The sequence below is a fragment of the Mesorhizobium sp. M1078 genome (assembly GCF_040318615.1).
In the GTDB taxonomy this organism is placed as follows: Bacteria; Pseudomonadota; Alphaproteobacteria; order Rhizobiales; family Rhizobiaceae; genus Mesorhizobium.
On record NZ_JAMYMP010000001.1, the window covers coordinates 335471 to 561477 of the forward strand.

The 226007-nt window shown below is 63.2% G+C and carries 217 protein-coding genes, 3 tRNA genes and 6 pseudogenes (2 of these 226 running past the window's edge); 131 read left to right on the top strand and 95 right to left on the bottom strand.

The genetic code is table 11. The features are described 5' to 3' along the window. Positions 1 to 703: the 5' portion of a FliM/FliN family flagellar motor switch protein gene (locus tag NKH38_RS01695; protein WP_023703971.1), read on the bottom strand. The gene continues 230 nt to the left of window position 1, outside the view; 703 of the gene's 933 nt are visible here — the first part of the coding sequence; it begins with the start codon at positions 701 to 703; its stop codon lies off the left edge, out of view. Between the two features lie 35 nt (positions 704 to 738). Beyond that, positions 739 to 1614, bottom strand: a complete 876-nt coding sequence (gene motA / locus NKH38_RS01700; protein WP_023671751.1) for a flagellar motor stator protein MotA — start codon at positions 1612 to 1614, stop codon at positions 739 to 741. Positions 1615 to 1758: 144 nt separating this feature from the next. On the opposite strand from motA, the gene NKH38_RS01705 reads away from it, so the two are divergent. From NKH38_RS01705 to NKH38_RS01860, 32 genes are all read left to right on the top strand, one after another. Next, entirely contained in the window at positions 1759 to 3570 is a 1812-nt protein-coding gene (locus tag NKH38_RS01705; protein WP_352758654.1) for a DUF1217 domain-containing protein, read from the top strand. A 7-nt stretch (positions 3571 to 3577) separates the two neighbouring features. Next, positions 3578 to 4303, top strand: coding sequence for a flagellar basal-body rod protein FlgF (flgF, locus tag NKH38_RS01710; protein WP_352758657.1), 726 nt, complete (start codon positions 3578 to 3580; stop codon positions 4301 to 4303). Positions 4304 to 4307: 4 nt separating this feature from the next. Next, positions 4308 to 5729, top strand: coding sequence for a flagellar protein export ATPase FliI (fliI, locus tag NKH38_RS01715; protein WP_352758661.1), 1422 nt, complete (start codon positions 4308 to 4310; stop codon positions 5727 to 5729). Further along, the gene (locus tag NKH38_RS01720; RefSeq protein ID WP_352758664.1) at positions 5716 to 6582 is read left to right on the top strand and encodes a hypothetical protein; all 867 of its coding nucleotides are present in this window, start codon (positions 5716 to 5718) and stop codon (positions 6580 to 6582) included. Before fliI ends, NKH38_RS01720 begins: the two co-directional genes overlap by 14 nt. An 84-nt stretch (positions 6583 to 6666) precedes the next feature. Further along, entirely contained in the window at positions 6667 to 7047 is a 381-nt protein-coding gene (gene flgB, locus NKH38_RS01725; protein ID WP_352758666.1) for a flagellar basal body rod protein FlgB, read from the top strand. A 2-nt stretch (positions 7048 to 7049) separates the two neighbouring features. Continuing rightward, positions 7050 to 7466 (top strand): flagellar basal body rod protein FlgC, encoded by a 417-nt coding sequence (gene flgC / locus NKH38_RS01730; RefSeq protein WP_023686341.1) that lies wholly within the window; start codon positions 7050 to 7052, stop codon positions 7464 to 7466. Beyond that, a complete protein-coding gene (gene fliE, locus NKH38_RS01735; RefSeq protein WP_023701074.1) occupies positions 7466 to 7801 on the top strand; it encodes a flagellar hook-basal body complex protein FliE in 336 nt (111 codons plus the stop codon). Before flgC ends, fliE begins: the two co-directional genes overlap by 1 nt. Before the next feature lie 12 nt (positions 7802 to 7813). Beyond that, on the top strand, positions 7814 to 8602 hold the full coding sequence (flgG, locus tag NKH38_RS01740; protein WP_352758670.1) for a flagellar basal-body rod protein FlgG: 789 nt from the start codon (positions 7814 to 7816) through the stop codon (positions 8600 to 8602). A 6-nt stretch (positions 8603 to 8608) separates the two neighbouring features. Next, positions 8609 to 9133 (top strand): flagellar basal body P-ring formation chaperone FlgA, encoded by a 525-nt coding sequence (gene flgA / locus NKH38_RS01745; RefSeq protein ID WP_352758672.1) that lies wholly within the window; start codon positions 8609 to 8611, stop codon positions 9131 to 9133. After that, complete coding sequence (locus NKH38_RS01750; protein ID WP_352758675.1) at positions 9130 to 10371, top strand: flagellar basal body P-ring protein FlgI; 1242 nt, start codon at positions 9130 to 9132, stop codon at positions 10369 to 10371. The genes flgA and NKH38_RS01750 overlap by 4 nt, the downstream gene beginning before the upstream one ends. 3 nt (positions 10372 to 10374) lie before the next feature. Further along, positions 10375 to 10956, top strand: a complete 582-nt coding sequence (locus NKH38_RS01755; protein ID WP_027049841.1) for a MotE family protein — start codon at positions 10375 to 10377, stop codon at positions 10954 to 10956. Then, entirely contained in the window at positions 10953 to 11657 is a 705-nt protein-coding gene (gene flgH / locus NKH38_RS01760) for a flagellar basal body L-ring protein FlgH (protein ID WP_352758678.1), read from the top strand. The genes NKH38_RS01755 and flgH overlap by 4 nt, the downstream gene beginning before the upstream one ends. A 17-nt stretch (positions 11658 to 11674) precedes the next feature. Further along, a complete protein-coding gene (locus NKH38_RS01765; RefSeq protein ID WP_023673655.1) occupies positions 11675 to 12175 on the top strand; it encodes a flagellar basal body-associated FliL family protein in 501 nt (166 codons plus the stop codon). Beyond that, positions 12172 to 12903: a flagellar type III secretion system pore protein FliP gene (gene fliP, locus NKH38_RS01770; RefSeq protein ID WP_352758681.1), complete on the top strand. Its 732-nt coding sequence runs from the start codon at positions 12172 to 12174 to the stop codon at positions 12901 to 12903. Before NKH38_RS01765 ends, fliP begins: the two co-directional genes overlap by 4 nt. 209 nt (positions 12904 to 13112) lie before the next feature. After that, entirely contained in the window at positions 13113 to 13997 is an 885-nt protein-coding gene (locus NKH38_RS01775) for a flagellin N-terminal helical domain-containing protein (RefSeq protein ID WP_023683303.1), read from the top strand. A gap of 282 nt (positions 13998 to 14279) precedes the next feature. Next, on the top strand, positions 14280 to 15164 hold the full coding sequence (locus NKH38_RS01780; protein ID WP_023683302.1) for a flagellin N-terminal helical domain-containing protein: 885 nt from the start codon (positions 14280 to 14282) through the stop codon (positions 15162 to 15164). 189 nt (positions 15165 to 15353) lie between these two features. After that, positions 15354 to 16994: a flagellar basal-body MS-ring/collar protein FliF gene (gene fliF / locus NKH38_RS01785; protein ID WP_352758685.1), complete on the top strand. Its 1641-nt coding sequence runs from the start codon at positions 15354 to 15356 to the stop codon at positions 16992 to 16994. A gap of 3 nt (positions 16995 to 16997) precedes the next feature. Beyond that, entirely contained in the window at positions 16998 to 17624 is a 627-nt protein-coding gene (locus NKH38_RS01790; protein ID WP_023728376.1) for a hypothetical protein, read from the top strand. Positions 17625 to 17655: 31 nt separating this feature from the next. Beyond that, on the top strand, positions 17656 to 19002 hold the full coding sequence (locus NKH38_RS01795) for a MotB family protein (protein WP_352758688.1): 1347 nt from the start codon (positions 17656 to 17658) through the stop codon (positions 19000 to 19002). Further along, positions 18999 to 20426 carry a MotC family chemotaxis protein gene (locus tag NKH38_RS01800; protein ID WP_352758691.1) on the top strand — a complete coding sequence of 476 codons (1428 nt, stop codon included), beginning with the start codon at positions 18999 to 19001 and terminating at the stop codon, positions 20424 to 20426. Before NKH38_RS01795 ends, NKH38_RS01800 begins: the two co-directional genes overlap by 4 nt. Continuing rightward, on the top strand, positions 20423 to 21808 hold the full coding sequence (fliK, locus tag NKH38_RS01805; protein WP_352758694.1) for a flagellar hook-length control protein FliK: 1386 nt from the start codon (positions 20423 to 20425) through the stop codon (positions 21806 to 21808). Before NKH38_RS01800 ends, fliK begins: the two co-directional genes overlap by 4 nt. Beyond that, entirely contained in the window at positions 21786 to 22328 is a 543-nt protein-coding gene (locus NKH38_RS01810) for a transglycosylase SLT domain-containing protein (protein ID WP_352758696.1), read from the top strand. The genes fliK and NKH38_RS01810 overlap by 23 nt, the downstream gene beginning before the upstream one ends. 220 nt (positions 22329 to 22548) lie before the next feature. Further along, the gene (locus NKH38_RS01815; protein ID WP_023683295.1) at positions 22549 to 23217 is read left to right on the top strand and encodes a response regulator transcription factor; all 669 of its coding nucleotides are present in this window, start codon (positions 22549 to 22551) and stop codon (positions 23215 to 23217) included. 94 nt (positions 23218 to 23311) lie between these two features. Next, positions 23312 to 24565 (top strand): flagellar hook protein FlgE, encoded by a 1254-nt coding sequence (locus tag NKH38_RS01820; RefSeq protein WP_352758700.1) that lies wholly within the window; start codon positions 23312 to 23314, stop codon positions 24563 to 24565. Positions 24566 to 24741: 176 nt separating this feature from the next. Continuing rightward, positions 24742 to 26196, top strand: a complete 1455-nt coding sequence (flgK, locus tag NKH38_RS01825) for a flagellar hook-associated protein FlgK (protein WP_352758703.1) — start codon at positions 24742 to 24744, stop codon at positions 26194 to 26196. Positions 26197 to 26199: 3 nt separating this feature from the next. Then, on the top strand, positions 26200 to 27243 hold the full coding sequence (locus NKH38_RS01830; RefSeq protein ID WP_352758706.1) for a flagellar hook-associated family protein: 1044 nt from the start codon (positions 26200 to 26202) through the stop codon (positions 27241 to 27243). Positions 27244 to 27273: 30 nt separating this feature from the next. Beyond that, positions 27274 to 27621 carry a flagellar biosynthesis regulator FlaF gene (flaF, locus tag NKH38_RS01835; RefSeq protein WP_023671893.1) on the top strand — a complete coding sequence of 116 codons (348 nt, stop codon included), beginning with the start codon at positions 27274 to 27276 and terminating at the stop codon, positions 27619 to 27621. After that, positions 27618 to 28061, top strand: a complete 444-nt coding sequence (gene flbT, locus NKH38_RS01840) for a flagellar biosynthesis repressor FlbT (RefSeq protein WP_023695743.1) — start codon at positions 27618 to 27620, stop codon at positions 28059 to 28061. Before flaF ends, flbT begins: the two co-directional genes overlap by 4 nt. Beyond that, on the top strand, positions 28061 to 28468 hold the full coding sequence (gene flgD, locus NKH38_RS01845; RefSeq protein ID WP_023671895.1) for a flagellar hook assembly protein FlgD: 408 nt from the start codon (positions 28061 to 28063) through the stop codon (positions 28466 to 28468). Before flbT ends, flgD begins: the two co-directional genes overlap by 1 nt. Positions 28469 to 28492: 24 nt before the next feature. Next, on the top strand, positions 28493 to 28759 hold the full coding sequence (fliQ, locus tag NKH38_RS01850) for a flagellar biosynthesis protein FliQ (protein WP_023671896.1): 267 nt from the start codon (positions 28493 to 28495) through the stop codon (positions 28757 to 28759). 71 nt (positions 28760 to 28830) lie between these two features. Then, entirely contained in the window at positions 28831 to 30699 is a 1869-nt protein-coding gene (gene asnB, locus NKH38_RS01855) for an asparagine synthase (glutamine-hydrolyzing) (RefSeq protein WP_352758712.1), read from the top strand. Between the two features lie 223 nt (positions 30700 to 30922). After that, positions 30923 to 32566, top strand: coding sequence for an MFS transporter (locus NKH38_RS01860; RefSeq protein WP_023728385.1), 1644 nt, complete (start codon positions 30923 to 30925; stop codon positions 32564 to 32566). Positions 32567 to 32589: 23 nt separating this feature from the next. On the opposite strand, the gene NKH38_RS01865 is transcribed toward NKH38_RS01860, so the two are convergent. From NKH38_RS01865 to NKH38_RS01900, 8 genes are all read right to left on the bottom strand, one after another. Beyond that, the gene (locus NKH38_RS01865) at positions 32590 to 32958 is read right to left on the bottom strand and encodes a cupin domain-containing protein (RefSeq protein ID WP_081725355.1); all 369 of its coding nucleotides are present in this window, start codon (positions 32956 to 32958) and stop codon (positions 32590 to 32592) included. A 58-nt stretch (positions 32959 to 33016) separates the two neighbouring features. After that, entirely contained in the window at positions 33017 to 34402 is a 1386-nt protein-coding gene (locus tag NKH38_RS01870) for an NAD(P)/FAD-dependent oxidoreductase (protein WP_023728386.1), read from the bottom strand. Positions 34403 to 34452: 50 nt separating this feature from the next. Further along, a complete protein-coding gene (locus NKH38_RS01875; protein ID WP_352443474.1) occupies positions 34453 to 35568 on the bottom strand; it encodes an ABC transporter ATP-binding protein in 1116 nt (371 codons plus the stop codon). Then, on the bottom strand, positions 35565 to 36362 hold the full coding sequence (locus NKH38_RS01880) for an ABC transporter permease (protein ID WP_352758718.1): 798 nt from the start codon (positions 36360 to 36362) through the stop codon (positions 35565 to 35567). The genes NKH38_RS01875 and NKH38_RS01880 overlap by 4 nt, the downstream gene beginning before the upstream one ends. Beyond that, on the bottom strand, positions 36362 to 37234 hold the full coding sequence (locus NKH38_RS01885) for an ABC transporter permease (protein WP_352637457.1): 873 nt from the start codon (positions 37232 to 37234) through the stop codon (positions 36362 to 36364). The genes NKH38_RS01880 and NKH38_RS01885 overlap by 1 nt, the downstream gene beginning before the upstream one ends. A gap of 22 nt (positions 37235 to 37256) precedes the next feature. Continuing rightward, complete coding sequence (locus NKH38_RS01890; RefSeq protein ID WP_023728389.1) at positions 37257 to 38333, bottom strand: extracellular solute-binding protein; 1077 nt, start codon at positions 38331 to 38333, stop codon at positions 37257 to 37259. Positions 38334 to 38370: 37 nt separating this feature from the next. Then, positions 38371 to 39024, bottom strand: a complete 654-nt coding sequence (locus tag NKH38_RS01895; RefSeq protein ID WP_352758722.1) for a helix-turn-helix domain-containing protein — start codon at positions 39022 to 39024, stop codon at positions 38371 to 38373. A 90-nt stretch (positions 39025 to 39114) separates the two neighbouring features. After that, on the bottom strand, positions 39115 to 39384 hold the full coding sequence (locus tag NKH38_RS01900) for a hypothetical protein (protein ID WP_502896575.1): 270 nt from the start codon (positions 39382 to 39384) through the stop codon (positions 39115 to 39117). 170 nt (positions 39385 to 39554) lie between these two features. Between NKH38_RS01900 and NKH38_RS01905 the strand changes: the two genes are divergently transcribed. After that, positions 39555 to 39866 (top strand): hypothetical protein, encoded by a 312-nt coding sequence (locus tag NKH38_RS01905; protein WP_352637460.1) that lies wholly within the window; start codon positions 39555 to 39557, stop codon positions 39864 to 39866. A 39-nt stretch (positions 39867 to 39905) separates the two neighbouring features. On the opposite strand, the gene NKH38_RS01910 is transcribed toward NKH38_RS01905, so the two are convergent. Beyond that, positions 39906 to 40205 carry a putative quinol monooxygenase gene (locus tag NKH38_RS01910; protein ID WP_352594686.1) on the bottom strand — a complete coding sequence of 100 codons (300 nt, stop codon included), beginning with the start codon at positions 40203 to 40205 and terminating at the stop codon, positions 39906 to 39908. A gap of 123 nt (positions 40206 to 40328) precedes the next feature. Here NKH38_RS01910 and flhA point away from each other — a divergent pair, with 123 nt between their 5' ends. The 8 genes from flhA to NKH38_RS01950 all read left to right on the top strand — a co-directional run bounded on the left by flhA (position 40329) and on the right by NKH38_RS01950 (position 45901). Beyond that, positions 40329 to 42416, top strand: coding sequence for a flagellar biosynthesis protein FlhA (flhA, locus tag NKH38_RS01915; protein ID WP_023671908.1), 2088 nt, complete (start codon positions 40329 to 40331; stop codon positions 42414 to 42416). Continuing rightward, positions 42413 to 43165 carry a flagellar biosynthetic protein FliR gene (gene fliR / locus NKH38_RS01920; RefSeq protein ID WP_023710960.1) on the top strand — a complete coding sequence of 251 codons (753 nt, stop codon included), beginning with the start codon at positions 42413 to 42415 and terminating at the stop codon, positions 43163 to 43165. Before flhA ends, fliR begins: the two co-directional genes overlap by 4 nt. 1 nt (position 43166) lies before the next feature. Next, a complete protein-coding gene (locus tag NKH38_RS01925; RefSeq protein ID WP_023691741.1) occupies positions 43167 to 43550 on the top strand; it encodes a hypothetical protein in 384 nt (127 codons plus the stop codon). 67 nt (positions 43551 to 43617) lie between these two features. Beyond that, positions 43618 to 43752, top strand: a complete 135-nt coding sequence (locus tag NKH38_RS01930; RefSeq protein ID WP_023691742.1) for a hypothetical protein — start codon at positions 43618 to 43620, stop codon at positions 43750 to 43752. Positions 43753 to 43841: 89 nt separating this feature from the next. After that, the gene (locus NKH38_RS01935) at positions 43842 to 44414 is read left to right on the top strand and encodes a rod-binding protein (protein ID WP_023671918.1); all 573 of its coding nucleotides are present in this window, start codon (positions 43842 to 43844) and stop codon (positions 44412 to 44414) included. Positions 44415 to 44427: 13 nt separating this feature from the next. Then, entirely contained in the window at positions 44428 to 44844 is a 417-nt protein-coding gene (locus NKH38_RS01940; protein ID WP_352758731.1) for a hypothetical protein, read from the top strand. Positions 44845 to 44872: 28 nt separating this feature from the next. Further along, positions 44873 to 45421, top strand: coding sequence for a hypothetical protein (locus NKH38_RS01945; protein WP_023683275.1), 549 nt, complete (start codon positions 44873 to 44875; stop codon positions 45419 to 45421). Positions 45422 to 45616: 195 nt separating this feature from the next. Beyond that, a complete protein-coding gene (locus NKH38_RS01950) occupies positions 45617 to 45901 on the top strand; it encodes an SCP2 sterol-binding domain-containing protein (protein WP_023695725.1) in 285 nt (94 codons plus the stop codon). 69 nt (positions 45902 to 45970) lie between these two features. On the opposite strand, the gene NKH38_RS01955 is transcribed toward NKH38_RS01950, so the two are convergent. Next, complete coding sequence (locus NKH38_RS01955) at positions 45971 to 46513, bottom strand: GNAT family N-acetyltransferase (RefSeq protein ID WP_023733464.1); 543 nt, start codon at positions 46511 to 46513, stop codon at positions 45971 to 45973. Between the two features lie 144 nt (positions 46514 to 46657). Further along, the gene (odc2, locus tag NKH38_RS01960) at positions 46658 to 47791 is read right to left on the bottom strand and encodes an ornithine/lysine decarboxylase (RefSeq protein WP_023703997.1); all 1134 of its coding nucleotides are present in this window, start codon (positions 47789 to 47791) and stop codon (positions 46658 to 46660) included. A gap of 541 nt (positions 47792 to 48332) precedes the next feature. On the opposite strand from odc2, the gene NKH38_RS01965 reads away from it, so the two are divergent. From NKH38_RS01965 to NKH38_RS01980, 4 genes are all read left to right on the top strand, one after another. Then, positions 48333 to 49532, top strand: a complete 1200-nt coding sequence (locus tag NKH38_RS01965) for an amidase (protein WP_352758736.1) — start codon at positions 48333 to 48335, stop codon at positions 49530 to 49532. 2 nt (positions 49533 to 49534) lie between these two features. After that, positions 49535 to 50434 carry a LysR family transcriptional regulator gene (locus NKH38_RS01970; protein WP_023671925.1) on the top strand — a complete coding sequence of 300 codons (900 nt, stop codon included), beginning with the start codon at positions 49535 to 49537 and terminating at the stop codon, positions 50432 to 50434. 89 nt (positions 50435 to 50523) lie between these two features. Next, a complete protein-coding gene (locus NKH38_RS01975; RefSeq protein ID WP_352758739.1) occupies positions 50524 to 51192 on the top strand; it encodes a DUF1007 family protein in 669 nt (222 codons plus the stop codon). 8 nt (positions 51193 to 51200) lie between these two features. Beyond that, positions 51201 to 52358 (top strand): nickel/cobalt transporter, encoded by a 1158-nt coding sequence (locus tag NKH38_RS01980; RefSeq protein WP_502896582.1) that lies wholly within the window; start codon positions 51201 to 51203, stop codon positions 52356 to 52358. 10 nt (positions 52359 to 52368) lie between these two features. Here the strand turns inward: NKH38_RS01980 and denD are convergent, their stop codons facing one another. The 4 genes from denD to NKH38_RS02000 are packed head-to-tail and all read right to left on the bottom strand — an operon-like array spanning position 52369 to position 55302. After that, positions 52369 to 53352, bottom strand: a complete 984-nt coding sequence (denD, locus tag NKH38_RS01985) for a D-erythronate dehydrogenase (RefSeq protein ID WP_023710956.1) — start codon at positions 53350 to 53352, stop codon at positions 52369 to 52371. An 11-nt stretch (positions 53353 to 53363) separates the two neighbouring features. Beyond that, positions 53364 to 53570: a hypothetical protein gene (locus tag NKH38_RS01990; protein WP_023686390.1), complete on the bottom strand. Its 207-nt coding sequence runs from the start codon at positions 53568 to 53570 to the stop codon at positions 53364 to 53366. Positions 53571 to 53628: 58 nt separating this feature from the next. Continuing rightward, the gene (locus tag NKH38_RS01995; RefSeq protein WP_023683267.1) at positions 53629 to 54600 is read right to left on the bottom strand and encodes a cation diffusion facilitator family transporter; all 972 of its coding nucleotides are present in this window, start codon (positions 54598 to 54600) and stop codon (positions 53629 to 53631) included. Between the two features lie 15 nt (positions 54601 to 54615). Next, positions 54616 to 55302, bottom strand: a complete 687-nt coding sequence (locus NKH38_RS02000; protein WP_023683266.1) for a GNAT family N-acetyltransferase — start codon at positions 55300 to 55302, stop codon at positions 54616 to 54618. Positions 55303 to 55385: 83 nt separating this feature from the next. Between NKH38_RS02000 and NKH38_RS02005 the strand changes: the two genes are divergently transcribed. Then, positions 55386 to 56570: a pyridoxal phosphate-dependent aminotransferase gene (locus NKH38_RS02005; RefSeq protein ID WP_023683265.1), complete on the top strand. Its 1185-nt coding sequence runs from the start codon at positions 55386 to 55388 to the stop codon at positions 56568 to 56570. A 12-nt stretch (positions 56571 to 56582) separates the two neighbouring features. Here NKH38_RS02005 and NKH38_RS02010 read toward each other — a convergent pair whose 3' ends face one another. Together NKH38_RS02010 and NKH38_RS02015 are read right to left on the bottom strand one after the other, a co-directional pair. Continuing rightward, positions 56583 to 57344, bottom strand: a complete 762-nt coding sequence (locus NKH38_RS02010) for an SDR family oxidoreductase (protein WP_023683264.1) — start codon at positions 57342 to 57344, stop codon at positions 56583 to 56585. A 332-nt stretch (positions 57345 to 57676) separates the two neighbouring features. Then, a complete protein-coding gene (locus tag NKH38_RS02015) occupies positions 57677 to 58414 on the bottom strand; it encodes a tellurite resistance TerB family protein (protein ID WP_352758745.1) in 738 nt (245 codons plus the stop codon). A 203-nt stretch (positions 58415 to 58617) separates the two neighbouring features. Here NKH38_RS02015 and NKH38_RS02020 point away from each other — a divergent pair, with 203 nt between their 5' ends. Then, entirely contained in the window at positions 58618 to 58980 is a 363-nt protein-coding gene (locus tag NKH38_RS02020; RefSeq protein WP_023671936.1) for a YybH family protein, read from the top strand. Positions 58981 to 59003: 23 nt separating this feature from the next. Here NKH38_RS02020 and trhO read toward each other — a convergent pair whose 3' ends face one another. Continuing rightward, positions 59004 to 59930 carry an oxygen-dependent tRNA uridine(34) hydroxylase TrhO gene (trhO, locus tag NKH38_RS02025; RefSeq protein ID WP_023686394.1) on the bottom strand — a complete coding sequence of 309 codons (927 nt, stop codon included), beginning with the start codon at positions 59928 to 59930 and terminating at the stop codon, positions 59004 to 59006. A gap of 174 nt (positions 59931 to 60104) precedes the next feature. Between trhO and NKH38_RS02030 the strand changes: the two genes are divergently transcribed. Next, entirely contained in the window at positions 60105 to 60743 is a 639-nt protein-coding gene (locus tag NKH38_RS02030) for a 2-dehydro-3-deoxy-phosphogluconate aldolase (protein WP_023691750.1), read from the top strand. A 138-nt stretch (positions 60744 to 60881) separates the two neighbouring features. On the opposite strand, the gene NKH38_RS02035 is transcribed toward NKH38_RS02030, so the two are convergent. The 3 genes from NKH38_RS02035 to NKH38_RS02045 form a co-directional block, all read right to left on the bottom strand. Continuing rightward, positions 60882 to 60955 (bottom strand) — tRNA-Gln (locus NKH38_RS02035). Positions 60956 to 61070: 115 nt separating this feature from the next. Then, on the bottom strand, positions 61071 to 62897 hold the full coding sequence (gene mepK, locus NKH38_RS02040; protein ID WP_352758749.1) for a peptidoglycan L,D-endopeptidase MepK: 1827 nt from the start codon (positions 62895 to 62897) through the stop codon (positions 61071 to 61073). Between the two features lie 388 nt (positions 62898 to 63285). Then, positions 63286 to 64824: a sigma-54-dependent transcriptional regulator gene (locus NKH38_RS02045; protein WP_352757767.1), complete on the bottom strand. Its 1539-nt coding sequence runs from the start codon at positions 64822 to 64824 to the stop codon at positions 63286 to 63288. 145 nt (positions 64825 to 64969) lie between these two features. Between NKH38_RS02045 and NKH38_RS02050 the strand changes: the two genes are divergently transcribed. The 12 genes and pseudogenes from NKH38_RS02050 to NKH38_RS02105 all read left to right on the top strand — a co-directional run bounded on the left by NKH38_RS02050 (position 64970) and on the right by NKH38_RS02105 (position 79273). Further along, the gene (locus NKH38_RS02050) at positions 64970 to 66808 is read left to right on the top strand and encodes a M3 family oligoendopeptidase (protein ID WP_352758753.1); all 1839 of its coding nucleotides are present in this window, start codon (positions 64970 to 64972) and stop codon (positions 66806 to 66808) included. 414 nt (positions 66809 to 67222) lie between these two features. Next, positions 67223 to 67939, top strand: a complete 717-nt coding sequence (locus NKH38_RS02055) for a helix-hairpin-helix domain-containing protein (RefSeq protein WP_023683256.1) — start codon at positions 67223 to 67225, stop codon at positions 67937 to 67939. Between the two features lie 163 nt (positions 67940 to 68102). Further along, complete coding sequence (locus NKH38_RS02060) at positions 68103 to 69248, top strand: aminodeoxychorismate synthase component I (protein ID WP_023728407.1); 1146 nt, start codon at positions 68103 to 68105, stop codon at positions 69246 to 69248. Beyond that, a pseudogene (locus NKH38_RS02065) lies at positions 69197 to 69858 on the top strand (aminotransferase class IV family protein). The gene NKH38_RS02060 and the pseudogene NKH38_RS02065 overlap by 52 nt, the downstream one beginning before the upstream one ends. A 52-nt stretch (positions 69859 to 69910) precedes the next feature. Further along, positions 69911 to 70834, top strand: a complete 924-nt coding sequence (locus tag NKH38_RS02070) for a heme-dependent oxidative N-demethylase family protein (RefSeq protein ID WP_023701040.1) — start codon at positions 69911 to 69913, stop codon at positions 70832 to 70834. Positions 70835 to 70836: 2 nt separating this feature from the next. After that, the gene (locus NKH38_RS02075; protein ID WP_352758757.1) at positions 70837 to 72075 is read left to right on the top strand and encodes a hypothetical protein; all 1239 of its coding nucleotides are present in this window, start codon (positions 70837 to 70839) and stop codon (positions 72073 to 72075) included. Between the two features lie 129 nt (positions 72076 to 72204). After that, a complete protein-coding gene (locus NKH38_RS02080) occupies positions 72205 to 73650 on the top strand; it encodes a homospermidine synthase (protein WP_352758760.1) in 1446 nt (481 codons plus the stop codon). Positions 73651 to 73838: 188 nt separating this feature from the next. After that, on the top strand, positions 73839 to 74216 hold the full coding sequence (locus NKH38_RS02085; RefSeq protein WP_023671949.1) for an Omp10 family outer membrane lipoprotein: 378 nt from the start codon (positions 73839 to 73841) through the stop codon (positions 74214 to 74216). A gap of 197 nt (positions 74217 to 74413) precedes the next feature. Then, positions 74414 to 76441 (top strand): bifunctional metallophosphatase/5'-nucleotidase, encoded by a 2028-nt coding sequence (locus NKH38_RS02090; protein WP_023695712.1) that lies wholly within the window; start codon positions 74414 to 74416, stop codon positions 76439 to 76441. A 156-nt stretch (positions 76442 to 76597) separates the two neighbouring features. Beyond that, entirely contained in the window at positions 76598 to 77662 is a 1065-nt protein-coding gene (gene hemH / locus NKH38_RS02095) for a ferrochelatase (protein ID WP_352758765.1), read from the top strand. 158 nt (positions 77663 to 77820) lie between these two features. After that, positions 77821 to 78771 carry an SPFH domain-containing protein gene (locus NKH38_RS02100; protein ID WP_023695711.1) on the top strand — a complete coding sequence of 317 codons (951 nt, stop codon included), beginning with the start codon at positions 77821 to 77823 and terminating at the stop codon, positions 78769 to 78771. Positions 78772 to 78808: 37 nt separating this feature from the next. Continuing rightward, on the top strand, positions 78809 to 79273 hold the full coding sequence (locus NKH38_RS02105; protein WP_023671953.1) for an NfeD family protein: 465 nt from the start codon (positions 78809 to 78811) through the stop codon (positions 79271 to 79273). A gap of 88 nt (positions 79274 to 79361) precedes the next feature. On the opposite strand, the gene NKH38_RS02110 is transcribed toward NKH38_RS02105, so the two are convergent. Beyond that, positions 79362 to 80357, bottom strand: a complete 996-nt coding sequence (locus NKH38_RS02110; protein WP_023686410.1) for a KpsF/GutQ family sugar-phosphate isomerase — start codon at positions 80355 to 80357, stop codon at positions 79362 to 79364. A gap of 150 nt (positions 80358 to 80507) precedes the next feature. Between NKH38_RS02110 and NKH38_RS02115 the strand changes: the two genes are divergently transcribed. After that, positions 80508 to 82283, top strand: a complete 1776-nt coding sequence (locus NKH38_RS02115; protein WP_352758770.1) for an outer membrane beta-barrel protein — start codon at positions 80508 to 80510, stop codon at positions 82281 to 82283. Here the strand turns inward: NKH38_RS02115 and galU are convergent, their stop codons facing one another. Beyond that, positions 82284 to 83189 carry a UTP--glucose-1-phosphate uridylyltransferase GalU gene (gene galU / locus NKH38_RS02120; RefSeq protein WP_023671956.1) on the bottom strand — a complete coding sequence of 302 codons (906 nt, stop codon included), beginning with the start codon at positions 83187 to 83189 and terminating at the stop codon, positions 82284 to 82286. A gap of 207 nt (positions 83190 to 83396) precedes the next feature. Between galU and NKH38_RS02125 the strand changes: the two genes are divergently transcribed. Together NKH38_RS02125 and NKH38_RS02130 are read left to right on the top strand one after the other, a co-directional pair. Then, complete coding sequence (locus tag NKH38_RS02125) at positions 83397 to 84620, top strand: lytic murein transglycosylase (RefSeq protein ID WP_023714036.1); 1224 nt, start codon at positions 83397 to 83399, stop codon at positions 84618 to 84620. A gap of 102 nt (positions 84621 to 84722) precedes the next feature. Beyond that, complete coding sequence (locus NKH38_RS02130; RefSeq protein WP_352758774.1) at positions 84723 to 85928, top strand: SGNH/GDSL hydrolase family protein; 1206 nt, start codon at positions 84723 to 84725, stop codon at positions 85926 to 85928. Here the strand turns inward: NKH38_RS02130 and NKH38_RS02135 are convergent. Then, positions 85925 to 87379: a glutamate synthase subunit beta gene (locus NKH38_RS02135; RefSeq protein WP_023671207.1), complete on the bottom strand. Its 1455-nt coding sequence runs from the start codon at positions 87377 to 87379 to the stop codon at positions 85925 to 85927. The genes NKH38_RS02130 and NKH38_RS02135 overlap by 4 nt on opposite strands. Before the next feature lie 140 nt (positions 87380 to 87519). Beyond that, complete coding sequence (gene gltB, locus NKH38_RS02140) at positions 87520 to 92271, bottom strand: glutamate synthase large subunit (RefSeq protein ID WP_352758777.1); 4752 nt, start codon at positions 92269 to 92271, stop codon at positions 87520 to 87522. A gap of 509 nt (positions 92272 to 92780) precedes the next feature. Here gltB and NKH38_RS02145 point away from each other — a divergent pair. Next, positions 92781 to 93830, top strand: a complete 1050-nt coding sequence (locus NKH38_RS02145) for a threonine aldolase family protein (RefSeq protein ID WP_023728416.1) — start codon at positions 92781 to 92783, stop codon at positions 93828 to 93830. Positions 93831 to 93848: 18 nt separating this feature from the next. After that, positions 93849 to 94745 carry an MBL fold metallo-hydrolase gene (locus tag NKH38_RS02150; protein WP_352904328.1) on the top strand — a complete coding sequence of 299 codons (897 nt, stop codon included), beginning with the start codon at positions 93849 to 93851 and terminating at the stop codon, positions 94743 to 94745. On the opposite strand, the gene NKH38_RS02155 is transcribed toward NKH38_RS02150, so the two are convergent. Together NKH38_RS02155 and NKH38_RS02160 are read right to left on the bottom strand one after the other, a co-directional pair. Beyond that, the gene (locus NKH38_RS02155; protein ID WP_352443490.1) at positions 94742 to 95506 is read right to left on the bottom strand and encodes a sulfite exporter TauE/SafE family protein; all 765 of its coding nucleotides are present in this window, start codon (positions 95504 to 95506) and stop codon (positions 94742 to 94744) included. The two genes, NKH38_RS02150 and NKH38_RS02155, sit on opposite strands and share 4 nt — an antisense overlap. A 159-nt stretch (positions 95507 to 95665) precedes the next feature. Continuing rightward, positions 95666 to 96133: an Hsp20 family protein gene (locus tag NKH38_RS02160; protein WP_023671202.1), complete on the bottom strand. Its 468-nt coding sequence runs from the start codon at positions 96131 to 96133 to the stop codon at positions 95666 to 95668. A gap of 458 nt (positions 96134 to 96591) precedes the next feature. Here NKH38_RS02160 and NKH38_RS02165 point away from each other — a divergent pair, with 458 nt between their 5' ends. The 4 genes from NKH38_RS02165 (at position 96592) to NKH38_RS02180 (ending at position 99084) form a co-directional block, all read left to right on the top strand. Further along, positions 96592 to 97551: an alpha/beta fold hydrolase gene (locus NKH38_RS02165; RefSeq protein ID WP_023691769.1), complete on the top strand. Its 960-nt coding sequence runs from the start codon at positions 96592 to 96594 to the stop codon at positions 97549 to 97551. A 161-nt stretch (positions 97552 to 97712) separates the two neighbouring features. Beyond that, the gene (locus tag NKH38_RS02170; protein WP_023683236.1) at positions 97713 to 97883 is read left to right on the top strand and encodes a hypothetical protein; all 171 of its coding nucleotides are present in this window, start codon (positions 97713 to 97715) and stop codon (positions 97881 to 97883) included. Between the two features lie 3 nt (positions 97884 to 97886). Beyond that, positions 97887 to 98126 (top strand): DUF1127 domain-containing protein, encoded by a 240-nt coding sequence (locus NKH38_RS02175; RefSeq protein WP_352758785.1) that lies wholly within the window; start codon positions 97887 to 97889, stop codon positions 98124 to 98126. Between the two features lie 127 nt (positions 98127 to 98253). After that, positions 98254 to 99084 carry a helix-turn-helix domain-containing protein gene (locus NKH38_RS02180; RefSeq protein WP_352759282.1) on the top strand — a complete coding sequence of 277 codons (831 nt, stop codon included), beginning with the start codon at positions 98254 to 98256 and terminating at the stop codon, positions 99082 to 99084. Positions 99085 to 99096: 12 nt separating this feature from the next. On the opposite strand, the gene hisN is transcribed toward NKH38_RS02180, so the two are convergent. Next, entirely contained in the window at positions 99097 to 99870 is a 774-nt protein-coding gene (gene hisN / locus NKH38_RS02185) for a histidinol-phosphatase (RefSeq protein ID WP_023671197.1), read from the bottom strand. A 336-nt stretch (positions 99871 to 100206) separates the two neighbouring features. Further along, on the bottom strand, positions 100207 to 101148 hold the full coding sequence (locus NKH38_RS02190; RefSeq protein WP_023704024.1) for an N-formylglutamate amidohydrolase: 942 nt from the start codon (positions 101146 to 101148) through the stop codon (positions 100207 to 100209). 164 nt (positions 101149 to 101312) lie between these two features. On the opposite strand from NKH38_RS02190, the gene cpdR reads away from it, so the two are divergent. After that, positions 101313 to 101675 (top strand): cell cycle two-component system response regulator CpdR, encoded by a 363-nt coding sequence (cpdR, locus tag NKH38_RS02195; RefSeq protein WP_023671195.1) that lies wholly within the window; start codon positions 101313 to 101315, stop codon positions 101673 to 101675. A gap of 115 nt (positions 101676 to 101790) precedes the next feature. Then, positions 101791 to 101865 (top strand) — tRNA-Val (locus NKH38_RS02200). Between the two features lie 207 nt (positions 101866 to 102072). On the opposite strand, the gene NKH38_RS02205 is transcribed toward NKH38_RS02200, so the two are convergent. From NKH38_RS02205 to NKH38_RS02235, 7 genes are all read right to left on the bottom strand, one after another. Further along, on the bottom strand, positions 102073 to 102360 hold the full coding sequence (locus NKH38_RS02205; RefSeq protein ID WP_245260022.1) for a DUF982 domain-containing protein: 288 nt from the start codon (positions 102358 to 102360) through the stop codon (positions 102073 to 102075). A 112-nt stretch (positions 102361 to 102472) separates the two neighbouring features. Continuing rightward, positions 102473 to 102775, bottom strand: coding sequence for a DUF982 domain-containing protein (locus tag NKH38_RS02210; protein ID WP_023671193.1), 303 nt, complete (start codon positions 102773 to 102775; stop codon positions 102473 to 102475). A gap of 185 nt (positions 102776 to 102960) precedes the next feature. After that, the gene (locus tag NKH38_RS02215; protein ID WP_023671192.1) at positions 102961 to 103425 is read right to left on the bottom strand and encodes an Hsp20 family protein; all 465 of its coding nucleotides are present in this window, start codon (positions 103423 to 103425) and stop codon (positions 102961 to 102963) included. Positions 103426 to 103830: 405 nt separating this feature from the next. Continuing rightward, positions 103831 to 104037, bottom strand: coding sequence for a hypothetical protein (locus NKH38_RS02220; RefSeq protein ID WP_352758790.1), 207 nt, complete (start codon positions 104035 to 104037; stop codon positions 103831 to 103833). A gap of 81 nt (positions 104038 to 104118) precedes the next feature. Further along, positions 104119 to 105087 (bottom strand): GDP-L-fucose synthase, encoded by a 969-nt coding sequence (fcl, locus tag NKH38_RS02225; RefSeq protein ID WP_023833579.1) that lies wholly within the window; start codon positions 105085 to 105087, stop codon positions 104119 to 104121. A gap of 9 nt (positions 105088 to 105096) precedes the next feature. Continuing rightward, positions 105097 to 106167 carry a GDP-mannose 4,6-dehydratase gene (gene gmd, locus NKH38_RS02230; RefSeq protein ID WP_023804703.1) on the bottom strand — a complete coding sequence of 357 codons (1071 nt, stop codon included), beginning with the start codon at positions 106165 to 106167 and terminating at the stop codon, positions 105097 to 105099. A gap of 104 nt (positions 106168 to 106271) precedes the next feature. Further along, positions 106272 to 107426, bottom strand: a complete 1155-nt coding sequence (locus tag NKH38_RS02235; protein ID WP_023804702.1) for a dihydrodipicolinate synthase family protein — start codon at positions 107424 to 107426, stop codon at positions 106272 to 106274. A 225-nt stretch (positions 107427 to 107651) separates the two neighbouring features. On the opposite strand from NKH38_RS02235, the gene NKH38_RS02240 reads away from it, so the two are divergent. From NKH38_RS02240 to NKH38_RS02305, 14 genes and pseudogenes are all read left to right on the top strand, one after another. Further along, the gene (locus NKH38_RS02240) at positions 107652 to 108710 is read left to right on the top strand and encodes a LacI family DNA-binding transcriptional regulator (RefSeq protein ID WP_023733497.1); all 1059 of its coding nucleotides are present in this window, start codon (positions 107652 to 107654) and stop codon (positions 108708 to 108710) included. Continuing rightward, entirely contained in the window at positions 108707 to 109717 is a 1011-nt protein-coding gene (locus NKH38_RS02245) for a Gfo/Idh/MocA family protein (protein ID WP_352758795.1), read from the top strand. The genes NKH38_RS02240 and NKH38_RS02245 overlap by 4 nt, the downstream gene beginning before the upstream one ends. Continuing rightward, positions 109714 to 111315 (top strand): acyl CoA:acetate/3-ketoacid CoA transferase, encoded by a 1602-nt coding sequence (locus NKH38_RS02250; protein WP_352758798.1) that lies wholly within the window; start codon positions 109714 to 109716, stop codon positions 111313 to 111315. Before NKH38_RS02245 ends, NKH38_RS02250 begins: the two co-directional genes overlap by 4 nt. Next, the gene (locus NKH38_RS02255) at positions 111308 to 112084 is read left to right on the top strand and encodes an enoyl-CoA hydratase/isomerase family protein (RefSeq protein ID WP_023725197.1); all 777 of its coding nucleotides are present in this window, start codon (positions 111308 to 111310) and stop codon (positions 112082 to 112084) included. The genes NKH38_RS02250 and NKH38_RS02255 overlap by 8 nt, the downstream gene beginning before the upstream one ends. Before the next feature lie 10 nt (positions 112085 to 112094). Beyond that, entirely contained in the window at positions 112095 to 113606 is a 1512-nt protein-coding gene (locus NKH38_RS02260) for an aldehyde dehydrogenase family protein (protein ID WP_352759285.1), read from the top strand. 58 nt (positions 113607 to 113664) lie between these two features. After that, positions 113665 to 114918: an ABC transporter substrate-binding protein gene (locus NKH38_RS02265; protein WP_027049809.1), complete on the top strand. Its 1254-nt coding sequence runs from the start codon at positions 113665 to 113667 to the stop codon at positions 114916 to 114918. 253 nt (positions 114919 to 115171) lie between these two features. Then, positions 115172 to 116122: a carbohydrate ABC transporter permease gene (locus tag NKH38_RS02270; RefSeq protein WP_352758803.1), complete on the top strand. Its 951-nt coding sequence runs from the start codon at positions 115172 to 115174 to the stop codon at positions 116120 to 116122. Further along, positions 116119 to 117078, top strand: coding sequence for a carbohydrate ABC transporter permease (locus NKH38_RS02275; protein WP_352758807.1), 960 nt, complete (start codon positions 116119 to 116121; stop codon positions 117076 to 117078). Before NKH38_RS02270 ends, NKH38_RS02275 begins: the two co-directional genes overlap by 4 nt. A gap of 20 nt (positions 117079 to 117098) precedes the next feature. Next, positions 117099 to 118214 (top strand): ABC transporter ATP-binding protein, encoded by a 1116-nt coding sequence (locus tag NKH38_RS02280; protein ID WP_023671180.1) that lies wholly within the window; start codon positions 117099 to 117101, stop codon positions 118212 to 118214. Positions 118215 to 118219: 5 nt separating this feature from the next. Next, the gene (locus tag NKH38_RS02285; protein WP_352758810.1) at positions 118220 to 119722 is read left to right on the top strand and encodes a GMC oxidoreductase; all 1503 of its coding nucleotides are present in this window, start codon (positions 118220 to 118222) and stop codon (positions 119720 to 119722) included. Then, positions 119719 to 120480, top strand: a complete 762-nt coding sequence (locus NKH38_RS02290) for a 3-ketoacyl-ACP reductase (RefSeq protein WP_023804696.1) — start codon at positions 119719 to 119721, stop codon at positions 120478 to 120480. Before NKH38_RS02285 ends, NKH38_RS02290 begins: the two co-directional genes overlap by 4 nt. A gap of 12 nt (positions 120481 to 120492) precedes the next feature. Continuing rightward, positions 120493 to 122121, top strand: coding sequence for a GMC family oxidoreductase (locus tag NKH38_RS02295; protein ID WP_023733503.1), 1629 nt, complete (start codon positions 120493 to 120495; stop codon positions 122119 to 122121). A 20-nt stretch (positions 122122 to 122141) separates the two neighbouring features. After that, complete coding sequence (locus NKH38_RS02300) at positions 122142 to 122459, top strand: Dabb family protein (protein ID WP_352758815.1); 318 nt, start codon at positions 122142 to 122144, stop codon at positions 122457 to 122459. 145 nt (positions 122460 to 122604) lie between these two features. Continuing rightward, positions 122605 to 122928, top strand: a pseudogene (locus NKH38_RS02305) (MFS transporter); the annotation flags it as partial. Positions 122929 to 122957: 29 nt separating this feature from the next. On the opposite strand, the gene NKH38_RS02310 reads toward NKH38_RS02305, so the two are convergent. The 14 genes from NKH38_RS02310 to NKH38_RS02375 form a co-directional block, all read right to left on the bottom strand. Then, the gene (locus NKH38_RS02310) at positions 122958 to 123803 is read right to left on the bottom strand and encodes an EamA family transporter (RefSeq protein WP_352758817.1); all 846 of its coding nucleotides are present in this window, start codon (positions 123801 to 123803) and stop codon (positions 122958 to 122960) included. A 7-nt stretch (positions 123804 to 123810) separates the two neighbouring features. Continuing rightward, positions 123811 to 124719 (bottom strand): endonuclease/exonuclease/phosphatase family protein, encoded by a 909-nt coding sequence (locus NKH38_RS02315; protein WP_023671173.1) that lies wholly within the window; start codon positions 124717 to 124719, stop codon positions 123811 to 123813. Between the two features lie 88 nt (positions 124720 to 124807). Further along, positions 124808 to 126361, bottom strand: a complete 1554-nt coding sequence (locus NKH38_RS02320) for a cation:proton antiporter (RefSeq protein WP_023814633.1) — start codon at positions 126359 to 126361, stop codon at positions 124808 to 124810. 148 nt (positions 126362 to 126509) lie between these two features. Further along, positions 126510 to 127574, bottom strand: a complete 1065-nt coding sequence (locus NKH38_RS02325) for an ABC transporter ATP-binding protein (protein ID WP_023701013.1) — start codon at positions 127572 to 127574, stop codon at positions 126510 to 126512. Between the two features lie 30 nt (positions 127575 to 127604). Beyond that, positions 127605 to 128396 (bottom strand): ABC transporter permease, encoded by a 792-nt coding sequence (locus NKH38_RS02330; protein ID WP_023671171.1) that lies wholly within the window; start codon positions 128394 to 128396, stop codon positions 127605 to 127607. After that, positions 128393 to 129307, bottom strand: a complete 915-nt coding sequence (locus NKH38_RS02335) for an ABC transporter permease (RefSeq protein WP_023671170.1) — start codon at positions 129305 to 129307, stop codon at positions 128393 to 128395. The genes NKH38_RS02330 and NKH38_RS02335 overlap by 4 nt, the downstream gene beginning before the upstream one ends. Positions 129308 to 129370: 63 nt before the next feature. Further along, complete coding sequence (locus NKH38_RS02340; RefSeq protein WP_023671169.1) at positions 129371 to 130477, bottom strand: ABC transporter substrate-binding protein; 1107 nt, start codon at positions 130475 to 130477, stop codon at positions 129371 to 129373. Positions 130478 to 130718: 241 nt separating this feature from the next. Continuing rightward, positions 130719 to 131891, bottom strand: coding sequence for an iron-containing alcohol dehydrogenase (locus NKH38_RS02345; RefSeq protein ID WP_352758823.1), 1173 nt, complete (start codon positions 131889 to 131891; stop codon positions 130719 to 130721). Positions 131892 to 131909: 18 nt separating this feature from the next. After that, positions 131910 to 133295, bottom strand: coding sequence for an aldehyde dehydrogenase family protein (locus NKH38_RS02350; protein ID WP_352758826.1), 1386 nt, complete (start codon positions 133293 to 133295; stop codon positions 131910 to 131912). 13 nt (positions 133296 to 133308) lie between these two features. Further along, positions 133309 to 133728 carry a type II toxin-antitoxin system VapC family toxin gene (locus NKH38_RS02355; protein ID WP_352758829.1) on the bottom strand — a complete coding sequence of 140 codons (420 nt, stop codon included), beginning with the start codon at positions 133726 to 133728 and terminating at the stop codon, positions 133309 to 133311. Next, positions 133725 to 134180, bottom strand: coding sequence for a DUF7662 domain-containing protein (locus NKH38_RS02360; RefSeq protein ID WP_352758832.1), 456 nt, complete (start codon positions 134178 to 134180; stop codon positions 133725 to 133727). Before NKH38_RS02360 ends, NKH38_RS02355 begins: the two co-directional genes overlap by 4 nt. 89 nt (positions 134181 to 134269) lie before the next feature. After that, positions 134270 to 135640, bottom strand: coding sequence for a glutamine synthetase family protein (locus NKH38_RS02365; RefSeq protein ID WP_023671164.1), 1371 nt, complete (start codon positions 135638 to 135640; stop codon positions 134270 to 134272). Positions 135641 to 135731: 91 nt separating this feature from the next. Continuing rightward, a complete protein-coding gene (locus tag NKH38_RS02370) occupies positions 135732 to 137285 on the bottom strand; it encodes an amino acid permease (protein ID WP_352758834.1) in 1554 nt (517 codons plus the stop codon). Positions 137286 to 137362: 77 nt separating this feature from the next. Continuing rightward, positions 137363 to 138181 carry an N-formylglutamate amidohydrolase gene (locus NKH38_RS02375; RefSeq protein ID WP_352758836.1) on the bottom strand — a complete coding sequence of 273 codons (819 nt, stop codon included), beginning with the start codon at positions 138179 to 138181 and terminating at the stop codon, positions 137363 to 137365. A 147-nt stretch (positions 138182 to 138328) separates the two neighbouring features. On the opposite strand from NKH38_RS02375, the gene NKH38_RS02380 reads away from it, so the two are divergent. The 3 genes from NKH38_RS02380 (at position 138329) to NKH38_RS02390 (ending at position 143618) form a co-directional block, all read left to right on the top strand. Next, positions 138329 to 139156: a MurR/RpiR family transcriptional regulator gene (locus tag NKH38_RS02380; RefSeq protein ID WP_023740936.1), complete on the top strand. Its 828-nt coding sequence runs from the start codon at positions 138329 to 138331 to the stop codon at positions 139154 to 139156. 170 nt (positions 139157 to 139326) lie between these two features. After that, positions 139327 to 140490, top strand: coding sequence for an efflux RND transporter periplasmic adaptor subunit (locus tag NKH38_RS02385; RefSeq protein WP_023751351.1), 1164 nt, complete (start codon positions 139327 to 139329; stop codon positions 140488 to 140490). Next, positions 140487 to 143618: an efflux RND transporter permease subunit gene (locus NKH38_RS02390; RefSeq protein ID WP_352624341.1), complete on the top strand. Its 3132-nt coding sequence runs from the start codon at positions 140487 to 140489 to the stop codon at positions 143616 to 143618. Before NKH38_RS02385 ends, NKH38_RS02390 begins: the two co-directional genes overlap by 4 nt. 67 nt (positions 143619 to 143685) lie before the next feature. Here the strand turns inward: NKH38_RS02390 and NKH38_RS02395 are convergent, their stop codons facing one another. The 4 genes and pseudogenes from NKH38_RS02395 to NKH38_RS02410 all read right to left on the bottom strand — a co-directional run bounded on the left by NKH38_RS02395 (position 143686) and on the right by NKH38_RS02410 (position 146701). Further along, the gene (locus tag NKH38_RS02395) at positions 143686 to 144183 is read right to left on the bottom strand and encodes a hypothetical protein (protein WP_352758841.1); all 498 of its coding nucleotides are present in this window, start codon (positions 144181 to 144183) and stop codon (positions 143686 to 143688) included. 24 nt (positions 144184 to 144207) lie between these two features. After that, positions 144208 to 145243, bottom strand: a pseudogene (locus NKH38_RS02400) (zinc-binding dehydrogenase). A gap of 11 nt (positions 145244 to 145254) precedes the next feature. After that, positions 145255 to 145539, bottom strand: coding sequence for a zinc-binding dehydrogenase (locus tag NKH38_RS02405; RefSeq protein WP_352758844.1), 285 nt, complete (start codon positions 145537 to 145539; stop codon positions 145255 to 145257). Continuing rightward, positions 145460 to 146701 (bottom strand): acyl-CoA dehydrogenase family protein, encoded by a 1242-nt coding sequence (locus NKH38_RS02410; RefSeq protein ID WP_352758847.1) that lies wholly within the window; start codon positions 146699 to 146701, stop codon positions 145460 to 145462. Before NKH38_RS02410 ends, NKH38_RS02405 begins: the two co-directional genes overlap by 80 nt. A 127-nt stretch (positions 146702 to 146828) precedes the next feature. Here NKH38_RS02410 and NKH38_RS02415 point away from each other — a divergent pair, with 127 nt between their 5' ends. The 3 genes from NKH38_RS02415 to NKH38_RS02425 are packed head-to-tail and all read left to right on the top strand — an operon-like array spanning position 146829 to position 149187. After that, on the top strand, positions 146829 to 147644 hold the full coding sequence (locus tag NKH38_RS02415; protein ID WP_352758850.1) for an SDR family oxidoreductase: 816 nt from the start codon (positions 146829 to 146831) through the stop codon (positions 147642 to 147644). Next, on the top strand, positions 147641 to 148156 hold the full coding sequence (locus tag NKH38_RS02420) for a MaoC family dehydratase (protein ID WP_280790513.1): 516 nt from the start codon (positions 147641 to 147643) through the stop codon (positions 148154 to 148156). Before NKH38_RS02415 ends, NKH38_RS02420 begins: the two co-directional genes overlap by 4 nt. Further along, complete coding sequence (locus NKH38_RS02425; protein ID WP_352758853.1) at positions 148153 to 149187, top strand: phosphotransferase; 1035 nt, start codon at positions 148153 to 148155, stop codon at positions 149185 to 149187. The genes NKH38_RS02420 and NKH38_RS02425 overlap by 4 nt, the downstream gene beginning before the upstream one ends. Before the next feature lie 249 nt (positions 149188 to 149436). Here NKH38_RS02425 and NKH38_RS02430 read toward each other — a convergent pair whose 3' ends face one another. After that, entirely contained in the window at positions 149437 to 150273 is an 837-nt protein-coding gene (locus NKH38_RS02430) for a hypothetical protein (RefSeq protein WP_352758855.1), read from the bottom strand. A gap of 113 nt (positions 150274 to 150386) precedes the next feature. Between NKH38_RS02430 and NKH38_RS02435 the strand changes: the two genes are divergently transcribed. Beyond that, positions 150387 to 151031, top strand: a complete 645-nt coding sequence (locus NKH38_RS02435; protein WP_023671149.1) for a TetR/AcrR family transcriptional regulator — start codon at positions 150387 to 150389, stop codon at positions 151029 to 151031. 186 nt (positions 151032 to 151217) lie between these two features. After that, positions 151218 to 151451: a DUF680 domain-containing protein gene (locus NKH38_RS02440; protein ID WP_023737612.1), complete on the top strand. Its 234-nt coding sequence runs from the start codon at positions 151218 to 151220 to the stop codon at positions 151449 to 151451. A 122-nt stretch (positions 151452 to 151573) separates the two neighbouring features. Here the strand turns inward: NKH38_RS02440 and NKH38_RS02445 are convergent, their stop codons facing one another. From NKH38_RS02445 to NKH38_RS02470, 6 genes are read right to left on the bottom strand one after another with little or no spacing between them, the layout of a single operon-like run. Continuing rightward, entirely contained in the window at positions 151574 to 151801 is a 228-nt protein-coding gene (locus NKH38_RS02445; RefSeq protein ID WP_352758857.1) for a hypothetical protein, read from the bottom strand. 52 nt (positions 151802 to 151853) lie between these two features. After that, a complete protein-coding gene (locus NKH38_RS02450) occupies positions 151854 to 152438 on the bottom strand; it encodes a sarcosine oxidase subunit gamma (protein ID WP_023691852.1) in 585 nt (194 codons plus the stop codon). After that, positions 152431 to 155424: a sarcosine oxidase subunit alpha gene (locus tag NKH38_RS02455; protein WP_352758860.1), complete on the bottom strand. Its 2994-nt coding sequence runs from the start codon at positions 155422 to 155424 to the stop codon at positions 152431 to 152433. Before NKH38_RS02455 ends, NKH38_RS02450 begins: the two co-directional genes overlap by 8 nt. Next, positions 155421 to 155732, bottom strand: coding sequence for a sarcosine oxidase subunit delta (locus NKH38_RS02460; RefSeq protein ID WP_352758863.1), 312 nt, complete (start codon positions 155730 to 155732; stop codon positions 155421 to 155423). The genes NKH38_RS02455 and NKH38_RS02460 overlap by 4 nt, the downstream gene beginning before the upstream one ends. Positions 155733 to 155744: 12 nt before the next feature. Continuing rightward, positions 155745 to 156167 (bottom strand): hypothetical protein, encoded by a 423-nt coding sequence (locus NKH38_RS02465; RefSeq protein ID WP_023820626.1) that lies wholly within the window; start codon positions 156165 to 156167, stop codon positions 155745 to 155747. Further along, positions 156167 to 157420, bottom strand: a complete 1254-nt coding sequence (locus NKH38_RS02470; protein WP_023671142.1) for a sarcosine oxidase subunit beta — start codon at positions 157418 to 157420, stop codon at positions 156167 to 156169. The genes NKH38_RS02465 and NKH38_RS02470 overlap by 1 nt, the downstream gene beginning before the upstream one ends. A 201-nt stretch (positions 157421 to 157621) precedes the next feature. Here NKH38_RS02470 and NKH38_RS02475 point away from each other — a divergent pair, with 201 nt between their 5' ends. From NKH38_RS02475 to NKH38_RS02510, 8 genes are all read left to right on the top strand, one after another. Continuing rightward, entirely contained in the window at positions 157622 to 157990 is a 369-nt protein-coding gene (locus NKH38_RS02475; protein ID WP_023671141.1) for a YrdB family protein, read from the top strand. A 134-nt stretch (positions 157991 to 158124) separates the two neighbouring features. Beyond that, positions 158125 to 158883, top strand: a complete 759-nt coding sequence (locus NKH38_RS02480) for an SDR family oxidoreductase (protein WP_023725218.1) — start codon at positions 158125 to 158127, stop codon at positions 158881 to 158883. A 105-nt stretch (positions 158884 to 158988) separates the two neighbouring features. Beyond that, positions 158989 to 159375, top strand: coding sequence for an SET domain-containing protein (locus NKH38_RS02485; protein WP_023740928.1), 387 nt, complete (start codon positions 158989 to 158991; stop codon positions 159373 to 159375). 176 nt (positions 159376 to 159551) lie between these two features. Then, positions 159552 to 159830, top strand: a complete 279-nt coding sequence (rpsU, locus tag NKH38_RS02490) for a 30S ribosomal protein S21 (protein ID WP_023671138.1) — start codon at positions 159552 to 159554, stop codon at positions 159828 to 159830. Between the two features lie 203 nt (positions 159831 to 160033). Continuing rightward, entirely contained in the window at positions 160034 to 160888 is an 855-nt protein-coding gene (locus tag NKH38_RS02495; RefSeq protein WP_023686462.1) for a tetratricopeptide repeat protein, read from the top strand. Between the two features lie 257 nt (positions 160889 to 161145). Continuing rightward, positions 161146 to 161619: a DUF992 domain-containing protein gene (locus NKH38_RS02500; protein ID WP_352758872.1), complete on the top strand. Its 474-nt coding sequence runs from the start codon at positions 161146 to 161148 to the stop codon at positions 161617 to 161619. An 89-nt stretch (positions 161620 to 161708) separates the two neighbouring features. After that, the gene (locus NKH38_RS02505) at positions 161709 to 162188 is read left to right on the top strand and encodes a DUF992 domain-containing protein (RefSeq protein WP_023671135.1); all 480 of its coding nucleotides are present in this window, start codon (positions 161709 to 161711) and stop codon (positions 162186 to 162188) included. 193 nt (positions 162189 to 162381) lie between these two features. Then, entirely contained in the window at positions 162382 to 163818 is a 1437-nt protein-coding gene (locus tag NKH38_RS02510; RefSeq protein ID WP_352758875.1) for an MFS transporter, read from the top strand. A gap of 120 nt (positions 163819 to 163938) precedes the next feature. Here the strand turns inward: NKH38_RS02510 and coaBC are convergent, their stop codons facing one another. The 3 genes from coaBC to ubiE all read right to left on the bottom strand — a co-directional run bounded on the left by coaBC (position 163939) and on the right by ubiE (position 167855). After that, on the bottom strand, positions 163939 to 165405 hold the full coding sequence (coaBC, locus tag NKH38_RS02515; protein ID WP_352758878.1) for a bifunctional phosphopantothenoylcysteine decarboxylase/phosphopantothenate--cysteine ligase CoaBC: 1467 nt from the start codon (positions 165403 to 165405) through the stop codon (positions 163939 to 163941). A gap of 67 nt (positions 165406 to 165472) precedes the next feature. Next, positions 165473 to 167047, bottom strand: coding sequence for a 2-polyprenylphenol 6-hydroxylase (gene ubiB, locus NKH38_RS02520; protein ID WP_352758881.1), 1575 nt, complete (start codon positions 167045 to 167047; stop codon positions 165473 to 165475). Between the two features lie 31 nt (positions 167048 to 167078). Continuing rightward, complete coding sequence (gene ubiE / locus NKH38_RS02525; protein ID WP_023833596.1) at positions 167079 to 167855, bottom strand: bifunctional demethylmenaquinone methyltransferase/2-methoxy-6-polyprenyl-1,4-benzoquinol methylase UbiE; 777 nt, start codon at positions 167853 to 167855, stop codon at positions 167079 to 167081. A gap of 133 nt (positions 167856 to 167988) precedes the next feature. Here ubiE and NKH38_RS02530 point away from each other — a divergent pair, with 133 nt between their 5' ends. The 3 genes from NKH38_RS02530 to NKH38_RS02540 all read left to right on the top strand — a co-directional run bounded on the left by NKH38_RS02530 (position 167989) and on the right by NKH38_RS02540 (position 170412). Continuing rightward, a complete protein-coding gene (locus NKH38_RS02530; protein WP_023683187.1) occupies positions 167989 to 168960 on the top strand; it encodes an adenosine deaminase in 972 nt (323 codons plus the stop codon). Positions 168961 to 169095: 135 nt separating this feature from the next. Then, entirely contained in the window at positions 169096 to 169725 is a 630-nt protein-coding gene (gene upp, locus NKH38_RS02535) for a uracil phosphoribosyltransferase (RefSeq protein WP_352758884.1), read from the top strand. Between the two features lie 129 nt (positions 169726 to 169854). Then, a complete protein-coding gene (locus NKH38_RS02540) occupies positions 169855 to 170412 on the top strand; it encodes a TIGR02281 family clan AA aspartic protease (RefSeq protein WP_352758887.1) in 558 nt (185 codons plus the stop codon). A gap of 9 nt (positions 170413 to 170421) precedes the next feature. On the opposite strand, the gene deoA is transcribed toward NKH38_RS02540, so the two are convergent. The 6 genes from deoA to NKH38_RS02570 all read right to left on the bottom strand — a co-directional run bounded on the left by deoA (position 170422) and on the right by NKH38_RS02570 (position 176713). After that, entirely contained in the window at positions 170422 to 171741 is a 1320-nt protein-coding gene (deoA, locus tag NKH38_RS02545; protein WP_352758891.1) for a thymidine phosphorylase, read from the bottom strand. Next, a complete protein-coding gene (locus NKH38_RS02550) occupies positions 171741 to 172559 on the bottom strand; it encodes a purine-nucleoside phosphorylase (protein ID WP_023707594.1) in 819 nt (272 codons plus the stop codon). The genes deoA and NKH38_RS02550 overlap by 1 nt, the downstream gene beginning before the upstream one ends. A 12-nt stretch (positions 172560 to 172571) precedes the next feature. Continuing rightward, on the bottom strand, positions 172572 to 172964 hold the full coding sequence (gene cdd / locus NKH38_RS02555; protein ID WP_352758894.1) for a cytidine deaminase: 393 nt from the start codon (positions 172962 to 172964) through the stop codon (positions 172572 to 172574). A 107-nt stretch (positions 172965 to 173071) separates the two neighbouring features. Further along, the gene (locus tag NKH38_RS02560) at positions 173072 to 174043 is read right to left on the bottom strand and encodes an ABC transporter permease (protein ID WP_023683182.1); all 972 of its coding nucleotides are present in this window, start codon (positions 174041 to 174043) and stop codon (positions 173072 to 173074) included. Between the two features lies 1 nt (position 174044). After that, a complete protein-coding gene (locus tag NKH38_RS02565) occupies positions 174045 to 175184 on the bottom strand; it encodes an ABC transporter permease (RefSeq protein ID WP_023686470.1) in 1140 nt (379 codons plus the stop codon). Beyond that, a complete protein-coding gene (locus NKH38_RS02570) occupies positions 175181 to 176713 on the bottom strand; it encodes an ABC transporter ATP-binding protein (RefSeq protein WP_023698756.1) in 1533 nt (510 codons plus the stop codon). The genes NKH38_RS02565 and NKH38_RS02570 overlap by 4 nt, the downstream gene beginning before the upstream one ends. Before the next feature lie 216 nt (positions 176714 to 176929). Here NKH38_RS02570 and NKH38_RS02575 point away from each other — a divergent pair, with 216 nt between their 5' ends. Next, positions 176930 to 177136, top strand: a complete 207-nt coding sequence (locus NKH38_RS02575) for a SlyX family protein (protein WP_196813821.1) — start codon at positions 176930 to 176932, stop codon at positions 177134 to 177136. 13 nt (positions 177137 to 177149) lie between these two features. Next, complete coding sequence (locus NKH38_RS02580) at positions 177150 to 177533, top strand: hypothetical protein (protein WP_352758899.1); 384 nt, start codon at positions 177150 to 177152, stop codon at positions 177531 to 177533. Here NKH38_RS02580 and NKH38_RS02585 read toward each other — a convergent pair. The 4 genes from NKH38_RS02585 to NKH38_RS02600 all read right to left on the bottom strand — a co-directional run bounded on the left by NKH38_RS02585 (position 177528) and on the right by NKH38_RS02600 (position 180507). Continuing rightward, a complete protein-coding gene (locus NKH38_RS02585) occupies positions 177528 to 177989 on the bottom strand; it encodes a GNAT family N-acetyltransferase (protein ID WP_352758902.1) in 462 nt (153 codons plus the stop codon). The genes NKH38_RS02580 and NKH38_RS02585 overlap by 6 nt on opposite strands. An 88-nt stretch (positions 177990 to 178077) precedes the next feature. Continuing rightward, on the bottom strand, positions 178078 to 179067 hold the full coding sequence (locus tag NKH38_RS02590; RefSeq protein ID WP_023683177.1) for a BMP family lipoprotein: 990 nt from the start codon (positions 179065 to 179067) through the stop codon (positions 178078 to 178080). A 252-nt stretch (positions 179068 to 179319) separates the two neighbouring features. Then, positions 179320 to 179643 (bottom strand): hypothetical protein, encoded by a 324-nt coding sequence (locus NKH38_RS02595; protein ID WP_352758906.1) that lies wholly within the window; start codon positions 179641 to 179643, stop codon positions 179320 to 179322. A 117-nt stretch (positions 179644 to 179760) separates the two neighbouring features. Then, on the bottom strand, positions 179761 to 180507 hold the full coding sequence (locus NKH38_RS02600; protein WP_023744151.1) for a hypothetical protein: 747 nt from the start codon (positions 180505 to 180507) through the stop codon (positions 179761 to 179763). 358 nt (positions 180508 to 180865) lie between these two features. Between NKH38_RS02600 and NKH38_RS02605 the strand changes: the two genes are divergently transcribed. The 6 genes from NKH38_RS02605 to NKH38_RS02630 all read left to right on the top strand — a co-directional run bounded on the left by NKH38_RS02605 (position 180866) and on the right by NKH38_RS02630 (position 187146). Further along, positions 180866 to 180955 (top strand) — tRNA-Ser (locus NKH38_RS02605). A gap of 283 nt (positions 180956 to 181238) precedes the next feature. Then, a complete protein-coding gene (locus tag NKH38_RS02610; RefSeq protein ID WP_023686474.1) occupies positions 181239 to 182198 on the top strand; it encodes a LysR family transcriptional regulator in 960 nt (319 codons plus the stop codon). Between the two features lie 151 nt (positions 182199 to 182349). After that, positions 182350 to 183363: an amino acid ABC transporter substrate-binding protein gene (locus tag NKH38_RS02615; protein ID WP_023686475.1), complete on the top strand. Its 1014-nt coding sequence runs from the start codon at positions 182350 to 182352 to the stop codon at positions 183361 to 183363. A gap of 170 nt (positions 183364 to 183533) precedes the next feature. After that, positions 183534 to 184721, top strand: a complete 1188-nt coding sequence (locus NKH38_RS02620) for an amino acid ABC transporter permease (RefSeq protein ID WP_352498869.1) — start codon at positions 183534 to 183536, stop codon at positions 184719 to 184721. An 18-nt stretch (positions 184722 to 184739) separates the two neighbouring features. Then, positions 184740 to 185864, top strand: coding sequence for an amino acid ABC transporter permease (locus NKH38_RS02625; protein ID WP_352759289.1), 1125 nt, complete (start codon positions 184740 to 184742; stop codon positions 185862 to 185864). A 49-nt stretch (positions 185865 to 185913) separates the two neighbouring features. Further along, positions 185914 to 187146 (top strand): MalY/PatB family protein, encoded by a 1233-nt coding sequence (locus tag NKH38_RS02630; protein WP_352758912.1) that lies wholly within the window; start codon positions 185914 to 185916, stop codon positions 187144 to 187146. Positions 187147 to 187307: 161 nt separating this feature from the next. On the opposite strand, the gene NKH38_RS02635 is transcribed toward NKH38_RS02630, so the two are convergent. The 3 genes from NKH38_RS02635 to NKH38_RS02645 form a co-directional block, all read right to left on the bottom strand. Beyond that, a complete protein-coding gene (locus NKH38_RS02635) occupies positions 187308 to 192266 on the bottom strand; it encodes an autotransporter outer membrane beta-barrel domain-containing protein (RefSeq protein ID WP_352758915.1) in 4959 nt (1652 codons plus the stop codon). 409 nt (positions 192267 to 192675) lie between these two features. Beyond that, positions 192676 to 192969 (bottom strand): hypothetical protein, encoded by a 294-nt coding sequence (locus NKH38_RS02640; protein ID WP_023704064.1) that lies wholly within the window; start codon positions 192967 to 192969, stop codon positions 192676 to 192678. Positions 192970 to 193161: 192 nt separating this feature from the next. After that, positions 193162 to 194982 (bottom strand): PAS domain S-box protein, encoded by a 1821-nt coding sequence (locus tag NKH38_RS02645; protein ID WP_245263698.1) that lies wholly within the window; start codon positions 194980 to 194982, stop codon positions 193162 to 193164. A 128-nt stretch (positions 194983 to 195110) separates the two neighbouring features. Here NKH38_RS02645 and NKH38_RS02650 point away from each other — a divergent pair, with 128 nt between their 5' ends. Further along, positions 195111 to 195479, top strand: a complete 369-nt coding sequence (locus tag NKH38_RS02650) for a response regulator (RefSeq protein ID WP_023747091.1) — start codon at positions 195111 to 195113, stop codon at positions 195477 to 195479. A gap of 426 nt (positions 195480 to 195905) precedes the next feature. On the opposite strand, the gene NKH38_RS02655 is transcribed toward NKH38_RS02650, so the two are convergent. Beyond that, positions 195906 to 196064 (bottom strand): hypothetical protein, encoded by a 159-nt coding sequence (locus NKH38_RS02655; protein WP_023747090.1) that lies wholly within the window; start codon positions 196062 to 196064, stop codon positions 195906 to 195908. A gap of 128 nt (positions 196065 to 196192) precedes the next feature. Beyond that, positions 196193 to 198193, bottom strand: a complete 2001-nt coding sequence (locus NKH38_RS02660; protein ID WP_352758922.1) for an AI-2E family transporter — start codon at positions 198191 to 198193, stop codon at positions 196193 to 196195. Between the two features lie 185 nt (positions 198194 to 198378). On the opposite strand from NKH38_RS02660, the gene NKH38_RS02665 reads away from it, so the two are divergent. Further along, positions 198379 to 198612 carry a hypothetical protein gene (locus tag NKH38_RS02665; RefSeq protein ID WP_023686482.1) on the top strand — a complete coding sequence of 78 codons (234 nt, stop codon included), beginning with the start codon at positions 198379 to 198381 and terminating at the stop codon, positions 198610 to 198612. Between the two features lie 198 nt (positions 198613 to 198810). Further along, positions 198811 to 199890 carry an aminopeptidase gene (locus tag NKH38_RS02670; RefSeq protein WP_352758925.1) on the top strand — a complete coding sequence of 360 codons (1080 nt, stop codon included), beginning with the start codon at positions 198811 to 198813 and terminating at the stop codon, positions 199888 to 199890. A 29-nt stretch (positions 199891 to 199919) separates the two neighbouring features. On the opposite strand, the gene NKH38_RS02675 is transcribed toward NKH38_RS02670, so the two are convergent. Next, a complete protein-coding gene (locus NKH38_RS02675) occupies positions 199920 to 201125 on the bottom strand; it encodes an ROK family transcriptional regulator (protein ID WP_352758928.1) in 1206 nt (401 codons plus the stop codon). Positions 201126 to 201270: 145 nt separating this feature from the next. Here NKH38_RS02675 and NKH38_RS02680 point away from each other — a divergent pair, with 145 nt between their 5' ends. From NKH38_RS02680 to NKH38_RS02710, 7 genes are all read left to right on the top strand, one after another. Next, positions 201271 to 202536, top strand: coding sequence for an ABC transporter substrate-binding protein (locus NKH38_RS02680; protein ID WP_352666736.1), 1266 nt, complete (start codon positions 201271 to 201273; stop codon positions 202534 to 202536). 93 nt (positions 202537 to 202629) lie between these two features. Then, the gene (locus NKH38_RS02685; RefSeq protein WP_023700958.1) at positions 202630 to 203565 is read left to right on the top strand and encodes a carbohydrate ABC transporter permease; all 936 of its coding nucleotides are present in this window, start codon (positions 202630 to 202632) and stop codon (positions 203563 to 203565) included. After that, the gene (locus tag NKH38_RS02690; RefSeq protein WP_023733535.1) at positions 203558 to 204463 is read left to right on the top strand and encodes a carbohydrate ABC transporter permease; all 906 of its coding nucleotides are present in this window, start codon (positions 203558 to 203560) and stop codon (positions 204461 to 204463) included. Before NKH38_RS02685 ends, NKH38_RS02690 begins: the two co-directional genes overlap by 8 nt. A 25-nt stretch (positions 204464 to 204488) precedes the next feature. Beyond that, a complete protein-coding gene (locus NKH38_RS02695; RefSeq protein WP_023747086.1) occupies positions 204489 to 205595 on the top strand; it encodes an ABC transporter ATP-binding protein in 1107 nt (368 codons plus the stop codon). A gap of 29 nt (positions 205596 to 205624) precedes the next feature. After that, on the top strand, positions 205625 to 206392 hold the full coding sequence (locus NKH38_RS02700; RefSeq protein ID WP_352758933.1) for an SDR family NAD(P)-dependent oxidoreductase: 768 nt from the start codon (positions 205625 to 205627) through the stop codon (positions 206390 to 206392). A gap of 26 nt (positions 206393 to 206418) precedes the next feature. Continuing rightward, positions 206419 to 207414 carry a sugar phosphate isomerase/epimerase family protein gene (locus tag NKH38_RS02705; RefSeq protein WP_023744136.1) on the top strand — a complete coding sequence of 332 codons (996 nt, stop codon included), beginning with the start codon at positions 206419 to 206421 and terminating at the stop codon, positions 207412 to 207414. Continuing rightward, positions 207411 to 208223 carry an SDR family NAD(P)-dependent oxidoreductase gene (locus NKH38_RS02710; protein ID WP_023744135.1) on the top strand — a complete coding sequence of 271 codons (813 nt, stop codon included), beginning with the start codon at positions 207411 to 207413 and terminating at the stop codon, positions 208221 to 208223. The genes NKH38_RS02705 and NKH38_RS02710 overlap by 4 nt, the downstream gene beginning before the upstream one ends. 408 nt (positions 208224 to 208631) lie before the next feature. Here the strand turns inward: NKH38_RS02710 and NKH38_RS02715 are convergent, their stop codons facing one another. The 5 genes from NKH38_RS02715 to NKH38_RS02735 form a co-directional block, all read right to left on the bottom strand. Next, a complete protein-coding gene (locus NKH38_RS02715) occupies positions 208632 to 209066 on the bottom strand; it encodes a hypothetical protein (RefSeq protein WP_023671095.1) in 435 nt (144 codons plus the stop codon). Positions 209067 to 209759: 693 nt separating this feature from the next. Continuing rightward, complete coding sequence (locus tag NKH38_RS02720) at positions 209760 to 210308, bottom strand: dihydrofolate reductase family protein (protein WP_023744134.1); 549 nt, start codon at positions 210306 to 210308, stop codon at positions 209760 to 209762. 185 nt (positions 210309 to 210493) lie between these two features. After that, entirely contained in the window at positions 210494 to 210763 is a 270-nt protein-coding gene (locus tag NKH38_RS02725) for a PilZ domain-containing protein (RefSeq protein ID WP_081725353.1), read from the bottom strand. A gap of 59 nt (positions 210764 to 210822) precedes the next feature. Next, on the bottom strand, positions 210823 to 211032 hold the full coding sequence (locus NKH38_RS02730) for a hypothetical protein (protein WP_023671091.1): 210 nt from the start codon (positions 211030 to 211032) through the stop codon (positions 210823 to 210825). 201 nt (positions 211033 to 211233) lie between these two features. Further along, the gene (locus NKH38_RS02735) at positions 211234 to 211596 is read right to left on the bottom strand and encodes a hypothetical protein (protein WP_023831729.1); all 363 of its coding nucleotides are present in this window, start codon (positions 211594 to 211596) and stop codon (positions 211234 to 211236) included. 45 nt (positions 211597 to 211641) lie between these two features. On the opposite strand from NKH38_RS02735, the gene NKH38_RS02740 reads away from it, so the two are divergent. The 4 genes from NKH38_RS02740 to NKH38_RS02755 all read left to right on the top strand — a co-directional run bounded on the left by NKH38_RS02740 (position 211642) and on the right by NKH38_RS02755 (position 214368). Next, positions 211642 to 211914, top strand: a complete 273-nt coding sequence (locus tag NKH38_RS02740) for a hypothetical protein (RefSeq protein WP_023740887.1) — start codon at positions 211642 to 211644, stop codon at positions 211912 to 211914. 261 nt (positions 211915 to 212175) lie between these two features. Further along, positions 212176 to 212928, top strand: coding sequence for a DUF4142 domain-containing protein (locus NKH38_RS02745; protein ID WP_023691887.1), 753 nt, complete (start codon positions 212176 to 212178; stop codon positions 212926 to 212928). Positions 212929 to 212960: 32 nt separating this feature from the next. Continuing rightward, entirely contained in the window at positions 212961 to 213566 is a 606-nt protein-coding gene (locus NKH38_RS02750; protein ID WP_023704148.1) for a general stress protein, read from the top strand. Positions 213567 to 213747: 181 nt separating this feature from the next. After that, positions 213748 to 214368 (top strand): hypothetical protein, encoded by a 621-nt coding sequence (locus NKH38_RS02755; protein WP_352758942.1) that lies wholly within the window; start codon positions 213748 to 213750, stop codon positions 214366 to 214368. Between the two features lie 53 nt (positions 214369 to 214421). Here the strand turns inward: NKH38_RS02755 and NKH38_RS02760 are convergent, their stop codons facing one another. The 3 genes from NKH38_RS02760 to NKH38_RS02770 all read right to left on the bottom strand — a co-directional run bounded on the left by NKH38_RS02760 (position 214422) and on the right by NKH38_RS02770 (position 217750). Next, complete coding sequence (locus NKH38_RS02760; protein WP_352597661.1) at positions 214422 to 215570, bottom strand: extracellular catalytic domain type 1 short-chain-length polyhydroxyalkanoate depolymerase; 1149 nt, start codon at positions 215568 to 215570, stop codon at positions 214422 to 214424. Positions 215571 to 215778: 208 nt separating this feature from the next. Then, the gene (locus NKH38_RS02765) at positions 215779 to 216765 is read right to left on the bottom strand and encodes an aldo/keto reductase (protein WP_352758945.1); all 987 of its coding nucleotides are present in this window, start codon (positions 216763 to 216765) and stop codon (positions 215779 to 215781) included. A 244-nt stretch (positions 216766 to 217009) separates the two neighbouring features. Then, entirely contained in the window at positions 217010 to 217750 is a 741-nt protein-coding gene (locus NKH38_RS02770) for a FadR/GntR family transcriptional regulator (protein WP_352460743.1), read from the bottom strand. A 104-nt stretch (positions 217751 to 217854) separates the two neighbouring features. On the opposite strand from NKH38_RS02770, the pseudogene NKH38_RS02775 reads away from it, so the two are divergent. Then, positions 217855 to 218755, top strand: a pseudogene (locus NKH38_RS02775) (NAD(P)-dependent oxidoreductase). A 35-nt stretch (positions 218756 to 218790) separates the two neighbouring features. Here the strand turns inward: NKH38_RS02775 and NKH38_RS02780 are convergent. Together NKH38_RS02780 and NKH38_RS02785 are read right to left on the bottom strand one after the other, a co-directional pair. Continuing rightward, entirely contained in the window at positions 218791 to 219000 is a 210-nt protein-coding gene (locus NKH38_RS02780) for a hypothetical protein (protein WP_023828275.1), read from the bottom strand. A 10-nt stretch (positions 219001 to 219010) separates the two neighbouring features. Further along, a complete protein-coding gene (locus NKH38_RS02785; RefSeq protein WP_027042769.1) occupies positions 219011 to 219190 on the bottom strand; it encodes a hypothetical protein in 180 nt (59 codons plus the stop codon). Between the two features lie 498 nt (positions 219191 to 219688). Here NKH38_RS02785 and NKH38_RS02790 point away from each other — a divergent pair, with 498 nt between their 5' ends. Together NKH38_RS02790 and NKH38_RS02795 are read left to right on the top strand one after the other, a co-directional pair. Beyond that, the gene (locus NKH38_RS02790; RefSeq protein ID WP_023828277.1) at positions 219689 to 220252 is read left to right on the top strand and encodes a hypothetical protein; all 564 of its coding nucleotides are present in this window, start codon (positions 219689 to 219691) and stop codon (positions 220250 to 220252) included. Positions 220253 to 220304: 52 nt separating this feature from the next. Further along, positions 220305 to 220799, top strand: a complete 495-nt coding sequence (locus tag NKH38_RS02795; RefSeq protein ID WP_155923739.1) for a hypothetical protein — start codon at positions 220305 to 220307, stop codon at positions 220797 to 220799. A gap of 12 nt (positions 220800 to 220811) precedes the next feature. On the opposite strand, the pseudogene NKH38_RS02800 reads toward NKH38_RS02795, so the two are convergent. Beyond that, positions 220812 to 221519 (bottom strand): annotated as a pseudogene (locus NKH38_RS02800) (SOS response-associated peptidase). A gap of 674 nt (positions 221520 to 222193) precedes the next feature. On the opposite strand from NKH38_RS02800, the pseudogene NKH38_RS02805 reads away from it, so the two are divergent. Continuing rightward, positions 222194 to 223080: pseudogene (locus tag NKH38_RS02805) on the top strand (AraC family transcriptional regulator). A 320-nt stretch (positions 223081 to 223400) separates the two neighbouring features. Here NKH38_RS02805 and NKH38_RS02810 read toward each other — a convergent pair. Further along, positions 223401 to 224195, bottom strand: a complete 795-nt coding sequence (locus tag NKH38_RS02810) for a FadR/GntR family transcriptional regulator (RefSeq protein ID WP_352758950.1) — start codon at positions 224193 to 224195, stop codon at positions 223401 to 223403. A gap of 3 nt (positions 224196 to 224198) precedes the next feature. Next, positions 224199 to 225641, bottom strand: coding sequence for an FAD-binding oxidoreductase (locus NKH38_RS02815; protein WP_352758952.1), 1443 nt, complete (start codon positions 225639 to 225641; stop codon positions 224199 to 224201). A 157-nt stretch (positions 225642 to 225798) separates the two neighbouring features. Here NKH38_RS02815 and gloA point away from each other — a divergent pair, with 157 nt between their 5' ends. Then, positions 225799 to 226007: the 5' portion of a lactoylglutathione lyase gene (gloA, locus tag NKH38_RS02820; protein ID WP_019856614.1), read on the top strand. It continues 202 nt past the right edge of the window; the window shows 209 of its 411 coding nt (coding positions 1–209); its start codon is at positions 225799 to 225801; its stop codon lies beyond the right edge, outside the window.

Sequence of the window (226007 nt, forward strand, 5' to 3'; positions counted from 1 at the left end):
GCGTCACCGTCGAGCGCATCACTTCTTCGGAAAAACGTGCCCGCCAGTCGGAGGTCGTGCCTTCGCTGTCGTGGACATCGGCGATACCGCGTGTGGCCAGCAGGATGCGCTGCGGGATCATCACCGTGACCGTTCCGCTGTCGGTCGGCGTCGAGATGCCGAAGACGATGCGCACCGCCGCGCCATCGCGCAGCACGCGGCGCTTGGCTTCGCTGCCCGAAAGCGCCCGCGGCACCGGCAGCCGCAGCTCGAGCGAGCGCCGGCCCGATCCGTTCAACGCCTGCGCAACTTCCTGAAAGACCGTGGTCGCGACATCGGTCTCGATCTGCGACAGAGCGCGCTCGATCGGCGAAACCGGCTGATCCGGATCGCCGCCGAACAGCGCGCACACCATCACGGCGATGGCCGGCGCATCAGCCACCAGCGTCATCGCATCCGAAGACGTCGGCGATGCTATGATGGCCATGGCAAAGGCATCGCCGGCATTCGTGCGGGCATCGGGAACACGGCTGATCTCGACCGTGCGCAGGTCGACGGTGACCGGTGCACCGAGCTCGCCGGCCAGGCTCTTCTGCAGCAGCGGCAGTGCGCGCTCCCCCATTGAGCGCCCGGTGCCGATGACGTGAGCGGCCTCACCGCTGTCACCGACCAGACGCTCGATGATCAGCGAGCGGGCTTGCGAGGGGCTGCCAGGACTTGTCATGACGGCGTGCGGTCCTGTCTGTCGTCATGCATGGCTCAAGCCGCTTTCTTCTCGGCGGAAGCTGTGTTCATCGTGCTTTGCTCGACGGCATCGATCGTCGGCCGCTCATAGGACGAGATGGTCTTGCGGCCGAACTCGATCGCCACCTGCGGCAGAGCGCCGTTCATGTAGGCAAGCAGCGTCTGCTTGACGATGATATAGAGGCGGTTCTTCTTCTCGCGCACCGTCTTGATCTTGGTGGCGACCGGCCCGACCACTGCATAGGACAGGAAGATGCCGAGGAAGGTTCCGACAAGGGCGGCGCCGATCAGGCCGCCGAGGATTTCGGGCGACTGGTCGAGCGCGCCCATCGCCTTGACCACGCCGAGCACGGCGGCGACGATGCCGAGCGCAGGCAGACCGTCGCCCACCGCCACCAGCGCATGGTAGGCCTTCATCTTGTCGGACTTGATGGTCTGGATTTCCTCGTCCATCAGCGCCTCGATCTCATGCGAGCGGGCATTGCCGATGATGATGATGCGGCAGTAGTCGCAGATGAAATTCGTCAGGTCGTGGTTCTTCAGCACGGTCGGGAACGCCTGGAAGATCGCCGACTCCTCCGGATTGTCGATGTGCGCCTCGACCTCGCTGCGCGACTTCGAGCGCAGTTCGCGCATCAGGCTGTGCAGCACGCCCAGCGTCTCCAGATAGTCGCGTTCTTTCGGTACCGCCTGCTTGAACGCTTCGAGGATACCCCTGCCGGTGTCCTTGACCGTCTTCATCGGGTTGGCGACGAGAAAGGTGCCAAGTGCGGCGCCACAGATGACCACCGCTTCCCAAGGCTGCATCAGCACATGCAGATGGCCGCCCATCGCCATGAAGCCGCCGAGAACACAGCCGAGCGTCACCACAAGTCCGATCAGAATGCCCACGCCAGATCCTTCCGCATCACGTCAGGCCTAACCGATAGCCCCCGTGCCTTGTGTGAGGCTTGAATCATGCAAGGTGAGGCGATTCAGCCTCGCGCAAGCAAGTCCGCATACTCTTGCTTTTGAAGCTGCGACCGGAGGCATGTCGTGTTGAGCACTTTTACCAGCTACCAGCTCATCGCCAGGGACATCCCCAAGGCGATCGACCGCATCGAGGCGGAGCCGATCACCAAGCGCGACACCGACTACTATCTCGCCAACATCGGCAGCGTGAAATCGATAGACGATTTCGTAAAGAACGACCGGCTGTTCAAATATGCCATGAAGGCCTTCGGTCTCGGCGACATGGCTTACGCCAAGGCCTTCATGGTCAAAGCCCTGAAGGAAGGGGTGTCGGATTCCGACAGCTTCGCCAACAAACTGAGCGACAAGCGTTATGCCGAGTTCGTGTCGGCCTTCAATTTCGCCGCCCTGGGCCCTAATGCCACGAGCTACAATTCGGCGCAGCAGGGCGTGACCAACAATTACGGCCTCCAGGTCTCGGTCGGCCCTTCGCAGAACGGCTTCACCTACTACAAGGGCGAAACCTCGTACTACCTGAGCAACATTTCCAACGTAAAATCGATCGACGACCTGATGGGCAACGATCGCCTGCTCACCTATGCGATGGCCGCGTTCGGCCTGGACGCCGACGCCGAGCCGGCTGCGACCGTGCGGGCCATGCTGGAAGGCGGCGTCACCGACCCGAACAGCCCCGCAAACACGTCGACAAACAAGGGCTATGCGGCTTTCGTCGCGGCTTTCGACTTTGCCCAATATGGCGACCAGGCTACGGCGGGCGACGCCGTCCAGCAGGCGGTCCCAAAAGCTGTGATCGGCGGAACCGGGCTGCTGCTCGTCAAGCCGACCGCGCAATACATCAAGGGCGAGGCCGACTACTACGCAGCCAACATCTCCAAGGTGAAGTCCATCGAAGACCTGCTGAAGGACAAGCGCCTGCTGACCTTCGCCATGGCTGCCTATGGGCTTGATGCATCGACCCAGACGACGAAGCAGATCCGCACCATGCTTACCGGCGGCGTTGCCGATCCGTTGAGCCCCGCCAATTTGTTGACCGACAAAAGCTACGCCAACTTCGTCACGGCCTTCAATTTCGCCCAGTATGGTGATCAGACGACCACCCGCGACGCCGTGCTGAAGACCACGCCGAAGCTCTACACGACCGAGTCCAGTCTTGGCCTCATCAAGCCGAATGCGGACGCCGTCCAGGCCGAGACCAGCTACTACCTCGCCAACATCACCAAGGTGAAATCGGTCGACGACCTGATGGCCGACAGCCGCCTTTACAACTATGCTCTGTCCGCAAGCGGGCTCGATCCGGCGACCACCAACAAGGATCTCGTCCGTGATGTCCTTGAGGGCGGTGTCCGCGATCCCGCCAGTGTCGCCAACAAGCTCTCCAACAAGGCCTATGCCAGGCTCGCCACCTCGTTGAATTTCGAGGCCTACGGCGAAGCGGCAACGACCCGCAGCCCGTCGCAGCAGCCGGTGGTCGACAAATACATGCGCCAGACCCTGGAAGAAGACGCCGGCAAGACCAATGAGGGCGTGCGGTTGGCGCTCTATTTCGAGCGCAAGGCCTCGACCATCACCAACTGGTACGACGTGCTGGCCGACACGGCCCTGGCCAGCGTGGTACGCACCGCCATCGGCCTGCCCGATTCCTTCGCTGCCGCAGATATCGACAAGCAGGCGCAGGCCTTCGAGGCAAAGCTCGACCTCACCGATTTCACCGACCCGGCCAAGCTCGAGAAATTCCTCACCCGCTTCACCAGCCTTTGGGAAATCAATCATCCGACCTCGACCGCCCAGACATCGATCGGTGTGCTGTTTGCGCAGCCGACCACCGTCGGCATCTCGACCGATCTGATGATGGCCATGCAGAAACTGAGATTCTGAGAACACCATGCAGGACAGCCTTTACGTCGCCCTTTCCTCGCAGATCGCGCTTGAGCGCCGTCTCGACACCATCGCCGATAATGTCGCCAACGCCTCGACCATCGGCTTTCGCGCCACCGGCGTGAAGTTCGAGGATGTCGTCTCCGGCACAGGCCCCAAATCGGTGTCCTTCGCCTCCTCCGGCAAGACCTATTTGTCCGGCGCGCATGGCGCGATGACGCAGACCGGCAACCCGTTCGACTTCGCCGTCCAGGGCGATGCCTGGTTCGGCATCGACACCCCGGCCGGCACCGTGATGACGCGCGATGGACGCTTTTCGATGAACGAGAACGGCGAGTTGATGTCGCTCGAAGGCCATCCGGTGCTCGACGCCGGCGGTGCGCCGATCCAGCTCGACCCGCGCGACGGCCCACCCAAGGCGGGCGCCGACGGCTCGCTGCGCCAGGGCGACAAGCTCGTCGGCGCCATCGGCCTGTTCAATTTCGATCCCGGCCCGAATTTCGTCCGGTACGGCAATTCTGGCATCGTGCTCGCGCGTGCGCCGGAGCCGGTCACCGACCGTTCCGATCTCGGCGTCGCGCAGGGCTATGTCGAGGAATCCAACGTCAATCCGGTGCTGGAGATGACGCGCCTGATCATGGTCCAGCGCGCCTTTGAGAACACGGCGGCGCTGATGCGCCAGACCGATGCCTCGACCGACGACGCCATCAAGACGCTCGGCTCCAAGTCGTAGCAGCATGTCGAGCAGCAAAACATCGATACGCGCGCTTGAACGGCAACCGGAGACAGCACCGGAAAACCGGCTGGCTGCGCTGGAGCGGATCTGGCGCCGCTTCGATGACACCGAGACGTTGCTGCGGCGCGGCGGCCGTGTTTCGGAGGTTTCGCCAACGCATTACAAGGTGCGCGGCCTGTCTGAAGTCGCCAGGCTTGGCGACCTCGTCGAACAGCGCGGCAATGCCGGCACGCGCCGCGGCGAGATCGTCAGGATCGGCCGCGACGAAGTCGTCATCGCCCCCTTCGAACGCAGCGCCGACGCCGGCATCGGCGACGCCGTGTTTCGCCGCTGCCCGCTGACGGTAACGCCGCATGCTTCGTGGCGCGGGCGCGCCATCGACGCGCTGACCCGCGTCATCGACGGCGGTCCGCCGCTGATCAGGATCGGCGAGGCTGCGAGCAGCGACGGCACAACGCCCGGCGCCATGGCGCGGCAGCGCGTCGGCACCGCCTTCACGACCGGGGTCAAGGTCATCGACATCTTCACGCCGCTCTGCCTCGGCCAGCGCCTCGGCGTCTTTGCCGGTTCCGGCGTCGGCAAGTCGACGCTGCTCGCCATGCTGGCCGGCGCCGACGCCTTCGACACCGTGGTCGTGGCGCTGATCGGCGAGCGCGGCCGCGAGGTACGCGAATTCCTCGAAGACACGATCGGCGCAGAGAGCATGGCCAAGACGGTCGCCGTCGTCGCCACCAGTGACGAGAGCGCCATGATGCGCCGGCGCGCGCCGGATACCGCCATGCGCGTTGCCGAACATTTTCGCGACCAGGGCCATCGCGTGCTGCTGGTGCTGGATTCGATTACCCGCTTTGCCCATGCGCTGCGCGAGGTGGCGACCGGCACCGGCGAGCCGCCGGTCGCCCGGGGCTATCCCGCTTCGGTTTTCACCGACCTGCCGAAGCTGCTCGAACGCGCCGGACCTGGCGCTGAAGGCCCCGGTATCAAAGGACAGGGATCGATCACTGCCATCATCTCGGTGCTGGTCGACGGCGATGACCACAACGACCCGGTTGCCGATTCGGTACGCGGCATCCTCGACGGCCATGTCGTGCTCGACCGCGCCATTGCCGAACAGGGCCGCTACCCCCCGGTCAATCCGCTGTCGTCGATCTCGCGCCTCGCCGACAAGGCATGGAGCCCCGAGCAACGCATGCTGGTGACCAGGCTGAAGTCGATGATCTCGCGCTTCGAGGACACGCGCGACATCCGCCTGCTCGGCGCCTATCAGGGCGGCGCCGATGCCGAGCTCGATATTGCCGTGCGCCAGGTGCCGCTGATCTACGAGGCGCTGACGCAGTCGCCCAGGGATCGCGCCTCGAGCGACGCATTCTCCGACCTCGCCCGTCATCTGAAAGGCAAGCAAAGTGTCGATGCAGGAGACTGAGCTTCAGTACACCGAGCGGCTTTTGCGCGAGATGATCGCAGAGGCCAGTGCCGCCGAGGAAGCCCGGGCCAACGAAGCGAGAGCTGTCAGGGCAAAGGCCGATCTCGACAAGGTCGCCAAGGCTGAGGCCATTCTGGCCAGGGCCGCCAGGCCATTCTTGCCCAGGGTAGCCAGCGTAGTCGAGTCCACTGTGCCTCGCTTGGCCGAGCCTACCTTGCCCAGCGTCGTCAAGCCTGCATTGCCAAGGACCCCTCGCCCCGGCCCCAAAGAAGCTATCGAGACCAGTCGCGACTCGCTTCTCGACGGGCTGTTCCCGGTCACCGAATGGCCGCAGCCGCCAAGGCCGCAATATCCCAGGCTCGACAAGAAATCCGACCGCCGCAGCGATATCGTCTTTGCCGCGCTCGGCATCACGCTCGGCCTGATCTGCGCGCTGTTTCCCTGGTATATCTTCTTCAATCAGGACCAGTTCGGCGTGCAGGCGATCAAGTTCGGCGGCAGCGGCACCAATGCAGGGCGGGTCAGCGGCGGTTCGCAGATGGAAAACAGCGGTCAGCCGCTGACGGCAAACGATGTTCCCGATGTCGACCTGTTCGCCACCGGCACGCTGCAGGACCCCGAGGACAAGACCCAGCCTCCCGGCGTCGACGAGCAGCCCTTCCCGGCGGATCCCAAATTTCGCATGGTTCATGTCGCCAATGGCCGCGCCATGATCGAGGACGATGCCGGCCTGTGGATTGTCCAGTGCGGCTCGAAGCTGCCCGACTCCAGCGTCGTCTCGTCGATCGAGCAACGCGGCGGCAAGTGGGTCATGGTCACCAGCACCGACCAGGTGATCGAACTCTCCAAATAGCGGCACACCGGCTTACGCCTGGCCCGCGCAAGGTCCGCGCAAGACTGGCAGCCTAGTCTTGTACGTACCAGCCTGGAGATCCCAATGGAGCCCATCAACCTTTTCGATCTCGCCGCCAAGCAGGCGCAATGGCTGTCGGTGCGCCAGTCCGCAATTGCCGGCAACATCGCCAACGTCAACACGCCCGGCTACACCGCCGGCGATGTCGAGCCGTTCGAGAAGGTGCTCGACCGCACGGCAGTGTCGCTGACCGCCACCCAGGCAGGCCACCTCGGCACTGCCGCCACTAATGCCGGCTTCACGGTCAAGCCAGAAGAGACGACCGGCGCCATCATGCCCTCGAAGAACACGGTGGTGGTCGAGAACGAACTGATGAAGGCCGGCGAGGTCCGCCGCTCCTTCGAGCTCAACACCGCGATCGTCAAGGCCTTCCATTCGATGATGATGATGGCGGTGAAGAGCTGACAATGGACGCCTTGACCTCAGCCCTCAAGATCGCCGCGTCCGGCCTCAGCGCCCAGTCTGACCGTTTGCGCGTCGTTTCGGAAAATCTCGCCAACGCGCAGTCGACCGGCAACACCCCGGGCGCTGACCCCTATCGCCGCAAGACCATCAGTTTCGTCTCGGAACTCGACCGTGCCTCGGGTGGCACGACAGTTGAGGTCAACTCCATCGACCGCGACCCCAGCGACTTTCCCGTCGAATTCCAGCCCGGCAACGAGGCCGCCGACGACAAGGGCTACGTCAAGATGCCCAATGTCAACGTGCTGGTCGAGATGGCCGACATGAGCGAGGCCAACCGCTCCTACGAAGCCAACCTTCAGGTCATCAAGCAGGCGCGTGATCTGATCTCCATGACCATCGACCTGATGAGGAACCAGTAATGATCAGCGGCATTGGCGGTATCGGATCGCTTCCCCTCAAGCCGGAGATCGGTGGCGCCGATACCACGACCGACCTGTTCCAGGGCACCAGGGCGCCGATGGCCGGCAGCGAAATCGGCGCCACCTTCGCCGAAGCGCTGAGCCAGGCTGCTTCAAAGACCGTCAACACCTTGCAGAACGCCGAGCAGGTCTCGATCCAGGCGCTCAAGGGCGACGCCGACACCCGCCAGGTCGTCGACGCCGTCATGAGCGCCCAGCAGGCCCTGCAGACCACGATCGCCATTCGCGACAAGGTCGTCTCCGCCTATCTCGAAATCAGCCGTATGGGCATCTGAGGAGAACTTGCCGTGAAAGCACTCGCCATCGCCGCGACCGGCATGAATGCCCAGCAGACAAATCTGGAAGTCATCGCCAACAACATCGCCAACATCAACACCACCGGTTACAAGCGCGCGCGCGCCGAATTCTCCGACCTGCTCTACCAGGTCGACCGCACACAGGGCGTGCCCAACCGCTCCAATTCATCGCTGGTGCCGGAAGGCGTGTCGATTGGCCTGGGCGTCAAGACGACGGCGGTGCGCAACGTCCATACCCAGGGCGAACTGACCTCGACCGGCAACAGTTTCGACATGGCGCTGACCGGCCGAGGCTGGTTCCAGATCGAGGGCGCCGACGGCGGCACACTCTACAGCCGCGCCGGCGCCTTCAACACCAACGCCACCGGCCAGCTGGTGACCGTCGACGGGGCCAATGTCATCCCGGCCATCACCGTGCCGACCGATGCCATCGAAGTCGTGGTCAACAAGACCGGCCAGGTCTTTGCCCGCATCGACGGCCAGACCGACCTCCAGCTGCTGGGCCAGCTGCAGCTCGCCAACTTCGCCAATGAAGCAGGCCTCGCGCCGCTCGGCGACAATCTGTTCCAGGAGACGCCGGCCTCCGGCCCGGCCAATGTCGGCGTGCCCGGCGATCCCGGCTTCGCCTGGGTCGAGCAGGGTTATCTCGAGGCCTCCAACGTCGATCCGGTCAAGGAAATCACCGAGCTGATCTCGGCGCAGCGCGCCTATGAGATGAACTCCAAGGTCATCCAGGCCGCCGACGACATGGCCTCCGTCGTGTCCAAGAACATCAGGTAAGATTTGATGGTCTCTCCGGCCTTCCGCTCCGCGCTTTGCCGCACCGCGCTGATCCTGGCGCTGGTGGCCGGTGTGCCGGCGTTTGCCCAGGAGAGCGCAGACCAGCAGACCAGCACCCAGGTCGCGAGCAGTCAGGCGACCGGCGAGATCGTTCTGATCCCCAACCGGGTTATCTATCCCGGCGAGATGATCGATACCGGCGCGCTGAAACCGGTGACGCTGCTCCCCGGAAAGCACAGGCCGGATGCGGTCGCCACGCAGGCCATGGAACTCCAGGGCAAGGTCGCCAAGCGCACGCTGCTGCCCGGCCGCTATATCCCGGTCGCCGCCATCCGCGACGCCTGGCTGGTCGAACAGGGCGCCGACGTGCAGGTCTATTTCATCGCCGGCGACCTCACCATTTCGGCCACGGCGGTGTCGCTGCAGCCGGGTGCCGCCGGCGATTTGATAAAGGTCCGCAACACAGACAGCGGCAAGATCTTTTCCGGCACGGTGATGGCTGACGGCACCATCCGGGTCAGCGCGTCATGAGACGCGGAGCTGCCCTTCTGCTCGCGGCCGTTGTCGGCCTGCAGCCGGCGCTGGCCGACGGTCTTACGCCGAACCAAAAGCGCGATCTTGCCGGCCAGAATGGCGGCGCCTTTGTCGATCCCGAATACGATCCGGCCACCACCAACCGCATGTTCAGGGTCTCCAACGGCCCAAGCTCTCTGCCACCCGGCCAGGTCGCATCGCGCATCAAGGACATTGCGCAGCTGCAGGCTTCGCGCGACAACCAGCTCGTCGGCTACGGCCTCGTCATCGGCCTCGCCGGATCGGGCGACAGCCTGCGCAATTCGCCCTTCACCGAACAGTCGATCCGCGCCATGCTCGAAAATCTCGGCATCGCCACCGAAGGTGGCAGCGCGCGGGCCAAGAACGTCGCCGCCGTCATCGTCACCGCCAACATGCCGCCTTACGTCCAGTCGGGCGCCCGCATCGACATCGACGTCTCCTCCATGGGCGACGCCACATCGCTTGCCGGCGGCACGCTGATAATGACGCCACTGAAGGCGGCCGATGGCGAGATCTATGCTGTCGGGCAAGGCTCGGTCATCGTTTCCGGCTTCACTGCCCAAGGCGATGCCGAAAAGCTGACGCAGGGCGTGCCGACGGCCGGCCGCGTGCCCAACGGCGCCATCGTCGAGCGCACCGTGCGCGCCGAATTCGAGGACCAGGCGCTGCTCACCTTGCAATTGCGCAACCCCGATTTCTCCACTGCCGTCCGCATCGCCGACGCCATCAACGGCTACACCTCGCAACGCTTCGGCATGCGCGTGGCGGCGGAGCGCGATGCACGCACCGTGCAGATCAGGCGGCCGAAGAATGTTTCGGCGGCGCGCTTCTACGCCGAGATCGAGAATTTGGTGGTCGAGACCGACACGCCGGCACGCGTCGTCATCGACGAACGCACCGGCACCATCGTCATCGGCAACGAGGTCAAGATCTCGCGGGTGGCGATCAGCCACGGCACGCTCACCGTGCGGATCACCGAACAGCCGAAGATCGTCCAGCCGGAACCGTTCTCTAAGGGCGTGACAGCGGAGGAACCGTTCACCACCATCGATGCCACGCGGCCTGACGCCCGCGTCAATGTGCTCGACGGACCGAACCTCGAAACGCTGGTGTCGGGCCTCAACCGTCTCGGCGTCAAGCCGGACGGCATCATTGCCATTTTGCAAGGCATCAAGTCGGCCGGCGCTTTGCAGGCCGATCTGGTTCTCCAATAGGCCATGCCGATGATCGATTTCTTTTCCCAAAAGCAGCACCGCCGCAGCGCAGCCTTGGCAGCTTGCGTCATCGCCGCCACCGTCCTTGCCGGCGGCACTGTCCGCGCGGAAGAAGCGGTGCGGCAGGTTCTGCCTGGCGGGCAACAGCCGGCGGCAGTGCAGCAGCTGGTCCGCGAGAAGGTGCCCGATGAAAGCGAGATCCAGCGCTTCTGCTCCAACATCGCCGACGCCGCCCGCGACCGCCGTTACGCGCTGCAGGCCGAAGAGCTGAAGCAGCTGCAGGCCGGCATCGACCTCCGCATGAAGGCGCTGGACGACAAGCGCGCCGAATACGAGCAATGGCTGAAGCGGCGTGAAGTCTTCCTGGCCCGCGCCGAGGATGGCGTCGTCAAGATCTATGCCGGCATGAAACCGGATGCCGCGGCCGAGCGCCTGGCCATGGTCAACGCCGATCTCGCCGCCGCCATCCTGATGAAACTCGATTCGCGCAAAGCCGGCGTCATTCTCAACGAGATGGACCAGAAGGCAGCGGCCACACTCACCGGCATCATGGCCAGCGCGGCCCGAAGGGTAGATCCGTCATGAAGTCGCATATTCTCGCCCTGGTCGCCACGGCTTCACTTGCCGGATGCGCCTCCGACCCCAGGGAGATCGGCAGGGAGCCGGCGCTGTCGCCGGTCGGCACCGGCATCACCGGCAGCGTCAATGCGCCCTACTCCTATCCCGAAACGCCAGCCGCGCCGGTGAAGAAATTCTCGCTGTGGGATGATCGCCAGAGCCGGTTGTTCACCGACCCACGCGCGCTGCGCGACGGCGACATCCTCACCGTCAGGATCAAGCTCAACGACAAGGCCAACTTCAAGAACCAGAACGACCGCAGCCGCACCGCCGGGCGCAAGCTCGGCTATGACGTCAACCTCGGATGGGAAGGTGCCACCACCAGCGGCAAGGGCGACGCCGGCTTGAGTTCCACCACCGAAACCAATGCGGACGGCGAAATCAAGCGCTCGGAGAACCTCGAGCTCAACGTCGCCGCCGTCGTCACCGAAGTCCTGCCCAACGGCAATTTGATGATCCGCGGCTCGCAGGAAGTGCGCGTCAACTACGAACTCAGGGTGCTGACCATCGCCGGCATGGTGCGGCCGTCCGATATCGGGGCTGAAAATACCATTTCCTACGAACGCATTGCCGAGGCGCGCATCTCCTATGGCGGCCGCGGCCGCGTCAGCGAAGTCCAGCAGCCAGCTTACGGTCAGCAGATCCTCGACCAAGTCCTCCCCTTCTAGGACTGGAGAACGGCGCCGTGGCAAATGTCGAACAGGTTCAGCAAAAAAAGGGCCCGTCGCTTGTCATCCAGCTTGCGATGCTGCTGGCGGTGACGGGCGCCGCGATCGGCATGGGCTGGATGTCCGGCGGCTATCTGAAGGGCGTCGGGGGACCGGTGCCGGTGCCCGCCGCACCGGAGAACCAGTCCAATGCCGAGCAACCGAGCAAGGCGGCCGAACATGCTCCCGGCACCGGGCCGACGCTTGTCCAGCTGGCGCCGATCACCACCAATCTGGCTTCACCTGCTGACACCTGGATAAGGCTGGAAGCGTCGGTGGTCTACGATGCGCCGCAGCCGCCGGAACTTACCGAAAGCATTCACCAGGACCTGCTTGCCATGGTCCGCACCCTGAAGATGCATCAGATCGAAGGCGCCAGCGGCTACCAGCATTTGAAAGCCGACCTCGAGGAGCGCGCCGCAATCCGCAGCGGTGGCCATGCCAAACAGGTTCTGATCAGGACATTGCTGCTCGAATGAGAAAACTCGTCCTCGCCGCCGCGATCGTCGTCGCCGCCACCTCTGTCGCCGCCGCCCAGCAGCTCGATCTCGGCGTCATCGGCAAGGCCGACGGCGCCACCGTCGGCTATATCATCCAGATGTTCGGTCTGCTCACCGTGCTGTCGGTGGCGCCGGGCCTGTTGATCATGGTGACGAGCTTCACCCGCTTCGTCATCGCCTTCTCGATCCTGCGCGCCGGCATCGGCCTGCAGTCGACGCCGGCCAATCTGATCCTGATCTCGCTGTCGCTGTTCATGACCTTCTACGTCATGGCGCCGACCTTCGACCAGGCCTGGAACACCGGCGTCAAGCCGCTGATGGACAACCAGATCAGCCAGACGGAGGCGTTCGAAAAGATTTCGGACCCGTTCCGCACCTTCATGCTGCACAATGTCCGCGACAAGGACTTCGACCTGTTCGCCGATCTCGCCCGCGAACGCGGCCAGGTCGTTGCCAGGGACACCGTCGACCTGCGCATCCTGGTGCCGGCCTTCATGATCTCCGAAATCCGCCGCGGCTTCGAGATCGGCTTCCTGATCGTGCTGCCGTTCCTCGTCATCGACCTGATCGTCGCCACCATCACCATGGCCATGGGCATGATGATGCTGCCGCCGACCGTCGTTTCGCTGCCCTTCAAGATCCTGTTCTTCGTCCTCATCGACGGCTGGAACCTGCTTGTCGGCAGCCTGGTGCGCTCCTTCACCTGACCGTCCGCGCGCCTTTGGCGCCTTGCTAAAATTTTATGCAATATATTTCCGGTTAACCGTCCCGTTTAGCCCTTTGGTAGGGACTTGCCCGCATATTGCTCGCAGATGGCGGGTGATCGGGTCTCACGATCATTGGCATGATGCCGCTCCGTCATACCGGAAAAGCCGGTATGTCAAAAACACCCTGTAAAATCAAGGTACGAGTAGCCATGTCCAGTATCATGACGAACGCCTCGGCGCTGACCGCGCTGCAGAGCCTGAACAACACCAACAAATCCCTCGAGCAGACGCAGGCCCGCATCTCGACCGGCTACCGCGTTGCCACCGCTTCCGACAACGCCGCTTACTGGTCGATCGCGACCTCGATGAAGTCCGACAACAAAGCCAACTCGGCCGTGCAGGACGCCCTCGGCCTCGGCGCCGGCAAGGTTGACACCGCCTACACCGCCATCAACGACGTCAAGGACCAGGTCGACCTGATCAAGACCAAGCTGGTCACTGCCCGTAGCGCCTCGAAGGAAGACCAGCAGAAGATCGCGACCGAAATCAACGCCATCCAGGCGCAGATCAAGTCCTCGGTCGCCAACGCCAACTTCGCCGGCTCGAACCTGCTGCAGAACGACGCTGCCGCTGCGTCCGACCTGAAGATCGTTGCGGCTTACAACCGTACCGGCGCGACCGTCACCATCGACACCATCGACGTCAAGGCTGCCGATACGCAGGTTCTCGATGTCGCCGGCACGGGCGGCATCGTCGGCGGCCTGCTCGCCGCTGCCTTCTTCGACCCGAGCACCACGGCGGTTACCCCCGCCGCCATCGACACCGCGCTCGGCACTGTTGAAACCGCGCTTGCCAAGCTGTCCACCGGCGCTGCCTCGCTCGGCGCCGCCAAGTCGCGCATTGACACCCAGAAGAGCTTCCTATCGAACCTGTCGGACTCGATCGACAAGGGCGTCGGCGCTCTGGTCGACGCCGACATGAATAAGGAATCGACCCGTCTGCAGGCCCTCCAGGTCCAGCAGCAGCTCGGCATCCAGGCGCTGTCGATCGCCAACGGCAACTCGCAGTCGATCCTGTCGCTCTTCCGCGGCTGATCTCTCGACATTACGACTGACACCATCCGTCGGGCCGCGCCAACAGCGCGGCCCGATTTCTTTTTGCGGCTGTTGATTGTCTTGCTAAATGGCTGCCGATTTTTGCTCTTGGCCAGCGCCCTGAATGGCTTGGTTTAACAGGCCGTTAACCATATCCCGGTAGTCATGGTTAACCATTCCATGGCGGGCAGACCATACGGTCGATGGGCTTATGCCTACCCCCTTGATGAAGTTGATCCGGCGTGTGCGGGACACGCCAGTGTTTGAAAAGGGGTAAATATCTTGGCTAGCATCATGACGAACGCTTCGGCTCTGACCGCGCTGCAGAGCCTGAACAACACCAACAAGCAGCTTGAAACCACTCAGTCGCGCATTTCGACCGGCTACCGCGTCGCCACCGCCAGCGACAACGCCGCCTACTGGTCGATCGCCACCACGATGAAGTCCGACAACAAGGCGCTTTCGGCCGTTCAGGACGCGCTTGGCCTCGGCGCCGGCAAGGTCGACACCGCCTACACCGCCATCACCGACATCAAGGACCAGGTCGACCTGATCAAGGCCAAGCTGGTCACTGCACGCAGCGCCAGCAAGGACGACCAGCAGAAGATCGCCACTGAGATCAAGGCTATCCAGGACCAGATCAAGTCGTCGGTCACCAACGCCTCCTATGCCGGCTCGAACCTGCTGCAGAACGACGCTGCCGCGACCTCCGACCTGAAGATCGTCGCGTCCTATAACCGCACCGGCACGACCGTCGCCATCGACACCATCGACGTCAAGGCGGCCGACACGCAGGTCCTCGATCTTCCCGGCACCGGCGGCATCGTCGGCGCTCTGCTGGCGACGACCTTCTTCGATCCCAGCACAACCCAGGTCCTTCCGGCAGCCATCGACACCGCACTTGGCGCCGTTGAAACGGCGCTTGCCAAGCTGTCCACGGGCGCTGCCTATCTCGGCGCCGCCAAGTCGCGCATCGATACCCAGAAGAGCTTCCTGTCGAACCTGTCGGACTCGATCGACAAGGGCGTCGGCGCGCTGGTCGACGCCGACATGAACAAGGAATCGACGCGGCTGCAGGCCCTGCAGGTCCAGCAGCAGCTCGGCATCCAGTCGCTGTCGATCGCCAACGGCAACTCGCAGTCGATCCTGGCGCTGTTCAAGCAGTAAGTCTGACCCGGCTTTCTCTTCCTTGAATAAGGGCCGCGCCAACAGCGCGGCCCTTTCCTGTATGGCTGTGTTTTGACGCATGTCGTTGACCCGGAACCGCTGCACTTCCGGGCGACATGCTCTATCATCTTCGCACAAGCTTCGCGGTCTAGTGTTCCCACGGAATATCATGCTGGGAGCGCTTGAATCGTGCCGCAACAGATCCAGAGCATCATCTCGAATCTCAGGGCATTTGGCGTCAGGCGCCTTGCCATGCTGGCCGGCATTGCCGCATTGGTGATGGCCGTCATCGGCATCGGCTCGGTCTATCTCAACCGCCCGGCCTATGAGACGCTCTATGTCGGGCTCGATCGCTCCGACGTGAACCAGATCGGCCTGGTGCTCGGCGAAGCCGGCATCGGCTTCGACGTCGGCTCCGACGGCACCTCCGTGCTGGTGCCGGCCGGCACCACCGCGCAGGCGCGCATGCTGCTCGCCGAAAAGGGCCTGCCGACCAGCGCCAATGCCGGCTACGAACTGTTCGACAATGTCGGTTCTCTCGGGCTGACCTCCTTCATGCAGCAGATCACCCGCGTGCGCGCGCTGGAAGGCGAGATCGCCCGCACCATCCAGTCGATATCCGGCATCAAGGCCGCCCGCGTTCACATCGTCATGTCCGAGCGCGCCAATTTCCGCCGCGACGAACAGCAACCCTCCGCCTCGGTGGTCATCCGCTATTCCGGCATCGACGCCGAAAAGAGCGCCATGTCGATCCGCCATCTCGTCGCCGCCGCCGTGCCGGGCCTGTCGGCCGACAAGGTTACCGTGCTCGATTCCAACGGCAACCTTCTCGCCGCCGGCGACGATCCCTCCAACACAAGTGCTGCCCGCACGCTCGGCGTCGAGCAGACCGTCGAGGCGCAGATCGGCGACAACATCCGCCGCGCGCTAACGCCTTATCTCGGCCCCGACAATTTCCGCGCCAGCGTCAAAGCCGACGTCAATACCGACACCCGCCAGACCGAAGAGACAATCTTCGATCCGGAGTCGCGCGTGGAGCGTTCCGTGCAGTCGGTGCGCGCCAACGAAAACAGCAATCAGAGGCAGGCCTCGACCCCGGCCACCGTCGAGCAGAACCTGCCCGAGACCCAGGCGACCAGCACCGATGGTCCGCAGACGTCATCGGCGAACGACCGCAAGGAGGAGATCACCAATTACGAGATCAACTCCAAGAAGATCGCCACAGTCTCGAACGGCTATTCCGTTACCAAGATGTCGATCGCCGTCGTCGTCAATCAGCAGCGGCTGATGACCATCCTCGGCAAGGACGCAACGCCCGAGCAGATCGCCAAGCGCGTTGCCGACATCCAGAAGATGGTGGCCTCGGCCACCGGCTTCGACGACAAGCGCGGCGATATCATCGATGTCTCGGCGGTCGAGTTCATCGACGGGCTGGACGGCGAGCCGGTCGGACAGCCGGGCATAATGGCGTCGATCGGAACCCATGCCGGTACGATGATCAACGCCGGCGCGTTCATCGTCGTGGTGTTCCTGGTCGCCTTCTTCGGCCTGAGGCCAATGGCCACCGCGCTGAGCGCGCGGCCGACGCCGGCACTTGCCGGTCCGAGCTTCGACGACGTCCAGCGTTCACTGCCGACACCCGAAGCCGCCAGGGCCGAACCGGCGCCGGCTGCCTTGCCCGGCAGCCGCCCCGGCCCGACTCCACTCGATGATCTTCGCCAGAAGATCAGGCCGGCGCCACAGGAGCGGCTTGCCCGCATGGTCGACATCAATGAGGAGCGCACCGCGCAGATCCTGCGCAAATGGGCGGCCCAGGAAGCAGCGGTATAGACCATGGCCTCGGCAGCGCTTTTCGACCTTTTGCCGGATTTCGGCGCACGCAGCCAGCGTGCCGGCCAGCCCTCGCTCGCGGCCATGGCCGAGCCAAGGCCGGAGACGTCGGCGCCGCAGGCCGACATCGGCGCGCTGATCGCCGAAGCGGTCATCGATGCCGAAGCCGCCCTTGAAGCCCGCCTTGCCATCGCCCACCAGGCAGCGCTCGAGGCGCAGAGCCAAGCCAACGCCGATGAAGCAAAGGCCTTTCTGGAAAGTTTCGGCGGCGATCTCGGCGCGGTCGTCACTGCCCGTATCGAGATCATGGAGGCGAAGGTCAGCGACCTCGTCGGCGCCACCATTGCGCGCATCATTGGCGGCCTTGTCAGCGACGATCTGCAGAAGCGTTCGCTGGAAGCCCTTGCCGGCACGATCCGCGAAGCCGTCGGCGACAGCGAGGCGGTGCGCATCGCCGTGCGCGGACCGCTGTCATTGTTCGAGGCACTGAAGGCTTCGCTCGGCCCACGCGCGGCCAATCTCGATTTCGTCGAGGCGCCCGGCTTCGACCTTACCGTCGCCATTGACGAGGCGGTGTTCGAAACCCGCATTGCCGAATGGTCGGCCGCCTTGTCGGAAGCCCTATCATGAGCGAGGGCCCTCCTATGAACGAGTGGACGTCATGAGCGTTGCCGACGCCGCTGAGCCCAGGCACGAGATCATCATCGTGCGGCGCAATCACGACGACCACGACGACGCCCACCACGGCGGCGTCTGGAAGATTGCTTTTGCCGATTTCATGACTGCCATGATGTGCTTCTTCCTCGTCATGTGGCTGATCAACGCCGCCAACGAGCAGACCAAGGCCGCCGTTGCCAGCTATTTCAACCCGGTCAAGCTGGTCGATCGCAACGCCAGCCGCAAGGGCCTTGAAGACCTCGGCGATGGTCCGAGCAAGGTCGGGCTGACGGCCGACGACCCGCGGGACAAGACCAGCAAGGCCGGACAGGACGGCATCGGCGGCGCCGGTACTTCCGACAAGAAGCAATCGAAGGAATCGGCGCCGAAGACCGATCTTTCCGACGAGCATCTGTTTGCCGATCCCTATGCGGTGCTGTCGGAAATCGCCACCGACACCGGCGTCATGCAAAATGTCAGCGAGAAGGGCGATGGCGGCGCGCAGGCGTCCGGCCCGGCTACCGGCGCATCCGGCGGCCAATCCTACCGCGACCCGTTCGCGCCGGATTTCTGGTCGCAGCAGGTGGCTGCACCAGGCGCCGAAGCCACCGCCGAACGCACCAAGATCGAAGGCGATCCGCTGAAGCCGGGTGCCAAGGCGGCACAGACGCAAGTGGCGGAAGTGAAGGCCGTGCCGGCCGCGCCGCCAGTGACCGCGGCGCCGCTCGAGCCGCTGGCGAAATCCGTTTCCGATAAGCCACTGACCAAGGCTGAAGCCAAGGCAGAGGCCAAGGCTGAAGCAGCGAAGGCCCAGATTGCAAAGGCCGAAGCCGCCGAAGCACAACCCGCACCCAAACCCGAAGCCGCGGAAAAGGCGCCGACGGCCGCCACTGTTAAAGCCGCGGCGCAGGTCAAGCAGGAACTGGCCGAGGCCTTCAAGCCAGGCGACAAATTGCACGATGGCGTCTCCGTCGAAGCCACGGACAAGGGTGTCGTCATTTCGATCACGGACCAGTTCGATTTCGGCATGTTCGAGATCGGATCGGCGGTGCCTAGGCGTGAACTGGTGCTGGCGATGGAAAAGATCGGCCGCATCGTCAACGAGCAGAAAGGCACGATCAGCATCAACGGCCACACCGACGCGCGGCCGTTCCGCAGCGACACTTACGACAATTGGCGGCTGTCCACGGCGCGAGCCCATTCCGCCTACTACATGCTGGTGCGCGGCGGCGTCGACGAGCGCCGCATCACCGAGGTCGCCGGCTTCGCCGATCGCGAGCCGAAAATTGCAGCCGACCCGATGGCGGCCGCCAACCGCCGCATCGAGATTCTGATGGCGACCGACGGATGAGGCGCTCCGCCATCATCGGCCGCGTCGGCCTGCTGCTGCTGAGCGCTGTCCATTCGCCGGCAGCTTTTGCCGAGGACGCATTGCAGCCCTATCAGCTGGTGCGCTCGCTGCAGCTTGTGCAGGACCGCATCGCCGCCGGCGATCACGCCGCGCTGCCGATGCAGGCCAAGCTGCTCGAAATGGCCGACACAAGGCTGCGCGCGGCCGACGCAGATGATTTCAGCGACCCGAAGAATTTTCGCGCCTTGCTGGTCTATGGCATGAGTGGCGGCAACCCCGTCACCGTCGAGGTGGCGGTGTCGCGCGCCAAGGCCGACCCGCAAAGCCTGGCCATCGCCAAGGGCATTGTCGATTATCTGAACGGCCGGCAGGCGGCTGCGATCGAGGCGCTGAAGCCGATCGATCCGATGACCCTGCCCCCCGATGTCGGTGCCTTTCTGGCGCTGGTCAAGGGCTCGCTTCTCGCCACCGAGCAACCGGTCAGCGCGCTTGCGCTGCTCGACGATGCTCGCCTGCTCAGCCCCGGCACGCTGGTCGAGGAAGCAGCGCTGCGCCGCTCGGTCGGCATCGCCGCCGCGCAAGGCGACGGTGCGCGTTTCGCGCTTGCCTCAACCCAATACGTCGAAGACTACCTCTATTCGCCCTATGCCAGCCAGTTCGCCGACGCCTTCGTCTCCGGCGTCATCACGCTGCACATGGCGATCAGCCAGGACAAGCTCGCCGACATCACCGCAATGATGGATCCAGAACGCGAGAAGGTGATCTATCTGCGCATCGCCCGCCGCGCCGCAATCGACGGCTTTGCCGATCTCTCCGCCTTTGCCTCGGCCAGGGCTGAACGGGGCCGCGACGGCATCCACAATCAGGACGATCCGCGCGCCCAGCTCTATTCCAGCCTGTCCACGGTGACGTCCGGCACCATCGGCGAGGTCCGCGCCAAGCTGGACAAGATCGATCGCAACCAGCTTTCGCAAAGCGACCGCGACCTGCTCGATGCCGCGCAGGCCGTGGCCGGTGAAGTCATCGCCCCGCCGGCGCCGCTGCCTGCCGAAAAGCCCGCACCTGCCGCGGCCAGGCAGGAGCCGGTCAAGACCGCGGCAGTGGAAAAACCCGACGAGCCAGAGCTGCCGCCGGTCGAAGGCGCGATGCCGGAACAGCCAGCCGCCACAACGTCGAGTGAACAGCCCGCAACCGACCAACCGAAGGCGGCAAGTGAGCCGGCCGCGCAGGCACCGAGCACGCCAGAGGCAAAGGCGGCGGAAACGCCTGCAGTCGCCTCGGCCAGCGATGCGGCTCCGGTCGTGCCGGCATCGGTGCCGGCCCCCGCCGCAGTAGAGCCTACCGATCCCACCGACGCCGCCATGGCGAGGACGCGTCGCCAGCTCGATTTGATCGACCAGATGCTTGGAGCAGCCCCGAAATGACCACCAATGTTGGCCAGGCCCTGCCGGCTCCCGCGCACGCCGGATCGAAGCAGTCGGCCTCAAACGCCAAGGGCGGCGACAAAAGCTTCGGCGACATGGTGCGCGGCGACGACGATGCGCCGACACCGATAGGCCAGGGAGCAATTGAGGCCGCGTCGCACGAGCTGCATTGGGCCAAACGCAGCCCTGCCGGTCCCGGCAAAAGCGAAATCCCACACACCCAGTCTGGCAAAACGGGGACGAAATCCGCTGCCGGCAAGGCCGCAAAAGAACATGCCGATAGTGGCCCGGACAAACCATCCAAGGACGCTGAGGTGGCCGGACGAGACGCGGATGCAGGATCGCTGCAGGATCATTTGCCACTGGTGCTCGCGCTGCACGATATCAGGCATTTCTCAACGGTCCGGACAAGCGGGAACGGCATCGCGACGAATGGACAGACTGGGCAACCGGCGCCCGCTGGCGAGGCCATTTCTGCACAGACGTCGCCTCTGAAGAGACACCGCGCAGCGTCCGGCATTGACAACAGACTCGACACGACGACGCGATCGGAACGGGCCAAGCCCGGTACCAGCGTTTCCGCACAGGATCAGGGGCAAAAGCTGCCCGCGATCGGGCTCCAGTCCGGCAAACTGCCGCACCAGGATGGTCCGACGCCTCCTCTACCGGCGGACCAGACGGCAAGCGACGTTTCGGCACCCGAGGCAAAACGGTCCGCGCCGTCGGCGAAGTCCGTCGATGGAGCCCATTCCGCGGCATCGGCCACACAGGGAAAACAGCCGCCATTCGCTGCGCGCGTCGACATTGTCGCCGAACAGAGCTTCCCCGCGCCGGCGCATAGTCCGATAAACCAAACGACTTCGGCGCTTATCGACGCGCTGGCTTCGGACAACGGCCTGCGGCCAGCCGTTTCGACGCCGTCAACGACCGCCCAGACGGCCGGTTCTGTTGCCGTTCCGACACATATATTGAAGATCGAGCTTCACCCGGCAGAGCTCGGCATGGTCACCGCCAGTCTGAGGCTTTCCGGAGAACAACTTTCGATAGAATTGAAGCCCGAAACCCATGAGGCTTACCGCCGTCTCGCCACCGATAGCGACGCCATCGTGAAGTCGTTGCGCGGGCTCGGCTTCGATGTCGACAAGGTCACCATCCTGCAACCTTCGATAGCAGCCCACGCAGGGGTTCGCAGCGATGCAGCGAACTCGCAGCCAATGCCGCAAGGCCGCGACCAGTCCGCTTTTCAGCCCGGAAACTCGAGCGGCAACAATACGGGTTCGGGCGGCCACCAGTCGGGAAGAAACCGCAATGACGATGCCCAGGAATTCGGCCGCGCTGGCGCGCCTGCTCGCGAGCGCGATGGCGACGATATGTTTATCTAGCCTCATCGCCGGGCCTGCCACCGCCGCCACCAACCCTTGCGAGCCCGAGATTTTGCGTGCCGCCGACCGCTATGGCGTGCCCGCCGGCATCCTCTATGCGGTCGGGCTGACCGAGACCGGCAAGAAGGGTAGCTTGCAACCTAATGCGTTGGATATAGAGGGGAAAGCGGTATTTCCAAGGAACCGCACCGAGGCCCTGGCCACCTTCGAAGCAGCCCGGCGCGAGGGCAAGACACTCATCGATCTCGGCTGCATGCAGATCAACCATCACTATCACGCCGCGCATTTCCGCAGCGTCGACGACATGCTCGACCCGCGCCAGAATGTCGACTATGCCGCGCGCTTCCTGGCCAGCCTGCATGCTCGTCATGTCAGCTGGTCGATGGCCGTCGCCCGCTACCACGCCGGCCCCGACAATGACCCCGCGCAGAAATTCTATGTCTGCCGCGTCATCGCCAATATGGTCGCCACCGGCTTCGGCAAATGGACCCCGAACGCCCGCAACTTTTGCAACCCTTAGGTGAATAATCTCTTGCGAACGGTTGCAAATCCACGCCCGGCGGGTGACGTGCCACGTCACCCGTTCGGCAACCAACGATACAACCTCCTGATTGCGGTTATTTCGAAACTCGAAATAACTCCCAAGAAAATAGCTACAAGAAATGATGGTTGTTCAGGATTCCCGGCACCGGTTACGGCTCTTCCCACGGGGCAGATGATCTGATTCGGAGGCGGGGCCGATGATTGTAATCGTTGACGAGCGTGAGCTCGTAACTGAAGGCTATAATTCACTTTTCGATCGTGAGGGCGTCGCCTGTGCAGGCTTCGCGTCCGGTGAATTCGGCGAGTGGGTGACATCGGCCGCCGACACGGATTTGCGATCGGTCCGAGCCTTCCTCATCGGCGACTGCCGCGAAGGCGCCATCTCGCCACGCCAGATCCGCGACCGCACCGGCGCTCCGGTCATTGCGCTGAGCGAACAGCACTCGCTCGAGAATACGCTGCGGCTGTTCGAGAGCGGTGTCGACGACGTCATCCGCAAGCCGGTCCACATCCGGGAGATCCTGGCCCGCATCACCGCCATCCGCCGCCGCGCCCATGAGGACGTCAGCTACACCGAGATCGGCGCCATGCGCATCTTCATGGATGGCCGCGATCCCGAGATCGATGGCCAGCCGCTGCCTCTGCCGCGCCGCGAACGCCGCATCCTCGAATATCTGGCGAGCAACCGCGGACGCCGCGTCACCAAGACCCAGGTCTTCAACGCCATCTACGGCATCTTCGACGAAGAGGTCGAGGAGAACGTGGTCGAGAGCCACATCTCCAAATTGCGCAAGAAACTGCGCGAAAAGCTTGGCCAGGACCCGATAGATTCCAAGCGCTTCCTCGGCTACCGGCTGGTGTTCTGATGCCGGTCTGCGCCAGCCTCGCGCAAGACAAAAATTATATCCTCGCGACCACAGACATGGGCCCAACGATGTTGGGCATTGAGGAGACGTTTCGATGAGCCTTTACGGAATGATGCGGACCGGCGTTTCCGGCATGAACGCGCAGGCCAACCGCCTTTCGGCGACAGCCGACAACATCGCCAATTCCGACACCACCGGCTACAAGCGATCCTCGGCCGAGTTTTCGACGCTGATCATGCCGCAGGTCGGCGGCGCCTATAATTCCGGCGGAGTCAACACCACCATCCGCTCGGCCATCAGCGCCCAGGGCGTGCTGCAGTACACGACTTCGGTTTCCGACCTTGCGGTGAACGGCAACGGTTTCTTCGTCGTCCAGGACCCCAGCGGGACGCCCTTCCTCACCCGCGCCGGCGCATTCGTTCCCGACGCTCAGGGCAGACTGGTCAACGCCGCCGGCTACCAGCTGATGGCCTACAGCTACGCCAACGGCACACCGGCTGCCACCGCCAACGGTTTCGAAGGGCTGGTGCCGGTCCAGATCTCCGACCAGGAAATGACCGCGACGCCCAGCACCACGGGCAATTTCAACGCCAATCTGCCGGCTGGCGCCACGCCGCCCGCCGGTCCGCTGCCTTCCACCAACAGCCCGACCGCGGAATACACGTCGAAGTCCTCGATGGTCACCTACGACAATCTCGGCAACAAGAAGCTGCTCGACGTCTATTTCACCAACACCGGCACCGGCACCTGGTCGGTCTCTGTGTTCGACCAGTCCCAGGCGACGCCGGGCACATCCTTCCCCTATACGGGCGGTGCGCTGGCCACGGCCAACTTGACCTTCGACACCACCACCGGCAAACTCACCGGCGCCGTCGACTCAATCACCATCCCCGTGCCGGGCGGTGCGTCGCTCGATCTCAATCTGTCCAAGCTGACCCAGCTCGGCACCGGCTTCACGGTCTCCGAAGCCAAGGTCAACGGCAACGCGCCCAGCACGATCGAAAAGATCCAGATCGGTGAGGACGGCGTCATCTACGCCCAGTATCAGGACGGCTCGACCAAGCCGCTGTTCAAGATCCCGCTGGCTGACGTCCAGAGCGCCGATAACCTCACCGCACTGCCGGGCAATGTCTATGCACAGTCCACCGACTCCGGGACCGTGCGCATCGGCTTCGCCAATGAAGGCAAGCTCGGCAGCATCATCTCCGGCGCGTTGGAAAATTCCAACGTCGATATCGCCGAGGAATTGACCAACATGATCGCGGCGCAGCGCAGCTACACCGCTAACTCGAAAGTGTTCCAGACCGGTTCCGACCTCATGGATGTCCTTGTCAACCTGAAGAGATAAACGACGGGCGCCAGGGGAATGAACCCAAACCAGAGCAGCGCGGTGCGCGGATTTCGAATTCAAGGCCACACCGGCAAACCGGCCGGGGTGGTCTGGGATTGCAGGTTTCCGAACGCCGACGCCGCCGACAGGGCAGAGACGTCATCCCCTCCCCACTGGCCTCGTGAAAGACCCGCATGTCGCTGACTTCCGCATTGACCATAGCCCAACAGTCGCTTCAGACCACATCGAAGCAGACCAGCGTCCTTTCCCGCAACATTGCCGACGCCAGCAACCCCGACTATGCCCGCCGCACGGCGGTCGTCGTCAGCAGCGCGCCCGGGGCGCGCTCGGTCGAGATCCAGCGCGCCACCAACGCCCTGCTGTTTCGCCAGAACCTTAGCGCGCAATCGGCCTGGAGCGGCCAGAGCACGCTCTACAGCGGCATTGACCGCCTCGCCGTTGCAGTCAACGGCGTCGACAACTCCTCCTCTGCCTCGACCGCGATCGGCAAGCTGCAGAACGCGCTGCAGCTTTACGCCGCTACGCCATCCAACCAGAACCTCGGCTCCAGCGTCATCGACGCGGCCCAGCAGGTGGTGCGCGCTCTGAACGACGGCACCAACGCGATCCAGGATTTCCGCACCCAGGCCGATGGCGAGATATCAACGGCGGTCGACGATCTCAACTCGCTGCTTAGTCAGTTCCAGGACGCCAACAAGGCGGTCATCTCCGCAACCCGTTCGGGTACCGACGCATCCGACGCGCTCGACCAGCGCGACGCTTTGCTGAAGAAGATCGCGGACTATGTGCCGGTGTCGACCTTCACGCGTGGCGACAACGACATGGTCATCACCACCAGGGATGGCACGACACTGTTCGAGACCATTCCGCGCTCGGTAAGTTTCACCCCGTCGGCGGGCTACACGGCCGGCACACCAGGCAACACCATCTACATCGACAATGTGCCGGTCAGCGCCGGGGCTGGCGGCAACACCAGCGCCGACGGCAAGCTCGCCGGGCTCATCACCTTGCGCGACGGCGTCGCGGCGACGATGCAGAGCCAGCTCGACGAAGTCGCGCGCGGCCTCATCACCGCCTTTGCCGAAACAGCACCTTCGCAGCCCGACCGAACCGGCCTGTTCACCTGGTCGGGTGCGCCCGCCATTCCGGCCGCCGGCACGCTGATCGACGGCCTTGCCGGCTCGATCAAGGTCAACGCCGCAATGGACCCGAGCGTCGGCGGCAATCCGGTGCTGCTGCGCGACGGCGGCGCCAATGGTGCGGCCTATATCGCCAACACCGCCGGCAACGCCTCCTATTCGCAGCTCTTGATCGGCTATGGCGACAAGCTCGACAAGCCGATGCCTTTCGACGCTGCGGCCGGCATCACCGTCACGTCCAGCGTCTCCGACTACGCCGCCAATGCCGTTGGCTGGTTCGAAGGCCAGCGCCAGCAGGCCTCGAGCAACGCCGACGCCAAGGAAGCGCTGGCATCGCGCACCGCCGAGGCGCTGTCCAACGACACCGGCGTCAATGTCGACCAGGAGATGTCGCTGCTGCTCGACCTCGAACACACCTATCAGGCCTCGGCGCGCATGATGAAAACCGTCGACGACATGCTGTCGGCCCTGCTCGATGCCGTGGGATAAGCCATGAAAGCCACATCCGTCTCCTCAACCGCCCTCTCCAACGCCGCGCGCTATCAGCAGATGCGCATGCAGGGCGAACTGGTCAAAGCCACCAAGGAATCGACGACCGGCACCGTCGCCGATGTCGGTCTGGCGCTCGGCGCGCGCACCTCGCAGGCGGTCACCTTCTCGCGCGACCTCGACCGGTTGAACGTCATCATCGATTCCAATTCGCTGGTCACCGCTCGGCTGTCCTCGACGCAGGCTGCGCTTGGCCAGCTTTCCGACACTGCGCAGAATTTGCTGACCGCACTGACCGCCGCCGGCAATTCCTCGAGCACCATTACGCAGCAAGCCGGCAAGGCCGCCGTGCAGCAGATGACCTCTATCCTCAATGCCAGCGTCAACGGCGAATATCTGTTTGCCGGCACCAACACCGACGTCAAGCCGATCGACGATTTCACCGCCGCCGGCTCGCCGGCCAAGGCGGCGTTCGACGCTTCCTTCTCGTCGTATTTCGGCTTCACGCAGACCGATCCGCTCGCCGCCAACATCACCGCCGCCCAGATGGACGGCTTCATCACCAGCAATGTCGTGCCGCAGTTCATGGGCGCCGGCTGGCAGGCCAACTGGTCGAACGCCACCGACCAGCAGATCGTCAGCCGCATTTCGCTGGGCGAAACCACCCAGACCTCGGCCAGCGCCAATGAAGACAGCATCCGCAAGCTCGCCATGGCTTCCGCCCTGGTCACCGGCCTGCTCTCCGGCAACATCAGCCAGGCGGCGAAGACCACCGTCGTCGGTCGCGCCCAGGCGATGGTCGGCGAGGCGCTGGGCGGACTCGGCCAGTTGCAGGCCGAGACCGGCCTTGCCGAGAAGCGTGTTTCCGACGCCAGCGACCGCATGAAGACGCAGGTCGACCTGTTCGAGCGCCATATCCTCGATCTGGAGGGCGTCGATCCGGCCGAGGCCGCCACCCGCGTCGCGGATCTGACGCAGCATATCGAGACGTCCTTCGCGCTGACCGCGCGCCTGCAGCAGATGAGCCTGCTGAACTACCTGACCTGACAATCTCAACCGCAACGGTAGAGCCAAACGATGTACCAATTCTCCTACGCCGACATCCAGACCGACTCCGTTGCCGATGCGAAAGATCGCGAGCGGCAGCTTTTGACCCGCTCGATCGAAATGCTGGCGGCGGCGGCGGCGGTCGGCCACACCTCGATGGAGGCGGTCGAGGCGCTGCACTTCACCAACCGGGTCTGGACCACCTTCGTCGAGGATCTCGGTTCCAGCGACAATGTCCTGCCCAAGGAACTGCGCGCCAACCTCATCTCCATCGGCCTGTGGCTGCTGCGCGAGGCCGAGGACATCCGCCAGGGCCGCACCGACAATTTCGAAGGGCTGATCGAAGTGTCCCAGATCATCCGGGACGGCATTCAATGACCAACACGCTGAAGATATCGCTGAAGCCGAACGAGAAGATCTACATCAACGGCGCCGTCATCCGCGTCGACCGCAAGGTCACCGTCGAGCTGATGAACGACGTACAGTTCCTGCTCGAGAACCATGTCATCCAGGCCGACGATGCCTCGACGCCGCTCAAGCAGCTCTATTTCATCCTGCAGGTGATGCTGATGAACCCGGCCGGCGCCATCGAGGCGCGCGCCATGTTCCGCCGCTCGCTGCCCTTGCTTTTGGCAAGCTTCGAGGATGAGCAGATCAGTGGCGCGCTGAAGCAGATCGACCGCATGGTCGGCGAAGACCATATCTATGAAGCGCTGAAGGCCATCCGTGCGCTTTATCCGCTCGAACGCCGCGCACTTGGCGGCAATGACGATGTTCTGGGTGCGAAGCGCCCGCTGGCCGTGGGAGCACAATACTGATGAATGTGGACATGACGACGACGATCCCCACGGGCGCCAACCAGGGTACCCAGCAGACGTCGAAGACAGCGGTCGACTACCAGTCGTTCCTGAAGCTGTTGATCGCCGAGATGAAGAACCAGGATCCGACGAAACCGATGGATTCGACGCAGTACGTCGCCCAACTCGCCACCTTCTCGCAGGTCGAGCAATCGGTGCAGACCAACACCAAGCTCGACCAGATCATGCAGTCGTCGGCGCTGTCGCAGGCCGATGCCCTGATCGGCCGTTCGATCACCTCGGCCGACGGCAAGACGACCGGCGTCGTGGCCTCGGTCAAGCTTGCAAGCAACGGCGTGATCGCCGTGCTGCAGAACGGCACCGAAGTGCCGGTCGGCGCGGGCGTTTCGATAAAGCCGGCCAGCTAGACAGTTCCATAGAGGCGCGCTCACATGAACGAGGCCGACGCCCTAGACATCGTCCAGTATGCGGTGTGGACGGTGCTCGTCGCGTCCGCGCCGGTGGTGCTGGTTGCCATGGTGGTCGGCATCGGCATCGCGCTGATCCAGGCCCTGACCCAAATCCAGGAAATCACCCTGACCTTCGTACCCAAGATCGTAGCCATCATGCTGGTCGTGGCGCTGACCGGTCCGTTCATCGGCAGCCAGATATCGGCCTTCACCAACGTCATCTTCGAGCGCATCGAAAACGGGTTCTAGGCAGCGCTTGCAGGCGGCTGTGTTCCGGCTAGATTGCAGGCCATGACTCAGGCAGAACTCACCGGCAGGCCATGTGCGGAATAGCCGGCGTCTGGCGCAAACGAAACCCGATCGACGCCAACGACCTGTCGGATGTCGCCAGCATGATGCAGGCGCTGGTACATCGCGGCCCCGACGATCATGACAGCTGGCACAACAATCGGCTGGCCCTCGGTCACCGCCGACTGACCATCATCGATCCCTCGCCCGCCGCCCGTGAGCCGATGCTGACTTCTTCCGGCGATGGCGTTCTCGTCTACAATGGCGAGGTCTACAATTACCGCTCGTTGCGCGAAACGCTGCAGGCGCAAGGCGTCGTCTTTCGAACCATCTGCGATGCCGAAGTGGTTCTCGAAGCCTTGCATCACTGGGGTCCCGAAAAAGCCGTGCCGCTGTTCGACGGGATGTTTTCCTTCGCCTATTTCGACGCTCGCGGCAGTGCGCTGTGGCTTGCGCGTGACCGTCTTGGAATCAAGCCGATGTCGGTGGCCGACACGCCGGAGCGAATCCTGTTCGCCTCGGAGGACAAGGCGATCCTCGCCTGCGACGGTTTTCCGCGCGACATCGACAGCCGCGAGATCACCTTGCGGCTTGCCTGGCAGAGCCGCGATTCCAGCTACAGCCTGTTCGACCGCATCGAGCGCCTGCCGCCCGCCGGCCTGTGGAAGATCACCGATGGCGTTATCGAGAAGCGCCGCTTCTGGCATGTGCTGGACGTGCTGGAGACCGCGCGCATTACCGGCGATGCATCCGCTGATGCTGAACACATGGCGACGCTCGAGGCGTTGCTCAAGGACAGCGTCGGGCTTCACTGCATCGCCGATACCAGCGTTGCCACCGCTTGCAGCAGCGGTGTCGATTCCGGCCTGATAACGGCGCTGGCAAAGCGGTTCAGGCCGGAAGTCCATGGTTATGTCGTCGACCCGCAGCTCGGTCACAGCGAGGCCGAAGACGCCGAACGCACCGGCCGCCATGTGGGCGTGCCCTTGCGCCGGGTGCAGGTCGACAGGAACCGGTTTTTCGAACTTTGGCCAAGGGTAATCTGGCATCTTGAAAGCGATGGCTGGCACGCCAGCCATGTCGCGCTGCTGGCGCTTGCCGAACGATGCCGGGCCGATGGCGTCAAGGTGCTGCTCACCGGCGAAGGCGCAGACGAATTGTTTGGCGGCTACCCATTGCAGGCCTTGAGCATGAAGAAGTGGCGTTCCTGGTCGTGGCCCCGGCGCCTGGTCCATTCGAAACGCTCGCTCGACCGGAGATTCGAGCAACAGCGTCATGCCCCCTACAAGGTCTCGGCTGGAAGCCACTCACAAATGGATCGCAGCATGGTCCTGCGTGCTTTGTCGCCGGAGCTGAATTTCCTGCAAACCGAGATCTTCGACCGCCTGGAGCCGGTTATGCCGCCCGCGGATCGCGCCTTTCTCGGTAGTTGCCTCTACGACCTCTATTCGCATCTGCAGGACATACTGCACCGGCACGACCGGCTGAGCATGGCGGCGTCCGTGGAACTGCGGGTCCCGTTCCTGGAAAACCGCCTGATCGACTTCGCCATCCATTTGCCGAGGCGGCAGAAATACCGCGACAAGACAGGAAAATGGCTTTTGCGAAAGGTCGCTGAAAAGCATATTCCGCGCCAGAACGTCCAGGCGCGCAAGATCGGCTTCGAGATGTCGTCGCAATTTTCGGCCGGCACGGAGACTTTGCTACGCGGCGGTTTCCTGCGCGATGCCTTGAAATGGCCCGCCGCGAATTTGGAGGACATGGTCCAGTTGGCGCGGCGCGAGCAACCGTCCAGGCTGCGGCTTGTCGGCATGGAGCTTTTCCTGCGCCTTCACGCCGGCGGCGAGACGACAGGCACGCTGACCGAAGCCTTGCATACCGCTGCCCGGGACAGAAGCTGACTTCGCGCGCGGCCGACAGCCCCGAGCAGTGGACCAATGAGAACATCGCTCTGGGTAGCGAACCCTTCCCGGCTGACGTATTTTCGCCTTGCTATCCTGTTGTTGGACCATGATCTTTTTCGAAGACGCGTTCGCCCTTTTGGATGTCGTGCTCTATTTCAAACGGATGCCATGATTGTCGTCCCGGCGGACGAAACCAGCACGTTAAGGTGGGACAGGTCTGATGATCGATGACGAGACGGACAGCGAACGCGTTTCGGCGCTGGCGCCGTTCCGGCACGGCATCTTCCGCGCCGTCTGGTCGGCCAGCCTGGTGTCGAATTTCGGTGGCCTGATCCAGGGCGTCGGCGCCGCCTGGATGATGACCACCATCGCCACGTCGCCCTATCAGGTGGCGCTGGTCCAGGCCTCGGCCACTCTGCCGATCATGCTGTTTGCACTCGTCGCCGGCGCCATCGCCGACAGCTTCAACCGGCGCAAGGTGATGCTGATCGCCCAAATCTTCATGCTGGTCGTCTCTGCACTTCTAACGCTGTTCACCTGGAACGGCTGGATGACGCCGTGGACGCTGCTTGCCTTCACCTTCCTGATCGACAGCGGCACGGCGCTCAACAACCCGTCCTGGCAGGCATCGGTCGGCGACATGGTGCCGCGCAACAAGCTGCCGGCCGCGGTTGCACTCAATTCACTGGGCTTCAACCTGACACGCAGCGTCGGCCCGGCGATCGGCGGCATCATCGTTGCCGCCGCTGGTGCGGCTGCTGCGTTCGCCGCCAATGCGCTGAGCTATATAGGTCTTATCATCGTGCTCTTCCGCTGGAAGCCGGAGCTGCCGGTCTCGACGCTGCCGCGCGAGACGCTGGGCGCCGCCATGGGCGCCGGCCTGCGCTATGTCGCCATGTCGCCCAACATCGGCAAGGTGCTGGTCAGGGGCTCCGCCTTCGGCTTCAGCGCCGGCGCGGTTTTGGCGCTGCTGCCGCTGGTGGCGCGCGACGTCGTCAAGGGCGATGCCTTGACCTACGGCATCATGCTCGGCGCCTTCGGCATCGGCGCCGTCGGCGGCGCGCTGATAAGCGTGCGTCTCAGACAATTGCTGTCCAGCGAGACGATGGTGCGGATGGCCTTCGCCGGCTTTGCCGTCTGCGCCTTCAATGCCGCCATCAGCCTCAATGCCTGGCAGACTGCGGCGGGTTTGCTCATCGGCGGCGCCTGCTGGGTGATCGCGCTGTCGCATTTCAACGTCACGGTGCAGATGTCGACGCCGCGCTGGGTCGTCGGCCGGGTGCTGTCGGTCTACCAGACGGCGACCTTCGGCGGCATTGCGCTGGGCAGCTGGATCTGGGGCGTCGTTGCCGATGCGCATGGCGCCGAAACCGCGCTGATTGCGGCGGCCATCGCGATGCTTGTTGGCGGCGCCATCGGCCTGTTCCTGCCGCTGCCGCAGCAGACGACTCTCAACCTCGACCCGCTCAACCGCTTCAAGGAGCCGCATCTCGGCCTCGACCTGAAGCCGCGCAGCGGCCCCATCGCCATCATGATAGAGTACATTATCCGCGACGAAGATGTACCCGAATTCCTCGCCACCATGGCCGAGCGCGGGCGCATCCGCCGCCGCGACGGCGCCCGCAACTGGACGCTGGCTCGGGACCTAGAAAATCCCGCAGTCTGGATCGAACACTACCACACGCCGACCTGGTTGGAATACATCCGCCACAACCGGCGCGCCACCCATGCCGACGCCGTCGTCGGCGAGCGGGTGCGGGCGCTGCACAGCGGCGACGAACCGCCGCGCGTGCGCCGCCTGATCGAGCGCCCGACGACCGCCGGCACCGCGCTGGTCTCGCCGAAGGGGCCGATCGATCACTGAGCTCGCCATAGCCGTAGCGCCGGTCAGCCGGCGCTCTGGATCATGTAGAGCTTGCGCGTGGTCTCGCGTATCAGCCACTCGCCCTTCCAGCCCTGCGGCAGGACGAGGAGATCGCCCGGACCGAGTTCCCGCACCTCGCCATCGATGCGGCTCAGTTCCACGCGCCCCGAAATGATGTGGCAGATCTCCGACGAGTCCGAACGATCGGCGGTGAAGCGGCCGGGCGTGCATTCCCAGATGCCGACATCGACAGTCCCGTCAGGCGATTGAAAGAACGAGCGCACGGCCTCGACCTGATCGCCTTCAATCGAGCTTGGCTTAGGAGAGAACGCGCCGATCTCGGCCTTGGCGAGATCGTGGAAGGTCGAAAGATCGATCAAGTCTAGCTCCATGGATAAGAGCAATTCCAGGAAAGGGGTCTGCCCCGGAATTGCGTGAGAACAAATGGCTTTAGTGGCCGGTGATGCTGTCGGCCAACGCGGCCAGCTTCGAGGTGCGCGCAAGCCCTGCCGCCTCGCGGCCATCGGCAATGCGATAAAGCTGGTACATCGAATGCACGCCCAGCCAGCGGAAGGGCTCCGGTTCCCATGGCCTGACCTTGCGGTTGACCCAGGGCAGCTTCGTCAGCTCGGTGTTTGCCCCGAGAACAAGGTCAGCCAGCGTGCGCCCCGAAAGGTTGGAGCTGGACACGCCGAGGCCGACATAGCCGCCGGCCCAGCCGATGCGGGTCGCGGGATCGAGGCCGACCGTGGTGCACCAGTCGCGCGGCACGCCGAGCACGCCGCACCAGGCGTGATCGATGCGGCATCCCTTGGTCTGCGGCAAGAGCGTCGTCAGGATCGTGTGCAGCTGGTCGATCGTGGCCTGCTGCGTCTGGCCGTTGACGTCGGTGCGCGAGCCGTAGCGATAAGGCACGCCGCGTCCGCCCATCGTGATGCGTCCCTCACGCGTGCGCTGGGCATAGCAATAGGCATGCGCCGCATTGCCGAGCAGTTCGTGCCCTTCCCAACCGATGTCGCGCCACAGGTCGGCAGGCAGCGGCTCAGTCACGATCTGCGCGCTGTTGAGCGCCAGCCAGGTCCGCTCCTCGCCGGGGATGCCTGATGTAAAGCCCTCGGTCGCGCGGATGATCGTCTCCGCCTGCACCGTACCGCGGTCTGTCGTCACGCTGCCCTTGGCGATGCTTGTCACCGTCGTCTTCTCATAGATCGGCACGCCCAGCCGCTCGACGGCATCGGCAAGCCCACGCACCAGCTTGGCCGGCTGCACCCGCGCCTGGCCATGGACGACGAAGCCGCCCATGACGTTACGGATGTTGATGCGCGTGCGCGTTGAGGCGGCGTCCAGCATCTCGACGCGGTTCGGGTCGACATCCCAGGAACGGATCGTCTCGCATTCTTCGCGCACGCGCTCCAACTGCGCTGCGTTGGTGGCCACCGTCAGATTGTCGACGCGGCGAATGTCGGCGTCGATGCCTTCCTCGGTCGCGACCCGGATCACTTCATCAACGCAGCCTGCCATCGCCGCCTGCATCGCCATCACGCCTTGGCGGCTCGATGTCTTGAGATATTTTTCGCGCGACCAGCTGAAGCCGCCCGACAGCCAGCCGCCATTGCGCCCCGAAGCGCCGAAGCCGGCAAATTCGCGCTCGACGATCACGACGCGCAGCGATGGCTTCGCCTTTTTCAGATAGTAGGCGGTCCACAGGCCGGTATAGCCGGCGCCGACAATGGCGACATCGGCCTCGATGTTTCCAGGCAAGGGCGGGCGCGGAACGGGAACCGCCCCCAGATCCGCATACCAGAACGATATGTCGCCGTTGCGCTTGGCTTGCATGGAATGACTTTCAGATGGGATCAGGCCAGATGGGATCAGGCCAGATGGAATCAGGTGAGTGTGGTGTCGGCGCTTGCGTCGTCCGCCAGCAGCTTGGCGTCGCTGCCGTCGAAGCAGAGCTCGACCTTGTCGCCGAGGCCAAAACTCTCGCCGGTCACCGGTGAGCGCACGATCGCGGCCGAGCCGTCGGCGAGCTTGACTTCGTATTTCGATTCCGAGCCGAGATAGATGGCTTCCGCGATCGTCCCCGACAGGCGGTTGGCGCCATTGGCAGGACTTTGGCCGGCTCTTCGGATCGCGAGCTTTTCGGGACGCAGCAGCATCACCGGGCTGGCTTCCCCCGACAGCTTACGCGGTACCGTCACCGTCTCGCCGGCGATGCTCAGCGCGGTGCTGTTGCCATCGCTGCGCGCCTTGCCGCGCAGCACGGTGGAATCGCCGATGAAGCGGCCGACGAACAGCGTTGCCGGCTCGTCATAGAGCTGGCGGCCGGTGCCGACCTGCTCGATGCGCCCGCGGTTGAACACGGCGATGCGGTCCGACAGCACCAGCGCCTCTTCCTGATCGTGCGTGACATAGACGAATGTGGTGCCGAGTTCGCGATGGATGCGCTTGATCTCGAGCTGAAGCCATTCGCGCAGCTTCTTGTCGAGCGCGCCGAGCGGCTCGTCCATCAGGAGCAGCGGCGGGTCGAAGACGATGGCGCGTGCCAACGCCACGCGCTGCTGCTGGCCGCCCGACAATTCGCTGGGATAGCGATGCGCGAAATCGCCCATCTTGACCATGTCGAGCGCCCTTGCCACGCGTGTCTGCCTCGTCGCCTGGTCGACGCCGCGAAGCGTCAGCGGATAGGCGACGTTGCGGCCGACGCTCATGTGCGGGAACAGCGCGTAATGCTGGAAGACGACGCCGATGTTGCGCTTGTGCGCCGGCACGCCGACGACGCTTTTTTCCCCGACCAGAAGCTTGCCGCTGGTGACATCGGTGAAACCGGCAATCACGTTGAGCGTCGTCGTCTTGCCCGAGCCGCTGGGGCCGAGCAGCGTCATGAACTCGCCGGGCTCGATGCGCAGCGACACGCCGTCCAGCGCCTTGAAGCCGCCATAGGCCTTGCTGATCGCTTCGAGATCGATCGCCGCGCCCTTGCTTGTCGGCTTCGGATTCATTGGCGTCCTTTCCGCTCGCGGCCAAGAAGGAGCATGCCGCCGCCGATCAGGATCGTGGTAGCGAAAAGCAGGATCGTGCCGACAGCCGCCACCGTCGGATCGGCGTCGCGCGTGATCGAGGCAAAAATCTGCACCGGCAATGTCTTGAGATAGGGGTTCGTGATGAACAGCGACACGACAATCTCGTCGAACGAGGTGGCGAAAGCGAACAGCAGGCCTGAGAGCACGCCCGGCGCGATCAGCGGCAGCGTCACCGTGCCAAACGTGGTCAGTGCGCCGGCGCCCAGGCTCGCGGCGGCTGTCTCCAGCCGGCGGTCGAACACTTCGAGACTGGCCGAGACCGCGATCAGCACGAAGGGCAGCGCAAGGATGGTGTGGGCCAGCACGAAGCCGAGCAGCGTGCCGACGAGCTGCGTGTCGAGATAGACGGCATAGATGCCGATCGCCAGCACCACGCCCGGCACCACCATCGGCGTCAGCATCAGCATACGCAAAAGGTTCGCCGGCCGCGCGTTCATGCGGTCGAGGCCGAAGGCGGCAAGCGTGCCGAGCACCGTCGCCAGCACCGCCACGATCGAGGCGACCTTCAGCGAGTTCAGGAAGCTGTTCGACCAGTCCGGATTGGTGGCGAAATTCTGGTACCACTGCCAGGAAAAGCCTTGCGGCGGAAACGCCAGCGATTTGTTTTCGTTGAACGACATCGGCACCACGACCAGCGTCGGCGCCACCAGCCATATCGCCACCAGCAGGCAGACGAGCCCGAGAAGAACGCGCGTGAGCGGCTTCATCTCCATCAGCGCCGCCCCGCTTCCCGATGCCTGGACCGCATCACGGGTGCTGCCAGCGCCAGCAGCACGAAGGTGGTGACCAGCAGAACGACGCCCATGGCGCCGCCCCTGCCCCATTGCAGCAGGCTGAGCACCTGCGTCTGCACCAGCGTCGACAGCATGGTCGAGCGCGGGCCGCCGAGCAAAGCCGGCGTGATGTAGAAGCCGAGCGACAGGATGAAGACGATGATCGCGCCGGCATAGACGCCGGGCAGCGACAGGGGCAGATAGACGGTGAAGAACGCTCGGGACGGCCGCGCACCGAGACTTTGCGCCGCCCGCATCAGCCTGAGGTCGATGCCTTGCATCACGGAATAGAGCGGCAGGATCATGAACGGCAACAGCACCTGCGCCATGCCGATAACCACGCCGGTCTGGGTGCGGATCAGCTTGACGCCGCCGAACCCAACCGAGCGCAGCAGCGAATTGATGACGCCCGAATCCTGCAGCAGGATCACCCAGGACAGCGTGCGCACCACACCACTCACCCAGAACGGGATCAGCACGCAAAGCACCAGCACCAGCCGGACGCGCGGCCCGACCGCGGTCATCAGATAGGCATAGGGATAGGCCGCGATGACGCACACCAGCGTCACCCAGGCCGAGATGACAAAGGTCCGCTGCAGCACCGTCAGGTTCACCGGCGCACCGAAGAACCAGGCATAGTTCTGCAGCCCCCACTCAGGTTCCGACAGGCTGCGCAAAACGATGGTGAGCAGCGGGTAGCCGATCACCGCGACAAGCAGGATGAGCGCCGGCGCCGTGAGCGCGAACGGCCGCCATGCCCGACCGGGCCGCACATCGGCGGCGGGTTGGGCGATGGGTTCGGACGCGCTCACGGCCTGGCTCTCGCTCGGCTGTTCAGTTGCCGGCCATCAGCGCCGACCACTTCTCCTGCGCCACCGGGAAGTTCTCGACCCAGAACTTGATGTTCTGCTTGTAACCCTGCTTCTGGCGCTCGGGCGTGTTGGTCAGGAAGGCGGCGACCGACGCATCGACCTTGGGCTGCGCGTCATTGTTGATCGGCGTATAGGAGGTCTGCTGCGCAAGGATCTCCTGCGCCCCCTTGCCGAGATAGGCATTGAGCAGCGCATAAGCCGCATCCGTATCTTTGACGCCGACCGGAATGGTCATCTGGTCCATCACCACCAGCCAGTCCTGCCAGGCCGGCGCATATTTGGCGCCGTTCTTCACCGCCGTCATGGCACGTCCGGTCCACATCATCAGCATGTCGGCTTCGCCAGATTCGGCAAGCTGCTGCGATTCAGCGCCGGTCTTCCAATAGATCGTGTCGGGACCGAGCTTGCGGATGACATCGATGGCCTTGTCGATGTCGGCCGCCGTCATCGCCTTCGGGTCGCCGCCAGACGCCTTCAACGCCTGCTCCAGCAGGCCGCCCGTCGGGTCGCCCGAACCGTCGAGCGCGCGCGTGCCGGGGAATTTTGCCGTGTCGAAGAAATCGGCCCAGTTCTTGGGCGGGTTATCCCCATACTTCTCCTTGTTGTACATCAGCACGACGCCGTAGTTCATGGCCGGCACCGAGCATTCGCCGACCTGGCCCTCGGGCACCTTGGAGACGTCGAGCTTGCTGAAATCAAGCTTCTGGAACAGCTTGCCGCAATAGACGTAAGGCGGCAGGTCGGCGGTGTCGACGACGTCCCAAGTGACGTTGCCGGATTCGACCTGCGCCTGCAGCTTGGCGATCTCTGTCGGCCCGTCATTGAGCAGCGTGGCGCCGGACTTTTCGACGAACTCCTTGAGCGCGGCGGCCTGGCCGTCCTGGTAGATGCCGCCATAGGAGACGAGCGTCAGCGTCTTGCCCTTGAGCGAGCCTTCCTTGACCTCACCCGCGACAGGCTTTTCCTGCGCGAACGCTGCGGTTGCCAGAACGCCGAGCGCCAGCACGGCGCCAAGGCCAAGATGTCTTGTTTTCAGCATGATTATTGTTCTCCCATTTGACCCGCATGGATTGAACCTACCTGGCTGCGAGCGGTTTCCAGGCCCTGTATTGATCGAGTTCGGCGCGCACCGAAGTCGGTGGCGCAATGATCCACATCACCTCGGCTCGGCCACTGCCGATGTTCTCTGAGCGATGTGCTGTCGATGTCGCGTATTCGATGCTGTCGCCCTCTTCCAGCACATGCCTGACATCGCCGAGCGAAACCTCGACGATGCCGCGCAGCACGACGAGCATCTCGTGCGCGTCGCCATGGGTGTAGAGCGCTGGGCCGGTCGAGCCGCCGATTTCGAACTCGCCGACATAGACTTCCATGTCGCTTAAAGGGGGACGCGAGAGCAGCATCTTGCGGCAGCCGTCGCTGGGCGGCAGGCTCGGCCGCTCGCTGCGCAGCAAGACCCCGCGCTGCCCGGCGGCACTATCCTCGAACAGCATCGCCACGCTCACCCCAAGCGCCGAGGCCATCTGGTTGAGCGAGGCGGTGCTGGCGCCGGTCAGGCCGCGCTCGAGCTGGCTGATGAAGCTGGCGCTGGTCCCGGTCAGTTTGGCGAGTTCGCGCAGCGAAAGCCGCCGGCCGAGACGCAGGCTCTTCAGCCGCTGGCCCAACATCTGATGGGCATGCGTCGCCGTCGAGGCGACGCCATTCTTGACCGGAGCCTGGTCGGTGCTCATCCCGTCTTTTTCTCCCACTGAACAATTTGTACAGTGACACTGTACACGTGGCAAGCGCCGAGTAGGGACATTTAAGATGCCGGCCGAGGCCTAGTCTTCGCCCGACAGGTCGCGCCGCGCCTTGTCGAGTTCCTCGGCGTAGCGCCGCATCAGATGGCCCTCAGTCAAGAGCCCGACAACGGCCCGGTTGTCGAAATCCTCGACCACCGCCAGTTCCTCGGCGACGGCGCGCTGGAAGGTTTCGGCGGCCGACTGGACGTTCATGGTCGGCACCAGCACCGCATCCCGGAATTTGGCCAGCGCCAGCACCGGGGTCTCGCCATCGGACGGATCGCTGTGCAGTTCGGCGACGATCAGCACGCCGACATAATGCCGGCTGCTTGCGGCGCCATTCTGGCGCTGATGCGCAGTCAGGCTTGCCGCCCCGCTTCAATTCCCCGCGAGCGTGTCGAGGTATATGAGCGATCGCTTACGCAATCGACGCAGCTGTGTTATTTTTGCCCGTCTCTATTTCCCTCAAGGAGGAGAAGATGAGTGCGCGGGGACTTTTTTCATTAGCTGTTGGCATGATTTTTTTGAGCTCGTCTGCGGTGAGCAATTCAAGCATGGATATGCCGTTCAGGTCTGTTGTGTCGCACCCGATGTCTCTTTTGGCGGGAGGCAATCCGGAAAACCAAAGCCGGCCGGCAAAGGAATTTGTGCAGACTGTACAACAAGATGTTTGCTGTCCTGGCGGCTACCCTTGGTATCGCAATTCGACGAACACCTGCTACGGCAGCTATGAAGACTGCCACGATACCGATGGCGGCGGATGGTCCTGCAGACAGGTCAACGCCTGCTAGACTTTCTTGGGCTCACGCCTTCTTGACTGTGCCCGGTCCTCAGATCGGCTTCGGCTCGCCGGCCTCATAGAGCATGAGGTTGCGCTCGCCTATGCCGAGCGATGCCCAGCTCGCCCGCCAATCGGCGATGTGAGGCGAGCGGAAATGCGCGTCGAGCGCGGCCCTGTCGCTCCACACCTCGGTTACATGGATGAGCCCGGCGTCGAGCACGTCCTGCGCGTAGGAGTATTCGATGCAGCCGGGCTCCGCCCAGCTGCCCAGTATCATGCGCCGCATGGCCGGCCTTGCCTCGTCGAGCCGTTCCGCCGGCAGGCGAATGGTGCCGATGATCACCAGCATGATCTCTCTCCTCAAGGCCTCTGTCGTCCCGGCAAGTAACCAGTCCTCCCACCCTCGCGCAAGCTTGACCGGTTAGGCTCGAAGGGCTGTCGCGTGCTCGGCAGGCTTGTGATTGGGGACGACATGGCGGTCAGCGAAAGCTTAGCGACAGGAACAGTGGCCAAGAACGGCCGCGATGTCTTCTTCGCCATCGGCATCGTCATCATCCTGGCCGTGCTATTCCTGCCGATCCCGGCCTTCCTCATCGACATCGGCCTCGCCTTCTCGATCGCACTGTCGGTGCTGATCCTGATGGTGGCGCTGTGGATCCAGCGGCCGCTCGATTTCTCGTCCTTCCCGACCGTGCTGCTGATCGCCACCATGCTACGGCTATCGCTCAACATCGCCACCACGCGCATGATCCTGTCGCACGGCAATGAGGGCACGCACGCCGCCGGCTATGTCATCGCCGGCTTCTCCAAACTTGTGATGGCCAGCGATTTCGTCATCGGCCTGATCGTCTTCATGATCCTGATTGTGGTCAACTTCATCGTCATCACCAAGGGCGCCACCCGTATTGCCGAAGTCGGCGCCCGCTTCACCCTCGACGCCATCCCCGGCAAGCAGATGTCGATCGACGCCGACCTGTCCGCCGGCATGATCGACGACAAGACAGCGCAACTGCGCCGCCGCGAGTTGGAAGAGGAATCCTCCTTCTTCGGCTCGATGGACGGCGCCTCGAAATTCGTCCGCGGCGACGCCATTGCCGGCCTCATCATCACCGCCATCAACATCGTCGGCGGCATCGCCATCGGCTACATCAGGCACGGCATGGGCATGGGCGAAGCCGCCGATGTCTTCATCAAACTGTCGGTCGGCGACGGCCTCGTCACCCAGATCCCGGCGCTTATCGTTTCGCTCGCCGCCGGCCTGCTTGTGTCCAAGGGCGGCACGCGCGGCTCGACCAACCAGGCGGTGTTCGGCCAGCTCGGTGCGCATCCGCGCGCGCTCTATGTCGCGGCCTCGCTGCTCGTCCTGCTCGGCCTGATGCCCGGCCTGCCGTTCTTCCCGTTCTTCACGCTAGCCGCCGGCATGGCCGGCCTTGGCTACGTCATCCCGATGCGCGCCAACCGCGAGGCTGCCGCCGCCGAAGCGATCAAGGATCTGGAGAAGGCGAACAAGGTCGAGGAAGAGAAGAACTCGGTCAAGGCTTCGCTGACCACCGCCGAGATCGAGCTTCTGATCGGCAAACAGCTGTCGACGCGGCTGCTGGTGTCGCATCAGGAACTGGTGTTCCGCATGGCCAAGATGCGCAAGAAATTTGCCACGCAATATGGCTTCGTCGTGCCGGAAGTGCGCGTCGCCGACGATTTCGGCATCCCGCCGAAAAGCTATCAGATCAAGGTCCACGGCACCGTCGTCGCCGAATACCAGATGCGCGTCGGCGAGATCATGGTGCTGCTCGGCAACCGGGATTTGCCCGACGTTCCCGGCGAGGAAATCCGCGAGCCGGCCTTCGGCATGCGCGCCTTCTCGGTGCTCGAAACCTTCGCCGAGGATCTGAAGCGCGAGAACTATACCTTTGCCGACAACATGTCGGTGCTGCTCACCCATTTGTCCGAGGTGATCCGCAACAACCTGCCGCAGCTTCTGTCCTACAAGGACATGAAGGCGCTGCTCGAGCGCCAGGATCCGGAATACCGCAAGCTCGCCGACGAGATCTGCACCTCGCACATCTCCTATCCCGGCCTGCAGGCGGTGCTCAAATTGCTGCTGGCCGAACGCGTATCGATCCGCAACCTGCATTTGATCATCGAAGCTATCGCCGAGATCGCGCCGCATGTGCGCCGCACCGAGCAGATCGTCGAGCATGTCCGCATCCGCATGGCCCAGCAGATCTGCGGCGATCTCTCCGAGGGCGGCATGCTCAAGGTGCTGCGCCTCGGCAACCGCTGGGACCTCGCCTTCCACCAGAGCCTCAAGCGCGACGCCAAGGGCGAGGTGCGCGAATTCGACATCGACCCGCGCCAGCTGGAGGAATTCGGCCAGGACGCGACCAAGGCGATCCGCAAGCATCTCGAGGCCGGCGAGCGTTTTGTCCTCGTCACCGCGCCCGATGCTCGCCCCTATGTGCGCATGATCATCGAGCGCCTGTTCACGACGCTTCCCGTTCTCTCCCATGTCGAAATCGCCAAGGGCGTCGAGATCAAGGTGCTCGGGACGATCTCGTGAACATACTGTCGCAAGGCCTCGTCATCGCCGCCTTCCTCGCCTTCTGTCGCATCGGCGCCTGCTTCATGCTGATGCCGGGCCTGTCCAGCGCCCGCGTGCCGGTCCAGGTCCGGCTGTTCGTGTCGATCGCCGCCACCGGTGGCCTGCTCGCCTTCCTGTGGGACAAGATCTTTCCCTTCGTCGATGCGCGTCCGCAGGTGCTGGCGCCGATGATCATCTCCGAACTTTTGGTCGGCGGGCTGATCGGCGCGATGACGAGGCTCTACATGGAGGCGCTGCGCTTCATGGGTTCGGCCATCGCCATGCTGATCGGCTATGGCGGCACCGGCGGCCCCGCCATCGAGGAGCCAGAGCCGCAGGCGGCCCTCGCCGCCATCATCTCGTTTTCAGCGTTGCTGCTGCTCTTCGTCTTCGATTTCGACCACGAGATCATCCGCGCTCTGGTCGCCTCCTACACGGTGGCGCCGGTCAACGTCTTCTTCAATCCGCAGGCCGCCCTGGTCGATCTCACCGACACGGTGTCGGACGCCTTCTTCCTGGTCATCCGGCTCGGCAGCCCGTTCATCGCCTATGCCATCCTGGTCAATTTGACGATCGGCTTCGTCAACAAGCTGACGCCGCAGATTCCGGTCTACTTCATCTCACTGCCTTTCGTCATCGCCGGCGGCATGATCATCTTCTACTTCGCCATCGGCACCATGCTGTCGCTGTTCGTCGACGGCTTTGTCGATCTGACGCTGGCGAGGTGAGATGAGCACGCGCAAGGAACGGCTGAAGAAACTGGTCAAGGTGCAGGAGCAGCTGAAGGCCCTGCACGAGACGCGCCATGCGGCCTTCCTGGCGGCAGCGGCAACCGCCGAAACCGAGGCCAGGGAACTTGTCCAGCATTTCGACGCCGACCAGTCGATGGCGGTGCTGTTCCCTGACCTCTACCATCGCCGCATCGCCAATGCGCTGGTCCGGCAGGAAGCGAGCCTGGAAGGCGCCAGGCAGGAGGTCACGCTCATCGCCACTGCGACGGCGCGCACCAACATGGTCGAGCGCGCCTACAAGGACGTGCGCCGACAGGACGAACGCGAACGCTCCGACCGCGACCGGCTCGATCTGATCGCGCAGAGGCGAGGGCAGGAATAATCGGAAGTTAGAGCCGGGTCACCTGCGGACGGCGTTCGGTTTCGTTCCGTGCGGCGGGCTGTGTTGGGTGTACGGCGCCGTGTTCGGCCTCTGCGCCTACGCCACCTACGATCTGACCATGGCGACGCCGGCAGCGCCCACCGCAAACGACCAGATCGCATCGACCCAGCCGGAGTTGCCGCTGCTGATAGCAATGGCCTAGCATCCGGCGAAGGATTTCGAGCCGGCAAGCCTGCCACAAGCTTGCTGCGGCATGGTCGCTCAGGAAACCCGGCAAAGAGGCGGACTTTCTTGGCGATTTCTCCACCCAGCGACATCGTTCTCGATGTTGCCCGAGCCGTCGACCCGGCGGATATCGAGGCTGCCCGTGCCGCGCTGGCCAAGCGGGCCAACGGCGTTGGCGGTAATTTTTCTGTCGACATGGCTGCTTCGGTCGATGCCGGCTCGATCCTGTCGCGCGCCACCGCCGACAAGGCCGCCGCAAATGCCGATCCCGCCAGCAAGTTCAAGAAGTTCGAGGCGATGGTCTTGCAGACCTTCATCCAGAACATGCTGCCCAAGGACACAGAGGGCGTCTACGGCAAGGGGCTGGCCGGCGACATGTGGAAATCGCAGCTTGCCGAGCGTGTCGCCGACGTCATGGCCGAGCGCGGAGGGATCGGCATCGCCAAATCGCTGCTCGCCGACCACTACAAGGACGGCAAGCGCACCGTGCCGATCGGCCCGGTGTCAACCGGGCCGCACAAGACCGAGATCGACCAGCAGACCCGGCTGTCCACCTCGCTGGTCGAGGAATTGCAGCGCAAGGCCGCACGGTCGATGACCGGCGACGAGACGACCATCAAAACCGAAATCAAGATCTAGACCAGGATTTTCAATGGCCGATTTTTCAAAATACTCTTCCAACCTGCAGGCGCGTACGTCCGAAGCGCCGATCCCGTTTGCACGGCCGGGCAACCTTGCCGCCATCATCGGCCGCATCGAGGAAGCGGTCGAGGAAGAGACGGCCGGTTTGAAGAACGACACCAGCTATGACCTCAAGGCCTCCAACGCCCGCAAGAGCCGCTACCTCTATGAGCTGACCCGCGCCATGAAGGGCGCCAACGAGATCGAATTCCTGGAACAGCATCGCGACAGTCTGGCGCGGCTGCGCCAGAAGCTCGCGAAAAACGAGGCTGCAATCCTCGCCCACCTCAACGCGGTCAACGAAGTCGCCACGCTGTTGAAGAACGCCATTCAGCGCGCCGAAGCCGACGGCACATACTCGGCCGGCGAATTCGGTTGGGCGAGCTGATGATCTCGGCAACAGGCGGGAACAACCGGTGATCAAATTCATCGCCGCCGCGATCTGGATCTGCGCCGCCACGCTTGGCGCGGTGTTCTATTCGTTCCAGGCGGCCGGTGAGCGCGGCGTCGGCGAGACGCCGAAACCGATGCTGGGTGGCCTCGACTACGTCAAGACCGACATCATCTCGGTGCCGCTGATCCGCGATTCCAAGATCGACGGCTATTTCCTCACCAAGCTCGTCTACACGGTCGAGCCGGCCGAGATAAAGAAGATGTCGATCCCGGCCGAAGCGCTGATGACCGATCAGGTCTATTCCTATCTCTACTCCAATCCTCAGATCGACTTCACCAAGAAGGAAACCATCGATCTCGATGCCTTCCGCAAGGCCATACGCGACACCGTCAACGCTCGCGTCGGCGCCGACCTGGTGCATGAAGTGCTGATCGACCAGGTCAACTTCCTGACCAAGGACGAAATCCGCGACAACGCCATGCGCCGCCGCAAGGATCCGGCCACGCCGACCGAACCGGCCCCGGCGGAATCGGCCCAGGCCGAGGCGGCGAAGCCCGCTGCTGAACACTAACCTTCGTCGCAGGGTGAATGTTCTCTGCCGCATTCCTTCCGACTGAAACGAGATGACGCATCGCGCGTTGACGTTTACGTCAACTCGAAGCTATATGCGCCAAGCGACCAGGATCGCGGTACGCGCGAGACAGCGACTTCGGCGGAGGCCGGTCACTGAAGCGCGGCAAAACGCAACGAGACCAGGAGAACAGTCATGAGCGTTCAGGACATTGCCGAGAAGATGAGGTCGCGCGTGGCGAGCGCCGGGTTCGAACATTCCGTGAAGTTCGATACCGGCAGCAACGGCGTCATCGTCATCGACGGCGCAACCGTCTCAAACACCGATGCGCCGACCGACTGCACCATCAAGCTGTCGCTCGACGATCTGGATTCGCTGATCGCCGGCGACCTCAATCCGACCATGGCGTTCATGTCCGGCAAGATAAAGGTCGAAGGCGATATGTCGGTCGCCATGGCGCTCAGCCAGCTGATCGGCTGAGCCCTTCGCAAAAACAAAACGCCGCCCTCGCTGAAATGCAAAGGACCGGCGGCGTTTGTTTTTGACCAATCAGGCGGCCAGCGAGAGCCTCTGTGTCTTGAGCTTGCGACCTGCAGCCTTCAGCGTGCCATGCGCGCCGTCGAGCGCACCATCGATCAGTTCCAGCGCGAGCAGGCGGTGCCGCTCGTACGGACCAGGCATGGCTAGCGCGCCGGTCTTCTCCGCCGAAAAGCCGAAGCGACCGTAATAAGGCGCATCGCCGACCAGCAGCACCGCGGCATGGCCGAGACGCGCGGCCTCGGCCAAAGCATGGCGCATCAGCGCCGAGCCGATGCCGGCGTTCTTCAGCGCCGGATCGACGGCGAGCGGTCCGAGCAGAAGTGCTCCCGGGCCGCCCTCGCCCAGACGTACGTCCCACAGCCGCACCGTGCCGGCAACCGCGCCGGCGGCATCCCGCACGACAAAAGCGAGACCTTCGGAAGGCCGGCGGCCACGCCGCAGCTTCTCCGACGATTTCTTGCGCCGCATCGGCCCCATGGCGCGATCGAGCAACGCTTCACGCGATGCAATGTCTGCCGCAGTTTCGGCGACGATGGGAATGGCGCCGGCCATCTCCCGCTCAAGGGGGGAGAATCCAATGCCGTCAATGTAATTTACAATGTCCATTTCCGCGATCCTTCACGAGCGGAGCTTGTTCCACAGGCGAACCCGGGCGGACGCAAACGTCCGCCTGGGGTGATCTGAAGGCCGAAGCCGTCAGATCACGTAGGATCGGAGAGGCTCGAAGCCGTTGAAGGCGACCGCCGAGTAGGTGGTCGTGTAGGCGCCGGTGCCTTCGATCAGCACATCGTCGCCGATGGTCAGCGACAGAGGCAGCGGATACGGCGTCTTCTCGTACATCACGTCGGCCGAATCGCAGGTCGGGCCGGCGAGCACGCAAGGTGCGGTCTCCGAACCGTCATGGCGGGTGACGATCGGATAGCGGATCGCCTCGTCCATCGTCTCGGCCAGACCGCCGAACTTGCCGATGTCGAGGAACACCCAGCGCACATTGTCGTTTTCGGCCTTCTTCGAGATCAGCACGACTTCCGACTTGATGACGCCGGCATTGCCGACCATGCCGCGGCCCGGCTCGATGATGGTCTCCGGGATGGCATTGCCGAAATGCTTGCGCAGCGCCGAAAAGATCGCCTGGCCGTAAGCCTGGGCCGCCGGCACGTCCCTGAGGTAGCGCGTTGGGAAACCGCCGCCCATATTGACCATCTTGAGGACGATGCCTTCGTCGGCGAGCGTGGCGAACACCTTCTTGGCGTCGGCCAGCGCACGGTCCCACGCCGTCAGGTCGGTCTGCTGCGAGCCGACATGGAACGACACGCCATAGGCGTCGAGGCCGAGCGTCCTGGCATGGCGCAGCACGTCGACGGCCATCGCCGGCACGCAGCCGAACTTGCGCGACAGCGGCCACTCGGCGCCTTCGCCGTCGGTCAGCACGCGGCAGAACACGCGGGCGCCGGGAGCGACGCGGGCGATCTTGTCGACTTCCTCGACGCAGTCGACGGCGAACAACCGGATGCCGAGCTGGTAGGCGCGTGCAATATCACGCTCCTTCTTGATGGTGTTGCCGAAGGAGATGCGGTCCGCCGGCGCACCGGCATCCATCGCCATCTCGACTTCGGCAACGGAAGCGGTGTCGAAGGACGAGCCCATCGCAGCAAGCAGGCGCAGGATTTCCTGCGCCGGGTTTGCTTTCACCGCATAGTAGATCCGGGAATCGGGCAGCGCCTTTTCGAAGGCGCGGAAATTGTCGCGCACGACATCGAGGTCGACGACGAGGCAGGGGCCGGACGGACGTCGGGTGGCGAGGAAGTCGAGGATGCGCTGAGTGGCCATCGGGGTCTCTCCATTAACGCCTTGCGGCGCGCAATAAGGCTGCGGGACGCGGGCTTTCGGCCTCGCGAACACGCGGTCAAACAAAGGCGGGACGGAAATCCATGGAACCAGCCGGTGGAGACCCCGGAACCATGAAACGCCGTCTCGCGGCGGTGAACCTTGGCCTTGCCCGGCCTCGGTTCGCTTTGTCTGCCTTGGCTTGGATGGGAGACCCGTCCGCACTGCCGGCAATGAAGGTGTGCCTCTTCAGTAACCCCGGTCTTTGGACGACCGGCAGAACACCAGAAAGGCCCGCACCGTCGTTGCTTCAAGGTGTCCTCGGGCTGGCGGTTGGCCGCTAGACCGACTGGAGGGGTTAGCTCCAGTTACCTTACCGATTTCCCTCGCCATTCGAGGATCGGCGGACACCCACAGGCACGTGCGACTTTGGGCAAGCGCGATATAAGATCGAAAGATTTCACAATCAATAAAAATCGTACTCCAGGTTGTAAAATTTCCGGCATCGAACAATGCTGGGCCTACTGTATACGGATATCGAACGATGCCAGGCACGCACGGCCCGCTCAACGCCCTTCTCGACCTGCGTCGAATGCCGGTGGCCAATGCGGAACTGGGGCCACTGGCCGGGCTGCGCCTGGCTGTGAAGGACATTTACGACGTCGCCGGCTACCGCACCGGTTGCGGCAATCCGGTGAAGTTCGCCGAGTCCCACGCCGCGTCCAGCACGGCACCGGCCGTGCAGATGATTCTCGACGCCGGCGCGCGCTTCATCGGCAAGACGCAGACCGACGAGTTCGCCTTCTCGCTGATGGGCCAGAACGCGCATTTTCCGTTTCCGGTGAACCCGGCTGCCCCCGACCGCGTCACCGGCGGCTCGTCCTCCGGATCGGCCGCGGCGGTGGCCGGCAAGTTTGCCGACATCGCCACCGGCTCCGACACCGGCGGCTCGATCCGCGCCCCGGCGAGCTTTTGCGGATTGATCGGGCTGCGCACCACGCATGGCCGCATTTCGCTCGAAGGCACGATGAAGCTGGCGCCGAGCTTCGACACATTCGGCTGGTTCGCCGACGACATCGAAACCTATGAGACGATCGGCAAATTGCTGCTTGGCCGCGACCCGCACCAGCATCCGCTCAACCGGCCGCTGTCGATCCGCTGGCTGGACGCCTTCGTCGCCGGCCCGGCCGAGGCAGCCGAATACGCCAGGATGAGAGCGCTGGCGGCCGGCCTTGTCGGCGAGCCGGCGCCGGTGGAATACAGCTTCGCCTCCTTCCCCGACAAGCTCTACTGGTGCTTTCGCCGCCTCCAGGCCGCCGAGGCCTGGCAGCAGCATGGCGCCTGGATCATTTCGGGCGAGCGCGATCTCGGGCCGGGCGTCGAGGAGCGCTTTGGTTTCGGCCGGACAATCGACGAAAAGACCGCGCGGGCCGAGGCGGTGCGCCGCTTGACGTTCCGCTCCGAGCTAGCCGCGCTGCTCGGCCAGGACGGGTTTCTTGTCCTGCCCACCGTTCCAGGCCCCGCACCTCTGGTCAAAAGCGAGCCGCAGCAGCTCCAGGCCTACCGCGAAAGGGCCTTGCATCTTTTGTGCCTTTCGGGTCTTTCAGGCTTTCCGCAAATCACCCTGCCGCTGGGCTCGGTTGACGGTGCCCCTTTCGGCCTCTCGCTGCTCGGCCCTCCCGGCAGCGACATTGCCCTGATACGGCTCGGCCGGCGAATTCTCGATGCGGCACGAAAGGCCTGATGATGGATACACTGACCCGCATGCGCGCCTTCATCGACGTCGTCGAGGCCGAAGGCTTTTCGGCGGCCGCGCGCAAGATCGGTCGCTCCAAGGCGCTGCTGTCGAAATATGTGCGCGAACTCGAGGACGAACTCGGCGCGCTGCTGCTCAACCGCACCACGCGGCAGTTCTCGTTGACCGAGGCCGGCCATACCTATTACAGCCGCGCTTCGGAAATCGTGCGCGAGGTCGACAGCCTAGCCGACGCCGTGCGCGAATCCTCCGGCGACGTGCGCGGCAGGATCAAGCTCTCCGCGGCGCGCACCTTCGCCGACGCGCCGATAGGCCAGTCGCTCATCGACTTCGCCAAACAGCATCCCGACATCGTGCTCGACATCCATCTCGACGACCGTTTTGTCGATCTGGTCGAGGAAGGTTTCGATCTTGCCGTGCGCATCTCGCGCCTGGAGAACTCATCGCTGATCGCCCGCCGCCTGGGGCCGTTTTCGATCAAGCTTTGCGCCTCGCCGGAGCTGATCGCCAAGCACGGCAAACCGACGCGCCCGCAGGATCTCGCCAACTTGCCCTGCATCGTCGACACCAATGGCCGCTCGCTCGCCAACTGGCGCTTCAGGGGCGATGGCGAGGAGTCAGTCAGTGTCAACGTATCGGGTCCGATCGAGGTCAACAGCCCGATGGCCGCGCGAGCCGCCGCCGTGTCCGGTCTGGGCTTCACCATCCTGCCGGATTTCATCGCCGCGCCCGACCTCGCATCCGGGCTGCTGGTGTCCTTGCTCGACGACCGCATCCAGTCGGGCAGCGGCATTTTCGCCGTCTACCCGCACCGTCGCTATCTGCCGGCCAAGGTCCGTGTCTTCGTCGATTTCCTGGTGCAATGGTTCAAGAACCGCGAGAGCGCTTGAGCCGGTCCTGCCGTGCCGCGGTCCCAATTTCGCCCCGTTTCTGGTAACCTCTCGAAATCTCTCCGAGGCCGATGGAACAGCGACCGAGAATGCATCTGAAACGGCACGCAATCATGCTGGCTTCGGCCCTGGCGACGACTTTTGCCTCCGTCGGAGCGGCTGGCGCGCATCCTCATGTCTTCGCCGAGGCCCGCCTCGACGTGATCCTCTCGCCGGATCACCAAAGTGTGAAAGCGCTGCGTCACCTCTGGCGTTTCGATGATCTGTTTTCGAGTACGGTGATGATGGAGTTCGACAAGAACTCCGACCTGAAGCTTGGCGACAAGGAGCTGAAGGATGTCGCCGACACAGTTCATGCCTCGCTGGCCGAATTCAACTATTTCCAGCTCGTCACCGTCGACGGCAAGGACGTGCCTATGACGCCGCCACCGCATCTGATGGCCAATTTCGACAACGACCAGTTGATCATCCTGTTCGAATCCGAACCCAAGGTGCCGATCAAGCTCGCCGGCAAGATCGATTTCGGCGTCTACGATCCAACCTTCTACACAGCGATCGACTTCACCGAGGATAGCAACATCACGGTGGAAGGCCTGCCCTCGAACTGCACCAAGAGCGTCATCCGGCCTGATCCAGACGAGGCGATCAAGGAAAACCAGAAGACCCTGACGGACGCGTTCTTCAACGACCCGACAGGCACCGACATGAGCAAGATCTTCGCCACCAAGCTCGAACTGAATTGCCCGCCAGAAGGATAGATCCGGTGATGAAACCGTCCCTGCGTTTGGCATTCGGCCTCGTGGCCGCTGCCCTGCTGATGACGCACTTTCTCGGGCAGGCCCATGCCCAGAGCTCACTCGGCATCGGTGTCAATGACGGCATGGCGCCCACCACCGGCCCGTTCGCCCACATCCTGATGTGGATCAATCTGCGCCAGCAGGAATTCTACCGCGCATTGGCCACGGCGATGAAAGCAATGCGCGAGGACGGCAGCAAGATGTGGCTGCTGATCGGCCTGTCCTTCGCCTACGGCATTTTCCACGCCGCCGGCCCCGGCCACGGCAAGGCGGTGATCTCGTCCTACATGGTGGCCAATGAAGTGGCGCTCAGGCGCGGTATCCTGCTGTCCTTCGTCTCGGCGCTGCTGCAGGGCCTGACCGCGATCCTGGTGATGCTGCTTGCCTATTTCGTCCTGCGCGGCACCGCCATCTCGATGACCGACGCAGCCTGGTTCATGGAGATCATGAGCTATGTCTTCGTCACTTTGTTCGGCGCCTGGCTGCTGTGGCGCAAGCTCGGGCCTACGGTCCTGCGCTGGTTCGGCAAGGCGCCCGCCTACAGCCTGTCGGCAGCCCACGCCGGTCATTCCCATGGCGGCCATTCGCATGCCGCTCACAGCCACGCGGCGCATGCGCATTCGCATGCCTTGCATGTGCATCACGACCATTCGCATGATCATCACGATCACGCTGCGCACGACCACGACACGCACGATCATTCCCATCACGACCACGCTCATCACGATCACCCAGCCGGCGAGGTCTGCGACACATGCGGCCATTCGCATGCGCCCGATCCGGCGCTGCTGTCGGGCGATCGCTTCGACTGGCGCACGGCCTGGTCGGCAGTAGCCGCCGTCGGCATCCGTCCCTGCTCCGGCGCGCTGATTGTGCTCAGCTTCGCGCTGCTCAACGGCCTGTGGCTCGGCGGCCTGCTCTCGGTGCTGGCGATGTCGATCGGCACCGCCATCACAGTCTCGGCGCTGGCGACGATCGCGGTGACAGCCAAGAACTGGGCGGTCTATTTCGCCGGCGACGGCCGCATGGGCAACCGCATCCACACAGTCGTCGAAATCGGCGGCGCCGCCTTCGTCTTCCTGTTCGGGCTGTTGCTGTTGTCGGCGAGCCTGTCCGGAGCTGTGTGACCTCGGCGGGTCAGGCCTGACCCGCGATCATTCCGCCCAGCTCATCCTCGATATGAGCGCGGATGATTTCATCGAAACTGTTTTCGGCGCTGAAGCCGAGGTCCCTTGCACGGCGCGCCTCGAAGCGCGTCGGCCAACCCTTGACGATCGCCCAGATCGTTTCGTCGGGCTCCTCACGGATCAGGCTCGCCACCTCGGCGCCTGCAGTGCGCTCCAGCGCCTCGATCTGCTCGCCGACGGTGACGGCAACGCCGGGCATGGTGAGGTTGCGGCGCGGCCCGACAGCGGCACCGTCGAGCCCGGCGGCATGGATCAGGAAACCGACCGCAGAGCGCGGGCTGGCATGGGTGTGCAGCACCGAGCGCGGCACCGGCAGGATCGCCTCGTGGCCGCTCAGCGGCTCGCGGATGATGCCGGAGAAGAAACCTGACGCCGCCTTGTTCGGCTTGCCGGGCCGCACGCAGATGGTCGGCAGCCTTATGCCGATGCCGTCGAAGAAGCCGCGCCTGGAATAGTCGGCCAGCAGCGCTTCGCTCATCTGCTTCTGCGTGCCGTAGGAGGTCAGCGGCGTCGGATGAAAGTCGTCCGGGATGACATCCGGGAACGGCGCGCCGAACACCGCGATCGACGAGGTGAAGACGAGACGCGGCGAAAAGCCCGCCAGCCGCACGGCGTCGAACAGCGCCCGTGTGCCGTCGAGATTGACGCGGTAGCCGAGATCGAAATTGGCTTCCGCCTCACCCGACACGATGCCGGCGAGATGGAACATGACGTCGGGGCGTGAGGCGACCAGGCTCTCGGCAGCACCGGCGTCGGCAAGGTCGCCGGTATGCGTGGCGATGCTGACGCCGTCCATCGCCGGCGCCTGCGGCGGCACGATGTCGTGCAGGTCGAGCCCGGTGATCTTGCGGCCGTTGAGCGTGCCGTCCTTGGCCAGCCGGTCGACAAGTTTGCGGCCGACCATGCCGGCGGCGCCAGTAATCAGGATGCGCATTTCAAAGCCTCTTATTTGCCCTTGTTCTGGCTGCGACCCCGCAACCAGAACACCAGAAAGAATGCCAGCACGAAGGCGATGCCGACGATGCCGGCAAGTACGGTCGAGACATTGCCGACGGCCAGCATCACGGTCGGCAGATAGAACGCCGCGATGCCGAACAGCAGCATGATCCAGGCTGCGGCAATCAGCGCGTTTCGCGTGTCGCGATCCATCATGCCGTCCCGCCACAGCGGGAACTCGTCAACTCGGATGCCAATGCCATGAAATTCCCTGTCAGTGATAATGGCCGTGATGCGGTGGCGCACCATGGTCGTGGTCATGATCGTGCTCGTCATGGCTGTCGGCGCACTGGCCGAATTCCGGTTCGACCGTCGCGTGGCTGATGCCGTGTTCGGCGGCGAGCCGCTTCTTGATGGCGCTGACCGCCTGGTGCGGATCGACGCCATCGTTGAGGCAGGCATGCAGCGTCGCCATGTTGCTGGAGCCGTCCAGCGACCAGACATGCATATGGTGCACTTCGCGCACGCCCTTGACGGTGCCGGCAATGTCCTTGGCGATGATGTCGCGGTCGAGGCTTGCCGGTACGCCTTCGAGAAGGACGTGGGCGGCTTCGCGCATCAGCGACCATGCGGTGGACAGGATCAACACCGAGACCAGCACCGACAGAATCGGGTCGATCGGCGTCCAGCCGGTGGCCAGGATGACCAGCGCCGCCACGATCGCCGCCGCCGAACCGAGCAGGTCGCCCAGCACATGCAGGATGGCGCCGCGCATGTTGAGGCTGTCGTGGTCGCCGCCATGCAGCACGAAGAACGAGGCGAAGTTTACCAGAAGGCCGGCGATCGCCACCACCAGCATCGGCCCGCCCAGCACCGGCGCCGGCGTCATCAGCCGGCCCCAGGCTTCGTAGACGATCCACAAAGCAATGGCGAAGATGGCGATGCCGTTGGTGTAGGCGACCAGCGTCTTGACCCGGCCGAAACCATAGGTCAGGCGCACTGTCGCCGGCCGTCCGCCAAGATGGAAGGCGTACCAGGCAAGGCCAAGCGCGATCGAGTCGGCGAGCATGTGGCCGGCGTCGGCCAGCAGCGCCAGTGATCCCGTCAAAAGGCCGCCAAGCACTTCGGCCACCATGAAGCCGGCGGTCAGGCAGGCTGCGATCAGCACACGCTTCTTGTCGGTCGAGCCATGCAGGTGGCTGGCGCCATGCCCAGCAAGCGAACCATGATCATGGCTGTGCGCCATCGGAAAAAACTCCTGTTACGCGCCGAACTCGGCGCGGAAATCCTCGAGCCGCCGCTTCTGCCGGCCTTCGCCATCGAAATTGGCGGGATCGAGCCATGCCTCATAGGCTTTGCGCAGCGCCGGCCATTGCTTGTCGATGATCGAGTACCATGCGGTATCGCGGTTTTCACCCTTGACCACAAGATGCTGGCGGAAAATGCCCTCGAACTTGAAGCCGAACCGTTCCGCCGCGCGCTTTGACGGCTCGTTGCGGTTGTTGCATTTCCACTCGTAGCGGCGATAGCCGAGCCCGTCGAAAATATACTTCATGAACAGGAACTGCGCCTCGGTCGCTGCCGGCTTGCGCGAGATCAGCGGCCCCCAATAGATGTTGCCGATCTCGATGACGCCATAGGTGGGATCGATGCGCATCAGCGTCTGTCGCCCGGCGACCTTGCCGCTGGCCTTGTCGATGACGGTGAAGAACAGCGGGTCCTCGCTCGCCTCGACCTTGTCCAGCCATGGCTGGAAATCGGCGCGGGTTTGCGGCGGGTAGTCGGGCAGCCAGGCAAAGCGTCCATCGATGTCGGGCACGGACGACGCCTCGTACAACCCATCGCCGTGCTTTTCGGCGCTCAGCGGTTCGAGCCGGACATAGCGGCCGTCAATGGGCTTGCGCTCGGGCCGCGGACGCGCTTGCCAATCTTTGAGATTTTCCGACACGCAAAACTCCAATCCGTTTGACTTTTGTGAGCAGACGCTCACAAAAACGCGACCTAACAGCAAGAACCACACGGACGGGAAAAATGCTCCACACGATTTCGGCCTTCGACCGTCTCGGCGAGGAAAACGCCTTTGCCGTGTTGGCGCGCGCGACTGCACTGGCTCAACAGGGCCGCGACATCGTCAACCTCGGCATCGGCCAGCCCGACTTCAAAACGCCGCAGCACATTGTCGAGGCCGCGATCAAGGCGCTGCGCGACGGCCACCATGGCTACACCCCGGCCAATGGCCTGCTGGCGACGCGCGAAGCGGTGGTGCGGCGCACGCTGACCACTACCGGCGTCGAAGTCTCGCCCGAGAATGTAATGATCCTGCCCGGCGGCAAGCCGACCATGTTCGCGGCCATCTTGATGTTCGGCGAACCCGGCGCCGAGATCCTCTATCCAGACCCAGGCTTTCCGATCTACCGCTCGATGATCGAGTTCACCGGCGCCGCGCCCATTCCGGTGCCGATCCGCGAGGAGAACGGCTTTGCCTTCTCGGCAGAAGAGACGCTGGCGCTGATCACGTCGAAGACCAGACTGCTAATCCTCAACTCACCGGCCAACCCGACCGGCGGCGTCACGCCGCGCGCCGAGATCGAGAAGCTGGTAAAGGGACTGCAAGCGCATCCGCAGGTCGCTATCCTCTCCGACGAAATCTACGACGTCATGACCTATGACGGCGAGACGCATTTTTCGCTGCTCAATTTTCCGGAAATTCGCGACCGGCTGATCGTGCTCAACGGCTGGTCGAAGACATGGGCGATGACCGGCTGGCGCATGGGCTGGTCGATCTGGCCGAATGGCGACAAGGGCGGGCATCTCTACGACAAGGTCCGCAAGCTGGCGGTCAATTGCTGGTCCTGCGTCAACGCGCCGAGCCAGTTCGCCGGCATCGCCGCCATCGACGGCCCGCAGGACGATGTCGACAAGATGATGTGCGCCTTCGACAACCGCAGGAAGATGGTGGTCGAGGGGCTGAACGCGCTGCCCGGCGTCTCCTGCATCACGCCCAAGGGCGCATTCTATGCCTTCCCGAATGTTTCGAAGACCGGCTGGAAGGCCAAGAAGCTCGCCTCGGCACTGCTCGAGGAGGCCGGCGTGGCGCTGATCGGCGGCCCCGATTTCGGCATTCTCGGCGAAGGCTACATCAGGCTCTCCTACGCCAATTCCGAAGAGAACATCTTGCGCGCGCTGGAGCGGATCGAGTCGTTTTTGAAGAGGTAGGCCTTCGGCTCTTCACCCACGCCCCACGAACGGCATCTTGGTCGCCATCACCGTCATGAACAGCACATTGGCATCGAGCGGCAGGCTGGCCATGTGGACGACGGCGTCGGCGACGCGCTGGACGTCCATCACCGCTTCGGCGGCGATGGTGCCATTGGCCTGCGGCACGCCGACCGTCATGGCATGCGCCATATCGGTCAGCGCGTTGCCTATGTCGATCTGGCCGCAGGCGATGTCATAGGGCCGGCCGTCGAGCGCCAGCGTCTTGGTCAGCCCCGATATGGCGTGCTTGGTCGCGGTGTAGGGCACCGAGCCCGGCCGTGGCGCATAGGCCGACACCGAGCCATTGTTGATGATGCGGCCGCCCATTGGCTTTTGCTTGCGCATGACGCCGAAGGCGGCGCGGGCGCACAGGAACGATCCGGTGAGATTGACGCCGACAATATCGTTCCAGACCTCGACCGGGATCTCGTCGATCGGCGTCGACTTGTAGCTCATGCCGGCATTGTTGAAGAGCAGGTCGACGCGGCCGAAGGCTGCGGCCACCGTCTCGAACAGATCATCGACTTCGCCGGCCTTGCTGATGTCGCAGGCAACCGCCAGCGCCTTGGCGTCCGTTTTCCCGGCCTCGGTAATGGCGGCATCGAGCACCGCTTTGCGGCGGCCGCAAAACACCGTGTTCCAGCCGGCCTTGAGCAGCGCCGTGGCGACGCTCTTGCCGATGCCGGTGCCGGCGCCGGTGACGATGGCGGTTTTCTCTGTGAGGACTGTCATGATTTTGCTCCTGCGCGCCGCGCATCCCCGGCACAGATCGGGGTGCATCCGAATGCACCGACCCATCGCAAATGAGGGCGATCATGGCAAGCCGGACACTAATGCATGTCGCTCAAAAGTGGCCCCGGTTCTGAGAGAACGACATGCATCCGGACAAAAACATGAAGCGCCACGCGCTTTATGTGATCGGTCCGACAAAAAGGGCGGTCATTGGCGACCGCCCCCTGATCTGAACCGGGCTTGGGAGGAGGAAAAGCCGATCCGACTAACTAAAATCATGCGCTTCCTCGGTAAACGAGAAGTTAACGCTTTTCCCGCCGCGGCTGCGTTGTCTACCAGCGCGGGTTCGGCGCCGTGCCTGACGGAACCGGCACCTTGGCCGCCGACACCGTCGCCTCGACATGATCGACGAGCGCATCCGGCAGGCCGAGCCGGCCGGCGAGCAGGTCGAGATAGCCGCGTTCGGCGCGCGTATCGGGGTCGATCGTCAGTCGGGACGCCGTGTAGAGCTCGAGCCTCTGCTCATCGGTCTTGGCGCCTGCGACCAGCGTATCGAGGTCGAGCGGGCTGTCCAGCTCGGCCATCAGAAACTTTTCCGCTTCCGTGCCGATGCCGGCCAGACTGAGCTTGCCGGCGATCTTTTGGCGTTCCGCGTCATCGACATGGCCATCGGCCTTGGCCGCCGAGATCATCGCCCGCACCAGGGTCAGCGTGAACTCGTCCTCCCCCTGTGGCGCCTGTGAAGGATGAAAGCCGGTGTCGGCGGGCGGCGGCAGCAATTCCGGCTGGCCGGCCGCCGGCGCCTGCTCGGGTGCATTGCCGGCCTCGTAATTCTGGTAGGCCTTGTAGGCGAGACCGCCGATCGCAGCCAGTCCGCCGAGCTTCACGGCCGTGCCGGTGACCTGCCGTCCCGTGCCGGTTCCAAGCAGCACCGCGGCCAGCGCACCGGCGGCCAGCGGATTGTCCTTGGCCATCTGCACAGCCTGCCCGGCCTTGTCGCGAACGGTGCCGGTTGTGCCGGGAACTTGCGAGCCGAGCAGATCGTCGAGAAGCTTCTTGGGGTCGAACATGGTGCCTCCAGAAAAGGGCCCGCGCCAACGTGGACGGGCAGGTTTTGGACGTTGCAGACGTAGGTCCCGATTGTTGACATTACAATGACGGACCGGCGCTTTGCTATCGGCGCCGGCAATGCCGCAAATCAAATTCGATGTGTCGAAACCCGCCTCGGCTTCGGTTAGTGTCGCCGCAACGTCGGCGAGGGAGGAGTTTTGCCGTGACCGATCAGCCAGACCGCGACCAAGCACGAGATCCCCAGGATCTGGAGCGCCTGCTAATTGATCGGCAATGGGCGGGAGACATTGAGGGCATGGTAGCGCTGTTCGAACCCGATGCCGTCATCGACACCGGAGCAGCCGAATTGACGCGTGGCCATGAGGCGATCCGCGCTTTGTTCGAAGCCTTTGCCGCGAGCTGGCGAAAATTCCAGCGCGGCGAGCAGCGCCCGGCGGCCATTAACGGCGACCTCGCGTTGACGTCGACCAGGCTTGCCGACGGCTCGATAACCTCAGAGGTCGCGCGCCGGCAGGCCGACGGCACATGGCTGTGGGTGATCGACCGCTATTCTGTCGTGTGGTGATCCAGTCAGGGCGTCGGCGGCACTTAACTGCCGATATGTCCCCTGCCCTGCGCCTGCGCAAGTTCGACCTGGCGCTGGCGCTCGGCATAGCGGGTGCGATCCTCATCCGAGCGTGCCTCGTAGCAATGCGGGCATGACACGCCGGTGGAAAAATGCGGCGACAGCCGGTTCTCCGGCGTCAGCGGATGCCGGCAGGCGCGGCAGAGTTCGGCCTCGCCTTCGGTCAACCCATGCGACACCGAGACCCGCTCGTCGAAGACGAAACACTCGCCCTGCCACAGGCTGTCTTCGGCCGGCACCTCTTCAAGATATCTGAGGATGCCGCCCTTGAGATGGAACACATCCTCGAAGCCGAGCGACTTCACATAGGCCGTCGCCTTTTCGCAGCGGATGCCGCCGGTGCAGAACATCGCAACCTTGCGGCCGTCGAGTTGGTCGCGGTGTTTTTCCACCCAGGCCGGGAATTCGCGAAAGCTCGACGTGCGCGGGTCCACCGCGCCCTCGAACGTCCCGATCGACACTTCGTACGCGTTGCGTGTGTCGATGACGATGGTGCCGGGGTCCGAGATCAGCGCGTTCCAGTCGGCCGGCGCGACATAGGTCCCCGCACCCGTCGCCGGGTCGAGGTCTTCGACGCCCATGGTGACGATCTCGCGCTTCAGCCGCACCTTCATGCGATGGAACGGCATTTCGGCGGCAGTGCTGTATTTGACCTCGAGATCGGCAAGACCCTCGATGGCCTCGAGATAAGCGATCAGGTCGGCTATGTCGGCTTCGCTGCCGGCGACCGTGCCGTTAATGCCCTCCTGCGCCAGAAGCAGCGTGCCCTTGATGCCGCGCCCGCAGCAGAAGGCGGCAAGCGGCGTGCGCAAGACCCGCAGCGCGTCGAAGTCGCCCAGCCTCGCAAATTTGTAGAGCGCGGCGACGCGCACGGGTTCATGGTTGGTCATCGCCAAGCCACTAGACCGTGGTCAAAGCGGATTCAAGGCAGAGCTAAAGACACTTCGTCGGTATTCGCCCGCAGGCTCGTTGGCCGACATGTGACATCGCGGCAGGCCGGGTTTCGTGGACTCGGAATCGGCCTTCTGCTAATCGGTTGAAATCACCTAGGGAGAGACAAGCCAATGCTCAGCAAGACCGAAACGCTCCTGTCGCTGCTCAATGGCCAGCCGGTCATTCCGGTGCTGAAGATCGCCAATGTCGCGGACGCCGTCCCGCTCGCCCGGGCGCTGGCCGCCGGCGGCCTGCCGGCAATCGAGATCACGTTGAGAACCGCCGATGCGCTGGAAGCGATCCGCCGCGTCGCCGGTGAGGTCGAGGGCGCCATTGTCGGCGCCGGAACAATTCTCGATGCCAAGCAGTTCGACGAGGCAGCGGCCGCTGGCTCGAAATTCATCGTCAGCCCCGGCATCACGCGAGAGTTGCTGGCGGCGGCCAAGGACAGCGACGTTCCCTTGCTGCCCGGCGCTATCACGCCCGGCGAGATCATGGCTGCCCGCGAGGCCGGCCTGCGGTTCCTGAAATTCTTCCCGGCCGAACAATCCGGCGGCATCGCCTCGCTCAAGGCCTTTGCCTCGCCGCTGGCCGACGTGAAATTCTGCCCGACCGGCGGCATCTCGGCCAAGAACGCCGCCGACTATCTCAGCCTGGCCAATGTCGTCTGCGTGGGCGGCTCGTGGGTGGCGCCGGACGAGTTGGTCAAGGCCGGCAAGTGGGATGAGATCGAGGCGCTCGCGAAGGCCGCGAGCAAGCTCGGAAAATAACCTCCGCTACTTTGTCTTTGCGCAATTCCCAAGGGAAGCGCTCCGCGCTTTCCCGGGAAAATCACAGTGTTCCCGGAATTGCACTCGGCACAAAAACCCGCCAGCTGCGCCGACCGGGTTTGCTACGCGTTGAGATTTTGGTTCCCGCTCATGGGCTCGAACCACGATTCACGCCTTCAAAGGGCGCTGTCCTACCATTAGACGAAGCGGGAATGCAGGCTGGTGGTTAGCATTCCGGGACGCTAGAAGCCAGTGCTGGAGATTCGCCAACAGCAAAAAGCCGCGCGGGTTGCCCAGCGCGGCTTCGATGTTTACCCCGTCGAGCTCTTACTTCGTCTGGAAGCGGGCGACCGAAAGGAATTTTACGGCATTGCCGGTGAAGCGGTTGGCATCGGCCATCTGGTTGTCCGCCTGGAAGCCTGCGGTGTAGACCTCGCTCGGCGGCGTATGCACGATGTTGTAGGCATAGCGCGGCGCTGTCGTCGGGCTGGAAACGGTGGCGATGTGGTCGCCGCTGCTCAGCGCCCAGCGGGCCGCCTGCGGTTCGGCCGCCACCACCACTGCCTTCGGTCCTGGCTTCAGGTCGCGGGCCGAAGCCCTGGCTTCCTTGCGTGTCGTCTTGACGCCGGCGCCGATCACCGAGGCTGGATCGGTACCGGCGGGACGGGCAGCAATAGCGCCGCGCGGCGATGCGGCATCGACACCTGACGGATCGTTGAACGCCGAGCGCGGCTCAAGCGACGCAACCTGATAGTCGTCGGTAGCACCGGCTGTATCGGCGGCGCTGGCCTGTTCGAGAACCGCCTTGACCTCGTCCGGACGCTGCGACGGCAGCACCGAGAACGCGTCGGTTGCGGTCTGCTTGTGGGCAGCCGTATCGGCCAGCGCCAGCAGAACGCCCTTGTCCTGCGGCGCAAGCTCAGCCGGCGGCGAAGAGCGGTCGGGACGCCAGGTCGGCAACGGGACGTTGACCGCGACCTGCGCCGGAGCGGCAGCTTGATCGGCCCCCTGGTCGGCATTGCTCGCATCGGCCGTGCCGAACGGCACATTGGCCGGCGCCTGCGCCGTCGCCACCGTCTGTTCGGTGGTGGCATCGGCCACGCCGAACGGCACGGTCTCAGGTTGTTGCGCGCCGACATCGGCCTTCGGCCGCGGTGCGAAAGCGGGCAGCGGCACTTCCTTGGCGGGCAGCGCGGCGATGATCGTCTCCGGCGTGTCCTGCGGCTCCGAATCGTCAGCGCTGTCGTCGGCAAGCTGCGGAATGTTGGCGCGCTTGGCGTTCTGCGGCGACACGATCGCGATGCCAGGCAGATTGCTGTTGTTGTTGCTCGTGGCAGCCAGCACCGGCTTCACGCTTCTCGGCGGCGGCGCGGCGGTAGCAACATCGGCGCTGTCGTCGGCTTCGTCTTCACCGCCACCGCCAAAGAACGCGGACAGGAAGCCGCCGGATTTCTTGGTGCTGCCGCCTGCGCTGGCCATCATGATGGCAGGAGAACCGGCGCCCTTGCGCGCCTTGTAGGAGGCGAGCGCTTGGTCATAACCCGGCAACGGCCTGCCGTCGCTCGGCACATGCAGCGTCTTGCCATTGGGGAACAGGCTGACCAGTTCCTGGCGGCTGATGCCTGGCCAATGCCGCACATTGCCGACGTCCATGTGGACGAAGGGCGAACCCGACGACGGATAGTAGCCGACGCCGCCGCCCTGCATCTTCAGGCCGATGTTGCGCAGCTTTTTCAGCGGCACACCCGGAATGTAGAAGTCCATCGCCTTGCCCAGCATATGCTGGCTTTCCTTGGCGACACCGCGGCTGCGGCTGCGCAGCATCGAATTGGTCGACGGCGAGCGATAGCCGCAAACGACCTGGATGTAGTCGGTGGCGCCGGCCTGCCGGTAAGCTTCCCACACCAGATCGAGCAGGCGCGGATCCATCTTGGTCGGTTCGTTGCGACGCCAGTCGCGCAGGATGATGTTGATCTTCCTGAGGCCTGCCGGATCGTAGCGGCCATTGCGCTTGTAGACGATCTCGGCCTTTTCGTGCGTGTGGAGGTGATAGAGCTTGAGCGAGCGCGTTTCAGCGCTGGCGCCGGCAGCAGTTGCGGCGAGGAAAGCGAACGCAACGATCAACGCTGCCAGCCATCTCGGCCAGACGCCCATGTGATCGCGCCGCCCGTTTCTGTGTCGTTCGACTTTGTTCAAATCAAAAGGCCTTGCAGGCTGCCGTTTGTCCCCGGATTTGTCCAAACGGATGCGTGGTTCTCACATCCGAATATCGATCCTAATGGTTAATCATCGCTTATTGAAGCCGAAATGCGGTAACACCGTGGCGATATCCCGTCAAAATAATACACAGGATTTCTTGGTAAACTGCTGGTTTAGATCAAGATTCAGCCTTTTCCCGCTACACGATCTGTTACCGCTGGCCTTAATGCGTGAACAACGCTGTCCGCATCAGCCATATTCCCGCCCCAACCCTTATGCAGCGCCGGATGTGGCATGGCAAGCTGGTCCCGGCCTTGCGTTGGCAAGCTGTGGAATTCGGCGTTCAGGAGGCAAGGCGGTCGAGGCGGCCGGTTTCCGGGTCGATGCCGTATTCCTTGAGCTTGCGGTAGAGCGTCGAGCGGCCGATGCCGAGACGCCGTGCGACCTCGCTCATCTGGCCGTTATAATGGTCGATGGCGAGCTTGATCATTTCGAGTTCGACATCGGCCAGCGCACGCACATTGCCACGCTCGTCCAGCGCCCGCAGCGTGCCGAAACGCTGAAGCAGCCTCGCCGGAGGGGCGGGCTCGGCAGCTGCAGTACCGGCGTCGTCAGTCTGCGCGCCACCGCCTTGCGATCCGGTGCTCAAGGCCATGCCGGGGTCCGACAAGGACGCATCGGCGTGGAGATTGACGGTGCCGTCGACCTGCGCCCGGATCTGCGGAAATTCGTCAGTCGTGAGCACATCGCCTTCGGCAAGCACCGAGGCCCTGAACACGGCGTTTTCCAGCTGCCTGATGTTTCCCGGCCAATCATAGGCCTGCAGCATGGCCAGTGCGGCATCCGAGATGCCGTGCAGGCGATTGCCCGCCGGCGCCACCTTGTCCATGAAATGCTTGACCAGATAGGGGATGTCGTCGCGGCGGTCGCGCAGCGGCGGCACGACGATCGGGTAAACGTTGAGCCGGTAGAACAGGTCCTCGCGAAACTTGCCGTCCTTGACCTGCTGCAGAAGGTTGCGGTGCGTGGCCGAGATCAGCCTGATGTCGACCCTGACGGTGGAACGGCCGCCGACCGGATCGACCTCGCCATCCTGCACGGCGCGCAACAGCTTGACCTGCACGTCGAGCGGCAGGTCGCCGATCTCATCCAGGAACAGGGTGCCCGAATGCGCCTCGACGAACTTGCCGGTGTGCTTTTCGGTGGCGCCGGTGAACGAACCTTTTTCGTGACCGAACAGGATCGATTCGACCAGATTGTCGGGGATGGCGCCGCAATTGACGGTGACGAACGGCTTTGTGCGGCGTTCGCCGCTGCCCTGGATGGCGCGCGCCACCAATTCCTTGCCGACGCCCGATTCGCCCTCGATCAGGATCGGGATGTTGGAGGCCGCAGCCTTCTGGCCGAGGCGGATCACCCGGTCCATCGCCGGGCTGTGCGTGATCATGTCCTTGAAGGTCAGGTGGCCGCCGCGACGCCGCGACGTGCGCTTGACCTCGTCCTCGACCGCCTCGACCTTGAGCGCGTTGCCGACCGCGGTCTGCAGCCGGTCGGGAGACGCCGGCTTGACGACAAAATCGAAAGCGCCGTGGCGCATCGCCGAAACCACCGTTTCGATGCCGCCCTGCGCAGTCTGCACGATGACGGGAACAGTGATGCCGCGCTCGCGCATCGCCTTCAGCACGCCGATGCCGTCGAGGCCCGGCATGACAAGGTCGAGGATGACTGCCGAAATATCCCTCGCATTGGGTCCGTCAAGTGCGCTCAGACCGGCCTCGCCACCATCGGCAACGATGGCGCTGTGGCCGAATTTCGTCACCGCCGCCTCGAGCAGCCGGCGCTGCACGGGATCGTCATCGACTATAAGAATGGAACCTGTCATGACTGATTTGAGTTGCCCGCCTGGGAAATTCCCATGGATCATCTTGGCACAGGGTTCTAAACAAGGTTTCAAAAAACCCGGTGAATGAATTCCTTAGGATTTGACCGGCTTGTCCTTTCCCCTTGATTCCAGAAGGTAATTGTTGATGCGCAGGATTCTCGGTCGGCAGCTTGCGGCGGTAGCGTCCGGTCAGGGCGCGGCGGAACTCGGCGACCTGCCGGAATGGAATCTCGCCGACCTCTATTCCGGCATGGAAGCACCCGAACTGAAGCGCGACCTTGCCAAGGCGGCGGCCGATGCCGTCGCCTTCGAGAACCGCTGGAAGGGCACGCTGGCTGCGGAGGCCGGGCGCGGCAGCGCCGGCAGGCTTGGCGAGGCGCTGACAGCCTATGAGGCGCTGGAGGAACTGATCGGCCGCATCGTCTCCTATGCCGGCCTGATCTATGCCGGCAACACCGCCGATCCGCAGCGCGCAAAGCTCTATGGCGACATCCAGGAGAAGATGACCGACGCCAGCGCGCATCTTTTGTTCTTCGCGCTGGAGCTGAACCTGATCGACGACAAGGCGCTCGAAGCAGCCCTCGCCGCCGACGCCGGCTTTGCCCATTACCGCCCCTGGGTGCTCGACCTCAGAATGGACAAGCCCTACCAGCTCGAGGACCGGGTCGAGCAGCTGTTCCATGAGAAATCGATCACCGGACGCGGTGCCTGGAACCGGCTGTTCGACGAGACGATGACCGATCTGCGCTTCGACATAGACGGCGAGGAACTGACGCTGGAGCCGGCGCTGAACCGCCTGCAGGACGCCGATGGGGAGGTCCGCCGCCGCGCCTCCGAAGCGCTGGCCACAACCTTCCGCAAGAGCCTGCGCACCTTCACGCTGATCACCAACACGCTGGCCAAGGACAAGGAGATTTCCGACCGCTGGCGCGGCTTCGAGGACATCGCCGACTCACGCCATCTCGCCAACCGTGTCGAGCGCAGCGTGGTCGACGCGCTGGCATCGGCCGTGCGCGAGGCCTATCCGCGCCTGTCTCATCGCTACTACGCGATGAAGGCGCGCTGGCTCGGCATGGAGGTGATGAACCACTGGGACCGCAACGCCCCCTTGCCCGAAACGCCGCAAGCGGTGATTCCTTGGGATGATGCCAGGAACACTGTGCTGTCGGCCTATCAGCGCTTTTCACCCGACATGGCGGAGATCGCCCGCACCTTCTTCGACCGCAACTGGATCGACGCGCCGGTCAGGCCCGGCAAGTCGCCCGGCGCCTTCGCCCATCCGACCGTGCCTTCGGCGCACCCTTACGTGCTGCTAAACTACATGGGAAAGCCGCGCGATGTGATGACGCTGGCGCATGAACTCGGCCACGGCGTGCATCAGGTGCTGGCCGGCGGCCAGGGCGCCCTGATGGCTTCGACGCCGCTGACTTTGGCCGAGACGGCCTCGGTGTTCGGCGAGATGCTGACCTTCCGTTCGCTGCTCGACCAGACCACCGACAAGCGCGAGCGCAAGGCGATGCTCGCCCAGAAGGTCGAGGACATGATCAACACGGTCGTGCGCCAGATCGCCTTCTACGAGTTCGAGCGCAAGGTGCATGCAGAGCGCAAGAACGGCGAACTGACCTCCGACAAGCTCGGCCAGTTCTGGCTCGAGGTGCAGGCAGAAAGCTTGGGGCCGGCGATCAAGCTGCGCGAGGGCTATGAGGTCTTCTGGACCTACATCCCGCACTTCGTCCACTCCCCCTTCTACGTCTACGCCTATGCCTTTGGCGACTGCCTGGTGAACTCGCTGTACGCGGTCTACCAGAACGCCGAGCATGGCTTCCAGGACAAGTATTTCGAGATGTTGCGCGCCGGCGGCACCAAGCATCACTCGGAGCTTCTCGCCCCCTTCGGCCTCGACGCCACCGACCCCGCCTTCTGGCAGATCGGGCTTGGCGTGATCGGCGGCCTGATCGACGAGTTGGAAGCGCTCGACAGTTAATGCGCGCACCCATTGGACCGATGGCGCAGAGTGACAGGTTCAGGAGCGGTCTCGACTTTGCGGAATCGCAGAACAGTTTAGCCGGAATGCATGTGACGGCAGCGTTGTTCTTGTTCTAAATATCTGTTCTTGAATAACTCTCCGGCGAAATTTTCCGTTAGCTTTCCCGAAGCCGTATGATAGCTTTCCGACCGAAGCTCAGCCGGGCGCGCGGCTTAAGGCCGGACAGCATCCCGGCCCACGGCAGCGGTCTGACGAATGCGACAGCGACGGTTGGCAATGGGCGGGAAAGCCGAACGCCGACAGTCGACGACAGACCGGCTGTTCCCTGAGCCGCCGAACCACATTGGATGATCCGATCTGCCAAGGTCATGACTTGGGACGGCGGCGGACGGATCCGACTGGAGAGAGACGATGACCTTCTTTTACATTGTCCTGGCGTTCCTTGTAGGTGTGTTGGTTGGCTGGTTTATCTGGGGCCGGCTGCGCGGCGAACTTGACAGCCTGCGCGGCGATCTCGACCGCACCCGCAGCGAGCGTGACAGACTGCGTGCCGACGCCGATCGTCTGACTGGCGAACTCGACGCCTGCGGCAAGACCCGCGCCGATCTCGAACGCCGGCTGCGTGAAACATCGACTCCATCCGCCAAGCCTTCCAGTTCGGCGCCGGCCGCGCTGGTGTCGACAGCGGCAACGGCCAAGTCCGCCTCGGCCGCGAAACCTGCCCCCGCCAAACCCGCCGCGGCCAAACCAGCTGCGGCCAAATCCGCGGCCGCAAAACCAGCGGCCAGCAAACCTGCCGCCGCCAAGGCCGCGCCCAAAGCCGCGGCTTCAAAGCCCGCCGCCGTCCCGAAGAAGGCCGCCCCGGCAGCTGGGAAGGCCGACAATTTGCGTCGCCTGATCGGTATCGGCCCGGTCAACGACAAACTGCTCAAGGGCCTTGGCGTCACGACCTACGCGCAGATCGCCGGCTGGACCGCGGCCGACGTCAAGCGCATCGAGGACACGCTGAATTTCGACGGCCGCATCGCTCGCGAAAAGTGGGTCGAGCAGGCCAAGCTGCTTGCCGCCGGCGACGAAAAGGAGTTCGCACGCCAATTCCCGAGCGCCGGGACCGCCAACAACAGCTGATCTGTCATCGGCAACATAACCAGAAGGCGGCGCTCTCGGGCGCCGTCTTTGTTTTTGCATTCGCCACTGTCTTTGCGCCCTGCGACGCCGCTCCCTCGATTGCACGCCGCCCGGCCCCCATATAGAGCGGTTCTGGCGTTGTCGACCGCAGTACCCGAGCCCCATGCCCCTGCCCTCTGCCATTTTCCGCAACGATGAAAGCGGCCGTCAGTTGGTCTTCGACCACCCGGCCGACATCATCATTGCCTATGATGCCAAGGATTTTCTGCCGGCGCTGGCGGCCGCGCAGGCGGCGAGCGATGCCGGCAAATGGCTGGCCGGCTATTTCTCCTACGAAGCGGGCTATCTGCTCGAACCGAAACTCGTGCCGCTGCTGCCTGAAGGCCGGCGCGCGCCATTGGTTTGTCTGGGTGTCTTCGATGCTCCGGCCGAAGAGGCCGTGCCGCGCAACGATGCGCCGGCCACCAATGGCCCCATCTTCGACGCGAGGGCCAGTTGGTCCGCTCAGGACTACGCCAGACGCTTCGCGCGCCTTCACGACCACATCCGCAAGGGCGATTGCTACCAAGGCAACCTGACCTTTCCGGTCCGTGCCCAATGGTCGGGCGATCCGCTTGCTGCCTTCGACGCACTGACAGGACGCCAGCCGGTCAAGTATGGCGCGCTGATTTCGCTCGGCGATCCCATCGTCTTGTCGCGTTCGCCCGAGCTGTTCTTCGAGATCAATGCCGAAGGCATGATCGAAACCCATCCGATGAAGGGCACCGCACCGCGCGGCGCGACCAAGGCCGAGGACGCGCGGTTGAAGTCCTTCTTGCGCAGCGACGAAAAGAACCAGGCCGAGAACCGGATGATCGTCGATCTCCTGCGCAATGACATCTCACTGATCAGCGAGGTCGGCACGCTGGAAGTGCCGGAACTGTTCCGCATCGAGAGCTACCCGACCGTCCACCAGATGGTGAGCCGTGTGCGGGCGAAGCTTCTGCCTGATCTCGGCATCCGCCAAATCTTTGGCGCGCTGTTTCCCTGCGGCTCGATCACCGGCGCGCCGAAAATCCGCGCGATGGAAATCCTGCACGAGCTGGAAGACACACCGCGCGACGTCTATTGCGGCGCCATCGGCTGGATCGCGCCTGGCGGCATGATGCGCTTTTCGGTGGCGATCCGCACCATATCGCTCTTTTCCAGTGGCGAGGCCGTTTACAATGTCGGCGGCGGCGTCGTCTTCGATTCGACGGCGCAAGAGGAGTATCAGGAGTGTCTGCTGAAGGCGCGCTTCGCGACGGGGACACCGCCGATTTCGAGCTGATCGAGACCATGCGCTGGGAGCCCGGCCAGGGCTTTCTGCGCTTCGAACGCATCTCGCGCGCCTTTACGGCTCGGCGGAAGAACTCGGCTTTGCCTGCGATCCGCAGCGGATCGGCGAGGTGCTGGCGAATACTATCGGGGCGCAGCAGACGGCGCTGCGCACCCGGCTCGTCCTGCAGCGCAATGGCGAAGTGACCGCCTCGGTCCAGCCCTATGAGCCGTTCGCCGCCGACAAGGTCTGGCGGCTGCGACTGGCGCGGGTCCGGCTCTCTTCCTCGGACGCGCTGCTGCGCCACAAGACCAGCCGGCGACAGATCTACACCCACGCCCGCTCCGAATATCTGATCACCCAGGCCGACGAAGTGTTGCTCGCAAATGAGCGCAGCGAAATCTGCGAAGGCACCATCACTAACGTCTTCGCCGATTTCGGTGATGGCATGCTGATGACACCCAGGCTCGACTGCGGCCTGCTGCCTGGCGTATTGCGCGCCGAGCTGCTGGACGAAGGCCGCGCCCAGGAGGCGATCTACAGCTATGACGAGTTGAAATCCGCCAAAACACTGTTCGTCGGCAATTCTCTGCGCGGCTTGATCCCGGCAACATTGGCCTGATACGAAGCGGCTGCGAGAATAACCGCCGGCATTGGACACTTTCTAGCGAAGCATGAATTCTCGTCAGCCCACGCACACGCCCTATGATGGCTCCTCAAAGCTCTTCACCATCGGGCTGAAGCCGCTCGAACTCGACAAGTGGATCGAGGTCGACCGGTATCTCTTCGACCATCTCGCCGAAAAGCGCCGGCTGTATGCCGAAATCCCCGACAAGGTGTTTGTCGAGGAAGACGGCACGCGCGACGCCCAGCGCGAAGTGCGCGGCCTCATCGAAGCACATCTGCTGTCGACATTTCCCGGGATGTACCGGCGCACCAATGCCGGGGTTGAGGTCATTGGCGCCAAAGCCGACTCTGACGCCACCTTCCCCGATGCCCCGCTGGTCGCAGCGTCGCTGCTCGTCCAGGAAGACCTGATCCTGATGCGCCGTGACGACACCGGCTGGCGACTCGCCGCCGGCTCGCTGTGCTTCCCGTCATCCTGGTCGCTGGTCGAAAAATTCGGCCGGCCGCTGCAGCAGATCCACGCACCGGTGCCGGGCTTCGGTCCGGGCACCAGGCCGGCCGAGCTCATCAACCGCATGTTCGACGGCCTGCAGGGTCAGGCTGTCGAACGCTTCAACTGGTCGATCCAGGCCGACGACGCGCTCTATCATCCGCTCTCCAATGTCGAGCGCATCGACCGCGCCACCAGGCGCCCCTCGCGATTTCCCGACGGCGACGTCAACACCCACGCCTTCATCCGCGTCGAGCGCCAGACGCTGCGCAAACTGCCTCTGTCGCGCGACATCCTGTTCACCATCCGCATCCACCTCGACCCGCTGAAAGTGCTGGCGCGGCATCCCGACCGGGCAACGCTTGCCGCCTCTTTCGCGGCGCAATTGCAGGCGCTGGATGAGGCTCAACTCGACTATAAGGGGATGACGTCAGACCGTGACAGGCTGGTGCAACGCCTGCAAGCCATGACGCTGGAGTGACGATGATCCGAAAAATCCTGGAGCAAGCCGTATTGCTCGGTGCATTGCTGGCGTTGCCGGCAACGGCGCTCGCCGACCCCGTCACCTATGCCGGCAAGCTCGGCAACATCGACATCGTCGTCGAGTTTACCGGCGATCCGGCGACGGCTGGAGAGGCACTGGCGGCGCGCTATTTCTACCGCTCCAAGGGCATCGATATTCCTCTGCAGGCGAAGTCGAGCAAGGGCGCCACCTTTCAATTGGCCGAGGAAGAAGCCTGCGATGCCAAGAAGTGCGGCGACGGCCAGGCTCCACCCATCGGCGCCGTCTGGCGGTTGAGTTCCGCCGACAAGGGCAAGACGCTGGAAGGCACCTGGACGGCCAAAAAGACCCTGCCGCTGAAGCTGACAAGGATCGCCAGCCGTGCCCAGACAGAGACGCCGGCGACGACGCCACGCGATCTCTATGATTTCACCGACATGACATTCTCGGGCGACGATGCGCCGATCACCATGGCGGCATCGCCCTACGACTATCTCAAGCTGGATTTCGCGCCCGAGGCAGACGCCAAGGAAGGTTGGCCGGATGCAGCCTACAGCTATGTCACCGATCCACGCACCAAATTCGCCAGGCCGCGCATCGTCGATCTCGCCGGCGGCGCGCCGATCGAAGCCGCCAATGCCTTGCTGCAGAACCGCCATTGGCATGACAGCCTCAGCGCCTTGACCTGCGCGGCGCTGCAATACGCCGGCTTCCACGATGGACCACCGATGGAGGGCATGGATGACGATTCGCTTGGCGGCTACGAAGACACGACGTCCAAAGTGACGTCATTGACGCCGAAGCTGATGAGCTGGTCGGAATCCGGCAGCCTCTATTGCGGCGGTGCGCATCCGAACAACTATTCCGACGCCTATGTCATGGACGTGCGCCGTGGCGCCTTGCTTACCCTTCAGGACATGTTTTCCGATACGGGCGACGGCAAGCCAGGCCCCTCGCTGGCCGCCTTCGTCAGGGAAAACCGCAAGAAGCCAAGCGACCAGACCGAGGTGGATTACGAGGCCGAATGCGGCATCGACGATTTGATCGGCGACTATCTAGACGCCAGCCTGAAGCGCGATGGCGACAGGCAGGTTCTGGTCTTCGGGCTGCAAGGTTTGCCCAACGTCATCCAGGCTTGCGGCGACGATCTCGTTGAAATGCCGGTCTCCGAAGCACAAGCGCTGTTCACACCGGAATTCGCGAAACTGCTCGAACCGTAGGCGCGCATCTGCGCCGTCGGGAACTAACCTTATCCCTGCTTTTCGCTTTATTGTGACAATGATCTATGGTTTGTCGCGCGGCGGTCGAACGGCCGTTTTGGCGCGTTGCTTGAAGGAGTGCTCGATAAAATGGCGAATGAAAACTGGCCCGTTTACGGTGAAATCACCGGCCCTGTCGTGATGATCGGCTTTGGTTCGATCGGACGGGGAACGCTGCCTCTGATCGAGCGCCATTTCAAATTCGACAAGTCGCGCATGACGGTCATCGACCCGCTCGACACCGACCGCAAGCTGCTCGACGAGCGCGGCATCGCCTTCGTGCAGGAGCACGTGACCGAGAAAAACTACAAGAAACTGCTGACGCCGCTTTTGACCAATGGTGGCGGCCAGGGCTTTTGCATCAATCTGTCGGTCGATACCGGCTCGGTCGACCTGATGCGGCTCTGCCGCAAGCTCGGCGTGCTCTACATCGACACCGTCGTCGAGCCGTGGCTCGGCTTCTATTTCGACGCCAAGGCCGACAATGCCAGCCGCACCAACTACGCGCTGCGCGAAGCCTTGATCAAGGAGAAGCACGACAAGCCCGGCGGCGCTACCGCGGTTTCGACCTGTGGCGCCAATCCGGGCATGGTCTCGTGGTTCGTCAAGCAGGCGCTGCTGAACCTTGCCGGCGACCTCGGCCTCGAGTTTTCCGAACCCGCGCAGGACGACCGTGACGGCTGGGCGAAGCTGATGAAGAAGGCCGGCGTCAAGGGCATCCACATCGCCGAGCGCGACACCCAGCGCACCAAGAAGCCGAAGCCGATGAACGTGTTCTGGAACACCTGGTCGGTCGAAGGTTTCATCTCGGAAGGGCTGCAGCCGGCCGAGCTCGGCTGGGGCACGCATGAGAGATGGATGCCGAAGAACGGCAAGGAGCACAAGCATGGCTCCAAGGCTGCGATCTATCTCGAACAGCCCGGCGCCAACACCCGCGTGCGCTCCTGGTGCCCGACGCCGGGCGCGCAATACGGTTTCCTGGTGACGCATAATGAGGCGATCTCGATCGCCGACTTCTTCACCGTGCGCGGTAAGAAGGGCAAGGTCCAATACCGCCCGACCTGCCACTATGCCTATCACCCCTGCAACGACGCCGTGTTGTCACTCCACGAAATGTTCGGCGCTGCCGGCAAGCCGCAGCCGGTCCACCATGTGCTCGACGAAAACGAGCTGGTCGACGGCGTCGACGAGCTTGGCGTGCTGCTCTACGGCCATGCCAAGAACGCCTACTGGTTCGGTTCGCAGCTGTCGCTGGCCGAAGCCCGCAAGCTGGCGCCCTACCAGAACGCTACCGGCATGCAGGTCACCTCGGCCGTGCTCGCCGGCATGGTCTGGGCGCTGGAAAACCCGGAAGCCGGCATCGTCGAGGCCGACGAGATGGACTACAAGCGCTGCCTAGAAGTGCAGTCCCGGTATCTCGGACCGGTCAAGGGCTACTACACCGACTGGACGCCGCTCGATAACCGTCCGGGCCTGTTTCCCGAAGACCTCGACAAAAGCGACCCGTGGCAATTCCGCAACATCCTCGTTCGATAGCGGTTCCATACCCCTGCCTCACTGCCTTGCAATCGCCCGGAAATCGGGCGATTGAAGGGATGCGGACGAGAGCAGTGTGCATCCATTTGGACGCACGAGGGACGGCTCTGGAAACTTGAGGCCACGCACATCGTGTTCCCCAAAACGCCGTTTGACGATTGGGCCGATGCGTCAGGAGAGGATTTGATATGACGATTGCGCGCAAAATTCTTTCTGCGGGAGCGGCGGGCGTTCTTGCGACGATGCTTGCCGCCTGCACCACCGGCGGCTCCGACGGGCCACCGATCTCATCGCAGGCGCGAGGCGTCGAAGGCTCATGGCTGAACGCCGAAGGCAAGGCGGTCTCGACATTGAACGGCGGCGTCTTCACCACCGTTTCGGCGGAGACCGGTGAGAAATTCGCTGACGGCAGCTACACCAAGACCGGCGCCACCTCGGTCGAGATCAACGGAACCTCGCTGATCCGGCAGCAGCCAATCGCTTTCAACTGCCTGCTGGTGTCCATAAACCAGCTGAATTGCACCAGCTCCGCCGGGCAGAACTTCGTGCTGACCAGGCGCGGCTGAACCTTTCCCATGCGGCTTTGCGGATGGCGGCGCCGCGATGCCGCCGCCTCTTTTATGCCGGCAAACCGATGCCGGTTATCCGCCCTGATTCTTCTTGCATCGCCACAACCGCGATGTGAACATACCCGAAATGCTGGCTGTTATCCTGCAGTCGGGCAAGAGCGTTAAACGCCTTTGATCATATCCGGGAGACGAAGATGAAGAAGCTCGCCGCCATTGCCGCCCTCTCTGCCTCGACACTCGGCCTGTCGGCCGCACCATCCTTTGCCGACTACACGTTGAACATCCTGCATTTCAACGATTGGCACAGCCGCATCGAAGGCAACAACAAATACGAGTCGACCTGCTCGGCCGAGGAAGAGACCAAGGGTGAGTGCATCGGCGGCGCCGGCCGGCTGGTCACCGCGATCGCACAGGAGCGCAAGAAGCTCGAAGGCCAGAACGTGCTGCTGCTCAATGCCGGCGACAGCTTTCAGGGATCGCTGTTCTACATCACCTACAAGGGCACGGCGGAGGAGGAATTCCTCAATCAGATCAAGCCCGACGCGGTGACGCTCGGCAACCACGAATTCGACGATGGCGAGAGCGCGCTGGTGCCTTATCTCGACAAGGCGAAGTTCCCGATCGTCAGCGCCAATGTCGTGCCCAACGACAAGTCCGGCGCCGCAGGCAAGATCAAGCCGTCGATTGTGCTTGAGGTCGGCGGCCAGAAGATCGGCATTGTCGGCGCCGTGACCAACGACACGCCGGAACTCGCCTCTCCCGGCCCCAACATTACCATCGAGGACGACGTCAAGTCGATCACCGCCGAGGTCGAGAAGCTGAAGGCGCAAGGCGTCAACAAGATCATTGCCGTCACCCATATCGGCTACAGGCGCGAGCGCGATGTCATCGCCAAGATCCCGGGCATCGATGTGGTGGTCGGCGGCCACAGCCATTCGCTTCTGTCCAACACCGACCCGAAGGCTGAAGGCCCCTACCCGACGATGGTCGACAACCCCGACGGCTCCAAGGTGCCTGTGGTGCAGGCCGCGTCCTATTCGAAATATCTCGGCGAATTCAAGGTCGTGTTCGACGACAATGGCAACGTCAAGGAAGCCAGCGGCGACCCGATCTTCCTCGACAAGTCGATCACTCCCGATCCGGCCGTTCTTGCCCGCATCAAGGAGCTTGGCGCGCCGATCGAGGCGCTGAAGAACAAGGAAGTGGCCGAGACCACCGAGGCCATCGACGGCAGCCGCGAAAGCTGCCGCACCAAGGAATGCGCGATGGGCAACCTCGTCTCCGACGCCATCCTCGACCGCGTCAAGGGACAGGGCGTCGAGATCGTCGTCTCGAATGGCGGCGGCCTGCGTGCTTCGATCGACAAGGGCACCGTCACCATGGGCGAGGTGCTGACCGTGCTGCCGTTCCAGAACACGCTGGCGACCTTCCAGATTTCCGGCAAGGATCTGGTTGCCGGGCTGGAAAACGGCGTCAGCCAGGTCGAGGACGGCGGCGGCCGCTTCCCGCAGGTGGCAGGTCTCAAATACTCCTTCGACAAGTCGGTCGCGCCCAATGCCGGCCGAGTCAAGTCGGTCGAGGTGATGCAGAACGGTGCCTGGGCGCCGATCAATCCGGACAAGGACTATCTGGTCGCCACCAACAATTACGTCCGCCAGGGCGGCGACGGCTACAAGGTCTTCGCCGAGAAGGCGAAGAACGCCTATGATTACGGCCCGGGCCTCGAACAGGTGGTCGCCGACTATCTCGCCGCGCACCGGCCCTATACGCCCAAGCTCGACGGCCGCATCACCGAGGTTGCCGCAACCGTAGCGGCTGCCCCGGCCGCCGAGCCGGCAAAACCAGCCGAACCGGCACCTGCTCCAGCGGAACCGGCAAAACCGGCCGAGGCTGCACCGGCGGAGCCGGCGATGCCCGCATTGCCGGCAGGCTCCGGCGACATCACCACCACGCCGCCGACTGTCCCGGCGGAAACCGCCCCGGCAACGCCGGCTCCGGCCGAACCGGCAAAACCGGCCGAAGCCGCACCTGCTCCGGCAAAGCCGGCTGACGCCGCCCCGGCCGAAGCCAGCCATGTCATCGTCGCCGGCGATACCTATTGGGATCTCGCCAAAAAGGCCTACGGCGACGGCGCCAAGTGGAAGGTGATCTCCGAGGCCAACAAAGGCTACGAACCACGCCGGCTTCCTGTCGGCGCGACCTTGACCATTCCGGCGAAGTAACCTCGCTTCGCACTTGCGACCAGCAAAACGCGTCCGGGTAACCGGACGGGTTTTTGGCTTTCAAGGTAAGGTGCGGCCAGACGCAGCATTGAAAACTCGCGCCGCATCGCTAGTTTCGCCCGACATCGTCGGTTTTCGCGGTGTCGGGAGACCTTCATGACGCTTTCCACGCCTGTCGACCCCAAAGCCGCGAAAGCGCTCGACCGGCTACCGGCCGGACATCCGCCGGTAAAGGCAGGCAAGATCGGCGTCATGTTGGTCAATCTCGGCACGCCGGACGGCACCGATTTCAAGCCGATGTGGCGCTATCTCCGCGAATTCCTGTCCGATCCGCGGGTCATCGAGCTCAACAAGGCGATCTGGTATCCGATCCTCTACGGCTTGGTGCTGACCACGAGACCGAACAAGTCCGGCGCCAATTACGCCAGGATATGGAACCGCGAGAGGAACGAGTCGCCGCTGCGCACCTACACCCGGGCGCAGGGCGAAAAGCTGGCCGCAGCGCTCATCGACCTACCCGATGTCGTGGTCGACTGGGCGATGCGCTACGGCAACCCCTCGACCGCGAGCGTCGCGCAAAGGCTGGTCGAGCAAGGCTGCGACCGCATCCTGTCGTTCCCACTCTACCCGCAATACTCCGCGACCACCACCGCGACCGCCAACGACCAGCTGTTTCGCGCCTTGATGAAGATGCGCCGCGCGCCTGCCGTGCGCAGTGTTCCGCCCTACTATGACGAGCCGGTCTACATCGAGGCGCTCGCCCATTCGATCGAACGGCATCTGGCAACGCTAGACTTCGAGCCCGAGGTGGTCATCACCTCCTATCACGGCATCCCGAAGCCCTATTTCGAGAAGGGCGATCCCTATCACTGCCACTGCCAGAAGACGACACGGCTGTTGCGTGAACGACTGGGGTGGGATGAAAAGAAGCTGATCATCACCTTCCAGTCGCGCTTCGGCGCCCAGGAATGGCTGCAGCCCTACACCGACAAGACGGTCGAGAAACTGGCGAAGGACGGCGTGAAATCGATCGCCATCGTCAACCCAGGCTTTTCCGTCGACTGCATCGAGACGCTGGACGAAATCGGCCGCGAGGCGGCCGAGACCTTCCATCACGCCGGCGGCGAGAAATTCGCCCACATCCCGTGCCTCAACGACAGTGCAGAAGGCATGGCGGTGATCGAGGCGATGGTGCGGCGCGAGCTGTCGGGCTGGGTCTGAGGCCGCCACGTTGCGGCGATCGATCGCCGCAGTTGCGCTATTCCATGCACTAATAATCAACGATCACCTGATTGTAACATTATTGAAACACACCTAAGTGTTTGGTGAAGTCGGTTGCATGGAATCAACGCCATGGCCGGCATCTGAGGGAGATTCAAATGGACTTCAGTGGTTTCGGTATTGCGATTGGTGCGCTTGCCTTTCTGGTATTGGTGCTTCTTATCAAAGGCATCCGGACAATCCCGCAAGGCTATAATTATACGGTGGAGCGCTTTGGTCGTTACACCAAAACACTAAGCCCCGGCCTCAACCTCATCGTGCCGTTCGTCGACCGAATCGGCGCCAAGATGAACATGATGGAGCAGGTGCTCGACGTTCCGAGCCAGGAAATCATCACGCGCGACAACGCCATTGTCGGCGTCGACGGCATCGCCTTCTACCAGATCCTCAATGCGGCGCAGGCCGCCTACCAGGTCGCCGGCCTGGAGAACGCCATTCTCAATTTGACGATGACCAACATCCGTACCGTCATGGGCTCGATGGACCTCGACGAATTGCTGTCGAACCGCGACGCCATCAACGAGCGCCTCCTGCGCGTCGTCGACGAAGCGGCGCATCCGTGGGGCATCAAGATCACCCGCGTCGAGATCAAGGACATCAATCCGCCGGCCAACCTCATCGAATCGATGGGTCGTCAGATGACGGCTGAACGTAACAAGCGTGCGCAGATCCTCGCCGCCGAAGGCCTCAAGCAGTCGCAGATCCTTGAGGCCGAAGGCCGCAAGGAAGCCGCCTTCCGCGACGCCGAGGCACGCGAACGCTCGGCCGAGGCCGAAGCGCGAGCCACCCAGGTTGTATCGGAAGCCATCTCCAAGGGCGACGTGCAGGCACTCAACTACTTCGTGGCGCTCAAATACACCGAAGCGATGGGCAAGATCGGTACCGCCAACAACAGCAAGGTCGTGCTGATGCCGATGGAAGCCTCGGCGCTGATCGGCACGCTCGGCGGCATAAGCGAGATCGCCAGGGAGGTGTTCCGCAGCGAAGGCACCGCCGGCGCCGCCAGGCAGGCCGCCCGCCCTCCGGTGGTTCGCCCAGGCGAGAATTGAGGCTAGCTGAGAACTGAGATCATAGGAGCGCACTCCCATGTTCGACCGCATCATTTCCGAACTTGGTCCGTGGAACTGGATGGTTCTGGGCTTCGTCCTCCTGGTGATGGAGGTCATCGCGCCAGGAATATTCATGCTGTGGATCGGCATCGCCGCATTGGTGATCGGTGTGATTTCCCTGCTCGTCTGGGACGCAAGCTTCTGGGCCTGGGAAGTCCAGGTCCTCGCCTTCCTGGCCCTGTCGCTGGTCTCGGCCTTTGCCGGAAAGAAGCTGGTTGGTGGGCGTAATACCCCTAGCGACCAGCCGCTGCTCAACCGGCGCGGCGCGCAGTTGGTCGGCAGGATGGCAACGCTGGCCGAGCCGATCAAGGACGGTCGCGGCCGCATCAAACTCGGCGACACACTGTGGCGCGTCTCCGGTCCCGACCTGCCGGCCGGCACGCAGGTGCGCGTCGTCAGTTCGGCCGACACCGATCTGGAACTGACCGTCGAGGCAGTTTGACATTTCGAAAGCGCATGGCGCTTTCGATCCGGAAAAATCAGGCCGCGTCGCCTAGGGCTTCCCGAACGCGACGCGTCCTTTGATTTTTTCAGGCGGCGCCGATGCGCAGCAGGTCGTGCAGATGAACCAGTCCCACGAGCCGCCTGCCTTCGACCACCATCAGGCTCGTAATGGCCGAATTGTTGATAATCTGCAGCGCCGTCGCCACCAGCGTGTCCGGTGTGGCCGTCTTCGGCTTTTTCGTCATCACCTGATCGACGCTCATTTCCATGAGATTGCTGCCGATGTGACGCCTGATGTCGCCATCGGTGATGATGCCCACCAACGCGCCATCCGCCGTCGCGATCGCCACGCAGCCGAAGCCCTTGTTCGACAATTCGAGGATCGCCTCGCGCATGCCCGTGCCGGAAGACACCAGCGGCAGCCTGTCGCCGACATGCATGATCTCGTGGATCTGCGTGAGGTTGGCGCCGAGCTGGCCGCCGGGGTGGAACGTGCGGAAATGGTCGGGCGTGAAGCCGCGCGCTTCGAGCAGCGCTATGGCCAGCGCATCGCCGACCACCAGTTGCAGCAGGGTCGATGTCGTCGGCGCCAGACCGTGCGGGCAGGCTTCCGGCGCGGACGGCAGGAGCACCACCACGTCGGCCGCGCGCGCCAGCGCCGAGGCCGCGCCCGCGGTAATCGCAATCAGCGGGATCGAGAAGCGCCTGGAATAGGCGACGATGCCCATCAACTCTTTGCTCTCGCCGGACCATGACATGGCAATGATGGCATCGTCTCTGGCGATCATGCCAAGGTCGCCATGATTGGCCTCCGCCGGATGGACGAAGAAGGCAGGCGTGCCGGTCGAAGCCAGACTAGCCGCGATCTTAGTGCCGATATGGCCGCTTTTGCCGACGCCGGTGACTATGACGCGGCCATTGATGCGCGACACCATGTCGACGGCGCGGGCGAAAGGTTCGGCCAGTTCGTTCTCCAGCGCGGCGGCCAATGCCGCCACGCCGGCCTGTTCCGTGGCTACCGTTCTCAGCGCCGAGGCGACCGAAGCCTCCAAAGGCTTCTTTTCTGGGGATCCCGCATGCATGGCTGATGCGATTAGCGCTTTGCCGTTCGCCTGTCCAACAGAATTGCCGTCCAGCCATGTCGTACAGGCACACCTTCAACCCTCCGTTAACCATCCCCGTTTACGGTTCGGTAAGTATGGCGCGCTTGCGCCGCGCAAGCAGTGGTGACGATGTCGCGGGCCCAGCCTCAAGAGAAAAAAGGTCGAACGGGCAGAGCCTTTTGCGCTCTGCTTCTGGCGACGAGCGTGCTCGCTTTGCTGCGGCCAACTGCGCTTCATGCCCAGGAGACCGAGCTGCGCGGCGAGGTTTCGGAATCGGCGATCCTGTCCGACCAGCAGCGCCGGGCCAGGCAATTGAGCAAGGCCAACACGCAGGTCAAGCCCGCCCCTGCCGACACCGCCCCCACGGGAAACACGCCAACCGCTTATGTGCCGGCCAGCGATGGCGCCTTGCCTGACGACACCGACCCGTCACAGGCCGGCGCAAACAGCATTTTCGACCCGCCGGCGACCATCGACGATTCGTTCGCCGACAAGCCGCCAACTGTCCAGCCACGCCGTCCGTCGACGGCAAAGCAACGCGCCGCCGCGGATGCAGACAAGGCCAAGGACAAAACCAAGGCCGCCGACAAGAAGAAGCCTGGCAAAGCCACGGACCAGACCACCACCGCCGCGACTCCGGACGGCACTGCGGCAGGCGACGCCGATCAGGACACAGCCAACCGCCGTGTCCTCACCGTCGACGGCGTCGACCGACACCCTGGAGCCGAACGCACCGACGCCATCGAGGGCCAGAAGAAGAAGCTCGAGGACGACCCGTACGCGGCAACCGGCATCAAGGTCGGCTCGTTCCTGCTGCGGCCGACGCTCGAGCAGGGCGTTGCCGTCACGTCGAACGCCGATTCCAGCGCTGGCGGCAAGTCGGCGGTGCTGTCCGAAACGGCGCTACGTTTCTCCGCCGCCTCCGATTGGCGCGAGAATTCGGCGGTCATCGACGGCTACGGCAATTTCCGCAACACCATTTCGGGCCAGAAGATCAATGAGGCACGCGGCCGTATCCAAGGCACGTACAATGTCGACCTCGACAACGAACTGCGCGCCATCGCCAAGCTCGGCTACGAGATTGCGCCGGAATCGGCCTCCGCGCCCGACGCCATTGCCGGCGTCAAATCGCAGCCGATCCGCCAGACGGTCGACGGCAGCCTCGGCGTCGAGAAGGACGTCGGCAAGATGCGCTTTGCGCTGACCGGCGCCGTCTCCCACGACATCTATGGCGATGCCGAACTTACCGATGGCACCTCGTTGTCGCAGAAGGACCAGGACAACACGCTCTACACCGCAACGTTGCGGACCGGCTATGAAATTTCCCCGGCTCTGACGCCCTTTGCCGAGATTGAGCTCGGCCGCCGGGTATATGACCAACGGATCGACAACAAGGGCTTCGAGCGCTCCTCGATCCGGCTTGGCGCACGCGCCGGTATCGAAGTCGACATGGGCGAGAAGCTCAAGGGTGAGTTCTCGGCCGGCTGGCTGAGGGAGGCGATCGACGACAAGAACCTGGAGGCGATTTCGGGAGCCACCATCAATGCCGACCTCAAATGGTCGCCCGAGCGCGGTACCATCATCGGCCTCACCGGGCAAACCACGGTCGAAGGCACAACGAATGCCGGTGAGAGCGGCGACATCCTCTATTCCGGCCGCCTCACCGGCGAGCGGCAGATCCGCGCCGACCTGACCGGCAACGCAGCCCTTGGGCTCGACTGGCGCAATTACACCGGCTCCGACGGCCATGACATGACGCTAAGTGCAGAGGCCGGGCTGACCTGGTGGCTGAACCGTTACGTCGGTCTCACCAGCCGCGCCCGCACCGAAAAGCTGACCAGCAATCTGCCCGGGCGCAACTACACCGCCAACAGCATCTATTTGGGGCTGAAGCTGCAGCGGTAGCTAAAAAGCAGCGCCGCGACGCTCGGACGGCTTCATCTCATCGAGCAGCGTGCGGATGACGCCGGCCATGTTCTCGTTCATGTCGCTGCGCCACAGCGCGAAGGCGACATTGGCCTCGACGAAGCCTTCCGGCGAGCCGCAATCGAAGGTGCGGCCCTGAAAGTGGTAGCCAAAGAAGGGCTGCTGCTTTTCCAGCTTCAGCATCGCGTCGGTGAGCTGGATCTCGTTGCCGGCGCCCTTTTCCTGGCTTTCGAGGATCTTGAAAATCTCGGGCTGCAGGATGTAGCGGCCGTTGATGTAGAGATTGGACGGCGCGGTGCCGGTCTTCGGCTTTTCGACCATCTCGGTGATGCGGAAGCCGTGATGCGTGTCCTCGCCGCGGCCGACAATGCCATATTTGTGGGTCTCGGCCGGATCGCATTCCTGTACGGCGATGATGTTGTTGCCCGTCTCCTCGTAGAGCTCGACCATGGCCTTCGTGCAGCTCTTCTCCGACTGCATGATCATGTCGGGCAGCAACAGCGCGAAGGGTTCATCGCCGACCAGTTCGCGGGCGCACCAGACGGCGTGGCCGAGCCCCATCGGCACCTGCTGGCGGGTGAACGAGGTCTGCCCCGGCGCCGGCTGCAGCCGCTGCAAGCGGGCCAGCTGATCGTCCTTGCCGCGCTGTGCCAGCGTATCATAGAGCTCGAACTGGATATCGAAATGGTCTTCTATGACCGCCTTGTTGCGGCCGGTGACGAAGATGAAATGTTCGATGCCGGCCTCGCGCGCCTCATCGACGACATACTGGATGACCGGCCGGTCGACGACGGTCAGCATCTCCTTGGGAATGGCCTTGGTGGCCGGGAGAAACCGTGTGCCGAGACCGGCGACCGGGAAAACTGCCTTGCGAACTCGCTTCATGCGTCAATTATCCGTTTGAGGGCGTGCCCGGCAATCCCGCCTCGCGACATTTTCGCGCCGGAATTGTGGATTATCGGGCCATTGAGGGAAACATCAACCGGTAAAGCATCCAGGTGTCTTTTCGTTCCAGGCGCCGCCTATGGTAAACCAATTGCTAACCCGGTTCGGCGATGAATGGTCTTTCCTGAGATAGAGAAAGGGGAAAATATGTCCGTTCGCAGTGCCGCAAAACTCTTTACCAGCGTGCTGACGGCGGCCAGCCTCTCGCTCGCCTTGCTGATGCCGGCCGGACCGGCCTTCGCCGATGCCGGGTTTCGGCAATGGGTCGCCGGCTTCCGCGCCACCGCCGTGGCGGGCGGCGTTTCCGGCGCGGTCTACGACCGGGCGTTCCGGGGCATCAATGAACCCGACCCGGTGGTGCTGGAAAAGGCACGCACCCAGCCCGAATTCACCGCACCTGCCTGGGACTATTTCGACAACCGCGTCCACGACCAGTCCGTTGCCGTCGGCCAGCAGATGGCCAGGAAATGGAAGCCGTGGCTGGAACGGATCGAGGCGAGGTTCGGCGTCGACCGCTACATCCTGCTCGCCATCTGGTCGATGGAATCGAATTATGGCGAGATCCTCAAGCGCGACGACATCATGCGCAATGTCATCCGCTCGCTGGCAACCCTCGCCTATGGCGACCCGAAGCGTTCGAAATTCGCCCGCACCCAATTGGTCGCCGCGCTGAAAATCCTGCAGACCGGCGACATCGACGAAAGCCACCTGATGGGCTCCTGGGCCGGCGCCATGGGCCAGACCCAGTTCATCCCGACCAGCTACCAGCATTATGCCGTCGACATGGACGGCAACGGCAAGCGCGACATCTGGAATTCGATCCCCGATGCGTTGGCGACATCAGCCAATCTGCTGAAGAAGAATGGCTGGCAGGGCGGCAAGACCTGGGGCTACGAGGTTACCATTCCAGCGGGCAAACTGCCTGCCGGCTCGAAGACATTGGCGCAGTGGCAGGCCCTCGGCGTGGCCAGGGCCAATGGCAAGCCTTTCAAGAACGCAACCGACAAGGCGACGCTGAAAGTGCCGGACGGCCGCGGCGGACCGGCATTCCTGATGATCAAGAACTTCTCCGTCATCAAGGCCTACAACAACGCCGACAAATATGCCTTGGCCGTCGGCCTTCTTGCCGACGAAATCGCCGGCTCTAACGGTCTGGTGCAGGACTGGAAGCGGCCCTTCACCAAACTGTCCTTCGAGGAAAGGCAGGAGTTGCAGAAGCGGCTTTCGCAGCACGGACTTTACGACGGCAAGTTCGACGGCAAGATCGGTGACGGCACGAAAACCGCCATCATGACCTATCAGGCAACGGTCGGCTTGACCCAGGACGGGTATCCGAGCATGGAAGTGCTCAAATGGCTCAGAAAGAAATAGAGCCGGCGACGGCAGCTTGCATTTGCGACGCAAGGGATGCCGTAGCATCGGTCTGTGCATGATCCCCTGCGAGGGCCATGCACCAAGGGATGGAGAGGGTGCTTGGTTTCGGCAGCGCGTATCCGTGTGATCGTTTTCCGCTTGCCGATCCTCGTTCTGGCCATCGTCGTCCTGGCGACGGGGGTCGCCGGCACTTTCCACACACCGGCTTTGGCGCAGGAACAACCGCAGAACCGCGGCTGGTCGCTGCGCGACCTTCTGTTCCCGCGCCGCAGCGAACGCATCGAGCCGCCGCTCGACGTCCGCAAGGCAAAGCCGAAGGTCAAGAGGAAGCCCCGTGCACCCGTTGAACCTTCCGCTCCGATTGTCGAGAAGACACCGGATGCCCGCGTCGTTCTGGTGATCGGCGATTTCATGGCCAACGGCCTGGCCGAAGGCCTCGAAACAGCCTTTGCCGACAATGCCAACGTCAGGATCGTCGAGCGCGCCAACGGTTCTTCGGGTTTCGTGCGCGATGATGTCTACAACTGGCCCGAACAGGTCAAATCGCTGGTCGAGACCGAAAAACCCTCCGTGGTCGTCGTCATGCTCGGCTCCAACGACCGCCAGCAGATGCGCGTCAACGATGTGCGCGAGCAGCCGCGCTCCGAGAACTGGACCAAGGAATACGAACGCCGGACCGAAGCCTTGGGAAAGGCACTGGCGGCGACCAAGGTGCCTTATCTGTGGGTCGGCATGCCAGCCTTCAAGACGCCGAAGATGACCTCCGACATGCTGGCATTCAACGACATCTACCACTCGGCTGCCGAGAAGAACGGCGGCGAATTCGTCGATGTCTGGGATGGGTTCGTCGACGAGAACGGCGCCTTTGTCTCGACCGGCCCCGACATTAACGGCCAGGCCGTGCGGCTGCGCTCCGACGACGGCATCAACGTCTCGAAAGCCGGCAAGCGAAAGCTCGCCTTCTACACCGAAAAGCCGCTGGCCAAGATCCTCGGCCTGGCAGCGCCGGGAAGCGTGGTGACGGCTGCCGCACCGGCCGGCGCCCCGGTCGAGGCGCCGTCGCTGCCCGCCGCCCCGATCGTGGTCGACCGCACCGTTCCAATGCTGCTCAATGATCCGGCGCTCGACGGCGGTACCGAACTTCTCGGTGCGGCGGCGGCGCCGAAAGCCAATCCGGATCTGCCCGGCGAAAAACTAATCCTCGAAGGCAAGGCGCCCGAGGCCTCGCCCGGCCGCGCCGACGACTTCTCGTGGCCGCCCAAGGCCGCTGCCGCGACGGATACGACGACGGCGATCAACCGTTAACGGGGGAGTACCGTCGACCCCATCAGCGCTTCATCGATCGAGCGCGCGGCCTGGCGGCCTTCGCGGATCGCCCACACAACCAGCGACTGGCCGCGGCGCACATCACCTGCGGCGTAGAGCTTGTCGACGCTGGTCTTGTAGTCGCGATCGTTGGCTTCGACATTGCGGGAACGGCGGCTGTCCGTGGTGATTTTCATCTCACCGTCCAGCTCTTTCGCGACGCCGGCGGCAGCCGGTCCGGCAAAGCCGATGGCGATGAAGGCGAGGTCTGCACGGATGACGAATTCGGTGCCGGCGATCGGCTTGCGCTTCTCGTCGACTTCGCAGCATTTGACGCCGGTCAGTTGGCCGTCCTCGCCGATGAATTCGAGCGTCGCCACCTGGAATTCGCGCTCCGCACCTTCGGCCTGTGAGGACGAGGTGCGCATCTTGGTCGCCCAGTAAGGCCAGACCGAAAGCTTGTCTTCCTTCTCCGGCGGCTGCGGGCGGATGTCGAGCTGGGTGACGCGCACCGCGCCCTGGCGGAAGGCGGTGCCGACGCAGTCGGACGCGGTATCGCCGCCGCCGACGACGACGACATGCTGGCCGCCGGCGATGATCGGATGCGACGGCCAGGCCACCGACTGGATCGGCTCGCCGCCGACGCGACGGTTCTGCTGCACCAGATAGGGCATGGCGTCATAGACGCCGCCGAGATCGTCGCCCGGAATGTTGGCCGGACGCGGCGATTCCGAACCGCCGCAATAGAGCACCGCATCGTATCCGGCGAGCAACTCTGCCACCGGCTTGTCGACGCCGACATTGACGCCGCAATGGAAGGTCACGCCCTCGCCCTGCATCTGCTCGATGCGGCGGTCGATATAGTGCTTCTCGATCTTGAAGTCGGGAATGCCGTAGCGCATCAGCCCGCCGGGACGGCTCTCACGCTCATAAACGCTGACCTCGTGGCCGGCGCGGCCAAGCTGCTGCGCCGCCGCCATCCCTGCCGGGCCGGAGCCGATGACAGCGACCCGCTTGCCCGTCTTCTTCTCTGGCGGATAAGGCCGGATATGGCCGGTTTCATAAGCCTTGTCGGCGATTGCCTGTTCGACAGTCTTGATGGCAACCGGAATGTCCTCGAGGTTCAGCGTGCAGGCTTCCTCGCAGGGCGCGGGGCAGATGCGGCCGGTGAACTCGGGGAAATTGTTGGTCGAATGCAGGTTGCGGATCGCATTGTCCCAGTCGCCATTGTAGACGAGGTCGTTCCAGTCCGGGATCTGGTTGTGGATCGGGCAACCGGTCGGCCCGTGGCAGAACGGGATGCCGCAATCCATGCAGCGCGCCGCCTGTTTCTCGACCTCCTTGTCCGACATCGGCAGCGTGAATTCACGAAAATGCCGGATGCGGTCGGAGGCCGGCTGGTACTTGTGCACCTGCCGGTCGATTTCGAGAAAGCCTGTTACCTTGCCCATAGTCCAGTTCCTGCTGTCCAGATGGTGCGGTTTTCGCACCCGTTAACCCCTTGAGGCAGCCGTGGCAACCTTGCGTCCGAGGTCAAACTGTCGCTGAAAGTTCCGCCGGGAAGCCTGCGCCTCCCGGCAAGTCGAAAAACCTATTCCGCCGCCACGCCCATGCGCATGCGTTCCATCTCGATCAGCGCGCGGCGGTATTCGACCGGCATGATCTTGCGGAATTTCGGCCGGAAGGTCGTCCAGTCGTCGAGTATCTCGCGGCCGCGTACCGAACCGGTGAAATGGACGTGGTTCGAGATAAGCTGGTAAAGCCGTTCCTCGTCATGGGTGGTCATGTCGCCCGAGACGTCGACGCGACCCTTGTGGTCGAGGTCACCGCCATGATGCAGCAGCCTTTCCATCAGATCGTCTTCTTCCGGAACCGGCTCCAGCTCGACCATCGCCATGTTGCAGCGCGCGGCGAAATCGCCGGCCTCATCCAGAACATAGGCCACGCCGCCCGACATGCCGGCAGCGAAGTTGCGACCGGTCTGGCCGATGACGACGACGATGCCGCCGGTCATGTATTCGCAGCCATGATCGCCGACGCCTTCAACGACGGCGGCGACGCCCGAATTGCGCACCGCGAAGCGCTCGCCGGCGACACCTGCGAAATAGGCCTCGCCCTCGGTCGCGCCATAGAGGACGGTGTTGCCGACGATGATCGATTCCGCCGCGACGATCCTGGACTCCTCCGGCGGCCGGATGACGATGCGTCCGCCCGACAGGCCCTTGCCGACATAGTCGTTGGCCGCACCGACGAGATCGAACGAGATGCCGCGCGCCAGGAAGGCGCCGAACGACTGGCCGGCGGTGCCGGTCAGCTTCACCTGGATCGTGTCCTCGCGCAGGCCCTTGTGCCTGAAGCGCTTGGCGACTTCGCCCGACAGCATGGCGCCCGTGGAGCGATCGACATTGCGGATGTCGACCTCGATCTTGACCGGCTGCTTGCTTTCGAGCGCGGGCTTCGCCAGTTCGATCAGCTTGCGATCGAGTACATCGTCGATCGGGTGTTTCTGCCGTTCGGTCCAGTGCACCGCCTCATGCGGCGCGTCCGGCTTGAAGAACATCTTGCCGAAATCGAGCCCACGCGCCTTCCAATGCTGGATCATCTCGCGCTTCTCCAGCAGGTCGCTGTCGCCGATGATCTGGTCGATATGGGTGTAGCCCATCTCGGCCAGCAGCCCCCTCACCTCTTCCGCAACATAGAAGAAGAAGTTGATGACATGCTCGGGCGTGCCCTTGAAACGCTTGCGCAGAACCGGGTCCTGCGTCGCGACGCCGACCGGGCAGGTGTTCAAGTGGCACTTGCGCATCATGATGCAGCCGGCCGCGATCAGCGGCGCGGTCGAGAAGCCGAACTCGTCGGCACCGAGCAGCGCACCGATGATGACGTCGCGCCCCGTGCGCAAGCCGCCATCGACCTGCAGTGCAACGCGCGAGCGCAGCCCGTTCAGCACCAGCGTCTGGTGCGTCTCGGCAAGGCCCATTTCCCATGGACTGCCGGCATGCTTGAGCGAGGTCAGCGGCGACGCGCCGGTGCCGCCATCATAGCCGGAGATGGTGATGTGGTCGGCGCGCGCCTTGGCGACGCCCGCCGCAACCGTACCGACACCGACTTCCGACACCAGCTTTACCGAGACGTCGGCCGCCGGGTTGACGTTCTTCAGATCGTAGATCAGTTGCGCCAGATCCTCGATCGAATAGATGTCGTGATGCGGCGGCGGCGAGATCAGGCCGACGCCGGGCGTCGAGTGCCGGACCTTGGCGATGGTGGCGTCTACCTTGTGGCCGGGCAGCTGGCCGCCCTCACCGGGCTTGGCGCCCTGCGCGACCTTGATCTGCATGACATCGGAATTGACGAGATACTCGGCGGTGACGCCAAACCGCCCCGAGGCGACCTGCTTGATCGCTGAACGTTCGGGGTTCTTGCCGCCGCCGGGCAGCGGCAGATAGCGGTCGGCCTCTTCGCCGCCCTCGCCGGTGTTCGACTTGCCGCCGATCTGGTTCATGGCGCGCGCCAGCGTCGTGTGTGCCTCGCGCGAGATCGAGCCGAACGACATCGCCCCGGTCGAGAAGCGCTTTACGATATCGGCCGCCGACATCACGTCCTCTATCGCCACCTTCTTGCGGCCGGTCTCTTCCGCAAGCTTGATCCTGAACAGGCCGCGTATGGTCTGAGCACGGGCCGTCTCGCTGTCGATCTGCGCGGAATACTCCTTGAACGTCTCCCACGAGCCCTGACGCACGGCGTGCTGCAAGGTGGCGACGGCGTCGGGCGACCACATATGGGCTTCGCCGCGCATGCGGTACATGTACTCGCCGCCGACCTCGAGGCTGTTGCGCAGCACCGGATCGTTGCCGAAACCGTCGGTGTGGCGGCTGAGCGTCTCGGCCGCGACCTCGTCAAGGCCGACACCTTCGATCAGCGTCGCTGTGCCGGTGAAGTACTTCTCGACGAAATCCGACTTCAGCCCGATGGCGTCGAATATCTGCGCGCCGCAATAGGACTGATAGGTGGAGATGCCCATCTTCGACATCACCTTGAGGATGCCCTTGCCGATCGACTTGATGTAGCGCGAGACCACCTCGTAGGCGTCAACCTCAGCCGGCAGTTCGCCACGCTTGTGCATGTCGAGCAGCGTATCGAAGGCAAGGTAGGGGTTGATCGCCTCGGCGCCGTAGCCGGCGAGACAGCAGAAATGATGCACTTCGCGCGGCTCGCCGGATTCCACGACCAGGCCGACCGCGGTGCGCAGACCCTTGCGGATCAGATGGTGGTGCACGGCAGCCGTCGCCAGCAGTGCCGGAATGGCGATACGGTCGGGACCGACCTGGCGGTCGGACAGGATGATGATGTTATAGCCGCCGGCGACAGCGGCTTCCGCCCGCTCGCACAGACGTTCGACCGCGCCCTGCATGCCGGCAGCGCCCTCGCTCGACCCGTAGGTGACGTCGATGGTCTTGGTGTCGAAACGGTCCTCGGTGTGGCCGATCGAGCGGATCTTTTCCAGATCGCCATTGGTCAGGATCGGCTGGCGCACTTCGAGCCGCTTGCGGCGCGAATTGCCGACCAGGTCGAAGATGTTCGGCCGCGGCCCGATGAACGACACCAGGCTCATCACCAGCTCCTCGCGGATCGGGTCGATCGGCGGGTTGGTGACCTGGGCGAAATTCTGTTTGAAATAGGTGTAGAGCAGCTTCGACTTGTCCGACATCGCCGAGATCGGCGTGTCGGTGCCCATCGAACCCACGGCTTCCTGGCCGGTGGTCGCCATCGGCGACATCAACAGCTTGGTGTCTTCCTGCGTGTAGCCGAAAGCCTGCTGGCGATCGAGCAGGCTGACATCCTTGCGCAGCGCGCGCGGCTCGACCGGCTTCAGATCCTCGAGGATCAGCTGCGTGTTGTTGAGCCAAGTCTTGTAGGGATGCCTGGTGGCGATCTCCGACTTGATCTCCTCGTCGGAAATGATGCGGCCCTTGGCGAGGTCGATCAAAAGCATGCGGCCGGGCTGCAGCCGCCACTTCTTGACGATCCTCTCCTCCGGCACCGGCAGCACGCCGGCCTCTGACGCCATGATGACGCGGTCGTCGTCGGTGACGATGTAGCGCGCCGGCCGCAGCCCGTTGCGGTCGAGCGTGGCGCCGATCTGGCGGCCGTCGGTGAAGGCGACCGCGGCCGGCCCGTCCCACGGCTCCATAAGCGCTGCATGGTATTCGTAGAAAGCCTTGCGATCGGCATCCATCAGCTTGTTGCCGGCCCAGGCTTCCGGGATCAGCATCATCATGGCGTGGCTGAGGCTGTAGCCGCCCTGGAACAGGAATTCGAGCGCATTGTCGAAGCACGCCGTGTCGGACTGGCCGTCATAGGAGATCGGCCACAGCTTGGAGATGTTGTTGCCGAACAGTTCGGAATCGACCGAGGCCTGGCGCGCCGCCATCCAGTTGTTGTTGCCGCGCACCGTGTTGATCTCGCCATTATGCGCGACCATGCGGTAGGGGTGCGCGAGCTTCCATGACGGGAAGGTGTTGGTCGAGAAGCGCTGGTGGACGAGGATCAGCGCGGTCTCGAAACGCGGATCCGACAAATCCTTGTAATAGGCGCCGACCTGGTAGGCCAGGAACATGCCCTTGTAGACGATGGTACGCGCCGATAGCGACACACAGTAGGCGCCGATATCCTTGTTGTTGTTCTCGGCGTAGATGCGGCCGGAAATCACCTTGCGCAGCAGGTACAGCCTGGCCTCGTATTCCTCGTCATCTGGAATGTCCGATGTGCGGCCGATGAAGACCTGGCGATGGAACGGTTCGGAGGCCGCAATATCGGGCGCCTTCGACAGCGATGAATTGTCGACCGGCACGTCGCGAAAGCCGAGCAGCGGCAGCCCTTCTGACTGCGCCGATTCGGCGATGATCTCTTCGATATGGGCGCGCAGTGCCGCATCCTGCGGCATGAACCAGTGGCCGACGCCGTATTGGCCTGCCGCCGGCAGTTCGACGCCCTGGGCCGCCATCTCTTCGCGGAAGAAATGATCGGGAATCTGCACCAGCACGCCGGCGCCGTCGCCCATCAGCGGATCGGCGCCGACAGCGCCGCGATGCGTCAGGTTTTCGAGCACGAAGAGCCCGTCCTTGACGATCTGGTGCGACTTCACGTTCTTCATGTTGACGATGAAGCCGACGCCGCACGCGTCATGCTCGTTGCGCGGATCGTAGAGACCCTGCGCGGCCATGCCATTGGTGGTCAGGCCGTTGGTGGTCTGGCCTTCTTTGGTCAGAACGGTATTTTTAACGGCTGCCGCTTTCGTCTGCGCGGCCTGGCCGATAATCGCAGATGGCGTCAGTTCCGTCATCGTCCTGTCCTCCGTTCCGGCCCCTTGCACGTCTAGCATTTGGGGCGCTGGTCTACCTTGGGAAGCGACTGGCTTCCGCTCTCATCTTGCGGCACGTCTTTTCGAAATCCTTGGCGGACCGTGCGGTGCACCGCCGGTTCGTATCCGGTATCGTACAGGCCACAGCCGAGCCGTCTACCCGTCGCTCGCGGCAACGGCCGGAGTGGCCCAAATGATACGCCAATCCAGCCTGACTTGTGCGACAAAATAAGACAGCACTACTGTCCTAAATTTTTTATGTCAGAAATCCTGGGCGTACACAAGACCGATTCACCAAATTCTTGGACGTTTGGCGACAGAAAATTACGTCGGGCGCTGTCGAAACGAAATTTCGGTCCCGGCACTCCTTCGTGATCGCCTTTGGCTTTACCGCTTTTTCAGCCCTTGGCCCTTGCGCGTCAAACCCCGAAACGGCCATGGTCGCGCTCTTGTCGCAACCAGACTTTCTCAACCAGACAGGGACTTTCCTGATGTTCTTTGCATCCGACAACTGGGCGGGCGTCCATTCCAACATTGCCGCCGGGCTGTCAGCCAACGCCGGCGGCTTTTCGACCGCCTATGGCGATGGCGATCTCGACCGCGCCGTCTACCAGCGTTTCAGCGAGATCTTCGAACGCGAGGTCGCGGTGTTCTTCGTCGCTACCGGCACGGCGGCCAACTCGCTGTCCCTGGCCGCTTACAACAAGCCCGGCGGCATTTCCTTTGCGCACCGCGAATCGCACATCATCGAGGACGAATGCGGCGCGCCGGAATATTTCAGCGGCGGCTCGCGTCTCCATGCTGTCGACGGCGCCCTGGGCAAGATCGACCCGCACAATCTTGAACGGGCCGTCGCCCGTTTCGCACCCGAAATCGTCCATTGGGGACGCCCGACGGCCGTCTCGATCACCCAATCGACCGAAGTCGGCACAGTGTACGGGCTCGACGACATTTCCACCATTTCGGAGATCGCCAAACGCTTTTCCCTGCCGCTGCATATGGACGGCGCCCGTTTTGCCAACGCATTGGTCGCGCTTGAGACGACGCCGGCCGAAATGACCTGGAAGCGCGGCGTCGATATCGTCTCGTTCGGCGGCACCAAGAACGGCTGCTGGTGCGCCGAAGCGGTGGTGCTGTTCGATCTAGACCGCGCCAAGGAGCTGTCCTTCCTGCGCAAGCGCGCCGCACAACTGTTCTCCAAGTCGCGCTTCATCGCAGCGCAGTTCGACGCCTACTTCACGGACGGCCTGTGGCTGGACATGGCCCGTCATGCCAATGCCATGGCCGCGCGCCTGGCGGCTGCGATCGAGGATTCGGCAACGGCTAAGCTCGCCTGGTTGCCGCAGGCCAACGAGGTGTTCGCGGTGATGAAAAAGGCGGAAGCCGAAAGGCTGCAATCCCTCGGCGCCGCCTTTTACGACTGGCACAGGCCGCACGGCTTCGACGGCCATGTCGGCGACGACGAGTTGCTCTATCGCTTCGTCACGAGCTTTGCCACGACTTCAGATGAGGTCGATCGCTTCGGGCAGATGATCGCCTGAACCCGCGAGACCGCGCCAATGACAAAGCCACCTCTCGGCTCAACCATGCGGCTGGTTCGCCCGGCGCCAAACGTGCTCGGCTTCTACGATGGCCGCGTTGACGGCGTTCGCGCCTGGTCGGACGAGCCGAACTGGCTGGACGACGGCGCCTATGCCCTCGGCATCTGCACCTATGCGATGGTCGATGGCTCGCAGGCGCTTGTCTACGACACGCATATTTCGCTGCCTCACGCGCGCTTCATCAGGCAGACGCTCGAAGACATGGGCGCAACATCGATCCGAGTCGTGCTCAGCCACTGGCATGACGATCATATTGCCGGCAATGAGGTGTTTCAGGATTGCGAGATTATCGCCAACACGCTCACCGCCTCGGCGCTCGCGAACAACCGGGCGGAGATCGAAAGCAGTGTTCCACCGATCAAGCCTCTCGTGCTGCCGAACAGGACCTTCGAAGGCGGTCTTGACTTCACCGTTGGATCGATCGCCGTCGAGCTGCGTCAGGTCGAAATCCACAGCCATGACGGCACGGTGCTGTTCATGCCTGGGAACGGCCTGCTGCTGGCGGGCGACACGCTCGAGGATCCAATCACCTATGTCAGCGAGGCGGATCGGCTGGCGCAACATCTGGTCGATCTCGAACGCATGAGCGGGTGGCCGATAGACCGCATCTTGCCCAATCACGGCTCGCTCGAAGCGATTGAGCGAGGCGGCTACGACAAAGGCCTCATCGCCGCCACGCAAGCCTACGTTCAAAAACTGCTTCGCTGCCGGCATGAGCCTGATCTTGCGAAGCAGGATCTGAAAACCTTCGGCGCCGACATGTTCGCCACGGGCGCGGTCGAGTACTTCGCGCTGTACGAGCCCGTCCACCGGCAAAACGTCGAGGCCGTTCTCGCAACCGGCACCGGTCGCTAAGCAAGGAAAGGCCGCGCCAAAAGCTCGAGGCCAAGCAAGATCAGGAAAATAAGAAACCAGCGCCGGAAGGTCGCCGGGCTGATCCGCTGCCGGAGCAACTGTCCGAGCCACATGCCGAGCAAGGCCGGCGCAACCGCCAGCGACGACATGGCGACATGCCCGACCTGGAACGCGCCGTGCGAGGCAAGGCCGGCAGCGAGCGCGATCGTCGACACGGTGAAGGACAGGCCGAGCGCCTGGATCAGATCGTCACGGCTCAAGCCCAGCGCCTGAATGTAAGGTACAGCGGGCACGACGAACACGCCGGTGCCGCCGGTGACGAGGCCGGTAAGGAAACCGACGATGGGCGACGACCATCGCTCGGCTGACGCGGGAACCGTCAACTGCCGCGCCAGCAGCGTATAGACGGCATAGACGATCAGCGCCGCCCCGAGGCCGGCCGTCGTCCATTTGACATTGTCGCTGGCCAGCAGCCATGAGCCGGCCAGCGTGCCGGCGACGATGCCGACCATCATCAGCCACAGCCGCCTGAGGATCCAGCCGAAGCTCGGGCCGGCAAACAGCTGCCAGATATTGGTGACGAAGGACGGCACGATCAGCAGCGAAGCCGCGGCGACCGGCGGCATGATTGTGCCCAGCAGCCCCATCGCCAACGTCGGCAGTCCCATACCGGTAACGCCCTTGACGATGCCGGCCAGCAGGAAGGTCACCGCAATGGTTGCCGTTAGGGCCAGGGAAAAATCAGCCGAGAGATCAGACATTGCCCTTCATGGGAAGGCGGCGCCCGCCGCAAAAGAGCCAGAACTCTTCGGTTGGGGACCTGACAGAGGCTGCGGCGAAAAAAGCGGCGCCACGCGGCGCCGCTTTCGTCTCGGGAGGAGACGCTTTTAACCTTGGGCGTTGTGACGCCGCCGTCTTGATCACGCGGCGTTCTTGGCCTCGATCTGCTTGGCGTTGGCCGAAGAGGCGGTAATCGCGATCTTGCGCGGCTTCAGCTCCTCGGGGATGTTGCGCTTAAGGTCGACGAAAAGCAGGCCGTTCTTCAGCGTGGCGCCGACGACCTCGACATGGTCGGCAAGCTGGAAGCGGCGCTCGAACGAACGCGAAGCAATGCCGCGGTAGAGCAACTCGGAGCCTTCGCCATTGCCTTCTTCCTTGCGCTCACCCTTGACGGTCAGCACGTTGCGGTGGGCTTCGATCGAAATCTCTTCGTCCGAGAAGCCGGCAACCGCCATCGAGATGCGATAGGCGTCCTCGCCGGTGCGCTCGATGTTGTAGGGCGGATAGGTCTGCGCGCCATCGGGCTGGGCCAGCGAGTCGAGCATGGTGAACAGTCGGTCGAAGCCGACGGTCGAGCGATAGAGCGGGGAAAAATCAACGTGACGCATGAGGTGTTCTCCTGTTGAGCAACATGTTTGCGTGTGGCCGGTGCGAAACCCTGGAAAGGCGTTTCGGGTGGACCAGCAGCCCCGACATCGGCGGCTGCATCCGACATTTGGGGAGCGCAAAAGTGCATTTCAAGGATTTTTGAAGAGCACCAATCGAGGCGTCGATGAACGGCAGATGAACCGCCGCTTCGGCGCCCGTTCAGCCGGCCGGCGCTAGAGTGCCCCCAGGATAAAGAACCAGGCGGCGCCGGATGAAAGCGCCGCGACGAGGCCGACCGGGTGTAACGTCCCTTCCTCCCGGATCGACAGAGGCCGGAAGCACGCCGCCGCAGGCTGCTTCCGGCCTTGCTTGTTGTTAGTCCGCCCCCTTGGCGTCCTCCCTTTGCTTTTCATCCATTGGCGTCTATCACCATGCCGACGCCCTGCCGGGTGAGACACCACGAAGACGCAAGCGCCTAATGACGGATCTCTTCCATCCCACGCCAGGCAATCCGCCGCCGCAAAATGTCGCCGGCGGCTTTTTCACCACGCGCGACGGCAAGAAGATCCGCTACGGCCTGTTTGCCGCGGTCACCCGGCCGCTGAAAGGCACCGTCGTGCTGCTGCCCGGCCGCAACGAGTGCATCGAGAAATATTTCGAAACCATCCGCAACCTGACCGACCGCGGCCTCGGCGTCGCCACGCTCGACTGGCGCGGCCAGGGCGATTCCGACCGGCTGATCGCCGACCCGCAACGCGGCTATGTCCGCTCCTTCTACGATTACACCGGCGACCTCGAACAGTTCTTCGAGGACATCGTGCTGCCCGACTGCCGCGGCCCGTATTACATCCTCGCCCATTCGATGGGCGCCGTGATCGCGCTGCTCGCGGCGCCGTCGATGGTCAACCGGGTACGTCGCATGGTGCTGATTGCGCCTTTCCTGACGGTGCCTGACTCGCCCGTGTCGGCAAAAACGGCGCGCCGCGTCTGCTCGATATTGTGCTTTCTCGGCCTCGGCCGGCTCTACGCCGCCTGGGGTCCGCGTCCCAGGGAAACCCTGCCCTTCGCCCTCAACAAGGTGACATCGGACCCCGGGCGCTATCAGCGCAACACGAAAATCTACGAGCACTATCCGCAACTGGCGCTCGGCGGGCCGACGATCCGCTGGCTGCAGGCGGCAATCAAGGCAGGCGAAGCCATCAGTGAGCCCGACTTCATGGCCAGGATCCAGGTGCCGCTGCTGATGATCGCCGCCGGCGCCGATCAGGTCGTCTCGACCAAGGCCGTGGAAGCCTATGCCAGGCGTCTGCGCCTCGGCTCGCTGCTGATGATCGATGGCTCGAAACACGAGATCCTGCAGGAGGCCGATGTCTATCGCGAGCAGTTGCTCGCCGCCTTCGACGCCTTCATACCCGGCAACGACGACCCGACAGCCTGATGCCGCCGGCGCTGCATGTTGCGGCGCCTTGAGCTTGCGCCTGCTGACAGCCTTCTGTCAGGAGCAGCGCCGGCAGCACCCAAAGAGCTAAAGATTCTGACAGCCGGTGCCGCCCCGGAATGCTCATCTCTCCGCATACTGAACGCCAAGGGGATGACGTCATGACCGAGAAAACCTGCGCTGCCTGCGATTGCCAGCTGGACGCCAACCCGATCCGCGTCAAGGTCGGCGGCAAGACCGTCGAGGTCTGCTGCGAGGAATGCGCGATTGCGCTGAACGAAGCCGGCGCCTCAGTGGCCGGCGCATCAGTGGCCGGCAACGGGGAAGCCTGAGCGATGCGCCCCGATCATGCAGCGGCGGCGCAATGCCTCGCACATCAGCCGACAACTCAAACCGCGACGTTCCGGCGGTCCTTGCGGACACAAGGCATCGCGGCGGCCAACTGGATCGGCCGTCAACTGGAAAGGCGCCGAAGCCGCCTTGCCTTGCTCGAAATGACCGACGAACAGCTCAAGGACATCGGTCTGTCGCGCAGCGACGCTCACTGCGAATACACGCGCCGTTTGTGGGACTGAGCCATGGCCGTTACGAAGGGCCCGACAGGTGAAGTCTCCTGACAGGTTTGGACAAGCCAATCGCCTAAATGTGCCGGAGCAGCTTTCGGTGCAAGGGTAGAATGCAACGGCCATGTCTCAGCTCACCATGTCGCAGTTCACGGTACAGACGCTTCTGGACACCGGCACCGTCAGGGTGAGGGATGTCCTCTGCAGCGGCGAATGCCGGCACAAGAGCGAAGAAGAGTGCACCGCTGCCACGCATCTTGTGTTTCCCTATGGCGGCGTCTTCGTGCGCCATGTCGGCCGCAACGATGCGGTCGCCGAAGCCAACCAGTTGTTGTTCTTCAACAACGCCGAAGGCTACCGGATCAGCCATCCCGTCGAGGGTGGCGATTCCTGCCTCGATCTCGTTGTCGAGGAGGCGCAACTGCAGGAGCTGACGCCGAAGGAGCAGTTGCGCTTGGGCAGCGCCGTGGCGTTTCGTCGTCAGCGCCGCCGCATCGACCCGCGGGCTCAGGCGCTGGTGGCGGTGCTGCGCCACAGCCTGAGCCGCAACATTGCCGAAACGCTGGAGGCCGAAACCCTGGCGCTGACGCTGGTGCGGCGCTCCCTCGGCGAGCGCACCTCGCATGCCGCCGGCGCCAGCGCTGGCCGGCAGAAGCTGGTCGATCGCGCCAAGCTCGTCCTGTCCTCGGATCTTTCGCGGCGCTGGACGCTGGCCGAGATCGCCGCTGAAGTCGGGGTATCACCGGTTTATCTCACGCAGGTTTTCCAGCAGGTCGAGGCGATGCCGCTCTATCGCTACCATCTGCGCCTACGGCTGGCGCGCGCGCTCGACCTGCTTGGCCGCTACGACAATCTGACCACGCTCGGCCTGGACCTCGGCTTCTCCAGCCACAGTCATTTCAGCTCAGCGTTCAGGCAGGTCTACGGGCGAACGCCGGCGGAATTCCAGCGCTCGATCAAGCCGCGCTGATCGGGTCGACTATCAGCCGCGCAAGGCTGCCATTGCAGCCGCGTGAAGCTCCGGCGTTGCGGCGGCCAGGATGTCGCCGCCCTTTTCCGCCGGACCGCCCTCGAATGTGGTGACGACGCCGCCGGCCTTTTCGATGATCGGGATCAGCGCCACGATGTCGTAGGGTTTCAATCCGGGATCGGCGACGATGTCGACGCTGCCGGACGCGATCATGGCAAAGGCGTAGCAATCGGCTCCGTAGCGGGCGAGCTGGATCTGTTTCTCGAACGCGTCGTAGCGGGTGCGCGCCTCGCCCTTGAAAAGCGCCGGCGTGGTGGTGAACAAGGTCGCCTCGTCAAGCTTCGTCCTCTTGCGGGTCGACAGCTTCCGCGGCCCACCGGGGCCTTCGTAGTGGGAGCCGGAAGCGTTGGCGTAGAACAGCTCGCCGGTGAACGGCTGCGCCATCATACCGGCGACGGCGTCACCGTCGACCGTCAATCCGACCAGCGTTCCCCACACCGGCAGGCCTGAGATGAAGGCGCGGGTACCATCGATCGGATCGATCACCCAGACATGCCTTGAGGAGATGTTTTCGCTGCCATGTTCTTCGCCAAGGATACCGTGATCGGGATACTCAGCCGAGATCAGCGCCCGGATGGCGCGCTCGGCCTCGCGGTCGGCCTCGGTGACCGGGTCGAAACTGCCTTTTTCCTTGTTGGCCACCGCGCCCTGTGCGCGGAAACGCGGCAAGGTTTCAGCTGCCGCCGCTTGCGCGATCCGGCGCATGAAATCGATGCTGATGTCCACGTGATTCTCCCGCATTGCAGAGTGCCAACCCGGTCTGCCGGCACTTTCCCGCCAAAACAAGCCGGTTTATCGATTTATCAGAGACATCAGCGTTGCTGAAATGTCACACATCGGGACCATCGAAACGCATTTTCACATCAGAGTGAATTAAAAAAGCGTGGGATCGATTGACATTTGTGCATCGCACAATAAATTTGTTCTCGGACAGGTTTTCCTGTCCATGCCCTCCTTGGGCGTTTCCTCCCTAGACTTCGACCGTGTCGTGCAAACGATGCGGTCTTTTTTTACGCTGCGGGATGGCCAGCGCGGGATCTCATGAACAGCCGCCGCTCCGTGTCATTCGGCGGCCAGCGGCAGGTCTATGAAGTGGTGGTCGGGCATAGCCATCAGGTCGGCCGAAAAGCGCGCCATATCGTCGGCCAGCGCATCGAAGCCGGCCGATTTCTGGAACGTCCGCTCATTCATGTAGAGGCCGCGATTGACCTCGATCTGCAGCGCATGCAGATGGCGCGCCGGCCGGCCGTAATGCTCGGTGATGAAACCGCCTGCATAGGGTTTGTTGTGGGCGACGGTGTAGCCCATGCCGATGAGCAGGCCGATCGCCGTCTCGGTCAGGGCCGCCGTGGCCGAGATGCCGAAACGGTCGCCGACGATGAAATCCGGCCGCAGGCCGCTGTCGCCCACCCTGATGCTCGCCGGCATCGAATGGCAGTCGATCAGCACGGCATAGCCGAACCTGGCATGGGTTCTGGTCAATAGCCGCTTCAGCGTCTCGTGATAGGGTTTGTAGACCGCCTCTATGCGCTGGACGGCCTCCGCCAGCGGCAGACGGCCGGAATAGATGTCGAGCCCCTCACCCACCAGCTTGGGCACGGTGCCGAGCCCGCCGGCGACGCGCGCCGAGCGGATGTTGCAGAAGGACGGCACCGGCTCGGCGAACATGCGCGGGTCGAGTTCCCAGGGTTCGCGGTTGACGTCGAGATAGGCGCGCGGAAAATTCGCCGCCAGCATCGGCGCGCCCAGCACTACCGCGCTGCCGAACAGCTCGTCGACATAGCAATCCTCGGAGCGGCGGATGGCGTTGCGGTCGAGCCGCGCCATGGCCAGGAAGCGGTCTGGATAATAGCGGCCGCTATGCGGTGAGTTGAAGACGAACGGAACGCGCTGCTCGGCGCCCGATCGGATTTCGAAGGGTGGAACGACCGAAAAATCTTCGGCTGCCGTCGTCAATTTGAACGAACCCGGAAACAGCAATGCATCATGATGGGAAACTGCCACCTCATCGGCCGCATGTCCAGCATTTCGGCATGTCAGGAACCCCGTCAAATCAGGATTAATGCCGCCAACGTTCACTTGATGTTTACCGTCAGCTCCTCATATACAGGATGGTTAACGGGCTTGCCGGACGGCAGGCTTGGCTGGGGTGATTCGGACGGGACAAGATGGCACGCATTCTGCTGGCGGAAGACGACGACGACATGCGCCGGTTCCTGGTCAAGGCACTGGAGCGGGCCGGCTACCACGTCAGCGATTTCGACAATGGCGCCAGCGCCTACGAGCGGCTGCGCGAAGAACCTTTCTCCCTGCTGCTGACCGATATCGTCATGCCGGAGATGGACGGCATCGAACTCGCCCGCCGCGCCACCGAGATCGATCCCGACCTGAAGGTGATGTTCATCACCGGTTTCGCGGCCGTCGCGCTCAACCCCGATTCCAAGGCGCCGAAAGACGCCAAGGTGCTGTCCAAGCCCTTCCACCTGCGCGATCTCGTCAATGAGGTCGAAAAAATGCTTCAGGCCGCCTGAAGCGCGCACAGTGTGATCTCGCCGCTTCGTCGGCGGCGCGACAAAACGAGCCTTTCTTTCCCTTTTCCGGCTATTGACGCGCTGGACCAAAAATGGTGTATGCGCGGCTTCGGATGGGCGTGTAGCTCAGCGGGAGAGCACTGCATTGACATTGCAGGGGTCACAGGTTCAATCCCTGTCACGCCCACCATCCTTCCAATAACTTAGCCAAGCCCGTTTTTGGCGCACCCCTTCGACGACTTAGCCGGTAAGGCGGCCACCGCTTGTGGCAGCCGCCTCGTGTTTGTGGACATTCTAATGCATGGCGCTCAAAAGTGGCCCCGGTTTTGAGACTACGACATGCATAAAAACAAAGACCTAAAGCGCGTCGTCTGAGTCCGTTCAAACGCGACGCGCTTTAGACGTGGTGCGGACTTAGCGTCCTTGAAGGCGCAGGCTCGATGCCGTCCTCCATAAGAATATCCTTCTTGCGAGCGAACGCGACGAAGACGCCTCGTGCTGTCTCGGGTTCCACATCACCAATCAGAGCGGCTTTGCAAGCGCGAATAGCAGCTCTCTGCTCCGGGCTGTTGCCACACCATTCGGCTGCGAATTGATAAGCATCCGCGACCGTGTTGAGTTGGCGGGGAAAGCCCAATCCCACCCACACCCGGACTGGCTTTTCAAAAGGTTTCGATAGCATCATGACCTCCTTTCCTGATGCATGTCACCCAGAAGTATGCCGCGGTTCTGGGACAACGACATGCATCAAAACAAAGACTTAAAGCGTGTCGCATGAATCCGTTTCGCGACGCGCTTTAGGCAGTCACTCCTCCGCCTTCGCCACCTCTGCCCATCATCCACGGCATTGTCGTGGATACTTCCTCAAGGATTCTGGCTGCTTTCGCAAAACCGCTGAACGCGTCTCTGGCTGCGGAAAGCGGATAATCGCTATCGAAAGCTCGCTGGCAGGCCCGCAATGCGGTTTGGTGAATGGGGCCGCGCCTGTCCTTCGGCCATTCATAGAGGAACTCCAGAGCGTCCTCGAGACACGTGATTTCCTGAACAAGGTTGTCGCCGCTTTTCACGAAAACGGCGCTATCGAACATCCGATCGTTCATATGATCCTCCAAATCGAACGAACCATTGAGTTTCATGGTTTGCGCGGTCCAGGCCAACTGCGGGCGCGCGACAGAGGCGCGCCAGTACGTCCTGCAGTGATCATCTTCGTTTCTCCGCAATCACAGCCTCCCGGCCGAAAACCGGGAGGCGGACCCGCAGTTCAAAGTGTGACAGATCGACAGGATTACGCGGCTTTACGCGCGCGGTCCGTGTCTTGCGTGATCTGAGTGGCGGCCGTCGGCGTGTCGCCCACGCCGATGCTGATGCGGCGCGGCTTCAGCTCTTCGGGAATCTCGCGGACAATGTCGATCGAGAGGAGGCCATTCTCCAGTTTGGCTGCCTTGATCTTCATGTGGTCGGCAAGCTTGAACGTCTGCCTGAAACTGCGGTAGGCGATGCCCTGGTGCAGCAGCTGGCGTCCGCTCTGATCATCAGCTTTCTGGCCTACCACGACCAGTTCGGGTCCATGCTGGGTCAGCTCAACCTCATCCTGGCTGAAGCCTGCGATGGCCATCGAGATACGGTAATCGTTCTCGTCGACCTTCTCGATGTTATAGGGCGGCCAGTCTGGACGCGTGCCGCTGTCGAGCATGTCGAAAAGCCGGTCGAAACCGACGGTGGTCCGATAGAGGGTATCAAAGGTTCTCATAGCCACATCCTCCTTGAAGCAACATGGGTACAAGGACGCCGCCCTGTGCGGCGCCGCCATTTTTTGCCGAGCCTTATGGCCTTAGCGGAAATCGAATTAGGAGGCGCCCCAAATGAGTTCAAGAGCATCTCGAATTTTTTTTAGTAGCATCCTTCGCATCGACGGAAAGCGAAATCTGAGTTTCTACGGGACCTTCCCTTCGAACAGTCGAACAGCCCCTTGAAGTACAGATCCGGCGGGAAGTTTTCGCGCGATCTGCGCGACCGCATCGTCTACTGCCCCGCCGTCCCGTTCGTATTCAAATGCCGGCCAGCAAGGAACCGGGTAGCGGCCTTCCGATCCGTAAGTCCGCCCTGTCGGGGGCGAAACGTCCCGGCACGTGCCGGGACGTTTCTGGCTCGCGGATCACTGTGGCCGCGGATCGGGCCTGTCGGGCTTGTCATGAGGGGTGTTGTTGCCTTCACGGCACGGTGTGCCGATGCCGCAGCATTTGCCGTTGTAGGTGACACCGGGCTTGGTCTTCTCGCATTCCCTCGGCGGTGCCGTCTGACACCCTGCCAGCACCGAAACCGCGATGGCGGCGAGAAATGCGTTTCTTGGATTGATAAACATTGACGTTCTCCTTGATGGACCGTGTTTGCTACACACCGCTTGGTCGCGGGCGGCAGCGAAATGGTTCAAGGAAAATTGGAATCAGGCCGCGCCGAGGCGGACACCACCCTTCCCAATATGGTTGAGAAACCACGCATATGTCTGTTCCAATCCACCGCGAAGTGCGTAGCGCGGGCGCCATCCCGTTGCAAACAGCCGCGAAACATCCATCAACTTGCGCGGCGTGCCGTCTGGCTTGGTCGTATCGAAGGCGATATTAGCCTCGACGCCGGCGACCGATGCGACGGTCTGGGCAAGCTCGGCAATGGTGACATCCTCGCCCGAACCGACATTGACGTGGCCGTCGCCGGCATAATTCTTCAACAGCCAGACCAAGGCATCGGCGGCGTCGTCGACATGCAGGAATTCACGCCGTGGCGTGCCCGAGCCCCAGACATTGAGGCTGTTGCCGCCGCTCAGCGCCAGCGCATGCGCCTTTCGCATCAGGGCCGGCACGACATGGCTGCTCTGCAGGTCGAAATTGTCACCCGGTCCGTAGAGGCTGGCCGGCATCGCCGAGATATAGTCGACCCCATGCTGGCGCCGATAGGCCTGGCACAGTTTCAGCCCGGCGATCTTCGCGATCGCGTACCATTCGTTGGTCGGCTCGAGCGGCCCGGTCAGCAGGGCGTCTTCCCTGATCGGCTGCGGCGCGAGCTTTGGATAGATGCAGGACGAGCCGAGAAACAAAAGCTTGCCGACCTCGCTGCGAAAGGCGCCGTCGATGACATTGCCCTGCATGACCAAATTGTCCTGCAGGAAATCGACCGGGAACCGGTCATTGGCCAGGATACCGCCGACCTTGGCGGCCGCCATCACCACCGCATCCGGCCTGTGCTCGGCCATCCAGCGCTGCACCCCTGCCTGGTCGAGCAGGTCGAGCCTGTCGCGCGAGATGGTGAGTATCTCGCAGTCCTCGCTCGCCAGCCGGCGCACGACGGCCGAACCGACCATGCCGCGATGCCCGGCGACGAAGACACGCTTGCCCTTCAGCTCAAATGTCGCGTCCATCGGCCTGCCTCACGCAGAACGGCTGTTCTGACGCGTGCCGCCGGCCGCGCGCGCCAGATCGGCCTGCACCATTTCCGTCACCAGATCCCTGAAGCCGGTCGTGTGCGACCAGCCAAGTCTTGCCTTGGCCTTGGCGGGGTCACCGAGCAGCAGATCGACCTCGGTCGGCCGGAAATAGCGCGGATCGATGCGCACCAGGACAGTGCCCGAACCGGCATCGACACCGACTTCATCGACACCCTCGCCTTGCCAGCGGATGGTGCGTCCGGTCTCGGCAAAAGCCAGTTCGACGAATTCGCGCACCGAATGCGCCTCACCGGTCGCCAGCACGAAATCGTCGGCTTCACTGTGCTGCAGAATGCGCCACATGCCCTCCACATAGTCGCGCGCATGGCCCCAGTCACGCTTGGCGTCGAGATTGCCGAGATAGAGCGTGGCCTGAAGGCCGTGATGGATCGAGGCGACGGCCCGCGTGATCTTGCGGGTGACGAAGGTTTCGCCGCGTGTCGGGCTTTCGTGGTTGAACAGGATTCCGTTGGCGGCGAACATGCCGTAAGCCTCGCGGTAGTTGACCGTGATCCAGTAGGCGTAAAGCTTGGCCGCGGCATAGGGCGAGCGCGGATGGAAGGGCGTCGCCTCGCTTTGCGGGACCTCGCGCGCCTTGCCGTAAAGCTCCGACGTCGATGCCTGATAGAAGCGCACCGACTTCTCCAGGCGCAGGATGCGGATCGCCTCGAGCAGCCTGAGTGTTCCCAGCGCATCGGCATTGCCGGTGTATTCCGGCGTCTCGAAACTCACCTGGACATGACTCTGGGCGCCGAGATTGTAGATCTCGCCGGGCTGTGTCTCCTGCACCAGGCGAATAAGGTTGGTCGCGTCGGTCAGGTCGCCATAATGCAGGAAGAAACGCGCACCGCGCTCGTGCGGATCGACATAGATGTCGTCAACGCGCTCGGTGTTGAACGAGGACGAGCGGCGTTTGACGCCATGGACAATATAGCCCTTCTGCAGAAGCAATTCTGCGAGATAGGCCCCGTCCTGCCCGGTAACCCCGGTGATGAGCGCCACTTTTTCCGTCATTGCCGCTCCGTCCGCATCCAATCCCGGCAACCGAATACAGATTTGGCGCGAGAACGCAAATCCCCCATACGGGGGACAGGTTTCAGCCAGCGATTGTGTCGTTCTCAGGCACCTGCAACCGCGCAGAAATGCTTCATCCTGGCCAGCGCAAGCTCGGGATCGGCGAGCAACCCTGCCTGGTCGGCAAGGCGGAAGATGTCGGCATAGTGCAGGATGCCGCGCGCCGACTGCATGCCGCCGACCATGGCGAAATGGTCCTGATGGCCGTTGAGCCAGGCAATGAAGACGATGCCGGCCTTGTAATACTCCGTCGGCGCCTCGAAGATCTTGCGCGACAACGGCACTGTCGGCGCCATCAGCGCGTCAAAGCCGGCGCGGTCGCCGTCAGCCAGTTTCGCGAGCGCCGCACTGGCGACCGGCGCGATGGCGTCGAATATGCCGAGCAAGGCGTGCGAGTGCCGCTTCCCGTCGCCGGCAATCAGTTCGGGATAGTTGAAATCGTCGCCGGTGAACATGACGACGCCTTCCGGCAACCGGTTGCGCAAGGCAACTTCCTTGCCGGCATCGAGCAGGGAAATCTTTATCCCCTCGACCTTGCCGGCATGACGCTCGATGATGGCGACGACGGTGTCGAGCGCGGCCTCGAAATTGCCGCTGCCCCAATAACCTTTCAGTGCAGGATCGAACATGTCGCCCAGCCAGTGCAGGATGACCTTGCCGGATGCCTGGCTGAGGATGCGATCGTAGACCCTGATATAGTCGTCCGGACCCTTTGCGACCGCTGCCAGCGCCCGGCTGGCCATCATGATCGCCTTGCCGCCCTCGCCTTCAATGAAAGCGAACTGCTCCTCATAGGCGGCGATCACATCTTCGAGTGATCTCGAATTGGCCGGCGCCAGATGATCGGTGCCGGCGCCCGAGGCGAGGTCTGCGCATTCGACGCTGCGCGCCTCGGCGATCGAGCGCCGGATCAATTCCTGCGCATTCGCCCAGTCGAAACCCATGCCGCGCTGCGAGGTGTCCATCGCCTCGGCGATGCGGAAGCCAAGCCGCCACAAATGATGCCGAAACGCCATCGTCTTGTCCCAGTCGACCGCAGGCTTCGACCAGGGGTCGGTCATCGCGAAAGGGTCGGCGACGACATGGGCCGCGGCATAGGCGATGCGCGGGAAAACCGCACCGATTACGGGCTCGACCGGACTGCCCGCGAGCTTGTAGCTGACGCGGCCGCCATTCTGCGTAGGCAGGGTGATATCCATGGCAACCTCCGTTTTCGGCATCCTATAAATGGAACGTTCCAATAAATCAAGGAACTTTATGATTCCGGCGATTGAACCGGCCCAAACGTTGAAGAAGGCTAAGAGTCTTGCTAGCAACCACATTCATCACCTTTTCGATCTCCGCAAGAATCCCGATTGACTCTCGTTTGGCAGAGTGATTAGAACGTTCCAATAGATTTTCTTCAGGCGGAGGAAACCACCGACATGGCCAGCCGGGCCAAGGCAACGATCCTGGACATCGCCCGCGAGGCTGGTGTGTCCAAATCGACGGTGTCGCTTGTGCTGCAAGGCTCAGGGCTGATCCGGCCTGAAACCGCGGTCAAGGTTCGCAAGGCGATCGAGGATGTCGGCTATGTCTACAACCGCGGCGCCGCCAATCTGCGCAAAGCCCATTCCAACGTCATCGGCATGGTCATCAACGATCTCACCAACCCCTTTTTCGCCGAGCTGGCGGTCGGCATGGAGCGCGTCTTCCAGTCAGCCGGCATCGTGCCCTTCATCGCCAACACCGCGGAGAACCCGGTGCGCCAGGAAGAAGTGCTGAAGTCGCTGATGGAACAGGGCGTCGCAGGCCTGATCGTGTCACCGGCGCGCGGCACCACGCCGGGCGCCTTCCGTCGCCTCGAGATGGCGGGCGTGCCGGTCGTCTTCGCCATGCGCCGCCTGCCGGACAGCCGCATCCCGGTGATCGCTCCTGACAACCACCGCGGCGCGTATCTCGCCGCCGCCCATCTGATCGGCAAGGGCCATCGCCGGCTGGCCTTCTTTGGCGGCACCTCCGACCTGGTCGTCTATCAGGAGCGCCTGGGCGGTTTTCGTGAAGCTTGCGAGACATTGGGCATGGCCAGGCGCGAGGTGCTTGTCGTCGAAGGCGAGACCAGCCGCAGGGGCGGCATCGCCTGCCTGGAAACCGCCCTTGCCATGGCCGAGCCGCCGACGGCGGCGCTGTGCTTCAACGACGCCGTCGCCTTCGGCGTCATGCTGGCGCTGCGCAAGCGCGGGCTGGAGCCCGGCGCGGATTTCGCCGTCGTCGGCTTCGACGACGTGGTCGAGGCCGAGCATTATATGCCGGCGCTGACCAGCGTCTCGGTGGACACACCCGGCCTCGGCGAACGCGCCGCCCACGTCATGCTGAAGATGATCCAGTCGCGCATCACGCATGCCGAGGACCATATCGGCGCCGTCAATCTGGTCGTCAGGGACAGCTGCGGTCCCGATCGCGGCGCCCAGGACACATCAGCAGGAATGGGAGACGCGGCATGAGCGTCAAATGGGGACTGATCGGCGCCAGCACGATCGCCAAACAGTTCATGATCAACGCCATCCGCGCGCAAGAGGGTGGCGAGATCGCGGCGGTGATGAGCTCCAGTCCGCAGCGCGCCAAGACTTATGCCGCGGAACAGAATATTCCGCTTGCCGTCTCGACGCTGGACGATTTGCTCGGCGCCGAAATCGACGCCGTCTACATCTCGACCACCAATGAACTGCATCTCGAACAGGCATTGGCTGCGATCAAGGCGGGAAAGCATGTTCTGTGCGAAAAGCCGCTGGCGCTGAACAGCGCCGACGCGCGCACAATGGTCGCCGCCGCCAAGGAAGCCGGTGTCGTGCTTGGCACCAATCATCATCTGCGCAATGCCGGCGCCCACCGCGCCATGCGCGACGCCATATCAGCCGGCCATATCGGCAAGCCGATTGCCGCGCGCGTCTTCCATTCCGTCTATTTGCCGGAAAACCTGCAGGGCTGGCGCATTACCAAGCCTGAGGCCGGCGGCGGCGTGGTGCTCGACATCACCGTGCATGATGCCGACACGCTGCGCTTCGTGCTCGGCGACGACCCGGTCGAGATTTCGGCCTTCACCCAGTTGGCCGGCATGGCCAGCAGCGGGCTGGAAGACGGCGCCATGTGCATCTGGCGCTTCGGGTCGGGCATCATCGCCCAGTCGCATGAAGGCTTCACAACCAAGTTCGCCGATACCGGCTTTGAGGTGCATGGTTCCGAAGGTTCGCTGATCGCAAAAAATGTGATGACGCAGAAGCCAGTCGGCTCGGTGCTGCTACGCACCGCCAAAGGCGAGGAGGAACTGAGCTTCGACCGCGAAGACCTCTACGTCAGGTCGCTGCGCCAGTTCCATGCGGCCATGCGTGGAGAAGGCCAGCCCTCCGCCACCGGCGAGGACGGCGTCTGGTCCCTGGCGTCGGCCGAAGCAGCGTTGCAGTCGGCAAAATCCGGCAAGGCCGTCACTATCGATCCGAAAGGTGTCGCGTGAGCAAGCTCGTCTCCGCCGCTGAAGCAGCAAGCCTGATCAAGGACGGCATGACCGTCTCCGTCTCGTCGTCGAGCGGCCTCGGCTGCCCGGATGCCGTGCTGGCCGCCATCGGCGAGCGCTTCGACGCCGAAGGCCATCCCAAAGACATCACCACGCTGCACCCCATCGCCGCCGGCGACATGTATGGCATCAAGGGCATCGACCATCTGGCCAAGCCCGGCTTGTTGAAGCGCACGCTCTGCGGCTCCTATCCCTCAGGCCCCTCCTCGTCCGAGCCGCCGCAGATATGGAAGATGATCGGCGACAATTCGGTCGCCGCCTACAACGTGCCCTCCGGCATCCTGTTCGACATGCACCGCGAGGCCGCCGCCAAGCGGCCGGGCGTGCTGACCAAGGTCGGCCTCGACACTTTTGCCGACCCGCGCCACCAGGGCTGCGCCATGAACGCGGCGGCAAGCGAACCGATCGTCTCGGTGCAGCAGTTCGACGGCGAGGAATGGCTCTATTTCCGCTCGATCGTGCCTGACATTTCGATCATCCGCGCCACCACCGCCGACGAGCGCGGCAACCTGACCTATGAACATGAAGGCGCCTATCTCGGCGGCCTCGAACAGGCGCTCGCCGCGCGCAACAATGGCGGCATCGTCATTGCGCAGGTCAAGCGCGTCGTCGAGAACGGCACGCTGAGGCCGCATGACGTGCGCGTGCCCGGCGTGCTGGTAGACCACATCGTGGTGGCGCCGGACCAGTTGCAGACGACGCTGACGCCTTACGACCCGGCGATTTCGGGCGAGATCTTCCGCCCGCTGTCAAGCTTTCGCAACGCCGAGATGAACGTCCAGAAAGTAATCGCGCGCCGCGTCGCCATGGAGTTGCGCGATGGCATGGCCGTCAATATCGGCTTCGGCATCTCGGCAAACGTGCCGCGTATCCTTCTCGAGGAAGGCCAGCACGGCAAGGTCACCTGGGTGATCGAGCAGGGCGCCGTCGGCGGCGTGCCGCTGCTCGACTTCAAGTTCGGCTGCGCTTCCAACGCCGAGGCGATCATGCCCTCGCCGCACCAGTTCATCTATTTCCAGGCCGGCGGCTTCGATGCCTCGCTGCTCTCCTTCTTGCAGATCGACCGCCATGGCTCCGTCAACGTGTCGAAACTCTCGGCCCGGCCACATGTCACAGCCGGGGCCGGCGGCTTTGTCGACATCACGGCACGGGCGAAAAAGATCGTCTTCTCCGGCTTCTTCAATGCCGGCGCAAAACTGTCGCTCGCCGATGGCGGCATCCGCATCGATGCGGAAGGCAAGGTCAAGAAGGTGGTCAACGAGGTCGAACACATCTCCTTCTCAGGCAAGCGCGCCGTCGCACAAGGGCAGGACATCACCTACATCACCGAGCGTTGCGTGATGAAGCTGACGCCGGACGGCCTGATGGTGACGGAACTTGCGCCGGGCGTCGACCTCGAGCGCGATGTGTTGGCTCAGTCCGAAACACCGCTCGGCGTCGCCAACGACCTCAAGGTGACACCGGCGGCGCTGTACCAGGATCGGCCGATCGGCCTGTCGCTCAATGGCGGCGCTTCGCTCGGAGGCGCGCATGGCTGAGCGCCTCGTCACCTTCGAACAGGACGGCGCCATCGGCATCGTCACGCTGCGCCGGCCGGAAAAATTCAACGCTCTGGACATTCCGATGCTGCGCGCGCTGGAGGCAGCGCTCGACGAAGCCGAAATGGCTGAAGGCGTGCGCGTCGTGCTGGTCCGCGGTGAAGGCAAGGGCTTTTGCGCCGGCGGTGATGTCGAGGCCTGGGCGCAAATGAGCGCCGCCGATTTCCAGGTGCAATGGGTGCGTTATGGCCACCGCGTCTTCGACCGGCTGGCCAGGCTGAGGCAGCCGACCATCGCCGTGCTCTCCGGCCATGCGCTGGGCGGCGGGCTGGAACTGGCGGTGGCCTGCGACTTCCGTGTCGCGGAAACACGGGTGAAGCTCGGCTTCCCCGAGACATCGATCGGCGTCGTGCCCGGCTGGTCCGGCACGCAGCGCGCGGTGCGCCGCTTTGGCGCGCAAATCGTACGCCGCATGGCGCTCGGCGGTGAGGTTTTCCTCGCCCCCGAGGCGCTCAGACTCGGCATCGTCGACCGCGTGGTCGAAACCGGCCAGGCGCTGGCCGAGGCCAAGGCGTGGGCCGAAAAGATCGCCGAGCGCGGGCCGCTCGCGACCGAAGCCGCCAAGTTGATGATCGCGGTGGCCGAAGGCGAGGAAAGTGCCGCCGCGACCGAGGCGCTCGCCAGCGGCTTCATTGCGCTGACCGGCGATCTCAAAGCCGGCGTCAGCGCATTCAAAGCCAAGCAGAAGCCGGCCTTTTCGAGATACTAGAGAAATCATGATGAACGCACCGCTCAACATTTCCATGCCGGCCGAGGCGTCCAAGGCGCCGAAGGCCTACAAGCTGCTGATCGACGGCAAGCATGTCGATGCTCGCGACGGCCGCACGCTTGAGCGCAACAGCCCCGGCCACGGCTTCACCGTTTCGCGCTATGCGCAGGCCGGCGAGGCCGAGGTGGAGGCGGCCATGCAGGCCGCGCACAAGGCATTCGAGACCGGCCCGTGGCCGCGCACGAAGGCGGCCGAGCGCGCAGCCATCCTGCTCAAGACGGCCGACCTGATCGAGGCCCAGCTCGAAGACATCGCCCGACTCGATGCGCTGGAATCCGGCAAGCCGATCGCCCAGGCGCGTAGCGAGATCGGCGGCGCCGTCGACATCTGGCGTTATGCCGCCTCGCTCGCCCGCACGCTGCACGGCGAGAGCTACGCCAATCTCGGCGACGCCATGCTGGGCGTCGTCCTGCGCGAGCCGATCGGCGTCGTCTCGATCATCACCCCGTGGAACTTCCCGTTCCTGATCGTCAGCCAGAAATTGCCCTTCGCGCTCGCCGCCGGCTGCACCGCGGTGGTCAAGCCGAGCGAAATGACCTCGGCCTCGACCTTCGTGCTCGGCGACATCCTGATGCAGGCCGGCCTGCCCGCGGGCGTCGTCAACATCCTGGCCGGCCTCGGCGCCGATGTCGGGGGGCCGATGGTCAGCCATCCGCTGGTGGAAATGGTGTCGTTCACCGGCTCGACCCGCGTCGGCAAGATGACCATGGCTTCCGCCGCGCAGTCGCTGAAGAAAGTCTCGATGGAGCTCGGCGGCAAGAACGGCCAGATCGTCTTCCCCGATGCCGATCTCGAGGCGGCCGCTGACGCAGCAGTGTTCGGCGGCTTCTTCAACGCCGGCGAATGCTGCAATGCCGGCAGTCGGCTGATCGTGCATGAAGCCATCGCCGACGATTTCCTCGCCACCGTCAAGACCCTGACCGCCAAGGTCACGGTCGGCGACCCACTCGATAACCGAACCAAGGTTGGCGCGATGATATCAGCCGACCATCTGACCAAGGTGGCGGGTTACGTCGCGGCGGCAGCAAAAGACGGCAGCAATGTCTATTGCGGTGGCGGCCAGCTGGCGTCCAATGCCGGCCAGTATCTCGATCCGACCATCATCCGCGGCGTTACCGAAGACATGGCTATTGCGCGCGAGGAAGTGTTCGGCCCGGTGCTCTCCGTGCTGACTTTTGGATCGATTGAAAAGGCGTTGCACATCGCCAACAACACGCCCTATGGTCTGTCTGCAGGGGTGTGGAGCGCCAGCATCGACACTTGTATGTCGGTGGCGCGTGGTGTGCGTTCGGGGACCGTTTGGGTGAACACATTCATGGAAGGCTTTCCCGAGTTGCCATTCGGGGGCTACAAGCAGTCCGGCATCGGACGCGAACTCGGCAAACGCGCTGTCGAGGATTATACCGAGGAAAAGACAATCCAGTTTCATCGCGGCCAGCGCACCGGTTGGTGGGTCGGCTGAGTTTGGAAGAACCCGGTGGGCTTCCACCGGTCGTGTAATGCAACAAGGGAGGTAGTACATGTTGCGCAAACTGCTTATCGGAACGGCTCTTGCGACGGCCTTTGCTTTCTCGGCCCATGCCGAGGACGTCAAGGAAGTGCAGATGCTGCATTGGTGGACGTCGGGCGGCGAAGCGGCTGCTCTCAACGTCCTCAAGGGCGACCTTGCCAAGGAAGGCTATGCCTGGAAGGACGTGCCGGTGGCCGGTGGTGGCGGCGACGCCGCCATGACTGCGCTGAAGGCGATGGTCGCGGCCGGCAATTACCCGACCGCGTCGCAGATGCTCGGCTACACCGTGCTCGACTATGCGGCGGCCGGCGTGATGGGCGACCTGACCGAGACGGCGAAGAAGGAAGGCTGGGACAAGTCGGTTCCGGCAGCCCTGCAGAAGTTCTCCGTCTACGACGGCAAGTGGGTCGCTGCTCCAGTCAACGTCCACTCCGTCAACTGGCTGTGGATCAACAAGGCGGTGATGGACAAGATCGGCGGCACCGAGCCAAAGACCTTCGACGACTTCGTCGCCCTGCTCGACAAAGCCAAGGCGGCTGGCGTCATCCCGCTCGCCCTTGGCGGCCAGAACTGGCAGGAGGCCACCATGTTCGACTCGGTCGTGCTGTCGACCGGCGGACCTGAGTTCTACAAGAAGGCCTTCAACGACCTCGACGACGAGTCCCTCAAGTCGGACACGATGAAGAAGTCGTTCGATAACCTCGCCAAGCTCGTCACCTATGTCGACCCGAACTTTTCGGGCCGCGACTGGAACCTTGCCACCGCCATGGTCATCAAGGGCGATGCCCTGGTGCAGGTGATGGGTGATTGGGCCAAGGGCGAGTTCAACGCCGCCAAGAAAACGCCGGGCACCGACTTCCTGTGCTATCGCTTCCCGGGCACGGAAGGCTCGGTGGTCTACAACTCCGACATGTTCGGCATGTTCAACGTTCCGGACGACCGCAAGGCCGCCCAGGTCGCGTTGGCCACCGCCACCCTGTCGAAGAGCTTCCAGTCGGCCTTCAACGTCGTCAAGGGTTCGGTTCCCGCCCGTACCGACGTTCCGGACACCGACTTCGACGCGTGCGGCAAGAAGGGCATCGCCGACCTGAAGGCTGCCAACGAAGGCGGCACGCTGTTCGGCTCGCTTGCCCAGGGCTATGGCGCGCCTCCGGCAGTCGCCAATGCCTACAAGGACGTCGTTTCGAAGTTCGTCCACGGTCAGATCAAGACCTCGGACGAAGCCGTGACCGAACTGGTCAAGGCAATCGACGACGCCAAGTAAGCCCTGGCCAGCAAGACACCTTTCCCGCTTCGGCGGGGAAGGTTCGCCTCAGGATTGGCCGGCTGGCGCAATTCCAGGAAAAGTGTGAGCGGTTTTCCGGCCGGAATTGCGTAAAAGAAAGAGTTAGAGAGGTTCGCCGTTTCCGTGAAACGGTGAAACCCTCTTGAACACCATGCCGACCAGAGACCCGTATGCACGGGGCCGCCTTGCCTCCTGACGGCAGAGCACGGACGACCCTAACGGGAGGAGCCTCATGAGCAGTGTAGCGACGACCCAGATCAAGCTGACACCCGAGCGGTCTCGCCCCTCCGTGCGCGCGCGATTGCAGGACGCGCTGCCGAAGATCGTGCTGGCGCCGAGCTTCGCCATCACCATCGTCTTCGTCTATGGCTTTATCCTGTGGACTGTCTATCTGTCCTTCACCAATTCCAAGACCTTCCCGACCTATGTCATTACCGGACCACGCGCGTATCTACGGCTGTGGGGCTGGACGTTCGACTCCGACCCGCCATCGAGCTGGTACACGTCGATCGTCAATATGGGCATTTTTGGCTTTCTCTACATCGCCATCTGCCTGGCGCTCGGCCTGTTCCTGGCCATCCTGCTCGACCAGAAGATTCGCGGCGAAGGCGTGTTGCGGCCGATCTATCTCTACCCGATGGCGCTCTCCTTCATCGTCACCGGCGTCGCCTGGAAATGGTTCCTCGACCCGGGCCTCGGTCTTGAGCAGACCCTGCATCAGTGGGGCTGGACGAGCTTCCATTTCGACTGGATCAAGAACAAGGATTTCGTCATCTACACGGTGGTCATTGCCGGCGTCTGGCAGGCCTCCGGCTTCATCATGGCGATGTTCCTGGCCGGCCTGCGCGGCATTGACGGCGAGATCATGAAGGCGGCGCAGATCGACGGTGCCACCACCTTCCAGCTCTATCGCCGCATCGTCATTCCGCTGCTGCGGCCAATCTTCCTGTCGGCCTTCATCGTGCTCGCCCACCTCGCCATCAAGTCGTACGATCTGGTGGTGGCGCTGACCAGCGGCGGCCCCGGTGGCTCGGCCTGGCTGCCGTCCAACTTCATGTATGAGTACACGTTCAAGCGCAACGAAATGGCTGTCGGCTCGGCCAGTGCCGTGATCATGCTGATGACCATCGTTGCCATCATCGTGCCTTATCTCTATTCGGAACTCAGGGAGAAGCCGCGATGAGCGCTGTCGCCACCCCTGCCCGCCCCGCTGCTTCCCAAAAGGCCTCCGGCGGCATGAGCACCAAGACCCTCAACCGCATCGTCATCTACGGGCTTCTAGCGCTGTTTGCGCTGTTTTATCTGATGCCGCTGTTCGTTATGCTGGTGACCTCGTTCAAGACCATGGACGAGATCCAGAACGGCAACATGCTGGCGTTGCCCACGGCGCCGACCTTCGACCCGTGGCTGAAGGCCTGGGGCGAGACCTGCGTCGGCCTCACCTGCGCCGGCATCAAGGGCTATTTCTGGAACTCGATCAAGATGGTGGTTCCAGCCGTACTGATCTCGACCATGCTCGGCGCGCTCAACGGCTACGTCTTGACCAAATGGCGTTTTCGCGGCGCCACGCTGGTGTTCGGGCTGATGCTGTTTGCCTGCTTCATTCCGTTCCAGTCGGTGCTGCTGCCGATGGCGACCATCCTCGGCAGCCTGGGACGTTTCGGCGTGAAGCTGCAGAATGCGACGGGTACGAGTTTCGGTCTCGGCAATCCGACGGTCAACCTGGTCTTCGTCCATGTCGTCTACGGCATCGGCTTCACCACGCTGTTTTTCCGCAACTATTACGAGGCGTTCCCGAACGAACTGATCAAGGCGGCGCAGATCGACGGCGCCTCCTTCTTCCAGATCTTCCGCCGCATCATGCTGCCGAACTCGATGCCGATCTTCGTCGTCACCGTCATCTACCAGTTCACCAACATCTGGAACGACTTCCTGTTCGCTTCGGCTTACGCCGGCACAGGCGACTCCATGCCGATGACGGTGGCGCTCAACAACGTCGTCAACACGTCGACCGGCGTCGTCGAATACAACGTCAACATGGCGGCCGCGATGATCGCGGCTCTGCCCACTCTGATCGTCTATGTCGTCGCCGGCCGCTATTTCGTGCGCGGGCTGATGGCTGGCGCGGTCAAGGGCTGATCAATTCGGAAGGAACGACCATGGCTTTTCTGGAAATTGATGGGCTGAAGAAGCGCTTCGGGAATGTCGAGATCCTGAAGGGCATCGATGTCGAGCTCGAAAAGGGCGGCTTCCTGGTGCTGGTCGGCCCGTCCGGCTGCGGCAAGTCCACCTTGCTCAACACGATTGCCGGCCTGGAGCAGATCACCGAGGGCGAAATCCGCGTCGACGGCCGCGCCATCAACGATCTGCACCCATCCAAGCGCGACATCGCCATGGTGTTCCAGAGCTATGCGCTCTATCCGAACATGACGGTGGCCGGAAACATCTCCTTCGGCATGGAGATGCGCGGCGTGCCGGCCGACGAACGCCAAAAGGCGATCGACAAGGTGGCCAAGGTCCTGCAGATCGGCCACCTCCTGCAGCGCAAGCCGAGCCAGCTTTCCGGCGGCCAGCGCCAGCGCGTCGCCATGGGCCGGGCGCTGGTGCGCGACCCCAAGCTGTTCCTGTTCGACGAGCCTTTGTCCAACCTCGACGCCAAATTGCGCGTTGACATGCGCATCGAGATCAAGCGCCTGCATGCCACCACCGGCACAACCATCGTCTACGTCACCCACGACCAGATCGAGGCGATGACACTGGCGACCAAGATCGCCGTCATGCGCGACGGCGAAGTACAGCAGTTCGGCACCCCGGCCGAAATCTACAACAATCCGACCAATTTGTTCGTCGCCGACTTCATGGGTTCCCCGGCGATGAACCTGATCCCGGCGACCATTGCTACATCGGGCAATGCGCTGTCCGTCGTGTTGGAGCGCGAGGCGCGCGAGCCCATTACGCTGCCGATGGCCAATGCGCCGGCGGGCCTGTCGGCGTTCCAGGGCAAGCCGATCATCTTCGGCGTGCGCCCGGAAGCGCTGACCGATCCGGAAGGTGCGGAACGCAACGCCTCCAACATTGCCACTGCCGACCTGCACATCGAAGTGGTCGAGCCGGCGGGGTCCGATACTTTCGCGGTGACCAATCTCGGCGGCAAGGGCGTGGTGGCGCGGTTGCGGGCCGACGCCAACATCCAGCCGGGCACCAGCACGCCGCTCGCCTTCAACCTGACCAAGGCCGTGTTCTTCGATCCGGCGACCGAACACCGCATCCGCTGATCGAGATGGTCAGCCCCGATATCGTCATCATCGGCTCCGGTATCGGCGGCGCTACGATCGCCTCCGGTCTGGCGGGCAGCGGTGCCTCGATCCTGATGCTGGAGCGCGGTGAGCCCTTGACGGCAACGCCGCATGCCCGCGACACGCGCTCCATCTTCGTCGACGGCCACTACCGTCCGAAGGAGATGTGGCGTGAGGCCGGCGGTGCGGCCTTCAACCCCGGCAATTACTACTATGTCGGCGGCAATTCGAAATTCTACGGCGCGGTGCTGATCCGCTACCGCAAAGAGGATTTCGCCGCCATGGAGCACTTCGGTGGCGTCTCGCCGGCATGGCCGTTTTCCTACGATGAATTCGAGCCTTGGTATTCGAAAGCCGAGCAGCTGTTTCGCGTCCGCGGCTCGCTCGGCGAGGACCCGACCGAACCGTTCCACTCGGTCCCCTATGCCTTCAAGCCGGTGCCCGACGAGGCGCCGATTGCGCGCGCGCGCGCCGAGTTGAAAGGCCTCGGCCTGCATCCGGCCTCGCTGCCGCTAGCCGTCGACATCGACACCTGGCTGAAAGAGGGCAAGACCGGCTGGGACGCATTCCCCAACACCGCCCAGGGCAAGATCGATGCGCAGACCGGACCGCTGACGGCTGCACTTAAGGACAGCAATATCCGGCTCGAAACCGGCTGCCATGTCGAATATCTCGAAGCGTCGTCCGACGGCAAAAGCATCGCTGCCGTTCACTACCGTCAGAATGGCGAGCTGAAGAAAGTCGCGCCGAAGCTGGTCATCCTGTCCGCCGGCGCGGTCAATTCCGCCGTCATCCTGCTGCGCTCGCCTTCACCAGATGGCAAAGGCTTCGCCAACCGCTCCGACCAGGTCGGCCGCAATTTCATGAACCATAATTCGAGCGCCATGCTGGCGATCGATCCGCGCCGCAGGAACGACAGCGTCTACCAGAAGACGCTGATGCTGAATGACTACTATCTCTCCGACGGCAAAGGCGGCAAGCCGCTCGGCAACGTCCAGCTGCTCGGCAAGATCGACGGCAACATGTTGAAGGCCAACGTCAAACGCGTGCCGAAATTCGCGCTCGATTACATGGCCGGTCACGCCGTCGACTGGTATCTGATGTGCGAGGATCTACCCGATCCGGAAAGCCGCATCATGGTCGACGGCAAGGACATCGTCATGCAATGGCGGCGCTCCAACATGCAGTCGCTGGACGGGCTGACCAAGCTGATGCGTGAGAACTTCCGCGCCTGCGGTTATCCCATCGTGCTGTCGCATCCCTTCGACAAGCGCACGCCCTCGCACCAGTGCGGCACGGTGAAAATGGGCGACGATCCGGCGACGTCGCCGCTCGACCCTTTCTGCCGCGCCTTCGACCACCCGAACCTGTTCGTTGTCGACGCCAGTTTTTTGCCGAACTCGGCCGCCGTGAATCCGGCGCTGTCGATTGCGGCACAGGCGCTGCGCGTGGCCGAGCATATTCGCCGAACGGACCTCGCGGCATGACCCGCCCCGCAGCAATCGTCACCGGCGGTGCGCGCGGCATTGGGCTCGCCTGCGCCGAGGCGCTGGCCGGGGCCGGCTTCGACATTTTGATCGCCGACCTTGCCGAACAAGCGCCGGACGAACTGGCCGCCAACATCACCGCACGGGGTGCGGAGTTCGCCTATGTCCGTTGTGATATCGCCAACCTCGAGGATCACACGGCCCTCGTCGACGCCGCCATACGTGCCTTCAGCCGAATCGACTGCCTCGTCAACAATGCCGGCGTCGGCGCCATGGTGCGCGGCGACCTGCTGGAGCTGAAGCCCGAAAACTTCGACCGTGCGCTCGCCATCAATCTGCGCGGCACAGTCTTCCTTAGCCAGGCCGTCGCCAAGGCGATGCTGGCGGCTCCCAGCAATCATCCGCGCTCGATCATCACCATCACCTCGGTCAGCGCCGATATGGCCTCGCCGGAACGCGCCGACTACTGCATCTCGAAAGCCGGCCTTTCGATGTGGGTGAAGAACCTGGCGCTACGGCTTGCGCCGGAAAACATCGGCGTGTTCGAACTGCGGCCCGGCATCATTCGCACCGACATGACCGCGAGCGTATCAGCCAAATACGACGCGCTTATCGACAGCGGCCTGGTGCCGGCAAAACGCTGGGGCGAAGCATCGGACATCGGCGCCGTGGTGGCGACGCTTGCCGCCGGCAAGCTCGGCTTTTCCACAGGCTCGATTATCAATGTCGACGGCGCGCTCTCCGTGCCTCGACTGTAGGTGGATAGAGTTATGACCGACTACATCATCGTAGGTGCCGGCCCGGCCGGCTGCGTTCTGGCCAACCGGCTGAGCGAGGATCCAGCGAATTCCGTGCTGCTGCTCGAGGCCGGCGGCAAGGACTGGCACCCCTACATCCACATGCCGGCGGGCTTTGCCAAGATGACCAAGGGCATCGCTTCCTGGGGCTGGTCGACTGTGCCGCAGAGGCACATGCAAGACCGCGTCTTCTGGTATACGCAGGCGAAGGTGGTCGGCGGCGGCTCGTCCATCAATGCCCAGATATACACGCGCGGCAACGCTCGCGACTACGACGCATGGGAGAAGGAAGAGGGCCTCGCGGGCTGGGGCTATCGCGACGTGCTGCCCTATTTCAAGCGCGCCGAGAACAACCAGCGCTTCGCCAACGATTTTCACGGCGACCAGGGTCCGCTCGGCGTGTCGAACCCGATTTCGCCGCTGCCGATTTGCGAGGCCTATTTCCGCGCCGGCCAAGAGATGGGCATCCCCTTCAACCCGGATTTCAACGGCGCTAGCCAGGAAGGCGTCGGCTACTACCAGCTGACCCAGAAGGACGCCCGGCGCTCATCCGCTTCGGTCGCCTATTTGAAGCCCATCCGCGCCCGCAAGAACCTGACCGTCCGAACCGATGTGCTGGTCACCCGCATCGTCGTCGAGAAAGGCCGCGCCATCGGCGTCGAGACCGTCGACAAACCCGGCGGCGAGAAGACCATCATGCGCGCCGAGCGCGAAGTGATCGTCTCGTCGGGCGCCATCGGTTCGCCGAAGCTGTTGATGCAGTCGGGCATCGGCCCGGCTGATCACCTGAAATCGGTCGGCGTGACGCCGGTGCATGATCTGCCCGGTGTCGGCTCCAACATGCAGGACCATCTCGATTTGTTCGTCATCGCCGAATGCACCGGCGACCACACCTATGACAACTACGCCAAGCTGCACCGCACCGCGTGGGCCGGCTTGCAGTATCTGCTGCTGAAGAAAGGGCCGGTCGCCTCCAGCCTGTTCGAGACCGGCGGCTTCTGGTACGCCGATCCGACCGCCGCCTCGCCCGACATCCAGTTCCATCTGGGACTCGGCTCCGGCATCGAGGCCGGCGTCGAGAGGTTGAAGAACCCCGGCGTGACCTTGAACTCGGCCTTCCTGCGCCCGCGCTCGCGCGGCACGGTGCGGCTGAGCAGCGCCGACCCGGCCGACCACCCGCTGATCGATCCCAACTATTGGTCGGACCCTTATGACCGCGCCATGTCGATCAAGGGCCTCAGGCTTGCGCGCGAGATCATGCGGCAGAAGGCGCTTGCACCTTACGTGTTGCGCGAGGTGCTGCCCGGACCATCGCTCGCCAGCGACGACGAGCTGATCGACTATGCCTGCCGCACCGCCAAGACCGACCATCACCCCGTGGGCACCTGCCGCATGGGCCATGACGATATGGCGGTGGTCACACCGGACCTGCGCCTGCGCGGCATCGAGGGCCTGCGCGTCTGCGATGCCTCGGTGATGCCGCGCGTGCCTTCCTCCAACACCAATGCGCCGACCATCATGGTCGGCGAAAAAGGCGCCGACATCATCCTCGGCCGCGAGCCGCTTCCGCCGGCGGTGTTCTCCGGCAATCGGGCCGCATAACCACTTAGGAGAACGAACCAATGATCAGACACTGCGTCTTCGTACGCTTCCGCAGCGATGTGCCCGCCACCGAGCGCACGGCAATCCACGCCGATCTCGAAGCACTGCGCTCTGTTGTCGACGGCATGGACACGGTCCATTTCAGCACCAATGTCAGCCCGGAGCCGTTCGCGCGCGGCTTCAGCCATGCCTTCACCATCGACTTCCGCGATGCCGCCGCCCGCGACGCCTATCTCGTGCATGAAGCGCATCAGCGCGCCGGCGCCCGATTGGTCGCAACGCTCGAAGGCGGCACCGACGGGCTGATGGTGTTCGATCTCGACATTACGAAAAAGTGACCGCGCTTCTTTCGAAAGCCGGCTGACGCCTGTTCTCTTTTGCGCCCCAAGGAACATATCGTTCCCCGGGGGCGTTTAGGAGGAACGTCGTGGCTCTCACCGCGCAGAAGAAGAAACCGTCCTTGCCTCCTTCCTCGGCTGGACGCTCGACGCTTTTGATTTCTTCCTTCTGACGTTCCTGCTCACCGATATCGCAACCGAATTCAACACTGACGTCCCGGCAGTCTCCAAAGCGTTGTTCCTGACGCTGGCGACACGCTTCATCGGCGCCTTCTTCTTCGGCAGGCTGGCCGACAAATATGGCCGCAAGCCCATTCTGATGCTCAACATCGTAAGCTATTCGGTGATCGGCGCGCTGGCTGCCTTCTCGCCCAATCTCGTGGCTACGCGCTGGCGCTGTTTGCCGGCGTGGTCGCCGTCTGCATCATCGTCGTCATCCGCTTCAGTCCGGAACGGCGCGGACAGGTGATGACGGTGCTCGGCTGAAGTATCAGGCTCTCAGCCCAGTCTGAGGGCCACGACACCGGCGACGATGCTGAGCGCGGCGGCGCCGCGCCAGCCTGTCATTTTCTCGCCGAGCGCGAAAACCGAGATCATCATGGCAAACAGGATCGACGTCTCCCGCAACGACGCCACCGAGGCGATCGGCGCCTTGGTCATCGCCCACATGACGATCCAGTAGGCCGCGCCGCTGAGCACGCCGGTGAACAGGCCTGCTTTCCAGTCACGCGCCAGCACGGGCAGCGCCTTGGGCCCGCGAAAGATGAGGCACAGCACCAGCGCCCACGTGGCATCGCAGATGAACAGCCATGCGGCATAGCTCGTTGCCGTTGCGGCCAGCCGCGCGCCGCTGCCGTCGGAGAGCGTATAGCTGGATATGAAGATCGAAGTGCCGAGCGCAAAGCCGACCGCCCGCACATTGATCCGCTCCAGATGCGCGCCGCCGCGAAACGACATCACCAGCGTGCCGGCCGACAGCAGCAGGATGCCGAGGATGGCGAACGGCGCCGGCATCTCCTGCACCACGACAACGCCGCCGAGCGCGGTCAAAAGCGGCGCCGTGCCGCGCGCCAGCGGATAGGTCTGGGCGAAATCGCCGGCCTTGTAGGCGCCGATGAGGAAGGTCCGGTAGCCCATGTGAAAGAGCACCGAGGCGATTATAAAGGGCCATACCGCGGCCTTTGGAAACTCGACGAAGGGCAGCACGAACAGTGCGGCAAAACCCATGCCCAGCGTCATCAGCGTGATCGACAGGAAGCGATCGAGATGCACCTTGACCAGCGCGTTCCAGATCGCGTGCATGGCGGCGGCGGCAAGCACCGCGAAAAAGACGGAAAGCGTCATTGAGGGCTCACCGATCTCCTGAGCTCAAAGGCGTTTCGAGATCGATATCGATCCGGACCGGAAAATGGTCTGAAGCGATCTCGCCTATATCGGCACTGACCGAGCGCACACGGTCCGCGAACATACCGCCGACGAAGCAATGGTCGAGCCGGCGTTTTGCCACTTTCCCGTCGATCGTTTTCACATGGGTGTGGAAATCGGCAGCCGGCTCGCTAGCGACGGCAGCGGCATCAACAAAGCCGTCGAGATAAGCTGCCCCGCGATGATAGGGCGTGCTGCCGACGATGCGGCTGTATTCGGCGCTGCCCGGCTCCATGTTGAAATCGCCCATCCAGATCGCAGCTGTCGGGTTTTCCGGCTCGGCCTCGCCACTGGTCCAGTTGCGCGAAGGCTCATCGTCCGCGCCGCTCCACGGGCCGCCCTCGGACGGCGCGCGGCGATGCTCGGCCAAGAGATAGTCGATCTGCTCCAGACGCTCCTCCGCCGCGATATGGGCGAGATGCAGCGACAGGACCCTTACCGGTCCGGCCGGCGTGCGGATCATGCATTCGAGCGCGGCGTTGCGCGTGTTGAGCGGCCGCAGCGTGCGGCGCATGGGCAGCGCGTGCAGCCGCGACCAGGCGATCGGCAGCTTCGACAGCAGCATGGTGCCGAACTGGCGGCGGCGGTTGACGACCCGGCCGTCGCGCTGCTCACTGGCGTCCATGTCGAAGGCCGGGCCATAGACCCAGTAATAGCTAGGCAGCAGCTTGGACAGGACCTCCGGCTGGTCGTCCTCATTGGTGCGCTGCCAATGCCGCTCGACCTCCTGCAGCGCGATGATATCGGCGCCGTCGACCAGCTTGGTGCAGCGCGAAAGATCGTAACGGCCATCGCCGCCGAACCCGTACTGGATGTTGTAGCTGACCAGCTTCATTGCTTATCCGGCTCAATTTCGCTTTGGCAGTAGCGGTTCGGCAGACGGGTTGCAATGTACCGGCACGACGGCGGAACTGGGCCAGCGTCTATGATGTGGTCAGCGGTTGGAACCGGCCCGCCGGCGATGCCGCCAGTTCGGCCCAGTCGATCTCTTCCTCCAGCCGGTGGTAGGCTTCGTCGCCGATCGTGCCGTTGCTGCGCAACTCCTCGAGCGTGTCGCGCTGGCGGTTGATGGCATAGAGGCGCAGCCGGTCGTATTCGGTCGCGGCCTGAGCGTCCTCCGGGTTTTCCGCAATCAGGCGCTGCGCTTCATACTGTTCGCGCACGACGGCGGCGGCCGCAGATGTCTTGCGGCTCAGCACGTCCAGTGCTGCCTGCATGATGGCGACGCGCGCCTGCGCCACCTCATTGTCGACGGTTCTATCGGGGTCGAAGTTGATCCAGCGCAGCAGCGGCTTCAGCGTCATGCCTTGCAGCACCAGCGTGCCCAGCACCACCGCGAAGGCGGCAAGCACGATCGGGTCGCGGCCGGGAAAATCGGCCGGCAGCGCAATGGCCACCACCAGCGTCACCAACCCACGCATGCCGCACCAGCCGACAATGACGGCGCCGCCGAACGTCGGCAATTCCCGCCTTGCCTCTTGGCTGCCGAAGCGGGCAAGCCACCGGATGATCGCGACGTAACTCGCCACCCAGACAAGGCGCGCGACGATAACGACGACCAGCACCGTTGCGGCGAAAAGGAATGCTTCGCCTTGCCCGTCGCCGGCCAGCCTGCCAACGATCGTGCGTGCCTGCAGGCCCATCAGCACGAAAGCCAGCACGTTGAGCACGAACACCGCCGACTCCCAGACCGAATAGGTGCTGACGCGGCGTCTCGCCGACGACTGGCGCGGCGCCCTGCGCGCAATGGTCATGGCATAGACGACGATGGTGATGATGGCGGAAAGGCCGAGCCTGTCGGCGATGATCCACACGGCGAAGGTTCCGGCAAACTGCACCACCGTGCTGCTCGCCGCATCCTCGATGCGGCCGAGCGCCAGCAGCGAGACGCGGCCAAACAGATAGCCCGCGATCACACTGCCGATCGTTGCCAGCAGGATCACCGGAACGGCGTTGCTGAGCATGATCGTGCCAAGCGCCGCCGAAACCGCCAGCCGGTAGATCAGCAGCGCCGTGGCATCGTTGAGCAGGCTCTCGCCCTGCAGGATGGCGGTGATGCGGTGCGGTACCTTGAACTGGCTGAGCACGGCGGATGCGGCCACCGCATCCGGCGGCGCGACGATGGCGCCAAGCGCGATTGCCGCCGCGATCGGCAGGCCGGCCATCTTCCAGCCGACGAAGGCAACCACCACGGTGGTGAAGACGACGGCGCCTAGCGCCAGCAGCGCGAGCGACAGCCGGTAGCGCTTGAGGTCGCGCAGCGACGTGTCATAGGCGGCGTCGAGAAGCACCGGCGCGATGAACAGGGCAAGCGCCAGTTCCGGATCGATCTCGATCGTCGGCGCACCGGGTACGAAGGCGATCGCGACCCCGGCCAGAGCCAGCAGGGACGGATAGGGAATTTCCAGCCGCCGCGACAGCGCCGTCAGCGCGACGGCAGCCAGAAGCAGGATGAGGGTAAGTTCGAATAGCGCCATGGCCTATCGTAGCGGCGAAGCGGCATCATGGGCAGTGGCTGGATGGCAAGATGCTGTTGATTATCCAGCACTCGGGGTCCGGCAATGATACGGCCGTTCATCGCGCCAGCTCGAATCGACCGCCTCGGTCGCGCCAAAATGCTGCTTGCTAGTGCAGCACCAGCATATCGCTTGATGAGAACGATATGTCGGCCTTCTCGCCGACCGCGGGCGGTGGCGTTGCCGGGCTGTTGAAGGTGTCGAGCGACACCGTGTTGCCGCCGATGCCGACGCGAACGCGAATGACCGAGCCGAGGAAGTGCACTTCGGAGATTTCGCCCGACAGGCTTGAATCGCGCCCGGGTTGGCGTCCGAGCGAAATCGCCTCCGGTCGCAGCGCCAGCGACAGCGTGTCACCGGACTTCGAGCCGTTGAGCTTGCCCATTAGCGAGACTTCCTGCGTGTTGACGCGCACCTTGCCGGACGCGGCATCGGTGACAGTGCCTTCGAGCACGTTCAGCGTGCCGACGAAATTGGCGACGAACTTGGTCGCCGGCCGGTTGTAGATCTCGAACGGGGTGCCGACCTGCTCGGCCTTGCCGCCATACATCACCGCGATGCGGTCCGAGATCGACAGCGCCTCTTCCTGGTCATGTGTGACGAAGATGGTAGTGATGCCGAGCTTCTTCTGGATCGAGCGGATTTCCTCGCGCAGCGAGACGCGCACCTTGGCGTCGAGCGCCGACAGCGGCTCGTCGAGCAAAAGCAGCTTCGGCTTCGGCGCGATGGCGCGGGCCAGCGCGATGCGCTGTTGCTGGCCGCCGGAGAGCTGGTAGGGATAGCGGTCGGCCATCTGCGGCAGCTTGATGATGTCGAGCATCTCGGCCACGCGTCTGTCGATGTCCGCCTTGGGCATGCCGGCGACCTTCAGGCCAAAGCCGATGTTTTGCGCCACCGTCAGGTTGGGGAACAGCGCATAGGCTTGGAACACCATGCCGACATTGCGCTGGTTGGGCTTTAGCCTCGTGATGTCCTTGCCTGCGACGACGATCTTGCCCGCCGACGGCTCTTCGAAACCGGCGACCATGCGCAGCACGGTGGTCTTGCCGCAACCCGATGGCCCAAGGAAGGAAACGAACTCGCCCGGCTCGACATCAAGATTGAAATCTTCGACCACGGTGGTGGCGCCGAAGGATTTTCGCACATGCTGGATGGAGAGGAATGGTTCGGCCATGGCTTTTTCTTTCGATCAGTACTTTGTCGATCAGTTCGGGCGGTTCGCCGATCTCGGCGCGAAACGGGACAGGATCTGGATCAGCGACATACAGCCCCAGGTGATGGCGAAGGCGATGATGGCAAGCGCCGCCGGCTCATAGGCGCGGTTGGCGCCAACGTTTTGCAGATAGGGGCCGAAGGCGGGCCGGTTGAGCAAGCTGGCCATGGTGAATTCGCCAATGACGATGGCGAAGGTAAGGAAGGCGCCCGACAGCACGGCGATCAGCACATTGGGCAGGATCACACGACCAATGATCGTGCCCCAACCGGCGCCAAGGATCTGCGCCGCTTCGGTCAGCGTCCTGACGTCGATGGTGCGCAGTCCGGTATCGACCGCGCGATACATGTAGGGCAGCGCCAGCATTGCATAGCCGATGACCAGCAAGGCATTTGTGCCCATGTCGGTCGCCAGGAACGGCAGCGGCGAATTCGAACCGTACATCCTGATATAGCCGAAGACGATGACGATGGCGGGAATGACCAGCGGCAGCAGCGTGATGAACTCTACGATCGGCCGCAGTTGCGGCAGGCGCAGTCGAATCCAGTAGGCGGCGGGCACCACGATCAACACGCCCAGAATGATGGTGAAGATGGCGGCAAGCACTGAGTAGCCAAAGGTCGCCTGAAAACGAGGGTCGCCAAGCACGATCTGATAGGCGTCGAAGGAATAAGCGCCGCGCCGCATGCGCAAGGAAAATTCCACCGTCGCGATCAGCGGAATGAAGAAATAGGCCGCGCCCAGCCCGAAGACGACCCAGGCCCAGAATTTTCCGGACTTCATTTCAGCCACCTCTCCGAGCGCGTCCGGAACCAAATGTAGAAGACATTGGCCAGCCCGGTGATGACGATCATGCCGAAGGCGATCGCATAGCCGAGATGGGCATTGTGCAGCACGTCACCGCGTATCTGCGCATAGAGCAGGATCGGCACGATGTTGAGTGAAGAGCCGGTCAGCGCATAGGCGGTGGCGATGGCGCCGAAGGCATTGGCGAAGAGCAGGATGACCGTGCCGAGGAAACTCGGCCAGATCACCGGGATGACCACCATGCGCCAGTATTGCGTCTGGGTGGCGCCAAGCGTCGCCGCAGCCTCGCCCCACTCCTTCTTCAAGCCGTCGATCGCCGGCGTGATGATGACCACCATTAGGGGAATCTGGAAATAGACATAGGTCAGCGTCAGGCCCCAGAACGATAGGATGTTGAAGCCGTGCGCATAAATGTTGAGGCCGAACACGGTGTTGAGCAGCACCGTGGCGAGACCGAGGCGTCCGAGCGTGGCGATGAAGGCGAAGGCCAGCGGTACGCCGGCGAAATTGGAAGCCACGCCGGAGAATGTCAGCGTCGCCGAACGTATCCACTCCGGCAGGCCGCCGCGCACGATGGCGATGGCGATGCCGAGACCTGCGAAGGCGCCGATCAGCGACGAGGAAAGGCTGACCTTGAGCGAGATCCAGTAGGCGGCGACAATCGATGGCTGCGCCAGTGCTGCTATGTTTTCGAACGTGAATTCGCCGGCATCGTTCTGGAATGCACCCAGCATCAGATAGAGCGTGGGTAGGATCAGGAACATGATGGCGAAGATGAAGAATGGCGCAACGCCGAGCCATTGCGTCGGCAGTCGCATTGCACGCGCCTCGCTGGGGGGCGCGGTCTTCCCGGCAACTGCGTGATCGGAAAGCGAGATATCTGTCATGCGCCGGCTACCGTCTCCGAGGAACACCGGGCGGCCGCGAGGCCGCCCGGTTGGTTTCAAGCCTTACTTGACGTTGGCGCCGACGACGGCATCCCAGTTCTTGGTGACGGCTTCCTTTGCCTTGCCCTGCTCGTCCAGCGTCGGGAACACCGCGGCAGCGTAAGCCTCGGCCGGCGGCAGCTTGGCCATCACGTCCGCCGGGAGCTTGCCGTTCTTGGCAAGATCGTTGAAGCGGATCGGGTGGCAATAGCCCTTCAGCCAGCCGATCTGGCCTTCGTCGGAGTAGAGATACTCCAGCCAGAGCTTGGCAGCGTTCGGATGCGGTGCGAAAGCACTGATCGCCTGCACATAGACGCCGGCAACGACACCGGTCTTGGGCACGACGACGTCGACGGGCGGATTGCCCTTCAGCGTGTCGCGACCGGCAAGTGCATTGTAATCCCAGGTCACCAGGATCGGCGTCTGGCCTTGTGCCAGGGTCGCCGGTTTGCCGATGACCGGCACGAAATTGCCGGCGGCGTTAAGCTTCTTGAAGAAGTCGAGACCAGCAGTGCCAGCAGCTTCGCCGGCAGCCGCACCACCGGAAATGCCGGCCGCGTAGACGGCCTGGATGGCCTGGTTCGAGGCGCGCGGGTCGCCGGCAAGCGCCACGGTGTTGGCGAATTCCGGCTTCAGCAGGTCAGCCCAGTCAGCAGGCGCTTCCTTGACGAGGTCCTTGTTCACCAGGAAGGATAGCACGCCATAGTAGTCGCCGGTCCAGTAACCATCGGCATCCTTGGCGCTGTCGGGGATCGAGTCCCAGGTCGACACTTTGTAGGGCTGGATCAGGCCGTCAGCCTTGGCGGTCGGGCCGAAGGACAGGCCAACGTCGATGACGTCGGGCGCCTGCGGGCCCTTGTTGTCCTTGTTGGCCTTGATCGCCTCGACCTCGTCGCCGGAGCCGGCATCGGGGTTGAGTTCGTTGATGGTGATCTCAGGATACTTCGCCTTGAACCCGTCGATGACGGCGCCGTAGCCGCACCAGTCATGGGGCAGCGCGATGGTGGTGAGCTGGCCTTCCTTCTTCGCTGCGGCAACCAGTTCATCCATGGACTGGGCCGACGAGATAGCAGAGGTCGCCATGAGGGCGACGGCCGAAAGGGAAAGCACTTTCCCTGTAAACTTGAACATGTGTTCTCTCCGTTGAACTGGCGTCCTGGACGCCTGCGATGCGGTATCGATTTCGTGTGACAGCCAGATGAAAGCTTTTTGAAACAGGCGCCCGGCGGCACGAAAAGTTAACTCTTTTTAACGGGCTGTAGCAATTAGCCTGCACTTAATTTCCCGGCTAATGGTTTATAGCCTTGTCTCTTGCCCCTTTGCCCTTTCCTTTCCCCTCGTTTCCAGATCAATTCCGGCACAAGAAACCGCCTCAGACCGTACCGGCGATAGAGTTTTCGAGCAGCGTCAGCGCTGCTTTCTTGGTCAGCTTGACCGGGTTGCCGCCGGCTGTCGGATCGACCACCGCCATGTCGGCGATCAGCCCCTTGCGCTTCTTGTCCATGTCGAGCCCCTTGATCAGGCCGGGCAGTGCATGCGGCACCTTCAATTCCTTGCGCAGCTTGACGATCGCTTTGGCAAAACCGTTGAACCCGCCCTTGATTCCGCAATAGGCGGCAAGCCGGGCGATGCGTTCTTCGATCGAGTCCCGGTTAAAGGCCAGCACGTAGGGCATGAACACCGCATTGGTCATGCCGTGATGGGTGTCGTAAAGCGCGCCGATCGGGTGCGACAGCGAATGGATGGCGCCAAGGCCCTTCTGGAAGGCGGCAGCACCCATGGCGGCGGCACTCATCATATGGGCGCGGGCGACGATGTCCTTGCCGTTGGCATAGGCCCTGGGCAGGTTCTCGAACACCAGGCGCACACCTTCGACGGCAATGCCGTCGGCCATCGGGTGATAGCCCGGCGCGCAATAGGCTTCGAGGCAGTGCGCCAGCGCATCCATGCCGGTGCCGGCGGTGATGAAGCCGGGCATGCCGACCGACAGTTCCGGATCGGCAATGACGATTGCCGGCAAAAGCTTCGGATGGAAGATCACCTTCTTGGTGTGCGTCGCCTCATTGGTGATGACGCCGGCACGCCCGACTTCCGAGCCTGTGCCGGCAGTGGTCGGCACGGCGATGATCGGCGCGATGGCATCCGAATTGGCGCGCGTCCACCAGTCGCCGACATCCTCAAAGTCCCAGATCGGCCGCGTCTGGCCGGCCTGGAACGCGATCAGCTTGCCGAGATCGAGCGCTGAACCGCCGCCGAAAGCGATGACGCCGTCATGCTTGCCCTTCTTGAACACGGCGATGCCGGCGGTGAGGTTGGAATCGACCGGGTTCGGCTTCACCTCGGAGAACACGCCATAGGATACCTTGGCGTCGTCGAGGATTTTCAGCGTCGAAGCGACGACCGGCAGTTTCGCCAACCCCGGATCGGTGACGAATAGCGGCCGCTTAATGCCGGTGGCAGCGAGCACCTCAGGCAGTTCCTTGATGCGCCCGGCGCCGAAGCGGACGGTGGTCGGGTAGTTCCATTTGGAGATCAGCTTGGACATGTCTTGTCTTTCAAAAAATCAGATGGCTTCGCGCAGATGGAAGGATTTCGGCCGGGTCAGATTGTCGTAGCCGAGCGCCGAAAGGGCGACGCCTTTGCCGGTGTCCTTGACGCCGGTCCAGACCAGCGCCGGATCGAGGTAGTCGCAGCGGTTCATGAACACGGTGCCGGTCTCGACGCGGTCGCCGATCGCCACCGCATGCTCGATGTCGTCGGTCCAGATCGAAGCGGTCAGCCCGTAGGGGCTGTCGTTCATCAGCGCGATCGCCTCCTCGTCGTTGCGCACCTTCATGATGCCGACGATCGGGCCAAAACTTTCCTCGCGCATGACGCTCATCTGGTGGTCGACGCCGGTCAGCACTTCCGGCGCCAGATAGGGCGAGCCGGCCTTGTCGTTAGCCACCTTCATATTGATGTGTGCGATTGCACCCTTGCGCAGCGCCTCGGCCTTCTGCTCGCGGATCAGGTCGGCAAAGCGCGCCTGCGCCATCGGCCCCATTGTCGTCGCCTGTTCTAGCGGATTGCCGACGGCATAATTCTTCGTCTCGGCGATGAAACCTTCGACGAACTGGTCGTAGACCTTCTCATGCACATAGACGCGCTCGATGCCGCAGCAGCACTGGCCGGAATTGTAGAAGGCGCCGTCGACCAGATTGGCCACCGCATGGTCGAGCTTGGCGTCGGGCAGCACATAGGCCGGATCCTTGCCGCCGAGTTCGAGCCCGAGCGTCATGAAGGTGCCGGCCGCCGCCTTCTCGATGGCGCGGCCGCCGCCGACCGAACCGGTGAAATTGACATGGTCGATCTTGCCCGAGCCGAGCAGCTTCTCGGTCTGGGCATGGTTCAGCACGACATTCTGGAACACGCCCTTGGGCAGCCCAACCTTGTCGAACGCCTGCTGGAACCGTTCGCCAACCAGCAGCGTCTGCGCCGCATGTTTGAGGAAAAGGGTATTGCCGGCCATCAGTGCCGGCACGATGGTGTTGACGGCGGTCAGATAGGGATAGTTCCACGGCGCGATCACCATGACGACGCCGAGCGGATCCTTCTTCACATAGCGTCGGAAGCCGTCCTTCGGGTTGGATGCCGGCACGGATTTCAGCGCGGCTTCAGCGATCTCGACCATGTAATTGGTGCGTTCCCTGACGCCGCCGAACTCGCCGCCATAGCGCACCGGTCGCCCCATCTGCCAGGCGATCTCCGGCACGATCTCGTCGGTCATCGCGACCAGCGCTTCGAGCATCGCCAGCATAAATTTGCCGCGCTCGACGATCGGCGTCAGCGCCCACTTCTCCTGCGCCGCCTTGGCGCGCTCGACCGCGGCATTGATCGCCTGGTCGGTCGCGATCGGCCGCTCGGCGTAAATGGAACCATCGATGGGCGATTTGAGTTTTACGGTTTCCAAAGGATACTCCAAGTTAGCAGGCTAGGGTGCGCAGATGGCCATTGCGGCCATAGCGAAGGATGGGCTCGTCACGCGTCACCAGAACCATGTCCAAAGCTCTCGCACTTGCCATCAGTATCCGATCCATGGGATCACCATGAGGCGGACCGGGCAGGTTGGATGACGCAATCAGAATGGCTGGTGAGATAGCGCTGAGCTTTGCCGACATTCGCTCGATGAATCGCTCCACGAAGTCGAGTGGCGCCAATGGCAGATTGAGCCGGCCCTTGGCTACGCCACTTCCGATCTCCCATGCCGACATCGGCGAAAGATACAGACGGCCGTCATAGGCCGCTTCCGAAATCTCCCGGCTTGCGTGCGGATCGATCAGACTATCGTTGGCGACAAAGATCATCGCACATGTATCCAGAAGCAGGTTTGGCCCTTCGTTCATTTACGCACCGCAAGTTTGCCGTCACGCGCGTCAGCCTCACCGCCCAGATAGCCCTGGTCCCATGGCTCGTCATCGAAAGGTTTGGTGATATCAAATCCGGCTTCGATTGTTATCAGGCCCTTCATGAAACCAAAACCGGGGTGGCGATCCGCGCGCGCCTCCTTTGGCGCGGCAGGCACGCTACCACTGGGCGGCGTCGAAATGGGCACTTTGCGAACGCGGCGAAATACCAGTTTCCCACTCCCTATATTGACGGATTCGGTCTCGAACCCAGCCTCAAGCCACTCCCTTGTCATGGGATTGTTGCTCGGATTGTTGCTCCACCATGCAGGGTATTGCTTCGATGCGGGCAGCGGGAGATTGAGCACTCTCTCGATTTCGGCGAATGACATCGGAACGCGATCGACATTTTGGGCAATGAGAAAGTCCTTGAGCGGCGCATATTTGGACATTGCAAACTCCTCAATGTAGCGCACTGCAGTTTACAGGTACCATATGGTACTAACTTCACTACAGTGTCAACATTAAAGCTGTATAAAGTTTAATACCGCTCGAACCCCCTGTGCAGTTCCCAATCCGTAATGCGGCGGTCGTATTCGAATTGCTCCCACTTTGCGGTGTGGACATAATGTTCGAGCACATCGTCGCCGAGCGCCTGCTTCAGCATCTTCGACTTGGCCAGCGTCTCGGTGGCGTCGCGCAGCGTCTTCGGGATCTCCGGCAGGCGCGAGGCCTGGTAGGCATCGCCGACGAACGGCTTCTGCAGTTCGAGCTTCTCGTCGATGCCGGCAAGGCCGGCGGCGATCAGCGCCGCGAAAGCGAGATATGGGTTCAGGTCGGCGCCGCCGATGCGGCATTCCATGCGGATGCCCTTGGTGCCCTCACCGCACAGGCGGAAGCCGGCGGTGCGGTTGTCCTCGCTCCACATGATCTTGGTCGGTGCGAAGGTGCCGGCCTGGAAGCGCTTGTAGGAGTTGATGTAGGGCGCCAGGAACCAGGTAAACTCCCTGGCATATTTCAGTTGCCCAGCCGCCCATTGCTGGCCAAGCGTGGACAAAGTCCAGTCCGCCTTCTTGTCGAAGAACAATGGCGTCTTGCCATCGGCGCTCCACAGCGAATTGTGGATGTGGCTGGAATTACCGGCGAGCCCGTAATTGTATTTCGACATGAAGGAAATCGACTTGCCTTCGGACTCGGCAATCTCCTTGGCGCCGTTCTTCAGGATGACGTGGCGGTCCGCCATGTCGAGCGCCTCGGCATAGCGCACATTGATCTCTTCCTGGCCCGGGCCCCATTCGCCCTTGGAGTTTTCGATCGGAATGCCCGCCGCTTCCATCTCGTTGCGAAGCCGGCGCATGACGCCTTCTTCCTTGGTGGTGATGCCGATCTGGTAGTCGCCAATATAGGGCGACGCGGTGTCGAGCCCCTGCCAGTGCTTCTTGCGGGCGGAATCGTAGGTCTCGTTGAACAGGTAGAATTCGAGCTCGGAGGCGAAGTAGCCGATATAGCCGCGTTCGGTGAGCCGCTTGACCTGCTTTTTCAGCATCGCGCGCGGCGAATGCGGAAGGTCGTCATGGGTGTGGTGGTCGAGCACGTCGCAGATCACCAGCGCGGTCTTTTCCAGCCACGGAATCCGCCGCAGCGTCGCAAGGTCCGGCTTCATGACGAAGTCGCCATAGCCCTTCGACCAGCTTGCCGCCTTGTAGCCCGGCACCGGCTCCATATCGATGTCGGCGGCGAGCAGATAGTTGCAGCCATGCGTCTCGTCATGAGCAGAATCCACAAAGTACTGCGCCAGGAAACGCTTTCCCGCGAGCCGCCCCTGCATGTCGACGATGCAGGCCAGCACCGTGTCGATCTCGCCATTAGAGACCGCTTTCTTCAACTGATCGAACGAGAAATTTCCGGCCATTCCTTTGGCACTCCAGCTAGCCGCTTTGGGCTTGTCACTTTGAAAGGGAAAAAGCCGTGGCTATCGAACTCGCCACGGCTTTGATTGTTGCTCAGGCAGATTCGCCGACAGCCTTTTCAGCGGCTGCAATGATCGCCTTGCGCTTGGCGATTGCCGCCTCGCCGATTGGCGGACCCTGGAAACGCCGGTTTTCAATGGCGAACCAAAGAATTGCCAGGATGATGGCGAAGCCAACCGAATAGTACCACAGGCCCGGCACGAAGCTTGTGGCGGCAACCGGCGGATTGGCGGCAGCGTCGCCCGGTGTGCCGGGGATCGACACGACGAAGGCATGACCACCGATCGTGACCAGGACGGTTCCGATCATGACAATGACCGCGAAGACTTTTGACAAACCGCCCAGACGGAAGCTGCCAAAGGTGGTCCAGGTTTTTCCTTCGGCAAAGAAACCCGCAACAATCGGCATTGCATATGAAATGTAGAGATACATAGCGCAGCCGGTCGAGAGCGCGGCAAAGGCATTGAGTGGCGTCGTCACGGCGGTCAACACGACCGCCATGATGGCGGAGAACCAGATCGCCGCCACCGGCGTGCGATATGTCGGGCTGACCGAGCTCAGCAGGCCCGAGAATGGCAAGCCACCATCACGCGCAAACGCATAGATCATCCGTGATGTGGACGTCACGGCGGCTAATGCGCAGAGGAAGTTGGAAATGATCACACCGATCAGCATCAACTTGCCGATAAACGACGTCATGATGGCTGCGATGAAGAGATTGTTGAAGGAACTCCAGCCGGAGGCGGCGGCGGCATTCAGATCCGGGATGGCCATGATCATGACAAGGATCAGCACAAAACCGAACACGCCGGACCAGAAGACTGAATGCAGCATGCCCTTGTGCACCGTGTCGCGCGCATTGACTGTTTCTTCCGCCGTGTGTGCGGACGCGTCAAAGCCGGTAATGGTGAACAGCGGATAGAGAAGGCCGATGATGATCGCCATCAATGGACCGGTTTGCGGGGAAACGCCACCACCAGAAGCCCCGGTGTTGTTTACGAAGGTGAACGCCTTGCCGATGTCCAGGCTTGGCGCCGCCATCAGAAACATGATGATAAGGATGACGGTGACCCCGAGGATCAGGTAGCCGGAGAAATCCGTCAGTATGGTCGTCAGCCTGATGCCGAAATGGTTCAGCAGGGCTTGCGCCGCGGTGATGACGGCGACCGATAGAATTTGCGTCCCCATCCCCCAGCCGGAGACGTCCCAGCCGAGTACCGAACCGAAGAACAGATCACGCGTGATGAGATAGAGAAACACATTCACGGCCGGGATGACGAACAGCAGTCCCAGCAGATTGACGTAGGCCGTTGCCCAACCCCAGAACCGGCCGCCCAGGATTGACGACCAGTGATACAGGCTGCCTGCCGTCGGGTAGGCTGACGCGATCTGGCCAAGACAGGCCGCAACGACAAGCGCATACGCGCTGCCGATGATCCAGCCGATGGTCAGTGAGAATGGACCGCCCGTCGAAAGCGCGATCGGGAATGATCCAAACCCGCCGGACAGGATGCAGATGATCGAAAACGAGATCGCAAAGCTTTGGAATGCTCCCATGCGCCGCGATAGTTCCTGGGCGTAGCCCATGCTGTGAAGGACCTTCACGTCCTCCGATGTGTCCGTGTGTATCGGTGCTGCCATTTGAAGTCCCCTTTTTAACGTTCTTAGCTGGCCGATTGAACTGACTTTCCCATTGCTTGTCGCCGGGAACCCTTGGCCTCCTCGGGTTCCAGGTCAGAAAAAATGCCTGTGAGCAGATCCGCCCATTTCCGCTGCCCGGTCTCGCCGGAAATCTCGTCGTTGCGGATTTCGATCATTGCGCAGGCAAGGCCGCGCGAGCGTGCATGGCGCTCCAAAGTGAAATAGACGCGGTCGGCCGGCGAATAGGGCTCGTTGATGCCGACAGTGACGCCGGAGAGCCGCTGCAGCGCCGCTATCAGCGGCGACGCCAGCCGGCGGTCGTCATCATGGATGATGCCGATATGCCAGGGCCGGTTCTTGCCCTTGTAGACCGGCGTGAAGGAATGCACCGACACCAGCCGGGTGTCCTGCCCACGCGCCTGCCGGTCGTCGATGATCGATGCGATCGTGTCGTGGAACGGCCGCCACGACAAAGCGATGCGCTCGGCGCGCTCACTGTCCGACAGGCCGGCATTGCCCGGAATGGCCGTCGTCTCGCTGACCGGCGGCACCAGGTCCGGTGCCTCGAGCGGACGGTTGCAGTCGATTATCAGGCGCGAGATGCGGGTTTCGATGAGCGTCGCATCGAGGGCGGTCGCGATGCGGCGCGCCACCGGCAGCGCGCCGGGGTCCCAGGCGATGTGGCGGGAGAGGTCCTCGGCCGGCAGGCCAAGCGTGCCGAATTCGGATGGCAGGAAGTTGGAAGCGTGGTCGCAGGTCAGCACGAAAGGGCTGGACCCGCCGGGGTTCGTCACCCCTACGGTATCAGACGATGCAAGGCTGGCGGGCCGTGCTCTCTTCATAATCTGCCGTCCCCTGGGGAGCGCTGTATCTTATGTTACGTATTTTGCCTCATTGCGTCCCCGTGGATGATTTCATACAGTTTGTCCGGCTTTGTCAAACGCGATTTCGGGGAAGCGGTCTGGACGGGCTCAGGGGTGGGGAAAACGATGATTTCCAGCATTGCCGAACTGATTTCGGACCGCATCGGCACGATGCCGGCCGGCGAGCGCCGCGCCGCGCAAACGCTGATTGCAAACTATCCGCTGATCGGGTTGAAGACGGTCGCCGAGTTCTCGACCGCCGCCGGCGTATCGTCGCCGACAATCCTGCGCTTTGTCTCCAGGCTGGGGTTCCAGAACTATCCCGAATTCCAGTCGGCGCTGCAGGACGAACTGGCGGCGCAATTGCAGTCGCCGGCATCGCGCACGCTCAATCCGGCCTCGCCAGGCAGCAGTGCCGTGTCGCCAATGCTGGAGGCGACGCTGGACAATATGCGCGAGACCTTCAGGCATCTGTCCGACAGGCAGCTTGCCGACATCGCCGAAAGGCTCGCCGAACGGCGCGGCAAGACATTCCTGATCGGCGGCCGCTTCACCGATCCGTTGGCACGCTACATGGCCGCCCATCTCGCCATCATCCAGCCCGATGTCTATCACCTTGCCGGCCAGGAGAGCATCTGGCGCGACCGGCTGATCGACATGGGCAAGCGCGACGTGCTGGTGATCTTCGACATCAGGCGCTACCAGGACAGTCTGGTCCGCTTTGCCCAGACCGCGCATCAGCGCGGCGTGCAGATCGTGCTGTTCACCGACCAGTGGCTATCGCCGATCGCCCGCTTCGCCCGCCATGTCATTGCCGGACGCACCGCCGTGCCTTCGGCGTGGGACTCTTCCGCCGCTCTGTTCGTTGTCGCCGAGACGCTGATCGGCGCCGTCACCAGGCAGCTCGAGGCCGACAGCGCCAGGCGCATCCGCGACCTCGAAAGCCTGCGCTGACACGTTCAATCCCGCCGCAGGTGCGCAAAATTACGCAGATTTAATGTGCATGGAAGCGGCAGAATTGCCATAAAGCCATGATATTGCGGCGGCTTCGCACATACCGGGTGCGTCGCTGCGCGTTTTTTTGCTTGGCGAAACCCGTAGACGTTTTGCCAACCGGAGTGTCGATGGTCGCCTGGAAACAGATCGTTTTTGCGCTTGTGATCCTGGTCGCGGCTGTCCTCGCCTGGGCGCGATTCTTCCCGGGCGCGCCGGAGGTTCTGGCACGCTGGGGCATCGACTGGACCTATGCTTCGGCGCCCGCCACAACCGGCGCGGTCGACACGACGAAACAGGCAGGCGGTCGCAACGCTGCCGGCCGGCCGGCAAATGTCGTTGCCTTGCCGGCGGGCACGGCCACCATCAACGATCGCCTGCAGGCGATCGGCACCGGCCGCGCCAATGCCTCGGTGACGGTCAACCCGTACAGCTCCGGCCGGCTGGTTGAATTCCTCGTCCAGTCCGGTACCCGCGTCGACAAGGGGCAGATCATCGCTGTTCTCGATTCCGAGACCGAGGTGATCTCGCAGGATCGTGCCAAGCTCGCCTTGCAGGATGCCCAGGACAAGCTCGAGCGGGTGAAATCATTGAGGGCCTCCAACGCCGCGACCCCGGTCGCCGTCGCCGATGCCCAAGTGGTGCTGGCCGGCGCCAAACTGGCGCTGCAGGATGCCGAACTCGCCTTGCAGCGTCGTTCGATCGTCGCCCCTATCGCCGGCACGGTCGGCATCCTGCCGATATCGGCCGGCAATTACGTCACCAGCCAGTCGGCGATCGCCACGCTTGACGACCGCTCCTCCATCCTGGTCGATTTCTTGGTGCCCGAGCGCTTCGCCGCCGCCGTCAAGGTCGGCGCGCAACTGTCGGCGACGCCGATCGCCAATCCGAGCAAGGCCTATACCGGCACTGTGTCGGCCATCGACAACCACATCGACGAAAAGAGCCGCACTCTGCTGGTCAAGGCTGCAATCGCCAATCCAGCGGATTCGCTGCGCGCCGGCATGTCGTTCGGCATCACCATGCGCTTCCCCGGCGACACCTACCCGGCCGTCAGCCCGCTGGCGATCCTGTGGGGTTCCGACGGCGCCTATGTCTGGCAGATCGAGGACGGCAAGGCCAGGCGCGTTCCCGTGCGCATCATCCAGCGCAACACCGAGACGGTGCTGATCGACGCCGAGATCGAGGATGGCGACATGGTTGTGACCGAGGGCACCCAGAGCGTCAGCGAAGGCGGCGCGGTCCGCATCGCCGGCCAGGATCAGCGGGCCGCGGACGCGGCCGAAGGCTCATGACCGCGCCTGTCAGCACCGCCAGCGAAACCGGCTTCACCGCTCTCTTCATCCGCAGGCCGGTCATGGCCTTCGTGCTGAACACGCTGATCGCAGTGGCCGGCCTTGCCGCTTTCTACGGCGTCGAAATCCGCGAACTGCCCGATGTCGACCGCGCCGTGGTCACCGTGTCGACGGCCTTCGAGGGTGCCGCCGCCGAAACCGTCGACCGTGAACTGACCGACACCATCGAGGGCGCGGTCGCCCGCGTCTCCGGCGTCAAGTCGATCTCGTCGACCTCTTCCTTCGGCCAGAGCCGCGTCACCATCGAGTTCAACGATGGCGTCGATTTGAACGTCGCCGCCTCCGACGTGCGCGACGCGGTCGGCCGTGTCGCCAACATGATACCGGAGACCGCCGACCCGCCGCGCATCGTCAAGGCCGATGCGAATTCCGATGCCGTGATGCGACTGGCCGTCACCTCCGACACCATGTCGGTGCAGGACATGACGGTGATCGTCCAGGACCAGATCGAGGACGAACTGGCTGCCGTGCCTGGCGTCGCCGACGTTCAGGTCTATGGTGACCGCGACAAGATCTTCCGCATCGATGTCGACCAGAACAAGCTCGCCAGCCTCGGCTTCACTGTGGCCGATCTGAGGGCAGCGCTTGCCTCGGTCGCTTTCGATTCACCAGCCGGTTCGATCACCACCACCAACCAGGATCTCATCGTCCGCACCACGGCCGATGTGACGACGCCGGAAGAATTCGAAAACATCATCATCGGCGGCACGACGCGCATCCGCGACGTCGCCACCGTCACGCTCGGTCCCGACATCGGCCAGACCTCGTTGCGCTCCGACGGCAAGACCGGCATTGGCCTTGGCATCATCCGCCAGGCGGAATCGAACACGCTGGATATTTCCACCGGAGTGAAGGCAGCCGTCGCCAAGCTGCAGGAAAACCTGCCCAAGGGCATGTCGATCAAGATCACCAGCGACGACGCAGTCTTCGTCAACGGCGCCGTGCACGAGGTCGAGATCGCGCTCGGCCTGTCGATCTCCATGGTGCTGATCGTCATCTACATCTTCCTGCTCGACTGGCGCGCGACGCTGATCCCTGGTCTGTCAATGCCGGTCGCCATGATTGGCACCATCGCCGCCATCTATCTCGCCGGCTTCTCCATCAACATCCTGACGCTTCTGGCGCTGGTGCTGGCAACCGGCCTTGTCGTCGACGACGCCATCGTCGTTCTGGAAAACATCGTGCGACGGCGCAACGAAGGCATGGGGCCTCGTGCCGCCGCCGTGCTCGGCGCCCAAGAAGTGTTCTTCGCAGTCATCGCCACGACGCTGACGCTCGTTGCCGTTTTCGTGCCGATCTCCTTCCTGCCGGGACAGACCGGCGGCCTGTTTCGCGAATTCGGCTTCGTCCTCGCCATGTCGGTGCTGCTCTCCTGCGTGGTGGCGCTGACGCTGTGCCCGATGCTGGCCTCGCGCATGTTGACCGGCGCATCGCTCCACCATGAAGGCGGTCACGGCATTGGCGCGCGCGTCGGTGGCGCGCTGAACGCGGCCTACAAGCGCGCCCTGCATGCCTGCCTCGGCGCGCCGTGGATCGTGCTGCTGGTTGCGGTGCTGTTTGCGGGCGTCGCCTTCAGCCTGTTCGGCACCATCCGCCAGGAACTGACGCCGAGCGAGGACCGCGCCGTCGTGCTGTTGCGCATCAACGCGCCGCAAGGCGTCAGCCTCGATTACACCACGCAGCAGATGCAGAAGATCGAGAGGCTGATCCAGCCGCTGCGCGATTCCGGCGAGATCGTCTCGACCTTCGAAAACGCCGGCCAGAACGGCGCCTACAATTCCGGCTTCATGGTGATGACGCTGGCGCCGTGGGACGAGCGCACGCGCAGCCAGCAGGAGATCATGGCGCAGATAAGCCAGTTGACCCGGCAGGTGCCATCCGTGCGCATCTTCCCGGTGCAGGCCAATAGCCTCGGCATTCGCGGCGCCGGCAACGGCCTGCAATTCGCGCTGGTCGGCAACGACCGCAAGGCGCTCGGCGACGCGGCGGTGAAGATCATCGCCCGGATGCAGGCCGATCCGCGCTTCCAGACGCCGCGGCTTTCCATCGACCCGACGCAGCCGCAACTGGCGGTGGCCATCGACCGCGAGCGCGCCTCCGATCTCGGCATCGACATATCGGGTCTCGCCAACACCTTGCAGGCGATGCTCGACGGCAACGATGTCGTCGATGTCTACATCGCCGACCGCAGCTATGGCGTGAAGCTGGTCTCGACCACCAACCCGATCAATGATCCGACCGATCTGGAAAACATCTTCCTGAAGACCGCCGACGGCCGCTTCGTGCCAATGTCGACCATCGCCACGCTGACCGAGCGCGCCGTGCCGCCGTCGCTGACCCGCGAACAGCAGCAGCCTTCGGTGGCGATCACATCGAACCTGAACGGCAATTTCGCACTGGGTGACGCGCTCGGCGTTGCCGAGCAGATCGCCGCCCCGCTGCTGCCGCCGGGCAGCCGCGTCCTGCCGCTGGCCGAAGCCGCGACGCTCGGCGAGACCAACAGCGCCATGATCACCATTTTCGGCTTCGCGCTGGTCATCATCCTCCTGGTGCTCGCCGCCCAGTTCGAAAGCTTCGTCAGCGCCGTCATCATCATGGCGACGGTCCCCCTCGGCCTTGCCTGCGCAATCTTTGCGCTGCTTTTGTCAGGCACCAGCCTCAATGCCTACAGCCAGATCGGCCTCGTGCTTCTGGTCGGCGTCATGGCCAAGAACGGCATCCTCATCGTCGAATTCGCCAACCAGCTGCGCGACCGCGGCCTCGGCGTGCGCGAGGCGATCGAGCAGGCCTCGATCATCCGCCTGCGGCCGGTGATGATGACGATGATCTGCACCATCCTCGGCGGGGTCCCGCTGGTGCTGGCCGCCGGCGCCGGTGCCGAAGCGCGCATCGCGCTCGGCTGGGTCATCGTCGGCGGGCTGGGTCTCGCCACCGTCTCGACGCTTTTCCTGACCCCGGTCGCCTACCTCCTGCTCGGCCGCTTCGTCACGCCGAAGACGCATGAGGAAGCGAGGCTGAAGCGGGAGCTTGAGGAAGCGGCGTACACGAATGTGGAGCCGGCGGAGTAGCTGGCTCCGGCTGTAGATATAGGGAGGGGGCGGTCGTCAAGCACTGAAAACCGTTCGTGCGCCTCCACTATTTGCCAGTGAATTCTGGCAGTTGGATGTACGGGTTGGCCGGGTCGTACCGGTACCTCGGCTCACCTTTCCCCGGTGGTATCGCACCCGCGATCAGTGCTCCTTTCGGCCCGAATTGATAGTCTATCCCGGCACAGAGGTGAGCGAGATCTTGGTAGTCAAAGCCGCGCAGCGCAACGCGGGTTTCAAACGCCGCTGCCTTGAGGGCGTCAGGCGAAAGCGCGCCGAGCGTGCTGTCGCGATATGCTTTGAGCTTGGCTTTATTGAGCTTGGACGACTGACACTCCGAGCCGACTTCTCGCGCCAGCACGATGTTTCTGACTGCGGTCGCAGCAGGATTGTCCAGGGCGGCCGAATACTTCTTGAGGAAGAAGTTTGTGCTGGGGTCATTGGTCATCGACTTGCGCCAGGAAGGCGGGAACTTGTCAGCAGCCTCGGCAGAAATCGAGCCTGCCATCCCCGTGAGGACGACTGCAACGAACCACAGTTGCTTCATGGGAGAACCTCGAACCCTTCTGATCTACGGCCTAATAAACACCTTCCCGTTCGGCTTGGCCAGCTCCGCCGGGACCTTCGCCATCGCCTCATCCAGCGGTAGCACCGCCGTCACGTCGGTCGACCAGCGCCCATCCGAAAAGCGCATCTGTGCTTCCATGATCGCCGGGCCGCGCTTGTCGCGGAAGTGGCGCATCCATTCGACCAGCCAGAAGCCTTCAATGTGCTTGTGTTGGAAGATCATCTGGCCGGGCTCTCGGATGACAGTGGGGTCCGGATCGAGCCGCCCATAGATGATCCAGCGCGAGCGCTTCGGCATGGCGTCGAAGATCGCCGAGGCCAGCGGCCCGGTCACCGCATCGAGTAAGATGCGGCTGCTCGGCCTTGACCACATCGCGTAGTGCTGCCTTGAAATCCGGCGCCTTCTCGTTGAGCACATGGGCCGCCCCGATCTCCTTCAACAGCGGAATCTGCTCGTCGCGGCGCATGGTGACGATCGGCCGGAACCCAGCCTCCTTGGCGAGACCCGCGATCAGCTTGCAAAGCTGGCTGGCGCCGGCGGTCATAATGAAGGCTTTTTCGCCCGTCTCCTTGACGATGTCGAACATGGCGAGCGCCGTGAGCGGGTTGACGATCATCGCCGCGCCATCCTCGTCGCGGACCGTGTCGAGCAGCGGAATGCAGCCGGCAGCTTCGGCAACTGCATAGTCCGCCCACGCGCCCCAATTGGTGACGCCGGTGGTGAAGGCGATGCGCTTGCCGATCAGGCTTTTCGCATAGGGCTCGTCGCCGCTGGCAACGACCGTGCCGACACCCTCGAAGCCGGCCGGCTGGCCCTTGGCGCGCGGCTGACCGTACTGGCCCTTGATGAACATGACGTCGGACGGGTTGATCGAGGCGAGGCTGACCTTGATCAGAACCTGGCTCGGTCCGGGCGTCGGCACGCCGATGCTGCCAAGCTTGAGATACGGCTCCATCGCCTCCAGCGCACTGCCGGAGGGCGTCCTGGTGTAGCCGTCGCCGGTCAGCAGCAGTGCTTTCATGTCTGAGGGGATCGCCATGGCGGGGCTCCTTACAGTTTGAGGATGAGCTTGCCGGATGCGCCACGGCCAAGCACGCGCGTCACCACGGCGGCGGCATCGGCCAGCGGATAAGTGCCTTCGATGACCGGCCGAACCTTGCCGGCCAGATGCCAGCCGACCAGTTCCTTCAGATTGTCGGCATGGACGAGCTGGCCGAGCGGCGCGAAATCGCGGGCGATAATGGCCTTCATCCGCTCAGACCTTTTCCTGCGTGTATTTCCTGAGCTCCGTACGCGCCACCTGCCGGCGGTGCACGGCGTCCGGCCCGTCGGCAAGGCGCAGGGTTCGCAGATGCGTCCACGAGCGCGCCAGCGGCGTGTCCTGGCTGATGCCTTGCGCCCCGAACATCTGCACCGCCTCGTCGGTGACCTTGAGCGCGACGCGCGGTGCGATGACCTTGATCTGGCTGATCCAGGGCGCGGCTGCGCGCGCATCGCCCTGGTCGATAATCCACGCCGCCTTGAGGCAGAGCAGCCGCGCCATCTCGATCTCCATGCGGCACTCGGCGATGATATCGAAATTGGCGCCGAGCTTGGCCAATGGCTGGCCGAAGGCCTCGCGGCGCACCGAGCGCTGGCACAGCAGCTCCAGCGCCATTTCGGCTTGGCCGATGGCGCGCATGCAATGGTGAATGCGGCCGGGGCCGAGCCGCCCCTGCGCGATCTCGAACCCCCTGCCCTCGCCGAGGATCAGGTTTCCGGCCGGCACCCTGACATTGTCGAAGCGGAGGTGCATGTGGCCGTGCGGTGCGTCGTCATCGCCATAGACCTGCATCGGTCGAAGCTTGATCACGCCCTTGGTGCCGGACGGCACCAGGATCATCGAATGGCGGCGGTGCTGCGGCTCGGCTTCGCCGCCGGTGCGGACCATGACAATGTAGATGGCGCAGCGCGGGTCCCCGGCCCCCGACGCCCACCATTTCTCACCGTTGAGTGCATAGTCGTCGCCTCGCCGTTCGCAGCGCATGGCGATGTTGGTGGCGTCGGAGGAAGCGACGTCCGGCTCGGTCATCAGATAGGCCGAGCGGATCTTGCCCTCGAGCAGCGGCTCAAGCCATGCCTGCTTGTGGTCGTCCGAGCCGTAGCGCTCCAGCACCTCCATATTGCCGGTGTCGGGCGCCGAGCAGTTGAAGGTCTCGGCGCCGAGATGCGCCTTGCCCATCTCCTCGGCGAGGTAGGCGTATTCGACCGTCGAGAGACCATAGCCGCGCTCGGACCCGGTCAGCCAGAAATTCCACAGGCCGCGCTCCTTGGCCGTCTTCTTCAATCCCTCGAGGATCTCGGTCTGCCGCGCGGTGTAGACCCAGCGGTCGCCGCCCTTGCCGACCTCACTCAAAAAATCATGATCGAGCGGCATGATCTCATCGCGCACCATGGCGGCGACACGGGCGTGGATCGGCTTCAGCCGCTCGGTCATGCCGAGATTCATGTCCGCCATCGGTCTCCAACCCTTTCACGCATCTGGGCACTTTACCCGTGGCAAGGATGACCGTACTTCGGGTAGCCTTGTCAACGCGAGCCCCTTTCGCCCCGGACCGTGAGCAGAAAAGCGCGGAGGAATTCCGATGAGCTATCTCGAAGACCTGTTCTCAGTGGTCGGCAAGACCGCGCTCGTGACGGGAGCCGCGACCGGCATCGGCCGCATGGTGGCGACCGCTTTGGTCCAAGCCGGCGCCACCGTGATGATCGCTTCGCGCAAGGGCGAGGATTGCGTCAAGGTCGCCGCTGAATTGAACGGGCTCGGCGGCTCCGGCAGTGCCGAAGGCTTTGCCGGTGACGTCTCGAGCGAAGCAGGCATTGCCGCGCTGGTCGGCGAGGTCAAGGCGCGCACCGAGAAGCTGCATATTCTGGTCAACAATGCCGGCATATCCTGGGGTGCCTCGCTGGAAGATTTTCCCTATAGCGGCTGGGCCAAGGTGTTCGCCGTCAACGTCACCGCCGTCTTCCATCTGACGCGCGAATTGCTGCCGCTGCTGGAAGCCGCCGCCAGCGATGCCGATCCGGCCCGCGTCATCAACCTGGGCTCGGTGATGGGCACGCAGCCGCTGGCCGACGACGCCTATTCCTATACCGCGTCCAAGGGCGCCGTTCACCACCTGACGCGCACGCTGGCGATCGAACTCGCGGCGCGGCGCATTACCGTCAACGCCTTCGCGCCCGGTCCCTTCCAGAGCCGGATGACCGCCTTTGCCACCGGCACCGAAGAAAAGGCCAGACATGTCGGCAGCCATGTGCCGATCGGACGTATCGGCGTGGCGGATGACATCGGCGGCGCAACGCTCTATTTGTGCAGCCGTGCCGGTTCCTATGTCACCGGCGCCATCCTGCCGATCGACGGCGGGCAGTCGGTGCAGCATGGGCTGACATTGTTCAAGGAATGAGCCGCGGTCGGCGGCAAGGGGAGGACACCGCAGTGGAACCGATCAGTCTCGATGTGCTTCTGGCCAGCGTCGGCAAGGAAGTCGGCGTCTCGCCATGGCGCGAGGTCACACAGACCATGATCGACCAGTTCGCCGACGCCACCGACGACCACCAGTTCATCCATTGCGACCCCGAGCGGGCCAAAAACGAGACGCCGTTCGGCGGCACCATCGCGCATGGCTTCCTGTCGTTGTCGCTGCTCTCGGCGATGACCTTCGAGACCATGCCGCCGCTGGAAAAGGGCAAGATGGGCGTCAACCACGGTTTCGATTCGCTGCGCTTCCTGGCGCCGGTGAAGACCGGCGCGCGCATCCGCACCCGCTTCGTGCTGGCCGACGTCAAGGTCAGGCCGTCGGGCTGGGTGCAGACGGCGCATGACGTGACCATCGAGATCGAAGGCTCGAAGAAGCCGGCGCTGACGGCGCGCTGGCTGACGCTGACGCTGATCGAGCGTGAGCCGGAGACCGCATGAGCGGCGACGCCAACGCGCTGGACCAGACGGCACTAGCGCCCTATCTCGAGGCGCACATCCCGGGTTTTGCCGGGCTTCATTCCATCGAAAAATTCAAATCCGGCCAGTCGAACCCGACCTATCTGCTGACCGCAGCCAGCGGCCGCTATGTCCTGCGCGCCAAGCCGCCGGGCCAGTTGCTGAAATCGGCGCATCAGGTCGACCGCGAATTCACGGTCATGAAGGCGCTGGCCGGCACCGCCGTGCCGGTGCCGGCGATGCTGCATCTGTCGGCGGAGGCGACGCCGATCGGCCGCATGTTCTACGTCATGGATTTTCTCGACGGCCGCATCTTCTGGGATCCGGCAGTGCCGGAGGCCGCTGGCAACGATGAGCGCGCCGCCCTCTACGATGCTATGAACGCCACGCTGGCGGCCCTGCACGATGTCGATGTCGAGGCGGTCGGGCTCGGCGATTTCGGCAAACCCGGCAATTACTTCGAACGCCAGCTGGCACGCTGGACCAGTCAGTACCGCGCCTCGGAGACCGGCACGGTCGCCGACATGGACCGGCTGATCGCCTGGCTGGAGACGCATATGCCGGCCGATGACGGCCGGATATCCCTCGTGCATGGCGACTACCGGCTGGACAACATGATCTTCGCAGCCAGTGAGCCGAAAGTGCTGGCGGTGCTCGACTGGGAACTGTCGACGCTTGGCCACCCCTTTGCCGACATCGCCTATCAATGCATGCAATGGCGCTTGCCGCACGCCTCGGGCTTTCGCGGTCTTGGCGGCGTCGACCGCGCCGCCCTCGGCCTTCCCTTGGAGGAAGCCTATGTCGCGGCGTATTGCCGTCGGCGCGGGCTGGCCGGCATCGACAATTGGAGCTTCTTCCTCGCCTTCTCCTTCTTCCGCTTGGCGGCCATCTGTCAGGGCGTCTACAAGCGGGCGCTGGACGGCAACGCCTCCAATCCCGAAAAGGCCAGGACCTATGGCGAAGCGGTGAGGCTGCTGTCGCACCTTGCCGCCAAGCTGATCGACCGAACCTGACTCGACAATGAGATAGTGTGGTCGGCGCGATTTGATGACAGATCGGATCAGTTCCGTTCCCCGACCGGGGAGCAAGCCCATACGGAGGTGGTGGCAACCGGCCTGGAAACAGGACGCAAACCGATCACCGTCGGTAGAAAGAGCATGATGCCGAAAGTGTGAAGCGGTTTTCGGACGACATCATGCTCTATCAATTTGATTAGACCCGGATTCAGATTTCAGCTCAATTCGACCTGAAATCATTCGGCTCTAGCGCGCGTCGCTGGAAATGAACTTCATGTGCCGGCTGACTTGCAGGGCGATGTAGACGACCAGCGAGCATCCGATCGGAAACACGATCTCAATGAGGCCGGTGGCGACAGCCTGCGGCAATGCCAGCGCAATGTCCTTGGCTGCGGCAGTCTCGATCGTCAGCGCCGTGATCCCGCCGCCGAACACCGCGCCGGCCAAGGCACCCGCCAGCATGAAATGCAGCGAGCGAGGTTCTTCCTTGGATGCCAGCGAAGCCAGCATCCAACCCAGCAAACCATACTCGATCGCCCGCAACATACCGAGCGTGGTGAGCGACAGGATCACGGGCTTTGCCGATACATCAAGCGCGCTCACCATCACCTTTTGCGTACCTTTGGCGATGCCCATGGCCAGCGGCCCCGAGATCATGGCGATCAGGCCGCCAAGCGAGGCTCGCACCTTGGTGATCGCCGTGCCGAGGCTGACGCCGGCGCAGACGAAGAATGACCAGGTCACTCCTTGCGCCAACTCGATCAGAACCTGGGTCGGGGCCGGGTGCGAACCTGCCGCAAATCCGGCAGTCAGAATAAGCGCTTCCATGGCGAAGCCGATTGCGATCGCCAGCCATGCGACTATCACGACTCGCCTGAGCGCCAGCCTTGCGCCATGAGAAAGTGGATGTGTGCCCGGCAGCCCGGACGAAAGCTCTATCGCAGCCATAGAGGCCCCCCAAAACCGAAATTTCTTGCAGAGCCGCCAAATAGGCTTTGTTTGTAACAGTCCGATGTTGCCTGCGTGCGCCCAGGTTACACATGCTGTGACATAGATGCTGGCGAAATGGACCAGAACGGGCACGACTATTCGAGAGAAAGCTTGAGGTCGCTTTTTGATGTGCCTGACAGCGCCCTTGCCCGTTTCCGTACAGCGTATATATTTAGTCATGCACAACCAACCAAAGGCACCGGATCTTGCCACTGAGCGTCCAGAAACGCCGCGAGAAACAAAAGGCCGAACTGCGTTCCGAACTGCTCGACGCAGCCCACAAGCTCGTCAAGGAAGAGGGCTATGAAGGCCTGACCATCCGCAAGTTGGCCAAGCGGGTCGGCTATGCTCCGATGTCGGTCTATTCCTACTTCGCCGACAAGCAAGACATCCTGTTTGCGCTGGCCGAGGATGCCTTCGAAACACTTGCCCGCCGCATCGAGGAGCATCCTTCCGACGATCCGATCGAGGCCTTGCGTGCGGTGATGACCGAATATGCTGCCTTCGGGCTCGGCAATCCCAACGAATACCGCACCGTGTTCATGACCGAAAAGACCAAGCTGCCGGAAGGCAGAAGCTATGAGGACATGGAAGAGGCCAACCCGGCGATGAAAGCGCTGATATCCAGGGTCGAGGCCTGCGTTGCTGCAGGCAAGCTGCAGGGCGATCCGCGCGCCATCGCCACCATGCTTTGGGCAGTCGGCCACGGCACCATCTCGCTTTTGATCACGTTCCCGTTCTACCCCTTCGGCGATCCACAGGCTTTCGTGACGCGGATGTGCGATTTCACACTCGCCACGCTCAGCACCCAGAATGTGCCGCCGCTGACCGAGACCCCGGTCGACTGCTGAGCATCCCCGCCCCTCCAATTCAACGTCCGGCCTGACAGCTTCGGCTGTGTCAGTGCGCCGCAATTTTCGGCGTTCAAAAAGATTTTTCGTACGCGTACGTTTTCCGACTTGAAAACCCATCTCGGTGGGCGTATGTGTACGTTGTATCGTACATGTACGAAAAGAATTTAACCGATGGAGACAGACATGAACAAGACCCTTCTCGCCCTCGCCACCGTGCTGGCTCTCTCCGGCTCGGGTTTCGCCGCCAACAACACACACTCGACCAAGCAGGCCCCCGCCGCCACCTGCGTCGACACCACGACCAATGCCAAGCTCGATTGCGCCGTGACCGGCTCGGTCGAAAAGTCCGACGTCAAGGCCAAGAGCCCGCGTCTCGGCATCGAGATCAACCCGTGGATCGTGCCGAGCACGTTCTAAGTTGATCGGGCTCGACCAGAGCACAACGACTAATTTAAGGGCGGCAGGATAATCCCGGCCGCCCTTTTTTCCTCGGCGCAAGCCGGCTTTTCCTGAGTTCAAACCTGGCGTAGCCGAACGGGTTATTTCTTGCGCGGTTTGCGACCCGGCACCGTCTTGGCCTTGCCGGGTCTTGCCGGCACGCCTGGGATGGCGGTCGAGGTGATCGACACCGGATCGCTGGCCGGAAACGTGTCCTCGAGGCCTTCCTCGAGTTCCTCTTCGGCAGTCACCTCGTGATGCTGCTCATGTTCGAGTGAGCGCACGGCGGACGTCTTGCCAGCTGACTTCGGCGGCGCTTTCGACGGCATCGTATGTTCTCCCTGATGGGGGAAGCAGAACGGCTTGACCCGTCAAACGTTCCTACGCCGCCGCGTCGCTGGCTGCTTCCGACAGGAAAGTAAAGACATAGTCCGAGAAGGAACGCCAGCACTCGACCCGGAAAGCGTCGGCTGCCGTGCGCAACAGCAGGATTTCGCACTTGCCGAGAATGGTGCGCGACGCCGCGCCCACCGGAAAAGCCTCGAGCGACAAATCCTGCGGGCAGCCTGCATTGATCGCGGCGGCAGCCGCCGGGCCGGTGACGGCGAAGGCGACGTTGCGGTGCGAGATGCCGACCGCCGAATGCAATGCGGCAACCCCAGCACGATCGGCCAGCGGATCCTTGCCAGCCTCATCGATAACCAGCCACTCGTCAGGGCCAAGCCACAGCGCCGTGCGCCCTGTCTTCGACGCCGAAGTTTTCGGCTGCTTCGGCAAGGTCAGGCCGAGCGCCTTCGACAGCGCCGCGACGGAAGCCTCCGGCGCGCGCAGCGACATGCGCTCCGCCGGCGGCAGCACCTCGACCTTGACATCCGTTGCGGAAACGACGCGTTCAGCCAGGGCCGGGCGGCGCTCGACCGACGGCGCTGCAGCTGGGGCCGTCTTCTTTGCAGCAGCCTTAGCCATTGAGGCGCCCTCCCGTCTCGTCGAAGAACACCATGCCGGTAACCTCCACTTCGATCATCCCGTTCGGCATCGGCACATAGAGCGTGTCGCCCATCCGGTCGCGCCCGCCGGCAACCAGCGCCAGCGCGATCGAGCGACCGCAATTTTCCGACCAGTAGCTGGATGTGACGTGACCGATCATCTTCATCGGGATCGCCTGCTTCGGGTCGGCGACGATCTGCGCGCCTTCCTCAAGCACCACTTTCGGGTCCTTGGTCTTCAAGCCGACCAGTTGCTTGCGGCCCTTGGCGACAAGGTCGGGCCGCGTCAGGCCGCGGATGCCGACGAAGTCGGTCTTCTTCTTGCCGACCGCCCAGTCGAGCCCGGCATCGTTCGGCGTCACCGTGCCGTCCGTGTCCTGGCCGACGATGATGTAGCCCTTTTCGGCGCGCAGCACGTGCATCGCCTCGGTGCCGTAAGCAGTCGCGCCATGCTTTTGGCCTTCGGCCCACAGCGCCTCCCAGACAGCCTGGCCGTGATCGGCCGGCACGTTGACTTCAAAACCGCGCTCGCCGGTGAACGACATGCGAAACAGCCTGGTCGGCACGCCGCAGATCTTGCCTTCGCGCACCGACATATGCGGCAGCGCCTCGTCCGACATGTCGATGCCTTCGACCAGCGGTGCAATGATGTCTCGCGACTTCGGCCCCTGCACGGCGATGACCGCCCATTGCTCGGTTATCGAGGTCAGCCAGACATTCAGATGCGGGAACTCGGTCTGGAGATAGTCCTCCATATGGTTCATGACGCGCGGCGCGCCACCCGTCGTGGTCGTCACATGAAAACGGTCCGGCGCCAGCCTGCCGACGACGCCGTCATCATAGATGAAACCATCCTCGCGCAGCATGATGCCATAGCGGCAGCGGCCGGGCTCAAGCTTCTCCCACGGATTGGTGTAGAGCAGTTCCATGAACCTGGCCGCATCCGGCCCGACCACTTCGATCTTGCCCAGCGTCGAGGCGTCGAACAGGCCGGCATTGCTGCGCACCACGACGCATTCGCGGTCGACCGCCTTGTGCATGTCCTCGCCGGGTTTGGGGAAATACCAGGCGCGCTTCCACTGGCCGACATCCTCGAACACCGCGCCTTGAGCTTCCGCCCAGGGATGGATCGCGGTCTTGCGTGTCGGGTCGAACAGCGGACCGCGCGAATGGCTGACGATCGCGCCGAAAGTAACAGGCGTATAGGGTGCGCGGAACGTGGTCAGCCCGACCTCGGGGATCGGCTTGCCAAGCGTCTCGGCGGCAATCGCCAGGCCGTGCATGTTGGAGGTCTTGCCCTGGTCGGTCGCCATGCCGTTGGTGGTGAAGCGCTTGACGTGCTCGATCGAGCGCATGCCTTCATGCACCGCCTGGCGGATGTCCTTGGCGGTGACGTCGTTCTGGAAATCGACGAAGGCCTTGACCGTCTTGTCCGGCCCGGCGCCGGGCGCCGCGCCCAGCATGCCGCGCGACCAGCTTTCCGACGCGTCGACCTTCGGCTTTACGCCCTTGGCCACTTTGCCGCCCGCATCCTTCGCCGCCTTTGCGCCGGCCGCATAGGCCTCATCGATCGACGCCGAGAGCCCATCCGTACCGTTGCAGGCGCCGACCGAAACGCAGTCCTGCGCATAGATGCCCGGCACGAAGCGCTTGGTCTCGTCATTGAAGGCGACCTTGCCGCGCGACTGTGAGAACAGATGCACCGACGGCGTCCAGCCGGCCGACATCAGGATGGCGTCGACCGGAATGGTGCGCTCGCCGCCCCCATTCTTCGGCTGCACCGTCATCGAGGTCACGCGCAACTTGCCGCCGGCGCGGATCACCGCGCGGCCGAAATTGACCTCGATCCCGAGCGCCCTCGCCTCGTCGATCACAGGTCCGGTCGGATGGTCGCGCAGGTCGACGATCGCCGCCACGTTGACGCCGGCCTTCTTCAGGTCGATCGCGGCGGAGTAGGCCGAGTCATTGGCGGTGTAGACGCCGACATTTTTGCCGACCGCGACACCGTACTGGTTGAGATAAGTCCGCGCCGCCGAGGCCAGCATGATGCCGGGCCGGTCATTGTCGGCAAACACGATATGGCGTTCGATGGCGCCGGTCGCCAGCACCACGCGCTTGGCGCGTACCTGCCATAGGCGCTCGCGCGGCAAATCGTGGCCGGGGTTTTGCAGATGGTCGCTGACCCGCTCGACCAGGCCGACGAAGTTCTGCGCGTAGTAGCCGAACGCCGTCGTCCGCGACAAAACGCGGACATTGTCCAGGGCGGTGAGCTTGGCCACCGCGCCTTGCGCCCAGGCATAACCGTCCTGGCCGTCGATCTTCGCCCCGCTCTCGAAGCGCAGGCTGCCGCCGAAGCTGGCCTGTTCATCGGCGAGGATGACACGCGCGCCGGTTTCGGCAGCGGCGAGCGCTGCCGCAATGCCGGCCGCACCGCCGCCTAGCACCAGTACGTCGCAATGCGCATAGCGCGACGAATAATGGTCGGGATCTGGCTTGTCAGGCGAAACGCCGAGGCCGGCCGCGGCGCGGATCTTCGGCTCGTAGAGGCTCTTCCAGGCTGCCTTCGGCCACATGAAGGTCTTGTAGTAAAAGCCGGCCGAAAACAGCGGCGATGCAATGTCGTTGACCGCGCCGACATCGAAGGCCAGCGAAGGCCAGCGGTTCTGCGACTGCGCGACCAGCCCGTCATAGAGCTCCTGCACCGTGGCGCGGATGTTGGGCGCCTTGCGTGCCGCGTCGCGCTTGACCTCGACCAGCGCGTTGGGCTCTTCCGCTCCGGCCGACAGGAAGCCGCGCGGACGGTGATACTTGAACGAACGTCCCACCAGATGCACGCCATTGGCAAGCAGCGCCGAGGCCAGCGTGTCGCCTTCGATGCCGGTGTAAGACTGGCCGTCGAAAGAGAACCGCGCGGTCTTGGCCTGGCTGAGACGGCCGGCGCTTTGAATGCGGAACGCGCCGCTCATTTGGATGCCACTTCGTTGGAGTTTTTGGGCAGCTTGGACGGCTTCGGCTCGCCGGCTTTGTAAGTCATGACGAACTTGTCGGTGACGGTGTCGCGCACCGCATTGAAGAAGCGTGCGCAGCCATGGATGTGGCGCCAGCGCTCATAGATGATGCCCTTGGGGTTCGAGCGGATGAAGAAGAACTTTTCAAAATCGTCGTCGCTCTCGCCCGCCATGTTGGCCGAGCGCCCAATATGCGCCTCGCCGGCGTTACGGAACTCGAGCTCCGGGCGCTCTTCCTCGCAATAGGGGCAGCGGATGAGAAGCATTATCGTTCGTTCCTACAATTCGCCGTGGCCGACATGCGCGCCGGCCGGTTGGTTGCAAAGCCTCTGGCCCATCGCCGCAAAAGGCGCGACGAGCCGAATGCGCTCCTCCACGCTTGCGGCGGGGCGAAACAGCTCGCGATACGCCATGTTGCCGATCGTGAGCTGAAACGGATCGGTCGTCACGATGACGCTGCGCGGCTCGAATGTGTCGTCGTCGCCGAGATCGGAGGGCCTGTTCTCCATGAAGATGACCACCTTCTGGCCACCGCTCCACACGCATGCCAGAATGCCGGCGTCGATCGAAAACGGCCAATTGGCTTCGTTGCCGGCGCGGCTGATCGGCTGCGTCCGCACCTCGTCCGGTGACGGAAAATGGAACAGGTCCTGCTCCCCCGCCAGCACCAGCGGCACCGCTACAGCCAGTTCCACCATCATCAGTGCGCCACCGCCGCCGCTGCTGCCTCGTCGATGAGGCGCCCGGTGCGGAAGCGCTCGATGGTGAAGGGCGCGTTGATCGGATGCGGATCGTCCTTGGCAATCGTGTGGGCAAAGACATGGCCTGAGCCGGGCGTTGCCTTGAAGCCGCCCGTGCCCCAGCCGCAATTGACATAGAGGCCTGATACCGGCGTCTTGGCCAGGATCGGCGAACGGTCGGGCGTCACGTCGACGATGCCGCCCCACGAGCGCAGCATCTTCATGCGGGTGAAGATCGGGAACATCTCGCAGATGGCGTCCAGCGTATGCTGCAAAATGTGCAGGCCGCCGGTCTGCGAATAGGAGACATACTGGTCGGTACCGGCGCCGATCACCAGTTCGCCCTTGTCGGACTGCGAGATGTAGGCGTGCACCGTGTTCGACATCACCACGCACGGCACCACCGGCTTGACCGGCTCCGACACCAGCGCCTGCAGCGGATAGCTTTCCAGCGGCATGCGCACGCCGGCCATGTTCATGATCACCGAGGAGTGGCCTGCAGCCACCACGCCGACCTTCTTGGCGCTGATGAAGCCGCGCGTCGTGTCGACGCCCATGACCGCGCCATTGGCCGCCCGCTTGACGCCGGTGACCTCGCAATTCTGGATGATGTGCACGCCGCGCGCCGAAGCGCCGCGCGCATAGCCCCAGGCCACCGCATCGTGACGCGCCGTGCCGCCTCGCCGCTGCAAGGCGGCGCCGACGACGGGATAGCGCGCCTGCCTGGAAATGTTGAGCGGCGGGCAGAATTCCTTCGCCTGCTCAGGCGTCAGCCATTCATTGTCGATGCCGTTTAGACGGTTGGCATGGACATGGCGCTTCAGCACCTGGATGTCGTGCACATTGTGCGCCAGCATCATGACGCCGCGCGCCGAATACATGACGTTGTAGTTGAGTTCCTGGGAGAGCCCATCCCACAGCTTCAGCGCATGGTCGTAAATGCCGGCGCTCTCGTCGTAAAGGTAGTTGGAGCGGATGATGGTGGTGTTGCGCCCGGTGTTGCCGCCGCCTAGCCAGCCCTTTTCCAGCACCGCGACATTGGTGATGCCGTGCACGGTGGCGAGATAGTAGGCGGTGGCCAGGCCATGACCGCCGGCGCCGACGATGATGACGTCATATTCCTTCTTCGGCTCCGGCGAGGACCATTGTTCCTCCCAGCCCTTGTGGCCGCGCATGGCCTCGCGGGCGATGGCGAATACCGAATATTTTTTCAACGTTCCAGCCTCGCAATGGCGATGGGGTATTTTACGCAGCCCCGGCGCGCGAGGTGTATCACTAGCGAAACGGCGCTTCCACCCTTGCGCTGTTTGCGACGGCGCTTGCCGTTTTGCGCCGCGGCGGAAAAGACCTGCCCGGGCTGGCAGGCATGGCTGCGTTCGGACACACTGGCGATCGCGAGACTCTGGAGGACGAATATGGGCAACGCCTGGTGGAATCTGACCTTGCGTTTCCTGCTGGAACTTGCCGCGTTGCTTGGCCTCGGCTTTGCCGGCTGGAGCCTCTCCGGCGGATGGTGGCGCTGGCTCTTCGCCTTGGCCTTGCCGTTCATTGCAGCTGCGCTGTGGGGAACCTTCGCGGTGCGCGGCGATCCGAGCCGGTCCGGACGCGCGCCGGTTCCTGTACCAGGCGCAGTCAGGCTGGTGCTTGAACTGGCCATCCTGTTTGGCGGTGCAGCCGGATTCTATGCCGCCGGTCACACAACCACGGGCGTTGTCATCACGCTGCTCATCGCCATCAGCTACGCATTTTCGCTCGACCGCCTCGGCTGGCTGCTGAAGCAATAGTCCGGCGCGCGGCGCTTGTGCCGCTGCGAAGCCATTCAGCAAGTCGAGCACGTATCGGGTGGCTAGCACCGTCCCGAACTGCGATCAACATCCCGGTTGCCGGCACAGCCGGCGCGATGAAAGGATGTAAGAAAATGTTCGTACTCACCAATAAAATAGCGATCGTCACCGGCGCCAGTTCCGGCATCGGCCGCGCCACCGCAAAACTCTTCGCCGAAGAAGGCGCCAGGGTCGTCATCGCCGCCCGCCGCCAGGCCGAACTCGATGCGCTGGTCGTCGAAATCGAGGACGCCGACGGCACGGCAGTCGCGCTTGCCGGCGATGTCCGCGACGAAGCCTATGCAAAAGCCCTCGTCGATCTCGCCGTCGAAAAATTCGGCGGGCTCGATATCGCCTTCAACAATGTCGGCTCCGTCGGAACGATGGGTCCGATTTCGGAACTGTCGCTGGACGGATGGCGCGAGACGCTCGACGCCAATCTGACCAGCGCCTTTCTCGGCGCGAAATACCAGGTGCCGGCGATGGTCGAACGCGGCGGCGGATCGCTGATCTTCACCTCGACCTTCGTCGGTCACACAGTCGGCATGCCGGGCATGACCAGCTATGCCGCGAGCAAGGCCGGACTGATCGGCCTGACGCAGGTACTGGCCGCCGAATACGGCCCCAGGGGCGTGCGGGTCAACGCGCTGATGCCGGGTGGCACCGACACCCCGTCGGCAACATTCAAGACGCCGGAATCACGCGCTTTCGTGGAAAACCTGCATGCCTTGAAACGTGTCGCTGTGCCTGAAGAGATCGCCCGCGCTGCGCTCTTCCTGGCATCGGATGCGTCGAGCTTCACCACAGGATCGGCGCTGTTTGCCGATGGCGGCGTCTCGATCACCCGGACGTGAAGCATTTCGCGGGCCATCGCCCGCGCCGATCAGCCATAGAACCCGAAACCGGACTTGCTTTTTCCACGCGATTTGGCGATTCGGTTTCGGGTGAGGAGGACGGACATGCTGCTGATCAGGACCTATGTCGCCCAGAGCGCAATCGAAGGCGTCGGCGTGTTCGCCGCCGAGCCGATCAGGAAGGGCGCCTCGATATGGCGGCTCGATCCGGATTTCGACCGGCTGATCCCGATGGACAAATACGAGGCGGCGCCGCCGCACCTCAAGGAATTGCTCGACCGCTATGCCTATCCGAGCCCCGACCGTCCCGGCTTCATGGTCTATGAAGTCGATAATGGCCGCTTCATGAACCACGCCGAGCGGCCGAACACGGATTTTTCGCAATATGGCGGCGCCACCGCCACTCGAGATATATCAGCCGGCGAGGAAATTACCTGCGATTACGGCGAATTCTTCGAGGATTTCGCACGGCTCCATCTGGCCAACGCCTAGTTGGCGCCCTATCTCGGGGCTGCCGTGGCAAATTGGCGGTTGTCCTTCATTTCCAGTGTGGACAGCGCGGCCTGATTCTGCTATCAGCCGCCACAATTCGTGGTGTAAAGCGCCGCGGAGGCATGTGGCTATGGTCACTTGCCTGTTGATATCAAACCCGAAAGACAGGATTGCCCGTGCAGGTACTCGTCCGCGACAATAACGTTGATCAGGCGCTTCGCGCTCTCAAGAAGAAGATGCAGCGCGAAGGCATTTTCCGCGAAATGAAGATGCGCGGCCATTACGAGAAGCCTTCCGAGAAGCGCGCCCGTGAAAAGGCCGAAGCCGTTCGCCGCGCCCGCAAGCTGGCCCGCAAGCGCGCCCAGCGCGAAGGCCTGCTGCCGATGACGCCGCGCCCGGTTGCTGCCGGCGCCGCCGGTGGTCCTGGTGGTGCTCCGCGTCCGCCGCGGTTCTGACGCCAATTTTTCGTCCTTTTCGAAGGATACTCTGAGGTGGCGCGATGCGGAATCGCCGCCACCTTTTTGTTTGGAGCGCCGCCATTCTGTTGGAGGCCGTTCCCTTGAACGCGCAAACGGCGTTCTAGATTTTGTTACGACAATCTGTGACCCGGCCCGGAGGGGGACCTGGACGGCGCGGCTGAAGTGAGGACAGGGCAGACATGAACGCAATCGGCGTAGAGCGCAAAACCACAATGCGCGGTTTGGCCCTGGCGGCAGCCCTGATGTCCGGCCTGGTGCTGGCCGGTTGCCAGAGCGTTCCGACCGGCGAATTCAACAACATCGACAAGGCGCAAGGCTCGAGCGAGAACATCTCCTCGCTGTCGGCGGTGATCCAGCGCAATCCGCAGGATCCGGAAGGCTACAATGTGCGCGGCTCGGCCTATGGCCGTGGCGGCCAGTACCAGGCGGCGCTGAAGGATTTCGACACCGCCATCCAGCTCAACCCGAATTTCTACCAGGCCTATTCGAACCGGGCGCTGATCCAGCGCTTCCTCGGCAACCAGGCGGCCGCCCTTGCCGACTACAACCGCTCGATCCAGATCAATGCAAATTATGACGCCGCCTATATCGGCCGCGGCAACCTCTATCGCAAGGCCGGCCAGACCCAGCAGGCCTTCAACGATTTCCAGAAGGCGATCCAGCTCGACACCACGGATGCCCGCGCCTACCACAATCGCGGCCTGATCTATCAGAGCCAGGGCCAGCACAAGTTTGCCATCGAGGATTTCTCGACCGCCATCTCGCTGGCGCCGGACGCCGCCGAACCCTATAATGGCCGCGGCCTCTCCTATCTCGCCATGAATGACGAGGACAACGCCTTCTCCGACTTCAACATGGCCATCAAGCTCGACGGCAAGAACGCCGAAGCCTGGTCCAACCAGGCGCTGATCTACGAGCGCCGCGGCGACAAGGTCAAGGCCTCGAAGGCCTACCGCGAAGCCGTCCATCTCGACCCGACCTACCAGCCGGCCAAGGACGGCCTGTCGCGCACATCGGGCGCCACCGCCGGCTGAGATGCGGCCGCGCGCCGCCATCGGCGGCCTTTTATAACAACGTTCCATTCCTGATGCAGTGCGCCGCGTGAGCGGTTTCTCCCCGGGAAAGCGCAGAGCCCGTCCCCTAGGGATTGCGTATCCAGAAAACCCCACTATCACCCAATCTTAACCACCGGGGGCAAAGCGTTAACCCTTGCCTTGATCGCGCCAAGTTTTCAGCGGAACGCTCCGGGCCATTCAACCGTTGTTGAAGTCATTTTCGAAAGGACTGACCCATGATCAAGAAAATCATCTGTGCCGCGGCACTTGCCACGACGCTGCTTGCCGTTCCCGCCAGCGCCGGCAAGCTTCAGCTCGGCACGCTCGATTGCACCATCGACGGCGGCGTCGGTTACGTCATCACGTCGAACAAGGGCGTCGACTGCACGTTCCGCCCTTATCACCATGGGCGGTCCGAGAAATACACGGGGATGATCTCCAAGCTCGGCGTCGATCTCGGCCAGACGCATCAGGGCCAGCTGGTGTGGGCGGTTCTGGCCGCCACCCGCGGCCATGACGAGGGCGACCTTGCCGGCCATTATTACGGCGTCAACGCCGAGGCGAGCGTGGTGACCGGCGGCGGCGCCAATCTGCTGGTCGGCGGGCTCGACGGCGCCTTTGTGCTGGAGCCGCTCAGCGTCCAGGCGCAGACCGGCGTCAATGTAGCGGTCGCCGTGACCTCCCTGGAACTGATCCACTCGTTCAAATAAGCATCGGCAAATAAGGATCGACTGATCCCTCTACGCGCGGCGCGGAACAGGTTACTGTTTCGCGCCGTATGCTTTTTGGGGGATCCGCCGTGCTGAAACCAGCCATCGCCGCCGCTATCACCATCATCTGTACCGCCCAGGCCCAAGCGCAAGGCCAGGGTATCGAACTCGGTGTGCTCGATTGCGCCATCGGCGGCGGCACCGGCTTCATCTTCGGCTCCAGCAAGGATCTGAGCTGCACCTTCACGCCGGCCGACAAGAGCTTTTCGCCGGAAGCCTATTTCGGCGCCGTCAACAAATACGGGCTCGACATCGGCACCACCAAGCAGACCGTCATGCAATGGCTGGTGCTGACGCCGCTGAGGAACATCTATGCGCCCGGCGCGTTGGCCGGCGACTATATCGGCGCCAGCGCCGAAGTGACCGCGGCGGTCGGCGCCGGCGCCAATCTCCTGGTCGGCGGCTCCTCGCAGGCCTTCACCCTGCAGCCGCTCAGCCTGCAGACGCAGACCGGTATCAACATTGCGATCGGCGTCAGCCAGTTTCAGCTGCGCAGCATTGAGAACTGACCGGCGCATCAAGCGGAGAGGCTTCCGGCCAATCTCGACCGTTTGCACTTCGATAAAAAGCCACTTGAGCTCAACTGCGCTTGAGGTTTTACAACTCGCCTGACTGAAACAGCGCGCATGGCCCCGCCGGAAAGCGCGACTGGCTTCTGGCGCCATGCGCCGGCATCGAGATATGCAAAGGCAGGGTAAAAGAATGACTGAAATCACCAGCAACAAGGTCGACTGGCGGGCATTGTGGGCAAGCGGCGACCTCGCGCGCTTCTGCTTCATCAGCCTCGGCATCCTGCTGCACGCCACCAACGAGACGATGGTGGCGACGGTCATGCCGGCCATGGTCGGGGACCTCGCCGGTGTGCAGTTCGTCGGCTGGTCGCTGGCCGTCTACGAGCTCGGCGCCATTGTCGCCGGCGCAGCGGCCGGGCGGCTGGTCAGCTATGTCGCTCTACGCTCCAACGTCACGGTCGCCGCCCTGCTCTATGCCGTGGGCGCACTGATCTGCGCCACCGCGCCGTCCATGCCGGTGTTTCTTGGCGGCCGTCTGGTCGAGGGTCTCGGCGGCGGTGCGCTGGTGTCGCTGGCCTTCGTCTCGGTCGAGCGGCTGTTTAACCGCAGCATCTGGCCACAGCTGTTCGGCATCATGTCGGCGATCTGGGGCGTCGCCGCCTTCAGCGGCCCGATGCTCGGCGCGATCATGGTCGAACTCCTGTCCTGGCGCTGGGCCTTCGGCGTCTTCGTGCTGGGTGGCATCGCCATGGCATCGGCAAGCTTCATCGTCCTGAACACGCCGGAAGCGACGAAGCCGCAAGCCGCCGCCGGCACCTCGCCGCCCTTCCCCTTTGCAGCACTTGGCTGCCTCGCCATCGCCGTCGTGCTGATCGCCACCGCAGGCGTCGACGTCGCCTTGCTTCGATCGTCGCTGCTGCTGGTCCTCGGCCTCGCCGGCCTGGCGCTGTTCGTTTTCGTCGACGCCATGAAGCCGCAATCGCGACTGTTCCCGTCGGGCCTGTTCTCATGGCGCTCGCCGGTCGGCAGCGGCATGAGCATGGTTGCCGCCTTCTCGGTGGCGACAGTCTCTTTTTCCATCTACGGGCCGCTTCTGCTTACCACGCTGCACGGCATCCCGATCCTGACCACAGGCTACATCATCGCCGCCGAATCGATCGCCTGGTCGATCCTGTCGATCGCCGTCGCCAATGCGCCGCTGCAGCGCGAACGGCAGATCCTCGTCATCGGCGCGCTGATGATTGCAGCCGGCCTCGCCGGTTTCGCCTATGCCATCCCCGCCGGCTCGATCCCGCTGATCCTGCTCTGCGCTTTGTTGCAAGGCGGTGGCTTCGGCGTGTCATGGCCCTTCCTGACCCGCATCATCGTCGCCTCGGCCCGCGGCGGCGAGCAGACGATCGCCTCGGCCGCCGTGCCGACCATGCAGCGCATCGGCTACGCCGTGGGCGCCGCCATGGCCGGCATCATCGCCAATGCCAGCGGCTTTTCGGACGGACTGAACCGCGAGGCAGCAGCGCACGTCGCCGGCTGGCTGTACCTGGCCTTCGTGCCGCTCGGCATTGTCGGTTGCCTGGCGGCGTTGAAGATGGCTTTGGAGGCACGCCGGCCGCAACTGGCGCCAGGCTGAGGGCACGGCCGATCGAGAATTTGGCGACAGCATTCCGCCGGCGCTGTCGGCGTCAAATGCCCTCGGCCACAAGGCTGCTTGCAAGACCATGGCCTGCCCGATTGCGGAACCGGCGGCCGCTCAGGCTTGCAAACGCTCGGCGATGAGCGCGGCGAGCCGCGCCGCCACCTCGCCCTTGCCCATCTCAGGCCATTCCTCGACACCGTCCTTCGAGACGATGCGCACCTTGTTGCGGTCGCCGCCCATGACGCCGGTGGGGCCGACGCCGCTTTCATGCGAGACATCGTTGGCGACAATGAAATCGGCGCCCTTCTTCTTCAGCTTGGCCTCGGCATTCGCAATCAGGTCCTGCGTCTCGGCGGCGAAGCCGACAACCAGCCCCGGCCGTTGCCCGTGATGACCAACACTGGCGAGAATGTCGGGGTTTTCGACCATTTGCAGCGCCGGTGGGCCCTGGCCCGCCACCTTCTTGATCTTCTCGCCGGCCGTGCCAGCGGTGCGCCAGTCGGCGACGGCAGCTACGAAGACCGCGGCGTCCGCCGGCAACAACTGTTCGACGGCCGCCTTCATCTCGGCCGCGGTCTCGACATGTGTCGTCACAACGCCGGCCGGATCGGCAATGCTGACCGGACCGGAGACCAGGCGTACATCCGCGCCCAGTCTCGCCAGCGCTGCCGCAATCGCATGGCCCTGCTTGCCCGAAGAGCGGTTGGCGATGTAGCGCACCGGGTCGATCGGCTCATGCGTCGGCCCCGAGGTGACGATGATCCTGCGGCCGGCCAGCGGCTTCGGCCTGCTGTCGAGCAGTGCCTCGATCACTGCCACGATCTCCAGCGGCTCGGCCATGCGGCCCTCGCCCGCCTCGTTGCTCTCCGCCATCTCGCCCTTGGCCGGGCCGACGAAGGCGATGCCATCCTTGGCGAGCGTCGCCCGGTTGCGGCGCGTCGCGGCATGCGACCACATTTTCGGATTCATCGCCGGCGCCATCAGCACCTTCTTGTCAGTGGCGAGCAGCACCGTCGAGGCCAGATCGTTGGCGTGGCCGTTGGCGAGCTTGGCCATCAGATCGGCGGTGGCCGGCGCCACCACCAGAAGGTCGGCCTCGCGCGACAAGCGGATATGGCCGACATCGTGCTCGTCATTGAGGTGGAACAATTCGCTGAAAACATGGTCGGCCGAAAGCGCGCCGACCGAAAGCGTGGTGACGAACTCCTGCGCCGCCGATGTCATCACGACGCGCACCGCCGCACCGCGCTCGCGCAGCCGGCGGATCAGGTCCAGCGCCTTGTAGGCGGCGATGCCGCCGCCGATGATCAGCAGGATGCGTTTGCCGCCGAGGGTTTTGTGCGTTTTTGTGGATTGACCTCGCTGGGGCAGATCGATGTCAAAACCTCCATGAGGCTCAACCGAGCGGCGGATTGTTGCATAGAGGGTTTCGCTCTCGGGCATGCCGGCTTCCGCCGACAGCACGCTTTTGGCAAGCGCATAACGCGCCTCTTCCTCCATCGACACCCCGCGCGCCCCAGCGCGCTCACGCAATTTCTGCTTCACGTCGTCAGCTAGATTGCGGACAGTAATGGTGCCCATGACTTGCTCCGCGACATCAATAGCGCGATCGCAACGCTAGCACCACAGTTGCTAGCGTTGCAAGCGATCAGAGCAGCTTCCACGCGATATACGCCAGCGTCAGCGCGAGGACCCACAGCGCCATCCGGCCGGAGCGGGAGTAGTGCGCTTCGGCCTTGCCGATGGCGCGCGATGTCGCTTCGTCGAAGCGCAGGCCGTGTTCGGCCATAAAATCGATCTCGCGCGACAGCCGTTCGGTGCGGGCGGCAAGATCGGGCGCCTGGCGGGCCAGCGCCAGCAGCGCCTTGGCGCCGTCGCGCGCGTCCATCAGCAGGCCGCTCGGGCCGAGATTGCCGGCGATCCACTGGCCGACCACCGGCTCGGCCGTCTTCCACATGTTGAAGGCCGGGTCGAGCGTGCGCGCGACGCCTTCGACCACCACCATGGTCTTCTGCAACAGGATCAGTTCCGACCGCGTGGCCATATCGAACAGTTCGGTGACCTCGAAGAGCAGCGTCAGAAGCTTCGCCATCGAGATGGTTTCAGCCGGCTGGCCATGGATCGGCTCGCCGATCGCGCGAATGGCCTGCGCGAAAGCCGCGACATTGTGCTGACGCGGCACGTAGCCGGCCTCGAAATGCACCTCGGCGACGCGCAGATAGTCGCGCGTGATGAAGCCGTAGAGGATTTCGGCGAGGAACCGGCGCTCCTTCTTGCCGAGCCGTCCGGCAATGCCGAGATCGACGGCGACGATATTGCCATTGGCCTCGACGAACAGATTGCCTGGATGCATGTCGGCATGGAAGAAGCCGTCGCGCAGCGTGTGACGCAGGAACGACTGGATCAGGTTGGTGGCGATCGCCTTCAGATCGTGCCCCGCCGCCGCGAGGCCGGCGATGTCGTTCATCTTGACGCCGTCGACCCATTCCATGGTCAGCACATCGCGCCCGGTGCGCTCCCAGTCGACCGACGGCACGCGGAAGCCCGGATCGTCCTTGGTGTTTTCGCCCAGTTCCGAAAGTGCGGCCGCCTCGAGGCGAAGATCCATCTCGATCTTGGTGGTCTGCGCCAGCGTCTCGGTCACCTCGACCGGCCGCAGCCGGCGCGACGACGGGATGTATTTCTCCTGCAGCCGGGCGGCGAGGAAATAGCTTTCGAGATCCTGGAAGAAGCGGCGGCGCACGCCAGGCCGGATCACCTTCACCGCCACCTTGGTATCGACACCGTCATGCATGGCTTGCGCGGGATGAACCTGGGCGATGGAGGCCGCCGCGACCGGCCCGCCGAACTGCGTATAGAGTTCGCCGATCTTGCGCCCGAGCGAGCCCTCGATCGCCGCCACCGCTTCCGCCTGCGAAAAAGTGTGCATCTTGTCCTGCAGCATGGCGAGGTCGAGCGCCATGTCGTTGCCGACGACATCGGGCCGCGTCGCCAGGAACTGGCCGAGCTTGACGTAGGAGGGTCCGAGCCGGACCACCGCCTTGGCCAGCCGGTCGCTGCGCTCATAAGCGAGCGCGCGGCGGCGGGTGAACAGCCGGGCCATGCGCCAGCCGAATTTCGGCAGGCCGCTGAGTTCGTCCCCCGGCAGTGCTGCGATCACGCCCTCGCGGACCAGCACCCAGCCGGCCCGCGCGAGCCGAAAGGCGGCGCCGACGCTGCTCATCGTCTACCCTGCTGCTGCAAACTGTCCGGCCTCAAAGCTTCCAGCCCGAATGAAGCGCTGCGATGCCGCCGGAATAGTTGCGGAACGACACGCGCTCGAAGCCGGCGCGGGTGATCATGGCAGCAAAGTTCTGCTGATTGGGAAATTTGCGGATCGATTCGACCAGGTAGGAATATGGCTCGCCCTCGCCCGTCACCATCTTGCCGATCTGCGGAATGGCGTTGAACGACCAGGCTTCGTAGACTTTGTCCAGCAGCGGCATCTCGACCTCGGAAAACTCCAGGCACAGGAACCGTCCGCCAGGCTTCAGCACGCGAAAGGCTTCCGTCAGCGCGACATCGATGCGCGGCACGTTGCGGATGCCGAATGCGATGGTGTAGGCGTCGAAGGTGCTATCGGTGAAAGGCAGTTCCTCGGCATTGGCCTCGACGAAATCGGTGTTGCCGGACAGGCCCTTTTTCTCCGCGCGGTCACGGCCGACACTGAGCATCGAGCCGTTGATGTCGAGCACCGTGGCATGCGCGTTGCCATGGCTGGCGTCGACGATGCGGAAGGCGATGTCGCCGGTGCCGCCGGCCACGTCGAGCACTTTCCAGCCCGGACGTTTCGGCGGATTGAGCCATGTCACCATGGCATCCTTCCACAGCCGGTGCAGCCCGGCCGACATCAGGTCGTTCATCAGGTCGTAGCGGTTCGCCACCTTGTGGAAAACCTCGTTGACCAGAGGCTGCTTGTCGCCTGGCCCTACCTTCTTGAAACCATAGGAGGTTTCCATGCCGCCCGCGGCCGTGGTTCTCTCAACTGACATTATTTTGATCCGTCATAAAACCGGCGGGACCATAGCCGATCGATGGTGCGGGCGCTATTGTTTAAGGCGCGGTGTTCGGCCGCGCTTCCAGGTGGTGGGCTTACGGCCTGGACTGATGAGACGGGATAACTGCATGCCTTTGAAAGCGGAACTGCACTGCCACATCGAGGGGGCAGCGGCGCCCGAACTCGTCGTCCGCCAGGCGCAGAAATACGGCAAGGACACCTCGCTTTATATCCAGAACGGCTCGTTCGTCTGGCACGACTTCACCTCTTTCCTCGCGGCTTACGACTTTTCCGCCGACCTGTTCCGCTCCGAGGAGGATTATGCCCGCCTCGCCGACCATTATCTGACCAGCCTTGCCCGCGACGGCGCCATCTATTCCGAAGTCTTCACCTCGCCCGACCATGCCGTCAGGGCCGGCCTGTCGCCCAAGGCCTACACCGATGCGCTCGGCGAAGGCATGCTGCGCGCCAAAGCCAAGACCGGCATAGAGGGCCGCATGATCGTCACCGGCGTACGCCATGTCGGCGTCGAATCGATCGAGCAGGCGGCGCGTTTTGCGGCGCGCTGCGGAAATCCGCTGGTCACCGGCTTCGGCGTCGCCGGCGATGAACGCATGGGCGAGATGGAGGATTATGTCAGGGCCTTCGAGATCGCCCGTGAAGCGGGTCTTGGTATCACCATCCATGCCGGCGAGTTGACCGGCTGGGAGACGGTGCAGGCCGCACTCGACCACATCCGCCCCTCGCGCATCGGCCATGGCGTGCGCGCCATCGAAAATCCCGACCTGGTGCGCCGCATCGCCGATGAGGGCATCGTGCTCGAATGCTGCCCCGGCTCCAACATCGCGCTCAAAGTCTACGACAGTTTCGCCGATCACCCTTTGCCTGCCCTGCAGGCGGCCGGCTGCAAGGTGACGCTGAACTCCGACGACCCACCCTATTTCTGGACCTCGCTGAAGCGCGAATACGACATCGCCGCCGAGCATTTCTCCATGAATGAAAAAGCTTTGACCGCCGTCACCAGGACGGCGATCGAAGCGGCTTTCGTCGACAGGAAGACGAAAAGCGCGCTGCTTGCCCGGCTCGATGCGAAGAGGTGACTGGTGACTGGTGACTGGTGATTGGTGATTGGTTTGCCGGCGGTTCGGCCTGTCAACGGCAATGATCGATCCATCGGGACTCGCAAACCTGCTCACTATTCACTATTCACTATTCACCATTCACTGGAGCAACCCATGCAGGGCGTCACCGTCGTCGACCACCCGCTTGTCCAGCACAAGCTCACCATCATGCGCAAGAAGGAGACGTCGACCGCCGGTTTCCGGCGGCTGCTGCGCGAGATCTCGCTGCTGCTCGGCTACGAGGTCACCCGCAACCTCGAACTGACGACGACGACCATCGAAACGCCGATGGAAACCATGGAAGCGCCGACGCTGGAGGGCAAGAAGCTGGTCTTCGCCTCGGTGCTGCGCGCCGGCAATGGCCTGCTCGAAGGCCTGCTCGACCTGGTCCCGGCGGCCCGCGTCGCGCATGTCGGCCTCTACCGCGATCACGAAACGCTGGAGGCGGTGGAATATTTCTTCAAGTCGCCGAGCGATCTCGCCGACCGGCTGGTGATCGTCGTCGATCCGATGCTGGCGACCGCGAACTCGGCCATCGCGGCCATCGACAAGCTGAAGGAGCGCGGCGCCACCAACATCCGCTTCCTTTGCCTGCTGGCGGCGCCAGAAGGCATCGAGCGCTTCACCAAGGCGCATCCGGATGTCCCGGTCTTTACCGCTTCCATCGACCGCCAGCTCAACGAGAAGGGCTACATCATGCCCGGCCTCGGCGATGCCGGCGACCGCATGTACGGAACCAAATGACGGCGGCTGGCAAGGCCAGCTGACATCCAGTCGTTTACCGCCCGTTTACGCAAAGCCGCGGTTTCGGGTTGGCGTTAAAGCGGCAAACACCATGTGCGCACGAGAATGGGCCTTCACGAAGGTCCGTTCATGCTGCGCAAGCTTCTCATTCTGGGCGTGTTCGCCGGAACGTCGGCATCGATCCTGATCGTCTATCAGTCGAACCCGCAGATTCTCGACAACCTGTTGAAGTCGACCGTCGCCGGCAAGCCGCAACCGCAGCCCGAGCTGAGCCTCGCCTCGGTTCCCGACAAGCCGGCCGCACCGCTGCCCACAGGTCGCAAGGTCCTGGTGGCGGCCGACGAGCGCGGCCATTTCACCTCCGCCTTCAAGCTCAACGGCCGCCAGATCGACGGCATGATCGACACCGGCGCCACGTTGGTCGCCATCAACACCTCGACGGCGCGCCGCATCGGCATCTCGCTCAACCCGTCGGATTTCAGCCATCAGGTCAACACCGCCAATGGCGCGATCAGGGCCGCTGTGGTCAACATCGACCGCCTGCAGATCGGCAAGATCAGCGTCGACAACATCCAGGCCGTGGTCCTCGACGACAAGGCGCTGCGCACCAACCTGATCGGCATGAGCTTTTTGCAGCGGCTGGCAAAATACCAGGTCGAAAACGGCACACTGTTGCTGGTGCAGTAGCGCCTTCCGCTACCCGCGCGGCAGCACGCGCCGGATGACAGTCTTGTCGGCGGCTGGTTTCGACGCCCCGATCGCATAGGCCGAAAGCACGGCGGCTGCGGCCGCTTCGGCCTCCACTTGCGTGCGGGCGTGGACCAGCGCCAGCGGCTCGCCGGCCCGCACCTCGGCGCCGAGCGGCAGTAGCCTGGTGATGCCGACCGCATGGTCGATCCTGTCGTCCGGCCGCGTGCGCCCGCCACCGAGCCCGACCACAGCAAGGCCGATATCGCGGGTGGCAATACCGGTGGCAAAACCGTTGCCTGTCGCCTTGACCGCAAACTCCACCGCCGCTTTCGGCAGGTATTTTTCCGGCTTCTCGACGAAATCGGCGGGACCGCCAAGCGCTGTCACCATACGCGCGAAGGCGGCTGCCGCGCGGCCGCCGGCCAGCGTCTCGGCCGCGCGCCTGAGACCGTCCTGATTGGACGACGCCAGCCCTGCCGATTGCAGCATCTCGGCGGCCAGCGCCAGCGTCACATCCTCCAGTCGCTTGTCGCGGAGCCTCCCGGTGAGGAAATCGACGGCGTTGCGCACCTCGACCGCGTTGCCGGCCGCCGACGCCAGCGGCTCGTTCATGCCGGTGACCAGCGCCGAGGCCTTCAGGCCGGCGCCGTTGGCGATCTCGACCAGGCTGTTGGCCAGTGCTGTCGCGTCGCGCGACTTCTCCATGAAGGCGCCATTGCCGACCTTGACGTCGAGCACCAGCGACTGCAGGCCGGCCGCGAGTTTCTTCGACAGGATAGAGGCAGTGATCAGCGGCACCGATTCCACCGTTCCGGTCACATCGCGGATCGCATAGAGCCGACGGTCGGCCGGCGCGAGATCGGCGGTCTGGCCGATGATGGCGCAGCCGGTCTCGAGCACCGTCTTGCGGAAGCGCGCGATATCCGGCTGGCTGGTATAGCCCGGGATGGCATCCATCTTGTCCAGCGTGCCGCCGGTATGGCCAAGGCCCCTGCCGGATATCATCGGCACATAGGCGCCGCAAGCGGCGACGATCGGCGCCAGCATCAGCGAGACATTGTCGCCGACGCCGCCGGTCGAATGTTTGTCGGTGACCGGACCCGGCAGGTCCGACCAGTCGAGCACATCGCCTGAATCCCGCATGGCGAGCGTCAGCGCCACCGCCTCGTCGCGGTTCATGCCGTTGAAGAAAACCGCCATGGCAAAGGCGCCGACCTGGCCGTCCGAGACGCTGCCCGAAGTCACGCCGGCGACAAAAGCCGAAATCTCCTGTGCGGACAGTTTCTGGCCGTCGCGCTTGCGGCGGATGATTTCCTGCGGAAGCATCAGGCGGCGCCCTTCGGCTCCGGCAACCCATCCTGGAACACATGCGCAAGGATCGTCGCCAGCCGTGCGCCGCCGATCGGCGCCATGTCCTTGGTCTCCTGGTGCGACAGTTCCGCCCCGGTCATCCCGGCGGCGAGATTGGTGATCACCGAACAGGCGGCTACGCGAAGCCCAAGGAAGCGGGCGAGAATGACCTCCGGTACGGTCGACATCCCTACCGCTTTGGCGCCCATGACGCGGGCCATGCGGATTTCAGCAGGGGTTTCGAAACACGGACCGGAAAACCACATATAGACGCCCTTGTGCAGCGCCGTCCCTGTCGCCTTCGCCGCCCGTTCGATCGCCGCGCGCAAGCCGGCATCGTAGGCTTCGGTCAGGCCGACGAAGCGGCGGTCGCTCGGCTCGCCGATCAGCGGGTTGGAGCCGGAGAAATTGATGTGATCGGTGATCAGCATCACCGATCCAGGCAGCATGTCGGGATCGACCGAGCCGGCGGCATTGGTAAGGATCAGCTTGGTGATGCCGATGCCGGCAAGCACCTCCAGCGCCGGCCGCATTGCAGCAGCAACGCCGTGCTCGTAATAATGGGCGCGGCCGGACAGCATCAGCACCGGCGTGCCGGCGAAAAGCCCCGCGACCACCTCGCCGGCATGGCCAGTCACCCCGCTGCGGGGGAAACCCGGCAGGTCGGCATAAGAGATGCGCACGGCATTTTCGACCTGGTCGACAAGCCCGCCAAGGCCCGACCCCAGCACCATCGCCGTTGTCGGCGCCAACCCGTCCAGCCTTTCAACGAGGTGGTCCAGAGCTTCCTTCATATCAGCCAACTCTCACTTCAAAATGTCGCCACGAAACCCGTAGGGCAGCATGTCGCCCATCGTCACGGTCTCGACCACGCCGATGTTGTCGCAAAGATAGAGCTTTGTGTCCGGCCGGCAGAATTCCGCCAGCCTTTGCCGGCAGCCGCCGCAGGGCGAGCATTTCGCCATGCGCGAGGCAATGACGGCGATTTCCACGATCTTGCCGCCACCCCCCATGATGTAATGGCCGAGCGCCGTGGTCTCGGCGCACCAGCCTTCCGGATAGGACGCGACCTCGATGTTGGCGCCGGTGAAGACACGGCCGTCTTCGGTGCGCAACGCCGCACCCACCGGAAACTTCGAATAGGGCGCGTAGGCCTTGGCCATGGCCTCCTGCGCGGCTTCGAACAGATCATGCGACATTCAGGTGTTCTCTCCGACGATCGTGGTCAAAACCCGGCCATTTGCGTTTTCCTGGCGCCTTTCGAGCACCAGCCGCATGTTCGACACAGTGCTCCTGGGCGCCCGGATCAACGTTCCTTGACATAAGGCACGCCGCCGGCGCGCGGCGGGATCGCCTTGCCGATGAAGCCGGCAAGCAGGATCACGGTCAGCACATAGGGCAGCGCCTGCATGAACTGCACCGGCACCTTGCCGATCAACGGCAGCGGCGAACCCTGCAGGCGGATCGCCGCCGCGTCGAGGAAGCCGAACAGAAGACAGGCGAACATAGCGTTGACCGGTCGCCATTTGGCAAAGATCAGCGCCGCCAGTGCGATGTACCCCTTGCCCGCGGTCATGTCCTTCACGAAGCCGCCATTCTGCACCATCGAGAGGTAGGCGCCGGCAATGCCGGTCAGCACACCGGTGCAGATCAGGGCCCGGTAGCGCAGCCAAGCGACCGAGATGCCGGCGGTGTCGACGGCGGCCGGGTTCTCGCCGACGGCGCGTAGGCGCAGGCCGAAGCGGGTGCGAAACAACACCCACCAGGTGAACGGCACCATGGCGAAAGCGAGATAGACCAGGATCGAATGGCCAGAGAGCAGCTCGGAATAGATCGGCCCTATGATCGGCACGTCGTGGATCGCGGCAGCACCAGGCAGAGTGATGGCCTCGAAACGCTCGCCCGGCTGCAGCGCCGGCGTTCGCCCGCCCTGCTGGAACCAGGCTTGGCCCAGAATGATGGTCGAGCCGGCGGCGACGAAGTTGATGGCCACACCGGAGACGATCTGGTTGCCGCGATGGGTGATCGAGGCGAAGCCGTGCACCAGGGCAAAGGCGACCGACATCACGATCGCCATGCCGAGACCGAGGAAGGCCGAATGGAAGACCGAAGCGGCGGCCGCACCTGCAAAGGCGCCGACCAGCATCTTGCCTTCCAGCCCGATGTCGAAAACGCCGGCGCGTTCCGAATAGAGGCCGGCGAGGCAAGCGAGCAGCAGCGGCACCGACAGGCGTATGGTCGAGTCCAGGATCTGCACGATGGCGATGAAGACGTCCATCTCAGGCGCCCTTCCCTTTGACCGCTTCGATGCCGACCGACCTTGGACTGAACGAGGCGAACAGCGCCTGGACGTAGGGCCGGAACATGTGCTCCAGCGCACCGGCAAACAGGATGACCAAACCCTGGATGATGACGATCATGTCGCGGGAAATCGCCGGCATTTCGAAGGCAAGTTCGGCGCCGCCCTGGTAGAGCATGCCGAACAGGATCGCCGCCAGCACGATGCCGACCGGATGCAGTCGGCCCATCAGCGCCACGGCGATGCCGACGAAGCCGGCGCCGGAGACGAAATCGATCGCCACATTGTGCTGGTCGCCCATCACCGGGTTCAGCGTCATCATGCCGGCCAGCGCGCCCGAAATCATCATCGCGATGATGATGATGCGGGTCTCCGAAATGCCGGCATAGCGCGCCGCTTTCGGGCTGTGGCCATAGGTGCGCATCTCGTAGCCGAGCTTGGTGCGCCAGATCAGCAGCCAGACCAGGAATGCCATGAGCAGCGCCAGCAGGAAGCAGATGTTGAACGGCGCCGAGCGGATCTTGGCGCCGAACAGTTCGATGATCCAGTTGAGTTTGGGCAGTTCGGCGCCGGCGAGGAAGTTGCGCGTCTGCGGCGCCTGCGACGCCGCCGGCTTCAACGGCCCGACCAGGAGGTAGACCATGATCGAGGCTGCGATGAAGTTGAACATGATGGTCGTGATGACGATGTGCGACCCGCGCTTGGCCTGCAGATAGGCCGGGATCAGCGCCCACAGCGCACCGACGGCGGCTCCGGCGACGATCGCCAGCGGAAAGGTCAGCCACCACGGCAGCACAGTGTCGAAGGCGAGGCAGACCACGCCCACGCCAAGGCCGGCAATATAGGCCTGGCCCTCGGTCCCGATGTTGAACAGGCCGCAATGCGCGGCCACCGCCACCGACAGGCCGGTGAAGATGAAGGTGGTGGCATAGAACAGCGTGAAGGCAATGCCGGTTCCCTTGCCGAAAGCGCCCTCGACCAGGATGACGGCGGCACGAAACGGGTTTTCGCCGACCAGCATGACGACGAAACCGGCAACGATGAAAGCCACTGACAGATTGATCAGCGGGATCAGCCCATAATCGGCCCAGGCCGGCAGTTTGGCGTAAGGCGTGCTCACTCTGCCGCCTCCTGGCGATCGACGCCTGCCATCAGCAGGCCAAGCTCGCCCTCGGTCGCCTCCGGGCCACGTTCGCCGACGATGCGCCCGGCAAACATCACCAGGATGCGGTCCGACAGCGAACGGATCTCGTCGAGCTCGACCGACACCACCAGCACCGCCTTGCCCTGGTCGCGCATGGCAATCAGCCGCTTGTGGATGAATTCTATGGCGCCGACATCGACGCCGCGCGTCGGCTGGCCGACGATCAGAACACCGGGATCCTGCTCCATTTCTCGCGCCAGCACGATCTTCTGCTGGTTGCCGCCGGAGAAATTCGCCGTCTTCAGACGCGGATTGCCGGGACGGATGTCGTATTTCTCGATCTTGTCCTTGGCATCGGTCATGATGGCGTCGATGTTGAGGAACGGCCCTTTGAGGTAGCGCGGGTCGTCATGGTAGCCGAGGATCGAATTCTCGTTCTCCTCGAAGGCCAGCACCAGGCCGACATGATGGCGGTCCTCCGGCACATGGGCGAGCCCACGGTCGCGCAACTCGCCGGGATCGGCGGCCCCGGTCAGGTCGATCGGCTTGCCATCGAGCATCACCGAGCCGGAAACCGCGCGCCTGATGCCGGAAATCGCCTCGAGCAGTTCGGACTGGCCGTTGCCGGCGACACCGGCAATGCCGACGATCTCGCCGGCGTGGATATCGAAGGAGATGTCGTCGACCATGGTGACGCCGCGCTGGTCTTTCACCGTCAGGTTCTTGACCGCGAGCTTGACCGCGCCGGCCTCCGTCTCGCCCTTTTCGACCCGCAGCAGCACGCGCCGTCCGACCATCAGTTCGGCCAGTTCGCCGACTGTCGTCTTGCTGGTCTCGCGCGTCGCCACCATCGTGCCCTGGCGCATGACCGAGACATTGTCGGTGATGGCCATGATCTCGCGCAGCTTGTGGGTGATCAGCACCACCGTTTTCCCCTGGTCCTTCAATTGCCTGAGGATGCGGAACAGATGGTCGGCCTCGGCCGGCGTCAACACGCCCGTCGGCTCGTCGAGAATCAGGATTTCGGCACCGCGATAAAGCGCCTTGAGGATTTCCACACGCTGCTGCAGGCCGACCGGCAATTCCTCGATGATGGCGTCGGGATCGACTTCCAGCCCGTATTCGCGCTCGAGCCGCTCCAGTTCGGAGCGCGCCTTGGCGATGCTCTTTTTCAACAGCGCATCGCTTTCGGCGCCGAGGATGATGTTTTCCAGCACGGTGAAATTGTCGACCAGCATGAAGTGCTGATGCACCATGCCGATGCCGAGCGCGATGGCGTCGTTGGAGGTCTTGATCGACGCCGGCTTGCCGCCGACGCGGATCTCGCCGCTGTCGGCCTGATAGAAGCCATAGAGGATCGACATCAGCGTCGACTTGCCGGCGCCGTTCTCGCCGACGATGCCATGGATGGTGCCGCGTGCGATCTCCAGATTGATGTCGCGATTGGCGCGAACGGCGCCAAAACTCTTGTTGATGCCGATCAGTTCGATTGCGGCTTGCGCCATGCAGCCTTTCCCACTCTTATTTTTTTATCGCTTGGTCAAAACGCCTAGCATGATGCCCCACCCGTGCCAATTGGCGGCGCAGTGGCCACTCTCGACAAATCCCGGTGCGCTTGTCAATTTCGAACGTGGCCGCAGACCTTCACATTCACTAATATGCAAGGCTCAACAGTCGCATCATGCTGCAACTGCGTGCACCAGGACCGGGAGTTTCGAATGATCATGCCTGTCGACCGGCTGACGACGCTGGAAATCCGCGCCGCTGAACAGGAAAAGACCATCGAGGAACTGTCGGGCCAGATCGCCGAACAGTGGACGGCGATCGAACGCATGCAGCGCAAGCTCGATGCGCTGACCGGGCGCTTCATGGCGCTGGAGGAACAGTCGGCCCCCGACGTGCCCATAACCAAACCGCCGCACTGGTAGCAAGGAGAAGCCGATGGCCGGTGAAAGCGATCGCGTTGCGCGGGCGGGCGACTATGTGCTTGGCCTGATGAACGATCGCGACCGCGAGCGTGCCGAGCGCGACCTGGAGATCGATCCCGCCTTCCGCGACACGGTGATGCGGCTGGCCGAGCGCATGCATGTCCTCGACCGTGGTGCGCCATCGGGCGGCAGCGATCGGCGGCTGATCTCGCAACGCATCGCCGAACTGCCGCAGATGCGTGTGGTCGGCCACGACGAAGCGAAGCCGGTGATCGGCAGACTGGAGCGGAAGCCCTATGGCGTCGGCGTGCATTCGCTCGGTGGCCGACGCGGCGCCGTCATCGCCATCGCGCTGATCATGATATTCGCGCTGGGTTATCTCGTCGGACAGCTATAGGCCGAGTTCGCGCGACATCAGCAGCATCGGGTACCCGCCCTGCTCAAACGACTCGACCACTGCCCAACCGAGCCCGGCATAGAAGTCTCGCGCCACCCACGTATAGAGGTAGGTCCTCTCCACACCGATCGCGGTTGCATGCGCTTCGATGGCTGCAACCAGCGCGCGGCCGATCCCTTTGCCGCGGTGGTCGCTATCGACGACCAATCCCGCCAGCCAAGGCGTCAGCTCATGCGCGGGTTCAAGTTCGTGGCGAACCAGCAGGCAGGTCCCGACCGGGACGTCCCTTATCCGCGCCACAAGCGCCGCCTCGAAGCCATCTCCGTTGAGCAACTCGCGAAGCCCGGCGACGTCCTCATTCAGCGTTCTTGCGCTGCCCTCGAAAAAGGCGGCGATGCGCAGTCGCGCCACTGCATCAACATCGCGTTCGGTCATCGGTCCGATGGTCGGCTTCACTCTCGCCTCTCAAGTTGCGGCCCCCGTCAAACCCAAAAACAAAACCGCCGGACTCTCGCCCGGCGGTTTCAACTCTAATGGATACAGATCAATACGGGCAGGCGTTGTCGGCGGTGTAGTCGTGCACCTGGATCGTGCCGGCGATGATGTCGGCCTTGGCCTTTTCGACGGCAGCCTTCATCTCGTCGGTGACCAGCGCCTTGTTGTTGTCGTCCATGGCGTAGTCGACGCCGCCTTCCTTGAGGCCGAGATTTTGCAGGCCGCCCTTGAAGGTGCCGTTCTTGCCGTCCATGAAGGCGGTGTAGACCGCAACGTCGACGCGCTTCAGCATCGAGGTCAGCACCTTGCCGGGCTGCAGGCCGTTCTGGTTGGAATCGACGCCGATGCCGAGCTTGCCGGCATCCGCCGCCGCCTGCAGCACGCCGACGCCGGTGCCGCCGGCCGCGGCATAGACGACGTCGGAGCCCTGGTCGATCTGCGTCTTGGCGATCTCGCCGCCCTTGGCCGGATCGTTCCACGCCGCGGGCGTGTCACCGGTCATGTTCTGGATGACATCGGTCGCACCGGCCGCCTTGGCGCCGCCGACATAGCCGCATTCGAACTTGCGGATCAGCGGAATGTCCATGCCGCCGATGAAGGAGACCTTCTTGGACTTCGAGGCCATCGCCGCCAGGATACCGACGAGATAGGAGCCTTCGTTTTCCTTGAAGACCAGCGAGCGGACATTGGGCATGTCGACGGCATCGTCGATGATGGCGAAGTTGAGATCGGGATATTCCTTCGCGACCACCTTCAGCGCATCCTCCCAGGCAAACCCGGCCATGACGATCGGGTTGCGGCCGTCCTCGGCGAAGCGGCGCAGCGCCTGCTCGCGTTGCGAGGCGTTCGACACTTCGAACTCGACATAGGCGGTGCCGGTCTCGGTCTTGAACTTTTCGGCCCCGTGATAAGCAGCCTCGTTGAAGGACTTGTCGAACTTGCCGCCGAGATCGTAGAGGATGGCCGGCTGGACATCCGCGGCGAAAGCCGGAAGAACCATTGCGGTTGCGGCCAGGAGGCCGAGAACGATACGTTTCATGTGATCCACACCCTGTCGGTTATTTTTTTCCGTTACGCGCCGTCCGCCTGCCCGGTTCTCCGGCAGGCATGCGGCATCAGCCAGGAGTGTACTCCCCTCCCGCTCAAGGCAATCTGGCACGGCCCGAAACAAAATTCACGCGGAATTTTGACCTTTTGGAAAAGCATGCCCCCCGTTGGAAAAACATGCCCAATGCGGTGACAGCTGTGGACGATTGCCGCGTTGTCGTCGCAAGTCCGCCGGCACAACCCATCAGCCCGGCGCGAATTCTCCGCCGCGCCGCCGGCGCCGGCAGCCGATCGCATAGAGGATGAAGGCAAGCACCGCGAACACGGCAAACCCCGGCTGGGCAAGCACCCAGGCGATGCCGCCATCCCATATCACCGGATTGACCTTGGCGCGCACGAAGGTCTCGAAGGCCGCGCGGGTGTCGGGCGAAACCGCCAGCCAGCTCGAATTCAGCGGCGTCATGACCAATGCGGAAGCCGCCACCGAGCGCGTCGCGTCGAGCACGGCCATGATGACGGCGACCGAGAGTGCGATCATGGCCGCGAGGCGAAACAAAAAACGCAACATCGAAAAATCTTCCCCGATCCTCAAGTTCCTCCCGAGGACCTTCCGGTCAAGGCGAGGAATAGAATGCGCACGCCCGGCGTGCAATCGCCATACGCGAATTTGAAGCCTATCGCCCGCCTATATGGAAACCTTTCGGCTCCGCCGATGGACGAGCCAGACGCCGAGGACGCCGCCGCCAATGGCCCCGACCACCAGCCCGGCAAGGCCGATGAACACCGCGAAGTAGCCGCAGCCGCCTTCGAAACAGCTGATGTCGGTGGCTTCGGCGATCCCCGCGCCGAGCGCGAAGCCGGCGACGGCGCCGACGACGGCGCCGAGGGTGATGCCGGCCAGCGCGGCGACGATCGAACTAAAGGCTGACGGTGCCTGCGCTTCCGGCCTTGCATAAAAGGCCTTGGCCTCGTCGCGGCGGCGCAGCAGGTAAATGCAAAACAGGCCGATGACGATTTCGGTGGCGGCGATCGCAAGCTCCCTGGCGGAGACGGTGAAATCGGGCACGGTCAGCGCATAGACCTGCTCGGCCAGCCGCCAGGCGATGGTGGTGATCTGCCAGATGGTGAAATGACGCGGAAAGCGCGCGGAACGGCTTAAGGCGAGGCCGAGCAGATAAAGCCCCCACACGATGGTGACGATGTCGAAGGCCAGTCCGCCAAGCACGAAATAGAAGACCCTGTCCGGTAGGCCGGAACTCTCGAACAGCCACCGCGCCGAGACCAGCCAGTAGACCGACCATGCCATCACGAAGAGGAGCCAGACCACGGGCACGAAGGACAGCCCGCTGTCCGGACGCCCTGCGGGCGTCAGCCCGCCTGGCATGCCTCCGGCCGGCGTTCCGCTGGCCGGCTGTTCATTGCTCGATGTCATGTCGGACGATGCCCCCCGCAAAGCCTCCGCCGCACTCGACAGGTGGCGAGGGGCGAAGTCAAGCGCGGCCGGCCCTGCCGCCTTGCCCGTGCACACCATTCAGAACCGAAGCGCCTTAGAAGCGGAGCGTTCAACGCCCCGCGAAACGATGCATGGCCGGCAAAGCGAATAGACTGCCGTTATGGCTTGGCATTCGGCGCCGGATCGACTAGATGAGCCCCGCGCCTGTTTGATTGACGGGCGCCGGGAAGGGCATCCGCTGGTTGGCGGTGTCCATCAAGCGGGTCTTCCCGCGAATCCCAAAGGGATGCATCTCCCCAACCCGCGTGGCAAAACCGGCCGGCGCGAATGCAAGGACGGAGAGGTGGCCGAGTGGTTGAAGGCGCACGCCTGGAAAGTGTGTTTACGGGAGACCGTAACGCGGGTTCGAATCCCGCTCTCTCCGCCATTATCAAGCCAATGAAACCGCCTGCGATTTCCCACCCAGCGGGTGCGGCTGACTTTACTTCACATGCTCGCCCTGGGTTCATGGCGGATTGCCGGCTTGCTCGCCAAGCCAGGCTCAGAAATGCCGCGGAGCGATCCGGCGGTCGCCGTCACCTGTTCAACCGCCAGAGTTTCAAAGGCGTAGCCGGACCTCTGTCTTCACTCTTCGTGCCCCATCTGTCACCGTCGCAACCAACGCGTTAGTGCCGCCTGGTGCGGTCTCAGGTCGCAGATGAGGTAATTCCGTGAATTATAACGATATCGACCTCAATCTATTGCGGGTCTTTGACGTGATGATGCGGGAAAGGAGCGTGACGCGGGCGGCTACCGAATTGGGCAGAACACAATCAGCTGTAAGCCACTCCCTGTCGAAGCTTCGGTATCTATTGCAGGATGAATTGTTCACCAGAGATGGCGGCGAGATGCGGCCAACTCCCCGGGCAGTTGAGCTGCTGTCGAATATTTCCGCCGCACTCGCAACGATCCGCGCATCGATCGACCGGCATCAGATCTTCAATCCAGCAACGACGCGGCGCAACTTTCGCGTTGGACTTACAGATTATCATGCCATGGTTTTCATCCCGGGCCTCATTCGAGAATTTTCCAGGCAAGCTCCTGGCGCGACGCTGAACGTCATTCCCGCAAACGGACCCGAAATCGGTTCATCGGTCTATCTGAGACAAGTTGACTGCGCGCTGACGGGAGCAGCGATACGCGACGACCCAGGTCTCTTGAAGGTGGAGCTTGGCCAGGACCGATTGTTTTGCGCAGTGTGGAGCGGAAGCAAGATCGCCAGAAGCGCAATGACGCTGGAAACCTATCTGGCCAGTTCCCACCTCCAGATTTCCGCAGATGGCCTGGCGGAAGGCCTCGCGGATGCCGCCCTCAAACAGATGGGTCTTCGCCGCAATGTCGTTGCGACCATCTCGAACTATCCGGTGCTGCCCTGGGCGCTTCGCGGCACTGAACTGATTACCCATTGCGGTGATGCCATCCTGCAAATGCTGGATGAGAGGAGTGAGGTGACGTTGGTCCCGCCACCCCTTCCGATAGCGAATGTGAATGCCTGGCTTATTGTTCACCGCCAGATGGCGAATGACCCGGGAACCAGGTGGCTCCGGGAAATCATCGTGGGAATCTACAACGAATCGCGGAGCAAGAGACACCAAGGCACCGTCGGAGCACCGGGGTCGGCCGTAAAATAGGTCGCGCGCGCTGCTTCACCACTCAACCGCTTTTCAGCTGGAGTGCTTCGCAACTATGAGCAGCGCTCATTTTCACCATGAGAACAATCGATTTGACGAATACTTGGGCTGGAGAGCACATTCCCTTCAACAATAACAGGGGAATGCCGAAATGAGATCAACGTTCAAGGGCCTACTTGCCCTCGCCATCGCGTGCACCGCCTCCTCGGCGTGGTCCGCAACCCTCGATAATGTCAAGAAAAATGGCGTGCTGACCTGTGGCACGAATTCGGCCACGGCTGGCTTCAGCCTTCCCGACAATGAAGGCAAATGGACCGGATTTGTCGTCGATTATTGTCGCGCCGTGGCCGCTGCCGTGCTCGGGGACGCGCAAAAGGTCAAGTTCATCCCATTGACGCCAAAGGATCGCTTCACCGCCTTGCAGTCGGGAGAGATCGACATTCTCGCCCACAACGCAACCTGGACATCGTCCCGCGATACGTCGCTAGGCATACTGTTTGCCGGCACGTATTTCTATGACGGCCAGGGGTTCATGGTGCGCAAGGCGGACAATATCACGTCAGCCAAGGGACTTGACGGCGCATCGATATGCGTCACCCAGGGCACCACGACCGAGTTGAACCTTGCCGACTATTTTCGCTCGCAGTCGATCAAGTACACGACGGTTGGTTTCGCGGACGAGGAAGCTGTAGTGAAGGCTTATGAGGAGGGACGTTGCGACGTCTTGTCCGCAGACACCTCCACCTTGAACGCGTCGCGGCTTCGCATGGCCAAGCCGGACGACAGCATTGTTCTTCCCGAGCTGATCTCCAAGGAGCCGCTTGGCCCGGCCGTGCGGCAGGGTGACGACCAGTGGCTCAATGTGGCGAAGTGGACGCTCTACGTCATGGTGGCCGCGGAGGAATACGGGGTCACCTCCAAGAACGTCGATGCCATGAAATCGTCGGACAACCCCAGCATCCGCCGCTTGCTTGGCGTGGACGGCAGCATAGGCAAGGACATCGGGCTCGGCGATAACTGGCCGGTCGAGGTGATCAAGCAGGTCGGCAATTACGGCGAAGTGTTTGATCGCAATGTCGGCAAGGATTCGCCGCTGAAAATGGAGCGCGGCATGAACGCGCTCTGGAACCAAGGCGGCGTTCAATACGCTCCGCCGATCCGCTAACGCATGTCGCTCAAAAATGGCCCCGGTTTTGAGACACGACATGCATAACGAAGACCCTAAAGCGCGTCGCCTGAGTCCGTTCAATGGCGACGCGCTTTAGGCAAAGGCATGGTTGCAAGGCGCTGGCGTGTTACCGTCAGCGCCTTGCACGGACCAGATAGGAACAGCCCATGTCCCATTTGTCGCTTCCCGCGCCGTCGCGCAGGAGGTTGTCGCTGCACGATACGAAGGTGCGGGGCATCTTCTACCAGCTCTTGCTCGCCGGCTGCCTGCTGGCCTTGGCCCTGGGCATCGGCATGCAGACTGCATCGAATATGCGGGTCCGGGGGATTCCGCTCTCATTCGACTTTTGGAATGAGTCTGCCGGCTTCGACATCAATCAAACCCTGATACCGTACGATGCATTGTCCAGCTACGGTCAGGCGTTCTGGGTGGGAGTGGTCAACACCCTCTACGTCAGTGTCCTCGCAATCCTGTTTGCGACCTTGCTTGGCTTCGTCATCGGCGTTGCCCGCCTGTCGCCGAACTGGATCGTTTCGAAGGTGGCGACCGCCTATGTCGAGCTTGTGCGCAATGTTCCGTTATTGCTGCAGCTGCTGTTCTGGTACAACGCCGTCCTCAAGCCGTTGCCCTCGCCGAAGGCGTCCATCGCCATTCCCGGCGGCATCTACCTCAACAATCGCGGCCTCATCGTTCCGGAGATTCATTTGCATCCGGGAGCGGGTCTGGTGGGCCTGGCATTCGTTGCGGCCATTTCCTGCTGCGTTGCATTCTGGTTTCGCGCCAGGAGCGTCCAGAGACGGACGGGCAAGCAGCTGCCGGTGCTTCTGGTCAGTCTGGCGATCTTGACAGGATTTCCGTTGGTCCTTTTCCTGGCGGCTGGCGAGCCGGTCTCGTTCGTCGCTCCGCAGCTGCGGGGTTTCAATTTTCAAGGCGGGCATCAGCTCTATCCGGAGTTTGCCGCTCTCCTGATCGGTCTGTCGGTCTACACCGGTTCATACATCGCCGAGATCGTGCGAGGTGGAATCCAGGCAGTGCCAAAGGGCCAGACCGAGGCTGCGCATGCGCTGGGGCTGGCGCCGGGCAAGACGCTTCGTCTGGTCGTCGTTCCCCAGGCGCTGCGCATCATCATTCCCCCTTTGACAAGCCAGTATCTCAATCTCATCAAGAACTCGTCGCTTGCCGTGTTCATCGGCTATCCCGACCTCGTTCAGATCTTTGCAGGCACGGTGCTCAACCAGACCGGAGCCGCCGTCCAGGTCATGGCGATTACCCTGTCGGTCTATCTCGTTATCTCCCTTGCCACGTCATTGGCCATGAACGCGTGCAACCAACATTTTGCAATCGTTGAGAGGTGACGGGTGAGCGATCAGTCCATGCGTTCGCCAGTTGTGATCAGCGCACTCATACCAGCCATGGCGCCTCCCGCGGACGTTCGACCGGGTCCAGTGAGCTGGATGAAAAAGAACCTGTTTTCGACGCCGTCTTCAGGCGCGCTGACAATATGCTTTGTCCTCCTAGCCGCGTGGCTGCTGCATCACTTCCTGAGCTTTGCGATCTTCAACGCGGTCTGGAGCGGCGGCCACGAAGCTTGCCGTGCGAACAGCCAGGGGGCTTGCTGGCCTTTCATCGCCGAGAAGTTCGACTACCTGCGATACGGCGCGTATCCGGTTTCCGAGCGGTGGCGGGTGGACCTTGCGCAGGCGATCGGCGCCATCCTCATCGTTTGGCTCCTGTGGACGAAGGCTCCGCGGCGCAAAGTGGCGGCGTTGCTGTTCTTCCTCGTCTACCCCGTGGCCGCGTTCGTTCTCGTGCGCGGCGTTGCCTGGCTTCATTTGCCTGTCATCGATACGACGCTCTGGGGCGGTCTCTTGATCACGTTGCTGATGTCGATCGTGGGTATCGTCTTCTCGCTTCCGATCGGGGTTGTCCTGGCGCTTGGACGCAGGTCGGAACTCCCTTTCGTCAAGACGGTTTGCGTCACGTTCATCGAAGTCGTCCGCGGCGTGCCGTTTATCACAGTGTTGTTCATGGCGAACTTCATGATGCCGCTCTTCGTCCCGGATTATCTGACGCCTGATCGACTGTTGCGCCCGCTCATCGCGATAGCGTTGTTCTCGTCCGCCTATATGGCCGAGGTCGTGAGAGCCGGCCTTCAGGCGATCCCGAAGGGCCAACACGAAGCGGCCAAGGCGCTCGGGATCGGCTACTTCGACATGATGCGCCTGATCGTCCTCCCTCAGGCGTTGACGATCGTCATACCGAGCATCGTCTCGACCTTCATCGGTCTGTTCAAAGACACGACTCTGGTCGCCATCGTCGGCATCGCGGATTTCCTGAAGGCCGTCGAAACGGCGCGCGTCGATCCGAACTGGGCAGGCCCGACGATCTCATCAACCGGCTACCTCTTTGCGGGGTTGGTCTACTGGAGCTTTTGCTTCGGCATGTCGCGTTACTCGCAATCTATGGAGCGCCAATTGGCGCGTGGCCACAAATCCTAGGAGGCGATGATGATGCCACAAGCAATGCCCGCGGCAAGGTGACTATCAAATGGCTTGTGCAGACACGCCCGCATCGGCGCATGGGCAGCGACATATCGCGGGAATAGATTTCGACCAGATCCACGACCGTCAGCAGTTCGGATCCGTCAAATGGGCCAACCAGTGGGACGAGTTCTCTCCCCAGGTCGAGGGCCAGGACCTGCTGTCGCTGTGGACGGCGGATATGGACTTCCGCGCTCCGGAAACCGTCATCGCGCGACTGCGCGAGGCCGCGGAGCATGGCATTTACGGCTACACACGCCGCGATCCGCGCCACTATGAGATCGTGCAATCGTGGTTCGCGCACCGGCACAACTGGTCGCCGAAACTGGAGACCTTGCTTCCCGCGCCGGCGATCATGCCGTCTGTGGCTGCGATACTGCGAACCTTCACCAAGCCCGGTGACGGCGTCATTGTGCAGTCGCCCGTGTACTCGCCCTATTTCGAAGTTGTTCAGGGAAACGGGCGGGTTCTGCTTACGAACCGGCTGAGGCTGCAGAACAACAGATATGAACTCGATCTGGATGATTTCGAGAAACTGGCGGCCGGCGGTGCCAAGGCATTCCTGCTGTGCAATCCTCACAACCCTGCCGGAATGGCCTGGACACGCGAAGAATTGGCGGCGCTCAACGACGTCTGCGAGCGCCATGGGATCCTGGTCATATCGGACGACATTCACTGCGACATAAGGTTGTCGGATCGTCCTCACATCGTCTTCTCCTCCATCTCGGAAGATGCTGCGGAGAAATCGTTCATCTGCACCGCTCCAACGAAGACTTTCAATCTTGCCGGGGTTCCTTCGGCAACGATTTCGGTAGCCAGCAAAAAGCGCCGCGAGGCGCTTCTTGCCGCAATGCAGGCGTCATTCATGGTGAATGCGAACTTTTTCGGCCGCCTGGCCCTGGAGGTTGCTTACAGCAGCGGCGCGCCGTGGCTCGACCAACTCACGCGCTACATCGCCGGCAACATCGATCTGGTTTGCGAGTTCGCCGGTGAACACCTTCCAGGCATCACGCCCATGCGGCCCGACGCATCGTTTCTGGTGTGGTTGGATGCGTGCGCGCTCGATCGCCGAGTGGGTGGAATTCAGAAATTCTTTGTCGATCGGGCCGGGGTTAATCTCTATGACGGCCGCGTCTATGGGCCTGGCGGCGAAGGCTTCATTCGCCTGAATGTCGGCTGCCCGCGTCCTCTGTTGCGCCAAGGACTGGAGCGCATGTCCAGCGCGCTGGCATCCCTGTGATCGAGCGCCAGGGTGCTTCGGATGCGAGCCTGGTACTTGATGCCGGCAGCCGGTAAGGAAACGTCCGAGGGCGACGAGCCGGGTGGCCCGCAAGTCCGGATTCCATAGCCGTGCCGGACACGACCCTCAAGCCAAGGTCGACATGTCCAGCTTGATCGCCGCTACCATTTCACAGCGAACCCGAGCTTGGCGCCCAGGGCGTGGCTATCGCCAAAATCCTTGAGGCTTGTCCGCGCTGTCCCTTCTCCGAAGACGGCGTAGCGACCGTCCGCCCAGCTCAGCGAGCCACCAAGGCCGACACCGCCCCACAGCGCCTGATTTTCGCTGACCAGTTTCGTGCCAGACACATCGACATCATTTCCGTCGAGGAAGTCGTAGTAAAGGTTGCCGAGCCCGTAAATGTGCGTGCGGCTGACTTGCCCCGCATCGTCCACCCACTGGTCTTCATAGTCCGCGGAGAGGCCGAGGCGGCCGACGAGACTGTTGCTGCTGCCGGGCGACACGACGGCGTCAAACGGGTCGGTGAACGTGTCGAAGTCGACCGACGAATAGGCAAGCTGGGCCTGCGGCGTCAGCGACCAGTTGCCGTTGAGGGCGATCTTCTGTCCGGTCTCCACGCTCAGCCCGTAGCCGAAACCGTTGTTGCCGTCCGCAAGCGTGGTGCCCAGCGTGGCCGACCGGATGTCACTGTCATACCATGTCGCCTCGGCCTGCGCGTCGACGTAGAAGCCACCGCTGCCGAACCAGGTGAGCGTGCTGCCGACGCCGTAGCCGGTGGCAGCGATCGACCCTGCCCCGAAGATCGAGGAGACGTCCGACCACGCGGTTCCGTAGTGGGCCGTAATCCCTCCGATCAGGGTACCGGCGTCGCTTTCGTGCAGCAGGCCATCGACGCCGGCCTGCAGCTTCCAGGTGGTCACGTCATAGTTCGTGCCGGAGGTCGACGTCTCCGGCTTGATCTCGGCATGGGCAGCTTCGATGCGCGCCCATATCGCCTTGCCGTCGACCGAGCCCTGGCCTGGCAGGTCCGCACCTTGCGGTGTAGCACCCTCGCCCCACGACCGATTGCCGATGCGTTGCTGCATGGTGCCCAGTTCATTGAAGGCCTGCAGCACCCCTTCATAGGCCTCGTACAGCGGCACGCCGGGCGAATAGAGCGGCTGCGGATCGGGATCGCCGTTGACCAGGGCCGAACGCAGATACCAATCGCCGTCGGCCGGCGTGCTGACGCCGTTCTTGTAGAGCCTGTATGCGTAGGCGCCGCCGACGACCGCTGCATCGCCTTCGAAGGTATAATTGCCGTCGAGCGAGAAGCTGCCGTTCGAGACGCCGCCGACGTCGACGACCTTGATGCCTCCGACCGTTTGGGCGCCCGACCCGCCGAAATTGACGACCTGAAGGGTACCCGTCCCTGACGTGTTGCCGGCGATCACCAGCATGTCTGTCGGCGAACCGTCACCACCGAGCGCAGCGTTGAGAACGACGGCGCCGCTATTGCCGACATAGTCGCCGCTTACGGTAAGTGTGTCGCCTGGGACGCCACCCGCGATGCGCACCGTTCCGGCGTTGCTCAGCCCCGCAATCGTCTGGGACGTGCCGGCAAGATCGAGCGTGGCGCCCGAGGCGACGGAAAACTGCGAGGAGGAACTGAACGCGTTCGCAGCGCCCGCGGCAAGCGTGCCGCCGCTGACCGTAGTGGCGCCGGTAAAGCCTGAGTTGTCCAACGCAAGCAGCAGCGTGCCTTGGCCGTCCTTGATGAACGTACCGGCGCCCGAGAGCACGCCGGCATAGCTGGCGGAGGCGACTTGGTCGAATGTGAAGGAGGCGCCGGCGCCGATCGCGACATCGCCACCGAAGCGCTCGGCTGCCGAGACGAGGCCGCCTTGATTGACGGTCCAGTCCAGCAGCGACGTGCCTGACAGCGTCAGCACGCCGGCGCCATCCTTCATCATTGCGCCGGTGCCGGAGATATCGCCGGCGAAGCTGGCGTCCGCCGCCTGGTCGAACACGACAGTGCCGGAATTGCCGATGTCGCCACGAATCGAGGTTGCATCGCCGACCAGCGTGCCAGCGCTGACCAACGTGTTGCCGCCATAGCTGTTCGTTCCCGTAAGCGTCAGCGTGCCGGCGCCGGTCTTGGCAAGGCTGCCAGCGCCAGAGATCGCACCGGACAAGGTCAGGTCGGCCACAGTTTCGAAGGTGCCGCCGGCCGACGAAAGCGTGACGTCGCGCGCCGAGCTGAACGCCGCTGTGTTGCGCAGCGTCCCGCCGGAGAGCGTCAGGCCGCCAGCGGCAACGCCGAGATTGTTGTCGGCTGAAACAGATAGCGCGCCGCCCAGGACGGTGGTGCCGCCCGTGTAGGTGTTGGCGCCGGACAGCACCAGCGTGCCCGCATCGGTCTTGGTCAGGCTGCTGGTCCCGGTTAGCACGGAGGCGATGGTGGCGGTGTAACCTGCTCCGGCCACCGTGCCGTCGCCGACCCGAATGATGCTCTCGCCGCCAGCGCCATCAAGCGTGATGGCGTCGCCTTCGATGCGGTAGCCATCGGCGGCGAATTGCATGCCCGTAATCGCAAGCGCGCCGGCGCTGCCGTCGGCGATGACGGTGCCGCCGAGCGTCTGGAAGATGGCGAAGCCGGGCTGCGGCTTCATCGCGCCAGTTACCAGGCCGGTGCTCGTCGTCCAGTTCAGGCTTGTCGCCGTCCACGTGCCGTTGCCGCCATCGACCAGATCATTGTTGGCATTGCCGGCCGCGTCACCATCCCAGAAGAGCAAGTCGGTGCCGACGCTGCTGACGAGATTGACCTGGTTGGCGACGGAGGTCTGCACCGTCAGGTCGGCGGCCGTGACACCGGCCGGCAGATTGCCGAGCTCGAGACCATTGTCGGTGAGTGCGCCGCCATAATTGATTAGCCGGTAGACGCCAGGCCCGAAGCCGCCGACGTCGGTGATGTCAAGGCTGCCATCCAGCGTCAGCGCTCCGGTCACCTCAATCAGGTCGTTGACACCGCCGCCGACAATTCCTGCATGGCCGAGCTCGTAGTCGAGCATAGAACCGGAGCTCAGGCTGAGCGATCCGACCGTAAGCGTACCCGGACTGGAGCCGGGGGCCAGCACGCCGCCATCGGCGACGATCACCGCGCCGCCTATCGAGCCGGAGCCGCCCAGCGTGCCGCCGCTGTTGACCGTCGTTTCGGTATTCCCAAGCGAACCTTCGACGACGAGCTTGCCCCCGTCGACCGTGGTACGGCCGGAATAGGTGCTGTCGCCGTTGAGCACCAGGGTGCCGGCGCCCTCCTTGTAGACGCCGCCCACGCCGCTCAGCTCGCCATTCGCGGTCAGCGTCGTACCCGCCGCCGCGCGGAAGTAGCCATAGGCGGAAGTGAGCTTGACATCGCGGCTCATGGCGAAGCTTGCTGTCGTGCCGAGTTCGCCGCCGTCGAGTGTCAGCAGGCCCGTCGCAGCACCCAGATTTTGGTCCGACGCGACCGAGATGCTTTTGCCGGTCCCGACCTTCGTGCCGCCGCTGTGGGTGTTGGCACCGGTCAGCGTCAGCGTGCCGAAGCCTTCGATGTCGACGCTACCCGAGCCGGAGATGTTTCCGCCGAAGGTGTGGGGGCCGAGGTCGAGAAACGAGACAGCGCCGTTGTTCAGGATGTCGCCACGGATGGCCACGGTATTGCCGGCAAGCGTTCCGGCATTGACGATGTTGCCGCCCGCATAGCTGTTGGACAGATTGGTGACGTTGAGGGTGCCGGCGCCGTTCTTGACCAGCGTGCCGGCGCCCGTCACCTGGCCTGACACGTCCAACTGCGTGCCTGCCACCGTGTCGAACCCGCCGGTCGAATTGATCAGGACATTGCGATTGGTGGCGAAGCTGGTGGTCGTGCGCAACGTGCCGCCGTCGAAGGTCAAGCCGCCCGAGAGGGCGCCCAGATTGTTGTCACTCGAAATTTGCAGGGTCCCGCCGGACAAGGTCCAAGGCGTGACGGCAGTTGTCGTCCCCATTAGGGTCCAGGTGCTGTTTCCGGTTTTCTCGTAGAACCCAAACCCGTCATATTTGGCGCCAGCGCCGATCTGCGACACACCGAAACTGGCGCTGATATCGCCACCCAGCTTGAATGTATCCGCGGCGCTGAAAGCGACCACATTGCCTGTGATGGTGGAGCCGGCCTGAATCTCCAGCGAATTGACGCCGCCGGTGAACTGGATGGCTTTGCCGGCTGCCGGCGTTCCGCCACCGGTGCCGACGGCACCGCCGCTGATCGTACCCGCATTGATGACCGCGATGTTGGCGCCCTTGATCCCTGCGGCGCCATCGCCGCCTGCCAAGGAGCCCTGACCGCCACTGCCGCCAACGATCGTCGCACCTAGCTTGTTGATGACGGTTCCACCTGAAAGCAGCAGAACAGCGGCGCCACCGTCCCCACCGCCGCCGAGAACTGTTCTTCCACCGGCACCCCCGAGCAGATTCCCGCTGTTCTGGATTGTCCCGCCGCCCATCAGGACGATGGCAGCTGCGCCGCCGCCACCACCTGCTTGGACCCCAATTGTGGAAAGACTCGTGCCGCCGGTAACGCTGCCGCCCGCCTCTACAAACACGTTTGCGGACGAGAATATGCCGACGCCGCCACCACCGCTGCCGCTGTTGCCATTGGTCCCACCTCGGCCGCCAGTGCCACCACTCACCGATCCTGTGCCAGTGACTGTAACGTCGGCCGTGGCACTGACGCCCACACCGCCACCGCCACCGCCGCCGCTCCTGACGACGCCATTCGTGCCAGGGGAGCCCAAAGCGCCGGCCCCGCCGCTGATGCTGGTTGCAATGGTCCCGTCTGTCGAGATGACCAGACCCGTAGCACCAGTGGCACCGGCAACGCCATTTGGGTTGTTGGCTGTCCCACTTACCGCTCCCGATCCTCCTGGCGCCCCGTCACCCGTCGTGAGGTCAATGCCGCCACCACCGCCACCAGCGGTCGCGCCATTGGCGGCATTCTGACCCGTGGCACTCGCGAGCGCGCCGTCAACGCCACCTTGTCCAGCGCCTGCGCTGCTGCCATTGCCGCCATCGGCCCGAGCTGGCGCGGCGCTCAGCGCAAGGGCAACAGTTAGGATCGTCAAGGCGGAAGTGCCGGAGCGAAGCGACACGACTTGCGGCAAGCGCGCGAGATGCAAAACCCAAAACCCATCACGCGCAATCCGCTCCGCCATGCCTAAGCTCCCTGATTCCTGAGTGCGCGAAGGCAGCATGAAAGCTATTCGCCCGCAAGAAGTTTATAGTCGTGAGAGCTACCAAGAAGCTAACGGTGATCAGTAAAATGAAGTCTGCGACTTTTGAGCGACAGAAAATAGTCAATATTAGATATAGCTTATTAAACAGAGACCTTACGGAATCGCGAGAACAATCTCGCTGCATGAATTTATGCGGAAACGTTCGGACCTCCTGGGCCCAGCCGATCCCATCGGGCGGAGGTGAGTTTCGCCTCTACGGGGGCGATGAGGCGCTAGGCTGCCCCTTGGGCGACCCTCACTATCCTGCAAGAAGTGATTCTGTAATCGACTCCCACTCTGCGTCTAGCTTGCCAGTTGCCACAGGCTGCCCGGCGCGGCGGTACCAGTAGGCTGCATTAGAAAGGTCGCCTTCTTTGCGGTGCAGATAGGCATGAACCCATACAGAGGCCGGATCAGATTCGTTGGCCTGCACACACTCATGCGCCCGCTCCCAATCGCCCTGTCTATCCCACCATAGAGCGTGGAGCGCCATCCCAAGATTCGCCGGGGGCTCTACACCCTGAAGGGTCGCACGGAACTCGTCGATGTCCATAGTTACCTCGCCTCTGGCTACGCCGGTCCTGTCCCGTTCCGTGCAACGAAATGCGCCCTCTGCCGGTGATTTGCTCTGTCGACTTTAGCAATGGCTCTGGCGATCTTTAGCGGAAACGGGGTTTTCGCTCGGCAAAGGCCGCATCAAGGGCTTCCAATTGACGAATGCTCGTTGCAGGGCTGCTTCCTGCTTCTAAGCTTCATGGACGGCAGAAGCTGCCACGGAAGCCAAAGGCGCTTCCAGGCTCCATGTTATGCCATGCGGACCGTGTTCGAGAATTCCCTGCCCACTGACCGCTGCGGGCGCAACCCGCTTCAGCACAACGGTTCCAAAGCCACCTTGTCCGACAGTCTGAACCTGCGGACCATCGGTTTCGGCCCAGGTGAGGTGAAAGAGCCTCGAAGCACCGGAACCGGTGATGCCCCATGTGACCGAGATCCGGCCCTTGTCCCCTGAGAGAACCCCGTATTTGGCCGAGTTGGTCGCCAGTTCGTGGAAGGCAATCCCGAGATACTGAACTGCGTTGGGACTGAGCACCAATGATGGGCCCGACATTTCGATCAAATCCCCCCGCGGGAAAGGCTCGACCTGGGCCGCCAAAAGGTCGCTGATCGTGGCACCCTTCCAATCCGCCGATACAAGCAGGTCGTGAGATCGTGACAACGCCATGATGCGCTCGCGCACCTGGGTTTCAAATTGTTTTGGCGTCTCCGATCGCTTGTTGGTCTCCCGGATCATCGACAGGATGACCGAATACTGGTTTTTCACCCGGTGGTTGACCTCGCGCATCAGCATGCGGATGCGATATTCATTCTCCTTCGTCGACGTGATGTCTCGCGCTATCTTCGATGCGCCGGTGATCTGCCCGGTTGCGTTACGCACGGGCGATATCGTCAGTGAAACCGGAACCAGGCTGCCATCCTTGCGCTGGCGGGTCGTTTCGAATGGTTCGACGCGCTCGCCGCGGCGAATGCGTTGGAGAATGCGGGGTTCCTCGTCCTGATGGTCTTCGGGGATCAGCATGGTCACCGACCGGCCAATCGCTTCGTCGGCGGTATAGCCGAAAAGCCGTTCGGCGCCCTGGTTCCAGCTTTTTATGATGGTGTTGAGATCCTTGCTGACGATCGCGTCAAATGAGGATTCCACGATCGCTGAGAGGTGCTGCCTGGTTTCTTCGGCACGTTGGCGGTCCGTCAGGTCCAGCAGCATGTTGACGGCGCCGATCAGAGCGCCGTGCTCGTCCCGCAGCGGTGTCGGGTAGGGCAGGAACGGAAAAAACGATCCGTCGGGACGTTGCGCAACAGCTTGCTGATTGCGGACCGGCCTGTTCTCCTTGAGCGCAATGGCCATCGGGCATTCATCGTGCGGCAATTCCTTGCCGTCGGCAGTGAACAGCTTGAACGTCACGCACCATTTATCCTTGCCGATTTCAGGCTCCCTGCCTGCCAGATCGGCCGCGGCGCGGTTGTAGTAGGTGATCGTCCCATCCTGATCGGTCGTGTAGATGGCGACGGGTAGGCCGTCGAGTATCTGGTGATAGGTACTGTCATGCTGCCTGAGCTCCGAGCGGGTGTGCACCAAGTCGGTTACATCGACCGTGAAGCACCGGGTGTTGATCAGCTTGCCGTCCCGGAAATGTCCGCTTGAGGTGACTTCGACGTGCTTGATCGATCCATCGCTGGCCCTCAATCGCGCCGGATATCTTACGATCTTCTCGCCATTGGCAAGGCGACCCAAAATGTCCTCTATGACGTCCCGGTCGGGATAGAACTCGGCGATGTGGCAACCGAGGTAGTCCTCTGCGGGATAGCCGAGAAGGTCGAGCTCAGCCTGGTTGGCATGCACGATTACGCCGTCTGCGTTCACCAGATGGAGGGCAACGGCGCCGTTTTCGAAGAAATCCTTGTAATCGAAATCCAGACCGTCATTGCTGGACACCCCCGGGTTTTCGAAGGCGACAACATTCGCCTGTGTTGCTTCATGCATCCCAAACACCTTGTCCAGTCCAACCAAATATAATGCGGCTTGGATCAGTTGGTTCCCATTGCTCGCGGTCTCGACCCGCTGCGCACGGGAACCGGACCCTAAAAGGGTCGTAGCCTCGACTCGTCTTCCATCTACAAACGTGCGATCATCCGCGCATGGGCAAACCCTTGGTCCTTGTCGTCGACGACGAAGCCTTGATAGCACTGGATATGGAGTCCACTCTTTCGGAGGCGGGCTTTGCCGTGGCATTGGCGGCGACATGTTCCCAGGCGAAACGTTTTCTTGCGGACCATACCCCCGCCGCAGCGATCCTGGACGTCAGGCTGTCGGACGGCGAGGCTGTTGACGCGGCAAAAACCTTGGCAGGGCGGGCGGTTCCTTTCATCGTCTATTCCGGCCTGGGGCTCGAGGAAACCCCCGAAGCGTTCTCGTCTGGCGTAAGAGTGATGAAACCCGCCGGACCTGCAGAGGTGGTCCGGGCTCTCAAAGCGATGACCGCCGGGCAGCATAAGGCGACGGGATAGCCGTGCTCTGAGCACCTTTGGTCTAAATTAGCCAGGCGCTGCCGGAGCAGCTGCCGCGCCTCACGGAGCAGCGAATTGCGGCCGGTGCCGATCAGGCGAACAAGGTCGCGCCCGTGATCCTCGGTGATGCCGGTCTCCCTGGCAATTGACAGCACCAGTGCTTCTTCCCTTCCACATTCTTAGGGTCGTGCCTTGCCTGTGCTGATCATGCCTTCTCCATCGGCTCAACGCCAAGATCTGAGATCTCATTCTCGACGCACGGTCAACCTCGTTATGCCGCGTTTGAGCGGCGGAGATAGCGGCTCAATTTTGCGTTGCCAGGATCGATCCTGGCACAGCCAAGTGGCCGGTCCGTTCGCACGATAATGCGCCCCGCCCAGGGACGGCGCCAGTACGGGCCAGATCGACCAGACAAATTGAGCGGTCCTATGCCTCTCCGAACTCGGTTTCGTTTCTTGACGTCGGGTGCCGCTCGTAGTCAACGGGCGGCGGCAGGAGCATGATTTCGGTCTCCTTGCGGCCGAACTCCCGGCCGATCTGGAACGCCGCGTAGATCGCGCCGAGGCGGATAAGGAATCTAAGCATGGGGGTTCTCCTTCGATGTTAGGAACCGCAAGGCCGCGAGATTGTTCCATGGTTTGCGAGTGGGGACGATCTTGCCGTCTCACCAGGCATTCCAGCGCCGGCGCGGCAATCTGAGACATGCGGTGCGGCTAGGCTGTTGCGGCCGTTGCCTGGGCCGGGATCCGTTTTCGAGGGGCCGGACGGCGTCTATCGCGGCGTTTCGAAACGACTTTGAGGGGAACGGCCGGCGCTGGAGAAAGTGCGCCAAGCACAGCGTTGACCATGCCGTGGGCTACGAAATCGGCGCTGATGTCGGCGGCCAAAGCTTGCCTTTCTTGCCCGACATCGCCCTGCTCCGCGTCTGACCAGAACACAATCCCAATTCTCAAACCTGCCTTGGCGCGCTTCAGTCTCCGGACCAGAAAGCGGGCATGCTTGAGCGAATCCCGGTTCAGGAAACCGACCACGACGGTGTCGATCGCCTCTAGTTCGAGACGACGAATACCTGCCGGCTCCATATCGACAAAACTGGCCTTCGCCACCGTAGCACCTTGCACCTCCAGCACCTGAGCGAGCATGGCGGCAGCGGCATCGTCGAGTTCGCCGCGACCGCCGGCACAAAGCACCGACCTGTCCTTGCCGTCGGGCAGTTCGATCTCTTCCTCTTCGATGCCATCTGTTTCCTTGCTCGCGCTCCCTTCCGCGGTGGTTGTCGGCGCATCTTCCTCGCTTGCCTCTTCCTGTGCATCGTCGGCAAGATTTGCCACAAGAATTTGGGCGCTCGCCGCCACCTGCCTTCGCTGTTGATCGCCCATCACGCCACGCATGCGATCCTGCTCGCCCAACAGGAGAGCAGGAATGGCGACCGTGTCGTAGAAATCGATCAGGTACTTCTCCTCGAGGATCTCCTCGGCATGGTCAGTTGCCTCGTCGGGATCGCCGGCCAGGAGCCGTTGATAGAGCCGGGCGTGAGCTTCAAGGACGGGCTCGTTGCCAAACAGGACGTCGAGAAATTCGAACTGCGGAACATGTCGCCCGAGGACGACGAGGCAAACTGTCAGCGGCGTCGAAAGGACCAGGCCGAGGGGCCCCCACAACCATGTCCAGAAAATTGCCGCAACGATGATTGCCAAAGGAGAAAGTCCCGTGCGCGAGCCATAGAGCCACGGTTCGATGACGTTGCCGGTTACCAATTCCATGACGACAAACAGTGCGGCGGTCCACAGCACCAGCGACCAGCCGGGCGCAACCGCCAAGGCCAGAAACAAGGGCAGCAGCATGCCGATAACAGGGCCGATATAGGGAACGAAGCGCAGCGCCAGTGCCAGCAACCCCCACAGCAGCGCGTTGGGAATGCCGAGCACCCAAAGGCCAATCGCGATTGGTATCGCGTAGACGATGTTCACCACCAATTGCATGATCAGATAACGGCCAACCCGTTTGCCGGCATCCTGCAATGCCTGCGTTGTGCGATGGAGGTCGCCATAGCCGACGAGGCGGATAAACCGGTCGCGCAGATCCTCGCGCTCAAGCAACATGAAGATGACGACGATGATGATCAGGCCAGCTGATGCCAGCGGGCTGATCAACGGTCCGATGATGTTCTGCAATACCTCCAGAGGTCTCTCGCGGGCGACGATCTCGACGGGAACAGGCTCGCGCCGGGGCTTGTCGGCCGCAGGCGGCGCCACATCCTGCTTGTCGATCTCCTGACCGACACGCTCGATCACCCCGCTCAGCCTGGCAATTATGCCGCCACCCACCCCCGTCTCCTTGAGGGAACGCACCTTGGTCAGAATGTTTGTCTGGTAGACGGAAATGTTCTGAGCAAGCTCGCTTACCTGGGTCGCAACAATGAAGCTGAACAGGCCCAGGGCCGCGAATGCGCCAATGACGCTCAGAAGCACTGCGGGCAGCCGAGGCAAGCCGACACGCTTCAGTGCGGAGACCATCGGCACCAGCGCAAAGGTCAAAAGCAGCGCGATGGCAATGGGAAGGAACACCTCACGACCGAAATACAGCGCAGCTACTGTCGTGACGATGGTTGCCACGGTAGGCAGAGCTGTGCGCGGATGGGCATTGCCTGCCGCAAGAATCCGTCCTAGCCCTCGCTCGGACGATGAGATGTCGTTTCGACGATTGGCAGCCACCTGATTCCCCCCGTTTCCTAACGATAGTTAGACCCATTCGCCTGCCGGGCAATGTTTAGCAGGGCCGAATACATACGTTTTGCGGTTTTGCTCCCTGGGCGCTGTGCTCCGACGGTTCGGTCGATATCGTCGGAGCCGCAAATCTGTGGTAAAGCCGCCGCCCAACCAACCAAAGGACGACATCTGTGAGCGAACCGACTGTGGCCGAAGCGACCGAAAGTATCTATGCCTCGCTGCGGGCGGACAATGCCGACATCGACGCCCATATCGCGACGCTCAAGGCAGCGCTGACACGAGAGGGCGCAAAACAGGCGGTGTTCGATCCGGCAAAATTGGCGCAGAACAACCGCTCGGGCCGTAAGTTGATGCAGGCTTATTTTCGCCAGCGCGGCGTGAGCGTGAAGTTTTCGGACCAGTAGCGCGCGGCAGCTTCGGAGAACCGCGCCTCGACGGACGGTCCGTATCTCGCTCGCTCCGCCCTGCGGCGGACTTTCGTCAATCGTAGGCGAATGGCCGCATCGCCCTGCCCAGGTCGGTGTCGCCCCCTACCCTGCAGCTCTTGACGGAAACCGGTGCCTCCTGTTTGAGGGTGACCAGGACGTTTGCTGCATGGGGAGATGGGCAAGGGTGGGCAAACAGTGAAGCGCGTTCTTCAGATGCTTGCCGCGGCGATCATCGCGTCCGGGGCGACCGGCTGCACGACCATTTCCTACTACGCGCAGTCGTTGCAGGGTCACGCGCAGATCATGGCCGCCCGCAAAAATATTGGAAAACTCATCCGTGATCCTTCGACGCCTGAGGCATTGCGCGCCAAATTGACGTCGGCCAGCGCCATAAGACGGTTTGCGACAGATGAGCTGGCATTGCCCGAAAACAGCAGCTACCGCAGCTATGTCGACATCCATCGCGATGCCGTGACCTGGGCCGTTTTTGCCGCGCCGCAATTCTCGCTTGCGCCACGAACATGGTGCTTTCCGGTCTTCGGCTGCGTTCCATACAGGGGCTATTTCTCCCGGAAATCCGCGACTGAGAACGCAGTCGAACTTCAAAGACAGGGGCTGGACGTCTATGTCTCGGGCGTCACCGCCTATTCCACGCTTGGCTGGTCGAGTGACCCGCTACTGAGCACCATGCTGCGTCAGGACGACACCTATCTCGCCAGCCTTGTTTTTCATGAGCTGGCGCATCAGCGCCTCTATGTGGATGGCGATTCCGCATTCAACGAGGCGTTCGCCGTTGCCGTCGAAACCAGCGGCGTCAGGAAATGGCTCCGCGCCGCCGGCGACCGGGCCGGATTGCGCCGCTACGAAGCCGATCGCAAGCGCAGCGCCGATTTTCTTGGACTGGTGGCGAAGACGCGCGACGAGCTAAGGCAGGTCTATGGTAGTCCCCGCACCCCGGAAAAGATGGCGGCCGCCAAGGCAGCAACCATCGACCGGTTGCGGATGCGCTATCGGCGGATGCGCGACAGGCACTGGGCCGGATACCGGGGATACGACGCCTGGTTCGCTGCCCCGATCAACAACGCCAAGCTCGCGGCAACTTCTGTCTACGGTGAACAGGTTCCGGCCTTTCTTCGCTTGTTCGACCTGTGTTCGGGCAACTATCCAAGGTTTTACGCTTCTGTCCGGCGGATCGCGGATTTGCCCAAATCGTCCCGCGCCGAAGCGCTCAAGGCTGCTGACACGTGCAATTGACTTGAACAAGCACAGGCTGGTCCTGACGATCACCCCGGCGACAGTTCCTTCGTCTGGTGTCTCAAAACGAGGCCGACCGCGCCCAGCAAGGCATCGTTCTCGGTGTGCCTGCCAACGATGATGCGCGTGCGCAGCGCGGGAGCGACATCCCGGGACTTGATCAGCGTATGGCGTTCATAGGACGCGATCAGCGGCGTCAACAGAATGTCCCCTGCCAAAGCCATGTGGCCGCCGATGATGATAAGCGGCGGATTGAGCACCGAGCCGATCAGGCCGAGACCCCGGCCGGCGATCTCGGCGGTATCCTCGATCATCCGCAACGCCCTGACGTCGCCCTGCTCGGCCATGGCGATGACATCGTCCATGGTGACTTGCCGCCCAACGACACGCGAAATCTGTTCCAGCGGCCGGGTAAAACTCGCGTAGAGCTCCAGGCATCCGCGATTGCCGCAGCGGCAAAGGTCGCCGCCGGGATCGATGCTGATGTGCCCGAATTCGCCGGCGCCGCCGGCGACGCCCGCCACCAGCCGGCCATGCTGGACAATGGCGCCGCCGACACCCAGATCGATCTTGAACAGCACGAAATCGTCCTGGCCGACGGCCGCACCCCACATCAGCTCGGCAATGGCCGCGCAGTTGCTCTCGTTGTCGGCGAAGATCGGCTGTTCCAGGACGGGTCCGAACACATCTCGTATGTTGACGCCGGCCCATGTTGGAACCATGCTTGCGCGCAGCACCACTCCATCGCGGCTGACAGGGCCGGAGACGGAGACACCAACCCCCAGGAGCCCCGCTACCGGCAGACCGTTTTCCCTGTAGGATTGGGCAATCGCCGATTTGACCGCCTGGGCCGCCTGTTGCGGCTGGTAGTCCAGCGCCATTGGAATATTTTGTTCGGCAATGACGGAATGCGAGACATCGGCGACGATGAGCCGTATCTGCTGAAGAGCCAGGTGAATGCCGACGCAGGTGCCCGCTGTCGGATTGAGCGTCACCGCCGCGGCTGGCCTGCCGATGCCTCTGATGCCGTCGCGGCTGGTCGGGGCTTCGATCACCATTCCAGACTTTTTCAAGCCGTTAAGCGCGGTTGACACCGTCGAGCGCGCCAGACCGGTGGCGCGTGCGATCTGCAACGCGGAGAGTGCGCCGCGCTCGCTCAGGCAGCGCACGATCATGCTCTCCGGCGACGCGGAGGGTCTGTCGATCAGCCAGGTTCTAAGCGAAGGTTTTGTCATGGCTCAACATAAACATCGTTGACTGATAGCTCCAATATGTCATCTTGGAAAGAACTCGAGATTGACGCATCTCGCCGGCGGCGGCTTCAAACCGCGGCCATAAGCGGTCGAGACGAACCGTGCAACACGATATGGGAGTGAAACGATGAAGTCCGTCATGACCGCGCTTGCGGCCGCTGCTGCGTGCACATTTTTCGCCGGAACAGCCTTCGCCGAGCCCAAGACCAACCTTTTGCACCAATGGGCGACCGGATCGGACGCCCAGGCGATCGCCAAGCTCGGCGAGATGTTCACGGCCAAGGGCGGCAAATGGGAACAGACCTCGATTGCCGGCCACACCGCCAATACGCTGGCCAAGCTGCGCGCCGACGTGATCGCCGGCAATGCCCCGCCTGCCGTGCAGCTCAAAGGCCCTGAGATCGCCGAATGGAACGAGACCGGCATGACCGCCGATCTCGACGAGTTGGCGGCCTCCGAAGGGTGGGAGAAAGTGGTGGCGCCGGAATTGCTTCCGGTGATGAAGCCGACCGGCAAATGGGTCGCCGCGCCCATGAACATCCACCGCATCAACTGGCTCTGGGCCTCGCCCAAGGTCATGCAAGCGTCCGGCGTGGCGGAAATGCCGAAGACCTGGGCCGAGTTCAATGCCGCCTGCGACAAGATCGTCGCCACAGGCAAGATCTGCATCTCGCATTCGACCGCCGACTGGACGGATTCGACGGTGTTCGAGGTCGTGCTCTACGGCCAGGACATCGATCTCTACCGCAAGGCCTTCGTCGAAGGCGATGTCGAGTCCATGCGCAGCCCGGGGATGGTCAAGGCCTTCACGCAGATGCGCCTGATGACGAGCAGGTACATGGATCCGGGCATGGTCGGCCGCGACTGGGATTCGATGTCGGCGCTGGTCGGCAAGGGCGACGCGGCGTTCCACATCATGGGCGACTGGACGATCGGCCTTTTGACCGCCGCCGGCTTCAAGGAAGGCACCGACTATGTCTGCGCCCAGGCGCCGACCGATTGGGGCAAACCCGGCTTCATCCTCAACTCGGACTCGGTCGTGTTCTTCAAGCAGAAGGACCAGGATTACATCGACGGCCAGAAGCTGCTGGCCAGCCTGATCCTGTCGCCCGACTTCCAGACGGTCTTCAACCAGGCCAAGGGCTCGATCCCCGCACGCCTGGATATCGATCTGTCGAAGGGCTTCAATCCGTGCCAGCAGCTCTCGCAGAAGGATCTCCAGGCTTCGATCAAGGACGGCACACTGGTCCGCTCGATGGCCCACAACATGACCATCCCGCAGAAGATGCGCGGCGCGATCATGGACTCCATTACCGAGTTCGTGGCGACGCCGGACATGTCGCCGGAGGATGGCGCCAACGCGATGGCCGACGCGGCGGAAGCACAGAAATAGATGGCAATGGCCGGGCGCCATCCGCACCCGGCCATCCGCCATCCCGGTCCCGCGCTCCGCCAGTCCTGTGCTCTGCCAATCTCCGTGCTCTGAATGTCAAATCACGACCTGATCCTGTCGGTACCGGCGCCCGCCCGCCCCTGGCGCGAGCGGCTGGGCTCCGCGATGCCCTTGCTGGTGCTCGGCCCCTCTCTCGTGGCGAGCTTCGTCTACGTCTTCGTGTTCACCGGCTGGACGCTCTATATCTCGTTGTCCAACTCCTCGCTGCTGCCGACCTACGGCTTCGTCGGCCTGGACAACTACGCGTCGCTGTGGGCGAACCGGCGCTGGAACATCGCCTACAACAACCTGTTTTTCTTCAGCGCTTTCTACATCGTCGGCTCGATGGCGGTGGGACTGCTGCTGGCGATCCTGATCGACCAGCGCGTGCGCGGCGAAGCGGCCTGGCGCACGATCTTCCTCTATCCGCTGGCCGTCTCCTTCATCGTCACCGGCACGGTCTGGAGCTGGCTCTACAATCCGACCGACGGCATCCAGGCCATGGTGCGCGGTTTCGGCTGGGCGAGCTTCAGTTTCGCACTCGCCAGCGACCGGCACTATGCGATCTACGCGGTGATCATCACCGGTGTCTGGCAGGCCTCGGGCTTTGCCATGGCGCTGTTCCTGGCCGGCCTGCGCTCGGTGGATCAGGACCTCGTCAAGGCCGCGCAGATCGACGGCGCATCGACGTTCCGCATCTATCGCAAGGTGCTTCTGCCAACCATTGCGCCGATCTTCCTGGCGGTCGCCGTCATCCAGATCCAGTTCGCCATCAAGACCTTCGACCTCGTGGCGGCCCTGACCAAAGGCGGCCCGGGGATCTCGACCACCTTCCCCGCCATCTACGTCTATGACCTGATGTTCCAACGCGGCCAGATCGGCGAAGGTGCGGCCGCCGCCATCATGATGCTTGCCGCTGTTGCCGTGGTGCTGGTGCCCTATTCATTCTGGGTGGTCTGGCGCCGGCGCAAGGAAGCCGGCCATGGCTGACGTCTCCCTGGACCAGTCGCTCGACCGTCGCGCTGCCGCAGTCGCGTCGCGCCGGCATTTTCTCACCCGCTTCGCCATCTATGGGCTGCTGGTCGTCTTCGCGGCGATCTACCTGGTCCCGTTGCTGGTGGTGGTGCTGAATTCATTCCGCGACCAGCAGGAGATCGCGCGCAACGGGTTGATCTCGCTGCCGCGCAGCTTCCGCCTCGATGCCTGGGGCCAGGCCTGGAGCACCTATTGCATCGGCGGCACCTGCGAGGGCATGCAGCGCAACTTCTACAACTCCCTGAAGATGACGATCCCGGCCACGATCATCTCGACGGCGGTCGGCGCGATGAACGGTTACATCCTGTCGAAATGGCGCTTCAGGGGTTCGGAAGCTTTGTTCACCTGCATGCTGCTCGGCGTCTTCGTTCCGGGCCAGATTTCGTTGATGCCGTGGGCGTTCATCCTCGGCAATCTCGGCCTCAGCAATTCGGTCTACGGGCTCGTCCTCATCCACGTCATCCAGGGCATTTCGTTCACCACTTTGTTTTGCCGCAACTACTACGTCAGCATCCCCGACGACCTGATCAAGGCGGCGCGCATCGACGGCGCCGGCTTCTGGCGCATCTTCCGCAAGATCATTCTGCCGCTCTCCTCGCCGATCCTGATCGTCACGGTGATCTGGCAGTTCACCGGCATCTGGAACGAATATCTGTTCGGCGTCGTCTTCACCTCCGGGCAGCAACAGCCGATCACGGCAGCGCTCGTCGCGCTGACGGCAAGCGGCACCAATGTGCGCGCCTACGATGTCATGAGCGCCGCCGTGCTGATCGGCGCGCTGCCGCCGCTGCTGATCTATCTCTTCGGCGGCAAGTATTTTGTGCGCGGCCTGACGCAAGGTGCCATCAAATGAGGCGCGATCAAGTGAAGGGCATCGCATGTCGACATTGACCATCCGATCGCTGCGCAAGAACTACGGTGCGGTCGAGGTGCTGAAGGGCGTCGATCTCGAGGCGCAGGACGGCGAGTTCATCGCGCTGGTCGGACCCTCCGGCTGCGGCAAGTCCACTCTGCTGGCGATGATCGCCGGGCTTGAAACCGTTACCTCCGGCGAGATCCGCATCGACGGGCGGCTGGTCAATTCGGTGCCGCCGAAGGACCGCGACATCGCCATGGTGTTCCAGTCCTACGCGCTCTACCCGACGATGACGGTGCGCGAGAACATCACCTTCGGCATGGAAAGCCGCCGCGTCCCGAAGCCGCAGCAGGACGAGGCCGTCAGTCGAGTTGCTGCCTTCCTGCAGATCGAACCGCTGCTTGGCCGCAAGCCCGGACAGCTCTCGGGCGGCCAGCGCCAGCGCGTCGCCATGGGCCGGGCGCTGGTTCGCGATCCCAAACTGTTCCTGTTCGACGAGCCGCTCTCCAATCTCGATGCCAAGCTGCGCGTCGACATGCGCACCGAAATCAAGAAGCTGCATCACCGCGTCGGCAAGACCACGGTTTACGTCACCCACGACCAGGTCGAGGCGATGACGCTGGCGTCGCGCATCGCCGTGATGCACCACGGCGAGGTCCAGCAATTCGACGATCCCGCCACGATCTACAACCGTCCGGCCAACATGTTCGTCGCCGGCTTCATGGGATCGCCGGCGATGAATTTTTTGGCCGCGGAACTGAGCCAGGAAGGCGGCCGCGCCACTGTTGTGTTGCAGACCGCCGACGGCAAGACGGCCAGCCTGCCGATGGTCCAGACGCTCGCTTCCGATACGCCGCGACAGCTCGTGCTCGGCATCCGTCCCGAGCACATCTACCGCTTCGATCCGGATCTTGCGCGCCGCAAGCCGGGCATCGCGCAGATCGATGCCGTGGTCGAGCTGGTCGAACCGACAGGTGCCGAGACCATGGCCGTCCTGCGCCTGGGCGGCAAGGAGATCACCGGCCGTTTCGACCCCGACGGCACGCCGCTTATGGGCGAGACGGTGACGCTCGGCATCGACATGGCGCGTGCCTGCCTGTTCGACCCGACGACCCAACGCCTGATCTGACCGAAGCTTGATCTGAAAAGAGTTCCGCCTTGTCCTTCGCCACCTATCCGAGCCTGTCCGAGCGTGTCGTGCTGATCACCGGCGGTGCGTCGGGCATCGGCGCCGACACGGTCCGCGCCTTCTGCGCCAATGGCGCGCGCGTCGCGTTTCTCGATCTGCAGCAGGAGGCCGGCGAGCAGCTTGCCCGCGACCTCGCCGCCGCGGCAGCGCACGCGCCCCTGTTCCTGCGCTGCGACGTGACCGATATCCCCGCCCTCCAAGCCGCGATCGGCACGGTGCGCGACCGCCTAGGGCCTGTCGCGGTGCTGGTCAACAACGCCGCCGATGACAATCGCCTCTCGGTCGCCGACGTGACGCAGGAATACTGGGACCATGCCCAGGATGTGAACCTCAGGCACCACTTCTTTGCCGCTCAGGCCGTGCATCCGCACATGCAGGAACTGGGCTTTGGTTCGATCGTCAATTTTTCCTCGATCGCCTGGCGTTTCGGCGCGTCAGAGATGGCGCCCTATGCGGCGGCCAAGGCTGCGGTGGTCGGGCTGACCTTCGCGCTGGCGCGGGCGTTTGGCCCCGACAACATCCGCGTCAACGCCATCGAGCCGGGCGCCGTCATCACCGACCGGCAGCGGGAGCTTTGGTACAAGACCCAAGGTTCGGTCGATCAGGTCGTGCAGCGCCAGGTGATCCGCAAGATTCTGCTCGGCGAGGAGATCGCGCGCACGGTACTGTTCCTCGCCGCCGACGACAGCCGCATGATCACCAAGCAGTCGATCACCGTGGACGCCGGCCTGCGATGACCCCACCTGACTCAAAGGATCGTTTCATGCTCGAGGTCGGCCTGAACCCCTACGGCCTGACCTATCATCTCGGCCTGCAGGGTCGCGGCACGCCACGCGCCAATCCTAGGCCTGCGGGGCTCGAAGGTTTCATCGCGCTGGCGACCGAACTCGGCGCGCGCGTGCTGGAGATCTGGGTGCCATGGCTGAGCGAGCTTTCCGACGACGCGGTGATCGCGCTGCGCGAACGGCTCGCCGGCCTTGGCATCACGCCGGTCGTCAGCGGCGGCCTGCTGGTGGGCGAACCGCTCGACGATGCCTTTCGGGCCGCGCGCCTGCTCAAGGCCAAAATCATCCGCACGGCGCTGACGCCCATTCTCTGCGGCGACCGCAACGCCGCCGGCGAAAAATGGAGCGAGTACGCCGGCATCATTCGGGGGCGATTGGTGGAGTGGGGTCCCCGCGCGAATGCCGACGGGTATGTCCTTGCGATCGAAAACCACCAGGACTTTACCAGCCGGGAACTCGTCGATTTCTGCGCCCTCGGTGGTGACAGTGTGGGCGTCACCTTCGACACCGGCAACACGTTCCCGGTCGGCGAAGCGCCGCTCGATTTCACGCGCGCGATCGCCCCCCATGTCCGCCATGTCCACCTCAAGGATTACCGAGTGCAGTTCACGACCGAAGGTTACCGGCTGATCCGCTGCGCCATCGGTGACGGTGCTGTGCCGTTCGCCGAGCTGTTTGCAATTCTTGCCCAGCACCATGATCGCCTGACCGCCGTCCTCGAACCGGGCGCATTGGAGGCGCGGCATGTCCGCTATCTCAGCGACGACTGGTGGCGCGGCTATCCCCCGAAGACGGCACGCGAATTTGCCGCCTGCCTGGCGGCCGCGCAGCGCAACCGGCTGCCCGACGATGCCGACTACCGCACGCCTTGGGAGCGCGAAGCCGACGTCTCACTGGTTTCCTATGAGCTCGACATGATCCGGCGCAGCGCCGCCAACATGCGCAAATTTGGTTTGATGGAGAATATCCGATGACGGCACGTGAACTCGATGGATTGACCGCCTTCGTAACCGGCTCCGGCCGCGGCCTCGGCCGCGTGATGGCCGAGCGCCTGGCCGAACTCGGCGCCAATGTCGCGATTCACGACATGGACGAGGAAGCGCCGGCCAAATATGGCGAGTTCGCCAATCTGAGCGAAGTGGTCGAGCGCCTGAAGCGGCACGGCACGAAGGTGACGTCGGTGACCGGCAACATTGGCGACCAGAAGGCGGTGGCCGCGATGAAGCGCAAGATCGAGGCCGATCTCGGCGACGTCCATGTGCTGGTCAATTGTGCCGGCGGCGACATCGGCGCCAGGGGCGGCAAGCCGAACCCGAACAACGCCCTCGACATCGAACTCGACGACATCCGCGTGCTCACCGAGAACAATCTGATCGGCACGATGCTGGTCTGCCAGGCCTTCGTGCCGCCGATGAAGCAGCGCGGCGGCGGCTCCGTCATCAACATCGCCTCCGCGGCGGCACATCTCGGCTGCTCGCCCGAGGTCGTTTACTCCACCTTGAAGGCCGCGGTCGTGCATTACACGCGCTGTCTCGCCAAGGAACTGATCGACGACGGCGTGCGCATCAACGCGGTCAGCCCCGGCGCCACCAAGACGGCACGCTTCCAGGCGACCCGCGTGGTCGATCCGGAGCGCATGGATTCCAGCAAGAAGTCGCTGAACCGCTATGCCGAGCCGGAGGAGATCGCCGAGGCGGTGGCGTTTCTGGCTGGCCCGCGGGCGCGGTTTATCAACGGGCAGGTGCTGCGGGTGGATGGCGGGTTTACGATTTTTCCGGGGTGATGGGGCGGGCCTCGAATTTCAATTTCGGGGCCGAAAGCGGAAGTGCCGTTTTCGGGATTCCTGGGTTAAATTGCCCCCTCACGCCTCGAGCTTTTCGCAGCGTCAAAACGGCTGTGGAGGGATTGGCAGGCTATACCGCTGACGAAGCGCACATGTGACGCACCGAGGATAAGTAACCCCGCTTGGTCACGAGGGCGCTGCCGACCGGTTGGTCGAAACTGGCGCTGGTACTCGCTATTCACGAAATTGCCGATCACCCTGACGAGGTCCACTAAGCAATGGTGAACGTCATTTCTGAAGTCGCAAGCAACTCGGCCGCCCTACTCCATTGAGGTCAGCCATGCCTTCGCGGAGCCGACGCAATCTCTGCTGGAGCCTGCATGCTTCTTCAGGCGCAAGCGCTGTGTCTCAGTGCGGCATGAATCCTTTTCTCAGCCAAGCCAATATCTTGCTCCCATTGAGAACCCTGCGGACACGCCCGGCGGCCCAGCCAGCCTGCATGGTGGCGCCGGTGTGGCAACTGCAGACGATCTCATGCAACTGCCAATCGGAGAGTTCGAAGAAGCGTCTGGCTTCCCCGTAGGTATCCGATTGCATGCCCGATGCACGCAGCAGTGGATCGTCAAAGGCGACACTAATCGCCGATCCGACCGCGCGCGCTTCTCCGCGGACAGAGGGATGCAGATGCTCAGTCCCGGTGAGAGCCACAAGGGAGCGCGTCGGATTTCGATAGAGCAGTTCCGCCCACCGCTCTATCCGTTGCGTCCTTGTAGCCAGCAGAGCCGGCGATAGTGGACTGATGTCCGCGACTGACTGGAGTTGATCGAGTGTCTGGTGCTTCATGACTGCCTCCTGTTGGTCGTTCCAATCCCTAGGCCTTTGCTGCAGGATTGGCTCACACGCTAAGCCGCCTCGTAAAGGAGCGGCGGCCGATCAGGTGTTGCCACCAATCGCCCACAGGCACCACGCGGCGGCATCTGCAGCGACCCCAACTGCATTCCTTCGCCAATGTTCCAGCGGGATGAAAAAAACTGTGCGGCCGGCCGACCCGACGGACCCGGCTGGCGCACGCAGGATCCTGAACTGCTGGACGATGATGACGCAGGCCTGGAAAGGCGGCTAGGTTGGACCTTGCTTTTCAGGCTTGACCATGATGTTTCACTACCCGCTCGGTCATCGCGGGAAGGCCAGGAGCAGAGCCGCTGGCAACGGTGAGTTGCGGACGAGGGCGGGCGGTGGAGGACGACGCCCTTGGGCCGCCAGGTCACTGAAGGACCAACCGAAGCGGCGCTTCGGGCGTAAAAGCGATGTCCTTGTAGGTCTGCAATGTCTGCTTATGGAGGAACGGCGGCAAGGCCTCTTTGACCGGCATGGGGCGCATTGCTGACCGGCAGATTTTCGGCCGACAGCAGACCCTCTGCTGCTTGGGTACCCAGCACGCAAGCTGACATGTGAGACCTCGGTGCGAAGGCCGGGACCAGGCCCACTGCGAACGTACGTGTTGGTTCGCATGTTGGCGCTGAAGCGCCTTATCGTTCAGCCTCGCGGCACATAGATCATATGAACCGTATCGTCATCGATCAATGTGCTCGACACCAGTTGCAGCGGAGGCCTTGCCTCGTGGAAGAAAGGCTTGCCCTTGCCGAGCACGAACGGCCTCACGTGCAGGTGATATTCCTCGATCAGGCCCAGCCCGGTCATAAGACCGGCCAGTTCCGGACCGGAAACGCTCAGGATACCCTCCGTGCGGGCCGCGATCTCGCGAATCTGCGCTTCAATATCGCCGGAGATGAGGGTGGCGTTCGGGCCGACCCGTGAAAGTGTGCGCGAAACGACCCATTTGGGCAGCTTGCGCCAGAGTGTCGCGAACTGGCGAAGCGAAGCATCCCATTCCGCGTGATCATCGTCCCAATAGCGCATGACCTCGTACATCCGGCGGCCATACACAGCGCCGGCATGGTTGCGAATCGTCTCGATCCAGTACTCGAAGTGCTTCTGGCTTGGTGCGCCCATGACCAGATTTCCGGCAAGGTCATCGACATAGCCATCGATGGAAACGTTCATTCCCAAGATAAGTTTGCCCAAAAGCAGCGCCTTCACCTAGTGGGTCCACGGACCAACCGCTTGCAATGCAAGCGGTCAGAGCCTATCGCAACTGATTGCAAATCGCAAGCAGCATGGAAGGAAGCGTTCGTGCCGCAAACGAGCCCTGCCTTGTCCCATCAACCCTGCACTTGAACAGCTGGGTGATCCGTCCCGGCTACCGCCATCTACGCCTGCCGTCCCGAATCGAGTTGCACCCCAAGTCGCTCGTTCCGTCTCCACCGCACCACGGCGCGATAGCTGGTATGATCGACCGGCACGTGAAGCACGAAACGGTCGGGGATTGCGATATCGGCCTTCACCCGCAGCTCCGCACCGTGGGCGTGCTGGTTGCAAACCAGACAATTGATACTGGCGTCGCCAACGCGGATTGTCGCTTCCTTCAGAACAAGATCACGGATATGCGACCGTCGCTCTATCGGTGGGTCAGTCGGCATTGCCTTATCCCTCTGATTTGACGACCTGAAACTCTTCTGAAGCCGGAATGGAAAGCGCACTACCGGCCCAGCGGTTGCCTCGAAAGACTGACGAGCTCGGCTTCATCGACCACGCCGGCCATATAGTTCGCGATAATCCGGGATGCGATGGCGTCGCGTGCTTCGGGCGACTGACCGTCGCGCTTAAGCTGCTCGAATACACGGCCCAACAGCTCGAGTTCGGATGGCTGCAAAACGCCGGCCTCGGTGGCTTTGCGTCGAATGGGCATTTGTGATCCTCCACTACGGTCAACAACATACGACCGCGGCAGGGAAACTCAACTCACCTGTCGAGGGCGCCGCGCGGGCGGCGCCGACCACAAATCCCGTTTACCCGAGCGGGGAGTTTTTCACTCAAAGCCACGGTGATCTGGCGTCCATACAAAGCCCGCCAGCAAAGCCGGCGGGCGCAATATTCATAAGATACGCCGCTAGAACCAGCTTCGGTCGCGTTCCTGGCTTTGCCCGAGCAGCATGCCGATCAACAACCCGGCAATGCCGCCAAGCACGAAAGCGCTGCTGATGGTGCCGGGATTTTGCTGGACGGCTTCGGACACCGTCTGCGCCTGCGATCTCAGCTGCTGCGTTGCCCGTGCCGCGCGCTCGGTCGCGCTGCCATACCAGCCGCCGGCTTCGCCAACGGCATCTTCTGCGCGCTCGGCAAGCGTCCGGTTGATCTTGCTGATCTCGCGCTTCAGCGATGCGACCTGCTTCTCCAGGGCCTCCTGGGCCTCTCGGGCGGAAATCTTCGGGGTGTCCTTCGGGGTGTCCTTCGGGGTGTCGTTCTCGGCCATGGCTGTTCCTTTCGTTGAGGCAGGGGGAACGGCCAACGGACAAGGATGGTTCCGCTGCCTGCCGTCACGGTCATTCGCCGGGCCGGCCGCCAACTTTGGGAACACTCTCCCGATCCAACGGTTGTGGCTGATGGAGGCACGCATTTGTCGAATCGATCGAGCCATGCTGAAACGCTGCGGACGGTCTCCGACCTGCTCCACCGCGCCCGCCGTGTCATTCGCGACGGCGGCCATGCGGCGGCGATGTTCGAAATAGACACGCTGCTGCAGGTCGCACAAACAGAGGTTGCGCGCCGCCTCGAACGCAACGATCGCTGAACCTCGATAGGCCACCGCGGGCGGTGTTCATTTGCGGGCGGCGAAGGCCTCGTTTCCCTTTGCGATGGACTTGCAAGGCGCCCATCGAGCGGGTCGCCGTCCGCGCCACGCGTCGACATCGCAAAGGCGCAAAAGCCGAGGATGAGGGGCCATCATCGCGGCATCGACCCTCCCGGTTATAACGCTTGGGCGGCGGAACAAAGCTTGGCCGCACTGGTTAGGCTCACAGCACGATGTGTGCCCCAACGAGGATCTCTGTCCATGAAAACACGTGTTCTTCTAGCTTCGCTGGCCACCGCCACAGCCATGGTCTTCGCCCTGCCCGCCTTCGCCGCCGACAGTGCTCAGGACTTTGTCGACAAGGCTGCCATCGGCGGCCTGTTCGAGGTGGACTCCAGCAAGATCGCAGAAGGCAAGGCCCAGGATCAAGGCGTCAAGGATTTCGCCAAGAAGATGATCGACGATCACGGCGCCGCCAACGCCAAGCTTGCGACCATCGCCGGCGAACAGAAGCTGAAAGTGCCGACGGAGCTGGACGCCAAGCACAAGGCCGATCTGGAGGCTCTGCAGAATGCCAACGATGCCGTCGACAAGCCCTATGTCCAGATGCAGCGCGATGCGCATTCGGAGGCGGTCACGCTGTTCGAGAGCTATGCCAAGGACGGCGACAACGCGCAGCTGAAGACCTTCGCCTCCGAGACCTTGCCGACGCTCAAAATGCATCAGGAAATGGTCGAGAAGATCGCTTCCGCCGACAATGCATCCTCGACCACCAGCTCCACCACCCCGGCCGTGAGCACGACCGACACCACCAATCCGGCCGCCCCGGTCCCGGGTGCCAACAGCTTCACCGAGGATCAGGCGAAGAGCCGCATTCAGGATGCCGGCTTCTCCGGCGTGTCCAAGCTGACCAAAGACGAGCAGGGCATCTGGCGCGGTCAGGCCACCAAGGATGGCAAGACCACGACCGTGGCGCTCGATTATCAGGGCAACGTCGTTGCCGGCGCCAACTGAACCCTCTGAACCAGAACGAGGAGATCAAGACCATGAAAACCGTAACCGGACTTTTCGACAACTACGATGATGCCTCCGATGCCGTCGGCGAGCTGGAGGCAATCGGAGTGCCGCAGGCCGACATCAGCATCGTCGCCAACAATTCGGATGACTGGTACGACGACGGCGACACTTCCAACGCCGCCGAGGATGCAGCCGGCGGCGCCGGTCTTGGAGCCGTCATTGGCGGCGCCGGCGGGCTTCTGACAGGGCTCGGCATCATGGCCATTCCGGGCGTCGGTCCTGTCGTGGCCGCAGGATGGCTGGCCGCCACCGCGGTCGGCGCCGTTGGCGGCGCGGTCGTCGGGGGCGCTGCCGGCGGCATCGTCGGGGCGCTGACCGAGTCAGGCGTCCCCGAAAGGGATGCGCATGTCTATGCGGAGGGCGTTCGCCGCGGTGGCACGATGGTGACCGCCAGGGTCAGTGACGAACTCGCCGACGAGGCCGAGCGTATTCTTGGCGAGTCCAACTCGGTCGATCTGCAAGACCGCCGACGCGCCTATGAAGCCGGTGGCTGGACCGGCTTCGATGCCAATGCCGACCCCTACACCGACATCGAGGCCGAGCGCGACAGAACGCGCAACGCCAGCCCACTCTGATCATCGAGCCCCGTCGCCGTACGGCGGCGGGGCCGAAGGTGCTGTCGGCGCACTGCAAGCGACGTTCAGATTCGGCCATAAGGGGCGGGTTCTATTCGGACCTGCCCCTTTTCGCTGTTGCCTTGGCTTGACCGGCTCTTGCCGTGTTAGCATCGAACCAACGAAACCAGCCCAGGAAAGCATGTGCCCGTCCCCGCAACTGATTGCCGAATGGCCGTTGTCGCCGTCAGCGACACTCGGGTCCGCCGTGCGCTCCAAGGGGATCGAACGTGAAGTCAGAGCCCGACTGCCATGGGCAGTCAGGAAGCACGTCAAGGCCGAGACGGGCCGCATCGCATTGCGAATGTCGAGATCCGAAGCGGAAGCGTTCAAGGCCGCCTCTGCCAATATCTCCAAAACACTGGAGGGAGTGGAAGCGCTGCCTGTGCTTCCACGCGAGGTCGAGGATATCCTTACGATCTCTTCGCGCGAGCGCCACAAATGGCTCAAGGACGGTCGGCTGCAAAGCACCGGCACACGCACCGTCAAGATGCGTGGGCGATCAAAGTCTGTCACCTTCCACGTTTTCGACCCGCGCCACATCGAGGACGTCCTGGACCGCGATCTGGCAACCGTCTGGAGAGAGCAGGATGTCCAGGCGGTCGCCGAGAACAGGCGGCGCGGTGCGGGCAAGGCCGCGCTGACGCGCGCGGGAAAGGGCACCGGCCAAGCGCGCACTGCGAGGAACGCCCGGGACACGGAGGGCCCGGCGCCCGGATTGAAGGGCTGGGATGCGTTCGAGGACGAAGGCCTGCTGCGATAATGATGCTGGCGCTTGCCCTTGTATTTTGGGCGTGTGCGGGGCGAGCCTCAGCCTCAGCGCATCAATCCCGCTGCCCGCAGCGCGTCCTCGATGACCTTGGTAATCCCGCCCGCCGGACCGCCTGGCGGATTGACAGGCTCCGGGGCCGGATCGACACGGACAGCTCGCGGTTTTTCCTTCGGCGAGAAAGGCTGCAATGCAGTGCCTGAAGCGGCCTCGGCTTTCGCCGCGCGTCGTACGTCTGGCTTCGTCAGCCCCCAGAAACGGGCGATGTGGCGCGTCGAGGAAATCCCGACATCCAGCATGAACGGCCCTGCTTTACCGAGAGCATTGTCGCCGCTCGCCTGCAATGGCGTGCCATGGCCCATGCCGGCAATGCTGTATGCCTCGACCACGTCGCGGCCTTTGCCATCGCACCAGACTTTTCGGCTCTGACCGTCGACCTTTTCCGTGCGTGTCGGCGCTTGAGCGAGGCCGTGCACGCCCTGCCATTGCGCCAGCACCGCGTCGGCATTGGAAGGCACCACGGTCGTATCGGCCGAGCCCTGCCAGACCGAAATCCTCGGCCACGGCCCCTTGTGCGGCGAAGCTTCCCGCAACAGACGCTGCAGGTCGCTTCTGGACGGTCCGCCATGGCCACGCATGCGGTCGAAGGCTTCGGGGATGGTCGAGGCGCTGCCATAGGCAAGCCCGGCAATGATCGCGCCACCGGCAAACACGTCCGGGTAGGTCGCCAGCATCACCGCCGCCATGGCGCCGCCGGCAGAAAGACCGGTGACGAATATCCGCTTGCGGTCGAGACCGTGGGTGACCACCGCCGCCTCGATCATCTGGCGGATGGACAGTGCCTCGCCGCTGTCGCGGCTTACATCGCCCGGCACGAACCAGTTGAAGCAAAGATTGGCGTTGTTGGCGCGCTGCTGCTCGGGGAGAAGCACGGCAAAACCCTGCTCGGCAGCAAGTTCGGTCCAGCCGGAACCATGATCGTAAGCGGCTGCATTCTGGGTACAGCCATGCAGCACCACGACCAGCGCTGCCTGCTTCGGCAGGTTTTCAGGGAGATAAAACCGCGCGCGCAAGGCGCCGGGATTGGACCCGAACCCTGTCATCTCGGACAGGTGATCGTCCTTGCTCTGTCCTGCACCGGCTGGCCGGCCGCGCATCGCGCTCAGCCGGGCGATCGTATCGGATATGTCTCGCAAATCGGTATCCTTGCGCGCCGGAATGGGCAGACTCGTGCACACAACGCACACGCAGCAATATCGTTGCTGCACTGCACAATAACAAGCGGCGCGGCCGATTAAATGACCGATGGATCATAGAATCCGCTGCACGGCTTGTGACGGACGAACGCAATTTGGCCCGGCTGACCTCTGGTCAGTCAGCCGATCGAGGCCGGCAGGCGCCGGGTTACCAGCGCTGATGCACGTAGGGCTTGATGTTCTCGTCGTAGACCGCCTTCACCTTGGCCATCGACTCGGAGGACAACGGCGCAAGCTCAGCCGCTTCCGCATTGGAAACCGCCTGCGCCGGATTGCGGGCGCCGGGGATGACAACCGTCACCGCGTCGAACATCAGGATCCAGCGCAGCGCGAATTTCGCCATGGTGGTGTCGCCTGACACCAGCGGCCGCACCTTCTCGACCGCCGCCAGCCCGACGTCAAAGGGCACGCCCGAAAACGTCTCGCCGACATCGAAGGCTTCGCCATTGCGGTTGAACAGGCGATGGTCGGTGGTCTCGAACTTGGTGTCCGCCCTGAACTTGCCGGACAACAGGCCGCTGGCCAGCGGCACGCGGGCGATGACGGCGACATCGTTCTTTTTCGCCTGGTCGAAGAACAGCTCGGCCGGGCGCTGGCGGAAGGCGTTGAAGATGATCTGCACGCTGACGACGCCGGGATATTGCATCGCCTTCAGCGCCTCTTCGACACGCTCGACGCTGACGCCGTAATTGCGGATCTTGCCCTGCTCGGTGAGCTTGTCGAGACGCTCGAACACTTCCGGGTGGTAATAGAGATCGGTCGGCGGGCAATGCAGCTGCACCAGGTCGAGCGTGTCGGTCTCGAGGTATTTCAGGCTGCGGTCGATCCAGCCGATGAGGTTCTCGACGCTGTAGCCCTCGACCGTCTGCTTCGGCAGCCGCCGTCCGGCCTTGGTGGCGATGAACGGGCGCGCGCCGCCGCGTTCCTTCATCACCCGCGCGATCAGCTTTTCCGAACGGCCGTCGCCATAGACGTCGGCGGTGTCGAGGAAGCTGACGCCGGCATCAAGCGCGGCATGCAGGGCTGCGACCGCATCGTCATCATTGACCTCGCCCCAGGCGGCGCCGATCGCCCACGCGCCGAAGCCGATCTCGCTGACTGATCTGCCGGTACGGCCAAATTTCCGTGAATGCATCTCGCTGTTCCTGACTTGCGGCTTCGCCGGCAATGCCGGCTCCATGATTGCGATTTTTCCGGGAGCCTCATACCGCATGGCAACGCGATTGACATCCCTCTTCCCTGGATTTACCAGATTACAGGGTTGTATGACAACGGGGTAAGACTGCAACAGTGGGAGCCGGGAGGAACATTTCGCTGATGCACGAACTCTATCTCGGCGGGGTCGCCGGATGAGCAGTCCGTCAACCGTGGTTGGCCCCCTAATCGTGAACAGCCTTGTTGCGCAGATCCTCGAAGCGGGCGTAGCTTTTGGTCAGATGGCTGCGCATGGCGCGCCGCGCGGCATTGACGTCCCTGGCTTCGATTGCCCCGAGAATGGCGCGATGCTCGCGCTGCATGCGGTCGAGATATTTTTCCCGCTCAGCCTCCGTCATCCGGTCGAGCCGCGTCCAATGGCGCGGGACCATGGCGCTGCCGAACGTGTCGAACAACCGGGTGAAATTCGGGTTCTGCGTCGCAGCGAGAATGGCGCGGTGGAAGCCGAAATCCTCTTCCGAGCCGGAGCCGCCGGCACGCACCGCCGCCTCCAGCGCGTCGAGCCGAGCGCTCATCTGTTGAAGCGCCGCCTCGCTGCGCCGTTGGGCAGCGAGGCCGGTCGCCTCCACCTCGATGCCCATGCGCAGTTCGAGCACGCGCAGCACCTCGTCGATCGATTCGAGATCATCGGGCAGCACGGAAAACGTCTTCGGCGGCGGATCCTTGGCGACGAAGGCGCCGAGCCCCTGGCGCGTGGTAATCAGCCCGCGCGCGCGCAGCGCCGCCAGCGCCTCGCGCACCACGGTGCGGCTGACGCCTGTGGCAGCAACAATCTCCTGCTCGGTCGGCAGCCGCTGCCCCGGCGCAAGGTCACCGGATTCGATCTGCGCAATCAGCGTGTTGACCAGACCCGTCCGCAGGTTGGGCGCCTGCGGTATGGCGTCGAAAGTCATGGGCTCCGCCATCAGCGCGACTCCGGTTCGATTCTTGTTCAAAGGATTGCATCGACGGGTGCCCGCCGCAAGGTGACGAAAGTTCGGCCCGCTGGCACGAGCCATGGGAGGATTGCATGAAAGAACGCATCGGCTTCATCGACCTGGGCAGCATGGGCGCCGGCATGGCCGACAATCTGTTGCGCAAGGGCTGGCCGCTGACGGTCCATGTCCACCGCAGCCGCACCGCCGCAGACCGGCTGATCGCCGCCGGCGCCACCGAAGCGCCAAGCCCGCGCGAACTCGCCGCCGCCTGCGACATCGTGATCCTGTGCGTCACCGGTTCGCGCGAGGTCGAAGCGCTGGTCAAGGGCGCGGACGGGCTTGCTGCGGCCAAGACGCCGCTGCTGATCATCGACTGCTCGACCTCCAACCCGTCATCGACGACAGCGCTTGCCGCCGACCTCGCCCAGCAAGACATAACGCTGATCGACTCGCCGCTGGCGCGCACGCCCAAGGAAGCCACCGAGGGCAAGCTCGACGTCATGGTCGGCGGCCCGGCCGAAATCGTCGCCCGCGCGACCGGTGCTCGAAGCCTTCGCCGCGCGAATCGTCCACACCGGCCCGACCGGCAGCGGCCACACCATGAAGCTGCTCAACAATTTCGTCTCGATGGGCTATTCCGCGATCTACTCGGAAGCGCTGAGCCTCGGCACCAAAGCCGGGCTGACGCCGCAGGTCTTCAACAGCGTCATCTCCGGCAGCCGCATGGATTGCGGCTTCTACCAGGCCTTCTTCGATTTCGTCCTCAACCGCAACGAAAACGCCCAGCGCTTCGCCATCGCCAACGCGCTGAAGGACATGACCTACCTCGCCTCCTTCGCGCAAGCAGCCGGCATCGCCAATCCCATCGGCGCGGCGGTGCGCAATGGCTTTGCCACTGCCGTCACGACAGGCCACGGCGAGAAGTTCGTGCCGGCGCTGTCGGATATTGTGGCGGGGTTGAATGGGGTGTCGCTGGTGGAGCCGGCGGAGTGAAGAGCGGCTCGATTATCGCCGCCAATCACAAGCGGTCACCCCAGCACAGGCGGAGTAGGATCGTAGCCGATTGAAACGATCCCCGGATGCCGGTGGGCTATGGCGAGTATCTGGGTCTCAAGCTCGCAGTTATAGGCCATCAGCGCCTTTACGGTCTCAAGCGGGCTGTCATAGCGGGCAATCAACTTCACGGCTTCTGAGTGCAACTCGGCTTTCGCTTCCTCGTCAAAGTGCATCATACCCATTGCCGTCCTCCTATCGTGCCGCGCGACGTGGTGCGGTAAGCGCATCAAGCCGTTCCTGAAGATGCCCATTGAGCACGATCATTTCCTTCAGTGCCTTCATCACATCGCCCTTGTGGACGGCGATGAAATCTTCGGCGTGAGCTTGGAGAGCGGCTTCCTGCCGACTGTTTAGTGTCACGATGCGGTCCATAGCGATTACTCCAAGCGATGCATGGTCACAGTGAACAAAAAGAGAACATAAATGTCAAGGACGAATTGACTCGGCGAGGAACTCATTCCTATTTTCTAATATGCCCGAGCAGCCCAGAAAACCCCGCCGCCTTGTGCAGACCCTGAGCAAAGCACATGAGGTTGGGCAGCTGATCCGTGTCCGCTGCTTCAACTGCAACATCACGCGCCACTATCTGCCTGGCGACCTTGCCAAGCTGGTTGGAGACATTCCGTTTTGGGACGTTGACCGGCACATGCGTTGCGAGCGGTGCAAACGCCGCGAGCTTGACGTCGACATCCTGCTGCCCAGCGCGTCGGAGAGCATGAAAATACGCGTGAGACGGCTTGTTGAAATCCGAATGGTGCGCAGAGTGATTTGGCGTGACGAGACGTGATGGACCCCAAGGCCGTTCTACTTTCGCTTTGTGTTTTTGGACACAGCGTGATTACTTCAGGATGATTTTGAGGAAGGGGCTCAATGTTGAAAGCTATTGTGGCTGCCGCTTTCGCGTTGGCTCTAGCGGGCTGGACTTTGTCGGCCCACGGGGAAGATGCGTCCCGAGAGAAATGCACCTGTGATCTCGAACGTGGTCCCGTCCAAGAACATGGAGCCGTGGTGAACAATGCCACCGCCTGCTGGTCTACTGTAGATGTGCAACGACAGTGGTGCCAAATTACAGTGCAGGCACTAGAGGGCGATCTGAAGCACGACGCCATCATCAGGGAATTTATTCGGGCCGGCGATCCGGAAAGCTTAGTGGCCGTCCTTCAGAATTTGGCGGCGAGCTCGACAACGCCAGACGCGGACCAAAGCGAAGTTGCCAAAGCGAAAGCAGAACTCCCCGCTGTCATCAAGAGCTTCGACAAACTGACGGCAACCTGTATCGATGGGTTCCTTAAACCCTCAGAAAACAAAGAGGAGCGCACCGAGATTGTCGATGGCGCCTTTGCCTGCCGCGTTGGGAAGGAGACTGGCTGGTTGCGGCTTTCGTACATGGTAGGCGAGGTCCAATTCGTCTTTATGATCGCTCCACATGGCTGATTCATCGAAGAAGCCTCGCTCGTGGATTACGTGGATTGCAGGGACAGGGATCTTGGCGGCTATCGTCCTCGGGATTGCAGGCGGCCCCCTGGGGGAGTTTGGAAACTACCTTAAAGAACTGGGACGCAACTTCTTTTTCCCGCCATCGCAGGAAGTCAAAATAGACTTCAATGCCACCCGCGCCTGCTCACAAGGCAGGATGGTTGACCTCCGCAAGATGTTCGCAGACCCCAACACACCGCTTACCAACGGCGCTGACATGCTCACGATCTGCGATGTCGACTCTCTCCAGACCGTCCGCCCTAACCTACCGTACGAACTGTCGAGACGCTTCCCGGGATGCCTAGTCTGGCGGGGAAAGGAGAGTGGCGGCTTGATTATGGTGCGAAAGAGCGATGCCATTTGCGCCTTACCGGGCGGCACCAATTTCATGTGTGACGGCGCGAAGGCACGCCACTTTACAGGGACGAACACCATCGCAGATTCGGTTGACGCGGTGAAACCCTGTTCGGACGACACCCTGCGCCAATTTGGCTTTCGGTCCTGATCCCGCTTAGGCCTAAAACAGCGAGCCTTGAGCCGGCGCCGGCGGCGCTTGAGTGGGAAACTTGATCTGCGTGGCAGGCTTCTCGACAATCACAAGGGCATCGTCCGGTGCAGTGCGCTGCAGCCGCTTGGCCTCGGACCATGGCGCGGTCAGCCACGTCTCCGTCTCCTCTTGCGTCCTCAGGATCACCGGCATCGCCTTTTCGTGGATCGGCTTGATGAGAGCATTGGGCTCGGTGGTCATGAATCCGTAGAGCTCGAAGTCGCTGGGGCCGTCCTTGACCTTTCGCACCCCATGCCACGCCGTCCAGAGGCCAGCGAAGAAGAACAGCGGGCGCTCCTCATTGAGCGCGAACCAATAGTTCCGCTGGACGCCTGTCTCGGGGTCTTTGTCGCCGGGCGTTGGGCTGGGTTCTGCGAAGGTCGTAACCGGCACCACGCAGCGGTTCTCGACACCGACATACTGCTGCCAATGGCCATATTGCGGGTTGCGGATGTTGGTGGTGCCATAGTCCGCCTTGCCCTTCACCCGCTCGGCCGGCGTCGGCATACCCCAGAGCAACTTCGCCATCTCGCGCTGCCCGTCCGAGGCACTGCGGACCACGGGCCCAGGCATGTTGGGATATCAACTGATGGCTCAAGGTTGCCCAGAATGTCCCGAACGTCCGCGTCCACTGGCGGATGGCTCTTGAGACGTGGTGAGATTGTAGAGATTGCAAATGGCCACACTCTGCCGTGAGAGCATGCCGGCGACTAGCGGAGAAATTGTGCTGGCGTTTTCGGTTTTTGCCGCGAGTTGAACGGGGTGTCGCTGGCGGAGGCGCCCATGCGTGAGATGCGATAGTCTGACGCGCCAGCAGGCTAGTTTTCTCAATGGAAGTGGAAAAATGCGAAAACGCCTATTTGGCGCTGGAAAATTATGCGTTTGCGCATATTCATAGTGGCTGAGCGGATTCTTCCGCTTTGATACGACTTCCCCGGATGGCTCGGGGAAGAAGGCACCCGTAGCAGGGGTGCGCCATCCAGCGACGCCCGGTGGGGCGGGGTGTGAGCGCTTTTGCGGGCCGACTCACCCCTCCATCGCGCTGGAATGTCAATTGATCCTGATTTCATGACTCGGTGACAAGAGTCCCGGCCGAAAAACCGATTCGTTTCAAGGCTTTCTGGGGATAACGGGCCTGATCGGTGGAAAACCGGCCAAGGATTCCGACGAAACGGCTCAATGAGACCGTACACCGACTCCTTCATGGCACCGGCGGCGCCGGCCCCCTCGGCAGATCGGGCGCGCCTCTCGCCACCGCTGGCCGCACCCCTCCATCCATGCCAAACCGCAAGATCGGTCGAGCGCGACATCTCCAAGAGCGCCTATCTGGTGTCGCCACGCAGGACGAGACGATGAAGACGGCACTTGAAAACTACCATGCCCGGATGCAGCGGGTGCTGGACCACATCGACCAGCATCTGGACGGCGATCTGGGCCTGGAAGCGTTGAGCGGCGTCGCGGCGTTTTCGAAATTCCATTTCCACCGGCAGTTCACGTCTACCTTCGGGTTGTCCGTGCATCGCTATGTCCAACTCGCCCGCCTGAAGCGCGCTTCGTACCGGCTTGCCGAAAGCGACGCCCAAAGCGTGACCGACATAGCGATGGATTCCGGTTACGACGCACCGGATGCCTTCGCCCGCGCCTTTCGGCAACGGTTCGGACAATCGCCTTCGTCGTCCGGAAGTCTCCCGACTGGGGGGCGTGGCTCATGGCCTTCGGGCCGCTCGACAAAGCAAGGACCACGCTCATGCAGATAATCTTCGAACCCGCCGACGTCATGATCCGCGAGGTGCCGCCGACGCCGGTGGCGATCATGGAGCATCGCGGCGACCGGGCGACGCTCCAGGACACCATCCAACGCTTCATCGCCTGGCGCAAGGCGGCCGGCCTCTCGCCCGAGACAAGCCCGACCTTCAACATCTTCCGTTCCGAAAGGGAGCCGGCGAACCCGGCCGATTACAGCATGGATATCTGTGCCGGAACCGACCTGCCGGTAGAAGGCGGGCCGATCGAGGACGCGCAGATGAAGGCCGGCGTGATCCCCGGCGGACGCAGCGCGGTGCTGCGATATCCCGGCAACACCAACAATCTCGAGCCGGCAGCGCTCTACCTCTACCGCGAATGGCTTCCGGCCAGCGGCGAGGAGGCGCGCGACTTTCCGATCTATTGCCAGCGACACTTTTCGTCGAACGGACCGGTGCGCGAGGTGGTGCTTGAGCTGTTTTTGCCGCTGAAATAGCGCGTTGGGTGGCGGCCTATCTCCGGCCCTGAGCTGGTGAGCCGACGACCGAGTGAAATCTGATATGGCGCTCCCCCACTCCGTCTCGGCTTCGCCGAGCCACCTCTACCCCCACATTCGTGGGGGAGAGGAAACCCAAGCTTTTGAAGGGCTGCGATCTCGGAGATTGGCATTTCCTCATTCCCGATGAAATGGGGGGTCCGAAGGACGGGCGAGACCCGTGGCTCGCCCCGGCAAGGTGGCTCGGCGAAGCCGAGACGGAGTGGGGTCAGCGCCGCCATAGGCGATTGGCCCAGCGCGCGGACAAGGCAAGGCTATCCCTAAGCCTGCCCGCGCACAGCCTTCCGCAACCGCGAATGCCGCACCGGAGACGCTGCCTCGGGCCCCGGCGCTATCTCCGCAGCTTCCCCCTCATGCAACCCCACCCGCAACGCCGCACCCGCCAGGTGGTCGCGCATCGCCGCTTGCGCTCCTTCGGCGTCACCGGCATGGATCGCTCTCAGGATGCGCTCATGTTCGCCGAGCGTGATGCGGGCCATGTCGTCCGACTTTTGCTGGTTGCCGGCGGCCAGGATGCTTTCGCGCACGCGTTCGGACACGAAGACCAGGAACTGGCCCATGTAGCTGTTGCGGGTCGCCTCGGCGACAGTGCGGTGGAATTCGAGGTCGCTGCGCAGCCAGGCGACGCTGCCATAGGGGGCGGCGCGCATGCCGGACAGCGCATCGCCCATGGCTTTGAGATCGGCGTCGCTGCGCCGCTTGGCGGCAAGGGCCGCCGCCTGCACTTCGAGGATGCCGCGCAGTTCGAACAGATTGCGAAACGAGTCGGCGCGCTGCAGCGTCTCATGGTCGATGGTCAGTACCGTCGGGTTGGTGGTTTCGACGACGAAGGCGCCGCGCCCCTGCTGCGACCAGATGCGGCCTTCCGAGCGCAGCCGCGCGATAGCCTCGCGCACCACGTTGCGGCTGACCCCGAAAGTGGTTGCCAGCGCCGCCTCCGTCGGCAGCTGGTCACCCGGCTTCAGCCGGCCTTGCGCGATCTCGCGCGAGATGGAACTGGCCACCAGAGTGGAGAGGTGTGGGCCGCGATTGACCTTGTCGAGTTTCAGCGTCATCGCTCACCTATAGTCGACGGCGGGTGCGGACGCCAGAATGCGGCCGTTGCTGAGAATGTGGCGCGGGTCGAATGCGTCCTTGATGCCGGCGGCGAGGTCGAGCGTCACCGGATCGATGCGTTCGAGGAACGCCTTCTGCTTGACCCGGCCGATGCCGTGCTCGGCGCTGATAGAGCCGCCATAGCGATCGACGACGGTGAAGATCTCGGCTTCCGCCTGCTCGAACAGATGTTCCATCGCCTCGGTGCCCATGCCTTCCGGCGGCACGACGTTGAGGTGGATGTTGCCGTCGCCGACATGGCCGTAGGTGACGGCCAGCGCGTCGGGCCGGGCTTTCTCCAAGGCGGCCAGCGCATCGGTGACGAAATCGGCAAGCCTGGAGATCGGCACCGACACATCGGTGCGCAAGTAGCGGCCTCCCCTGCCCTGCCGCTCGACCATGATCTCGCGATAAAGCCACAGCCGCTCGCCCTGCGCCCTGGTCGAAGCGATGACGCCGTCCTCGACGATGTCCTCGACGCTGCCGAGAAAATCCAGAAGCATATTGGAGAGGTCGATCAGCCCGCCCGACGACACCTCGATCAGCACATAGACGGGATAGGGCTGGCTGAGCGGATCGGGAAAATCCTTGCCCTCGCGCATGGTGATCTCGATGCCGCCGCGCAGGATCAGCTCGAAGGCGGTGAGCAAATCGCTGCAATCGCGCCGCGACCTTGCATAGAGTGCCATCGCGTCCTCGACGGAGCGCAGGCCAACCAGCGTGGTTTCGATCTGCGTCGGCTTGGGGAATAGTTTCAGCGCCGCCGCGGTGACAATGCCGAGCGTGCCCTCCGAGCCGATGAAGATTTGCTTCAGATCATAGCCGCGATTGTCCTTGCGCAGCACTTTCAGCCCGTTCCAGATGCGGCCGTCGGCCAGCACCACTTCGAGGCCAAGCACCAGGTCGCGCGTCATCCCGTAGCGCAGCACGTTGAAGCCGCCGGCATTGGTGGCGACATTGCCGCCGATGCGGCAGCTGCCTTGCGCGCCGAAGGTGATCGGCAGCAGGCAGTCGCTCGCTTCGGCCGCGCGCTTGGCGTCCTCGAGGATGCAGCCGGCCTCGACCACAATGGCAAAGTCGATCGGGCTGATCGAACGGATACGGTTCATGCGCTCCAGCGAGATGACGATCTCGCCGCCATCCGCCGCCACTGCGGCGCCCACGAGCCCGGTCAGGCCGCCTTGCGGCACCACCGGAATGCGCTCGGCATGGCAGAACCGCATCAGCGCCGACATCTCCTCAACCGAAGAGGGCCGCGCCACGGCCAGCGGCCGGCCGAAATGATCGCCCGACCAATCGCGGCTGTAGCGCGCCAGATCCGCTTCCTCGGTCAGCAGCCCGCCATTCGGCAGCAGGCCGGCCAGGGCTGCGATCTGCGATCCGGAGGGCGGCGGCACGGCATTCATGGATTGGCTCTGGGCCCCTCGGCAAAACGACTGGACAAATACCTGCGTTGTCGTGTTATCATACAACCCTGATTGAGAACATCAAGCGAGGCTTGCCGCCAAGCGTTCGATGTGGATGATCAGACCCGCAAATCACAGAATTCGGAGGACTCCCCCAATGAGCGACGCCCCGGGCTTTCGCTATATGCACACCATGATCAGGGTGCTCGACCTTGACAAGTCGATCGCCTTCTACACCGAGGTGCTCGGCATGACCCTGCTGCGCCGCGACGACTACCCCGGCGGCAAGTTCACCAACGCCTTTGTCGGCTATGGCCCCGAGGACAAGGAAGCCGTCGTCGAGCTGACGCTGAACTGGGGCCGCGA

What these genes read in the sequence shown, in the direction of transcription:
- odc2 (WP_023703997.1), bottom strand. Translation starts at nt 47,791, where the DNA reads ATGGCCACTCAGCGCATCCTCGACTTCCTCGCCACCCGACGTCCGTCC.
- NKH38_RS01995 (WP_023683267.1), bottom strand. Translation starts at nt 54,600, where the DNA reads ATGGCGCACAGCCATGATCATGGTTCGCTTGCTGGGCATGGCGCCAGC.
- mepK (WP_352758749.1), bottom strand. Translation starts at nt 62,897, where the DNA reads ATGGGCGTCTGGCCGAGATGGCTGGCAGCGTTGATCGTTGCGTTCGCT.
- NKH38_RS02600 (WP_023744151.1), bottom strand. Translation starts at nt 180,507, where the DNA reads ATGACATCGAGCAATGAACAGCCGGCCAGCGGAACGCCGGCCGGAGGC.
- NKH38_RS02075 (WP_352758757.1), top strand. Translation starts at nt 70,837, where the DNA reads ATGATCCGAAAAATCCTGGAGCAAGCCGTATTGCTCGGTGCATTGCTG.
- NKH38_RS02145 (WP_023728416.1), top strand. Translation starts at nt 92,781, where the DNA reads ATGTTCTTTGCATCCGACAACTGGGCGGGCGTCCATTCCAACATTGCC.
- NKH38_RS02010 (WP_023683264.1), bottom strand. Translation starts at nt 57,344, where the DNA reads ATGACAGTCCTCACAGAGAAAACCGCCATCGTCACCGGCGCCGGCACC.
- NKH38_RS02300 (WP_352758815.1), top strand. Translation starts at nt 122,142, where the DNA reads ATGATCAGACACTGCGTCTTCGTACGCTTCCGCAGCGATGTGCCCGCC.
- NKH38_RS02615 (WP_023686475.1), top strand. Translation starts at nt 182,350, where the DNA reads ATGAGATCAACGTTCAAGGGCCTACTTGCCCTCGCCATCGCGTGCACC.
- NKH38_RS02045 (WP_352757767.1), bottom strand. Translation starts at nt 64,824, where the DNA reads ATGACAGGTTCCATTCTTATAGTCGATGACGATCCCGTGCAGCGCCGG.
- NKH38_RS02160 (WP_023671202.1), bottom strand. Translation starts at nt 96,133, where the DNA reads ATGCGTCACGTTGATTTTTCCCCGCTCTATCGCTCGACCGTCGGCTTC.
- NKH38_RS02280 (WP_023671180.1), top strand. Translation starts at nt 117,099, where the DNA reads ATGGCTTTTCTGGAAATTGATGGGCTGAAGAAGCGCTTCGGGAATGTC.
- NKH38_RS02495 (WP_023686462.1), top strand. Translation starts at nt 160,034, where the DNA reads ATGAACGCAATCGGCGTAGAGCGCAAAACCACAATGCGCGGTTTGGCC.
- NKH38_RS02595 (WP_352758906.1), bottom strand. Translation starts at nt 179,643, where the DNA reads ATGTTGCGTTTTTTGTTTCGCCTCGCGGCCATGATCGCACTCTCGGTC.
- fliQ (WP_023671896.1), top strand. Translation starts at nt 28,493, where the DNA reads ATGAACGAGGCCGACGCCCTAGACATCGTCCAGTATGCGGTGTGGACG.
- flgF (WP_352758657.1), top strand. Translation starts at nt 3,578, where the DNA reads ATGCAGGACAGCCTTTACGTCGCCCTTTCCTCGCAGATCGCGCTTGAG.
- NKH38_RS02015 (WP_352758745.1), bottom strand. Translation starts at nt 58,414, where the DNA reads ATGTTCGACCCCAAGAAGCTTCTCGACGATCTGCTCGGCTCGCAAGTT.
- NKH38_RS02275 (WP_352758807.1), top strand. Translation starts at nt 116,119, where the DNA reads ATGAGCGCTGTCGCCACCCCTGCCCGCCCCGCTGCTTCCCAAAAGGCC.
- NKH38_RS02500 (WP_352758872.1), top strand. Translation starts at nt 161,146, where the DNA reads ATGATCAAGAAAATCATCTGTGCCGCGGCACTTGCCACGACGCTGCTT.
- NKH38_RS01875 (WP_352443474.1), bottom strand. Translation starts at nt 35,568, where the DNA reads ATGAATCCGAAGCCGACAAGCAAGGGCGCGGCGATCGATCTCGAAGCG.
- NKH38_RS01865 (WP_081725355.1), bottom strand. Translation starts at nt 32,958, where the DNA reads ATGGAGCTAGACTTGATCGATCTTTCGACCTTCCACGATCTCGCCAAG.
- NKH38_RS02235 (WP_023804702.1), bottom strand. Translation starts at nt 107,426, where the DNA reads ATGGATATCACCCTGCCTACGCAGAATGGCGGCCGCGTCAGCTACAAG.
- gltB (WP_352758777.1), bottom strand. Translation starts at nt 92,271, where the DNA reads ATGACGGAACTGACGCCATCTGCGATTATCGGCCAGGCCGCGCAGACG.
- NKH38_RS02640 (WP_023704064.1), bottom strand. Translation starts at nt 192,969, where the DNA reads ATGGACATCGACGAGTTCCGTGCGACCCTTCAGGGTGTAGAGCCCCCG.
- NKH38_RS01990 (WP_023686390.1), bottom strand. Translation starts at nt 53,570, where the DNA reads ATGATGGATCGCGACACGCGAAACGCGCTGATTGCCGCAGCCTGGATC.
- flgB (WP_352758666.1), top strand. Translation starts at nt 6,667, where the DNA reads ATGGAGCCCATCAACCTTTTCGATCTCGCCGCCAAGCAGGCGCAATGG.
- NKH38_RS02650 (WP_023747091.1), top strand. Translation starts at nt 195,111, where the DNA reads ATGGGCAAACCCTTGGTCCTTGTCGTCGACGACGAAGCCTTGATAGCA.
- NKH38_RS02335 (WP_023671170.1), bottom strand. Translation starts at nt 129,307, where the DNA reads ATGACAGATATCTCGCTTTCCGATCACGCAGTTGCCGGGAAGACCGCG.
- NKH38_RS01970 (WP_023671925.1), top strand. Translation starts at nt 49,535, where the DNA reads ATGGATACACTGACCCGCATGCGCGCCTTCATCGACGTCGTCGAGGCC.
- NKH38_RS01910 (WP_352594686.1), bottom strand. Translation starts at nt 40,205, where the DNA reads ATGCTGGTGATCATCGGCACCATTCGCCTGCCGGCGGAACGGCTCGAC.
- NKH38_RS02445 (WP_352758857.1), bottom strand. Translation starts at nt 151,801, where the DNA reads ATGCCGTCGAAAGCGCCGCCGAAGTCAGCTGGCAAGACGTCCGCCGTG.
- NKH38_RS02740 (WP_023740887.1), top strand. Translation starts at nt 211,642, where the DNA reads ATGGTTCCGCTGCCTGCCGTCACGGTCATTCGCCGGGCCGGCCGCCAA.
- flgA (WP_352758672.1), top strand. Translation starts at nt 8,609, where the DNA reads ATGGTCTCTCCGGCCTTCCGCTCCGCGCTTTGCCGCACCGCGCTGATC.
- fliE (WP_023701074.1), top strand. Translation starts at nt 7,466, where the DNA reads ATGATCAGCGGCATTGGCGGTATCGGATCGCTTCCCCTCAAGCCGGAG.
- NKH38_RS02485 (WP_023740928.1), top strand. Translation starts at nt 158,989, where the DNA reads ATGCTGCTGATCAGGACCTATGTCGCCCAGAGCGCAATCGAAGGCGTC.
- NKH38_RS02815 (WP_352758952.1), bottom strand. Translation starts at nt 225,641, where the DNA reads ATGAATGCCGTGCCGCCGCCCTCCGGATCGCAGATCGCAGCCCTGGCC.
- ubiE (WP_023833596.1), bottom strand. Translation starts at nt 167,855, where the DNA reads ATGTCAGTTGAGAGAACCACGGCCGCGGGCGGCATGGAAACCTCCTAT.
- NKH38_RS02320 (WP_023814633.1), bottom strand. Translation starts at nt 126,361, where the DNA reads ATGGCGCTATTCGAACTTACCCTCATCCTGCTTCTGGCTGCCGTCGCG.
- NKH38_RS02260 (WP_352759285.1), top strand. Translation starts at nt 112,095, where the DNA reads ATGAACGCACCGCTCAACATTTCCATGCCGGCCGAGGCGTCCAAGGCG.
- NKH38_RS02685 (WP_023700958.1), top strand. Translation starts at nt 202,630, where the DNA reads ATGTCAAATCACGACCTGATCCTGTCGGTACCGGCGCCCGCCCGCCCC.
- NKH38_RS01905 (WP_352637460.1), top strand. Translation starts at nt 39,555, where the DNA reads ATGAGTGCGCGGGGACTTTTTTCATTAGCTGTTGGCATGATTTTTTTG.
- fliP (WP_352758681.1), top strand. Translation starts at nt 12,172, where the DNA reads ATGAGAAAACTCGTCCTCGCCGCCGCGATCGTCGTCGCCGCCACCTCT.
- NKH38_RS02215 (WP_023671192.1), bottom strand. Translation starts at nt 103,425, where the DNA reads ATGAGAACCTTTGATACCCTCTATCGGACCACCGTCGGTTTCGACCGG.
- NKH38_RS02310 (WP_352758817.1), bottom strand. Translation starts at nt 123,803, where the DNA reads ATGACGCTTTCCGTCTTTTTCGCGGTGCTTGCCGCCGCCGCCATGCAC.
- NKH38_RS01800 (WP_352758691.1), top strand. Translation starts at nt 18,999, where the DNA reads ATGAGGCGCTCCGCCATCATCGGCCGCGTCGGCCTGCTGCTGCTGAGC.
- NKH38_RS02105 (WP_023671953.1), top strand. Translation starts at nt 78,809, where the DNA reads ATGTTCGACCGCATCATTTCCGAACTTGGTCCGTGGAACTGGATGGTT.
- NKH38_RS02510 (WP_352758875.1), top strand. Translation starts at nt 162,382, where the DNA reads ATGACTGAAATCACCAGCAACAAGGTCGACTGGCGGGCATTGTGGGCA.
- flgD (WP_023671895.1), top strand. Translation starts at nt 28,061, where the DNA reads ATGAATGTGGACATGACGACGACGATCCCCACGGGCGCCAACCAGGGT.
- NKH38_RS02125 (WP_023714036.1), top strand. Translation starts at nt 83,397, where the DNA reads ATGTCCGTTCGCAGTGCCGCAAAACTCTTTACCAGCGTGCTGACGGCG.
- NKH38_RS02735 (WP_023831729.1), bottom strand. Translation starts at nt 211,596, where the DNA reads ATGGCCGAGAACGACACCCCGAAGGACACCCCGAAGGACACCCCGAAG.
- NKH38_RS02785 (WP_027042769.1), bottom strand. Translation starts at nt 219,190, where the DNA reads ATGGACCGCATCGTGACACTAAACAGTCGGCAGGAAGCCGCTCTCCAA.
- NKH38_RS02810 (WP_352758950.1), bottom strand. Translation starts at nt 224,195, where the DNA reads ATGACGCTGAAACTCGACAAGGTCAATCGCGGCCCACACCTCTCCACT.
- galU (WP_023671956.1), bottom strand. Translation starts at nt 83,189, where the DNA reads ATGAAGCGAGTTCGCAAGGCAGTTTTCCCGGTCGCCGGTCTCGGCACA.
- NKH38_RS02370 (WP_352758834.1), bottom strand. Translation starts at nt 137,285, where the DNA reads ATGGGCTACGCCCAGGAACTATCGCGGCGCATGGGAGCATTCCAAAGC.
- NKH38_RS02365 (WP_023671164.1), bottom strand. Translation starts at nt 135,640, where the DNA reads ATGGCCGGAAATTTCTCGTTCGATCAGTTGAAGAAAGCGGTCTCTAAT.
- flaF (WP_023671893.1), top strand. Translation starts at nt 27,274, where the DNA reads ATGTACCAATTCTCCTACGCCGACATCCAGACCGACTCCGTTGCCGAT.
- NKH38_RS02135 (WP_023671207.1), bottom strand. Translation starts at nt 87,379, where the DNA reads ATGGGCAAGGTAACAGGCTTTCTCGAAATCGACCGGCAGGTGCACAAG.
- NKH38_RS02570 (WP_023698756.1), bottom strand. Translation starts at nt 176,713, where the DNA reads ATGGCGCAAGCCGCAATCGAACTGATCGGCATCAACAAGAGTTTTGGC.
- NKH38_RS02670 (WP_352758925.1), top strand. Translation starts at nt 198,811, where the DNA reads ATGGGCAAGGGTGGGCAAACAGTGAAGCGCGTTCTTCAGATGCTTGCC.
- NKH38_RS02375 (WP_352758836.1), bottom strand. Translation starts at nt 138,181, where the DNA reads ATGAAGAGAGCACGGCCCGCCAGCCTTGCATCGTCTGATACCGTAGGG.
- NKH38_RS02560 (WP_023683182.1), bottom strand. Translation starts at nt 174,043, where the DNA reads ATGGACGTCTTCATCGCCATCGTGCAGATCCTGGACTCGACCATACGC.
- NKH38_RS01965 (WP_352758736.1), top strand. Translation starts at nt 48,333, where the DNA reads ATGCCAGGCACGCACGGCCCGCTCAACGCCCTTCTCGACCTGCGTCGA.
- NKH38_RS02730 (WP_023671091.1), bottom strand. Translation starts at nt 211,032, where the DNA reads ATGCCCATTCGACGCAAAGCCACCGAGGCCGGCGTTTTGCAGCCATCC.
- NKH38_RS02165 (WP_023691769.1), top strand. Translation starts at nt 96,592, where the DNA reads ATGACGGATCTCTTCCATCCCACGCCAGGCAATCCGCCGCCGCAAAAT.
- NKH38_RS02695 (WP_023747086.1), top strand. Translation starts at nt 204,489, where the DNA reads ATGTCGACATTGACCATCCGATCGCTGCGCAAGAACTACGGTGCGGTC.
- NKH38_RS01955 (WP_023733464.1), bottom strand. Translation starts at nt 46,513, where the DNA reads ATGGCCGGCGCCATTCCCATCGTCGCCGAAACTGCGGCAGACATTGCA.
- NKH38_RS01795 (WP_352758688.1), top strand. Translation starts at nt 17,656, where the DNA reads ATGAGCGTTGCCGACGCCGCTGAGCCCAGGCACGAGATCATCATCGTG.
- NKH38_RS02465 (WP_023820626.1), bottom strand. Translation starts at nt 156,167, where the DNA reads ATGATGGTGGAACTGGCTGTAGCGGTGCCGCTGGTGCTGGCGGGGGAG.
- NKH38_RS02550 (WP_023707594.1), bottom strand. Translation starts at nt 172,559, where the DNA reads ATGAAGGAAGCTCTGGACCACCTCGTTGAAAGGCTGGACGGGTTGGCG.
- NKH38_RS02450 (WP_023691852.1), bottom strand. Translation starts at nt 152,438, where the DNA reads ATGGCTAAGGCTGCTGCAAAGAAGACGGCCCCAGCTGCAGCGCCGTCG.
- NKH38_RS02440 (WP_023737612.1), top strand. Translation starts at nt 151,218, where the DNA reads ATGAACAAGACCCTTCTCGCCCTCGCCACCGTGCTGGCTCTCTCCGGC.
- NKH38_RS02085 (WP_023671949.1), top strand. Translation starts at nt 73,839, where the DNA reads ATGACGATTGCGCGCAAAATTCTTTCTGCGGGAGCGGCGGGCGTTCTT.
- NKH38_RS02080 (WP_352758760.1), top strand. Translation starts at nt 72,205, where the DNA reads ATGGCGAATGAAAACTGGCCCGTTTACGGTGAAATCACCGGCCCTGTC.
- NKH38_RS02180 (WP_352759282.1), top strand. Translation starts at nt 98,254, where the DNA reads ATGTCGCAGTTCACGGTACAGACGCTTCTGGACACCGGCACCGTCAGG.
- NKH38_RS02285 (WP_352758810.1), top strand. Translation starts at nt 118,220, where the DNA reads ATGGTCAGCCCCGATATCGTCATCATCGGCTCCGGTATCGGCGGCGCT.
- NKH38_RS02050 (WP_352758753.1), top strand. Translation starts at nt 64,970, where the DNA reads ATGCGCAGGATTCTCGGTCGGCAGCTTGCGGCGGTAGCGTCCGGTCAG.
- NKH38_RS02150 (WP_352904328.1), top strand. Translation starts at nt 93,849, where the DNA reads ATGACAAAGCCACCTCTCGGCTCAACCATGCGGCTGGTTCGCCCGGCG.
- NKH38_RS02675 (WP_352758928.1), bottom strand. Translation starts at nt 201,125, where the DNA reads ATGACAAAACCTTCGCTTAGAACCTGGCTGATCGACAGACCCTCCGCG.
- NKH38_RS02340 (WP_023671169.1), bottom strand. Translation starts at nt 130,477, where the DNA reads ATGTTCAAGTTTACAGGGAAAGTGCTTTCCCTTTCGGCCGTCGCCCTC.
- NKH38_RS02110 (WP_023686410.1), bottom strand. Translation starts at nt 80,357, where the DNA reads ATGCATGCGGGATCCCCAGAAAAGAAGCCTTTGGAGGCTTCGGTCGCC.
- NKH38_RS02055 (WP_023683256.1), top strand. Translation starts at nt 67,223, where the DNA reads ATGACCTTCTTTTACATTGTCCTGGCGTTCCTTGTAGGTGTGTTGGTT.
- NKH38_RS02345 (WP_352758823.1), bottom strand. Translation starts at nt 131,891, where the DNA reads ATGTCCAAGCTGATCTCCAAATGGAACTACCCGACCACCGTCCGCTTC.
- NKH38_RS02710 (WP_023744135.1), top strand. Translation starts at nt 207,411, where the DNA reads ATGACGGCACGTGAACTCGATGGATTGACCGCCTTCGTAACCGGCTCC.
- NKH38_RS02625 (WP_352759289.1), top strand. Translation starts at nt 184,740, where the DNA reads ATGCGTTCGCCAGTTGTGATCAGCGCACTCATACCAGCCATGGCGCCT.
- fliK (WP_352758694.1), top strand. Translation starts at nt 20,423, where the DNA reads ATGACCACCAATGTTGGCCAGGCCCTGCCGGCTCCCGCGCACGCCGGA.
- cpdR (WP_023671195.1), top strand. Translation starts at nt 101,313, where the DNA reads ATGGCACGCATTCTGCTGGCGGAAGACGACGACGACATGCGCCGGTTC.
- NKH38_RS02745 (WP_023691887.1), top strand. Translation starts at nt 212,176, where the DNA reads ATGAAAACACGTGTTCTTCTAGCTTCGCTGGCCACCGCCACAGCCATG.
- gmd (WP_023804703.1), bottom strand. Translation starts at nt 106,167, where the DNA reads ATGACGGAAAAAGTGGCGCTCATCACCGGGGTTACCGGGCAGGACGGG.
- NKH38_RS02030 (WP_023691750.1), top strand. Translation starts at nt 60,105, where the DNA reads ATGCTCAGCAAGACCGAAACGCTCCTGTCGCTGCTCAATGGCCAGCCG.
- NKH38_RS02765 (WP_352758945.1), bottom strand. Translation starts at nt 216,765, where the DNA reads ATGCATTCACGGAAATTTGGCCGTACCGGCAGATCAGTCAGCGAGATC.
- NKH38_RS02205 (WP_245260022.1), bottom strand. Translation starts at nt 102,360, where the DNA reads ATGATGCTATCGAAACCTTTTGAAAAGCCAGTCCGGGTGTGGGTGGGA.
- cdd (WP_352758894.1), bottom strand. Translation starts at nt 172,964, where the DNA reads ATGTCGCATGATCTGTTCGAAGCCGCGCAGGAGGCCATGGCCAAGGCC.
- NKH38_RS01775 (WP_023683303.1), top strand. Translation starts at nt 13,113, where the DNA reads ATGTCCAGTATCATGACGAACGCCTCGGCGCTGACCGCGCTGCAGAGC.
- NKH38_RS02420 (WP_280790513.1), top strand. Translation starts at nt 147,641, where the DNA reads ATGAGCCGCGGTCGGCGGCAAGGGGAGGACACCGCAGTGGAACCGATC.
- NKH38_RS02725 (WP_081725353.1), bottom strand. Translation starts at nt 210,763, where the DNA reads ATGCCGACTGACCCACCGATAGAGCGACGGTCGCATATCCGTGATCTT.
- NKH38_RS02245 (WP_352758795.1), top strand. Translation starts at nt 108,707, where the DNA reads ATGAGCGTCAAATGGGGACTGATCGGCGCCAGCACGATCGCCAAACAG.
- NKH38_RS02630 (WP_352758912.1), top strand. Translation starts at nt 185,914, where the DNA reads ATGGCTTGTGCAGACACGCCCGCATCGGCGCATGGGCAGCGACATATC.
- NKH38_RS02155 (WP_352443490.1), bottom strand. Translation starts at nt 95,506, where the DNA reads ATGTCTGATCTCTCGGCTGATTTTTCCCTGGCCCTAACGGCAACCATT.
- flhA (WP_023671908.1), top strand. Translation starts at nt 40,329, where the DNA reads ATGGCGGTCAGCGAAAGCTTAGCGACAGGAACAGTGGCCAAGAACGGC.
- fcl (WP_023833579.1), bottom strand. Translation starts at nt 105,087, where the DNA reads ATGGACGCGACATTTGAGCTGAAGGGCAAGCGTGTCTTCGTCGCCGGG.
- NKH38_RS02170 (WP_023683236.1), top strand. Translation starts at nt 97,713, where the DNA reads ATGACCGAGAAAACCTGCGCTGCCTGCGATTGCCAGCTGGACGCCAAC.
- NKH38_RS01750 (WP_352758675.1), top strand. Translation starts at nt 9,130, where the DNA reads ATGAGACGCGGAGCTGCCCTTCTGCTCGCGGCCGTTGTCGGCCTGCAG.
- NKH38_RS02325 (WP_023701013.1), bottom strand. Translation starts at nt 127,574, where the DNA reads ATGGCCGAACCATTCCTCTCCATCCAGCATGTGCGAAAATCCTTCGGC.
- hemH (WP_352758765.1), top strand. Translation starts at nt 76,598, where the DNA reads ATGACGCTTTCCACGCCTGTCGACCCCAAAGCCGCGAAAGCGCTCGAC.
- fliI (WP_352758661.1), top strand. Translation starts at nt 4,308, where the DNA reads ATGTCGAGCAGCAAAACATCGATACGCGCGCTTGAACGGCAACCGGAG.
- flgK (WP_352758703.1), top strand. Translation starts at nt 24,742, where the DNA reads ATGTCGCTGACTTCCGCATTGACCATAGCCCAACAGTCGCTTCAGACC.
- NKH38_RS02540 (WP_352758887.1), top strand. Translation starts at nt 169,855, where the DNA reads ATGCTGCGCAAGCTTCTCATTCTGGGCGTGTTCGCCGGAACGTCGGCA.
- NKH38_RS02715 (WP_023671095.1), bottom strand. Translation starts at nt 209,066, where the DNA reads ATGAAGCACCAGACACTCGATCAACTCCAGTCAGTCGCGGACATCAGT.
- NKH38_RS02360 (WP_352758832.1), bottom strand. Translation starts at nt 134,180, where the DNA reads ATGTCCAAATATGCGCCGCTCAAGGACTTTCTCATTGCCCAAAATGTC.
- NKH38_RS01870 (WP_023728386.1), bottom strand. Translation starts at nt 34,402, where the DNA reads ATGCAAGCCAAGCGCAACGGCGACATATCGTTCTGGTATGCGGATCTG.
- NKH38_RS02460 (WP_352758863.1), bottom strand. Translation starts at nt 155,732, where the DNA reads ATGCTTCTCATCCGCTGCCCCTATTGCGAGGAAGAGCGCCCGGAGCTC.
- NKH38_RS02590 (WP_023683177.1), bottom strand. Translation starts at nt 179,067, where the DNA reads ATGAAACGTATCGTTCTCGGCCTCCTGGCCGCAACCGCAATGGTTCTT.
- NKH38_RS02175 (WP_352758785.1), top strand. Translation starts at nt 97,887, where the DNA reads ATGCGCCCCGATCATGCAGCGGCGGCGCAATGCCTCGCACATCAGCCG.
- NKH38_RS02090 (WP_023695712.1), top strand. Translation starts at nt 74,414, where the DNA reads ATGAAGAAGCTCGCCGCCATTGCCGCCCTCTCTGCCTCGACACTCGGC.
- NKH38_RS02620 (WP_352498869.1), top strand. Translation starts at nt 183,534, where the DNA reads ATGTCCCATTTGTCGCTTCCCGCGCCGTCGCGCAGGAGGTTGTCGCTG.
- NKH38_RS02755 (WP_352758942.1), top strand. Translation starts at nt 213,748, where the DNA reads ATGTGCCCGTCCCCGCAACTGATTGCCGAATGGCCGTTGTCGCCGTCA.
- NKH38_RS01880 (WP_352758718.1), bottom strand. Translation starts at nt 36,362, where the DNA reads ATGGAGATGAAGCCGCTCACGCGCGTTCTTCTCGGGCTCGTCTGCCTG.
- NKH38_RS02475 (WP_023671141.1), top strand. Translation starts at nt 157,622, where the DNA reads ATGGGCAACGCCTGGTGGAATCTGACCTTGCGTTTCCTGCTGGAACTT.
- NKH38_RS02210 (WP_023671193.1), bottom strand. Translation starts at nt 102,775, where the DNA reads ATGAACGATCGGATGTTCGATAGCGCCGTTTTCGTGAAAAGCGGCGAC.
- NKH38_RS02315 (WP_023671173.1), bottom strand. Translation starts at nt 124,719, where the DNA reads ATGAAGCTGGTCAGCTACAACATCCAGTACGGGTTCGGCGGCGATGGC.
- coaBC (WP_352758878.1), bottom strand. Translation starts at nt 165,405, where the DNA reads ATGGGCACCATTACTGTCCGCAATCTAGCTGACGACGTGAAGCAGAAA.
- NKH38_RS02390 (WP_352624341.1), top strand. Translation starts at nt 140,487, where the DNA reads ATGACCGCGCCTGTCAGCACCGCCAGCGAAACCGGCTTCACCGCTCTC.
- NKH38_RS02790 (WP_023828277.1), top strand. Translation starts at nt 219,689, where the DNA reads ATGTTGAAAGCTATTGTGGCTGCCGCTTTCGCGTTGGCTCTAGCGGGC.
- denD (WP_023710956.1), bottom strand. Translation starts at nt 53,352, where the DNA reads ATGCGCATCCTGATTACTGGCGCCGCCGGCATGGTCGGCCGCAAACTT.
- NKH38_RS02355 (WP_352758829.1), bottom strand. Translation starts at nt 133,728, where the DNA reads ATGAACGAAGGGCCAAACCTGCTTCTGGATACATGTGCGATGATCTTT.
- NKH38_RS02330 (WP_023671171.1), bottom strand. Translation starts at nt 128,396, where the DNA reads ATGAAGTCCGGAAAATTCTGGGCCTGGGTCGTCTTCGGGCTGGGCGCG.
- NKH38_RS02060 (WP_023728407.1), top strand. Translation starts at nt 68,103, where the DNA reads ATGCCCCTGCCCTCTGCCATTTTCCGCAACGATGAAAGCGGCCGTCAG.
- NKH38_RS01925 (WP_023691741.1), top strand. Translation starts at nt 43,167, where the DNA reads ATGAGCACGCGCAAGGAACGGCTGAAGAAACTGGTCAAGGTGCAGGAG.
- deoA (WP_352758891.1), bottom strand. Translation starts at nt 171,741, where the DNA reads ATGCTTCCGCAGGAAATCATCCGCCGCAAGCGCGACGGCCAGAAACTG.
- NKH38_RS02385 (WP_023751351.1), top strand. Translation starts at nt 139,327, where the DNA reads ATGGTCGCCTGGAAACAGATCGTTTTTGCGCTTGTGATCCTGGTCGCG.
- NKH38_RS02530 (WP_023683187.1), top strand. Translation starts at nt 167,989, where the DNA reads ATGCCTTTGAAAGCGGAACTGCACTGCCACATCGAGGGGGCAGCGGCG.
- NKH38_RS02480 (WP_023725218.1), top strand. Translation starts at nt 158,125, where the DNA reads ATGTTCGTACTCACCAATAAAATAGCGATCGTCACCGGCGCCAGTTCC.
- NKH38_RS02290 (WP_023804696.1), top strand. Translation starts at nt 119,719, where the DNA reads ATGACCCGCCCCGCAGCAATCGTCACCGGCGGTGCGCGCGGCATTGGG.
- NKH38_RS02410 (WP_352758847.1), bottom strand. Translation starts at nt 146,701, where the DNA reads ATGGCGGACATGAATCTCGGCATGACCGAGCGGCTGAAGCCGATCCAC.
- flbT (WP_023695743.1), top strand. Translation starts at nt 27,618, where the DNA reads ATGACCAACACGCTGAAGATATCGCTGAAGCCGAACGAGAAGATCTAC.
- NKH38_RS02750 (WP_023704148.1), top strand. Translation starts at nt 212,961, where the DNA reads ATGAAAACCGTAACCGGACTTTTCGACAACTACGATGATGCCTCCGAT.
- NKH38_RS02070 (WP_023701040.1), top strand. Translation starts at nt 69,911, where the DNA reads ATGAATTCTCGTCAGCCCACGCACACGCCCTATGATGGCTCCTCAAAG.
- NKH38_RS01820 (WP_352758700.1), top strand. Translation starts at nt 23,312, where the DNA reads ATGAGCCTTTACGGAATGATGCGGACCGGCGTTTCCGGCATGAACGCG.
- NKH38_RS02265 (WP_027049809.1), top strand. Translation starts at nt 113,665, where the DNA reads ATGTTGCGCAAACTGCTTATCGGAACGGCTCTTGCGACGGCCTTTGCT.
- asnB (WP_352758712.1), top strand. Translation starts at nt 28,831, where the DNA reads ATGTGCGGAATAGCCGGCGTCTGGCGCAAACGAAACCCGATCGACGCC.
- NKH38_RS02580 (WP_352758899.1), top strand. Translation starts at nt 177,150, where the DNA reads ATGGCCGGTGAAAGCGATCGCGTTGCGCGGGCGGGCGACTATGTGCTT.
- NKH38_RS02705 (WP_023744136.1), top strand. Translation starts at nt 206,419, where the DNA reads ATGCTCGAGGTCGGCCTGAACCCCTACGGCCTGACCTATCATCTCGGC.
- NKH38_RS02220 (WP_352758790.1), bottom strand. Translation starts at nt 104,037, where the DNA reads ATGTTTATCAATCCAAGAAACGCATTTCTCGCCGCCATCGCGGTTTCG.
- NKH38_RS02380 (WP_023740936.1), top strand. Translation starts at nt 138,329, where the DNA reads ATGATTTCCAGCATTGCCGAACTGATTTCGGACCGCATCGGCACGATG.
- NKH38_RS02115 (WP_352758770.1), top strand. Translation starts at nt 80,508, where the DNA reads ATGTCGCGGGCCCAGCCTCAAGAGAAAAAAGGTCGAACGGGCAGAGCC.
- NKH38_RS01890 (WP_023728389.1), bottom strand. Translation starts at nt 38,333, where the DNA reads ATGCTGAAAACAAGACATCTTGGCCTTGGCGCCGTGCTGGCGCTCGGC.
- flgC (WP_023686341.1), top strand. Translation starts at nt 7,050, where the DNA reads ATGGACGCCTTGACCTCAGCCCTCAAGATCGCCGCGTCCGGCCTCAGC.
- NKH38_RS02100 (WP_023695711.1), top strand. Translation starts at nt 77,821, where the DNA reads ATGGACTTCAGTGGTTTCGGTATTGCGATTGGTGCGCTTGCCTTTCTG.
- NKH38_RS02415 (WP_352758850.1), top strand. Translation starts at nt 146,829, where the DNA reads ATGAGCTATCTCGAAGACCTGTTCTCAGTGGTCGGCAAGACCGCGCTC.
- flgH (WP_352758678.1), top strand. Translation starts at nt 10,953, where the DNA reads ATGAAGTCGCATATTCTCGCCCTGGTCGCCACGGCTTCACTTGCCGGA.
- trhO (WP_023686394.1), bottom strand. Translation starts at nt 59,930, where the DNA reads ATGACCAACCATGAACCCGTGCGCGTCGCCGCGCTCTACAAATTTGCG.
- NKH38_RS01810 (WP_352758696.1), top strand. Translation starts at nt 21,786, where the DNA reads ATGGCGACGATATGTTTATCTAGCCTCATCGCCGGGCCTGCCACCGCC.
- NKH38_RS01815 (WP_023683295.1), top strand. Translation starts at nt 22,549, where the DNA reads ATGATTGTAATCGTTGACGAGCGTGAGCTCGTAACTGAAGGCTATAAT.
- NKH38_RS01830 (WP_352758706.1), top strand. Translation starts at nt 26,200, where the DNA reads ATGAAAGCCACATCCGTCTCCTCAACCGCCCTCTCCAACGCCGCGCGC.
- NKH38_RS02690 (WP_023733535.1), top strand. Translation starts at nt 203,558, where the DNA reads ATGGCTGACGTCTCCCTGGACCAGTCGCTCGACCGTCGCGCTGCCGCA.
- NKH38_RS02270 (WP_352758803.1), top strand. Translation starts at nt 115,172, where the DNA reads ATGAGCAGTGTAGCGACGACCCAGATCAAGCTGACACCCGAGCGGTCT.
- NKH38_RS02780 (WP_023828275.1), bottom strand. Translation starts at nt 219,000, where the DNA reads ATGGGTATGATGCACTTTGACGAGGAAGCGAAAGCCGAGTTGCACTCA.
- NKH38_RS02770 (WP_352460743.1), bottom strand. Translation starts at nt 217,750, where the DNA reads ATGGCGGAGCCCATGACTTTCGACGCCATACCGCAGGCGCCCAACCTG.
- upp (WP_352758884.1), top strand. Translation starts at nt 169,096, where the DNA reads ATGCAGGGCGTCACCGTCGTCGACCACCCGCTTGTCCAGCACAAGCTC.
- NKH38_RS01860 (WP_023728385.1), top strand. Translation starts at nt 30,923, where the DNA reads ATGATCGATGACGAGACGGACAGCGAACGCGTTTCGGCGCTGGCGCCG.
- NKH38_RS02255 (WP_023725197.1), top strand. Translation starts at nt 111,308, where the DNA reads ATGGCTGAGCGCCTCGTCACCTTCGAACAGGACGGCGCCATCGGCATC.
- NKH38_RS02425 (WP_352758853.1), top strand. Translation starts at nt 148,153, where the DNA reads ATGAGCGGCGACGCCAACGCGCTGGACCAGACGGCACTAGCGCCCTAT.
- NKH38_RS01980 (WP_502896582.1), top strand. Translation starts at nt 51,201, where the DNA reads ATGAAACCGTCCCTGCGTTTGGCATTCGGCCTCGTGGCCGCTGCCCTG.
- NKH38_RS01940 (WP_352758731.1), top strand. Translation starts at nt 44,428, where the DNA reads ATGGCCGATTTTTCAAAATACTCTTCCAACCTGCAGGCGCGTACGTCC.
- NKH38_RS01720 (WP_352758664.1), top strand. Translation starts at nt 5,716, where the DNA reads ATGCAGGAGACTGAGCTTCAGTACACCGAGCGGCTTTTGCGCGAGATG.
- NKH38_RS02005 (WP_023683265.1), top strand. Translation starts at nt 55,386, where the DNA reads ATGCTCCACACGATTTCGGCCTTCGACCGTCTCGGCGAGGAAAACGCC.
- NKH38_RS02455 (WP_352758860.1), bottom strand. Translation starts at nt 155,424, where the DNA reads ATGAGCGGCGCGTTCCGCATTCAAAGCGCCGGCCGTCTCAGCCAGGCC.
- NKH38_RS01755 (WP_027049841.1), top strand. Translation starts at nt 10,375, where the DNA reads ATGCCGATGATCGATTTCTTTTCCCAAAAGCAGCACCGCCGCAGCGCA.
- NKH38_RS01895 (WP_352758722.1), bottom strand. Translation starts at nt 39,024, where the DNA reads ATGAGCACCGACCAGGCTCCGGTCAAGAATGGCGTCGCCTCGACGGCG.
- NKH38_RS02395 (WP_352758841.1), bottom strand. Translation starts at nt 144,183, where the DNA reads ATGAAGCAACTGTGGTTCGTTGCAGTCGTCCTCACGGGGATGGCAGGC.
- NKH38_RS01975 (WP_352758739.1), top strand. Translation starts at nt 50,524, where the DNA reads ATGCATCTGAAACGGCACGCAATCATGCTGGCTTCGGCCCTGGCGACG.
- ubiB (WP_352758881.1), bottom strand. Translation starts at nt 167,047, where the DNA reads ATGAGCAGCGTCGGCGCCGCCTTTCGGCTCGCGCGGGCCGGCTGGGTG.
- NKH38_RS02240 (WP_023733497.1), top strand. Translation starts at nt 107,652, where the DNA reads ATGGCCAGCCGGGCCAAGGCAACGATCCTGGACATCGCCCGCGAGGCT.
- NKH38_RS02680 (WP_352666736.1), top strand. Translation starts at nt 201,271, where the DNA reads ATGAAGTCCGTCATGACCGCGCTTGCGGCCGCTGCTGCGTGCACATTT.
- NKH38_RS01790 (WP_023728376.1), top strand. Translation starts at nt 16,998, where the DNA reads ATGGCCTCGGCAGCGCTTTTCGACCTTTTGCCGGATTTCGGCGCACGC.
- NKH38_RS02655 (WP_023747090.1), bottom strand. Translation starts at nt 196,064, where the DNA reads ATGCTTAGATTCCTTATCCGCCTCGGCGCGATCTACGCGGCGTTCCAG.
- NKH38_RS01950 (WP_023695725.1), top strand. Translation starts at nt 45,617, where the DNA reads ATGAGCGTTCAGGACATTGCCGAGAAGATGAGGTCGCGCGTGGCGAGC.
- NKH38_RS02295 (WP_023733503.1), top strand. Translation starts at nt 120,493, where the DNA reads ATGACCGACTACATCATCGTAGGTGCCGGCCCGGCCGGCTGCGTTCTG.